Genomic DNA, 179,463 nt, shown 5'->3' on the forward strand with positions numbered 1-179,463 from the left:
CCAGCTCGGCGAGCCCGAGTTGCGGACCACCGAAGAGGCGCAGCGGCGCATGGACGGGCTCGTCGCCGGGCTCGCGGCCGGCCGGGGCACCGGCGACGGTCAGGCGCTGACCCGGATGGGCATCGCGTACGTCCTCGTGCCGAATCCGGCCGCCGACCCGGTGACGAAGGTGCTCGACGCCGCGCCGGAGCTGACCAGGCTCGGCCGGACCAGCGGGTTCGCGATCTGGCGGTTGCTGACACCCGGCGGCCGGCTCATGCTCGTCGACGGTTCAGTGATCACTGTGCTGCCCGCCCGTGATACGTCCGCGAGGGTGCGGATCCCGCCGGGCGGCGGCGGCCGCACCCTGGTGCTGGCCGAGCCGGCCGACGGTGGCTGGCACGCGCGGTTCGACGGTACGGAGGCCAAGGGCCGGATCGTGGACGGGTGGGCGCAGGCCTACCAGGTCCCGGCCGCGGGAGGCGAGTTCACGCTGTCGCGCGGCATGCTGTCGCGGCACGCCTGGATCTGGGTACAGGCGGCCGGAGCGCTCCTGGTGGCCGTGCTCGCGCTCCCGGGCGGGCAGATGGAGCAGAGCGTCGCCGCCGCGAGAGAGCGGCAACGCGCCCGCGGCCGCAGGGCCCGTGGCTCCGACAAGCGTGGCTCCGAGCGTGGTTCCGACAAGGTCGTGGAGCGGGTCGCCGCCAGGTCGCGGCGGCGTGCCGGGACCCGCAGGGCCGTGGGCGGCCTCGCCGCACGCGCCCCGGACGGTGACGGCGGTGATGGCGCCGGTGCCGTCGCGGCAGAGGGCGAGAGCGGTCCCGACGGCGCCGGGAGCCTCCAGGACGCCGAAGCCGCCGGAACGGCCGACGGCTCCGGGGGCTCCGGCGGCGTGGAAAGTGCGGCGGGCAAGCGGTCCGAGCCGGCCGGAGAGGCGAGATCATGAACGGCGGCATGGCCGGAGACGAGAACGAACCCGCGCCCGGCGCCGGACCGAACGGCGAGGCTCCCGCGGGCGAGACGCCGGGACAGACCGTCGGCGAGACCACCGGGCACCTCGCCGACCCGGCGCCGGACCGAACCGTCGACGAGCCCTCCGAGCAAGCCGTCGCGCCCGGCGCCGACGAGAACACCGCGGACGGCGGGGAGGCCGGTGGCGACACCGGGCGCTCCCGTCGGGCCGCCGGGCGCGCCCGGCCGGGCGGCCGGCGAATCGATCTCGACGTGGTGATGCGTGTCGTCGGCTACCGCTACGCGACGGCCCTGCTCGTGTTGCTGGCGTTGCTCGCGCTGTACGGCGTGGCGGCGTTCTCCCGCCCGTCCGGCACCGCGCGTGCTCAGGGCGGTACCGCCCCGGTCACGTCCGCCGTACTCGGCTGTCCGGCCCCGGCCGGTGCCCGGATCAGCGCGCTGAGCGTCGCGCTGCCCGGCAGCACGGGCCGGGTCGACCTGGCCCCGACGAAGGGCGGAGCGGCGATCAACGTGGGGCCCGTGGCGGGAGCGGCCTGGTCGAAGGAGTTCCGCCGTGCCTCCGGGTCCGCGTCCGGCGATGGGGACGGGAACGGTACGACGGGCTCCCACACCGTCCGGGCGGACGGCGCGCTCGCCGGCGGGCTCGAGGTCGAGCAGACGAGCGCGGTCGGAAAGGGCGACGACCGTGGCCTCGCCGGGGTGCGCTGCACCGAACCCGGTACCGACATGTGGTTCCTCGGCCCCGGTCCGGTGGACGCCGAGGAGATCGAGGTCCATCTCACCAACGTCGACGACCAGCCCGCGGCCGTCGACACGCTGGCGATGTCCGGCGAGGGGCCGCTCGACACGACCGACGGCCGTGGGACCTCGGTCCCGCCGCACTCCGACCTGTCCGTACGGATCGGCAAGACGCCCGAAGGGCTCGGCGACATCGTCGAGACGGCCCGCGTGCTCGCGCTCAACGTGCGGGTGACGACCGGCCGGGTCGCGGCGGCCGTACGGATCCGGGTCGGCGACCGCAAGGGCGTCGACTGGCTGCCCGCCGCCGCACCGCCCGCCACCGACGTCGTCGTGCCCGGCATCCCCGGTGGGAGCGGCCGCCGCCAGTTGCTCGTCGCAGTGCCCGGAGAGGCCGACGCGCGGGTCGGCATGCGGGTGATGACACCCGACGGCAGCTTCGCCCCGGAGGGCAGGGGAACGCTCGACGCGCCCGCGCAGACCGTCACCCCGGTGGACCTCGAACGCGCCCTGTCCGGCAAACCGGCCGCCATCCGGCTCACCTCCGACCGGCCCATCGCGGTCGGCTTCACCGTCCGGCAGGGCGCCGACGTGGCGTACGGCTCCGCGACCCCGCCGCTCGGCCCGGGGCCGCTCGCGTCGGGAGGGGTGGTCTCGGGTAACCGGGACGACACCGTGGTGCTGCTGACGGCTCCGACCGGCGCGGCGTCCGTACGGGTCAGCGCGGTCGGTGCCCAGGGAGCCGCCGGCTCCCCTCAGGAGGTCAAGATCGCGGCCGAACGGACCGTTCAGGTACCGGTGCCCGTGCCGCCGGGCGGGCAGGACGGGTTCGGCGTCCTGATCACGCCGCTGCCGGGTTCCGGGCCGGTGTACGCCGCGCGGGTGCTCTCCACGGGCAAGGGATCGGACAAGCTGCTCACGATCCTGCCGGTCGGTCCCGCGCTCGTCTCGGTGGCGCGCCCACCGGTGGGCGACTCGCTGACGTCCTTGATCCCGTGACGTCTGATCGGCCGCCGCCGGCTCAGTCCTCGTAGGTGGGGTCGACCGACTCGGGCGACAGGCCGAGCAGCTCCGCGACCTCCTCGACGATCAGATCGCGCACCAGGCGGGCGAGGTCGCGCTCGTCACCGCCGCTGCGCGCCTCGACGGGCCGGCGGTAGACGACGACCCGCGGCGGCCTGCCGGGCTCGGCGGTGTGGGTGTGGCTGAGGGCCACCGGGTCGGTCGCGTCGGCCCACGGCTGGACCGGCGGGACCTCTTCGACGGCGAACTCGACCCCGGCGAGCTCGCGGCTCCACCGCTGGCCGAGCCGGCGTACCTCGTCGCGGACGAGATCTTGAAAACGTTCGGCGCGGGTGCGGGAAACCGGCGCCTCCGGAGGTGTTAGGGGGCCTCGGAGACCGCGGCCGTGCCGGTCGCGGCGTCGAGCGCCTGCCACGCGGGATCGCACGTCGTCCAGCTTACCGTCCAACACGCGGGAAGCCATCCGGCTTCTGGATCACAATGTCCGATCATGGCCTCCGGCGGAGCCGTCATCCCGTGAGGTCCGGCCCTGTCGGAGAGGCTGCGGTAATGCGGGGGTTTGTTAGGTAAATGAGCCGTTTACGGCGACACGTGCGCCGAGATGGTGGCGGAGGGGGCTCAGGGGAGGTACGGTCGGCCATCGTGAGCCCCGTCCGCACCTGCTCCCGCACCGCGTGCAAGCAGCCTGCAGTCTTCACGCTCACGTACGTCTACCGCGATTCGACCGCGGTCCTGGGTCCGCTCGCCACGTACGTCGAGCCCCACTGCTACGACCTCTGCGCGGCGCACGCCGAGCGGCTGACGGCGCCCATGGGATGGGAGCTCGTCCGGTTGCCGGCCGAGGAGGGCCAGCCGAGCAGCGACGATCTCGAGGCGCTCGCCGACGCGGTGCGCGAGGCGGCCAAGCCCGTCGCCCGCCAGGAACCGGTGGGGCAGGGCATCGAGGTGGGCCGGCGCGGACATCTGCGCGTGCTGAGATCGTCTTCTCCGCGGCAGGGTGACAAGCAGTCCGATTAGGGACCTGCCATTCCATTCCCGGTAGGCTCGGTCACCGATGCGACGCGGCGGTGCAGGCCGGTGAACGTCGTCCGGAGGCACGTGACGAGCAGGGAGCGTAAGTGGCCGACCTCGCCAAGATCTTCAAGGCGTACGACATCCGGGGCATCGTGCCGGCCGAACTCGACGCCGACACGGCCGAGGCCCTGGGCGCGGCGTTCGTCCGGGTGACGGGGGCGTCGGCGGTCGTCACGGCGCACGACATGCGCGAGACCTCGGTGCCGCTCGTCACGGCCTTCGCCCGCGGCGTGACCGCCCAGGGGGCCGATGTGATCGAGGCCGGGCTCGGTTCCACCGACATGCTCTACTACGCCAGCGGCAGCCTCGACCTGCCGGGCGCGATGTTCACCGCCAGCCACAACCCGGCCAAGTACAACGGGGTGAAGCTCTGCCGCGCGGCGGCCAGGCCGGTCGGCAGCGCCAGCGGTCTCGCCGAGATCCGCGATCTCGTCGAGAGCGGCGTCCCCGCCTACGACGGCACTCCCGGCACGGTGTCCCGGCGCGATGTGCTGTCCGGTTACGCCGAGCACCTTAAGACGCTCGTCGATCTGTCGGGGATCCGGCGGCTCAAGGTGGTCGTCGACGCGGGCAACGGCATGGGCGGCCACACCGTGCCGACGGTGTTCGAGGGCCTGCCGATCGATCTCGTGCCCCTGTACTTCGAGCTCGACGGGACCTTCCCGAACCACGAGGCGAACCCGATCGAGCCCGAGAACCTGCGCGACCTCCAGGCGGCCGTGCGAGAGCACGGCGCCGACATCGGGCTCGCCTTCGACGGTGATGCCGACCGCTGCTTCGTCGTGGACGAGCGCGGCGAGATCGTCTCGCCCTCGGCGATCACCGCCCTGGTCGCGGTGCGCGAACTGGCCAAGCACCCCGGGGCGAGCATCGTGCACAATCTGATCACCTCACGCGCCGTCCCGGAGATCATCCGCGAGCAGGGTGGCACGCCCGTCCGCACCCGGGTGGGGCATTCGTTCATCAAGCAGACGATGGCCGAGACCGGCGCGGTGTTCGGCGGCGAGCATTCCGCGCACTTCTACTTCCGCGACTTCTGGTTCGCCGATTCCGGCATGCTGGCCGCGCTCCACGTACTCGCGGCGCTCGGCGACCAGCCGGATTCGCCCGCGCGGCCGCTTTCGGAGCTGCTGCGGGAGTACGACCGGTACGCCGCCTCAGGCGAGATCAACAGTGAGGTGGCCGACCAGACGGCGGCGGCCGGCAAGGTGCGGGCCGCCTTCGCTGGGCGGCCCGGCGTGACCGTCGACGAGCTCGACGGCCTCACCGTGGGCGCGGAGGACTGGTGGTTCAACCTGCGGCCGTCGAACACCGAGCCGCTGCTGCGGCTCAACGCGGAGGCCGCGAACGACGAGACCATGGCGGCCGTGCGCGATGAGGTGCTGGCCATCGTGAGGGAGAGAAAGTGAAGATCGACTCCTGGTTGCTGGAGATCCTGGCCTGCCCCAAGTGCGGCGGGCCGCTGAAGCCGGACGAGGCCGCGGACGAGCTGATCTGCGGCGGTGAGTGCCACTACGCCTATCCGGTGCGTGACGACATCCCCGTACTCCTCGTCGACGAGGCCCGGGCGCCGGCGAAATGAGCGGCCCTGAGGCAGACGCGCGAGTGAACCCCGGAGTGCTCGAGGATCCCGAGGCCATCGCGGCGGCGGACCCCGGCGACATGCTGCGGCAGGTCGCCTCCTCGGCGGCGCAGATCCGGGAGGCGCAGCTGGCGACCGCCGAGGCGGGCATCACGCGGCTGGCCGACGGGACCCGTCCCCGGGCGATCGTGGTCGTCGGGATGGGCGGCTCGGCGATCTCGGGCGACGTGCTGGCCGCCGTGGCCGGGCCCGGCTGTCCCGTGCCGATCGTCACCGTACGGGGCTACCGGCTGCCGGGCTGGGTGGGCGCCGCGGACCTGGTCATGGCGGTGTCGTGCTCGGGCGGCACCGAGGAGACCCTGGCGGTCACCGCCGAGGCGGTTCGCCGGGGCTGTCGGCTGCTGTGCGTCGGTGCTGCGGATTCCCCGCTGGCAGCGCTCGCGGCGCAGGTCAGAGGGGTGTTCGTGCCGGTGCGCTCGGTGGGTCAGCCACGGGCCACGCTGTGGGCGCTCGCCGTGCCGTTGATCCTCGCCGTGCGCGAGCTCGGGCTGACCGAGGTCTCCGACGAGGTGTTCGAGGCGACCGCGAGCAGGCTCGAGGACATCAGCAACCGCTGCCGGCCGAGCAGCGAGTCGTTCCTCAACCCGGGCAAGCAACTGGCCGTCGACCTCGCCGGGGCGGTTCCGATGGCTTGGGGGACGTCCTCGCTCGCCGGCGTGGCCGCCTACCGGTTCGCCTGCCAGTGCAACGAGAACGCCAAATACCCCGCCGTCCACGGCGAGTTGCCCGAGGCCGACCACAACCAGGTGGTCGCCTTCGACGGCTTCTTCGCCGGCGCGGGGCGGGGCGCGGACGACTTCTTCCGGGATCGGACCGACGATCCCGAGACACGGCTGCACCTGCTCGTACTGCGGGACACCGAGGAGCATCCACAGGTCGTCAAGCGGCGTGAGGTGTCGGTCGAGCTGGCCCGGGCGCGCGGCGTTCAGGTGACCGAGATCATGGCGGAGGGTGATCACCCGCTGGAGCGAATCGCCACTTTGATCGCACTGATCGACTACGCCACGGTTTACTTGGCCATCGCGCTCGGTGTCGACCCGACACCGGTGTCTGCCATTCAAGAGCTAAAGGCGAGGATTGCTTAACTATGAGTGCAGAGGGTGGGACCAAGGCGATCGTCGCCGCATTGGCCGCCAACACGGGGATCGCGATCTCGAAGTTCGTCGCGTTCGTGTTCACCGGCTCATCCTCGATGCTGGCCGAGTCGATTCACTCGGTGGCGGACGCCGGCAACCAGGGCCTGCTGCTGATCGGCCGTAAACGCTCAGAACGCGCCCGCACGCCGGAGCACCCGTTCGGGTACGGCCGGGAACGTTACTTCTACGCGTTCGTCGTGGCCGTCGTGCTGTTCACGGTGGGCGCCGCTTTCTCGCTCTACGAGGGCGTCCACAAGATCAGTGATCCGCACAAGGTCGAGTCGCCGGCCTGGGCGTTCGGGGTGCTGATCGTCGCGATCATCCTCGAGTTGATCTCGTTCCGCACTGCGATCGTGGAGTCCAACCAGGTTCGCGGCGACCATTCCTGGGTGTCGTTCATCCGCCGGGCCAAGGCGCCCGAGCTTCCTGTGGTGCTGCTGGAGGACCTCGGTGCGCTGGTCGGCCTGATCCTGGCGCTGGCCGGCGTCACGATGGCCGTCGTCACCGGTGATGGGGTGTGGGACGGCATCGGTACGGTCTCCATCGGCGTCCTGCTGGCGGTGATCGCGATCATTCTCGCGATCGAGACCAAGAGCCTGCTCATCGGTGAGGGAGCGGGCCCGGAGGACGAGCTCAAGATCCTCGAGGCCCTCGAGTCCGTCGAGCAGGTCGACCATGTGATGCATCTGCGCACGCAGCACATCGGGCCGGACGAACTGCTGGTCGCCGCCAAGATCGCGGTGAAGCACGACGACACCGCCGCTGAGGTGGCACGGGGCATCGACGCCGCCGAGGCGAAGGTGCGCGAGGCGCTGCCCGTCGCTCGCTTGATCTACCTGGAGCCGGCGCTCGACGAACCGCCGCGCAAGGCGGACCGTGCCGGCACCGAGGCCACCTCTTCCTGACGGTCCGCCTCTTCCTGAGGTCCGCCCGCCGACGTGATCTCGTGCCTGTCCGTGTGGACGGGCACGAGATCGTCACGTGGTGGCTCAGCGGTGGCGTGGTGCGTTGGTCCAGGTGAGCAGGTGCGGTACCGGTTCGTCCGGCCCCGGCCGGGCATAGGCCCCGACCGCCCACAGGTACGACGTCCCGCGGGCGTTGGCCAGATCCTGGACGGCCCCCGACCCGTGCCCGGTCGGAGCTCCCTCACCGGGCTCCAGGTCACCGGGCGTCGGAGCGCCGGAGACCTCCCAGCGCTCACCGTTCCAGTGCGCCAGCAGCGCCGTGCCGTCGGTGCGCTCCCCGGCGGCCCAGACCCCGCCGCGCCCGTCCCCGGCCACCGAGTAGAGCCGCCCCCGCACCAAGGGGATGGGCACGTGCTCCCACACCGTCCCGTTCCAGTGCTGGGCCAGCGGCACGTCGGTGCCCGGGGACGCCGTACCCACCGCCCATACGTCGTTCGGCGACAACGCGACCACATCGGCCAGGACGCTCTGTGAGGTACCTCCGGCGGCCCGCGTGGGCGCGGCGGGCACCAAGGTCCACGTCCGGCCGTCCCAGTGGGTGATGACGGCTCGCCGGACGGCGTCACCGCCCTGGCCCGGGCCGGCTCCGGACGGCGACGCGGCGCTCCCGCTGCTGCCGACCGCCCAGACGTCGTCGGCGGCGAGCGCCGAGACGGCGACCAGTTCGCTGTGGGCCCGTTCCCGCGGCCCGGCCGGCTCGGACCGCTCGGAGAGGTCCGGCACCGCCACGGTCCGCCAGCGGCGACCGTTCCAGTGCCAGGACGCGGCTCGGGCATGGGCCTCGCCCCTGCTCCCGACGATCCAGGCGTCCCTCGGCGACCGGGCGTCGACGGCGCGCGGGAGGCTCCGCTCGTGTACCGGCATCGGCACGGCCTCCCAGGCCCGCTCGCCGGTCCAGTGGGCGGTGTGCGCCGTGCCGTCCGGCGTGTAGCCGACCGCCCAGGCGTCTCCCGTCGAGGAGGCGGCCACTCCCTCCATCGTGGTGTCGCGCGGCACCGGCAGTGCCGTCTCGCGCCAGCGGACACCGTTCCAGTGCGCGAGCAGCGGCATGCCGCCCCGGCCGCCCGCCGCGAAGGCGGTGTCGAACGACGGCGCGGAGACCGCGCTGAAGGTGGCGTTCTCGGTGGAGCCCTCGGCGCGCACGTAGTGCCAGCACTCGCAGTCCGCCGAGGTCGGCGCCGGTGTGCCGAGCACCGTCGCGCACGCCGCCAGCGCCGATGCGGTGAGCCGGAATGTCATGATCGAGGGCCCCCTGAGCTCGTCCTTCAGGGACATCTACCAATCCGGCGCCGGGATCCCGGGATTGCTACGGCGCGTGGCCGGTAAATTCCCCGTACAGATCAGTCGTGGGCGGCCGGGCAGAGAGAGACGGATCAAGTGGCGACACCCCCGCCGGCCGGCCGGCCGGTCATCTGACCCCAGCCCAGGCGAGACCGGCCGTCCCTCCGCAGGAGACACGACGACGGCCGTGCCGGCGGGGGGCGTCTCCTCTACGCACCGCCCGGAACCCCCTGTTCCGGGCGGCTTTGTGTGACGGCGGCGGCGCGTTCGGACCCCCTCGCCGAAAGCACCACCGCTTTCGTCACATAGATGACACTACGTCCATGCAGGTCGCCGGGCGTCCACCGCAAGGAGGGAACCGGGATCGTCCTCTAGGGGGATACCTGCGTTCGGTATCGCACCGGACGGTGAGGCGACCTCCCGCACCTGTGGGTGAAGATGGACTGATGACCCGCGATGAGCCCGCCAATGTGCCCCATGGCCAGGAACAGGAGAGGATGTCCGCTTCAGAACGGTACGCCCAGCACGCTTGGCGGCTGTCCGGCCGGATCGTGGCAGGCGTGGGCCAGGTGCTCCTGTGGATCCTCACTGGCATCGGCCGGCTGCTGCGACCCCTCACCGCCAAGATCAGCGCGCGCTTGTACGGCCCTGCGGCCCCGTCCTCGGCGCGAGCTCCCGGAGGTCCGGCTCATGCCCCTCACGGCGCCGCAGGCCCCTACGGGCCGCCGGCCGGCCCCTATGGACCGCCCGCCGGGCGGGACGGCGCGACCCGGATAGGGCCGCCCACGGCGCCGATGCCCCGTTGGATCAACGGCTGGCGCGAGTTCGCCGAGTCATGGTTCTTCGCACCACTGACCGGTCTGGCACTGGCCATCGCGGCTCTGGCCGAGCTGGCACCGCACGACGTGCCCCCGGTCAGCCTCGCCGGCGGCTTCGCGGTCGCCGCCACGCTGCCGCTGGTGTGGCGCCGGGAGTTCCTGCGTCCGGTCGCCGCGGTCGTGCTCGGCGCCTTCGCGGCCGGTCTGCTCTCCGGCCAGTCGCTGCTCGTGACCACCGCGTTCTCCGCTCTCTACACGCTCTACCTGCTCGCCCAGCACATGCCCCGGCAGTCGGCGGGTGTGCTGGCGGTGGGCAGCGTGGCCGCGCTGATCGTCGTCTACCTGGCGTCGGACAGCCTGAGCGACATTCCGTGGCCGGCCGGGATCATGGCCGTACTGGCCGCGATCGGGCTCGGCGACGCCCGGCGCGTGGCCGAGACCGCGGAGCGCACGAACGCCGAGGCGCGGGAGCGCACCACCGAGACCCTGACGAAGCTCCACGAGGTGACGCGCGAACAGGCCGTGCTGCGTGAGCGCGCCCGGATCGCGAGAGAACTGCACGACGTGGTGGCCCACTCGGTTTCCATGATCGCCGTTCAGGCCGAGACGGCGCCGTACACGATGGCGAACCTGTCCCCGGAGGCCGAGCGCGGGTACTCCGAGATCGCGCGCACCGCCCGGGAGGCCCTCGTGGAGATGCGGCGGCTCCTCACGGTGCTGCGCGCCGACGGCAAGACAGAGCCCGAGGTGACCCCGCAACCCCGGCTCGACCGGCTGCCCGACCTCATCGACCAGCACCGGGGGGCCGGCGGGCAGGCCGAGATCTCCGTGCACGGCGCCCCGCGCGACCTGTCGGCGACCATCGAGCTGTCGGCGTACCGGATCGTGCAGGAGGCGCTCACCAATGCGCGGCGGCACGCACCAGGCGCCCAGGTGCGGGTGGAGCTGACCTATCTGCCCGACCGGCTGGCCGTACGAGTGCGAAACGACGAGAGCGGCGCGACTGCGCGCACCAGGATCCTCGATCGGAGCGAACCAGATGGCGGGCACGGGCTCGTCGGGATGCGGGAACGTGCGACGATACTCGGCGGACGGTTCTCCGCCGGACCCGCGACCGAGGGCGGGTTCCTGGTGGAGGCCGAGTTGCCCGTCACACGTGAGGAGCCTCCCCGGCCGTGATCCGAGTGCTGATCGTCGACGACCAGACGATCGTGCGCGCCGGGTTCGCCGCGCTGTTGAACGCCCAGTCCGACATCAGCGTCGTGGGCGAGGCGGGGGACGGGCGCGAGGCGGTGCGAATCGCGGCGAGCGCCTGCCCTGACGTGGTGGTGATGGACATCCGGATGCCCGGCATGGACGGCATCGAGGCGACCCGTCGCATCCTGGCCCGGCCGGGCGCCGACTCGCTGCGCGTGCTGGTGCTGACCACGTTCGACGTCGACGAGTACGTCTACGCGGCGCTGGCCGCGGGCGCCAGCGGATTCCTGCTGAAGGACGCCACGGCCGACGACCTCGTCGGCGCGGTCCGAATCGTCGCCCGCGGCGACGCGCTGCTGGCCCCGCAGGTGACCGGCCGGCTGATCCGCGAGTTCACCAGGCAGCACCGCAGCCGGCCGCGGCCGCCCGCCGAGCTCGCCAGCCTGACGGCGCGCGAGACCGAGGTTCTCGTGCTCATGGCCGGGGGGCTGTCCAACGCCGAGATCGCCGCCCGCCTGGTGGTCAGCGAGCACACCGTGAAGACCCATGTCGCCCGCGTCTTCACCAAGCTCGGCCTGCGCGACCGCGCCCAGGCCGTGATGCTCGCCTACGAGTCGGGCCTGGTCGTCCCCGGCGGCGACCAGCCGGCCTGACGCCAGAGTTTCTCCAGCGCTACTCCCGGTAGTACTCGACCAAGCCACCACGGCCAGAGTGGTTGCCAGGCAAAGCGAGATCTTCTCTGTAATGACCTAGTGTAATCATTTGAATACACATAGCATGCATCTCCATGCCCTCCAGTAAGCATGAAGCGATCTGTGAGATGTTCCGGAACCGTCCGGCGCTGGCCGCCGAGATTCTCGGCGGCTCGCTGGGGATTTCGCTCCCGCGCTACCACGAAGCCAGGCTCAGGTCCGAGAACGTGACCGACGACCGGCTCGCCGAGCTACGCGCCGACGCGGTGATCGAATACTGGGAGGCGAGTAGAAACTTTGCCCTGATCGTCGAAGTGCAGCTCGACGAGGACAAGGACAAGTTCTACAGCTGGCCGTTCTATCTGATGGGCCTGCGCTACCGGTTGAGGTGCCCCGTCAAGCTGCTTGTGATCTGTCCACCTCGTGCCGTGGCCGCTTGGGCCTCCCGGACGATCGACCTGGACCATCCTGGGATGGAGCTGACGCCGATAGTTCTCGGCCCGGACCGGATCCCGCAGGTGATCGAGCCCGATGAGGTCGCCCGGACTCCTGAACTCGCAGTACTGTCCGCACTGGCCCACGGCGGTCGGCCGGACAGTGGCAAGACTCTCGATTCCCTCGTCGATGCCTACGGAGTGCTCGATAGCGATCACCGAGCGCTCTATCATGATGTCGTGTCTGCAGTGCTACCGCAGGCTGCGCGGCTCTACCTGGAGACCATGATGAAGCTCAAGGGCTACGAGTACCAAAGCGACTTCGCTCGCCACTACTACGGCGAGGGCAAGGCCGAGGGCAAGGCCGAGGGCAAGGCCGAGGGTGCGGCCGAGGGCGCGGCGAAGATGATCCTCATGGTGCTGTCGGGCCGTGGCATCTGTGTCTCAGCCGACGTCCGTGATCGCATAACCGGATGCACGGACCTTGCCCAGCTCGAAGCGTGGGCCCAGCGTGCAGGGGTTGTCGCGACGGCCGTGGAACTCTTCGACTGAGCCGTGAACGGGTCCCAGCCGGGCGCGCGGCAGCGGACCACAGCCAGTGGTCTGGGTCCGGCGGGAGTTGAGGGGTCAGCCCACTGCGGGGGCCAGGTCGGGCTTGAGGTCGGCGTCACCGGTGACGCCCGCGCGCGCGGCCTTGCGGCCCAGCGTGAAGACGTAGACGAGGAACGCCGCCTCGGCCACGACACCGATGCCGATGCGCAGCCACGTCGTGTGCACCCACCCGGTCACGAAGCCCTCGATCAATCCGGAGATCAGCAGGACCCCGATGATCCCGAGCGCGATGCTCATCGCCGCCCGGCCCTCCTCGGCGAGCGCTTGGCCGCGTCGCCGCGGGCCCGGATCGATGACCGTCCAGCCCAGTTTGAGACCCGTCGCAGAAGCCAGATACACGGCGGTGAGCTCGAGCATGCCGTGCGGCAGGATCAGCCCGAAGAAGATGTCCCCCTTGCCGTACGCGAACATCAGCCCAGCGATCGCGCCGAGGTTCAGCTGAAGGGCGAGCAGGCCGCCGAAGCCCTGAAGACCCAAGATCACCGGAATGCCGAGCAGTATGCCGCCGATGAGGCTGACGGCCGACACGAGGACGTTGTTGACCCACACATGGAAGGCGAAGGACGCCGCGGAATGCTCGGTGTAGTAGTTCGCGAAGTCGTGCTCGACCAGCTGCCGGATCTCGAACGGCGTTCCGAGCGACGCCTGGACCTCCGGGCTGTTGGCGACCCAGATCGCCATGATGAGCGACAGCCCGAGGCTGCCGGCCGTGGTGCCGAGCCACCACCACCGCATGCGATAGGCGACCGCCGGGAAGGACGTGGTGACGAACGTCCCCGCATCGCGCCAGAGCGGCGCCCGGGCCCCGGTGACGGCGGCGCGCCCGCGTGCCACGAGGGAGGACAGCCGGCCCACCAGCACCGGGTCCGGCGAGCTGGAACGCACCGTCGAGAGATGGGTGGCGGTGCGCTGGTAGAGCTCGACCAGTTCGTCGATTTCGGTGCCCGTCAGCTTCCGGCCACGGTTGATCAGGCTCTCCAGGCGCAGCCAGTCCTGGTGATGCGCGGCCACGAAAGCGTCGACGTCCACCGGGTGAGACTAACCTCTCGGACTACTTACCGGGCAAACTAGACGGTAGTCCGTACAGCATCCGGAGGAGACCCATGGCCGAACTCGTCACCGGCGAGGCCGTCGCACTCGATATCCGGGTGGCCCGGCTGGCCAGCCGGGCGGTCGCCCTCCTGCTGGATCTGCTGTTCCAGGCCTCGATCCTGAACGTCGTGCTCTACGTCACGGGCATGACCGCGGTGGTGGCCGACGAGGCGTGGGGCATTGGGCTCTCCATCGTGGCGATCGTCGCCGTCGTGATCGGTTATCCGACCGCGCTCGAGACCCTGACGCGTGGCCGTACCCTCGGCAAGATGGCCCTCGGCCTGCGGGTGGTGGGCGAGGACGGCGGGCCGGTGCGCTTCCGGCAGGCGCTGGTGCGGGCCCTCGCCGGATTCGTGGAGGTCTGGCTGCTCTTCGGCTCGCCCGCGCTCATCGCCTCGCTGCTCAACCTCCGCGGAAAGCGGCTTGGTGACATCTTCGCGGGCACCATCGTCATCCAGGACAGGGTGCCCGCTTCGGCCCTGCTCGGCCCCGTCGCCGTGATGCCGCCGCAACTGGCCGGCTGGGGGCAGTCGCTGGAGCTGTCCAGGGTTTCGGACGCGCTTGCCCTCACCGCGCGCCAGTACCTCACCCGGTTCTGGGAGCTGATGCCCGAAGTGCGTGACGCGATGGGGCAGCGGATCGCCGAGCAGGTGGTGGCCGTGGTCAGCCCGCCGCCACCTCCGGGCGTCCGCCCGGAGATCCTGCTGTCCGCGGTGCTGGCCGAGCGCCGCCGCCGCGAGGAGTGGCGGCTGCATCAACGGATGGTCCGCCGGACGGCTCTGCTGCAGCGTTCGCTGGGCGGCATCCCCTTCACCGCTCCCGGCGTCCCGGTGGCCGCCGGCGGTGCCCCCGGGCAGCCGTGGGCGACCGTGGGCCCGCTCGGGCCGCCCTCGGCACCCGCCGTAGCCGGCACTGGGCCTCGGCCGCCCTGGACGCCTCAGGGGACGCCTCAGCCCCCGATGTTCGGCACCCCGGTCCAAGGAGATCCGCGCTTCCCCTCCGGGCCGGGCGGCGGTGCCGGGCCGTACAACGGGCCGTACAACGGGCCGCCCCCCGCGATGGGCTGATCCTGGCCGGTCAGGGCACCACGGTGACGGGCCAGTGCCCGATCCGGACGAGCCGGACGGCGAGGGAACCCACCAGCCGATGACCCGCCTTCTCGGACGCGCCCACCACGACGCCGTCCGCCTTGACCTCGTCGGCGATGCGCGCCAGTTCGGTCAGCGGATCACCGCGGCTGACGACGAACTCCGCCGGCACGCCCAGGCGCGCCGCCGCGTCCGTCACCTCGCGGCGAAGGCCGTCGGCGATCTCGTCCATGGTCTGCTCGGTCGCCAGCGCGCCGCCCGGGGCCATGCCGGCCAGACTGCTCCTGCCGGCCACGTAGACGACCACGAGCCGGGAGTTCTGCCGGCGTGCCAGCCCGGCCGCGTAGGCGCCCGCGCGCATCGAGGTGGTGGAGCCGTCCACTCCGGCCACGATGACACGGGGCCCATCTGTCCCTAGTTCAAAGGAATGCTCCGGGTCTATACCCACATGTGCAGTATGCCGTCAAGTGGCCGGTTCTCACGCCGAGGTGCGACCCCGACCGGACCGTCTTCTGATCAACTTCCTCGTGCGCGCGCCGCGGATGTTCGCCGAGATCCTCGGCAAGCTGCTCTTCCGGTGCGGCGAAAACAAGAATGATCGCGCAACGGTAGGGCCCGCCCGGACGGTGCCGGGCGGGCCCTTTCGCGTGCCTTGTCAGGACTCAGCCGAGAAGGTGCTGCATCGCCTTCTTGACGAGGTCGTTCCGTGCGGCCTGGGTGCTCAGACCCTCACCGCCGAAGCCGACGTAGACCGTGTCCTCGGTGGCCACACCCGCGCCCTCTTCGAACGCCCGCTGCGACCTTGTCCAGTCGTTGGCCGCGGCGCCCGAGCCCGGGGGCGAGCCCGCGATGGTCCAGCCGCCGAGATCGGTCTCGAAGGAGGTCTCCGCGACCGTCGCGCCGTCCGCCGTCACCTTGGCGTCGTCGATGAACGCGCCGATGCCCTGGGTACCCCAGTCGCTGGCGTAGGTGATGGACAGTTCGACCTGCTTGCCCGCGTAGGCGGACAGGTCGATCTTCCAGTCCTGCCAGCCGTTGGACTTGCCGGAGGCCGCGTGCCACACGCCCGTCGTGCCCGTGGGCGAGCAGTCCGCACCCTGGTAGTGGGTCGTCATCGGGTGGATGGTCCGCCAGCCGGAGGCACAGCTGTCGCCGGTCTCCTGACTCGTGTGCCCATTGGCGTCCGGAAGGGTCGTCCAGTCGTCCGAACCGACCGTGTGCGCCTCGACGAACACGTGGTCCCAGTGCGCCTCGGTGTCGAACGAGAAACCGAAGGTCAGCTCGCCGGCGCTCTTGCCGGTCAGGTCGACCGTCCGAGTGAGCCTCTTGTACGACATGTCGGCCGACTGGCTGTAGACGTACCAGGCACCGGTGCGCGGATCGAACGGGGCACCGCCCGGCCGGTCCCACGCGAGCGGCGCCGAGCTGTCGAACTGCGGGAACTGCGCCTTCGGCAGGAAGCTCGACGTGGTCAGGAACGACGCGGTGTGGTTCTGGTTGTTCGCCGAGTCGCCTCCGTTCAGCGTGCTCTGGAAGCCGGTGAAGGCCCCGCCGGCGCCCTTGACCGGGTACGGCTTCCCGTCCGCGCCGGTGCCGCCGCCGTCCACGTACGTGTAGGCACCGAGGTAGTACTGCAGGAAGTCGTTCAGGATCGGCAGGCACGGCGGGTCGCTGAGGGTGACGCACTCCGGCTGGGCCGGGACGTCCGGCTCGTAGAAGTACGCGCCGTTGGCGCCCTGTGCCAGCCCGGCGTACTTGCCGGTGTGGAGCAGCTTGCCGCCCTCGTTGAGGTAGTCGCGAACGTTCAGTTCGATGTCGACGGCGAGCTTCGCCGTCGTACCGCCCGGCTGGCCGACCGCCCGGGTGATGATGTCGTCGCCGGTCTCCCAGACCACGGCCTTGTAGTGGCTGAGGACGCCGAGGTGGTGCGGTGCGGTGCGGCCGTTGGCGTCGACGTCGTACACGTCGGAGGTGTGGCCCGCGGCGGTGAGCGCCTTGGTGTAGGAGCCCGCGTACTTGGCCGTGGTGACGCCCTGTACCGGACTGGCGCCCGTGACGTCCTCGGCCGCGAGGACGAGCACCTTGCCGCCGATGTCCTCGGCGACCGTGTAGGTGAAGTGCCGGCTGGAGACGAGCTTGCCCTTCTTCTTCGCCTCGAACCAGACCTCCACCTTGTCCTTCGGCTTCGTGTCCCGCACGGTGCCGCGGAACTCGCCGTAGTAACGCTTGTTCTCATCTCCGTAGCGTTCGCCGCCCCGCCACTCTCTGGTGTCGGCGGTACGGGTCCGGCCGCTGTTGATGCGGTAGTTCAGCGTCAGGTCCTTGAGCGAGCGACGGGCCTCGACCGCCACCGGCTGCGTACGACCGTGCGACACCGGGAAGGAGTCGATCTCCAACTCGGGCGTGGTCTTGTCCACGACCGAGACGGGGTGGTCCGGGTCGTGGGCCGACTTCGCGGCGGCGATCGCCAGCGGGAGGTTCTTCTCGAACTCCTGCTGGATCAGTCGCTCGTCGTCCGGGAAGTGGAAGACGCTCGCGCAGTCCCCGGGGACCCACTGGTCGTTGGGGTCGAGGTTGCTGATCGTCTGGCAGGTGGACATCTCCGGCGTGATGGTCAGCGTCCCGTACAGCTCGGACATGTGACCGTCGGTCTCGCCGTTGGTGGTGTAGAGCTCCGCACCGATGTCGGGGTCGTACCCCGGCACGGCGGGATGCTCGTCGTCACCGAGCAGCGCCTCGAAGATGTGGTCGTCCGGGGTCGGCGTCTGGGTCTGCCAGCCGACACCGTAGAGCAGCAACTCCGCCGCCGAGTGGTAGTTGATCATATATTTGGGCCGGATGCGCTTCACGAAGGCGTCCTGCGCCTTGGTCTCCGGCTCCGAGTTCGCGGCGGCGCCGCGGAAGGTCTGGCTGTCGGGCGACGGGGACGAGCCCTCGTTGTCGTAGCCCCACTTGTAGCCGAAGTTACGGTTCGGGTCGACGCCGTCGAGGGTGGTGATCTGACCGTCCCCATCGTTGTCGCGCACGTTCTTGCGCCACATCCGGAAGTCCGGGTTGAAGGTCAGGTCATACCCGTCGACGTTGACGACCGGGATGAAGTAGAGGTCGGTCGTGTCGACGATCTTGGTGATCTCGGCGTTCTTGCCGTAGTTGTTCAGGAAGTGGTGGAGTTGCCGGCGGACGTTCTCGGGAGTGATCCACTCACGGGCGTGCTGTGTCGCCTGGTAGACGACGGCGGGGCGCGTGCCCTCCCGGAGGGTGCGGGCTCCCTTCGTCACCCGGACGGCCGTGATCGGCGTGCCCTTCAGCGACTTGCCGATGTCGACGGCCTCGGCGATCGACCGGTGGGAGTTCGCCGCGTTGACGATCTCTTCGCGGATGTTGCCCGCCCCGCTGTAGGGGCGGAACACCGTGCCTTGAGCGGTCAGGGTCTTCGAGCGCTCCGAGGCGGTCTGCCCCTTGACCTTCTTGATCTGGAGCGGCATGCCCTTGGCGCGCAGGGCGTCACCTTGCGCGCGGCTCATGACGGCCTCGACCTCGGCCTTGCCGTTCGCGGATCTGCCGAGGGCGATGTCCTCGTGATCCAGCCCGAGGTCGCGAAGCTGCTTCAGCTGATCCGCGGTGACCTGACCGGAGAACACCTCCAGCCGGTCCTTACTGCGATCCTGGCCGGGCGGGGCCGCGGCCGTGGCCGGCCCGGCCACGGCGACCCCGGCCGCGATTGTGATCGCGGCGAGAAGGGATGGGACAACGCGCGTCATCGCGGCTCCTGGTTGAGGGGTGCAGCGGAGCTCGCGCAGCGCACGAGAACTCCACTACGGGGGGGTGATCAGCCTCGTGTCACTACAATGATCAGGTCAACGGCATACGTCGGTTTTGTGGACATTTGCCGTTTTGTGCCGCGGTTTCCGTCGCCCGTGCCGTTGCGTGGAACGTGGGGGGCCCACCACGTACGATCCGGGGCTGCGAGAGCATCGCGATCGCGGGCCCCGCGCCGGTCAGTCCTGACCGAACACCTGGGGCGGCGGGGCCGGTACCGGCGGCCGCTCACCGTCGCGCAGCGGCCGGGCGCCGGCACGAAACCGGCCGAGGTCGTCGCCGAGCAGGCGGCCGGCCCGTACCGAGTAGTGGTCGTCGTTGTCGTCGCTGGCGTCGGTCCGGCCTGGATCGACGTCCGGTAGCGACGCCGGGGAGGCCGCGACGACGAGGTTGCCGAACCTGCGGCCGCTCAGCACTTCTTGCTGCGCGAGCAGCATCACGAACGGGAACACCTCGGAGACCGTGGCGACGACCTGCCGGGTGAATGTCAGTGACGAGCCGTCGGACACGTTGACGAGCTGCAGACCGTCGGATCGCAGGACGCGTGCGACCTCACGGGTGAATTCGTCCGTCGCGAGTTCGATCGGCATCGCGGCCGCGGTGTAGGCGTCGACGATGACCAGGTCGGCGGTGTCGTCGGCAAGGGCGGTCAGACCGGTCCGCCCGTCGGCGATCCGCACGTCGAGGCCCGGCACCGTGTCGAGGGCCAGCTGCTCACGGGCCAGCCGGACGAGCTCGGCGTCCGACTCGAACACCACCTGGCGGGACCCCGGACGGGTGGTGGCGACGTAGCGGGGAAGGGTGCACGCTGCGCCGCCCACGTGCACCGCGTCGATCGCCTCGCTTTGGGGAGCGAGGTGGTCGATCACATCGCCCATGAGCCGTGTGTACTCGAAGTCGAGATAGGTCGGATCGGACAGGTCGACGTACGACTGCGGCACGCCCCCGACGCTCAGCACCCAGCCGTTCTCCCGGTCCGCGTCGCCAAGGAGCTCGGCCGTGCCGCCGGAGATCGGGTACGTGCCGGGCAAGGGTCCGTCCCGCATGCGCCCACCTCCGCTCGCCCGGCCTTGGCCCCGATGGCTCTTCATCGCACTCACCGGCCGGGTACCACTCTGCCGCATCGTCGTCCCGGCCCGGTGAATCTGACGGGCTCCCTCGCGCGCGGCGGGCGAGCCGTGCGCCCGCCGGTGATGGTGGCCTTCCCCGTGTCCCCGGCCGTGTGCGCAGATGCACGACAAGGCAAATACGGCAGGTGCGACAGGAACGGCAACGATCTATACCAAATGAGACGTGCCTGTCTGCTGATCTCGCGGCGCGGGTACGTTCAACCGCCCAGAGTTCTCACTGTCGGAGGAACGGCCATGGGCAAGCACGACAAGACCAGTGGCGACAGCGCACAGCCCGGTAGGCCGATCCCTCCACCCACCAAAGACGGTGACAACAAGGGCGGCGGCGGGACCCGCGGGAAATGACGACGGCCGCTGACGTCACCAGCCGGATAGAGGCTCTCGCCGGGGTCCTCACGACGAGTGGAGACCTGACAGAGCCCAGGTGGAGGGAAGCGCTCTACGAGGTACCACGGCACCGATTCGTCCCGGATGTCGCGTGGGCGGCACCGACGACCGGGCACGGCCACCGCATCGACCGCACTGCCGACCCGGAAGCGTGGATGGCCGCGGCGTACGCGGACCATCCGATCGTCATTCAGTTCGACGACGGCGCAGCGGACGTCGGCGCGGGTACGGGCTCGTACACATCGTCGTTATCGGCCCCGGGAGTAGTCGTCGACTTCCTGGAACGCCTGAACCCTTTCGATGATGACCGAGTATTGGAGATCGGGACGGGGTCGGGGTGGACGGCCGGCCTGCTCGCGCATCGAGTGGGAGACGGGAACGTCACCTCGGTCGAGGTCGATCCGGTCGTGTCCGCGTTCGCGGCGGGCAGCCTGAAGCAGGCCGGCTACTCGCCGACACTGGTGGTGGGCGACGGCGCCGAAGGTCACCCGGACGGCGCACCCTACGACCTGATGCACGTTACGTGCGGTGTCACGACCGTGCCGTACGCGTGGGTGGAGCAGACCCGGCCCGGTGGGGCGATCGTGATGCCGTGGATGCCGGAGTACGCGGGAGGACACAAGCTCAAGCTGACCGTCCGGCCGGACGGGACCGCGTCCGGCCGGATCAGTGGTGGTTGCGACTTCATGATGCTCCGGTCGCAGCGGTCGGCCCGGAGCGAGCTCGACGGCGACTACCGGGAGACCGCCGCGATGGTCGACCCGCGCCGGATCGTGTGGTCGGCGTGGGGCGCGGATGTGGCCATCGCGGGGATGCTTCCGTCCATGGCCGGCAGGCACGAGGAGGGCGAGCGGGGCGAGTTCCGGCTGTGGCTGTGGACGTCCGATTCCGATGCGCTCGTGACGCACGCGCCGGACCTCGGCCGGTCCCTGGCGTTGCAGCGAGGCCCGAGGGATCTGTGGCAGGAGATCGAGGACGCCTATTTCGCATGGGTGCGGTTGGGCGAGCCGGGCCGGGACCGCTTCGGAGTCACGGTCACGCCGGAAGGTCAGCAGGTATGGCTGGACTCGCCCGATCGGGTGATAGGGCCCCTGGCCTGACGCGCCGGCTCATGGCGGCGCAATCGTCAATTACGTAATTACCTATCATTCGCACATGGACCTTGAGCGCCGCGTGGCGGAGTTGGAGCGTCGCCTCGCACTGCTGGAGAAGAGCGAGCCGGCCGGCGGCCGGCCCGCCGAGAGGACGAGCGGGGACTTCTGGGCGCTGGAAGGGCTCAAGGCCAAGTTCGCCGAGCTCGGCATCGACGCCGGTGGCGTGCTGTTCACCGGCGATGTGCGGGTTCCGGACGGAAGGCGCTATGAGTGGCAGTACGGCCTGGCGGCCGAGACCCTCCTGTCGGAGGACTGGCCGGAGGCCGCGGAGTCGTTCGCGGCGCTCGGCCACCCCATGCGGCTGCGCCTGCTGCGCGAGGTCCTGGGCGGTCGCCGGACGGTGGCCGAGATGACCGAACTGGACGGCGTCGGAACCACCGGTCAGGTCTACCACCACCTGCAGCAGCTCAGCGCCGCCGGCTGGCTGCACACCACGGCGCGCGGGCGCTACGACGTGCCCGCCGGCCGGGTCGTTCCGCTCATGGTGATGCTGACCGCCACGCGACGCTGATCCCTGCCGGCACCGTTCCGACGCCGTTCGCGGCGACCGCGGCGTCTTGTTCGCCGGTCAGCCCGTCACCGCGCGGGCCACCTCGTCGACGAAGGCGGGATCGGTCCCCATTCGTACGATCATCTGCTGGTGGGCGAAGCTCGTCATCAGCGAGATCCAGTCGGAAACCGCCAGCCGGCGGAGGGTGAGTGCGGTGACGCGCCGGGTGCCGTCGGCGGCCACGGTATAGGTCGCATCGCTCAGGACACCGGGGAACGAGCCACCCTTGCCGCCGAGCCGGATCAGCCCGTCCGGCAGCGTGCCGCCCAGGCGCATCGGCCACTCCAGATGCCGCCGGACGAGCGCGGCCTGTTCGCCGCGGCCGGTAAGGGCGCCGGCGAGCAGGGCGGCCAGCAGGCGGGGCGCCATCCCGTACGTCGTCTCGGCCCACGCCGACTGCTCCTCCAGCCCGGGTACGGTCATCGGGGCCGCCGCGCCGGCGAGATGACGCCGTTCCTGGATCCCCGCGAGCTCGTACCGGCGTGCGGCGGGCAGGGCGGCGAGGCGCCGGAGGCCGTCCATCCCGCGGTATGGGCTGTCGGAGGCGAAGGCGACCAGCATCTGCCCGAGCAGGGAGGGGACGGGCGAGATGCGCATGCCGGAGGCCTTCCGCGCCGCCGCGACGAGAGCGTCGGGGCCCACTCGGTGCCGCACGAAGTCCGCGGCCGCGTTGTCGCTGTGCTCGATCATCGTCGCCACGACGTCGTCGAACGGAACGGTCGCGTTCGGGTCGGCGGCGCGGCCGTCCTTCACGGCCAGTCCCAGCGCCGTCAGCGCCCGTTCGTGTGCGCCCCCATCGGTGCCGGGCAGCAGGTACGCCTCCCAGTCGCCGAGCCGGACCCGCTGCCGGGGGCCGATCCGCCGCGCCGCCGCGTAGGCGTCCAGGTGCAGCGTCTTGACCGCTGACGCCACCGGGAACAGCGCGCCCGCCCTGTGCCACACGTACGGACGGTCCGTCAGGGGCAGCCCGTCACGGCCGACCGCGTAGCTGACCAGCCCGGCGTTCGCCCGGTGGCCGGACAGGAAGGCCAGGAAGTCGCGCAGTGCCGCGTCGCCTCTCGCCGGCGCGGGGGCGGGGGCGGCGGCCGACGCGGAATGCGCCGTCCTACCCGTCACCACCGCGCTGATCGCCATCCCGGAGACCCCCAGGAGGGCGGTACGCCGGTTCATCCGGATCCCTTGTCCCATCTCGTACCCCTTTCGCCGCTGATGCGGTAAGCCACTTTATACGTACTTACGTAGTTACATACACAGCGGCGCTCGCGCAGCATGGCGGGAGCCCGCGACCATCGAGGGCGCCATGGTGGCCAAGATGCGCAACGCGGGCCAGTCGTGCGTGGCGGCGGGGGGCCGAGCTCCGCCTGGGCGGCCGGCCCGTACCGGGCCGCGGGTCCTTCTATCCGCCGACGCTGCTCACCGGCGTGCCGGAGGACGCGCTGATCACTCGGCGGGAGTTCTTCGGCCCGGTCGCCGCGATCGCCGCGTACGACGACGAGGCGAGCATGGTGGCGGCGGCCAACGCCACCTCGGCGGGACTGGTGGCCTTCGTCTACACGCGTGATCTCGACCGCGCGGTACGGGTCGGTGCGGGGTCGACGTACGGGGAGATCCCGACGATCGCGGTGATGATCCCGCGCCGGGTGAGCCAGTTGCCGAGCTGGTGGCGGTGCCGGTCAGCGAGGTCGTTGGCCTGGTGGTCTCGGACGCTGAGGCGGTCGGTGGGGAGCTTCACGACGGTCTCCGTTGACGGTGATGGGCCCGGTCGGTCAGGTGGTGTCGCGCCGTTCCTCCGGCGTGATCTTGCGGTTGTTCGCGGCTTATGAGAGTCCGCGAATTCGCCTGCTTCAGTGGCGGAGTGTCATGGGCAGAGCGTTTGATCGAGGGCGGCTGGGGCGATGCCGAAGGTTCTGCCGTTCCACCGCGATCTCAGTCGATGCGCCACCGCTGGGCGATGTTTCCCGTGGCGTCGTAGGCGACGACAGCTGCGGCCAGGGGTGCTTCGTAGCTGGAGAACCACCGGGATGCCGCTGGAATCGTCGGCGCGCCGAGCTTGAGGTCGGCCGACGTGCCGTCGGAGCGCTCGATCCGCACCGTCTTCACCTCGCGGGCGGCCACTCCAGCGAGCACCCGGGCGTCTTTGCCTCGCTGCTGTCCGAATACCACCCGGAGCTTCATGGGATTCCGACAATTCCGTCGGATGGCGGAATGGCCGCCGTGGACCCGGGCGAGGCGGAGCGGGGTTGCGGTGCCGGTGCAACGTGGCGCGGGCTTTCCGAAGGTCGAACAGAACCCATAGGTTCGCCGAGCAGGCACGCGCGCTGCTCGGGGAACTCGGGGAGCTCGGGGAACTCGGCGAGGAGGCCTGAGGCGCCCGTGGGCCGGTGACATCCCACGGGTGAGACGAGGTCGCTCGTTCCGCTGTGCGCAGCGGGTCGGCGAGGGCGGCCGCTCAGACGGTGCCGATGCCGAGGGTGCTCTGTCTCGGGAGCAGGCCGGTGCCGAGAACCTCGAGCCAGAACGGTCCGAGCAGGTCGGAGAGCCGGGCGCTGTCCGCGGCGCCGAGGGAGCGCCAGGGCTCGGCGGCGAGTTCGTCGGTCCGGCGCTCGACCTCGGCTCGCAGGGCGCGGCCCCGCTCGGTCGCCACGCCGGCGTCGTCCAGGAGGGCGCGCGCCGCGAGCCGATCGCGTGCGGCGGCCCACTCCTCCTCGCTCCAGCCACGGCCGGCGAAGGCCGCCACGGGCGCCGCGCCGATCCCCGCGAACGAGACCAGCGACTCGACGGGGTCGAGTCCCGCGGTGAGCAGCGCGGCGAGATGGCCGTCCCCGCGGTGCTCGCGCAGGATGGTCGCGGCCTGCCAGAGCACCAGGTGCGGTGGGTCGGGCCAGGGCAGTTCGGCGTTGGCCGCGGCGAGCGGGCGCCCGGCGGTGCCGGCCGCCTCGGCGGCGCGCCGGGCCAGGGTCGCGGCCTCGGCGATCTCGGCTGCGTTCGCGAGCGAGGTGTGTCGTACGTACGCTTCGCGGTCGACTGTCCCGCGCACTTCCAGGTCATGTTCCAGCCGGTGCTGCTGCACGCCGACGACCCCGAGCTGCTGGCCGCCAAGGCCCTCGCCGGCGCGGAGCTGCGGGCCGGAGTGGCCGGTCTCTCGCCCGGCAGAAGCGCCACCGACGCCCGCACGTCAGGGATCTCCGCCTGGTCGCTGGCGCACGGCTTCGCCACCCTGCTGCTCACCGGCAACCTGGACGGTCCGGAGGGCCCGATCGGCGACCGGGATCCCGAGGAGGTCTTCCGGTCGCTCACCGAGAACCTCTTCCGTGCGACCGGCGGCGAAAACCCGTCCTGAGAAGCCCCAGACGAGGCCGCCTGGATCGACGCTCCACCCCGCGACAGCCTGTCCCGGCGGTTCCCAGGCGTGGGTGGCCGGGCCCGGCCACGATGGCTGGTCATCTGCGCGAGAGTGCCTGGCGTCGCATATGTGGCGGCCTGCGGACCCGAGCGGCCGCACCCCCGCTCAGCAATCGGGCACAGCGAGCAGAACGGGGAGAAACATGCCTCTGGGTACCGTCACCAGACCTGTAGCGGCCTTCGCCGCGGTCACCGCTCTCGGCGCGCTCATCGGGATCTCACCGATGGCCCGGGCCGAGGCCGAGCCTGGAACGACGGAGTGGCGCATCGCGGCGATCGACGAGAGCAGGCTCGGGGACGTCGTGGCGATCGGGCCGGACGACGCGTGGGCGTTCGGCGGGACGTATGACGGCCGGTTCGCGCCGGTGGCCCGCCACTGGAACGGCCGGAAGTGGACGACGGCCGAGCTGCCGTCCGGGCTCGAGCGGGTGATCTCGGTCGCGGACGCCTCCGGGCCTCGGAACGTCTGGGCGTTCGGCGGCGGCGATTCCGCCGGAGAGGCGTACGCGCTCCGGTGGGACGGCCACAGGTGGCGCGTCACCAAGCGCTGGCCCGCCGGGCAGCACATCGCCGACGCGGAGGTGATCGGTCCGCGCGACGTCTGGGTGTTCGGCGACGGCCGCATCGGCGAGAGCGTCGGTACCTGGCACTTCGACGGCCGGCGCTGGACGCGCGTCGAGACGCCGGCCTGGGGCCTGCAGGAGGCGAGCGCCGTCGCCTCCGACGACGTCTGGGCCGTGGGGTTCGGTCCCGAGCATCCGTGGGGCGACCTGCTGGCGCGCTGGGACGGCCGTACGTGGAGCGAGGTGACCGTTCCCGGCCTCCCGCGCGAGGACGACCACTACGTCGGGTTCAACGGGATCCACGCGACGTCCTCACGCGACGTATGGATCGTCGGCCATGAGACACGCGTGGACGGGGAGAGCTACACGAGCTCACCACTGGTCCTGCGTTTCGATGGGGCGACCTGGCGGCGGGTCGAACCGTCCGTCGGCACTGAGCCGCAGGGCCTGCTCGACGTGACGCCCGACGGCCGGGGCGGGGTGTGGCTCCGGCCGGAGTACTGGGAGCAGAACGGGAATCCGGACCTGCTGCACTTCGGCCAGGGCCGGTGGACCGAGGTGCGGCTGCCCCGACCGCAAGGAGGGGAGGTGTACGTATCCGACGTGACCGCCGTGCCGCGCAGCGCCTTCACCTGGGCCGTCGGCCGGGTCTCCTCTCCCGAGGCCGGCGACTCCGGTGGGGTCATCTGGGTGAACGGCGGGCGACCACGCTGACCGGTTCCCTCAGCGTGGTACGAGCAGCGATTCGGCGAGTGCGCGGGCCGGCCGGTCCGGGTGGTCCCGCACACTCAGGTCGGTGAGTGCGACGCCGGGTGCGTCCAGGACGACGTCTCCGGCGATGTGCACTCCGACCGTGCGGTCTCAGCGCCGCATGGGATCCCGGCGGTAGCAGCGCATCCACATGTCGACGCCGTCGTCGACGATCGTGGCGATCTCGTGCTCGGGGAGTTCGCGCAGCCCGTACTGGGATCGCTCCACCGCCTCGTTGAAGATGAGGATGATGAGCTGGCGGGCGGCGAGGCCGGGGTCGTCCACGTCGACGGTGCCGAGCCCTGTCTGCCGTTCGATCTCCTGGGTGAGGGCGAGTTCGAGGGCGGGCCGCGGCTGTCGCCATTCCCGCATCAGTTCGGGGTGGCGGATCTGCTCGGTGATGACCAGCCGGCGGAACGCGGCGATGTCCTCGCTCAGGTTCAGCCGCGTCATCATGCGGAACGCCGCGCGCAGGTCGCGGTCGAAGTCCCCGGTGACCTCGAACCTCTCGGCGAACGTGCCTTCAGGGCCCGTGGCCACGGTGTGCTGGACCGTCTGGACGACGGCCGCGAACAGCCGCTCCTTGCCTTCGAAGTTGTTGTAGATCGTCTGCTTGGACACGCCGGCTTCGGCGGCGATCAGGTCGATGCTCGCGTCGGCGTAGCCGCGCTCCAGAAACACCCGCCTGGCGGCGTCGATGACGACCTGCCGTTTCGCCGGCCGGCCCGGGCGGCGGGGACCCGCTTGACTTTCTGGACTCACGAGTCTAAGAATACAGGAAAGAATAAATGGAACGATCGGTCTAGGAATTATCCGAGGAGGAGAGCCGATGTCCAACAAGGTGGTGATCGTCGGCGGCGGCCCGAACGGGCTGCTGATGGCGTGCGAGCTCGCGCTGGCCGGGGTGCGTCCGGTCGTGCTGGAGCTCCTGCCGGAACGGGCCGCCGCGCCCAAGGCCAACGGCCTGGTCGGCCGTGTCGTCCAGGCGCTGGACTACCGCGGCCTGTACGAGCGGTTCAGCCAGAGCGCGAGGGCGCCTGAGCCCACCCCGTACTTCCCGTTCGGTGCGCTGATGCTGGACATGTCCGGCTGGGCGGGCAACGCGCTGTACACCATGCCGATCTCGCAGCAGCGGATGGAGGAACTGCTCGAGCAACGCGCGCGGGAACTGGGAGCGACGATCCGGCGAGGGCACGAGGTGACGGCGTTGGGTCAGGACGCCGATGGCGTGACTCTCGACGTGCGGGGGCCGGACGGCGCCTACCGGCTGGCCGCCGAGTTCGTGGTCGGCGCCGACGGCGGGCACAGCTCCGTCAGGAAGGCGGTCGGGATCGCGTTCCCCGGCGTCACCGACGACGGCTTCGTCACGCGTTCCGGGCAGGTCGTGATCCACCCGCCGGTGGCCGTACCGGACACCGGCGAGCTGGACGTGCCCGGAGTGGGGCGGCTCCGGCCCGGGTCCTTCACCCGCACGGAGCACGGCTGTCTCGGCTTCGGGATGTTCCAGCCCGGGGTGTACCGGGTGGGCGTCTACGAATGGGGCCGGCCGCCGGTCGAGGACCGCGATCACACGCCGTTCGAGGAGCTCAGCCAGGCGGTCAACCGGGTCCTCGGCGTCGAGGTGCCGATGAGCGAACCGCCGGCCGGTCCGGGACCCACGCAGGGCATGGTCCGGGGCGGCAGCAACTCGCGGCTGGCCGAGCGGTACCGGCAGGGCCGGGTGTTCCTCGTCGGCGACGCCGCGCACGTCCAGTCCAGTGTGGGCGCCCCGGGGCTGAACCTGGGCCTGCAGGACGTGCTGAACCTGGCCTGGAAGCTGGCGGCCGTGGTCAAGGGCTGGGCGCCGGGGGGACTGCTGGACACCTATGACGGCGAGCGCCGCCCGGTGGCGCAGCGGCTCATCATGCACAGTCGCGCGCAGACCGCCCTCATGTCACCAGGCCCGAACATCACCGCGCTGCGGGAGGTCTTCGCCGAGCTGCTGCGCGACCAGGGCAACGTACGGCACATCTCTGATCTCGTGGCCGGTGCCGATACCCACTACGAGATGGGCCAGGACGGGTCGGCCCATCCGATCACCGGCCGCTGGATGCCCGACCTCACGCTGCACGGCGACGAAGGGCCGGTCAGGGTCGCCGAGCTGATGCGCCCGGCCCGTCCGATCCTGCTGGACCTGGCCGGCCGGACCGATCTGGTGGCGGCGGCCGCGGGCTGGGCGGACCGTGTGGTGACGGTTACCGCGACGGCCGCCGACCGCCCCGTGGACTCGGCCCTGATCCGCCCGGACGGGTACGTCGCATGGGCGGCCGGTCCTGACGAACCCGGCGGGGCGGATGCGTTGCGGCATGCTCTACGCACCTGGTTCGGCGTCCCGTCCGCCCCCGAGGCGGAGTGACGCCCGGCTCCGGAGCGCGAACAGCTGCAAGATCGCGCCGGCGGCCTCACCGTCAACGTTCTGAGGGGTGAGCGTTCGAGGAGCCGCTCGGATGACCGAGTGCGGCGGAGAGTTCGTGGGCGACTGCGAGCGTGCGGCGACCGGCCTCGTCGAGATGAGGGGCGAGGCGCCCCTTCGGCGCTGAGACATTGATCGCGGCGACGATCACGCCGCGGAAGTCGCGCACGGGCGCGGAGACACCGACCAGGTCGGCCTCGAACTCCTCGTCGACGGCCGCGTAGCCGCGCTTGCGGATGAGACCGACCTCGCGCACCAGGTCGTCAGTGCTCTGGATCCGCTGCCGGAACGTCGCGGACCTCGAGACACCTGATTCGCTGAGCCAGGAATCGGCCCAGGAACGCAACGCGTCGGGGGCCCAGTCGGAGACCAGCACCCGGCCGGCCGAGGTGAGGGGCACGGGTACGGTGACGCCCTCCCAGCCGAGGCCGCGGAAGGCGTGCGACGGCGACACCGACAGCAGGGTGAGGACCGACGAGCCGCGCAGCACGCACAGATGGGTGGTCTCGTTGAGGCCGGCGACGAGGCGGCGGAGGTACGGGCCGGCGAGGTTGGCCAGGCGTGCCTCGGAGGTGCGTGCGGCGAAGGCGTACAGACGCCACCCGAGGCGGTACTCCAGGGAGTCGGGGTCGCGCTCGGCTATGCCCTCGGACTCCAGTGCCTTCAGTGCCCGTGAGACCTGACTCTTCTCTCTGCCCAGCAGTTCGGCGATCCGGCTCACGCCGATGCCCTGCGCCGCGTGTTCCGGGCGGGCGAGCAGGTCGAGTATCTCCATGTCGCGCCTGAGGCCCGCTGAGGGCGGCGTGGACGGGACTTGACGTGGGGGTATGAGCGGCAGATCGGTCAAGACGCGCTCCCGGGACTGACGTGATCGCTGTTGCGGTGATTGCAAGAAGTATTGCACTGATGAGAACTCCGCTTTACGGTTCATGCACAAACGGGCGGAATAAAGACCGGCCGTAACGTCCGATCGAAGGGCGGGGGTGTCACATGACCCTCAGCGAGTACGTGTCGTCGCGCTGGGACGAGCTGACCCAGGCGGCCGGCCAGCACGCACTCGTCGTCGCGCTGTCGATTCTCATGGCAACGCTCATCGGCGTCGGGGTGGGTGTCCTGACCTACCGCAGGCCGCGTCTCGCCGGGCTGGCCACCGCGGCCACCGCCGGCTTCCTCACGATCCCGTCCTTCGCGCTGCTCGGCCTGCTCATCCCCTTCCTCGGACTCGGCTGGGGCCCGACGCTGGTGGCGCTGGTGATGTACTCCCTGCTGCCCATCGTCCGGAACACGATCGTGGGACTGCGGGCCGTCGACCCGGCGGTGGTGGAGGCCGGCCGCGGGATGGGCATGAGCGCCGCACGCGTGATGGCGAGGGTCCAGCTGCCGCTCGCCTGGCCGGTGATCCTCGCCGGGATCCGCGTGTCCACCCAGATGATCATTGGTATCGCGGCGATCGCCGCCTACGTCGCCGGCCCCGGCCTCGGCAACCAGATCTTCGACGGGCTCGCGCGGCTCGGCTCGGTGAACGCCTTGAACGCCGCGCTGGCGGGAACCCTCGGCGTGGTCGTCCTCGCCCTCGCCTTCGACCTCTTCTATCTCGTTGTCCGCCTGCTCACCACCCCGAGGGGGCTCCGTGCCTGACGACATCAGTGATGGCGTGCGCATCGAACTGGACGGGCTCACCAAGCGGTACCCCGGCCAGGAGGTACCCGCCGTCGACAACGTCACGATGGCCATTCCGGCCGGCGAACTGGTCGTCTTCGTGGGTCCGTCCGGCTGCGGCAAGACCACGACGATGAAGATGATCAACCGGTTGATCGAGCCGACGTCGGGTTCCATCCGGATCGGGGGCGAGGACGTTCTCGGCATGCCGCCGGACCAACTGCGCCGCCGCATCGGCTATGTCATCCAGCAGATCGGCCTGTTCCCGCATCTCACCGTTGCGCAGAACGTCGCGCTGGTACCCAAACTCCTGGGCTGGCCGAAGGCCAAGGTCACGGCCAGGGTGGATGAGCTGCTGAATCTCGTCGGCCTCGACCCGGCCCAGTTCGCCGGGCGCCATCCCCGCCGGCTGTCGGGAGGTCAGCAGCAGCGGGTCGGTGTCGCACGGGCGCTCGCCGCGGATCCGCCGGTCATGCTCATGGACGAGCCGTTCGGTGCCACCGACCCGATCACCCGCGAACGCCTGCAGAACGAGTTCCTGCGGCTGCAGCGCGAGTTGCGCAAAACAATCATCTTCGTGACGCACGACTTCGAGGAGGCCCTGAGGCTGGGCGACCGGATCGCCGTGTTCCGCGAGCGTTCCCGGATCGCGCAGTACGACACCCCGGCACGTATCCTCGCCGACCCGGCGGACGACTACGTCGCGAGCTTCATCGGCGGGGACTCCACGCTCAAGCGGCTCGCGCTGATCAGCGTGGGGGACCTGGCGGCGGACCCTGCCGCGGAGGTCGACGGCCTTCCGCGGGTGAGCGCCACCGCGACCCTGCGCGAGGCCCTCGACGTCATGGTCTCGCACAGCACGCAGCAGGTCGCCTGCGACGGCGGGGTACTGACGTACGCGGCCATCTGCGCGGCAGCGGAACCGGCCCGCGAGCGGGAGGAGGTCCCCGGTGCTCGCTGAACCGGCCACCGCGGCGGCCGTTCCGGCGCCACGGACCGAGCGCGCCGCGAACCCTCGGCGCGCGATGTTGCGGTACCTCCTCACCCCGCTGGTCCTGACCGTGGTGCTCGGCGCGCTGTACCTGTGGGTGTCCGGCCAGGAGCTGGACTCGATCGAGCGGCGCACCCTGAACGCCGACTACCTCACCGCCCGGGTGGCGGAACATCTCAAGCTCACCGCACTGGCCGTGCTGCTGGTCGTGGTGACGGCGATTCCCCTGGGAGTCGTGCTCTCGCGCCCCGGGGCGCGCTGGCTGAGCCCTCCGGTTCTCGCCCTGGCCAACCTGGGGCAGGCCACGCCGGCCATCGGCCTGCTGGTCCTGCTGACCATCAAGTTCGGGGTGGGCTTCCGGATAGCGATGATCGGGCTGGTCGCCTACGCCGTGCTACCGGTCCTGCGCAACACCATCGTCGGTGTCCAGCAGGTCGACCGGGCGCTGGTCGAGGCGGCCCGCGGAATGGGCATGACGCGCACTCAGGTGCTGCTGCGGGTCGAGTTGAAGATGGCGATCCCGGTGATCCTCGCGGGCCTGCGCACCTCGCTCGTCATGGCGGTCGGAGTGGCCACGCTGGCCGCCTTCGTCAACGCGGGCGGGCTCGGCGACATCATCGTCAACGGCATCAAGCTCAACCGGACGCCGGTCCTGCTCACCGGCAGTGTCCTCACCGCCTGCATCGCCTTCCTCGTCGACTGGGTCGGCGCCGTCACCGAGGACCTGCTGCGGCCCAAGGGCGTCTGAAGCCCCGGTACCCCTCTCATCACCCCACCCCTCTCACGAACCGGAGTTCCATCATGTTCACCCTTCCCGGACGGGCCCTCGCGGCCGGTACCGCGGCTCTGCTGAGCGGTGCCATGCTCGCCGGTTGCGGCTCGTCGGGCACCACGGTCAAGCAGGGCAGCCTCGGCCAGGAGCTCAAGGGCGCGACCTTCACGGTCGGGTCCAAGGACTTCTCCGAGTCGATCATCCTCGGCGAGATCACCATCAGCCTGTTGCGAGCTCACGGCGCCACTGTCAACGACAAGACCAACATCAAGGGTTCGACCAACACGCGCACCGCGCTGACCTCGAAGAACATCGACATGTACTGGGAGTACACCGGCACCGGCTGGGTGACCTACCTGAAGCACACCAAGCCGATTCCGGACGCGCAGGGACAGTACGATGCGGTCGCCAAGGAGGACCTGGCCAAGAACCAGATCGTCTGGGGTAAGCCGGCCCCGCTGAACAACACCTACGCCTTCGCGATCCGCAAGGACAAGGCGGCCGCCCTCGGCGTCACCAAGCTGTCCGACCTGACGGCCCTGGCGCAGGCCAAGCCGAACGAGGCCACGTTCTGCATCGAGAGCGAGTTCTCGACCCGCGACGACGGCTGGCCCGGCGTGACCGAGGCGTACGGCATCAACGTGCCGAAGTCCAACGTCAAGTCCCTGGACACCGGCGTCATCTACAGCGAGACCCAGAAGGGCCAGACCTGCAACTTCGGCGAGGTCTTCGCCACCGACGGGCGGATCGCGTCCATGGGGCTGACCGTGCTGCAGGACGACAAGAAGTTCTTCCCGGTCTACAACGCCGCGCTCACCCTGCGGCAGGACACCAGCACCAAGTATCCACAGATCCAGCAGTATCTCGAGCCGGTCGCGGCCAAGCTGACCGACGACGTCATGCGGCAGCTCAACGCCAAGGTCGACGCGGACGGGCTGGAGCCCGAGACCGTCGCCCATGACTGGCTCAAGGAGCAGGGATTCGTCAAGTGAGCGACGCGGAACACGGGAGTCAGGTCATCGGCATGCAGATCGGCGAGAGCTTCGTAGGAGAGGGTGCGGAGGCCGCGCACGTCAACACCGTCCTCGGTTCCCGGACCGGGCCCGCAGGAACCGCCTGGGCCACCGCCCTCGCCACCCCCCGCGCGGGGCACGTGCCGTTCGTCGCCGTACTGCGGCCCGGGTTGCCGGCCAAGCCGATGACGCTGTTCGTCAACAAGGCGGCCGTCGAGACCACGACCCACGCCGACCTGACCTGGGGAGCGGCCCAGGCCGGAGTGGCGGTCGGCGTCATGGACGCGGTGGCCGAGGGAGTGGTGCCCGCGGATGCGGTCGACGAACTGGTGCTCATCGCCGCGGTTTGGGTCAATCCGGAGGCCGCCGACGCCGAACTGGTCTACGCCAACAACCGCTCGGCCACGGCGTCCGCACTGCGCGCCGGAGCGGCCGGGCTGCCGTCCGCCGGTGAGGCGCTGGGCGCACGGCACGCGCCGGTGAACCCGTTCTATACACCCCCGGGGGACGTGTGAAGATCACTGCCATTCGCCTGGACCGGATGCGGCTGCCGCTGGAACCGCCGTTCGACGCGGCCTGGGATCCGGTGCCGCGTACCTCGTTCGACGCCACGCTTGTCACCGTCGAGACCGACGAGGGCGTGCTCGGTTACGGCTCAGGCGACACGATGGCCGGCTTCGAGGCACACGAGCACCTGTTCCTCGGCCGGGATCCGCTCGCCATCGTGAACCACGTCAAGACGCTGGAGACGGTCAACTTCCACGCGGGCCGCTACTGGCCGCTCGAGGCCGCGCTCTGGGACATCATCGGCAAGGTGTCCGGGCGGCCGGTCGCCGGCCTGTTCGGAGGCGCGACCGATCGGCTGCCCGCCTACGCCTCCTTCGGGGAGCTGAAACCACCCGCCGCCCGGGCCGAGGCAGCGCTCGCCGCAGTGGAGGCGGGCTTCCGCGCCATGAAGATCAGAGTGGCGCGGGAGCGGCTGGCGGAGGGCATCGCGACGGTCCGTGCGGTCCGTGCGGCGGTGGGCGACGAGATCGCGCTGATGGTGGACCTCAACCAGTCGTGGCGGATGTCCGGCGATATCGAACCGGCCCTGGACCTGGCATCGGTGCGCCGGGTGGCCGCCGAGCTCGCGGACCTGGGCGTGCTGTGGCTGGAAGAGCCGCTGCCGCAGTACGACATCGACGGCGTGCGGACCGTACGGGCGCAGACCGGCATCCGGGTCGCCGGCGGCGAGATGATACGGACCATGCCGGAGCTGCTGAACCTGCTGGAGTCGGACGCACTGGACGTCTACCAGCCGGATGTCGTCCTGTCGGTCGGCATGCTCCGTGCGCGTACCATCGCCGAACTGGCGTTCGCCAAGCACCGCTGGTTCACCCCGCACACGTGGAGCAACGGTCTCGGCGTACTGGCGAACCTGCACGTCGCGGCGGGTGTCGGCGGCGGGCCGTACGTCGAGTTCCCCTATGACCCGCCGGGCTGGACCCCGGAGCGCCGGGACTTCTTCCTCACCGAGCCGGTCGGCGTGGACGCCGACGGCTACTTGCACGTACCGGACGGACCCGGGCTCGGGGCCGAGATCGACCTGGCCGCGGTACGCCGCTGGACCGAGGGTTAGGGAGGACACCATGGTCACCACGTACGAACAGTGGCGCGACCGGGCGGCGCGGGTCACACCGCGGAACGAGCTGTTCATCGACGGGGCCTTCGTCCCCGCCGCCGACGGTGCGACGTTCGCCACGGTCGGCCCACGCGACGGGCGGGAACTCGCCCGGATATCGGCCGCGGGCGACACGGATGTGGACCGCGCGGTACGCGCCGCCCGCACCGCGTTCGAGGACCGCCGGTGGGCGGACGCGAGCCCGCGTCACCGCAAGAAGGTGCTGCTGCGGTTCAGCGCCCTGATCCGGGAGCACCTCGAGGAGCTGGCGCTGCTCGAGACCCTCGACGTGGGCAAGCCCATCGGCGAGTCCCTGCGCGTGGACGTGCCCGGCGCGGCCAACTGCGTGCAGTGGTACGCCGAGGCCGTCGACAAGATCTACGACGAGATCGCCCCGACCGGGGCCGACGCGCTCGCCATGATCACGCGCGAGCCGCTCGGGGTCGTCGGTGCCGTGGTGCCCTGGAACTACCCATTGATGATCACCTCCTGGAAGATCGCTCCGGCTCTGGCGATGGGCAACTCGGTGGTACTCAAGCCGGCCGAGCAGTCGTCCCTCAGCGCGCTGGTGCTCGCCGAACTGGCGGTTGAGGCGGGAATCCCGGACGGGGTCTTCAACGTCGTCCCCGGTCTCGGGCCGGTGGCCGGAGCCGCACTGGGTCGGCACCAGGAGGTGGACAAGATCGCCTTCACCGGTTCCACGGGGACCGGCCGCCGGTTCCTGGAGTATTCGGCGCAGTCCAACGGCAAGCAGGTCGCGCTGGAACTGGGCGGCAAGTCCCCGCAGGTCGTGCTCGCCGACACCGAAGACCTCGACGCGGCGGCCTCGGCGATCGCCTGGGGCATCTTCTACAACGCCGGGCAGACGTGCAACGCCGGGTCGAGGCTGCTGGCCGACGCCCGGGTCATGGACGATCTGCTCGCCGGGGTGGTCAAGGTCGCCGAGGACATCCGGGTGGGGGACCCTCTCGACCCGGACACCCAGATGGGTGCCATCGTGGACCAGGCCCAGCTGGACCGGGTGCTCGGCTACCTCGCCCTCGGCCGTGACGAGGGCGGGCAGGTCGTCACCGGAGGCGACCGAGTCCGCGCCGAGTCCGGCGGCTATTTCGTCGCCCCCACCGTGCTGCACGGTGTCGACAACGACGCCCGCGTCGCCCAGGAGGAGATCTTCGGCCCGGTACTGACCACCACGACCTTCACGTCCGAGGACGAGGCCGTACGACTGGCCAACCGGACGAGGTACGGGCTGGCCGCGAGCGTCTGGACCGCCCGCCTGGGCACGGCGCACCGTGTCGCGCGCGCACTGCGGGCGGGCACCGTCTGGGTCAACACCTTCGACGCCAGCGACGTGATCACACCGTTCGGGGGCTTCAAGGACTCCGGCAGCGGACGTGACAAGTCCCTGCACGCGCTGGACGCCTACTCGGCACTCAAGACCACCTGGATCAACGTGGGGAACTCGTGAAGATCGGATTCATCGGCCTCGGCCACATGGGCGGCCCCATGAGCCGCAACCTCCTCGCGGCCGGATATGACGTGGCCGTGCACGACATACGGCGGGAGGCCGCCGCCGAGCATGAGGAACTCGGCGCGGCCTGGGCCGCCGGCCCAGGGGCGACCGGCGTGGGCCGTGACGTGGTGATCACGATGCTGCCCACGCCCCGGCATGTCGAGGCCGTGCTCCTCGGCCCGGACGGGCTGCTGGACGCCCTGTCTCCCGGTTCGGTGTGGATCGACATGTCCACCTCCGTACCCGAGGTGGCCGACCGGGTCCGGAACGTGGCCGCCATGCGGGGCGTGCACGTGCTCGACGCCCCGGTCTCCGGCATGGCCGCCGGAGCGCGCGGCGGCACCCTGCAGATCTTCGTCGGAGGGGAGCGAGAGGTGTTCGAGCGGGTGCGGCCCGTCCTCGACGTCCTCGGCGACCCGGACAAGATCATGCTGGTCGGCGGTCACGGCGCGGGCTACACGGTCAAGCTGATGATCAACCTGCTGTGGTTCGCGCACCTGGTCGCCACCACTGAGGTGCTCGCGATCGGGACCACCGCCGGGGTCGACCTCGGCGTCCTGCGCGACGCGCTGCTCGCCAGCCCCGCCGCGAGCGGCTTCCTCGACCGCGACGTGCTGTCGGTGCTGCGGGACGGCGACTACGACGAGTCGTTCGCGCTAGCGCTGGCCTGCAAGGACCTCGGTCTCGCCGTCGACCTCTCGCGGGAGGTCAGGGTGCCCGCCGAGCTGTCCGCCCTCGTCGAGCAGGTCTACCGGCGGGCCCGCCGGTCCTACGGCGACCTCGCCGGGGAGATGGCGCCCGTGAAGCTCTGGGAGGACCTGCTCGGTTCCCCTCTCCGTCTCACCACGCAGGGAGCGTGACCATGTCCCTACTGCACGAGAGCGGTCTCACGCTCACCTCGATGCCCGCCGCGCACCTCGGCGTCGGCGCGGTGAGGACGCTCGGCGAACTCACCGGGACCCGCCGCGTCATCGTGGTCACCGACCCGGGGATCGCAGCCACGCCCGTTCTCGGCGCCGTTCTCGACGCGCTCTCCAAGGCGGCGGACGTGGCCGTCTTCTCCGGTGTGCACGCGAACCCCACCACCGACGACATCGCGGCCGGCGCCACCGTCGCGCGCGACTCCGGTGCCGAATCGGTCGTCGCGCTCGGCGGCGGCTCTGCCATGGACGCCGCCAAGGGCATCGCGCTCGCCGCGGTGAACCCGCAACGCGGCCGCGACCTCGACTACCGGAGTGAGTTCACCGTGCCGGCGCTGCCGGTCTTCGCCGTGCCCACCACCGCCGGTACCGGGGCCGAGACCAACGCCTTCGGCGTCATCACCGACGTGGAGACCCATCGCAAGTTCTACGTCGGGCATGCCACCACGCTGCCGCGCGCGGCTGTGCTCGACCCGGAACTCACCGTCGGGCTGCCGCCCGCGCCGACCGCGGCGACCGGCATGGACGCGCTGACGCACGCGCTGGAGTCGTTCTCGTCGGTGCGCGCCAACCCGTGGTCGGACGGGATCGCGCAGCAGGTGATCCGGATGGTCTCCGTCCATCTGCCCGCGGCCTACGACGACGGCACGAGCCTGGAGGCGCGCACTCAGATGCTGCTCGCCGCCCACATGGCAGGCGTCGGCATGGCCGCCACCGGGCTCGGCATCTGCCACGGCATCGCCCACCCCCTCGGCGGCCGGTTCGGCATCGTGCACGGCGTCGCCCTGACGATGCTGCTCCCGCACGTCCTGCGCTTCAACCTGGGCGTACGGCTCGAACGGACCGCTCAGGTGGCCTTCGCCCTGGGCGTGGGCGACACCGCCAAGCCGGCCGAGTGGAACGCGGACGCCGCGATCGACGCGGTGCGGGCCCTTGGCGCCCGGGTCGGGCTGACCGGGCGGCTCGCCGACCATGAGGTTACGGCGGACGACTTCGAAGTGCTGGCGAAGGACGCGCTCGACGACGAGGTCATGGCGAACACGCCTCGGTTCCCGACCGCCGACGAGATCTGCGGCATCCTCGCCGCCGCGAGTTGAGGGAGACGGAGATGAGCATCGAGGACGAGGCCCCACAGGGCCTTTTCATCGGCGGCGCCTGGACCGACGCGGCCGCCACCTTCAAGGTGACCGACCCGGCGACCGGCGAGGTCGTCGCGGAGGTGGCCGATGCCACCGGACCGGACGCGGTGCGTGCGCTGGACGCGGCCGCCGGCGCCCAGGCCACCTGGGCCGCCACCGCGCCGAGGACCCGAGCCGAGATCCTGCGCCGGGCGTTCGAGCTCATGACCGAGCGCGCTGAGTCGCTCGCCCGGCTGGCCACCGTCGAGATGGGTCGGCCGCTCGCCGAGTCGCGGGCCGAGGTGGCGTACGCCGCCGACTTCCTGCGCTGGTTCGCCGAGGAGGCGGTCCGGATCGGCGGCGACCACCGGGTCGCCCCGACCGGTGACTACCGCATCGTGACGGCACGGCAGCCGGTCGGCCCCTGCTACCTGATCACGCCGTGGAATTTCCCGCTGGCCATGGTCACCCGCAAGGTGGCGCCGGCGCTGGCGGCCGGTTGCACGATGGTCCTCAAGCCCGCCGAGGCCACGCCGCTGTCCGCGCTCAGGCTCGCCGAACTGCTCGCCGACGCCGGTGTTCCGGACGGGGTCTTCAACGTCATCCCGACGCTCTCGCCTGCCGAGGTCACCGGTGCTCTGCTCGCCGACGGGCGGCTGCGCAAACTGTCGTTCACCGGCTCCACCGAGGTCGGCCGGCGCCTGCTCGCCCAGAGCGCGCCCGGCGTCCTGCGGACGTCCATGGAACTGGGCGGCAACGCCCCGTTCCTCGTCCTCGACGACGCCGACGTGGCCGCCGCGGTCGAGGGCGCCATGGTGGCCAAGATGCGCAACGCGGGCCAGTCATGTGTGGCCGCCAACCGATTCCTCGTCCACGCGGCTGTCGCCGACGAGTTCACCGAGGCGCTGCGCGAGCGGCTCGCCGCGCTGCGCACCGGCCCGGGGCTCGACCCCGGGTCACAGGTGGGTCCGCTGATCGACGCGAAGGCCAGGGACAAGGTCGGGGAGCTGGTAGCGGACGCCGAGCGGCGGGGCGCCAAGCTCCGTCTGGGCGGTCGGCCGGTACCGGGCCCGGGGAGCTTCTATCCGCCGACGCTGCTCACCGGCGTGCCGGAGGACGCCCCGATCACTCAGCAGGAGATCTTCGGCCCGGTGGCCGCGATCGCCGCCTATGACGACGAACAGAGCATGGTGGCGGCGGCCAACGCCACCTCGGCCGGCCTGGTGGCGTTCGTCTACACGCGTGATCTCGACCGCGCGCTGCGGGTCGGTGACGCCCTGGAGGCCGGCATGGTCGGCATCAACCGGGGGCTGGTCTCCAACGCGGCCGCACCCTTCGGCGGGATCAAACAGTCGGGCCTCGGCCGCGAGGGCGGGCTCGAGGGCATCGACGAATACCTCGAGGTGAAGTACCTGGCCATCCAGGCTTAGCGCGGTGTCCCGTGGGTCCATGTCGGCGGGGTGAAGGTCTGCGCCGACGACATCTGGGCGTGGGAACCCAAGGAAGCCTTCCACGAAGTGGCCCGGCGGTACGTGGCAACCTGACCGCGAGCCGACACGCCGGTCACTGCTGCGGGAGCGTGGGTGGGGTTTCGAGGTCGGTGAGCTCCACACCCGGCGCGTCGAGCACGACGTCGCCCGCGATGTGCACCGCGCTCGCCTCGCCGGTGGCCAGGTCCGTGACCTCGTAGCGTTCCACCGGCAATGGCGTCAGGTCGGTGTCGTAGGTCGTGACCTCGGTCAGCCGCCACCGTTGCGTGACCGTGAGCGCGGACAGCGCCGGCGCGCTCAGCCGTACGAGTCGTACGTCACCCTGGGAACCCGGCTCCAGCCGCAGTGACCTGGCGACGGCCACCAGGAAGCCGGGGGAGTCGCCGAGGAACCCCGCCGCCTCGGCCGAGTGCTCTTCGCCGTGCTCTCCGGCGGACCGGACCCACAGCAGGTCTCTGCCGACCAGTCCGCCACGGAGGAGCAGGTCGCGGGCGCCGACCTGGACCCGGATCTGATGCCATCGGCTGTCCACGGTGAGGTCCGTGCGCAGGCCGTCCGAGCGCTCGCCGACATAGCGCCAGCCGCCCGCGCCGGGCGCGCACTGGAAGACCTCGGTGGCCCCGCTCTCCGGGTCCGTGTACGTTCCGCGCGGCACCTGACCAGCCTGTCAGAGATCGAGGTCGCTGTGTCATCCAGGGCTCGTGAGGCAGGTCTCCACGTGAGGGTGGACCGCCGGGCGAGACCGCCCGTACCGGCCTACTGGCGGCTGACGACACGGGTGACGCCCGCGGCGATCGTCGTGGCGAGGATCCAGCCGGTCGCGATCAGGACATAGGCCAGCCATTGGTGCCCGCCTTGAGGATTGAACGCCTTCTCCAGGCTCAGGGTTCAGGAACCCATTCGCCAGGAGCCGAGGTACTCCTCCTGCGCCGGGCTCAGGACGTCGATCGCGATGTCCATCGAGTCCAGCTTGAGCCGCGCGACCTCGGTGTCGATCTCGGCGGGCACGCGGTGGACGGTGGCGGTGAGGTCCTGGTGCGACCTCGCCAGCCAGCGGCACGTGAGCGCCTGGTCGGCGAACGACATGTCCATGACGGCGGCGGGATGCCCCTCCGCCGCCGCCAGGTTGACCAGGCGTCCCTCGGCCAGCAGGACGAGGCGGCGGCCATCGGCGAGCGCGTACTCGTCGGCCTGCGGCCGGATGCCGTGGTGGACGTCGACGGCCAGTTCGGCGAGCGCCCGTACGTCGATCTCGACGTCGAAATGGCCGGAGTTGGCAAGGATCGCGCCGTCCTTCATCACCGCGAAGTGCTCCTCCCGGATCACCTCGCGGTTTCCGGTCACGGTGATGAAGACCTCACCGTGCCGCGCCGCCTCGTCCATCGGCAGCACCCGGAAGCCCTGCAGCGTCGCGTCGAGCGCCTTCACCGGGTCGATCTCGGTGACCACCACGCGGGCGCCCATTCCACGCGCCCGCTCGGCGACGCCCTTGCCGCAGTGACCGAAGCCGGCGACGACGATCGTCTTTCCGGAGAGCAGCGTGTTCGTGGCGCGGATGATGCCGTCCAGCGTCGACTGCCCGGTGCCGTAGCGGTTGTCGAACATGTGGTTGGTGTGGGTGTCGTTCACCGCGACCATCGGGAACTTCAGCACACCCTCACGGGCCATCTGGTGCAGCCTGATGACCCCGCTGGTGGTCTCCTCGCAGCCGCCCTTCACCGTGCAGAGCAGATCGGTTCGCTCGGTGTGCAGCGTGTTGACGAGGTCGCAACCGTCATCGAGCACGAGATCCGGCTCGATCGCCAGCGCCTGGTGAATGTGCCGGTAGTAACCCGCGCGATCGGTGCCGGCCCGGGCGAAGACGGCGGCGCCGTACTCCTCCACCAGGGCGGCAGCGGTGTCGTCCTGCGTGGAGAGCGGGTTCGAGGCGGCGAGCGCGACCTGCGCGCCGCCGGCCTGAAGAGTACGGATCAGCCCGGCCGTCTCGGTGGTGACGTGCATGCAGGCCGCGATCTTCAAGCCGTTCAGCGGCCGCTCCTCGGTGAAGCGGGCGCGGATCTGGCGCAGCACCGGCATGGAGCGGTCGGCCCACTCGATCCGCCGGACGCCCGCGCCGGCAAGCCCGGCGTCCGTGATGTCGTACGGGTCGTTAGAGCCGTACGCGCCCTGCCCACTCACGTCCTCAGCACTCCTTGCCCCCGCCCCTGCCGAAGACCGGCACCCGCCGTCCAGCACCGCCGTGATCATGCAGTCGTTCGCGCCCGGGGGCCCGAACGCCTTGGCCGTGCGCGAACAACTGCATGATCACCGCGGGGAAGGGCTCAGTAGCGGTAGTGGTCGGGCTTGTAGGGGCCCTCGACGTCGACGCCGATGTAGCCGGCCTGCTCCTTCGTCAGCTCGGTCAGCTTGACGCCGAGCGCGTCCAGGTGCAGCCGGGCGACCTTCTCGTCGAGGTGCTTGGGCAGCACGTACACGCCGATCGGGTACTCCTCGGTCTTGGTGAAGAGCTCGATCTGGGCGATGACCTGGTTGGTGAAGGAGTTCGACATCACGAACGACGGGTGCCCCGTGGCGCAGCCGAGGTTCATCAGCCGGCCCTCAGCGAGCAGCAGGATGGAGTGCCCGTCCGGGAAGACCCACTCGTCGACCTGCGGCTTGACGTTGTTCTTCACGATGCCTTCGGTCTTCGCCAGCCCGACGATGTCGATCTCGTTGTCGAAGTGGCCGATGTTGCTCACGATGGCCTGGTGCTTCATCTGGGCCATGTGGTCGGCGCGGATGATGTTGAAGTTGCCCGTGGTCGTCACGAAGATGTCGGCGATCCCGACGACGTCCTCGAGCGTGGTGACCTGGAAGCCGTCCATGGCCGCCTGGAGGGCGCAGATCGGGTCGATCTCAGTGATGATCACGCGAGCGCCCTGCCCGCGCAGGGCGTCGGCGCAGCCCTTGCCCACGTCGCCGTAGCCGCAGACGACCGCGACCTTGCCGCCGATCAGTACGTCGGTGGCCCGGTTGAGCCCGTCGATGACCGAGTGGCGGCAGCCGTACTTGTTGTCGAACTTCGACTTCGTCACGGAGTCGTTCACGTTGATCGCCGGGAAGGCGAGCGTGCCGGCCTTGGCCATCTCGTACAGACGGTGCACGCCGGTCGTGGTCTCCTCGGTCACGCCCCTGATCTCCTCGGCGGTGGCGGTCCACCGGCCCGGCCTCTCGCCGATCGTGCGGCGCAGGGTCTCGAGGACGATGCCCCACTCCTCGGGGTCGTCCTCGGCCGCTGAGGGCACGGCGCCGGCCTTCTCGTACTCCGCGCCCTTGTGGACGAGCATGGTGGCGTCGCCGCCGTCGTCGAGGATCATGTTGGGACCGCTACCGTCCGGCCAGGCCAGCGCCTGGTCGGTGCACCACCAGTACTCCGTGAGCGTCTCGCCCTTCCATGCGAACACCGGAACGCCCTTGGGCTCCTCGACGGTGCCCTGAGGGCCGACGACGACCGCGGCGGCGGCGTGGTCCTGGGTGGAGAAGATGTTGCAGCTGACCCACCGGACATCGGCGCCGAGCGCGACCAGCGTCTCGATGAGCACGGCCGTCTGGATCGTCATGTGCAGTGAGCCCATGATCTTCGCGCCGCGCAGCGGCTGCGCGTCGGCGAACTCACGACGCACGGACATCAGCCCGGGCATCTCGTGCTCGGCGAGCTGGATCTCCTTGCGGCCGAACGCCGCCAGTGAAAGGTCGGCGACCTTGTAGTCCATCGTTCGTGGCTCCTCGATGCGCGTCTTTGGGGCTTTGCCGCCGCCTCGCCCGGCGGTCTACGTCAGCGAGTCTAGGCACGCCGGTGCGGCGATAGCACGGCCGGGTGCGCGTTTCTGACATAAATTTGTCAGAATCGCTTCCATGCGCATCACGGAGGCCGCCCGGCGGCTCGGCACCTCACCCCGCATGCTCCGCTACCGCGAGGCCCTCGGACTGCTGCCGCCCATCCGGGAACGCGCGGGTCACCGCCGCTTCGGCGAGCCGGAGCTGCGAGCCGTCGCCCTCGGACTGGCCCTGGAGCAGCGCTACGACATCGGCCCGGCGGAGCTGGCGTTCGCCCTGCGGGTGCTGGCCGAGCCAGAGGTGCAGGTCCGAGTTCGAGAACTCGGCGAGCGTATCGGCCGGCTCTCCGCTCCGCCCGTGCGGGCGCTGGACTTCGAAAAGGAGAAGGCGCTCCGCCTCCTGCGGCACCGGCCGGTCCAGCCGCCCGCACCGCGGGGCACCTCACCGAAGCGATGAAAGGTGGCTTCGCCGACTCAGAGGCGGCCGGCGGCCTTCAGCGCCAGGTAGGCGTCGGCGAGGGCGGGGGCGATGTCGTCCGGGGCCGCGTCGACGACCTCGACGCCGTACTTGCGCAGCTCGGCGGTGAGCCGTTGCCGTTCGGCGCGGGCGCGTTCGGCCGCCGCGGCGTCGTAGACGGCGGCCAGATCGCCGCGCGACGTCGCCATCTCGCTCACCCGGGGGTCGGAGACGGCGGCGATCATGAGCAGGTGCCGCGACGTGAGCTGCGGCAGTAGCGGCAGCAGGCCCTCCTCGATCGCGGCCGTGTTGAGCTCGGTGAGCAGCACGATGAGGCAGCGCTGCCGCACCCTGGCCATCAGGGTCGACACCATGCCCGCCGCGTCGGACTCGATGAGCTCGGGTTCCAGCGGAGCCATCGCCTGCACCATCGCGGTGAGCAGGTCGGTGCGGGAGGTGCCCTCGACCCGTGCCCGCACGCGCCGGTCGTAGGCCAGCAGGTCGACGCGGTCGCCCGCGCGGGACGCGAGCGCGCCGAGCAGCAGCGCCGCGTCCATCGAGCAGTCCAGCCGCGGAATGTCGCCGACCCGCCCGGCGGCGGTACGGCCGGTGTCGAGCACCAGGTAGATCCGCCGATCCCGCTCCGGGCGCCAGGTGCGTACGACCACGTCGGCGCGGCGGGCGGTCGCCCGCCAGTCGATCGATCGCACGTCGTCGCCGTCCACGTACTCGCGCAGCGAGTCGAATTCCGTGCCCTGCCCCCGGATGAGCGCGACATGCTGCCCGGTCAGCTCGCGCAGCCGGGCCAGCTTGGCCGGCAGGTGCCGGCGGGACGGAAACGCCGGAAGCACCCGGACGGTCCACGGCGCGGGCCGGGAGAGCTGCCGGGCGGCGAGGCCGAGCGGGCCCATGGACCGCACCGTCACCGTCGCGGCCACGCGGTCGCCGCGCCGCGTGGGCGTCAGCGTCATGTCGAGGCGGCGGCGTTCGCCCGCCGGAATCGCCAGGTCGACCGACCGCGGCGCCGCGGCGGCGCTCGGCGGCCAGGCGTCCCGCACGCTCGCCCGCACCCGCCGCCGGCCGAGGTTCTCCAGCGTGAGCGACACCTTGGCCGTCTCACCGAGCCGTACGTTGGTGTCGCCGGCGCGGTGCAGGCGCAGGCTGCGCACGTTGCCCGCCAGCGCCAGGTCGATGATGACCAGGGCGAGCAGGACTCCCTCGACGGCGAGCAGCGCCCACCAGCTCGGCACGAAGATCAACACGATCGCGGTGAGCGCCGCCAGCAGCCCCAGCCGCCCCGTCAGCGCCATGCCGGCCTCCCGCCGCACACGGCCATGACCACCCTGAGGTCACCCGATGGGCGGTGGGCGCGATTCCGCATGATCACGGCGTCAGCGCGGGGCGGGGACGGTGGAGAGCACGCCGGCGAGCACGCCGTCGGCCGTCGCGCCCTCGAGCTCGGCCTCCGGGCGCAACTGCACCCGATGGCGCAGCGTCGGCCGGGCGAGGGCCTTGGCGTCGTCCGGGGTCACGTAGTCGCGCCCGGACAGCCACGCCCAGGCCCGCGCCGTGGCCAGCAACGCCGTGGCGCCACGCGGCGACACGCCCAGCTGCAGGGAGGGCGACTGGCGCGTGGCGCGGCACAGGTCGACGACGTAACCGGCGACCTTCGGGTCGACGTGGATGCCGCGTACGGCCTCGCGGCCCGCCGCCAGCTCGGCCTCGCCCGCCACGGCCTTCACCGCGGAGAGGTCACGCGGGTCGAATCCGGAGGCGTGCCGCTGGAGCATGCTGATCTCCTCGTCGCGGCTCGGCACCGGCACGGTGAGCTTCAGCAGGAACCGGTCCAGCTGGGCCTCCGGCAGCGGGTAGGTGCCCTCGTACTCGATCGGGTTCTGGGTGGCGCACACCATGAAGGGGTCCGGCAGTCGCCGGGGCATCCCCTCCACCGACACCTGCCGCTCCTCCATCGACTCCAGCAGTGACGCCTGGGTCTTCGGCGGGGTGCGGTTGATCTCGTCGGCGAGCAGCAGGTTCGTGAAGACCGGGCCCTCGCGGAACTCGAACTCCGCGGTGCGGTTGTCGTAGACGAGAGAGCCCGTCACGTCGCCCGGCATCAGGTCGGGGGTGAACTGCACTCGTTTGAAGTCGAGTGACAGGGTCTGCGCCAAGGTGCGGACCAGCAGCGTCTTCGCGACGCCCGGCACGCCTTCGAGCAGGACGTGGCCACGGCACAGCAACGCGATCACGAGACCTGTGACCACGGCGTCCTGGCCGACGACCGCCTTGGCCACCTCCCCGCGAAGCGCGGTGAGCGCCTTGCGGGCCGCGGCGCCTTCGCCGGTGTCCACCGCCGGCGAGCCGGCGGGCGCGGAGCCCGCGGCCTCCGGATCATCGGCCGCCTTGCCGAAGCTCACGTGCGCCGGCGGGTATTCGGTACTCAAGACTGGCGAACCTGCCTTTCCAGGTCGTCGAGGAAGTCGGTCAGCCTGACCAACTCGGCGTCGTCCGCTGGTGCAGGACCGTACAGGGCGAGGCCTATCGCCGTCGCGTCCCACGGTGCCCGGGCCGCCAGCGCGGCCACCACCTCCTGGGCGAAGGCGGGATCCTGGGCGCTGCTGCGCGGCAGGCCCAGCAGCGGCACGAGTCGTTCGCGCGCTCCCGCCCGCAGCGCGTCGGCGGCCCGGTCCCTGGCGTGCTGGGCCCGATAGAGCCGGGCGCGGCCCTCGACCGTCTCGGCCGAACGTACGACGACCGGCAACGGCTCGACGACGACCGGCCCCAGCCGGCGGGACCGCCACAGCGCGACCAGCGCCAAGGCGACGACCAACTGCAGGATCGCCAGCTTCACGCCGGCCGGGATCAGCTCGCCGAGGCTCTTCTCCTGGTCACCGCCCGCAGGGGGCAGGTCCGGGATGAGCCACACGACCGAGGACCGCTCACCCGCGAGGTTCATCCCGAGTGCCGCGTTGCCGTCCTCGGCCAGGTGCTCGTTGGTGAGCGGGAGACCGGAGCCGAGCACGGTCACCGTATGGCCCTCCACCGGCAGCCGCACCAACCGCGGCAGGGCCTCGGTGGGATAGCACCGCACGGCCGACGCGGGTGCCAGGTAGGTGTACGAGAGGTTGAAGTCGATCTCACCCGCCATGGTCGCGGCGGTGAGTTCGCAGCCGGGCGCGGCGTGCTGTCCGGGGATCCGCGCGGCGAGCCGCACCCCCGGGGCGAGCCGATCGAGCACGCGCTGGCGGGGCTCGACCAGCAGTACGTCCCCGCGGGCCCGGCTCAGGATCTCGAGGTCGTCCTCGGTGAGCCGTTCGGACCGCACGACAACCAGGGTCGCGTCGGTGTTGCCCGCCATCCTGGAGACCGCGGCGGAGGCGTTACGGGTGACCTCTACCCCGACCCCGCGGTCCCCGAGGATCTGGGCGAGCGCGCGTGTTCCGCTCTGGCCGGGTGACTCCGGGTCGAGGTACTGCGGCTGCACGGTCGGCCGCAGCGCCGCGAGGATCACCACCAGGATCAGGAGCGCCAGCACGGTGAGCACCACGTAGCGTGCACTGCGCCAGCGGCGCCTCACGACCTGGGCCGCGGTGGTGCCCTCGCTCGGCTCGGTGGGCCCGCTCGGCTCGGTGGTCTGTGGTGGCTGGACAGAGGTCACTGGGGGCTCCGGAGATTCGCGTCGGCGAGTTCGCCGGGCTCCAGGGGGCGCGGTGTGGCGGCCTGCGTCAACTCGTCGAGCACGGTCAACTGTTCGTAGCCTTCGCGGGTTCCGGGCCGGTCGCCATACCAGACGTCGTCGAAGACGCCCACCCCGGAGTGCAGGGCCTCGGCGATGTCGGGAAGCGCTTGCGCGGCCTCCGCCGCGAGCTCGTCGGCGGTGCGGCCGGGCCGGGGCTCGAGGATGACCCGCTCCTCGAGGTCACGGGCGACCGCCCGGAGCCGCTCGCGGATGGCCTCGGCCCACCGGCCGTCGGCCGCGTGGCGAACGGCCTCGGCCCGGTGGTCGCGGGCGGCCGAGCCGTCCGCCGCCAGCAGGGCACTGCGGTCCGACCTGGTGTTCCGGCGCCCGCGCATCGCCCAGAACACAAGGCCGACGGCGGCCACGATGACGAGGATGATCACGACGACGGCGAGCCACCCGCCGCCGCTGCCGCCACGGGTCGGGTCGAAGATCTTGTTGAACAGCTCCTTGATCCAGTCGCCGATGTTCTGGAACATCCGTTCGACCAGAGAGGGCTCGTCCTGGTGGTAGATCGGCTTTTCCAGCTCGCGGCGGGCCAGCTCACGCGCCTCGTCCCGCCCGATGGGCTCCCACACGCTCATGCCCGATCCCCTCCGGAGTGCGGCACGGGAGGCCGCGGCATGGTGGGCTGCGGAGGCGCGGGCGGCCGCCGGCGGGCGGCGCGACCCGGTGGGGGCACGAGCGGGCTGGTGCGCCACAACTCCAGGAAGTCCTCCGGCGGTGGCTCGTGGCCCGGACGGGTCTGCAGTTCCAGGTCGAGCCCCTCACGCCGCATGCGCTGGTCGATGTAGTAGAGCGCGATGACTCCGGCGTCGAACGGGGTCATCAGCGTCCAGGCGATGATCCGTCCCAGCGTGTCGACCGACAGGGACAGTACGAGGGCCGTCCCCTCGGGCTCCGGCCCGAAGGCGGTGAGCTGCACGATGGTGAAGGGCAGCCGCAGCGCGAGGAAGCCCATGAAGACCGTGATGAGCGCGGTGACCAGCAGGGTTCCGCAGGTCCGCCACCATCTGCGCTGTACGAGCTGGTGCGCCCGCCGCATCGAGTCGATCACGCCGCGCCGCTCCATCACCACGGCGGGTGTGGCCAGCACGAACAGGACGTACAACCACAGGGTCATCGCGATGGCGACCGGGAAGCCGATGATCCCCGCCAGCACGCCGGCCGCGGCCGGGCCGCCGGCGGCGGCCAGCAGCACGAACGGGACGATGGGCAGTCCCATCGCGAGCAGGGTGATCGCCATGATGGCGAGGGACGCCCCGACCAGCCGCGGCAACTGCGGCCGCGTGTAGCTCCACGCCTCGCGCAGCGAGGCGGGCATGCCGAACAGCGTGCGCCCCATGATCGGGCCGAGCAGCCCGGCCAGCAACAGCACGCCGAACGCGGACAGCAGCAGGCCCGCGGCGCCCAGGAGGACCTGGCTGCCCAGGCTCTCCGTCAGCGGTGAGGGGGTCAGCTCGTCGCCCGCGCCGCCGACGAAGAAGTACGTGGCGACCGTGATGAGCACCTGGATGACACAGGCGACCGCGAGTGAGACCCCGAGCACCGCGCGGGCGTTGCGGCGGATGTTGGTGATGGCGCCGTCGAGGACCTCTGAGGTACCGAGGGGCCGCAGCGGGATGTCGCCGGCCAGGAGTTCCGAGGAGTCGAAGGCCGCTCGCCGGGCCGGCGGGGCCGGGACGGGCGGCGCGGAGGGACCCTCTGGCGGCCCGGAACCAGGTGTGGTCCAGGCCTGTGGGTCGTCCGTCATGACTGCTCCCCGCGCGATGACTGCGTCAGGTCATCCTGTCACGGTGTGAGCCCGGGAATTCCTCATGCCCGTACCGCCTCATACCGCGGTCAGCCGATGCCCGCCTTCTGGCGAATCCATGAGACTCCCATGTGATCCTCGCGGTGTTGAGAAGGAACCGTATGATGTGAGTAAAGTAACATCGTGCTTACCGGCCGGGGACGGCCGACCCGGCTGCACCGGATGGTCTCGTCGGTTCGGGCCCGTGGCGCCCCGCTCGCGGGACGCCGCCCGGCGCGGTGAACTCGGGTGAACCGCAGGGCAACCGGAGGTGTCGTTCGGGCGTCATACTTGCAATCGGCGTTTGGTGTGGCCACGTCCCGGGATCGCGTCATGCGCGGCAGGGTCATGTGCAGGGCAAACGCGGGTAATCTGACTCGCCAGGGCGCTTGTGCCCATTACGACGTGTAACGATGAGGGCCATGAGAGGACGTGTACTGGTCGTCGATGACGACCTCGCGCTCGCTGAGATGCTCGGCATTGTGCTGAGGGGCGAGGGCTTCGAGCCGTCTTTCGTCCACGATGGCGACAAGGCACTGGAGGCCTTCCGGGAGGCTCGGCCCGACCTGGTCCTACTCGACCTCATGCTGCCGGGCGCCGACGGCATCGACGTGTGCCGTCAGATCCGTGCCGAGTCCGGCATCCCGATCGTGATGCTGACCGCCAAGAGCGACACGGTCGACGTCGTCCTCGGCCTCGAGTCCGGCGCCGACGACTACATCGTCAAGCCGTTCAAGCCCAAGGAACTCGTCGCACGGGTCCGTGCCCGGCTCCGGCGCACCGACGAGCCCGCACCCGAGACGCTCCAGATCGGCGACATCGCGATCGACGTCGCCGGGCACTCCGTGAAGCGTTCGGACCGGAACATCCCGTTGACTCCACTGGAGTTCGACCTGCTGGTCGCCCTCGCCCGCAAGCCGCGCCAGGTGTTCACCCGCGAGGTGCTGCTAGAGCAGGTCTGGGGATACCGCCACGCGGCCGACACCCGGCTCGTCAACGTCCACGTGCAGCGCCTGCGCGCCAAGATCGAGAAGGACCCGGAGCATCCGGAGATCGTTGTGACTGTACGCGGGGTCGGCTACAAGGCCGGACCCGCATGACCTGACGCCCGATACCCCCCGTGAAGGCCCCGTGAAGGCGTGGAAGAGGTTCGTCCGTCGTTGCCTCGTCCGGCTGCGCCGGGTCGTACGCGGCGGGTGGCGGCGATCGTACGCGCGGTGGCGGCGGTCCATTCAGATCCGGGTCGTCGCGACGACGCTGCTGATCTCGGCGATCGTCGTCGCCGTCCTCGGCGTCTTCCTCATGCAGCAGATCACCAAGGCGCTGCTCGACGCCAAGGGCAAGGCCGCCATGCTGCAGCTCGACGAGGGCCTCGGCGTGGTGCAGCAGGAGCTCGTGTCCGTGAGCCCGGACGCCACCGACGGACGCGAGAAGCTCGAGAACGTCGCCAACAACCTCAAGGCGCGCAGCGGGCCGTCCGGGCTCTACGAGGTGTACCTCCGGGACACCACCGACAGGTTCACGGACGGGTTCACGACCAACGAACTCCGCCAGCAGAGCGTTCCCGAGCGGCTGCGCCGTGAGGTGGCCGAGGGCCGGGCCGGCGCGCCCGAGCGCACCTACGGTGAGCTGGCCTATATCGGCCACGAGCCGGTGCCCGGTCTCATCGTGGGCAGCAGCGCCGGCGGGTTCGAGCTCTACTACCTCTTCCCGCTGACCCAGGAACAGCAGACGCTCACGTTCGTGCAGCGCACCCTGATCGGGGTGTGCGCCGCGCTCGTGCTGCTGCTCGCCGCCGTGGCCGCGGTCGTCACCCGGCAGGTGGTGATCCCCGTACGGCTGGCGGCGCAGGCGGCCGAACGCCTCGCGGCCGGGCGGCTGGAAGAGCGCATGAAGGTACGCGGTGAGGACGACCTCGCGTTGCTGGCGACCTCGTTCAACGGCATGGCGGCGAACCTCCAGGAGAAGATCGTCCAGCTGGAGGAGCTGTCGCAGGTACAGCGGCAGTTCGTCTCCGACGTCTCGCACGAGCTGCGCACCCCGCTGACCACGATCCGGATCGCCGCCGACCTGATGTACGAGCAGCGCGACCAGTTCGAGCCGGCGGTCGGCCGGTCCGCGGAGCTGCTGCAGAACCAGCTGGAACGGTTCGAGTCGCTGCTCACCGACCTGCTCGAGATCAGCCGGTACGACGCGGGCGCCGCGACGCTCGACGCCGAATCCGTCGACGTACGCGACCTGGTGCTGCGGGCGGTCGGCGACACCGAGGGGCTCGCCGAGCGCAAGGGCAGCAAGCTCGTGCTGCAGCTCCCCGGCGAGCCGTGTATGGCCGAGGTCGACTGGCGCCGGGTCGAGCGCATCCTGCGCAATCTGCTCGTCAACGCGGTCGAGCACGGCGAGGGCAAGGACATCGTGGTGATCGTCGCCGCCGATCGCGACGCCGTCGCCGTGGGCGTACGGGACCACGGCGTCGGGCTGAAACCGGGCGAGGCGCAGATGGTCTTCGACCGGTTCTGGCGAGCCGACCCGGCACGGGCCCGGACGACCGGTGGCACCGGACTCGGTCTGGCGATCTCTCGGGAGGACGCCCGGCTGCACGGCGGCTGGTTGCAGGCCTGGGGTGAGTCGGGCGCGGGCTCGCAGTTCCGGCTCTCACTGCCCAGGGTCGCCGGAGCGGAACTGCGCGGCTCCCCGCTTCCCCTGGTGCCCCCGGGGGCCGAGCTCGCCCCCACGCCGTTCGCACACCTGGAGATGGGCGAATGACCGGTACGTGGATGCGCATGTCCGCCCGGGTGTCGGCCCTCGTGTCCGTCGTCGGGCTTCTCGCCGCGTGTGCGAGCGTGCCCACCGGCGGCAGGGTGACCGGAGGGCGGCCGGCCGAGCGGACCGAGCCATTCGACGACCCCTATGTACGGATCGTGCCGGTGCCGCCCGGCCGCGACTGGCAGCCCTCCGACATCGTCAACGGCTTCCTGTCGGCCTCGGCCAGCTTCGACGACGGCCACGGCGTCGCCCGCGAGTACCTCCTGCGGGAGGTCCGGTGGTGGCCGGAGCCGTGGCCCAGCGTCACCGTCTACGAGAACGGCAGCCTGGAGGTCATCCTGTCGCGCACCGAGGACGGCCAGGCGACGGTGCAGGTCACCGGCAACCAGCTCGGCATCATCCGGTTCGACGGGCAGTACGAGGCGGAGCCGAGATCGGTCAACGAGACCTTCCACCTCGCGAAGGGCCCGCAGAACCAGTGGCGCATCTCCCAGCTGCCGACCTCGCTCACCAGCGGCCTGTTGCTCAGTCAGCGCGACGTCGACCGCGCCTTCCGCACGATGAACCTGTACTTCTTCGCGCCCGACGGGCAGGTGCTCGTACCGAACGCGATCTTCCTTCCGCTCGGGAACCGGCAGGATCTGCCGAGCCAGATCGTCCGCGCCCTGCTGAAGGGCCCCACGGTGTGGCTGCGCAGCGCGGTGCGGAACTCCTTTCCGCCCGGCACGCGGCTGCTCGGCGACGGTGTGCGGGTCACCGACGGCGTCGCGACGGTGAACCTCAGCCGTGAGGCGGCCAGGGGAAACATCGCCGGTATGTCGGCGCAGCTGATGTGGACGCTGCGGCAGCTCGCCGAGGTGAAGTACCTGAAACTCGAGATCGACGGCAAGGCGCGGTCTCCGGGAGGCGTCGGCCCCACCCAGTCGCCCGAGGACTGGCGGGCCAACAATCCGGACGGCGCGACGGGCGGCTCACCCCAGCAGGCCTATCTACAGGGCCCGGGCGGCCGGCTGGACCAGCTGTTCGCCGACCGCCCCACTCCGGTCGCGACGCTCGAGAACGGCACGCTCTCCGACCCCTCGATCTCACTCGACCGTCGTGTCATCGCCGGGCTCGGCGAGGCGAGGGACCGTGTCGTGATGGGCGAGCTGGCGATCAGCGGCGGGCCGACGCGCCTGCGCACCGTGATCTCGGCGCGCCACCGGGGCGGGACCTTCACGTCACCGTCCTGGGACCGGCACGGCACGATGTGGACGGTCGAGTCGGCCGGTGGCAGATCGTGGCTCTGGATCAAGCTGAGCGGCAAGCCGCCCGTACGAGTGGCGGACACCGGGTGGGGGCTGAGCGGTTACAACGTACGGGAGCTGCGCATCGCTCAGGACGGCGTGCGAGCCGCCGCGATCGTCGTGGACGGTGAGAGGCGCGCCCAGATCCGGATCGGCCGCATCGAGCGGAACGGTTCCACGGTCACCGCGGGCGAGTTCCTGCCGATCAGTTCCGAGCTCGTCGACGTGGCCCATCTCGCCTGGCAGGACGCCGACGAGCTGGCCGTGCTCGGCCGGCTCCAGCGCACCACCGCCCAGATGCTGCCGTACCGGGTGCCGGTCAGCGGCGGAAAGATCGGCGGGATCGGCTTCGGTGCCCCGGGTGAGATCGGTTCCATCAGCGCGGCTCCCAACGCCCCGGTGCTGGTGAGCGCCAAGGTCCCCGGTAAGGACTCGGAGAACGACCGGGTGTGCCGGCTGACCGATCCACAGGACCGGCTCAGCGAATGGGACTGCTTCGTGGCCGGCCACGACCCCTTCTATCCCGGCTGAGGACCTGCCGGTCCCGGCTGATCGAGCACTGGCGAGGTCGTCCACGTAATCCACATTCCTCGCGACGGGTGCCGGAGGGGCGCGGAGGCGTGGCAGGTTCGTTCCGTGGCTGTGACTCGGTGCCTGGCGTTGGCCGGGGAGTTACTGGAGCTGGTGCTGCCCCAAGCCTGTGCGGGCTGCGAGAGGGCACGGGTGCCGCTGTGCCGGGCGTGCGCCGGGCGGCTGAGTGCGCCGGCGTGGCCGGCTCGTCCGTCGCCCGCGCCCGGCGGGCTTCCGCCACCATGGGCCGTCGCCGACTACGAGGGGGCCGTACGAGCCGTGATCCTCGCGTACAAGGAGTCCGGCCGGACCGGGCTGGCGCGTCCGCTCGGATCGGCCCTGGCGCGCAGCGCCTACGCCGCGGCCGGTGACGGTGCGGGGCCGTGGCCCGTGGGTTCGGGGGAGGCGGGCTTCCGGCTGGCGGGTGGAGAGGGCCGGGCGGCGAGCCGGCCGGTGTGGTTGGTACCCGTGCCCTCGGCGCGGGCGGCGACGCGGCGGCGCGGTCATGACCCGCTCCGCGGGATCACCATCGCGGCGGTGGCGGCGCTGCGCCGGTGCGGGGTGCCCGCGCGCCGCCTGAGCGTGCTGAGGCAGATCAGGCCGGTGGCCGATCAGTCCATGTTGTCGGCGGTCGAGCGCGCCGAGAACCTCTCCGGCGCGCTGGCGGTCGCGCGGCCCGGAGCGGTGGAGGGCCTGCGGGTGATCGTGGTGGACGACGTCCTCACCACCGGGGCGACGCTGGCCGAGGCGGCGCGCGCGTTACGGGCGGCGGGCGCGGTGGTCTCGGCGGCCGCGGTCGTCGCCGCGACCCGCCGGAGGGCAGGAGACCTTGCTCCATGGTGAGTTTTTTCACTGAGCGGGGATTATCGTCACGCACCGTCACGCTTCGTGATGATGATCGTCATGACCTTGGGGACACGCGCCGAACGATCATGGAAAATGGTCACTTGGAGTCACCCCTCCCGGCTTGACAACCGAAACTTGCCACGCGGCCACACGATCGTGGCCAGTGGGGAGACGTACGCCGTATGCTCTGCGCCATAAGGGTTTTCACCGCATGTGAGCGGTCCCGCCGGCTCGCCAGGGGAAGGATGGGTAACGGTCCGTGAGTATTTCCTCCGGTCACCCCCCTGACATTCGAGACGCGAGCGGTTAGCGTTCCTGACATGGCACCCGCCCGGGTCCGTGGTTGCGTCGGGCCTCACCAGGCCCGGCTAGCCGATGCCAGCCGCAGGCGAAACGGCCCACGTAAGGCGACTTCTCGTCGACCGATCACGGTGCGGCTTAGAAGTAAGTCCTGCCTTCTCGGGGGATCGGATATCTCCCGGCCGGAGAGAAGGACAGTAGTGGCGAGAGCGCCGCGAGACCCTCTGCAGGCGGATGTGGGGACGAAGACCAGGTCGGCCGGGCGGGTGCCCCCGCACATTCGGGAGCCCGTAGTTTCCGAGAGAAGGTGGGTATTGCGTGGACATCATCGTCAAGGGCCGTCGCACGGACGTCAACGACCGGTTCCGCCAACACGTCGGAACCAAGTTGGCCAAGATCGAGAAACTGGATCACAAAGTCATCCGGGTGGATGTGGAGGTCTCTCGCGAACCCAACCCTCGGCAGGCCGACCGGCGTGAGCGCGTCGAGCTGACGATCCAGTCGCGCGGACCCGTCATCCGGGCCGAGGCCGCCGCCGAGGACCGGTACGGAGCGCTCGACCTCGCGCTCGACAAGCTCGAGTCACGGATGCGCCGCACGAGCGATCGGCGCAAGGTGCACCACGGCCAGCGGGCGACCGCGAAGCTGGCCACGATGGAGCCGCTCGCGGACACCGGGCCCGAGATCGCCGAACCGGTTCCGGAGGCGCGGCGTGAGCCCGGGGGCACCGCGTTGGCCGATGAGGTCGACAGCGACTACGAGACGCCGCCCGATCTCGACGGCCACCTCGTCCCGATCCCGATGGAGGGTGACGGGCCGGTCGTGCTGCGGGAGAAGTTCCACAAGGCCGAGCCGATGACCATCGAGCAGGCCCTGCTCGAGATGGAGCTCGTCGGCCACGACTTCTTCCTGTTCCGTGACAAGGAGACCAGCTATTCGAGCGTGGTCTATCGCAGGCGTGGATGGGACTACGGAGTCATCCGCCTTGTCGAAGAGTGATACGGCGCATGCGTCATGTCACCACCACGGCCATGCCATGATCTAGAAAGTCCGGCATGGGCCACTCGGCAAGGGAGGACGAGTGAGCGAGAACCCCGAGACTCGCGGCGCGGTGGCCAACGATCCGATTCGCGTGCTGATCGTGGATGATCACGCCTTGTTCCGCCGCGGTCTCGAGATGGTGCTCGCGGGGGAAGACGGCATCGAGGTGATCGGTGAGGGCAGTGACGGGCTCGAGGCCATCGAGATGGCCGGTGACCTGCTACCGGACATCGTCCTCATGGACATCCGGATGCCCCGCCGCAGCGGCATAGAGGCCTGCACCGCGATCAAGGACGCGGTCCCCAGCGCCAAGATAGTCATGCTGACGATCAGCGACGAAGAGGAGGACCTCTTCGAGGCGATCAAGGCCGGCGCCACGGGATACCTGCTCAAGGAGATCTCGATCGACGAGGTCCCGCAGGCGGTGCGCGCCGTGCACGGCGGGCAGTCGTTGATCAGCCCGTCCATGGCGTCGAAGCTCATCACCGAATTCGCGTCGCTCGCCAAGCGGAGCGAAGAGCGTCAGCAGCAGGTCCCCGCGCCGAAGCTCACCGAGCGCGAGATGGAGGTGCTCCGCCTCGTCGCCCGTGGACTCGGCAATCGTGAGATCGCCAAGGAGCTGTTCATCTCCGAGAACACGGTGAAGAACCACGTTCGCAACATCCTGGAGAAGCTACAACTGCACTCCCGGATGGAGGCCGTGGTCTACGCGGTGCGGGAGAAGCTGCTCGAGATCACCTGACGGGCCGGCACGTCAGCCGGTGCCCTGAGTGCGGAGCAGCGCCCGGCGGGTCGGCTCCGCGAGCGCGGGCGGATCGACGATCTCGATCCGCACGTCGTCACAGCCGACCCAGCCGGCCGCCTCCCGCAGTGCCGTGCGCAGCGCCGCGAGTGCGACCTCGGCCCGGGCGGGCGTGCGCACGGCCCGCGGTTCGAACGACACCCGGCGGGCCACGAGCGTGCCGTTCTCCCGGGCCGGGTCGACCCGGCCGATCAGCTCGCCGCCGGCCAGCAGCGGCATCGTGAAGTAACCGTGCACGCGCTTGCCCTTCGGGACATAGGCCTCGAGCCGGTGGTCGAAGCCGAAGACCCGCGAGGTGCGCTTGCGGTCCCAGATCAGTGAGTCGAACGGGGAGAGGAGCGTCGTGCGGTGCCGGCCGCGAACCGGAGTGGCCAGCGCCTCGGGATCGGCCCACGCCGGCACGAGGGTCGCGCCCGGCCGCCACCCGCCCACGCGAACCGGAACGAGGCCGGTCGCGCCGCTCGCGAGAAGGCCGTCCAGCACCGTGGCCTGGCCGCGGCGCAGGCGGAGGAACTCGACCAGGTCGGCGCGCGTCGCGACGCCCAGCGCCCGGCCGGCGACGCCCGCGAGGTGCGCCACACAGGTGGCGTCATCGGGCGTCTGCCCGGTGAGCCCGGCCGGCAGCGCCCGTTCGGCCAGGTCGTAGACCCGCCGCCAGCCGGTCCGCTGAACGCATACGACCTCGCCGATGTCGAGCAGCCACTCGACCGCGATCTTGGTTTCTGACCAGTCCCACCACTCCCCGCCGCCCCGCGCGCCGCCCAGCTGGGTGGCGGTCAGCGGACCCTCGGCCGTCAACTGTGCGAGCACCTCGGAGGGGGCCTTCTCGGGGACCTTGTGCCAGCGGTACTCGCGCTCTCGGAAGGCCCGCCGCCGGAACTCGTAGTAGGGCCAGTCCTGCACCGGCAGCACGCAGGCCGCGTGGCACCAGTACTCGAAGGTGGTGGCGTGGCCTCCGCGCATTCCCCAGTAGGACCCCTCGATGCGGTCGCGGCCGACCGCGCCGAGCCGGGCGTACGGCACGAGCTCGTGCGAACGGGCGAGCACCGAGATCGTGTCGAGCTGCACGGCCCCGAGCCGCGCGAGCATGGCCGGCACGCCGCCCCGGCGGCCGTCGGCGCCCAGCAGTCCCTGAGCACGAAGTTGGATCCGCCGGGCATCGTCGGCCGAAAGCTCCACGGTGTTCTCCGCGGCGCTTTCGGATTTCACGGCGTTTTCAGAATTCACGGGGTTCTCAAGCGAGGGGGCTTCCACGCCGCAAATCGTAGACGGCGACACCGACATAACGCGTACGTCAGTGTCGATCTACTCGTTGTCCGTGCCGCGACACACCGAGCGCGAACGCGGATTCGTTCCCGGCGGGCCCGTCAACCGTGGGGGGATTCTTCGGGCTCGCGCCTCGTCGGCTTGTCGGTCGTCTCGCCGTACGGGCCGCCGCGCCGCTTCTCACCCGTACCGCCGGTGATCGAATAGTCCACGATCTCCGGAACCACCCGTGTCTCGTCCAGCACCACGTCGGAGAAGATGCCGACAGCGAGCGCGATCAGTCCGCCGATCGCCACCACCGCCGCACCGGCCCAGAACACCGGCCACGACGGGCCCAGTGTCAGCCCGGCGCCGCCGATCGTGAATCCCGCGATCATGATGCCGACCGCGAGCCATGAACTCGGACGTCCGCCATGAGAACCTCGGGCCATCACTGCTCCTTGAACGTTAGGGGGGCCCGCCAGGACCAGTGATGCGGGCTCCTTGGAAGACCTTCCCTGGAGCTTGAACCGAAACACAAGCGAAACAGATCAGCATGGATTGCGTCGGAGGGTGGCCTCCAGCATCCTGGGATTCGCCTACGATGGCAGCGTACGGGTGGTGTGTGCGCGGCCGGTCCGCGGTGACCCACGATCTGCGAGGAGCCTCCGAGAGTGCCACAAGTCATCGACAAGATCCTTCGCGCGGGCGAGGGCAAGATCCTGCGCAAGCTCAAGCGGATCGCCGCCCAGGTGAACTCGATCGAAGAAGACTTTCTCGAGATGAGCGACGCCGAACTGCGCGAGCTCACCGACAAGTACAAGGAGCGTCTCGCCGATGGCGAGACCCTTGATGACCTGCTCCCCGAGGCGTTCGCGACCGCGCGTGAGGCGGCCCGCCGCACCCTCGGTCAGCGGCACTTCGATGTGCAGATCATGGGTGGCGCAGCGCTCCACATGGGCAACATCGCGGAGATGAAGACGGGTGAGGGCAAGACCCTCACCTGTGTGCTCCCGGCGTACCTGAACGCGTTGTCCGGCGAGGGCGTGCACGTCGTCACGGTCAACGACTACCTCGCCAAGCGCGATGCCGAGTGGATGGGCCGTGTGCACCAGTTCCTCGGTCTCGAGGTGGGCGTGATCCTGGGGCAGATGACGCCCGACGAGCGCCGCAAGGCCTACAACGCCGACATCACGTACGGCACCAACAACGAGTTCGGGTTCGACTATCTGCGCGACAACATGGCGTGGAGCCTCGACGAGTGCGTGCAGCGCGGCCACAACTTCGCGGTCGTCGACGAGGTCGACTCGATCCTCATCGACGAGGCCCGTACCCCGCTGATCATCTCCGGCCCGGCCGAGCAGAACACCCGCTGGTACGGCGAGTTCTCCAAGATCGTGCCCCGGCTGCGCCGCGGTGAGGCGGCCAAGGACGGCGTCGAGGCCACCGGCGACTACGAGGTCGACGAGAAGAAGCGCACCGTCGGCATCCTCGAGTCCGGGGTCGAGAAGGTCGAGGACTGGCTCGGCATCGACAACCTCTACGACTCGGTCAACACGCCGCTCGTGAGCTTCCTCAACAACGCGCTCAAGGCCAAGGAGCTCTACAAGAAGGACAAGGACTACGTCGTCATGAACGGCGAGGTCCTGATCGTCGACGAGTTCACCGGGCGCATCCTGCACGGCCGTCGCTACAACGAGGGCATGCACCAGTCGATCGAGGCCAAAGAGGGCGTCCAGATCAAGGACGAGAACCAGACCCTCGCCACGATCACTCTGCAGAACTACTTCCGGCTGTACGGCAGGCTCAGCGGCATGACCGGTACGGCCCAGACCGAGGCCGCCGAGTTCAACAAGATCTACAAGCTCGGGGTCATCCCGATCCCGACGAACAAGCCGATGGTCCGCGAGGACGTCGCCGACGTCGTCTACAAGACCGAGCAGGCCAAGTTCGAGGCCGTCGTCGACGACATCGCCGAGCGCTATGACAAGGGCCAGCCGGTGCTGGTGGGCACCACCTCCGTCGAGAAGTCGGAGAAGCTGTCCAAGATGCTGAAGCGGCGGGGCATCAAGCACGAAGTCCTCAACGCCAAGCACCACGAGCGGGAGAGCACGATCGTCGCCGAGGCGGGCCGCAAGGGCGCCGTCACGGTCGCGACCAACATGGCCGGTCGAGGCACCGACATCATGCTCGGCGGCAACCCCGACTTCCGGGCCGACCTCGAGCTGCACCAGCGCGGGCTGTCGCCGCTCGAGACGCCCGAGGAGTACGAGGCCGCCTGGACCGAGGCGCTCGAGAAGGCCAAGGAGGCCGTCAAGGGCGAGCACGAGGAGGTCACCGAGGCCGGTGGGCTCTACGTGCTCGGCACCGAACGGCACGAGTCGCGGCGGATCGACAACCAGCTGCGCGGCCGGTCCGGCCGGCAGGGCGACCCCGGCGAGTCCCGGTTCTACCTCTCGCTCGAAGACGATCTCATGCGGCTGTTCAACTCCGCCCGGGTCGAAGCGATCATGACCCGGCTGAACATCCCGGACGACGTGCCGATCGAGTCCAAGATCGTGTCCAACGCGATCCGGTCCGCCCAGCATCAGGTCGAGCAGCAGAACTTCGAGATCCGCAAGAACGTCCTCAAGTACGACGAGGTCCTCAACCGGCAGCGCAAGGTCATCTACGCCGAGCGCCGCCGCGTCCTCGAGGGCGCCGACCTCGAAGAGCAGATCCGGTCGATGGTCGATGAGGTCGTCGAGGGCTACGTCGCCGGCGCCACTGCCGAGGGCTTCGCCGAGGAGTGGGACCTCGACCGGCTGTGGAAGGCCTTCAAGCAGCTCTACCCGATCTCGATCACCGTCGACGAGCTGGTCGAGGAGGTCGGCGGCGAGCTGTCCTCGCTCGACGCCGAGACGATCGCCGAGCGGGTGCAGAAGGACGCGCAGGAGGCCTACGACAAGCGCGAGGAGGAGCTCGGCACCGAGATCGTGCGGACGCTGGAGCGCCGGGTCGTGCTGACGGTCCTCGACCAGAAGTGGCGCGAGCACCTCTACGAGATGGACTACCTCCAGGAGGGCATCGCGCTGCGCGCCTACGCGCAGCGCGACCCGCTGGTGGAGTACCAGCGCGAGGGCTACGACATGTTCGCCGCCATGATGGACGCCATCAAGGAGGAGTCCGTCGGCCACCTCTACCGCATCGAGGTCGAGGTCGAGGATCAGCCGGCCCAGCCCACGGTGGGCGCGTCTCCGTCGCTGGTGAAGGACTCCGCCGACGGCGACGGCAAGGCCGCCGACGACGAGCCCGAGATCCGTGCGAAGGGCCTCGAGGAGCCGAAGCGGCCCACGAAGCTCCAGTACTCCGCGCCCGGCGAGGGCGGTGGCGTCGAAGAGCACACTGAGTCCGGCCCCGACAAGTTCGCTGACGTGTCGCGCAACGACCCGTGCCCCTGCGGCTCGGGCAAGAAGTACAAGCGCTGCCACGGCGACCCGCGCAACGCCTGAGACATCGGCACCCGGCCGTGATCACACGCTCGTTCGCGTGATCACGGCCGGGTGCTCTGTCTCGGCCGGGTGCTCTGTCTCGGCCGGGTGCTCTGTCTCGGCCGGGTGCCCTGTCCCGGTCGGCGCCGGCCGGGCCAGGGGAGGCGCCGGTTCCGTCAGGGCCGGCGCATCGTGGTCTCCAGCGCGCGGCAGCGCCAGCGGCCCCGGAATCGCTCCAGCCGAAGCGCGAGCGCCTGCACGTCACCGCCCAGCAGGGCCACGGCGCCCACCTCCGCGCGGTCGGGGGCGGGGGTCTGGATCCACGAAATGAGGATCCGGGGTGGCGGCACGCGACCGGTGACGGGGATCGGCGGACGCTGCAGGGAGAGTTCCTCCGTCACCCGGAGCGTCATCCACCTGGCCAGGTGATGGAACGGCCGCCGGCCGGCGAACGCCTCCAGGACCAGCCTGATGATGACCTCGGCTGCGGTCGTGAGGCCGTCGTCCGGCCCGGCGTTCCCCTCCCGTACGACCCGCGGCGCCGCGCGCCTTCTCGCCGGCGCGGTCGGCGGCCCGCCCGTACGCGGCCGCCGTGGCGGCCCCGTGGACGATGCCTTGGCCGGCGCGGATCCCGGGGACGGGCCCGGCGGCGGGCCGTCGACGGTGATCGCGCCGCGGCGCGTGGCGGGCGTACGGACGGCCGGATAGGCGAACAGCCGGACGGCGGATCGGTGCGACGTGCGCGTGCCCATGGGCTGCCTCCTGCGGTGGTTCGGATGCGGTCGTCCGGGTCCCGGCGCCCTCACGAGGCGGGGAACAGCACACCAACAGAGGCCTGGGGCGGGTCGTTTGATACGTCATGGCCGGATGCGGCCAGCCAGGGGGCCGGAGTCATGGGGCACCGGGGGAGACTCCGGGCGGTTCCGGGCGTCACCGAGCGGAGGGACGCCCCCGGCGCGGGTTCTCCAGCGCGGTGTAGAGGTGATAGCGGTCGGCCCGGTAGGTCGACATGGTGACCTCGGCGCACACGCCGTCGGCAAAGGAGTGACGCTCCAGCAACAGCACCGCGCTGCCGTGCGCGATGTCGAGGAGCTCCGCGTCGGCGGCGTCGGCGAGGCCGGCTTCGATGGTCTGCTCGCCCGCCTCGAACGCGATGCCGTAGCCGGTCTCGAGGACCCCGTAGAGGGAGCGGTCGGCCAGCGGCCGGTCGAGTAGATCGGGTGCGAGGGACGCCAGGATGTGCGCCCGCTCGATCGCCATCGGCTCGCCGTCGGCCGTACGGAGCCGCTCGATGACATGGATGCCGGTCCCGGCGCGGACGTCGAAGATCCGTGCCAGGTGCGCGCCGGCGGGTACGGTGCTCCGACGCAGATCGCGGGCCCCGGGCCGCAGCCCGCGTGCCAGCATGTCGGCGGTGAAGGAGACCAGCCGCAGCGGCATGTCGATCTTCGGCCGGGCCACGAACGTGCCCCGGCCAGGTACGCGGCGCAGCCGGCCCTCCGACACGAGCTGCTCGACGGCCTGGCGCACCGTCATCCGGGACAGGCCGTACTCCTGGCCGAGTTCGCGTTCGGACGGGATCGGCGCGTCCACCGGCAGTTCCGCGGCGTCGATGAGCGCCACGAGGATCTCGCGCAACTGCTGGTACTTCGGTACTGGGCTGGTGGGGTCGATCACGCCCATGGACCACCTCTGGTGACTGGGCGTCGGGGGAGGTATGGTTCGTACTGGTCTAGTCCGGACTAGACCACAGGGTAACCCCCATGTCAACGCGAACCGGCACGGCCGGTGACGCGACGTCATCACGACAGGATCCAGAGGCGAACGAATGACGCCGACCAGCTCATGAGCCCCACCACTGTCATCGCGGCGGATCGTCTGATCGTCGGCGCGAAGGAGTCCCGGCTGATCGGGCCGGGCCACGTGCGCATCGCCGGCGGAGTCGTCACCGAGGTGGCCGAAGGCCGCCCCGTCGATCCGGCCGACGTGACGCTGAGCGGTGGCATCCTGTCACCGGGACTGGTCGATCTGCAGGTCAACGGCTACTACGGCCACGATCTGGCCGACGCCGACGAGGCGGCCTGGCGCACGATCGTCGGCCGGCTGCCCGAGACCGGCGTCACCGCCTTCCTGCCCACGTTCATCACCGCTCCGGTCGAGACGCTCGCGGCCGCGCTGCGGCGTACGGCGCGCCTGGTTCCGGAACTGCCCCAGGGCGCCCGGGTGCTCGGCGTCCACCTCGAAGGGCCGTTCCTGTCCGAGCGGCGCCACGGCGCGCACAAGCGGGAATGGCTGACCGACCCGACGCCCGAGGCGCTCGCGGTGTTGCTGGAGACAGGTCTGGTCAGGCTCGTGACGCTGGCGCCGGAACGGCCCGGTGGTCTCGACGCCGTCCGTGCCCTCGCCGACGCGGGCGTGCTCGTCAGCGTCGGTCACAGCGACGCCACCGCCGACCAGGTCGCGCAGGCCGTGGCCGCCGGCGCCCGCAAGGTGACCCACCTGTTCAACGCGCAGACCGGCGTCGACCACCGCGCACCGGGCGTCGCCGCGCAGGCGCTCACCGATCCGGCGCTGAGTCCCGGGCTGATCGTCGACCTGCACCACGTGTCGCCGGTCGTGTGCCGGCTCGCCTTCGCGGCCGCCGGTGACCGGATCGTGCTGGTGACCGACGCGGCGGCGGCCGCCGGGATGCCGCCGGGCCGGTACGAGCTCGGCGGTGAGCCGATCGAGCTGCCCGAGAGCGGCCCGCCGCTGCGCGTCGACGGCACGCTCGCGGGGTCGGCGTTGCGGCTGGACGAGGCCGTCGGCAACGCCGCCGGTCTCGGTATCGACCTCATGACGGTCGTGGACGCCGCGACCCGGACCCCGGCCGACCTCATCGGCCGTCCCGACCTCGGCCGGATCGCCCCGGGGGCGGCGGCCGACCTGGTGTGGCTCGGGGACGATCTGCGGGCGCGGGCGACCTGGGTCGCGGGGCAGGCTGTCTTCCGAGAGCGCACGTGAACGCCCGTACCGGCCCCTGGGGGCCCGCCCCGACCGGCGGGCCGGCGAGAGGCCGCCAGAGCCGGGACCACCGAGTAGCAGAGCGCGCCGCCGGTCGGTGCGCGAGGGAGCACAGATGAACGAGAGCGCGAGAGCGAGCCAGGGTGTCACCCGCATGCGAGCCGAGATCGGGGAGCAGCCCGAGGCGCTGCGCCGCACGCTCGACGCCCTGCTGCCGAGAATGTCCGACGTCGGGCTGGTCGCGCGCGGTACCCGTCAGGTGCTCTTCATCGCGCGCGGCTCCTCCGACAACGCGGCCGTCTACGGGCGCTACCTCATCGAGACCCATGCCGGCCGGCTGGCGACGCTCGCCGCGCCGTCGATCGCGACCACGTACCGGAAGAGGCTGGACCTCTCCGGGGTGCTGGCCGTCGCGATCAGCCAGTCCGGCAAGACGGAGGAGATCGTCGAGACGCTCGGCTGGGCGGCCGACTGCGGTGCCCGTACGATCGCCGTCACCAACGGCGCCGGTTCACCGCTCGCCGACACCGCCGAGGTCGCGCTGATCACCGAGGCCGGTGACGAACTCGCCGTGCCCGCGACCAAGACGTACACCACGCAACTGGCCGCGCTCGCCGTCATCGGGCTGGGGCTGGGCGCCGACGTCGACCTGACCCAGCTGCGGCAGGTGCCCGAAGAGGTGGCCCGGGTGATCGAGGCGACGGAGTCGTCCGAGGCGCTCCCGGCCATCACCGAGGAGCTCGCCCGGGTCCCGGGAGCGGTCGTCTCGGGGCGTGGCATGGTCTTCGGCACAGCGCTCGAACTGGCTCTCAAGCTCAAGGAGGCGTGCTACCTGCACGCGATGGGCCTCTCGTACGCCGATCTGCTGCACGGCCCCATCGCCGTCGTCGACGAGGACACCCCGGCGATCCTGGTCGCCGCCGATTCGGGGCCCAACCTGGCCGGCACGATCGCGCTGGCGGGCCGGGTGACGGGGGCCGGGGCCCGGGCGTACGGAGTGGGCGGAGCCGCACTGGCCGAGGTGTGCACGCACACGCTGCCCGGCCCGGACCTGCCGGAATGGATCGCCCCGCTCGGACTGATCGTTCCGGGGCAGCTCATGGTCGAGGCGCTGGCCCGCCGCCTCGGCGTCGACCCCGACGTGCCACGCGGCCTGAACAAGGTGACCCAGACCGGCTAGACCTTCCATGATCGCCGTGTTGCGGCGGGACTTACCGGCGATCGTGTCACGTTGGGACAGTGGGTGTGCCCTGCGCGCCGACCTGGCACAGGGCCTGCGACAGAGGAGGCAAGCATGGCTGAGCGCCGGGTGAAGGTCGCGTCACCGGTCGGGCTGCACGCGCGGCCGGCCGCGCTGTTCGTGCAGGCGGCCGCGAGAGTGCCGGCCGACGTCGGCATAGCGCGGCCGGACGGTGATCCCGTCAACGCGAAGAGCATCCTCGAGGTGCTGGGGCTCGACGTCCGCCAGAACGAGGAGATCCGCATCATCGTCGGCGAGCGCGAGGACGTCGACGCCGATGTCGTGCTGAACGAACTGGAAGAGCTGGTCGCGGAGTCCGAGGGTGCCTGACGGCATACCCGGCCCGAGCGGCTCCGCGGCGGGTGAGCCCGCGGCCGGGGCGGCGGGGGCCGGCGATGCCGGTCTGCGCGGCATCGGGGTCAGTCCCGGCGTCGGTTTCGGCCCGGTCCGGGCGATCGTCGGCGCCGTACCGGAGCCGCCCGTGAAGCGGCACGACGGCGACGCCGACCAGGCCAGGAAGACGGCTGTGAGCGCGCTGGACGCCGTGGCACGCGATCTGGAGGGGCGAGGGGCCATGGCCGCCTCTGCGGGCCGTGCCGAGGCCAGGGACGTTCTCGAGGCCCAGGCCATGATGGCCCGCGACCCCGGCCTCACCGAATTGCTGTCCGTGAAGATCGACGAGGGCCTGTCCGCGCCGCGCGCCGTCTTCGAGGCCTTCGCCTTCTACCGCGAGGTGCTGGGCGGGGCCGGGGAGTACGTCGCCGGACGGGTCGCCGACCTCGACGATGTCCGCGATCGCGCCGTCGCGCGGCTGCTCGGCATGCCGATGCCGGGTCTGCCGGTGTCCGACGAGCCGTTCGTGCTCGTCGCGCGGGATCTGGCTCCGGCGGACACCGCGCTGCTCGACCCCTCCCAGGTGGTGGCGTTCGTGACCGAGGAGGGCGGGCCGACCAGTCATACGGCGATCCTGGCCCGCGCCATGGGCGTCCCCGCCGTGGTGGCCTGTCCGGGCAGCGCCTCGCTGCCCGACGCCACGATGGTGCTGGTCGACGGCACGTCCGGTGACGTACGGCTGGACCCGGCCGAGGACGACCTCGCGCTCGCGCGTGCCGTCGCCGCGCGGAACCGGGCCGTCCTGCCGGCGTCCGGGCCGGGCGCGACCAGGGACGGGCACGCCGTGCCGCTGCTCGCCAACATCGGTGTCCTGGCGGACGTCGACGCCGCGGTGGCCGCCGGGGCCGAGGGCGTCGGCCTCTTCCGTACCGAGTTCCTCTTCCTGGATCGCTCGATCGAGCCGGGCGGCGACGAGCAGGAGGCCGTCTACCGGCGCGTTCTGCAGGCGTTTCCCGAGCGCCAGGTGGTCGTACGAGTCCTCGACGCGGGCGCGGACAAGCCCCTCGGCTTCCTGCCACCGCCCGGTGAGGAGCCGAACCCGGCGCTCGGCGAACGTGGCGTGCGAATGCTGCGCCGCCACCCCGCGCTGCTGGCCGGGCAGCTCGGCGCGCTCGCCCGGGCCGCCGCGGACACCACCGCGATCCTGCGGGTCATGGCCCCCATGGTGACCGACGTCGATGACGCGCGATTCTTCGCCGAGGCCTGCGGTGAGGCCGGAATCGAGTCGCCGGGCGTCATGATCGAAGTGCCGGCCGCCGCGTTGCGCGCCCGGGATCTCGCCGGCGAGGTGGAGTTCTTCAGCATCGGCACCAATGACCTCGCGCAGTACGCCTGCGCCGCGGACCGCCAGGTCGGGCGGCTGGCCCGGTTGCAGGACCCGTGGCAGCCCGCACTGCTGGATCTGGTCGCGCTGGCCGCCGACGCGGCACAAGAGGCCGGCAAGCACTGCGGGGTGTGCGGAGAGGCCGCCGGAGATCCCGTGCTCGCCTGCGTCCTGACCGGCCTCGGAGTCACCTCGCTGTCGATGAGCGCGCCTTCCCTGCCGCTGGTACGGGCGGCGCTGGCCCGGCACAGCCTCGAGGAGTGCCGTACGGCCGCCGCCGCCGCGCGCTCGGCCGCCTCGGCCACGGCCGCCCGTGCGGCCGCCCAGAGCGTGCTCACCAGCATGACGAAGCCGTGACGATCAAGGCTTGTGGTCGCTCTGAGTGCCATGATCCATGATCGACTCGCCGTTGGGCGTCAGGCGACGATGAGCCAGCGGGTGCCGACGCGGCGGATGACGTAGCTCGACGCGAGGACGTCGCTCGGATCGGCCGGTTCGGTACGCCATTGGAGGTCGGTGATGTGCACGGTGTAGTCGGCCGGCTCGGGACCCTCGTTGGCGATCGGCACGGTGACGCCCCGCAGCGCGTTGAGGTCTCCGGCGGGCAGCCGTCGCGCGGCCGGTGGCATCTGGACCCGGCAGCCGCGAGCGCCGAACGTGGCCCGGTCGTAGGCGGGGGAGAGGTGGGCGCAGCCGCGCGGGTCGCCGGCCGCGATGCTCCGCAGATAGCGGAAGAGCACCGTGCGCGCGGGAAGGGACCGCCGTTCAGCGGCGGGGTCCTGCGGCGGCAGCGTGATCGTGGGCTCCGGCGTCAGTGGCGGCATGGAGTTCTCGGCCTCACCACCGGACCCGCACGAAGTGAGCACCGGGACGAGGACCAGAGCCGCGATGGGCAGCCGGACACGCACGCGGAACCTCCTCACCTGCCGTGCGCGAATCCTCCCAGCCCGGATGGTGGGTCGTCTACGGGATCGTCAGTCCGTCGCCGAAGCCGTACGCGTTCGGTATGGCGACGGGCAGCTTGCCGGCCGGCCGTACCGACCCGGTCATCACCTTGGCGAGCGCGTTCACGGAGGCGGAACCGGCGGAGTACGTCGCGAGCGCCGCCCGTGCCTTCGCTGTGTGGCGGAGGTCGTACGGCAGGCCCAGCGCGGCGACGACCACCGGCTTGGCGCCGAGCGCCCGGACCCGGGCCGCGGTGGCGGCTCCGCTGTTCCGCGTGGTGAGCACGGCGACGTCGGCGGACCGCGCGGTGCCGGCGACGCGGACGCCCTGGCGGCGGAGGGCACCGGCCACCGCCGCGCCGTCCGTGCCGGTGACGTACACGCTCTTCCCGGTCAGCGGGAGCAGCCCGCCCTCGTTCTTCACCAGCGTGATCGAGTGCTCGGCCACCCGCTGGGCGATCGCACGGTGCTCCGCCGAGCCGATCACGACATCGGCCGAGGCGGGGGCGGCCTCGGTGCCCGCGAACAGGCCGCGCGCCTCCTTGAGCCGCAGCACGCGGGTGACGGCGTCGTCGAGCCGCCGCTCGGGGATGGACCCCGCCCGCACAGCGTCGAGCACGGCGTCGTAGGCCGTCGGCAGGCTCGGGGGCATGAGGAGCTGGTCGGCCCCTGCCTTGATCGCCCGGACCGGTGCGGCCCTGTCACCGTACTTCCGCCGCACGCCGGCCATCTGCAGCGAGTCGGTGACGATGACGCCCTGATAACCGAGATCACCGCGGAGCACGCCGGTGAGCACCTTCTTCGAGAGCGTCGCGGGATCACCGGAATCGTCGAGGCCGCGGACCACGATGTGCGCCGACATGATCGAGTCGACGTTGTGCTCGATCGCGGCACGGAAGGGCGGCGCGTCGAGCAGCTCCCATTCCCGCCTGGTGTGCGCGATCACCGGCAGCCCGGTGTGGCTGTCGGTGGAGGTGTCCCCGTGGCCGGGGAAGTGTTTGGCGGTGGCCGCCACCCCGCCGTCCCGGTAACCGTCGACGGCCGAGCCGACGAGCCGGGCCACCAGCGTGGGGTCGGAGCCGAACGAACGGGTGCCGATCACGGGATTGGCCGGGTCGACGTTGACGTCGGCGACCGGTGCGAAGTCCTGGTTGATGCCCACCGCGCGGAGTTCGGTGGCGGTCACCCGCGCGGCCGCACGGGTGTCGTCGGTGCTGCGCGTGGCCCCCAGCGCCATGTTCCCGGGGAACCGGGTGATGTACGGCAGCCGGGAGACGAGGCCCTGCTCCTCGTCCACGCTGATCAGCAGCGGTACCTTCGCGGCCTTCTGCAGGGCGTTGGAGAGCTTGGCGGTCTGCCGCGGCGTCCGGGTGTTGCCTGGGAAGTAGATGATCCCGCCGACGTGGTAGCGCTTGATCATGGAGATCGCCTGTGCCCGCGTCTGGAAGGTCGGCACGAACAGCTGCCCGACCTTCTCCCGCACGGACATCCGGGCGACCATTCCGGGCACCGCCGAAGACGGAGTCGCGCTAGGGGTGCGCACGGGCGGACGCTCCTCCGCGTTCCCTGACGTGCACGCGGTCAGCGGTCCGATCGCCGCCGCGGCGGCGACGACGGCGAGAACTGGGCGAGGCATGGTGCTTAGCATGATGAGCACCCGACGTTAACACCGGTGAGGGGATGCTCCGGCCGTCCGCCGTCCGCCGTCCGCGCCGGCCCGCTTCCGGCGCCTCAGCGGACCAGCGGGATTCCGAGAAGCTCCTCGAGCCGGCCGACCGTCGACGCCACCTCGGTGTGGTGCAGCCCGATCATGCCGAGGGCCTCGGCGGCGCGGATGTTGTGTTCGATGTCGTCGATGAAGACGCACTCGTCCGCTCGCAGGCCCAGCGCGTCGAGGGCATGCCGGAAGATGCCCTCGTCCGGCTTGCGCATGCCGATCTCGGCCGAGATCACCACACAGTCGAACAGCTCGTGCCACAGCTCCCGGGGATAGTCGTTGCCCCAGGAGTTCGAGATCAGGCCGGTGCGGATGCCGCCGGTCCGGGCCTGGCGCAGCGCCTCGTACATCGCCTCGACCGGCTCGAAGCCGTGGAACATGCGGCGCAGCAGCCCCTCGGCGAGCACCGGGCCGCCGTCGGCCAGCCGCAGCTCGGCGGCGAGCCGCCGCTCGAACTCGGCCGGATCCAGCGTGCCGTCCTCGAGGCCGTGGATCGGATTGACCGCTCCGCCGTCATACGCCTGCCGCACCCACAGCCGCATGACCTCGAAATAACGCTCGGTGTCGAGGCCGTCCGCGGCCAGCCACGAGGCGATGGAGTCCTGCAGCGGGGGAGTCAGCACGCCGCCCCAGTCGGTCAGCACGCCACGTACAGTCGAATCCGGTTCGGTCATCTGCCCGATGGTAAGCGATGCGAAGTCCGCGCCCCGGCTGCGGTCGCCAGTGGGCGCGCTCTCCGTACCCGGCTCCGCCGCCGTGCCGCACCGTGCCGTACGGGTCGGGCGGCGGCCGGCTCGGGGTGCGGGGCCCGCCGAGCCGGGCGCATCGTCAGGACGGGGCCAACAGGCGGAGGGCGGCGCGAACCGAGCCCTGGGCATCGCGAAGCGCGGCAGCCGCGTGTTCGGGCGGCACCTCGCCCAGCAGCGACACCAGCGCGACCCGGGTGTCCCCGCCTGCTTCGGCGAGTGCCGTCTCGCACGTCCGCGCGTCCATGTCGGTCGCCTCCATGAGGATGCGCACGAGCCGGCCACGCAACTTGGAGTTGAGCGCGTTGACGCTGACCATCAGATTGGAGTAGGTGCGGCCCAGTTGGACCATCACCGTGGTGGAGAAGGCGTTCAGGACCAGCTTGGTGGCCGTGCCGGCCTTCATCCTGGTGGATCCGCTGATCACCTCTGGGCCGGTGGACAGCCCGATGTGCACGTCGACCTCGGCGCCGAACGGCGCCAGCGGGTTCGCGCTGATCAGTGCCGTGTGCGCCCCCGCCCGCGCGGCCGCGCGCAATGCCCCGACGACGTACGGCGTGCGGCCGCTCGCGGCGATCCCGATCGCCACGTCGCCGGGGCGTACCTCGGCCGCGTCACGGGCGCCCAGATCGGCGTCGTCCTCGACGTCCTCGACGGCCTGGCACATCGCGCTCAGCCCCCCGGCCTGATGGGCGATCACGTGCCCCCAGTCGATGCCGAAGGTCGGCGGCAGCTCGGCGGCGTCGATCACGCCCAGCCGCCCCGAGGTACCCGCCCCGAAATAGTGCACCTTGCCGCCGCCGCGCAGGCTCTCGACCGCGAGGTCCACGACCGTCGCCACGCGGGGCAGCACCTCGGCCACCGCGAGGGGCACACGCTCGTCCTCGTTGTTGATGAGACGCAGCACGTCGATCGTGGGCAGGGTGTCGACCTCCATGGTCCGCGGGTTGCGCCATTCGGTGGGGATGTCACACCGCTCTTGCTCGATCACCGGCGCCTCCGGTCAGTGCGCATGGTCCGGCCCCGAACCGCCTCATACGTCGCCTCGAGTGCGCTGCGGGTCGAACCGAAGGTCCGCTGCGCCACCCCGACGAAGACACAATCGATGACCGTGAGCTGGGCCAGCCGGCTCGCGGTCGCACCGGATCGGAAGGTCGTCTCACGGGCGGCGGTGGTCAGCACCAGGTCGGCCACCTCGCTGATGGCGGATCTTGGGAAGTTGGTGAGCGCCACCGTCGTGACGCCACGGCGCTTGGCGACCGTCAGCGCGTCGATGGTGTCGACCGTGGCCCCTGTATGGGAGATGCCCATCGCCACGTCGCCGGAACCCAGAACGGCCGCGCTCGTGAGCATGATGTGCGCGTCCGACCAGGCGTAGGAGACCCGCCCGATGCGGTGCAGCTTCTGCTGGAAGTCCATGGCCACGAAGGCGCTGGCGCCGACCCCGTAGATGTCGACGCGCCGGGCCTTCGCCACGGCGTCGACCACCTGTTCGAGGTTCTTGACGTCGAGCTGGGCCGCGGTCTCCTCCACCGCCCGGGCGTCGGCGAAGGTCACCTTTTCGACGATCTGTTCGAGGGTGTCGTCGGGACTGATGTCGCTGCCGACGATCCTGCCGCCGGAGGCGATCTGTGCCCTCCCGGCCTCGGTGGCCAGGGTCAGCCGCAGCTCCGGATAGCCGGTGAATCCGATGGCCCGGCAGAACCTGATCACGGTCGTCTCTGACGTGCCGCACGCGTGGGCGAGTTCGGTGATGGTGGAGTTGGCGACCCCTTCGGGGTCGTCGATCACCCGTTGCGCGACCCGGCGTTCGGCGGGGGGCAGCGAGGGCAGTAGCGACCGCACCCGCACGACCGTGCTGAGCGGTGGTGTTGCGCTGGGGGGTGCGGGGGCGTCGCTCACGTCGTAGACGGTGGCGAACGCCGCTCCCATGGGTTCCCCGTCCCCCGAATCCTGTCCGACAGGTTTCCTCATGGAGGAAAGTTTCTTACGGGGTACATATGGTGTCAATCTCGAAAGGGTCTACGGTCACGTTGTGTTGACCCATACGGCCGGTCCCTTCGTGGTCGGCATTGACGCGGGTGGCACAAGTACCCGCTGTGCCGTGATGACATTGAGTGGCGCCCTGGCCGGTTCCGGCTCCGGGCCTGGCGCCAACCCCAACTCCGGGGGCGACACCGCAGGCGCGCTGACCACCGCGCTCAGTGCCGCGGTGGGCGACCTCGATCGTTCCCTAATCCTCAAGGGCGTCTTCGGCATAGCCGGAGCCGGAGCCGCCGGCCGACCCGCGGCGGTGGCCGCGGCCAGACGGGCGTGGCGCGCCGTCGGGTTGCGCGGCTCACCTGCCGTTGTGACGGACATCGCCGTGGCCTTCGCCGCGGGTTCGTCCGCCAACGAGGGCATCGTCGTCTTCTCGGGTACCGGAGCCGGGGCGGCCGCGATCAGCGATGGCGCGATCAAGCGCCGCGCCGACGGTTACGGCTGGCTGGTCGGTGACGAGGGCTCGGCGGTCTGGCTCGGAAGAGAGGCGGTGCGGGCGGTGCTGGCCGCCTATGACGGCCGCGGTGCCCCGACCCTGCTCGCCGAGTCGGTTCCGCGCGCGCTCCTCGGCGCCGCCAGGCTCACCTCGCTCGGGGTGCCGGTCAAGCGCTCCGCCCGGCACGGACACGGCTTCCGTACCGCCCGGGAGGCCTCGCGGGACACCTCTCGCGAGCCCACCCGGGCGATGGCCATGGCGGGTTCGGGCGGCGGCCCGCACCAGCTCCAGCCGGGCTTCACCGCGACGCTCGAGCGGCCCCTCGTCGCGCCGAACGTCGCGCTGACTCAGGCGATCATCAAAGAGGTGTACGGACGGCCGCCGGCGGCGCTCGGGCGACTCGGCCCGGTGGTCTGCGCGGCCGCCATGGCCGGGGACCCGGTCGCCCGGCGGATCGCCGACGAAGCCGCCGAATGGCTGCTCATGGACGTGGCGGCGGTGCGTTCCGCGATCGACGGCCGGTGTCCCCCGGTGGTCATGGCCGGGTCGGTGCTCGGCAGCGGGCCGGTCAGCGACGCCGTGTACGACGGCCTGCGCGAACGGTACGCCGTGGATCCCACCCGGGCCGGCGACGGCGCGCGGGGCGCGGCGGGGCTGGCCCTACGGCGGCTCGGCCTGCGTTGAGTCGCGTCGCTCGCGCCTTCGCGGCCGGGGAGCGTCTAGGCTCCGTAGCTGGCACACTCGGAGTGATCGTGTCCTGTTGATCGCCCGTTGCCCCTACCGACGAGAAGGCATGCGCGTCTACCTGCCCTCAACGCTTCCCTCGCTCGGCCGCGCGCTCGCCGCCGGCGAGATCGGTCCCGTGCCGCTGGTCGCCTACGCGGTCACTCCCGAGCTCCGCGAGTGGTACGCGGACGGCGACCTGGAGGAACTCGAGTACGCCGCCCTGACCGCCGCCGCCCGGGCCTCCCTGCGGATGCTCGCCGACGATCCGGCGGCGCCGCCGCGCAGGGTCGTGCTCGCCGTCGAGATGCCCGACGAGGCGGTGGGCCGCTCAGCCGGCGACGCCGCGGTGGCCGACGAAGACGAGCGCGCGGCCGTACGGCTGACCGCGCCGGTGCCGATCAAGAAGGTCGCCTCAGGGCATGTCGACGAGCCGGAGGCCGCCGACGACATCCGGGCCGCCGTCGCCGCGTTGCCGGCCGCCGACGCCGGTGACGACGACGCCCGCTTCTCCGTCGACGGCGCCGAGGGACACGAGCTCCTGTGGTACGCCACCCAGGAGCTCTCACACCTCGTGTCCTGACCTCGCCCCACCAGCGCCGCCGGCCACCCTGCGGAATGGGTGTGCCGCGCCCGCTCGATCAGGTGTTGTGGGAGGTCGTCCCCAGGTCGCGGCCGGGTTCGCTGGCCCGGTCGAGGCGTGCGACGATGCGCGTATCGACACTGATGTCGGAATTTTGGGAGCAAGGCTGATGGACGCCGTCACGAACGTGCCCGCGCCGGTGAACGAACCGGTCAAGAACTACGCGCCCGGCAGCGCGGAGCGCGCCGCGCTCGAGGCCAAGATCAAACAGCTCGGCGACGAGCAGATCGACCTCACCATGACGATCGACGGCGAGCGGCGCCTGGGTGGCGGCACCCCGATCGACGTGGTGGAGCCGCACAATCACGCTCATGTCCTCGGCCGGACGCACAACGCCACGGACGACGACGTCCGGGCCGCGATCGACGCGGCGCGCCGGGCCGCTCCGGCCTGGCGATCGATGGCCTTCGACGACCGGGCGGCGATCTTCCTCAAGGCGGCCGAGCTGCTGGCCGGCCCGTGGCGGGCCACGCTCAACGCCGCCACCATGCTCGGGCAGTCCAAGTCCGTGCAGCAGGCCGAGATCGACTCCGCCTGCGAGCTGATCGACTTCCTGCGGTTCAACGTCGACTTCGCCAGGCGGCTGTACTCCCAGCAGCCGGAGTCCTCCCCGGGCGTCTGGAACCGGATGGAGTACCGTCCGCTCGAGGGGTTCGTCCTCGCGATCACGCCGTTCAACTTCACCGCGATCGCCGGCAACCTCCCGACCGCGGCCGCCCTCATGGGCAACGTGGTCGTCTGGAAGCCGTCGCCGACGCAGCAGTTCGCCGCCCACTTCACCATGCGGATGCTCGAAGAGGCGGGCCTGCCCCCAGGCGTGATCAACATGGTCACCGGGGACGGTCAGGCGGTCTCGAACGTGGCGCTCGGGCACCGTGAGCTGGCCGGCATCCACTTCACCGGGAGCACCGCCACGTTCCAGCACCTGTGGCGGACCGTGGGCGAGAACATCGCGGGATACGCCTCGTACCCGAGGCTGGTCGGCGAGACCGGCGGCAAGGACTTCATCGTCGCCCACCCGTCGGCCGATCCCGCCGTCCTCACCACGGCGCTGATCCGGGGCGCGTACGAGTACCAGGGGCAGAAGTGCTCGGCGGCGTCGCGGGCCTACCTCCCGCGGTCGCTGTGGAACGGCATGCGCGACGAGTTCTGTGCCACCGTGGGCTCCCTCACCATGGGCAACGTCGCCGACGACCTGTCGGCCTTCATGGGGGCCGTGATCGACGACCGGGCCTTCGCGAAGCACCGCACCGCCCTTGAGCGGGCCAAGGCGGCCGACGGGGTCGACGTGCTCGTCGGTGGTGGTGCCGACGACGCCATCGGCTACTTCGTCGAGCCGACCCTGCTCGAGTCGGCCGACCCCACCGATGAGATCTTCACCACCGAGTACTTCGGCCCGATCCTCGGCGTGCACGTCTACGAGGACCGCGACTACGACGCGATGCTCAGGCAGATGGAGAACGCGGCCCCGTACGCCCTGACCGGGGCGGTCATCGCACAGGACCGGGCGGCGCTCGCCGCGGCGAGCGAGGCGCTCCGGTTCGCCGCCGGGAACTTCTACATCAACGACAAGCCGACCGGCGCGGTCGTCGGGCAGCAGCCCTTCGGCGGCGCGCGGGCGAGCGGCACCAACGACAAGGCCGGATCGATCTGGAACCTGACCCGCTGGGTCAACACCCGCACGATCAAGGAGACCTTCGTGCCGCCCACCGACCACCGTTACCCGCACATGGGATGAGCCGCGCCGCCCGGCCACCGGGAGCAACTCCGGAACGATCGTGGGACCGGTTGCCAGGACCGGTGGCCAGGCCCGACGATGGGGACACCCCCGCACCGTCACGGTGCCTCTCATGCATGGGAACGTGAATGCCGCCGATTCAGCGCTTGGTGCTGTGGAACATCGATCACACGCTGGTCGACGTCGGACGCGTGACCAGGGAGGCCTACGCCGACGCCTTCCGCAGGGTGACGGGCCGCCAGTTGGTCACGCTCGCCCCTACGGCGGGCCGGTCCGAGTCCGAGATCATTTTTGAGACGCTGGCGTTCAACGACGTCATCACCGATGACGACCACCTGCCGAAGTTCATCGCGGCGCTGGGCGACGCCTTCCGCGCCCGCTACCGGGACGTCCGCGCGCACGGCCGGGTGCTGCCGGGCGCCCGCGAGGCGCTCGCCGCGTCGGCCCGGCTGCCGGGTGCCGTCCAGTCCGTGCTGACCGGTTCCATCCGGCCCAACGCGATCCTCAAGCTGACCGAGCTTCGGCTGGACCAGTACGTCGACTTCGAGATCGGCGGTTACGGCTCGGAGAGCTACCCCAAGAGCGCGCTGATCGGGCTGGCGCGGAGCCGGGCGGCCGAGAAGTACGTCGAGAAGCGCTTCGGCCTGCCGATCGGCGAGCCGGTCACCGTGCTCATCGCCGATTCGGCGCGCGACGTGCAGGCGGCCCAGATCGCCCGCGTCAAGGTCATCGCCGTGGCGACCGGTACCGCCAACGAGGCCGCCCTGCGCTCGGCCGGGGCCGATCTGGTGCTTCCCACCCTCGCCGACACCCAGACGGTGATCCGCGCCATCGACCACTTCACGAGCCCTTCCGCAACCTGACCCTGCCTCGCGAACGCCCGTGTCTCTCGTTGACTTGCGGCGTGCCGTTGGTCTCGGGGCCACCGGACCAGCGACACGCCGCAATTCGATGGAGCGGTACGCTCCGGTGGTGGCGCGGCCGGGCCGTCGGACCGTTGCATGATCGCGACGCGGGTCCGATGCCGGGATCGCCGCAGAGACGACATGGGAGCAGACGCTATGCCCGCCGACAACGAGCTCACCTCCGTCCTGGAGGGCGCGGAGCTCTGGAAGCCCTCCGCCGAGGTGATCGCCGACGCGAAGGTGACCCGCTACATGACCTGGCTGCGGGACCGGGGAGTGGTGGCCCGGTCGCATGAGGAACTGTGGCAGTGGTCGGTCACCGAGGTCGACGCCTTCTGGGACTCGCTGTGGAGCTTCTTCGACGTCCGCGGCTCGAGAGGCGACGGGCCGGTCCGCTCCCGCGGTCCGATGCCGGTCTCGCCCGACCCCCTGCGCTGGTTCCCCGGGTCGACGATCAACTACGCCGGCAACGCGCTGTCCCGCGCCGTTGATCCGGCGGTTCGCGACCGTACGGCAGTGATCTTCCGGGTCGAAGGCGGCACGGAGCGCACCCTCACCTGGGCCGAACTCGCACGCGAGGTCGCCGCGGTGCGGGCGGGGCTGCGCGACCTCGGCGTCGGGCGCGGTGACCGGGTCGCCGGCTACCTTCCCAACATCCCCGAGGCGCTGATCGTCTTCCTCGCGGTGGCGAGCCTCGGGGCGATCTGGTCGTCATGCTCGCCCGACTTCGGGGCACCGAGCGTCATCGACCGCTTCACCCAGATCGAGCCGAAGGTGCTGGTCGCCGTCGACGGCTACCGCTACAACGGCAAGCCGCACGACCGCCTGCCCGTCGTCGGTGACATCCGGGCGGCGCTGCCCACCCTCGAGGCCACCGTGCTGATCCCGTACCTCGACGCTGACGCGCGCCCGCCCGAGGGGGCGATGACCTACGCGGACCTGGCCAAGTCCGCAGGTGACGAGGCCGGTACGGCGGCGCTGGAAACCGAACCGCTGCCGTTCGACCATCCGCTCTGGATCCTCTACTCCTCCGGCACCACGGGGCTGCCCAAGCCGATCGTGCACGGCCACGGCGGCGTGGTCCTCGAGCACCTCAAGTCGCTGTCGTTCCATCAGGACATCGGGCCGGGCGACGTGTTCTTCTGGTACACCACCACCGGATGGATGATGTGGAACTACCTGATCGGCGGGCTGCTGGTGGGCGCCACAGTGGTCCTCTACGACGGCGCGCCGAACGGCGACACGCTGTGGCGGCTCGCCGCCGAGACGGGCGTGACCTACTTCGGCGCCGGCGCGCCGTACATCGTGTCGTCCATGAAGGCGGGCCTGCGGCCCGGTGCGAAGTACGACCTGTCGCGGCTCCGCGGGCTCGGCTCGACCGGCTCGCCGCTGCCGCCGGAGGGCTTCGCCTGGGTGTACGACGCCGTCGCCGCGGACATCCCGCTCGGGTCGTTCTCCGGCGGCACGGACGTGTGCACCGGGTTCGTCGGGGGCACGCCGCTCCTCCCGGTCCGGGCCGGTGTCATCCAGTGCCGCGGCCTCGGCGCCAAGGTCGAGGCGTACGGGGACGGCGGCGAGCCGGTGGTCGACGAGGTCGGTGAACTCGTCATCACCGAGCCGATGCCGTCGATGCCGGTCGGCTTCTGGGGCGACCCTGAGGGCGAGCGCTACCGAGGGTCCTACTTCGACGTGTACCCAGGGGTCTGGCGGCACGGCGACTGGATCAAGATCCTTCCCGACGGTGGCTGCGTCATCTACGGCCGGTCCGACTCCACGCTCAACCGGGGCGGGGTGCGCATGGGCACCTCGGACTTCTACCGGGTCGTCGAGGCCTTCGGCGAGATCGCCGACAGCCTGGTCGTCGACACCGGGCGGCTCGGCACCGAAGGGCGCCTGCTCCTCTACGTGACGATGGCCCCGGGTGCGGCCCTCTCCGACGAGCTGGTGGGGCGGCTGCGCGCCGCACTGCGTTCCGCGCTCTCTCCACGGCACGTGCCCGACGAGATCCAGGAGGTGCCGGGCATCCCGCGCACCCTGTCCGGCAAGAAGCTCGAGGTCCCGGTCCGCAAGATCCTGCTCGGCACCCCCGTGGAACGCGCCGCCAACGTCGACGCCCTGGCCAACCCCGAGGTCCTGGCGTACTTCACGCCGCCCGAGTGACCTGAACGCCGCGCGGCGGCACGGCCGGACCCGGCCAGGGAGGCGTCAGGCGTGGGGCTGACGGTCTCGAACCCGTACGTCGATGGGTGCATCTCACTGCGTACGGGACCGACCGGCCATTCCGGCCGCGGCCACGGAGATCTTGAAAGGACCGGTCCGCCATGGCAGCGACCGCCGACATGTCAGCCGACCCACTGCAGCCGGGCGACCCGCGGACGCTGGGCCCCTACGAACTGATCGGTCGTCTCGGCGCCGGTGGTCAGGGCGCGGTCTTCCTCGGGCGCGGGTCCTCCCAGGACCTGGTCGCGATCAAACTGTTGCGGGCCGATCTCGCCGAGGACACCGACGCGCGCGGCCGGTTCGTCCGCGAGGCGATGGCCGCCCGCCAGGTCGCCCGGTTCTGCGCGGCACAGGTGCTGGACGCCGACGTGGCCGGCGACCGCCCGTACATCGTCAGCGAGTACGTCCAGGGGCCGTCGCTGCTGAGGCTGGTCAGGGAGCGGGGGCCGATCTCCGGCGCCGCACTGGAGCGGCTGGCGATCGGCACGGCGACGGCGCTCGTCGCCATTCACCAGGCCGGCATTGTGCACCGTGACCTCAAGCCGGCGAACGTCCTGGTCGCCTCCGATGGCCCCCGGGTCATCGACTTCGGGATCGCCAAGGCGCTCAGCGGCACCTCCACGGTCTCGAGCCAGATCATCGGGACTCCGGCGTACATGGCTCCCGAGCAACTGCGGGGCGACTCGCTCACACCGGCCGTCGACGTCTTCGCCTGGGCGGCCACGATGGTGTTCGTCGGGACCGGGCGACCGCCGTTCGGTGCGGACGCGATACCCCACGTGGTGAACCGGATCATGTCCGCCGATCCCGACCTCGGTGACATGTCGGGACCGGTCCGGGCCCTGGTGACGGACTGCCTGGCCAAGGACCCCGAACGGCGCCCGTCTGCCCGGCACATCCTGCTGAGGCTGCTCGCCGAGGAGGAGGTCGTCCCGTCGGCGACCCCGGAGGCGTCCGGTGACGTGGACTCCGACGTGCTGGCGCAGGCGGCGACCCTCGCGGCCGGGCACGGGGCGATGGCCGGTCACGGACCCGCGGCGGGTCAGGAGAGCCCGGCGGAACACTGGGCACAGGCCTTTCCGGAGCAGCCGCCCCAGGACCAGACCGTTCAGGCGGGAATGTCGCATACGCACGGCGGCGGACATCCGCATGGCGGTGGACAGGGCCACAGCGGTGGGCGAGGGCAGGGCGGGCCGCGGCGCCGTGCGGTGGTCGCGTGCGCCGGTGGCCTGGTGGCCGCCGCGGCGGCGGTCTCCCTGGTGATGGCGGCCAACGCGGACCTCTGGAAGAGGCAGGGCACCGGGACGACCTCCACCACCTCCAGCCCTGGTTCGCAGGCGGAGATACCGTCCCTGAACCAGAACGGGGTGCCCACGGACGTCGACGCCGGCTTGCCCCGGCCGACCTCGACCGGCACCCGCACTCCGGCGCGGGCCACGACCGATTCGCGGCCCACCGGCCGGCCGACGTACACGAACCGGCCAACGCACTCGCCCACCTGGACGCCCCCGGCGACTCCCTCTTGGACGCCCACCCCTTCACCCGGCACGCCGACCGAGATGTCCGGTGGCTCGGGCGGGGGGCATGGATCCGGGGACTCCTGCGAACCCGGGGGTTGCGGCGCCGCGCCCGACACGCATGACGGCTGATCTCACAGTCATGATCAAGAGATGACCGGGCGCTCGGACATAGCGGCAATCCGCACTACGCTGGCGCATTGAGCGCAATGCCACAACGGCGTGGCGATGTCACTCGATGGGGAGCGGGACATGGGCGGGAAGCTCGACGAGGCCAAAGACGATCTACTCCGGCGGGCGGCTGAGACCTGCGCCCAGACACCTGGGGCGCGCCCCGACTGGGCCGGCGACAGCTTTGACTACCTGCGGCTTTACTACCGGCACGTGGCCCCGGAGGATCTACTCGGCCGAGACCCCGCCGACGTGTGCGGTCCCGCGATGGCCCACCGGCACCTCGGAGAGGAGCGGCCCCAGGGCCGTGCCAAGGTACGGGTCTTCACCCCGACGATCGAGGGGCACGGCTGGGACCCCGGTCACACCGTCCTGCAGATCGTCACCGACGACATGCCGTTCTTGATCGACTCGGTGACGATGGAGCTGAGCCGGCACGACCTGTCGACGCACCTCATCGTGCATCCGCAGTTCGGCGTGGACCGCGACGTGGCCGGTCATCTGCGCGGGTTCCGCAGGGCGACGGACGGCGACCAGGATCTCGACGAGGCCTGGATCCACATCGAGATCGACCGCACCAGCGACCGTGCGGTGCTGGACCGGCTGGAGATCGACCTCGAACGCGTTCTGACGGACGTGCGGGTCGCGGTCGAGGACGAGCCGAAGATGCGGTCGCTGGCCGGCGCCATCGCGATGGAGCTCACCGAGCACGCCCCGCCGCTGCCGGGCACCGAGATCGCCGAGAGCGTCGAGCTGCTCGACTGGCTGGCCGACGACCATTTCATCTTCCTCGGCTACCGGGACTACGACCTGATCGATGACGGCGCGGTCCTGCGTCCGGTCACCGGCACCGGCCTCGGCATCCTGCGCCCCGACAAGTTCGAGTCGCACAGCTTCGCGGCGCTGCCGCCCGAGGTGCGAGCGAAGGCGCGCGAGCCGAAGATCCTCATCCTCACCAAGGCCAACTCCCGGGCGACCGTGCACCGGTCGAGCTACCTCGACTACATCGGCGTGAAGAAGTTCGACGCCGCGGGCGAGGTGATCGGTGAACGGCGGTTCCTGGGCCTGTTCACCCACGTCGCCTACAGCGAGTCGATCTCGCACATCCCGATGCTCAAGCGCAAGCTCGACGAGGTGCTGGTACGGGCGGGGTTCACCCCGGACAGCTACGACGGCCAGGACCTCATCGAGATCCTCGAGGCATATCCGCGCGACGAGCTGTTCCAGACCTCGGTCGACGAGCTGGTGCCGATCGCACTCGGCGTGCTGCGGTTGCGCGAGCGCCGGCGGCTGAAGCTCTTCCTGCGCAAGGACGACTACGGCAGGTACATGTCCTGCCTGGTCTATCTGCCGAGGGATCGCTACACCACCCAGATCAGGCTGCGCATCCAGCAGATCCTGCGCCGCGCCTTCAGCGGCGTGACGGTCGACTACAGCGCGATGGTCTCCGAGTCCGTGCTCGCGCGCCTCCATGTCGTCGTACGGGGCGAACGCGGCAAGCCGCTGCCCGACGTCGACACCGAGGACCTCGAGGCCGAGCTCACCACGGCCATCCGGTCGTGGTCCGACGACCTCGTCGACGCGCTGGTCGAGCAGATCGGAGAGGAGCGCTCGGCGGCGCTGTTCCGCACCTTCGGCGATGCCTTCCCCGAGGGGTACAAGGCCGACTTCCCGGCCCGTACGGCGGTCGCCGACCTCAAGCGGCTCGACGGGCTCACCGAGCCGGGCGACACCTCCATCAACCTGTACGAGGCCTACAACGCCGCGCCGGGCGAGCGCCGGCTGAAGATCTACCGGTTGGGACCGCCGATCTCGCTGTCCCATGTGCTGCCGCTGCTGCAGAACATGGGCGTGGAGGTCGTCGACGAGCGGCCGTACCAGATTGACCGAACCGATCGCGACCCGATGTGGATCTACGACCTCGGGCTGCGCTACACGCCGTCGGCGGGAGTGGACGAGGCCGAGGTCAAGCGGCTCTTCCAGGAGGCCTTCACCGCCCTGTGGCGAGACGACATCGAGAGCGACGGGTTCAACGCGCTGGTGCTGCACGCCGAGCTGAACTGGCGGCAGGCAATGGTGCTGCGGGCGTACGCGAAGTATCTGCGCCAGATCGGAATCACGTTCAGCCAGAGCTACATCGAGCAGGTCCTGCGCGCCAACGCGCCGGTCACCAGGCTGCTGGTGCGCCTGTTCGAGTCGCGCTTCGACCCGGTCCGCAGCGACGGGGAGGAGACGCGCAGCACCAAGATCGCCGATGAGATCCTGGCCGCGCTCGACGAGGTCGCGAGCCTGGACCAGGACCGCATCCTGCGGGCCTACCTGGCATTGATCCAGGCCACCCTCCGCACCAACTTCTTCCAGACGCGGGCCGGTGTCACCGGCGAAAGCTCACCGGCCGCGGCGGGTGAAGCGGGGACGGCGTCCGTGCGGGCCGCCGGCGGCCGGCACAAGCCGTACCTGTCGCTGAAGTTCGACCCGCGGCGGATCCTGGACCTGCCGCAGCCGCGGCCCAAGTTCGAGATCTTCGTGTACTCCCCCCGGATCGAGGGGGTGCACCTGCGGTTCGGCTCGGTCGCCCGTGGCGGCCTGCGCTGGTCGGACCGGCTGGAGGACTTCCGCACCGAGATCCTCGGCCTGGTCAAGGCCCAGGCGGTGAAGAACACCGTCATCGTGCCGGCCGGCGCGAAGGGCGGCTTCGTGTGCAAGCGACTGCCCGAAGCCGGCGACCGGGGGGCTTACCTCGCCGAGGGCATCGCCTGCTACAAGCAGTTCATCAGCGGTCTGCTGGACATCACCGACAACCTGGTCGACGGCGAGGTGGCGCCCGCACCCGAGGTCGTCCGGCATGACGGCGACGACACCTACCTCGTCGTCGCCGCCGACAAGGGCACCGCGACGTTCTCGGACGTCGCCAACGAGGTGGCGGCGGCGTACGGCTACTGGCTCGGCGACGCGTTCGCCTCCGGGGGGTCGGTCGGCTACGACCACAAGGCGATGGGCATCACCGCTCGCGGCGCCTGGGAGTCGGTGAAATACCACTTCCGGTTCCTCGGCCTCGACGTCGGCGCCCAGGACTTCACCGTCGTGGGCATCGGCGACATGTCCGGTGACGTCTTCGGCAACGGGATGCTGCTGTCCCGGCACATCAAGCTCGTCGCCGCCTTCGACCACCGGCACATCTTCGTCGACCCCGACCCCGACCCCGAGAGCTCCTTCGAGGAGCGCAAGCGGCTGTTCGGCCTGCCGCGCAGCTCGTGGGCCGACTACGACACGTCGCTGGTCTCGGCCGGGGGCGGGGTGTTCCCGCGTACGGCCAAATCGATCAAGCTGACCCCGCAGATGCGGGAGGCGCTCGGCATCGAGCCCGACGTCGCGGCGATGACGCCGTACGAGCTGATCCACGCGGCCCTGTGCGCCCCCGTGGACCTGCTGTGGAACGGGGGGATCGGCACGTACGTCAAGGCGACCTCCGAGAACAACGCCGACGTGGGGGACAAGGCCAACGACCCGGTCCGGGCCGACGCGGCCGACCTGCGCTGCCGGGTGATCGGTGAGGGCGGCAATCTCGGGCTGACCCAGCTCGCCCGGATCGAGTTCGCCAGCGGCGGCGGGCTCGTCAACACCGACTTCATCGACAACTCCGCCGGCGTCGACACCTCCGACCACGAGGTGAACATCAAGATCCTGCTGGATCAGGTCGTCCGCGACGGGGAGCTGACCGGCAAGCAGCGCAACAAGCTGATGTACGACATGACCGACGAGGTGGCCGAGCTGGTGCTCGGCGACAACTACGGTCAGAACGTCGTGCTCGCGGCCTCCCGCGAACAGGCCGGGAACATGCTGCAGGTCCACGCCCGCTACCTGCGGAGACTGGAGAGCGACGGCAAGCTCGACCGGCGGCTGGAGTTCCTGCCCGACGACAAGGCGCTCGCCGAGCGCAGGCACGCTCCCGCCGGTGCCACCGGCGCGGGGCTGGGCCTGTACGGGCCGGAGTTCGCCGCGCTGCTGGCCTACGCCAAGCTCACGCTCGACGACCAGCTCGTCAACTCGGATCTGCCCGACGATCCCTACCTGGCGTCATGGCTTGTGGGCTACTTCCCGACACCGCTGCGCGAGCGTTTCCGCGGGTACATGGACCGGCATCCGCTGCGCCGGGAGATCATCGCCACTCAGGTGGTGAACGAACTGATCAACAACAGCGGCGTGACGTTCATGTTCCGGTTCAACGAGGAGACCGGGGCCTCGCCCCAGGACATCACCCGGGCCTATCTGGTCGCCCGCGAGGTCTTCGACATGCCGAGGTTCTGGCGGTCGATCGAGCAGTTGTCCGATCAGATCGACGTGTCGACCCAGCTCGCCATGCGGCTCGAAGCGCGCAAGCTCACCGAGCGCGGCGCGCGCTGGCTGCTGCGCAACCGCCGCCCGCCGATCGACATCCAGCAGACCATCGACCTCTTCGCCGAGGGTGCCGTGGCGCTGGCGCCCAGCCTGCCGAAGCGGCTGGTCGGACGGGACCTGTCGGCCTTCGAGGAGCGTCGTGACGGCTTCGCCGGCCAGGGTGTGCCCGAGGATCTGGCCGAGCAGGTGGCGATGATGGTCCCGGCGTACTCGACCTTCGATCTCGTGGAGATCTCGCACACCACCGGCCGGACGGTCGAGGAGACCGCAGAGGTCTACTTCGATCTGGCCGATCGGCTGGAACTCGCCCGCCTCAGGGAGCGGATCATCGCGCTGCCCCGGCCGGACCGGTGGAAGTCGATGGCACGCTCGGCACTGCGTGACGATCTCTACACGGCGCACGCGGCGCTGACCCGGGACGTCCTCACCACGAGCGAACCCGGCGCCGGACCCGAGGATCGGCTGGCCGCGTGGACCGACAAGAACGCCTCCGCGAAGGAGCGGGCGAGCCAGATGCTGAGCGAGATCTGGGAGAGCGACAGCTTCGACCTGGCCACCCTTTCGGTGGCCCTCGGTGCGATCCGCACCCTGGTCACCGCCGGTTCGCTGCCCAACTGACCCGCCCGGTGAAAGAGGGGCTGGTGGTCACCGTCGGGCGCCGGCGTGCTCCGCACACAGCGGTCAAGGAGGCGCTGAGCGCGCCGGCGCCCAACGGAACTCAGGAGGCGGCCGCCCGCACGGCCTTCCGGTAGCTGCCCGTCACGTCGACCGAGCCTTTGTCCTTGGGCGGGACCTTGGACAGGTACTGCACGAGCACGGTGGTGTCGAGCCGGTCCTTGACGTTGCCGGGCGGAGCGAGCCCGACCAGGTCGCCCGTGATCGAGATCGCCCCGGGCTTCTTCGCGGTGTAGCGCTCGTTCTGCTGCAGGACGTACCAGACGAGCGCGCCGCCGTCGGTGGTGCGCAGCGCGTACACCGGTGCGGTGCTGGGCGCGAACAGCGAGGTCAGGCCCACGCCGACCTTGGAGAACTGGCCGGTGGCCCGCTCGAGGGCGGCGTAGGCCTGCGTGGTGTGCGGCCCCGGACCGATGCCGGCCGCGGCCGGAGACTTGGGACCGCTCGTGAGCAGCGCGGCGTGCGCGGCACCGACCTTCGACGGGCTGAGGGCGAGCCGCGCGTCGCCGGGCGGCACCGAGGTCGCGTAACCGTTCTTGTCGACGGCCACTCCGCCGAGCGGCCCCGCTGTCGGGTACGGATCGGCGGCGAGCCGCCAGGGCGCACCGGCCTTGTCCTGGACGAACAGCAGCGCGTGCTGTTGCTCGGCTCGGCGCTGCCGCCCGTTGCCCTCGCGTGAACCGGTACGTTCCGCGCGCGAGGTGGCGCCGACGGCGAACCAGCGCGGATGGGCGGTCAGCTTCGGGATGTAGAAGGACGGCTTGGTGTAGGTGAACTGGGTGTACTTCTGCTTGGTCGCACGGCGCAGCTTGTAGCCCGCCGTGTCCATGTCGAGCTGCGCGCCCGTCTCGGCGGACGCCAGCAGCTTGTCGTCGAGGGCCTTGTTGGCCTGGTTGTTGGTGCTCTCGTACTTGTTGAGCACCTCCCGGGCCTCGCTCAGGGTGAGCTGCGGTGCCGGCGACGGGGCGCCGGGGCCGACGCCCGCGCCGCTGCACGAGGCCAGCGGACACGAGGCCAGCGGGACGGTGAGGGCCGCGAGAACGGCCAGACGGAGACGCATGAAACCCCCCGGGGGAAGACGATGACGCATTCCGGGGAGCATCATCGCAGAGTGATCGGAGCGTCACTCTGCGTTTACTCAGATTGGGGTTTACTCAGATTGGGGTCACCCTGATGCGCGGGTGAACGCCTGGGTCACCGCGCCGTCGTGCGCGACGACGTCGGCCCTCGGGGCGGTCTTACGACCCGGCCCCGGTGACGGCGTGTGCGCCGGTGTGCGCGCAGGGGGCTGGACGGGGACCACCGCGGCGAACTGCAGGGTCTGTGTCACGTTGAGCTCGTCCTTCAGCACGAGCGTGTCCAGCAGGTGGGCGGCGTCACGCGGGATGGACAGGCGGTTCCTCTTGTCCTTGAGAAAGGTCACGGTGTTCTGGCTCAGCGCGTACAGCACGAGGCCGCCGCCGTCGGCCGTGCGCAACGGAAAGATCGGGAAGCCGGTCGCCGTGAAGACGGTGTCGTAGGCGAGCCCGGCCTCCGCCGCCCTTCTCTTGGCCCTGCGCGTCTGCGTGTAGTAGCCGGAGGTGTAGGCGCCGGTCCGCAGCACGTCGGCGGCGACGGAGCCGGAGCCCTCCACGGCGAGCGTGGCGTGGATCCCGGAGACGCTGCGCGGCTGGATCATCAGCCCGGCGTCGAAGGTCGCGAGTGGCGTCGCGTAGCCCTCGCGGTCGACCACCACGTGGGGGACCTTCGTCTTCGCGTTCAGCACCGTCGTGAGGCTGAGCCGCCAGCGGGTGGACGGGGAGGAGCGGTGGAACGCCATGAGCGCGGTGCGCTTGGATCTCGGCTCCGACGCGCTGCGCCCGGCTCCGGCGGAGGAGCCGTTCCCGCTCCTGGTCGTCCGGTCGACGGCCGCGACGAACCACTGCGGGTAGGTCGACAGCCGGGGCACGTAGAGACGGGGGGTCGCGTAGTGGTAGCGCGGCACCGGCTCGCCCGTGAACGCGGCCTTGCGGAAGGCGGCCGCGATCAGCTGGGACTGGCCGTCGGCGGCCCACGACAGCGCGAGCCGCTCGTCACCGCTCGCTCGGGCCACGTCCTCGTTGGTGACGTACGCCCGGAACGCCTGCCTGGCCACCTCGGGGGTCAGCCGTTCGGGGGTGGGGGTGGAGGCGAAGGCCGCCGGGGCGGTGGGCCGCTCCCTCGGTTCCGAGCAGCCCATGACACCGATGAGCGCCAGCACGGCGGTCATCGTCAACGCGATCGTTCGGAACGTATGCCGTCGCACCGTCCTCTGCTTCACCGTCCGAGGCCCCCGGGCTTGTCATGATCTACATTCGCTGATCCGTGATTCTGCCACCCCTCAATGGTGGATGGAGACGGTGCCGTCGCTCACCGGTGCTTTCCCGCCGATAAACTCGACGTGTGGCAGCCATCGATGCTCAAGATCAGCTCAAGGAGCTCAACTCGACCCTCACCGGCATCGAGGCGGTGCTCGATCTCGACGGCATGCGGGGGGACATCGGGAAGCTGCGTGAGGAGTCCGCGGATCCCGAGCTGTGGAACGACCAGGAGCGTGCGCAGAAGGTGACCCGCCGGCTGTCCTATCTCGGGAGCGAGCTCAGCCGGGTCGAGGCTCTGCGCAACCGCCTCGACGACCTCGCCGTGCTGTTCGAGCTGGCCTGGGAAGAGGACGACGGCGACACCCTCGGCGAGGCCGAGGGCGAGCTGGGCTCACTCCGCAAGGACGTCCAGCAGCTCGAGGTCCGCACGCTGATGGCAGGGGAGTACGACGCGCGTGAGGCGCTCGTCACGATCAACGCCCAGGCGGGCGGTGTCGATGCGGCCGACTGGGCTCAGCAGTTGCAGCGCATGTACCTTCGCTGGGCCGAGCGGCACGGCTACCCGACAGAGATCTACGACACGTCCTACGCGGAGGAGGCCGGCATCAAGTCGACCACCTTCGTGGTACGCGCGCCCTACGCCTACGGCACGCTGCGCGGAGAACACGGCACCCACCGGCTCGTCCGCATCTCGCCCTTCGACAACCAGGGGCGGCGGCAGACGTCGTTCGCCGGCCTCGACGTGGTACCGGTGGTGGAGCAGAGCGACCACATCGACATCGACGAGAGCGAGCTGCGGATCGACGTCTACCGCTCCAGCGGTCCCGGCGGCCAGGGGGTCAACACCACCGACTCCGCGGTCCGGATCACGCACCTTCCGAGCGGCATCGTCGTCTCCTGCCAGAACGAGCGCAGCCAGCTGCAGAACCGCGCCTCGGCGATGAACGTCCTGCAGGCCAAGCTGCTGGAGCGCAAGCGGCAGGAGGAGGCGGAGAAGATGGCCGAGCTGCGCGGTAAGGGCACCACCAGCTGGGGCACGCAGATCCGCAACTACGTGCTGCACCCGTATCAGATCGTCAAGGACCTGCGCACCGGCGTCGAGGCGGGTAACCCCACGGCCGTCCTCGACGGTGAGATCGACGAGTTCGTCGAGGCCGAGATCCGCTGGATGCGCCAGCAGGAGAGCGCCGCCTCCTGAGAAGAGGTCCCCGCTAGGAGAGGTGCTGCAGCGCCAGCGCGAAGGCCAGGGCGAACGCCAGCACGAGTGCGATGAGGACCACACTCGGCGGTACCGAGGGGCCGTGGTCGTGGACCTCCGCGCGGGCGGCGCGGCAGGTCGGGCAACGCCCTTCGACGACCGGACCGGAGCATCGAGCACAGATCAAGTGTTCGCAGCTCATTCCGCGCCCTCCTCCTGGATCCCCGATCGAGGGACCGGTTACGTCCAAGTTGGACTTTCCATGTCAGTGTCCCCTCTAGACTGCGACATGGCCAACCGGACCGCCAAACCGGAGGCCCGCGGCGGCATTTGTCCCAAATGAGGACACCGTCGTCCAACAGACCCTAGACTGGCACGCCGTGATGCACTCGTGATCCACTTCGACAACGTCACCAAGGTTTACCCGAGCCAGAACCGACCGGCCCTCCAGCACGTGAACGTCGCCGTTGAGAAGGGCGAGTTCGTGTTCCTGGTGGGTCCCTCGGGGTCGGGCAAGTCGACCTTCCTGCGGCTGGTCCTCAAGGAGGAACGTCCGTCGCAAGGCCATGTCCACGTGGCCGGCAAGGACCTGAGCCGGCTGAACAACTGGAAGGTTCCGCACCTGCGCCGCAGGATCGGCTGCGTCTTCCAGGACTTCCGGCTGCTCCCCAACAAGAACGTCTTCGAGAACGTCGCCTTCGCGCTCGAGGTCATCGGAAAGCCGCGGCGCTTCATCGGCAAGGTCGTGCCCGAGGTCATCGACCTGGTCGGCCTGGAGGGCAAGGCCCACCGGATGCCCGATGAGCTCTCCGGCGGCGAGCAGCAGCGAGTCGCCATCGCCCGGGCGTTCGTCAACCGCCCGATGATCCTGCTCGCCGACGAGCCGACCGGGAACATCGACCCGGCCACCTCGATCGGCATCATGAAGGTGCTGGACCGGATCAACCGGACCGGCACAACCGTCGTGATGGCCACGCACGATGCCGCGATCGTCGACGCCTTCCGTAAACGGGTCGTCGAACTCGAGGACGGCCGCGTGGTCCGCGACCAGTCGCGCGGGGTTTACGGCCAGGCCTACTGATCTGGCCCGACTCGGCCCAGCCCGGCCAAGACCCCCGGCCAACGACCAGCGAGGACAGCCAAGAAGATGCGGGTACAGTTCGTTCTCCAGGAGATCTGGATCGGTCTCCGCCGGAACCTCACGATGTCGATCTCTCTCGTCATCACCGTCGCGATCGCGATGGCACTCTTCGGCACCGGCCTGCTCATCAACAAGCAGGTCTCGAACTCCACGAACTACTGGTACGACAAGATCGAAGTCTCGATCTTCATGTGCACCAAGACCAGCTCCAACACCAGCTGCAACAAGGCCGACGCGACCCAGGAGCAGAAGAACACGATCAAGTCCGACCTGGAGAAGCTTCCGCAGGTCTCCGCGGTCGAGTACGAGAGCAAGGACGCGGCGTTCGCGCGGTTCAAGGACCAGTTCTCCAGCACGCCCGGCATGGTGCAGAGCACCAAGGCCGGTGACATCCCCGACTCGTTCCGGGTGCGGCTGAAGAATCCGGAGGAGTACAAGTCGGTCTCCAGCGCCATGCTCGGCCGGCCGGGCGTGGATCAGGTGGTCAACGAGCAGGAGATCCTGAAGAAGTTCTTCCGGATCCTGAACGGCCTGCAGTGGGCCGCCCTGTTGATCGCCGGTATCCAGGTCATCGCGGCGGTGCTCATCGTCGGCAACACGATCCGGCTGTCGGCCTTCAACCGGCGCCGCGAGACCGGGATCATGCGGCTCGTCGGCTCGTCGAACATGTACATCCAACTGCCGTTCATCCTCGAGGGCGCCATCGCCGGCCTGGTCGGCGGCATCCTGGCGGCGTTCCTGCTGGTGCTCAGCAAGATCTTCCTGATCGATCGATTGCAGGGATCGTTGCAGTTCGCCAGTCAGCTGAGTTGGAGCTCGGTGGTCGGCATCATCATCTTCTCGGTCTGCGTCGGCGTCCTGCTGTGCGCGTTGGCCTCGTTCCTGACTCTGCGCAGGTACCTGAAGATCTGATCCGCGTAGAATTCTGGCATGCTCGGGCTCACGGGCCGCGTGCCGTGCGGCCTGCTCGCCACGTTGCGGATGACTGTGCTGCCGACAAAACGCCGAGGCTGATCAAGTGCCACGTGAGACAGGACGCAAGCTGGTCGCGCAGAACAAGCGCGCCCGCTACGACTACCACATCGATGACACCTGGGAAGCCGGCATGGTGCTCCAGGGCACCGAGGTGAAGTCGCTGCGAGCCGGACGGGCCTCGCTCGTCGACGGTTACGCCGTCGTGCGCGACGGTGAGGTGTGGCTGATGGGCGTGCACATTCCCGAGTACACGCAGGGCACGTGGACCAACCACGAACCGCGCCGCCCGCGGAAGCTGCTGCTCCATCGGCGTGAGATCGGCCGCCTGATCGGCATGACCTCGGAACAGGGGCAGACGCTGATCCCGCTGTCCCTGTACTTCAAGGACGGCAAGGCCAAGGTCGAGATCGGACTCGGGCGCGGCAAGCGCTCCCACGACAAGCGCCAGGACATCGCGAAGCGCGAGGCCAAACGAGACATGGACCGGGCGATGCGCCATCGTTCGCGGCCCTCCTCCCGGCGCGCGGGGGCGTAGGCATGCGCTCGATGTTTCGCCGGGCGGTCTCGGCGGCTGTCTCGGCGCTGCTCGTGGGCACCACCGCCACGGCGTGCTTCGCCGAGCCCTCGGTGCTGCCGACCGTACGCGACTTCCTCATCGCCTGGCAGGTCGGCAACTACCAGGCGGCGGCCCGGCATACGACGGGGAACCCCGCCGCCGTACGCGCGGCTCTCGCCCAGATCACCGACCAGCTCGACGCCGCGTCGCTGAGGCTGCGGATGGGGCAGATCCGAAAGAAGGGCAACGAGGCCAACGCCCGCTTCGAGGTCAAGGTCGACCTCGGTGAGAACGGCGAGCCCTGGCAGTACCTCGGGCAGATGAACCTCCGCAGGATCGACGGCGAGTGGAAGGTCGTCTGGAGTCCCTCGATCGTTCATCCCGACCTCGGCGAGGGCGAGCGGCTCGCCATCGTGACCGAGTCGCCGCCGCGGGGCGAGGTACAGGCCGTCAACGGCGGCACGCTGCTGCAGACCGTGCGGGCCGACATCTTCGGTGTCTATCCCGGAGCCGTGCGGAACATCCCGCGGACGATCAATCAGCTGGCACGCGACACCCGGCTCGACTCGGAGCGGCTGATCGGCCGGGTGCGCTCGGCCCCCCCGAACGAGTTCCTGCCGCTCGTGACGTTGCAGCAGCCCCTCAATTACAACCTTGGGCTGAAGCTCCGGCGGATCGACGGCCTGGCCGTCCGCACGATCGATGCCGAGATCGCCCCCCGTGTGTCGGCCGAACTGGTCGGCCGGCTCGGGCCCGCGACCTCCGCGCGGCTGCAGGAGGTCGGGGCGCCGTACCAGCCCGGTGACACGATCGGGGTCAGCGGGCTCCAGATGCTCTACCAGCGTCGGCTCGCGGGAATCCCGGCGGTCAAGGTCGTGATCGAGGACCGGGAGGGCAAGCAGGAGGTGCTGCGGGAGTGGCGAGGTCAGTCGAGCGCCCACGTCCGCACCACCCTGAAGAGCAGCGCGCAACTCAAGGCCGAGCGCACGCTGGCGCAGCTGAGGTTCCCGGCCTCACTGGTGGCGGTGCACCGGACCACCGGAGAGATCCTCGCGGTGGCCAATCACGGGACCGGCCAGGACAACCGGGCGATGGAGGGCAGCTACCCGCCGGGGCTCACCTTCGGCATCGTGTCCGCCGAGGCGCTGATGTTGAAGGGCATGGGGGCGAACAAGCAGACGGACTGCCCGGCGACGACCAAGGTGGACGGCCAGACCTTCACCAACCCCGGTCCGGCCAGGGGCAAGTCGACCTTCCAGATGAACTTCGCCTTCTCCTGCGCCACGACGCTGGCGTCGCTCAGCAAGTCCGTTGACACCGACACGCTGATGCGCGAGATCGACCGGTTCGGCGTCGGCAAGCAGTGGGGACTTCCGGTGCCGGCCTTCTCCGGCTCGGTGCCGCGGCCCAGGAACGACGCCGAGAAGGCCAACATCATGCTCGGGCAGGGCGGCGTGCGGGTCAGCCCGCTCACCATGGCTCTCGTGGCGGGGGCCGCCGACTCGGGCACCTGGCGTCCGCCGACGCTCCTGTCCGACCCCGCGGTGCCGCGGACGCTCCAGGCCCAGCCGCTCGAACCCGATGGATTCCAGGACCTGCGCCTGCTGACCCGGCGGTCGGTCTTCCAGGGCACCGCGAAGGCCGCCAGGGTCCCGGGCGGCGCCACGGTGTACGGCGTCTCCGCGGCGGTCAACTACACCGACGGCGGGCAGCAGAAGACGGTGTCGTGGTTCGTGGGGTCTCAGGGCGAATACGCCTTCGCGATCGCCATCGAGGGCAAGGCGTCCGCCGCGCAGCTCGCCCGGCGCTTCCTGACACTGCCCTGAGCGCGCCCTGACCCGCGAAAACCCCATGCTCGCAGGGCGTTGCGGCAGCTCGTTACCGTTTTGTAATTCCTTTACCCGAGGGTCGCAACCTTCGAGGGGCATCCGGACGTCTTAAAGAGTGACTGAGCTTCCGCTTGGGGGGTTGCGGACTCAGTCGCCGTGATGAGACCAGAGCCTCGTCTCGGGGGAGGCTCTGCCGTCCGGACCGGCCCGACCCTGCCGGTCGGCCCCGGGGGTGCGATTACGCGCCCCCGGGGCTCTTCTTTTCTTGGTTCTTCGTCTCGGTCCGCTCGCCTGGCGGCTCGCGGACCGTGTCGAATCACGTGCTCGCTGCTCATCCCGCGTTGGTGCGCCTTCGGCGCGTGGTGCGGGATCTGCGGTCAGGCGCCTTCGGCGCGAAGGGCAGGGGCAGCTTGCAGTGGCGGGCCGCCGTCCACCTGGCCGTGGAAGGACTGCCCGGAGGGCGGGCGCCTTCAGCTGCGGCCGGGAATCTCGTTGGCGGCGCGCCCGTTGACCATGTACGGTGAGGAAATGTGGGCGTTCAGGCGTCCGGTTGACAACTCAACATGGGGGTGACTGGCTTCGACTTCGGTGGTCGAGTCAGGTGAAGCGGGTCGAGGGTTGCGGTTACGACCTCGTTAATCCTGTGATCGCAAAACAACAAGTGCCAACACTAAGCGCACTGAGTTCGCCCTCGCCGCCTGAGGCGAGTAGCGACTCTGTCAGCCCGGGAGCGTCTCCGACCCGGGGTCTGGCATCGTAAGGAGACTCAACCTGCCGATCCGGTCGCGGGACTGGTAGGGAAACCCAACAGCGACTGAGCCCGTCGGCGACTTGCCTGCGTGAGTGCCGGGGCTGAGAAAACGATCAGCAGGCTGCACCCGGAGAAGCCCTGTATCACTATCGAAGGACGCGGGTTCGATTCCCGCCACCTCCACGAACGTGTGACGCGTGTGCCCACAGGCTTTGCCTGTGGGCACGCTTTCGTTTCGGTCATGTCTGCCAAGGGGGACGACCCCTGGAACCCCCGATGCGGGGGCTTCGCCCCCGCGCCACCACGGCGCAGACCCACGTCGGCCCTGCTCTCAAGCGCCCCCCTGGAACTCCTCACCACGCGTCGCATGGTCGCCGCCGAACTGCCGCCGTCCACCAAACCGAGCCGTGAGACCCGACCCGCTACCGGATCGACGACCTGTACCTGCGCTTCCGGCTCTCCTTCGTCGGCCCCCGGCATCCCCCCGTTGAACGAGGTCGTGGCGACCGCGTCCTGCGTGCCGCCGGAGATCGCCGGCTGGGCAATGGCGTTTCTCTCGTCGTCAGCGGACTTTGGTTTTGTTTGAGCAGAAGTTTGTCGGCTCTGCCCGGAACTTTCGCGTAAGAGACTCTATCTTTGGCTGACTCGCGGCTATAAGATCCGCGCTAGAACTTGGACCGAGCCAGTCGCTCACCAGCGATCCCGGTGAGCGCTGAGGCGCAGCTCGGCGTATCGGACACACGGCCCCCCACGACAGCGACCGACCACCCTCTGCCTCCCCTTCGGGCATACCGGCGCATCGCGCCGACCACACCCCTCCCTTCCTCCCCTTCTCCCCACCCCTTCCTTCCCGACCGGACCGTCTCCGTACGACGGCCCGTCAGTCGGGCGTACCCCCGAGGAGGTTCCATGCGCACACGCCTCCGCCGCCGCCTCATCGCATTCGTCGGGCTGCTCGCACTCATGGGCAGCGCGCTCATCGGCACGGCATCGGCATCCGCCCCCCAGGCGGCCGCGGCCGCGCCAGACAGCGACGGCATTCAGTACAGAGTCTTGGTCTTCACGAAATCCACAGGCGGAGACACTGCGGTGACCGCCGCCGGTGTCACCGCTATCAGGCGGCTCGGTGAGCAGCTCCGCTTTGCGGTCCAGGTGACCGACGATGCCCGCAAGTTCGACCAGGAGCACCTCAAGAAGTACCGCGCCGTCGTCTTCCTCAACACCAGCGGCGACGTGCTCACCACCGCCCAGCAGAACGCCTTCGAGGCGTACTACCGCGCGGGCGGCGGCTTCGTCGGCATCGGCTCGGCGATCGACGCCCAGCCCAGCTGGCAGTTCCTCTCCGACGTGCTCGGCACCCGCGCCGCGGGCCGGACCGATGTCCAGCAGGGCACCATCAAGGTCGCCGACCGCGTCCACGATGCGTCGAAGAACCTGCCCGAGTACTGGACCCGGTCGGACGCCTGGTACAACTTCAAGGCCAACGTCCGAGGCAAGAGCCACGTGCTCGCCACCGTCGTCGAGGACCCGTTCGAGTCCCAGCCGGGGGGCAACACGGTCACCGGCATCTCCGGCGGCACGATGGGCGCCGACCACCCGGTCACCTGGTGCAAGGACTATCAGGGCGGCCGCTCGTTCTACACCGCGCTCGGCAACACGGTGGCCGGCTTCAGCGAGGCCAACCTGCGCGCGCACCTCGGCGGCGCCATCAAGTGGGCGGCCGGCCAGGCCGACCCGGTCTACTCCGACTGCGGCGCGACCGTGCTCGCCAACTACCAGCAGACGGCGGTCGCGCTTCCACCGAACGTTAGCGAGCCGGTCGGCTTCGACGTCCTGCCCGACGACCGGATCCTCCAGACCGACCGCCGCGGCGGCGTCCGGCTGCACGACCCCAAGTCGAACAAGACCACCGTGCTCGCGAACATCCCGGTCTACCAGGCCAGCGAGGACGGCATGTACGGGCCGGGGATCGACAGCGACTTCAAGACCAACCGCTGGGTCTACCTCTACTACGCACCGCCCACCGTGAAGGACGTGAAGCTGTCGACCGGCGAGATCGTCACACAGACGACTCCGACGGCGAACGCGCCGAACACCGGGGACTCGCCGGCGACCTGGGATCCCTGGGTCGGATACTTCCAGCTCTCCCGCTTCAAGTTCGTCGATGCCACCGCGGACGAGCCGGCGCACCTCGACGTCGCGTCCGAGCAGGAGATCATGCGTGTTCCGGTCAACCGCGGCGCCTGCTGCCATGTCGCGGGCGACATCGACTTCGACTCGCAGGACAACCTGTGGATGGTCACCGGCGATGACACCCCGGCCGGGGGCGGCAACTCCGGTGGCTTCGGTCCCTTCAACGACATGCTGACCACGACCGGGCAGCTCAACGCCCCGCACGTCGACGCTCGCCGCTCGTCGCTGAACACCAACGACCTGCGCGGCAAGGTGCTGCGCATCTCGGTCAAGGACGGCGACATCGCCTCCGGTGAACAGAACGACTTCGGCGGCGCCTACACCGTCCCTGCGGGCAACCTCTTCCCCGTCGGCAAGGACAAGACCCGTCCGGAGGTCTACGCGATGGGCTTCCGGAACCCGTTCCGGATCCAGGTCGACGACAAGGGCGTCGCGTACGTCACCGACTACTCGCCCGACTCGCAGACCCCGCAGAACTTCCGCGGGCCCGCTGGGACCGGCCGGGTCGAGATCGTTCGCAAGCCGGCGAACTACGGCTGGCCGCTGTGCTACCGGACGGACCTGCCGTACTACCGCTGGAACTTCAACACCTCAACGCCGCTGGACAGTCCGCCGCAGGCGTTCGAGTGCGACAACCCGGACCGCGGACCGCAGAACAACTCGAGATGGAACCTGTCCGGCGGGCCCACCGTCGAGCCCGGCCTCGAATACGGCCCGCCGATCACCAACCCCGACGTCTGGTACTCGTACACACCCGAGAACCGGGCGGACAACCCGATCGGTACGCCGTGCTTCGCCTACTACAACGGCTCCGGCGCCACCACCTGCCCGCGGCTGTTCCCCGAGCTCGGCACCGGCGGTGTCGGCCCGCACGGCGCGGCGACGTACCGCTACGACCCGAAGAACCCCGATCCGACGAAGTTCCCGCCGTACTACGACAAGGCGGTCTTCTTCGGCGAGTTCACCCGGGACACGCTGCGCGAGATCCGGCTCGACTCGCAGAACCGGGTCTTCAAGATCAATAACCTGCTCGACTGCGGTGGCCTCACTCCGCAGCGGGTCCCGCAGACGACCAACCCGTTCGAGTGCGACACCCCGATGGACATGCAGTTCGACGAGAACGGACACTTCTACCTGCTGACCTACGGCGATGGCTTCTTCACCGTCAACAACGACGCCGGCCTGTACCGGTGGGACTACGTCAGGGGCCAGCGCGCCCCGATCCCCGTGCTCTCCGCGTCGCCGACCAACGGTCCCGCACCGCTGACCGTGCAGTTCTCCAGCGCGGGCTCACGCGATCCCGACCCGGCTGACTCGATCCGGTACGAGTGGGACTTCACCGGCGACGGCGTCGTGGACTCGATCGACCCGGACCCGCAGTTCACCTACACCACGCCCGGCCAGTACACGGCGCGGCTGACGGTGTTCGACTCGAGCGGCAAGTCCGCCTCGGCGAACACGACCGTCACAGCCGGCAACACCGCGCCGAGCGTGGCCGTCAACACCCCGGTCGATGGCGGCCTGTTCTCCTTCGGCGAGAGCATCCCGTTCTCGGTGACGGTCACCGACCCCGAGGACGGGACGATCGACTGTGACCGGGTCGAGGTGACGTTCATCCTCGGCCATGACAGCCACGGCCACGCCGAGGAGTCCGTCCGCGGTTGCACGGGCGTGCTGCCGACCGACCCGGACGACGTGTCCCACGGGGGCAACGTGTTCGGCGTCGTCAGCGCCTCGTACACCGATCGCGGCGGTGCAGGCGGCGTTCCGGCACTGACCACGGTCGCTCAGAACCAGGTCCGGCAGAAGCGCCAGGAGGCCGAGGTCGCCCTCGAGGAGTCCGGCACCAACGTCGCCACGACGAACGACCCGGCCGGTGGCGGCCAGCACCGCGGCAGCCTCGGCAGCGGTGACTGGATCGCCTTGAACGGACCGTTCAACCTGCTGAACAGCGACTCGCTGACCTTCCGGGTGGCGAGCACGTCGACGCAGGTGCCGGCGGGTAGCCCGATGGCCGCCGTCGAGGTCCGCCTCGACGCGGTCAACGGGCCGATTCTCACCACGGCGACCCTCCGGTCGACCGGTGACACGGCGACGTGGCAGAGCCAAACGTTCCCGATCACCAACCCGGGCGGCCGGCACAAGGTCTACCTCGTGTTCCGGTCGGTCACGGGCGGCCAGACCGGCGGCAACCTGGTCAACCTCAACTGGGTCGAGTTCGGGGGACAGGGGGTGAGTACGTCCTAGCACGGCCCCGCGGCCGGGCGTCGTGCGTCGGCACGGCGCCCCGGCCCGGATTTGCTCAACCACTTCGCGAGAGGGACCACAATGGCCTTCAACAGTAAGTTCAGCCGGCGCCGGTTCATGGGGGCCGGCGCGGGCGCGGCGGTGGCCGCGGCGCTCAGCCCACTCGGCCCCGCGTCCGTGTTCGCGCCGGCCAAGGCGAGCGCGGCGTCTGGGCGGCTCATCCCGGGCGGCAAGCTGGGCACGATCACCTACTCCCAGCGCGACGTGCCCACCCGGGTCGGCATCGCGGCGAGCGCGGCGCTCGGCGTCTCACCCACCATGGGCTACCTGGGCGGCCCGAACTTCCCCAAGGACCCGACCGACCTCGGCCCGCTCGTGCCGCTGCCCGGCGGCTGGGTGGAGCTGCTTGAGTTCCTGGCGAACAGTGGCTTCAAGCAGATCGAGTTCGCCGGCTACGGCCAGAACGCCGCGAACCCCGGCGGGACCGCGCCGAACCCGGCGCCGGGCGGGGTGACCACCCCAGAGTCGCGGGCGGCGTACCTGGCGTACGCCCGCACGCTGCGCGGCTTCCTGGACGCGTACGGCCTGGAGGCGATCGGCAACCACGGGTTCGTCCCGAACACGTGGAACGGGCCGAACAGCCCCGGCGGCACCATGTCCACCCAGGACTACGAGCGGCTGCAGACCGAGCTGGAGTTCGCGGCCATCCTGGGCCTGCCGTTCATGGGCACCGGCAACGACCCGACGAGCGCGAACAACCGCAACATCGAGCCGTGGACGGTCTCCGGTGAGAAGTGGGAGGCCCTGAACACGCTCAGCCTGCGGTGGGGCATCCATATGTACACCCACAACCACTCGCCGGCGTACAACTTCCTGCAGGACGGCCCGATGGTCACCGTGACCGAGGACCGCCGGACGGGTGCGCCGATTCCGCCCACGCAGGTGCGCGGAGAGTCGGGCAAGCGCCTCATGCAGCACTATCTCGACATCACCGACCCGGGCCTGTGCGTCGTCGAGCTGGACGTGTACTGGGCGCACGTCGCGCAGCACCAGTGGCAGTGGCGCTACGACTGGGAGGGCAACCGCGTCGAGGACATCTTCGACCCGGCCGCCCAGGTCGCGAGGCAGCCACAGCGGTACCAGCTGTTCCACGCCAAGGATGGCGACGCCACCGGCGAGGCACCCGGTGTCGGCAACGGCTACAGCATGGTCCCGTTCGGCGACCCCCGCAGCGACATCGAGTTCAAGACCTTCTACAAGACCATCGGCGCCAAGGGCCACTACAACTCGAACTACGAGCAGGACAACGCCCCGGGCGGCAGCACGGACCCGGGCCAGTCCCTGCGATTCGCCAGGATCAGCGCCGCCAACATGGCGGCACTCCGCGGCTGACGCCTGGCAGCTCTTCGTCCGCGATTAGGTCCACCTCTCGGGCATGCCTCTGACCTGCGGTCGCGCCGCGAGGTCAGAGGCATGTTCGCGTTCCGGGCCGGGCCGGTTCAGTCCTTACGGAGCTGTGCCTTGACGCGGTCCCTGAGCTGGTTCAGCGTTTTGATCTGGGCCCATTCGCCCTGGAGATCCTCGATCCCGCCGATGAGCCGGCCGCCGTCCTGGAAGACGATGCCCTGCGCGTCTGGGGTCATGAGCTTCGCACCGGGGGCCAGCCCGTTGGTCTTCCCGCGCATCGTCCCCTCCGCCTGGTCCTTGGACAGGAAGAGCATGACGGGGGTGCCCGCGGGGATCGATCTGCGCCACTCGCTCAGGGAGTGGACGGGCGTGCCGGCCTTGTCGTTGTAGCGCCCGCCCTGCCACAGCTCCACGTACACGCGCCCGTCCTTGACCTGGTCGGCGGAGCTCGCGCGCAGCTTGTCAGTGACCCGCACCCGCATCACCACGTGCGTGAGCGGATACGTGTCGCCCTCTTCCAGGAGGATCTCGCGGCCCTGCTCGATCGCCTCGACGGTGCCGGTCGCGATCACGTCGTGGCGGCGGCTCTTGACCAGCGCCTCGGGGGACTTCGCGGGCTCGTAGTCGAGGTCCTGCTGCCGCAGCAGCGAGACGTCGACACCCGACGACTTCGTCGACGTCGCCGACTTGGGCGCGCCGGTGGTGGTGGCCGAGGTCGTACCGCAGGCCGCCGCGCCGAGCGCCGCGGCGAGCAGGACGAGCGGGCCGATCAGTCGACGTTTCAACTCGGCTCCCTTCGAGGTTGGCCGTGGGTGTCGGTGCTGCTGGGACATGTCGCCCTCACCCGAACCAGCTGTTGATGTGGCTCCGGTGGTGCGACGTCCAGGTCCGGGTCCAGGAACTGGTGACCGTCCCGGTCCAGCCCGACCGCTGGCAGCTCGCCGTGTAGGGCGACGGGTAGTGGTTGAGACCGAGGCTGTGGCCGAGCTCGTGGCAGGCGGTCTTGCGGTATTGGCGGTTGCGGTTGGCCGAACTCGAGTAGTGGCTCCGGACCAGGCTCCCGTTGACTCTCAGGAGGAAACGGTCGCATCGCCTGGGAGAGGTGTTCGCCCAGAACACCGTACAGCTCGCCTCGCCGATATTACCGGTGTCGCTCATACCTCCCTCTCGCCACACAACATCCGTCTGCCCGGCTCCGCTCAGATCGCAGTTCGAAGCGTAAGAGCGGTTCGCGGCGGTGCTGTCGGTCATGTACACCATGGCGTTGTACATCTGGGCCCGCACCGCCGACGAGGGCGGGTAGACCGACGAGTAACAGTAGCCGTGATTTCCGGTGTCGGGCCGGAAATTGCTGTTGAACGGCCAGGTGTCGGCCGCCGCGGGAGAGGCGACGGCCAGCATGGAAAGCGGTGCGGCGATCAGCCCGGCCGCCGCCATGGCGAACAGCCGGTGAGTTCTTCGGCGTTTCGGCTCCATACGATCCCCTTTTTCGGAACGACCGCGGCGCCGGTGCCCCGACCGGTCGAAATAAATCGAAACCGCCGCGATATCTGATTCGTTCTAATAGTTAGGGGATTGAGCTGGAAAATGGTTGGAGTGCAGGTCGCTCGGTGCCGGGCCCGCTTCCGACCTCGACAGGGGGTCGACGTGAAGTACCGAATCCTTGGGTCGCTGGAAGTCCGAGATGGGCTGGGCGCCGTACGGCTCTCGCCGAGACTGAGGGATGTGCTGGCGGTGCTGTTGAGCCGTCCCAACGAGGTGGTCTCGACCGATCGGCTGGCCGCCGCGCTCTGGGAGGAGACACCGCCGAAGTCCGCGGTCAAGACCATGCAGGTCTACGTGCACCATCTGCGGCGGGTTCTCGGCGGCCGCAGCATCGATCGCCGTTCCGGCGGCTACGTACTGGTGACCGAGCCGGACGAGCTGGACGTGGCGCGGTTCGAGGGGCTCGTCGTGGCCGGCCGGGCCGCCGTCGCGGAGCGGGACCTCGACCGCGGTATCGGCCTGCTGCGCCGGGCCCTGGCCCTCTGGCGCGGTCCGGCATACGAGGGACAGGCGAGCATGCCCGGGGTGCGTGAGGAGGCCGCGCGGCTCGGCGAGCTCAAGCTGACGGTGACCGAGGAGCGGACCGAGGCCGAGCTGTGGGCGGGCCGCAATCGCGACCTGGTTCCCGAGCTCACGGTCGCGGTGGCGGAGAACCCGCTGCGGGAGCGGCTGCGGGCTCAGCTGATGCTGGCACTGCACCACTCGGGACGGCGGGCCGAAGCGCTCACGGTGTACCGCGAGGGACACGCCGTGCTCGCCACCGAGCTGGGTCTGGGCCCGGGCCGGGAGTTGCGCGGGATGCAGCAGGCGATTCTGGACGACGCCCTGGACGGGGAGGGCGTCACCTCTCCGATCGCCAGGTGCCCGCGCTGTCTGCGCTGATTCCGCTCGCCCGGTCCGGAGGCCGCTCCGGGCCACACTGAGGTCGACTGCGCTAGAATTCTGTACATGACGACCCTTCCGTTGGCCGAGGTCCGGCACAACCTCTCCAGGTTGGTCGATTCCGCCGTCACCACTCACGAACGCGTCGAGATCACACGCAACGGAGTACCGGCCGCCATCCTGCTGTCCATCGACGACTATGAAGCCATGCAGGAGACCATCGAGATCCTCGCCGACGCGGAGACCCTGGACGCCCTTCGCGAGGGCATGGCCGATATCGCCGCCCAGCGGACGTACGCTCCGGCCGAGGTCGAGCGGGCCATGCGTGACGCTGGTCGCCTGTGAGCCGCTACGAGCTGGTCATCTCCGCTCGCGCAAAGCGAGACCTCGCTCAGGGGTTGCCCGAGAAGGCCGCGATCGCGGCATGGGTGTTCATCAACGGCGCGCTGCTGGACAATCCTCGTCGCGTCGGCAAACCGTTGCGGCCGCCGCTTGAGCCTGCCTGGTCGGCCCGCCGGGGCGAATACCGGGTGATCTATCTGATCGACGACGGCCGGGTGATCGTGGAGATCGTCAACGTTCAACACCGCCGTGACGCTTACCGCGCCTGACAGGGGACGCGCCCGGCCGGGCCGGTCAGGTCCTCCGCAGGGAGGGCCGGCGCCCGGTGATCCCAGTACGCTGCCCTTGTGTACGAGCCAGAGCCGCGTCGGCGGCAGCGACCTGGGGACCTGTTCACGGGCATGGGCTACCTCGGAAGAGGGTTGGCCTGGGTGGCGAAGCGCCCTAAGCAGTATTTGTTCGGCCTAATCCCGGCATTCATCGCCCTAGTGCTGTTCGGTACCGGTCTGGTGTTCCTGGGCATCAACGCGGGCGATCTCGCGGAGTGGATCACTCCGTTCGCCGACGGCTGGTCGTCCGGTGCGCGGTCGGCGATGCGGGTGGTCGCCGCACTGGCGATCTTCGGGACCGGCGCCTTCCTATCGGTGATCTTCTTCACAGCGGTCACTCTGTTGATCGGCGAGCCCTTCTACGAGGGCATCGCCGTCCGGGTGGAGGAGTCGCAGGGCGGCGCCCCGCCGGAGCCGGACGTGCCGCTCTTCGTGCAGATCGTCCGCGGCGTCCGTGATGCGATCGTCATCGGGCTCATGGCCGTTGGATTCGCCGTGGTGTTCTTCGTGCTCGGGTTCGTGCCGGTCATCGGCCAGACGGTGGTGCCCGTGATTGCGGCCTGCGTCACCGGTTTCTTCCTGGCCGGCGAGCTGACCGCCATCGCACTGGAGCGCCGCGGCCTGCGCCGCAAGGAACGATTCGTCCTACTCAGACGGCAATGGCTGGTCGTGGTCGGCTTCGGTGCGGCGACGGTCGTGCTGTTCTTCATCCCGCTCGGCGCGGTCTTCGCCATGCCAGGCGCGGTCGCCGGTGGCACCCTCCTCGCGCGGGAACGCCTGGCGCCGGAGAAGGAGCAACTGTCCGCGCCGGGGACGCCTGGCATGCCGGGACTGCCGTATCCGCACCCTCGCTGAGACCGGAGCGGAGCCGCTGGCAAGCTGTGTCCGGAGCATGATTGCCCGCTCCCGCACGCGAGTGTTGATCTTCGCGTAGCCTGTCCCGCATGTCCGATCAGGGGGAGCTCGCGAAGCGCTCGAAGGCGCCGAGCGACGACACCAGTGCCTTCGAATCCGTCGCCGACGATGCGACGGGACCCATGCCGGCGGTGGAGCCGGAGGACGAGTACGGGCCGGCCTCGACCTGGTTCGATTCGGCCGATGCCGGCCGGTCCGAGCCCGACACGACCGGTACCGGAACGACGGGGACGCAGCGCGCCGCTTCCGCGCCGTTCGCACCTGTCGAGCCGGAAGACGAGCGTCCGCCGGGAAAACTGGTGTTCCCCGACCCTCAGGTTCCCGACGCGGAGCTCGATTCCTCCATCGGTGGCGCGGCGCCCGAGCCCGCCGAGCAGCAGCGGATGCCGGGACGGAACAGGCCGTCGGACTACATGGACTACTCGGACAACGAATACGCCGACACCGAATACCGCGACACCGAATACCGCGAAACCGAGTCCCCCGACACCCAGTACGCCGATACCCAGTACGCCGACACCGGCTACAAGAGCACCGGCTACGCCGACACCGATGACAAGGGCACGGGCTACGACGGCACCGGGTACGCGGACACCGGGTACAAGAGCACCGGCTACGCCGACACGGAGTACGCCGACACGGAGTACGCGGGCACGGAGTACGCGGGCACGGGCTACGCCGATGACCACCCGGCCACCGATCGGACCGCCTCGGACCGCGCCGTCTCGGAATATGGGCCGTTGGGCTACGCCGCGTCCGAGCCGGAGCCCGGCTTCGGCGAGGCCGCGGCAGGGACTTCGGACACCCGGGACGAGGCCCGTGGTTCCGCGGCGCGAGTGGAGTACTCCGCGCCGCCCGCGGGCGGCTGGGAGGGGGCTCTGTTCGACGAGACCGCCGACTCGGAGCCGGGTGACGGGCGCTACGCGCCGGTCATGCCGTCGGGGCCCAGCACGCCGCCGAAGCCCGGCACGCCCAGCAGTGGGAATCTGCGCATCCCCGACTGGATGCGGGAGGAGAACGGAGGCGCTTCCGGGGGCGGCTCCGACGAGGACGACTTCGGGGACGACTTCCGGGACAGGCGCAGGAGCAAGGGCAGGGCCAAGGCCAAGGACAGCGCCAGGGCCAAGGGCGGCGCCAGGGCCAAGGACAGCACCGAGGAGAAGGACAGCGCCAAGAGCAGGGACAGGAACTACGACGACTCGGGCGGTGGATCCAGGGCCCCGCTGTTCGCCGGCGTGGGCCTGCTCGTCGTCGCGTTGATCGCTTCCGCGGGCGTGTACTTCCTCAAGGGCAGGGGCGGCTCGGACCCCGAGCCTCCCACGCAGACGTCCGCCCGCGAGCGGCCCGCTGGCGGATCCCAGCCGCAGGGCGCTCTGCCGGCGCCCGCCGACAAGGCGCTCAAGCGGTTTCCCGGCACGCCCTCCAGGGCCGTCGGCCGGATGACCGACGCCCGCGCCGGGCTGTCGTACCCGAGATTCGGCTCGCCGTGGCAGATGCCCACCAAGCAGAACAAGCTCGGACAGCTGGGCTGGTCGGGTCAGCAGATCGTGGTGACCGAGCAGCGCGGTACCCGGCTCTGGTACGGGCAGCTGCTCAGCGGGACGCTGAACCCGGCCGAGGTGAGCATGTACGGCGGCCCGGGCACCGAGAAGGCGGCGGCCGTCGCCTTTGCCAACAGCATCGAGACCCGTTTCTACGGTTTTCCGCACCAGACTCAGCCGCACGCCTCACAGCCGCTCACGGTCGACGGGCACAAGGGCTGGCTGATCAGCTCGTATCTGCGGTACCAGCGGCCCGGCGTCAAGGCGACCGGTGAGCTCCTGATCACCGCCGTGATCGATACCGGCCGCAAGGTGCCGGCGGTGCTGTTCATCGGAATCCCGAACACTCACCGCAAGCTCTGGGCCGACGTCAGTTACTTCCTGAGCAACCTCCACGTCGCCCGCTGAGCCTCCGGCCGCCCGGGACACCGGGTCCGCCTGCGCGGCCCGACAAACCGAATATCGTTCTATAGGCTGTGGCTCCGCGGATACACGAGGTGGACCATGGCGATAGGGCTGTCCGAGGAACACGAGGCGCTGGCGGCGTCGGTACGCGGTTTCGCCGAGCGGCACATCACGGCTCAGGCCGTACGCGCGGCGTCCGACGCGGCGCAGGACGTCCGGCCGGCGTTCTGGTCGGCGCTGGCCGGGCAGGGACTGCTCGGCCTGCATCTGCCGGAGAGGCTTGGCGGGCAGGGCTTCGGGCTGGTCGAGCTGGCGGTCGTGCTCGAGGAACTGGGCCGGGCGAACGCTCCGGGGCCGTACCTGCCGACCGTTCTCGCCAGCGCGACCATCGCCGCCTCCGGGGCGGCCCACGACCTGGTGCCGGGGCTCGCGACCGGTTCCCGTACCGCCGCGGTGGCGCTGACCGGCGCGCTGACCGGTCACCGCACCGGCGGCGGGCTGACGGTGAGCGGTGCGCTCGAGCCGGTGCTCGGCGCCGCCCTTGCGGATCTGCTCGTGCTGCCGGTACGGGTCGGCGGCGGCGCTGACGAGGACGTGGGCGAGCGGCGCTGGGTGGTCGTCGACGCGGGCGAGGCGGCGGTCGAAGCGCTGGAGAGCCTTGACCTCACCCGGCGCGTGCACCGGGTGACCCTCGACGGCGTCGCGGTGAAGGCGGAGCGGATCCTGCCCGGCTCGGCCGATCCCCGTGGCCTGGCCGCGGTGCTCTTCGGCGCCGAGGCGTGCGGTGTCGCCGGCCGGACGTTGGACGCCGCGGTGTCGTACGCCCGGATCCGTGAGCAGTTCGGCCGGCCGATCGGCCAATTCCAGGGCATCAAGCACAAGTGCGCCCGGATGCTGGTGGGACTGGAGCGGGCGCGGGCCGCCGTCTGGGACGCCGCGCGGGCGATCGACGCGGATCCCGATCAGCGCGCGTACGCGATCGCGGTCGCGGGTGCGCTGGCGCCGGACGTTGCGGTCGCCTGTGCCGAGGACAACATCCAGGTGCACGGCGGCATCGGCTACACCTGGGAGCACGACGCCCATCTGTTCTACCGGCGGGCGCTCACGCTGCGGGCGCTGGCCGGTCCGAGCGCCGGGCATCGCGCGGCCGTCGCCGACCGGGTGCTCGCGGGCGTGCGGCGGCCGATGGACGTGGAACTGGCTGCCGACGCCGAGCCGATCCGGGCGGAGATCCGCGAGCGGGTCACCGAACTCGTCGCGATGGACCAGCCGGCGCAGCGGGCGGCGATGGCGGCCGGCGGCTGGGTGACCCCGCACCTGGCCAGGCCGTGGGGGCGCGCCGCCGGGCCGGTGGAGCAGGTAGTCATCCAGCAGGAGATGCGGCGCGCGAAGGTGAGTCCCGTGCCGCTCATGATCGGTGCCTGGGTGGTGCCGTCCCTGGTGCAGTACGGCACCCCCGCCCAGCAGGAGCGGTTCCTGGCGGCGACGCTGCGCGGTGAGATCGTCTGGTGCCAGCTGTTCAGCGAGCCGGGGTCGGGTTCGGACCTGGCCGGACTGTCGACCCGGGCGGAGCGAGTGGAGGGCGGCTGGCGCATCACCGGCCAGAAGATCTGGACCTCGCTGGCGCGCGAGGCGCAATGGGGCATCTGCATCGCCCGGACCGACCCGGACGCGCCGAAGCACCAGGGCATCACCTATTTCCTGGTGGATATGGCGGCAGAGGGCATCGACATCCGTCCGCTGCGGGAGTGCACCGGAGACGCGATCTTCAACGAGGTCTTCCTCGACGGCGTCTTCGTCGCCGACGACCTCGTCGTCGGCCCCGTCCACCAGGGCTGGCGGGTCGCGCGCACCACCCTCGCCAACGAGCGCGTCGGCCTGACGACCTCGTTCCAGTTGGGCGCGGACGTCCCCGCGCTGGTGGAGCTGGTGACGTCGCTCGGAGCGGCCGACGATCCGCTGGTCCGGGACCGGCTCGGCGCGCTGGCGTGCGACGAGCACGCGTTCCGGCTGCTCGGCCTGCGAGCGACGCTGAAGCAGCTGTCCGGCACCGACCCCGGTGCGACCGCCAACGTGCGCAAGCTGGTGGCCATGGAGCACGGCCAAGACGTCACCGAGTACGGATTCACGCTGCTCGGCGCCGAGGGCGCGCTGACCGGTGGCCGGAACACCGGGCTCCGGCGTGGGTGGACGCGCTACCTGCTCGCCTCCCGGGCGATGACGATCGGCGGTGGCACCACCGAGGTCAACCTCAACGTCATCGGCGAGCGCATCCTCGGCCTGCCCCGCGACCCGGACCCGCGCTGAGGGCGCGGGCCGGGTCGAGTCGTGCGGGCCGGGCGACCGGAGGCGGTCGGTCGCCACGCTCCCGGGGCTCAGGCCTGAGCGGCGCTCGTCTCGGTGCGGGACCGGCGGACCAGGACGATGCCCGCGGCGAGCAGCGCCACACCGATGAGCAGGGACGCCAGCGGGGTGATCGTCTTGAGCGTTGAGATCAAGCGCGCGCTCTCGTCGGCCTTCTTGACCAGTGCCTTCTGGCTGTCCGCGGTCATCTTGAGGTGGAAGCTGGCCGCCGTCATGGAGCCGGTGCTGTCACTGGTGCGCAGGGTCGTGGTGACCTGCTGCTCGCGGTTGACCGGTGCGCCGGTACGCGGGTCCACCCATATCGACACGTTCGCCTCGTAGACGCGGTCGACCGCGTAGTTCTGCTCCGCGTCCAGCCCGAGCAGCCGTCCGGAGAAACTGTCGATCTTGGCGATCGGCGTGGGCCCGACGTGCATGACGAACTTGTAGGTGTCGAGGCCCTGGATCTTCTCCTTGCCCTCGAAGTTCATCGGCCAGGTCCGCTTCGTGGTGGTGTCGAAGAACTGGTAGGTCTTCTGTTCGACGTCGCCGATCGGCCACGAGATCCCGAGCCCGGACTGGCGGACCGAACTGTCGAAGCCGGCCTCGGAGCCGATGCCCGCGCCGCAGCAGTTGGTCAGCTGGGAGGTCTTGCGGTTCAGGGCCGCCTTGTGGGACTGGACCTCCACCTTCTTGCCGATGCTCAGGTCCTCCAGCACAGTGAACGAGTCGAGCACCGTCGTGTCGCCGGTGCTCGCCTTGGCATTACCGGCGGTGGTGTTCGTGGCGACGAGCGTGGCACCGGTGCGCATCTGCCCGGTTTCGGTATCGAAGTAGGACGCCCCCGGTGCTTCGAGGGTCGACTTCTGGTACGTGTTCTTCGGTACGCCGATGAGCTGCTCCGCCACGTAGAAGCGCTGCAGCGGGGCCAGTGCGATGAGCGAGAACCCGAGCACGAGCGCGACCCAGCCGAGGGTTCGGCGCATTTTCTACCTCCTGGCGACGGCCGACCAGGGCCGTGGGGTGGGATCTCCGGGCAGGAATGCGGGCGGAGTGCGCCCGCGGTGCGCGGTTGACTGTACTAGCGAGTAGTTACGGATGCGGTGTATATCACACCTCCTCCGCCTGATGCGCAAGCCCAAGAAATGAACCTGTGATCTACGGGCGGCGAAAGCCCTGTCCATAGGGGTGGTCTGGCCGACTCTGGACCGTGGTCGGGCCACCGTTGGATAGCCTGTTTCCTCCAATGAGCGGACATACCGGATGAGCGGATTTACCGGCCTGTTCCATAGCGGCCTTTTCGCCACTGACCGGACCAGACATCTGGCCGCCGCTCTCACCGGGCTCGGGCTCGGGCTGCTCGCACTGGGGCCGGGCCTCGCGGACGGCTTCGTGCTGTCGTACGACATGGTGTTCGTGCCCGATCCGGTGTTCAGCGAGTTCACCTTCGGGCTCACCGGCACGGTGCCCCGGCACGTGCCGAGCGACGCGTTCGTCACCGCGCTCGGCAGGCTGCTGCCGGGCGATGTCGTGCAGAAGGTCATCCTGCTCGCCGTGTTCGTCATGGCCTGTACCTCGGCCGCCGCTCTGGTCCCCTCCGAACGGCTGCCGGCGCGGCTCGCGGCCGGTGTCTGCTACGCCTGGAATCCGTTCGTGGCCGAGCGGCTGCTGCTGGGCCACTGGGCGCTGCTCCTCGGTTATGCCGCGCTGCCGTGGGTGGTCGGTGCCGCCGCCGTCGTCACCGAGCGGGGCGGGGGATGGCGGCTGGCGCGTGCGCTCCTGCCGGCCGCGGTGGGCGGGTTCGCCGCGATGGCCGTGTCCGGGCTCACCGCCGCCATCGTCGCGCTCGGCGCCGCCGCCTCGGCCAGGTCGCGCGCGCTCGGGCGGACCGCCGTGGTGGTCGCGGTGCTCAGCGCCCCGTGGCTGGTCACCGGCTGGCTGCGGCCCTCGGGTCTGCCGGCCGACGGGGGCGCGGTCGAGGCTTTCGCGGCCCGCGCGGACACACCGTTCGGGACGCTCGGCAGCCTGCTGCTGCTCGGTGGTGTGTGGAACCGCGAGACCGTGCCCGCCGGATACGGCATGGCGCTCACCGCCGCGGCCTGGCTGGGGGTGGTCGTGACCGCGTTGCTCGTGTACGCGCGCTGGTGCCGGTCGGCGGGGCCCGGGGCCCGGTGGGCAACGGGCCTGTGGCCGGCCGCGGTGGCCGGCTTCGCGGTCGCCTCGCTCGGCGCCGTCGCACCGTGGTCGCTCGAAGGGCTGATCTCGATCTGGCCCGGGTTCGCGGTGTTCCGGGACGGGCAGCAGTACGTGGCACCGGTGGCGGTGGTCCTGGCCGTCGGTCTCGGCCTTGCCGTCGACCGGTTTCACCGCGGTGACCTGGCGGGGCTCGTGATGGGCGTCCTCGCCGTCCTCGCTCCGGTGGCGTTGCTGCCGTCGCTCGCCTGGGGTGCGGGCGGCCGGCTGGACGCCGTGCACTACCCGGCGGACTGGGTGCGCGCCCGCACGATCATCGAGGCCGACCGGGCCCCCGGCGAGGTCCTCGTCCTGCCGTGGGCGGCGCATCGCGGCTACCGGTGGAACGACCGGCGGCGGCTGCTCAACCCGCTTCCGCGCTACCTGCGGCGCGAGGTCATCGTCAATGACGCGGTGACCGTCGGATCCACGGTCATCGCGGCGGAGGATCCACGGGTGCGCGAGCTGGATCCCCTCATCAGGTCCAGTGCCGAGCTCACCGCCTCGCTGCGGGCCGCCGGGGTCAGGTACGTCTTCATCGACGACACCTCACCGGCCGCCACCCCGCCGGGCTCGGCATCGCCGCGGGACCGGCTGGCCGGGGCGGAACTGCTCCTGGACCGGCCGGACGTGACGCTTTTCCGGATCCCGCGGGCCTGACCGCCGTCACCCCGCGTGGCGTCGCGCGCGACGGTGCGCTCCCGGACCGCTGGTGAAGAGCACGCGGCGCCGCCCGCACCGGACCGCGGACACCGTGGGTAACCGCTTAGGGGTGATTAGTAGTGAATTGTCGTTGTTAGTTCATATGTCTAGTACTCGCCAGTAGGGACGTACTACTGTGGCGGCCACCACAGCCCCCGCCGGATGCCAGGAGGACCTTCGATGCGGATCGCAATCGCCGCAGTGACCGGAATCGTGCTCGCCGCTCTCGCTTCGGTCGGCGCCGTCGAACTCGTCAACGCCTCACAGAGCGAGCAGGTCACCAAGCCGCTCTATAACTACGGCTCGCGGTGACCTTCGCCGGCGATCACGTGCAGCTCGAGATCGTCGTCCCGGCGTACAACGAGGCCAAGCGGCTTCCTCGCGGACTTTCACTGCTCCTGCGCAAGCTGCGTGACCTGCCGGTTCCGGCGGCCGTCCTGGTCGTCGACAACGCCAGCACGGACGAGACCTCGGCGATAGTGCGCGACTGGGCGACCACCGCCCCGGTCCGGTTGCTGCACTGCCCCGAACGCGGCAAGGGCGCTGCGGTACGCATGGGCTTGCTCGCCACCCGTGCCCCGTATGTCGGATTCTGCGATGCCGACATGGCGACCGATCTCAGCTCGCTCGACGACGTGCTGCGGCTCATGGCCGAGGGCCACTCCATGGTGGTCGGTTCCCGGCGGCACCCGGACTCGGTGGTGGAGGAGTACGGCCGCCCGCTTCGCAGGCTCGGCGCCATCGTCTTCAACCGGCTCGTTCGTGACCTCGCCGGAGGCGCGGCGGACACCCAGTGCGGTTTCAAGTTCTTCTCCGGGCCGCTGGTGCGGGCCGCCGCGGCCGATCTGCGCACTCCCGGCTTCGCGTTCGACGTCGAGCTGCTCATGCACTGCATCCGCCATGGCGGTGTGGTCACCGACCTGCCGGTCGTGTGGCGCGACGTACCGGGCACGACCTTCTCGGTCCGCCGCCACACGGTCCGTTGCGCACGCGACCTCGCCCGTATCCGGGCGACCGCACGACGCCCCGCGACCACGTACGCGCCGACGCGGTCGCTCGTCCTCTCCGAGACCTCCGGGACCGGCCCCGGATGACCTTGAGCGTCGCCGGCCTGCGGGTGGCGATCGTCAACTGGCGCGATCCCTGGCACCCGGCCGCCGGAGGGGCCGAGCGCTACGCGTGGGAGATCGCCCGCAGGCTCGCCGCCGGCGGGGGACGGGTGCGTTACGTGACGTGCCGTACCCCCGGCCGGCCGCGCCGGGAGCGGGTCGACGGCGTCGAGTTCATCCGCCTGGGCGGGCGCTTCACCGTGTACCCGCTGGTGCTGCTCTGGATGCTGACCAGGCGCCGCGCCTTCGACGCGGTGATCGACTGCCAGAACGGAATCCCCTTCTTCACACCGTTGGTGCTGCCTCGCTCGCTGCCGGTGTTCTGCGTGATCCATCACGTACACGACCAGCAGTTCGGCCTGTACTTCCCCGCCTGGCTGGCCTGGATCGGACGGATTCTCGAGGGTCCCGTCGCGGGGTGGACCTACCGGCGGCACGCCTGTGTCGTCGTCTCGCTGTCCACCCGCCGGGCGCTGCGGGACCGGCTCGGCTGGCGGATGCCGGCGTACGTGGTCCCGAACGGCCACTCCAACGCGGTCGACGCGGTCGCCGTTGACACGGCCGCCCGTGACGCTCCCGTACTGGTGTGCGTGAGCAGGCTCGTGCCGCACAAGCGGGTCGAGCGGGTCGTGAACCTGGCCGACCGGCTGCGGCTCCGGTGGCCCGGGCTGCGGGTGCACATCGTGGGCGACGGGCCCGAGTCGTCCGCGCTGGCGGAGGTGGTCGCCTCCCGCGGCCTCGCCGGGGTCGTCACCCTGCATGGCTTCGTGCCGGAGGAGACCAAGGTGTCGCTGGTCGCCGCCGCCGACCTCCACCTCAGCACGTCCAGGGGCGAGGGCTGGGGACTGTCGGTGGTCGAGGCGGCCGCGCTCGGGGTCCCGACCGTCGCCCATGACGTCGAAGGACTGCGGGAGGCCGTGCGCGACGGGCGCACGGGCTGGCTGGTCCGCGACGGTGAAGACCTGGCCGACGTGGCCGAACGGGCGCTCAAGGAACTCGACGACCCGGCCCGCCGCCGTGAGATGGCGGCCGCGTGTGCTCATTGGGCCGCGCAGTTCGACTGGGCGCGCACCGCGAGCCGGGTCGAGGCACTGATCGCCGCCGCCGTCCGCGCCGGCTCGGCGTCCTCGGGTGACGATCGCGCACACGTCGTCAGCCGCTACGGTGATGATCAGCCGGAGGTGGTCGAGGGTCCGGTGCGCGACCTCATGCTGCGCGACCGGGCGGTGCGGGAGATACGGCCCGCCACCCCGATCGAGCGCCTCCTCGGCCGCCCCGACGAGCGGTCACACTGACCCACCACCCCGGCTGGAACGAATACCTACTGGATGGACACGTGCGGAAGCTGGATGGAGACGCGCGGAAGCGCCCCCGAGGAGCGCGGCGGCGTACCGGCTGAGGAGCGGACGAGCGCATCACTGCGCGACCGCCTTCAGGTCGTGGTCTGCTGCCTGGCACTGACCTGTCTGGCCACGTCGACCCGGCCAGGTCGCATCCTCGCCGACACCAAGATCGATATGCCGGTGGATCCGCTGGCCTTCCTCGGCCGCGCGCTGCACCTCTGGGCACCGGAGCAGTTCGGTCAGCTGCAGAACCAGGCCGTCGGCTACCTCTTCCCGATGGGGCCGGTCTACGTACTGGGCGATCTCGCCGACCTGCCGGCCTGGATCACTCAGCGCGTCTGGCTGGCCATGCTCCTCTGTGTCGCCTTCCTCGGCGCCCGCCGCCTGGCCGGCTGGCTCGGGATCGGCGGATCGGCCGGCGGGCTCGTCGCCGGCATGGTGTACGCGCTCGCGCCGACCGGCCTGGCCGCCCTCGGTCAGATCTCGTCGGACTACCTGCCGTTCGCGATGGCGCCGTGGATCGTGCTCCCGCTGATCACGGCCGTGCACGATCTGCCGGAGCGCGGCGGCCGGGGCCGGTTGATCGTCAAGTCGGTGGCCCGGTCGGGCCTGGCGGTGGCGTGCTGCGGCGGGATCAACGCCACCGCGACCGCTGCGGTGCTGGTGGTGCCCTTGATCTACCTGCTGACCAGGCCGCGTGGCACACCGCGCCTGCGCGTGCTGGCCTGCTGGTCGGTCTCGGTGGCGCTGGCGACGTTCTGGTGGCTGGTCCCGCTGATCCTGACCGCGAGGTACGGGTTCTCCTGGTTGACCTACACGGAGAAGGCCGTCACCACCACGGGCCCCACGGGACTGGTGACCGTACTGCGCGGTGCGGAGCGCTGGGTCAGTTATCTCGTGCTCGACGGGCAGGTCTGGTGGCCGGTCGGTCATGCGCTCTCGCTCAGTGTCCTGCCCGTGCTCTGCACGGGCGTCGTGGCGGCGCTCGGCCTGGCCGGGCTGGTGCGCGCAGGGCTGCCCGAACGGGCCTTCCTGCTGATCACGTTGCTGGCCGGACTGGCGATCATCACGGCCGGGCACATCAGCACGATCGAGGGCCCGGCGGCCGCGCCGATGCGGGAGCTCCTGGACGGGCCGCTGGCGGCGTTGCGCAATCTGCACAGGTTCGACGTGATCGTCCGGCTGCCCATCGCGCTAGGCGTGGCGCATCTGATCGGTTCGGTGCGCAGGCCACAGGTCCGGCTCCGGATGCGGGCCGTGGCGTTCACCGCCCTCGGCGGCATCGCGCTCGCGGCGGTGAGCAACGGGCTGTCGGGTCCCGGTGACTTCAGGGAGCCCCCGACGTACTGGCGTGACGCCGCGAACTGGCTGTCCGGACGGACCGGGGGAGAGGGGGTACTGGCGATCCCGGGCGCTCCGTTCGGCGAATACCTGTGGGGTCGGCCCATGGACGACATCATGCAACCGCTGGTCACGTCCCGGTGGGGCGTCCGGCAGCTCGTCCCGGACGGGTCGCCCGGCTACACACGCGCGCTCGACGCGATCGACCGGCAGGTGGCGGCGGGGCGCCGCTCGCCGGGGCTGGCGCAGTTCCTGTCCCGCATGGGCATCCGATACGTCCTGGTCCGCAACGACCTGCGCCGAGAGGGCCTACGGGGCGTCTGGCCCGCCCGGCTGCACCAGGCGCTCGACGGATCCCCCGGGATCCGGCGGGTCGCGAGCTTCGGCACCCAGCCCGTCGGCTGGGCCGAACCCGACGACGCCATCGGGGCGTTCGACCAGCTGTACCCGCCTCTAGAGATGTACGAGGTCGAGGCCGCGGACCAGAGCACCGGCGCCGGCCAGGCGCAGGCCGTCACCGCCACGGCGAAGGGCGGCGCGGTGACGCTGGCCGACGCCGACAGCGCGATCCGGCTGTACGGGTCGCCGGAGTCGCTGCTGACGCTGGCCGACAACGGGGCGCTGAGAGGGCGGCAGGTGCTGCTCAACGACGACGCGCCGGGCAGCGGCGGCACCCCGGTCGTCTCCGACTCGCTGCGGCTGGTGAAACGCAACTTCGGCGAGCTGGACCAGGGCTCGCCCACGCTGACGGGCGCCGAGCGGGGAGAGGCGGCCGACGTCGTCGAGCCCGGCTGGGAGCGTTACGCGACGGTGGCCGCCTTCAGCGGCGTCTCCTCGATCACGGCGTCGACGTCGGCCGCCGACGCCGACGCGATCCCGCAACTGCACGACGCCGGCCGGCTCCCTTACTCCGCCATGGACGGCGATCCCTGGACCTACTGGGAGACGGGGGGCTGGAACGGGCCCGTCGGCCAGTGGCTCGGTGTGCGGTTCGACCGGCCGACCGTTCCCGGGCGCGTGTCGGCGACCTTCGTACGGAATGAGAACGTGCTCGGACCACCGCCGAGCCGGATCGCCGTGGAGACCGAGGCCGGAAGGATCGTCCAGCCCGTCGTGAGCAGTTCGGCACCGCAGGTGCTCCGCGTGCCGCCGGGCCGGACCGGCTGGCTCCGGATCCGGATCCTGCGGCTCGCGGAACCGGTCGCCAGCCCCCTGCTCGCCCGGGCCGGCATCTCCGAGCTGACGATCGACGGAGTGCGCGCGGGCCGCCGCTATGAACTGCCGGCCGCGCGGGACGCCGGAGTGCCGAGCTCATTCGTCATGACGCGCGCCTCCGGCGCCGCGCCGGCCTGCATGAAGGGGTCGAAGCGCTGGGTCTGTTCGCCCGCACTCGAACGGCGGGACGAGGAGGGCGCCGGCTTCGAGCGCTCTTTCCTCTCCGCGGCGCCCGGTCAAGGGGCGCTGTCCGGCCTGGCCACTCTCACCGATGACCGGCTGATCCAGGGGTACACGGGCATCGGGTCGCGGGTGCGGGTCGCGGTCAGTTCGAGTCTCTCCTCGGACCCGGCGCTCCTCGCGCGCTCGGCCTTCGACGCCGACCCCGCCACCACCTGGATCGCCGCCGAGCACGACCTCACCCCGAGGTTCGCGGTGAGCTGGGGGCGTGCCATCCGGGTCGGCCGGGTCGACGTGGAACGCCCGGCCGGCGCGCGGGGAGCGCTCCGGGTGCGGGTGCGCTCGGACCGGGGCGACTCCAGGGAGGGACTGCTCGACCGGAACGGGCGTCTCACCTTCGCCCCGATGATCGCCAAGAGGCTGATCCTCGAGTTCACGGTGTCCGGCCAGCTCGCCCTGCAGATCACCGACATCACCGTGCCAGGTGTGGCACCGCTGCCCGTGCTGGGCCGGCTTCCGCTCGAGCTGCCCTGCGGCTTCGGGCCGTGGCTGGAGGTCAACGGCGTCAAGATTCCGACCCGGGTGTCCGGCGCGATGGACGATCTGCTGGAGGGGCAGCCGCTGCGGTACGAGTCGTGCCGGAGCGCGCAGGTCATCGGCGGGACGAACCATCTGCGGCCGTCGCCGTTCAGCCCGTACCGGATCGAGTCCGCGGTGCTCGACGTGGACGGCTCGCTGCGGCCGGCGCAGGCCCGCTCGCAGGCGGGCGCTCCCGAGGGGACGGCGCCGGAGCAGGCGACGACGCGCGAGGTGCGGGTGGAGCGCTGGTCTCCGGACGCTCGCGAGCTGCGGGTCGAGGCATCCCGGCGGTCGTTCCTGGTGGTGAACGAGAACTACAACCGGGGATGGCGGGCCACGGTCGGCACGACCGTCCTGCGGCCGGTCCGGCTGGACGGCTGGAAGCAGGGCTGGGTCGTGCCCGCGGGAACCGCCGGCACGGTCGAGCTGACCTACCTTCCGGGCCGGGTGCACCGCGTCGCCGTACCGGCCGGCCTCGGGCTGCTGGCCGTCCTGGCGCTCGCGGCCTGCGGGCGGGGCGGCTCGCGCGCCGTGCCGCGCCCGGTGCCCCGGCGGATCCGGGGGGTGCGCTGGACGGCTCTGCCCCTCGCGGCGGGCCTCGGCTTCTGGGTGGCCGGCGGCCTCGGTGTCGCCGTCGCGCTGGGTTCCTCGGCCGTGTTCGCGGCGGCCCCGCTTCTGGCGGCGCCGCCGGGCTCCGCGCGGAGGCGTCGTACGCTCGCCCGCGCGCTGGCGTCACCGTGGTCGGTGGCCGTGTTGATGTTCGCCGGGACGGTCTCGTGGGCGGCGAGCGCTTCGACGCGATCCACCGGTAATCCGGCGGCTCTGACCGACCCGCTCGGCGACCTCGTCCCGCAGTTGCTCGGGCTGGTCATCGTGGGCCGGCTCGTCATCGCCCTGTGGACGCGCCGCCCCGGCCCTGGGAGAGTCGCTGAATCGGCTTCTCGATCAGGTAGTAGCTCAACGTCGCGGCGGTGACCGTCGCGGCGGCGAGGATCGGCAGGTCGAGCAGAAGAGCACCGCGGAACAGCCGGTCGGTGCCGTCGAACCAGCCGAGGATGAGGACCATCTGCCAGAGGAAGACGCCGTACGAGATCCGGCCGAGAAAGCGCATCACGCGGTTGCCGAGCACCCGGGTCGGTCCGGGATGGGCGGTCGGCGCCAGCGCCACCGGCGCGATGAAGAACAGCGCGCACATGCCGAAGATCAGGATGTGGAACTCCGCCGTCCACACCCCGTCGAGGCTCGACAGGTCGGATGGCCCGGTCAGCGGCGACGCGGCGATGACGAAGAGGCAGAGGGCCCCCAGCCAGCAGGTGCTCCAGCACTCGCCGACCGTACGGCAGAAGCGCGCCGCCGGGCCGGTGGGCTCGGCGCGAGCCCATACCGCCACCACCGAGAGCGCCATGCCGGCCGCGAACCACGCGAGATACCGCGGCGGCCAGGCGACCGCGATCGGATGGTAGCCGGGAACGAACATGAAGAGCGTGTAACCGAACGAGATCAGCGCGTACGCGCCGAGACCCCACAGGAGCCGCCTGGCCCGGGCCGCGACGTCGACCTCACTGCCCGAGCGGCCGCGTGCGAACCACGCCAGCAGCATCGCGGTGATCGGCAGCGACACGTACCACGCCGCCTCGACCGCGAGGCTCCACGTCTGTCCCATCTCCCTCGGCCCGAGGCCGCTGCTCCACAGCGGGCCGGGGGCGTAGAGCTGCGTGAGGGTCAGCAGCCGGCCCCACGCCCGCACATCGTCGAGATGATCCCTCTCGGCGGTGAGCAGTACGCAGGCGACGAGCGCCCAATAGGCCGGAAGGATGCGCAGCGCGCGTTTCCTCAGGTAGGTGCGGGTTCGCGGCCTGACCCCGCCATCGAGCAGCGCCCGGACCCACGGCCGGTAGAGCAGCAGGCCCGACAGGACGAAGAAGACGGCCACGCCGACCTGACCGCCGTTGAACAACCACGCTGCGGGGACGGACGAGCGATTGAAACCCGAGTTGAGGGCCACGTGGAACACGAGCACCGTGAAGGCGGCGACCGCGCGGACGCCGTCGAGCGCGTCCTGATGTCCGGACACCGCCGGAAGACCGCCGGGCGGGCGGGCGACGCCTGCCGCCGGAGCCTCTGCCGTCATTCGGGTACCTCCGCGGCTCCCGCGTCCGGAACGGCGAGAACTCCGTGGTCATGTAGGGTTACGGCCCGGTAATGATTGCCGGGTAAGCCTAACCCCGGAGGTGGCGATGCGGCGACCGGCGGCGTTGGGGCTGGTCGGCGTGGGCGTGTTCTTCCTCGCGCTCGTACCGCTCCTGCGGTTCTACGTCCAGGATCAGGTCGTGGCCGTGCCGCGCAACTTCTACCAGGCGACCCGGCTGGAGGCGCGGGACGCGTCGTACTTCGACACCGCGGAACTCGAGATGCGCACGGACGTCACGCTGAGCGCCCGCAGCACAGTTCTCGGTGATGTGCGGCCGGTGGGTGGCGCGGACGTCGTGGTGTGGGACGCCTCCACGGCGGTCTACGACGACGATCGCGACCGGCAGCTCGAGGCGCTGGACTACCGGATCGCCGTCAACCGGCGTACGTCCGAGCTGGTGAGCTGTTGTGGAGCCCATGTCGCCGGTGACATGGGGGTTCGGTTCGCCGGGTACGGCCTGGTGCTCCCGCCGGCGGACGTGCGGAAGCGGGACTACCAGGTCTTCGACGTCATCACCCGCCGCCCGTGGCCGGCCCGCTTCGGCGGCGAGGAACGGGTTCAGGGGCTCAGGACCTACCGTTTCGTGCAGGAGGTCGGGCTCACCAAGGTGGGGGAACTCAAGGCCCTTCCCGGGCGGTTCCTCGGGCTCGGCCCGCGGAGTGGCAACGTCGACGTGGATCGTTACTACGCGGCGAGGAACACGGTCTGGGTCGATCCGCGCACCGGCACGCCCGTCAAGCACGAGCAGGTGGTCCAGACCACGGTGCGGATGCCGGACGGCCGGGGAGGGCTGACGGCCTCCGCCGCCCGGCTGGTCACCGTGCCCGCCGACCAGAAGAGGCTCGTCGCCCGGGCCGACCGGAACGCGCTCGTCATCGCGGCCGTCAGGACGTACGTCCCGGTCGGCGCGCTGAGCGCCGGGCTGCTGCTCGTCCTGACGGGCGGCGTGGTGGGCCTGGTCGGCGAACGGACCGCCCGCCGCGTCCGGGACACCTGATGAGTGTTAGTACGTGTTCTCGCCGTGACGGGTATCGCGCCCTGGTGTCCGGTCAATACTCTAACTAGAACCTGTTGCAGTTAGGCTTCACGCGCGCTTAGAGTCGAGGGGTGCGGACACGAGTAACGGAACTCTTCGGCATCGAATACCCGATCTTCGCGTTCAGTCACTGCCGCGACGTGGTCGCCGCCGTGAGCCGCGCCGGCGGCATGGGCGTCCTCGGCGCGCTGTACTTCACCCCCGAGGAGCTCGAGGTCGAGCTCAAGTGGATCGACGAGCACGTGGGCGGCAGACCGTACGGCGTCGATGTGGTGATGCCCGCGAAGTACGAGGGGGCCGACCTCGGCGACTCCGAGGACCTCATGGCCAGGTTGCAGGCCATGATCCCCGAGCGGCACCGCCTGTTCGTCAACGAACTGCTGGAGCGGCACGGCATCGAGCCGCTCTCCGAGGAGGGGGCCGGGCGGTACCTGCTCGGCTGGACCGACGCGACCGCGCGTCCGCAGGTCGAGGTGGCGCTCAGGCATCCGATCGCGCTGCTCGCCAACGCGCTCGGCCCGCCGCCCGCCGACGTCGTCGCGCAGGCTCACGAGCACGGCGTCAAGATGGCCGGGCTGGCGAGCAACGCCCGGCACGCCCGCAAGCAGGTCGAGGTGGGTGTCGACATCATCGTCGCGCAGGGCACCGAGGCGGGCGGTCACACCGGCGACGTGTCGACGATGGTCCTCATCCCCGAGGTCGTCGACGCGGTCGGGCCGGACACCATCGTGCTCGCGGCGGGCGGCATCGGGCGCGGCCGCCAGCTCGCCGCGGGGCTTGCGCTCGGCGCGGAGGGCGCGTGGACCGGGTCGATCTGGCTCACCGTCGACGAGGCCGACACCCCGGAGGCGTCGAGGGACAGGCTGCTGTCCGCGACGTCCCGCGACACCGTACGGTCCCGCTCCTGGACCGGCAAGCCGGCGCGCATGCTCAGGACCGCGTGGACCGACGCGTGGGAGAGCGAGAAGTCGCCCGGCACGCTGCCGATGCCGATGCAGTTCATGCTCATCTCCGACGCGCTGCACCGCATCAACCGGGCCGGGAGCAGCGAGCTCACGACCTTCCCGGTCGGCCAGATCGTCGGTTCCATGAACCGGGTCAGGCCGACCGCCCAGGTGATCTACGACCTGATGGAGGAGTACATAGCAGTGGTCGACCGCCTCAACCACATCACCGAGTCCTGACCGTTTCGCGGACCGAAGGCCCCCCCGGGGGGCGCCTCAGGGCGCCGCGAGCCGCCGCGCCGGAGGCGCGGCCATCGGCACAGCGTATTGCGGCAGGCCGCGGAACCAGTCGACCGTGTGCCTGAGGCCCGTGTCGATGGATACGGGCTTGACCTCGGGGAACAGTCGTCGAAGCCGCCCGTCGGACGCCTGCGAGTCGCGAACGTCGCCGAGGCGAGGCGGCTCGTGCCGGATCTCGAGCGGAAGGTCGGTCGTCATGGCCAGCCGCTCGGCGAGTTCCAGGATCGACACCCGGCTGCCGAAGGCGAGGTTGACCGGATCCGGGCAGGTGACGCGGTGGATCACGGCGTCGGCGAGTACCCTCGCCACCGTTCCCACGTAGGTGAAGTCACGGGTCTGCCGGCCGTCGCCGTGGACGCGCAGCGGCTCGCCGCGCAGCGCGGAGTCGATGAACGAGGGGACCACGGCCGCGTAGGCGTGGCCCGCAGGCTGTAGCGGCCCGTAGACGTTGAAGAAGCGCAGCGCCAGCGCGGGCAGGTCGAAGCTGCTGCCGTAGGCGAGCACGTAGGCCTCGGTCGCCAGCTTGCTCGCGCCGTACGGGCTGATCGGGCGGGTGGCCAGGTCCTCGTGCTTGGGCAGCGCCGGTGTGGACCCGTACACCGAGGACGAGGACGCGGCGATCATGTGGGTCGCCCCGCGCCGGCACGCTTCGAGCACGAACACGGTGCCGGTCGCGTTGACCGCGTGGCTGGCCACCGGGCTGGTGAGCGACCGTGGGACGGACGGCCGCGCCGCGAGATGGACCACCGCGTGGGCGCCGTCGACGACCTCGTCCAGCAGTTCGCGGTCGAGGATGCTGCCCTCGATCAGGTCCGCGGCGACGCCGTCGAGGTTGCTCGCCGACCCGGTGCTGAGGTTGTCGAGTGCGGTGACCTTGGAGATCTCCGGGCGCTCGGCGAGTTCGCGGCAGAGGTTGGCTCCGATGAAGCCGGCCCCGCCGGTGACGATGACTCTCAACGGGTCTCCTGTTCAGCGAGCGAGGAGGACGGCCACCAGCCCTGGTCGACGGCGATGGAGGTGTAGAGATCGCGCATGTCACTGACCAGCCGTTCGGCGCTGAAGCGTTCGGTCGTCCAGGCCTGCGCGTGCCGGCCCATCCGAAGGCGCAGCCGGTCGTCGCCGAGCAACCGGACGGTGTGGGCGGCGAGTTCTCCCGCGCGGGTGGTGGCGAGCAGGCCGGTCACCTCGTCCTGGACGACCTCCGGGACGCCTCCCACGCGGGTGGCGACCGCCGGCAGGCCGGCCAGCCCCGCCTCGATGAGCGAGACCGGCATTCCCTCGTTGTCGGAGGTGAGGAGGACGACGTCCGCCGCCGCGTACACGGTCTCGACGTCCGCTCGCCAGCCCAGCAGGAGCAGCGCTCCGTCCACGTCACCGGCCGTGGCGGCGACCTCGGGCAGCAGGTCCCCGTCGCCGCACACGACGAATCGCGCGGTGGGCAGGTCGCGGCGGACGGCGCGCGCCACTTCGACGAACCGGTCCGGGCGCTTGATTCCGGTCACCCGCCCGACATAGGCGACGACGGGCGCGTCCAAGGGCAGCCCGAGGGTGCGCCGTGCCGTCTCGCGGTCGGGAAGCGGGCCGAGGTCGGTGCCGGGCGGCACGACGTGGTACTGGCCGGCCCGCCCGATCCGGGCGCTCACGAGGTCGTCACGTACCTGCCCGCCGACGGCGACCAGATGGTCGGTGCGCTTCGCGAGCATGCGCTCGGTGTGCACGATCAGCCGGGTCTTCGGTGGTGAGAAGTAGCCGTGCAGCAGATGGCCGTGGAATGTGTGGACCCGCACCGGCACCCCGGCCATGACCGCTGCCAGCCGGCCGAGCACCCCGGCCTTGGCGGTGTGGGTGTGCACGATGTGCGGCCGGAACCGGCGCATGGCCGACGTGAGCCGGATCAGGGCGCGGAGGTCGTCGGCCGGGCGGACCGAGCGGCCCAGCGTGGCGACGCGGCGTACCCGCACGTCGGGCGCGCACAGGTCGACGTAGTCGGCTTCGTCCGGCCCGACGAGCCCGCAGTAGACCCGATGGTCGAAGTGTTCGGTGTCCAGGCCTCGCATCAGTGCCGTGACCTGCATCGCAGGGCCACCGATGTTCATCCGTGCGATGACCCGCATCACCCTGATGCGCCTGTCGCTCAACGTACGCCCCCCGCGTCGCAGCTTGATCACTCAACGTACATAGACGTCACGCTCCGTGCAACGCGCAACGCGCGGACGGCGGAATGTGCGGATGATCACGACGAATTACGGGGTGGCCGGACTAGTTGGCACCCGACCCTTTCGGAATCTATTCTGCGGAAAGTCGACCTCTATTTCGGCCGCCTCAGAGCAGCCCAAAAGGAGTCCGCGCCCATTTAGAAAGCATCGCGATCAGGGCGTGATAACTTGTGCACCGTTCCCCTAACTGCTTCCGGCAGTGCTATAGGGAGAATTCATCGTGGGCAAGGGGATTGTCCATTTCTGTTCGGGGGGAGCCTTATGGGTTCATTTTCTAAGAGAGTCCGTGGCGTGGCGGTCGCCGCCGTGGCGGGAGTGGGACTGACGGCGATGCCGTCGGCCGCACACGCCGCGCCGACGGCGGTCGTGGCGGTGTCGTGCAACACGCCGGCGCTGATCGCGGCGATCACCGCGGCGAACGCCGCCACCTCACAGACACTCAGGCTGGCCACGGGCTGCACTTACGACCTCACCGCTGCGGCCCAGACCGGTACCCGCGGGCCGAACGGGCTGCCGATCATCACCGGCAACGTCACTCTGGTCGGCAGAAACACCACCATCAGGCGGAACGCGGCCGCGTTGTTCCGCATCGTCGAGGTCTCGGCCGGTGCGGGGCTCGCCCTTCGCGGGATCACCCTCACCGGCGGTGACGGCGGCGCGAACACCGGTGGTGCCATCCTCAACGCCCGCGGCAGGGTGCTGCTCTTCCGGAGCCTCGTGTTCGGCAACACCGCCGACAACGGGGGCGGCATCTCCAATGACAGTGGCTCGCTGAGGCTGGTGAGCAGCACGGTGAGGAACAACACCACCGGCATCGGTGGCGGTGGCGGTGGCATCTACAACGACGGCGGCATGCTGGTGAAGTTCAGCCGGGTCAACTCCAACCGGGCCAACACCGACGGTGGCGGCATTTACAACGAACTCGGCGGCAGAGCCTATATGTACCGCAGCGACATCGTCGGCAACATCGCCGTGAGCGAGGGTGGCGGCATCTACAACGGAAACGGTGGCTACCTGCGGGGTGATCTGGTGCGGGTCTCGTTCAACGGGGCGGCGTCCGGTGGCGGCCACTACAACCTGGGCGCCCCGGGAAGTGGGGCTTTCACGCGCAGCGCCGTCACGCAGAACAATCCCAACAACTGCGCTCCTCTCGGCACGGTTCCGGGATGCACGGGCTGACATTCCGCCTTTGTCTGCTTCTGGTAGTCACGCTTTCTTGACGGCTACCGCCTGCCGGGTGGCGGGGACGGACCTCGCCGCCCGGCAGAGACAGCGGTGCGAAGAATGGGGTTGCGGCCCTGGTCGCCGGTTGTGGTCGACGTGGAATGGAGCAGCGTGTGATCTGCAGAGTCAGAGTCCGGCCGCGGCGCCGACTCATCAAGGCCGCGCACCGACACGTGTTCTGGCGCGTCCCCGGCCTGCAGAGGCTGGTGCGGGCGGGCGCCGGCCGGGGGTATGTCGCTCCGGCGGTGTGGCGGCGGTTACAGCCCCTCGGCCAGTGGACGTTACACGCCCCTGACGGCACGCCGTTCGTCTACGACGCCGTCGAGCACGACGGGCTGGCCCGGCACATCGTCTGGACGGACATGCGGGACTGGGAGAGCACGACGCAACCCGTGCTCTTCGATCTCGCGAGGCGGTCGGAGGTGTTCGTCGACGTCGGCGCGTACTCGGGGATCTACACCCTGCTCGCCTGCGTCGCCAACCCCCGGCTCCGCGCCGTCGCGTTCGAGCCCAACCCCGTCAAGCTTCCGCAGCTGCGGTCCAACGTCATCGTCAACGGCTTGCAGGACAGGGTGACCATCGTCGGCAAGGCCCTGGCCGCGGAGGCCGGTTGCGCCACGCTCACGATCCCCTCCGACGACTCGGCGGCTTCGCTCGGCACCGCTCGGCCGTCCGTCCGTACGGTGGACGTCGACGTGACGACCGGCGACGAGGCCCTGGGCGACCTGCCGGTCGGGCTCATCAAGATCGATGTCGAGGGCTTCGAGCCCGAGGTGATCAACGGGATGCCGCGGCTTCTCCGCACCTGGCGGCCCAGGATCATCGCCGAGTGCCTCAATCCCGACTCGCTGGACAAGGTCCGCGAATCGGCGTCGGCGTTCGGCTACCGGCACGCGTATCACCTCACCCGCGAGGGGCCGATCCGGCTCGAGGCGCGGTCCTTCCACCCCTGCAACTACCTGTTCGCGACCGAGCCGGTGACGGCCACGTCATGAGGGGATGTCGGTCTGGTGCTGAGCGATGAACGCACACTGTCACGTACCGTCCCGCCGCGCGGTGAATCCCCGGCGGGACCCGCCCGGGTCCTTCTGCTGATCGGGCAGCTCGGCCTGGGCGGCACTGAGAAGCAGGTCGCCCTTCTCGCCCGCGGGCTGCGCACGCGCGGAATCGATGTCCGGGTTCTCGTGCTGTTCGAGGGCGGGGCCTGGGAGAACGACCTGAATGCGGCCGGCGTGCCGGTGGTCCACCTCGGCTTTCACCGCAGGGTGGCCGGCTGGCGGATGCTGCCGGGCAACCTCGCGGCGTTCCGCAGGTTCGTGCGCCATCTGCGCCGCATGCGGCCGGACGTGCTGCATGCGTTCCTGTACCACAGCTACGTGACCGCGGCCCCCGCCGCCAGGCTGGCCCGGGTGCCGGTGCTCGTAGCGGGTCGCCGCAGCCTTGGGGACTACAAACAGGAGCGCCGCGCGCTGCTGGCGGCCGAGCGCGCCGCGACGAGCCTGACCGACCTGCTGATCGCCAACGCGCACTCGGTCGCCGACGACACACTGCGCCACGAAGGGGTACCGCCCCGCAAGCTCACCGTGGTCTACAACGGGCTCCCCGACTCCGCCTTCGCCCCGGCCGTTCCGGCGGCGATCGACACCGACCTGCCCGTGGTCCTGTGCGTCGCGAACCTCAAGCGCTACAAGGGCCACCGGTATCTGCTCGACGCCGTGGCGCGGCTCCGGCCGGGCCTTCCCTGCACGCTGGCGCTCGCCGGCGCGGGACCGGAACGCCCGGCGCTGGAACGCCAGGCCGACCGGCTCGGCATCGACGTGCGCTTCCTCGGGGCACGGACCGACGTCGCCCGGCTGCTGGCCAGGGCGGACGTCGTGGTCCTCCCGTCCCTGCACGAGGGCATGAGCAACGCCGTCATGGAGGCGATGGCGGCGGGGCTGCCGGTGGTCGCCTCCGACGTCGGGGGGACCGCCGAGCTGATCCGTGACCGGGGTGTGCTGGTGCCGCCCGCCGACGCGGGTGCGCTCGCCGCCGGGCTCGAGCGCGTGCTCACCGACCCGGCGTTCGCGGCGCGGCTGGGTGAGCGGGCCCGCGCTTGGAGCCGGGAGCACCTGCACGTCGATGGCATGGTCGACCAGCACGTTCGAATCTACGGGGAACTTCTGGAGCGCCGATGTGCGGAATAGCCGGTGTCGTGTCCACAGCCGGCGTCCAGGCGGGTCTCGTGCGCCGGATGTGCGACGTCATGGTCCACCGCGGCCCGGACGGCGAGGGCTTCCACGAGGACCACGACGCCGTGCTCGGCATGCGCCGGCTGGCGATCATCGACGTGGCCGGCGGTGACCAGCCCGTCTACAACGAGGACCGCACCGTGGTCGCGGTCTTCAACGGGGAGATCTACAACTTCCGCGAGCTGCGGGACGAAATGCGGGGAAAAGGGCACCGCTTCACCAGTGAGGGTGACACGGAATGCCTGGTCCACCTGTACGAGGAGTACGGCGACGAGTTCGTGCACCGGCTGCGCGGCATGTTCGCCTTCGCCATCTGGGACCGCCGCAGGCGACGGCTGCTGCTCGCCCGCGACCGCGTGGGCAAGAAGCCGCTGTACTGGAGGGCCGGCGGCCGCTCGCTGTCGTTCGGCTCGGAGTTGAAGTCGCTGGTGCGCGATCCCGCGTTGCGGCGTGAGGTCGACCCCGTGGCGCTGCACCACTACCTGACCTACCAGTACGTGCCGGCTCCGTGGTCGATCTACCAAGGGGTCCAGAAGCTGCCGCCAGGGCATCTGCTGGTCTGGCAGGACGGCGTGCACGAGCTGCGCCGGTACTGGCGGCTGGACTTCACGCCGCATCGCGTCGAGGACGAGAACGAGGCCGCCGAGCGGCTCCGCGAGCTGCTGCTCGACGCCACCCGGGTCCGGATGGTGAGCGAGCGCCCGCTGGGCGCGTTCCTGTCCGGCGGGATCGACTCGTCGGCGGTCGTCGCCGCGATGGCGCGCCAGTCCGGTGAGCGCGTGAAGACCTTCAGCATCGGGTTCGACGACCGGAACTTCGACGAGCGGCGCTACGCGCGCAAGCTCGCCGAGCTGTACGACACCGACCACCACGAGATGGTGGTCACCCCTTCCGCTCTGGACGTCCTGCCGACGCTCGTCTGGCACTTCGACGAGCCGTTCGCCGACTCCTCGGCGATCCCGAGCTTCTACGTGGCCAGGATGAGCCGCGAACACGTCACCGTGGTGCTCAACGGCGACGGCGGCGACGAGAGTTTCGGCGGGTACGGCCGTTACCTGGCGATGGCGCGTACCGACCGGATCAGGGTCCCCCCGAGTTCCCAGGCCTGGCTGGCCCGGGCCGGTTCCGCGATCCTCGGCCGTACCGCGCCGCGTTCGTCGCTGCGGAAGGTGGGCCGGGTCCTCGAACTGCTCGGACAGCCGCATTCGCGCCGGTACGCGGGGCTCGTCTCGTACTTCACGCCGGCCCAGAAGCTCGCGCTCTACACCGGCGAGCTCCGGGAGCAGGTCGCGCACGAAGACAGCTACGAGCTGCTCGACGAGGTCGTGGCCGCGTCCCGCGCCGACTCCACCCTCGGCCAGATCATGGACGCCGACGTCAACACCTACCTGCCCGGTGATCTGCTGGTGAAGGTGGACATCACCACGATGGCCAACTCACTCGAGGCCAGGTCGCCGCTGCTGGACCATCACCTGATGGAATGGGCCGCCGGGGTGCCGGCCAATTTGAAGATCCGCTCGGGCACGACCAAGTATCTGCTGAAGAAGGCCGTGGCGCCGTGGCTGCCGACCGAGCTGATCACCCGGCCGAAGATGGGGTTCGGCGTCCCGCTGGCGGCCTGGCTGCGTACCGACCTGCGCGAGCTGTCATGGGACGTGCTCACCGACCGTACCGCCAGATCGCGTGGGTTCTTCCGGCCGGAGGCGGTCGTGGCGCTGCTCGAGCAGCACGACTCGAACTGCGATCACAGCAGCCGCATCTGGGCGCTCATCCAGTTCGAGCTCTGGCATCGCATGTTCGTCGACGATCCGCACCCGGCCGGCGTGCCGTATCCCTCGGATGGACCGCATCCCTCGGGTGGGCCGTATCCGTCCGGTGGGCCGTACCCGTCGGATGGCGAGCTGCCCTCGTGCGGCGACGCCAGGCCGCGGTCGACATGACGCGCTCACGATCGGGCGGCGACCGGATGACGATCGTGCTGGCCGTCGGCTCCCTGCGGCTCGGTGGAACCGAGCACCAGGTCGTCAAGCTCGCCGTGGGGCTGCGGGACCGCGGCCACGACGTGCACGTCATCGCCCTTCGCTACGGCGGCCCGCTGCGGTCGGCGCTCAAGGCGGCCGGCGTCCCGGTGCGGGTGTTCGCCTACGACGGCGTCCGGCAGCGCGACGGCGCCGGGCGGCTGTCGCCGCGCGGGTCGCTCACGCACCTGGGAAGGCTCCTCGCCCTGTGGAGGTACTTCAGAAGCCTGCGGCCCGACGTCTGTCACGCGTTCCTCTTCGGCTGCTACACCAGGGTGCTTCCGCTCGCGTGGGCCGCCGGGGTGCCCGTGCGGGTCAACGGTCGCCGGGGCGCGACCCCGCCGAGCCCGCTGGGCGTCCGGCGGGAGATCCTCGACTTCCTGGGCCGCCGTGCCTCGTCCCTGTACGTGTGCAACTCGCGCGCGGGCGCCGATGAGCTCGTACGGCGCGAACGCGTGCCCGCCCGGCGGGTCGTGGTGATCTCCAATGGCGTTGACCTGCCCGACACCGTGGCCGACGTCGAAGGCCGGCCGGCCCGGGGGATCGTCGTGGCGAACCTCATCCACTACAAGGGCCACGCCGATCTGGTCGACGCGTTGACGCTGCTGGCCCGGCCGCCGAAGATGACCTTCGTCGGTGAGGGCCCGGAGCGCGACGCACTCACCCGTCTCGTCGGTGCGCGGGGGCTGACGGGCACCGTCGAGCTCACCGGGGCGGTGCCGGACGCGCGCCCGCTGTTCCTCGCCCACCAGTTCGCGGTGCTGCCCTCGCATCAGGAGGGCCTGCCGAACGCCGTGCTCGAGGCGATGGCCGCGGGGCTACCGGTGATCACGACGACGGTCGGCGGCATCCCCGAGATCGTGACCGACGGCGTCACCGGGCTGCTGGTCCCCCCGCGTGACCCCGCCGCTCTGGCGGACATGATCGAACGGGTCGCGGCCGACCCGGGCCTGCGCCTGCGGCTGGGGACGGCCGCCAGGCGCGCGGCCGAGGACTTCGGGGTGCCCAGGTGCGCGGCGCGGCACGAGGCCGCCTACCGGGCGCACCGGTGGTGAACAGCGCGGCTCGCCAGGTCGCACACTCCATCACGACCCGCGTCACCATGCTGCTGGTCGGTGCGACCGTGAGCGTCGCCATCGCCCGGGGGCTGGGGCCCGAGGGCCGGGGCGCATACTTCGTGCTCGTCACCATCGCGATCACGGCGATCTCGCTCGGCCATCTGTCGGTCGAGCAGGCACAGGTCTGCCTGTGGACCCGGCCGGAGGCGCGTGCGGCGCTCGCCGCCAACAGCGTGGTGCTCGGGACGCTGGTCGGCGTGCTGTCCGCGCTCGCGACGGTGGTGGTGACCTCCGCACTGGGCCCCGACGTCGTGCCGGTCCCGAGCCACGGCCTGCTGGCCGTCGCCCTGCTCGGCATTCCGCTGAGCATGACGGTGTTGTACGTCAACAACATCCTGGTGCTGCGGTCCCGGATCGAATGGGTCAACTGGAGCGGGCTGTGCGCCGGCGCCGTTCACTGCGTCGTGCTCCTCTCCCTGGCGGCGACCGGGCGGCTGTCGCTGACCTGGGTCGTCGTGATGTGGGTGGTCTCGCTCGGGCTGCCGCTGGCGATCCTGATCCCGGTGGTACGGCCCCGGCTGCGCTGCCGCGACCTGTCTCTGGCCCGCCGGGAGCTGGGCATGGGCCTGCGCTACCACACCGGTCTCGTGTCCCTGTTCCTACTGTTCCGGGTCGACATCCTGATGCTCAACGCGATGATGACCCACGTCGCGGTCGGCCTGTACTCGCTCGCGGCGACCCTGATCGAGCTGACCCGGGTGGCGGTCGACTCGATCGCCCAGGTCGCGCTGCCCCGGCAGATGGAGGGCGACCAGGGCTCGGCCGCCGCCTTCACCGCCAGGACGGCTCGCCTGACGTTGCTGTTCGCGGTGGCCTCGGTCGGCCTCATGTGCCTCGCGGCACCGATCCTGATCCCCGTCGTCTACGGCACGGCGTTCGCCGGCAGCGTCGCACCGCTGCTCGGGCTGGCACCCGGCCTGGTGGTCCTCGGCGCCACCAGGACGGTCGCCGCCTTCCTGCTCCGGCTGGACCGCCCGATGCTGATGTCGGCGATCTCGGTCACCGCGCTGGTCGTGAACGTGGTCCTGAACCTCGCCCTGATCCCCGCGTACGGCATCGTGGGATGCGCCGTCGCCTCGAGCATCGGCTACGGCGTGCTCGGCGGTCTGCAGGTCGCGTGGTTCCTGCGGGCGACGGGGCTACCGCCCCGCGCGCTGCTGCCCGGACGCGGGGAGATCCGCTATCTGGTGGCGGTGTCGGCGCGATCGGCGGCCGCCGTGACGGCCCGCGTGCGCAGCCGTGGTCAGCGGGATCTCGCTGGGGATGACCGCTGATCCTGTAGCCACAGCAGCGTGCCGAGCGGCAGCGCGGACGCCCACAGGATCCGGGCCGGCCCGGACAGGTCCGCGAACTGGCGGCGCAGCGGGATCCGCTCGCCCAGGCTGCACCGGCTGTACTGCACGGCGGCGCGCAGGAACATCGAGGGCGCGTGCCGGAACCACGCCAGGTCCTTGGTCAGCATCGCCGAGTAGTGCTGGAGCACCGGCCTGCGCATCTGCTCGGTCTTGCGGTGGCTCAGCCGGTCCGAGCCCGAGGTGTGGACCTGCACCAGCGGGTCGTCCACGTAACGGGTCAGGTACCGGCAGCCGATCTCGCGCCAGACCATGCCCTCGAACACGTAGTTCTGCCCGGTCGGCTCGGGGAACGGATGGGCCCGCAGAACATCGGCGCGCAGCAGCCCCGAGCGGTCGCCCGTGGCCCGGTGGATGTACACGGCGTCGTGCCAGGAGCAGTCCACCGGTGCCGGGCCGGGGAAGTCGTCGCCGATTCTGCGCCCGTCGTCGTCGACGCAGCGTCCGACCACGCCGAAGAAGCCGTCCCGCCGGGTGGAGGGGATCTCGTTCCAGCGGGCGAGGAGCCGGGCCATCCCGCCCGGCACCAGTTCGTCGTCGGAGTCGACGAGCGCCACCAGTTCTCCCCGCGCGAGGGGGACGCCCCGGTTGACGGCCGTGTGCTTGCCCCGGTTCGGCTGGCTGACGTGCCGGATCGGGAACGGCGCGCTGCTGGTCAGGTCGGCCATCAGCTCGGGTGTCTCGTCGGTGGAGCCGTCGTCGACGACCACCCACTCCACGTCGATGCCCTGAGCGGCGATGCTGGCGTACAGGGTGGGCAGGGTGGCGGCGCGGTTGTAGGTGGCGGTGACTATCGATATGAGCATGGTCGGTCGCTCTCTGTCGTCGGTGGCCGGTGGTGGGGCGCCGTCACACGGAGGCCTTCGGCCCGGTCTTCTCGAAGACGTACTCGTTGCACCCGAGCCCGCCCGCGCAGGTCTTGAGATGGCGCAGCTCGAAGCCCCGGTCACGCAGGAAGGCGAACACCTGCTCGGGCTTGGCCACCTCGAAGGGGTATCCGCCGACCCAGTCGACGAGGTCGTGCCGGGCCGACATCCCGCGGGCCCGCGGCCCCGCGGCCGGGCGGTGGGGGCCCTGCCGGACCAGCCGGACCGCCCTCCGCAGCGGTACGTGGCGGCCGAGGTAGGCCGCGCTCGCGGCCACGAGCGCGCGGCGCATCAGCGGGCCGGATCTGTTGTAGCGCCGCTTGACCCGCCGCCACAGCCGGCTCTCGATCCCCTGGTCGTTGTAGATGGAGATGTACAGCAGGCAGCCCGGGCCGACGAGGCCTGCGACGGCCTCCACCGCGGCCCACAGGTCGCCGGTGTGGTGCAGGACGCCCCAGGAGTAGACGATGTCGAACCGGCCGAGCGCCGAGACGGTCCGCTCGTCGAGGATGGAGCCCTCGGTGATCGTCCAGTCGCTGCCGGGGGCGAACCGCTCGCGCAGCTCCACCGTCGCCGCGACCGACTCGGGGTCGAAGTCGAAGGACCGGACCCGGGCCCCGAGCCGGTGCGCGGCCAGCGAGAAGAGCCCGCTTCCGCAGCCGACGTCGAGGAACGTGCGGCCGGACAGGTCGCGGGTGCCGAGCGAGGTGACGAGCGAGTCGACGGCGGTCGCGATGCGGGGTTCGTCGACCAGCTCGATGAATCGCAGCCAGTTGCTGCCGAACGCGAACCGGTCGCCCGCGCGGATCTCGGTCGGGCTGTCAACCATGGGCTTGGCCTTTCTGGTGAGGACGCCAGACGGGCCCGTCGCGCAGTCGAGCGGGCTCCTGGCATGGGTCCGGTGATGACGCGCCGGCCGGATGGCGGGCGGCGGCGAGCAGGCAGCCGAGGGACAGCCAGAACGGCATGCTGATCGTCGGGTTCGCCAGCAGGTTGGCGAAGAGCAGGTTCGTGGCGAAGGCGAGCGTGATGCCGAGCGGAAGGGACAGGTCCCCGGGCCGCCGTCCCCGGACCGCCAGCCACAGGATGACGAGGAAGACGACGAGGGTGGCCGCTCCCGACTCGGCCGCCAGGCGGAGGTAGTCGTTGTGCGTGCCGATCTCGAGGCCGAAGCGGGGTGAGCGCGCGGCGTAGGAGCTGAACGTCCCGTACCCGATCCCGTGGAAGGGGTGCTCGACGGCCGTCCGCAACGCGAACTCGGCCGCCTGCTGCCGGACCTCCCTGCTCCGGCTCAGATCCGCCGGCCCGCGGTCGCCGGCCGTGACCCTGCGGACCAGCTCGACGATCCCCGGGAGCATGACGGTGACGCCGGTGCCGACCGCTATCAACGCCTGGTGCCCGCGCGGACGCCCATGGACGAGGGTCACGGCGACGCCCACGGCGGCGGCGACGAACGCCGCCCGCGACTGGGTGCAGACCATCGCCACCAGGCAGATCGTCCCGGGTACGAGCCACAGCGGATTGCGCGTGCGCCGGGTGAGCCCGACGGCCGCGACGAGCGGCATCGCGAGCAGCGCCGCGAGATAGTTCGGGTTGAGGCCGAGCCCTTCGAGCCGGCCGCCCATCTCCTCGCCGGCCGCGAGGGCGTACCCGGCTGCGAGGGCGCCCACCAGCGCGGTCATCCGGGCGAGGTCGCGCGGACGAGGCGGGGCGGCGATGGCAGCGGCCGTCAGGGCGAGGCCCGCGAGGATTCCGGCGAGGTCATAGAAGACGATCATCACCGGCAGCGGCCCGTCGAGGCACGGCACGAAGCTGACCAGCAGCAGGCAGCACATCAGCGCCGCCCACAGGTGCGGAGGCCGTACGGCGTGGACGCCCGCCACGATCCGGACCGCCGCGGACAGCGTCACCACGACGATGGCGAGGATGACGAAGGTGGCGTCGGCGACCACGGTGCCCACCACGCTCAGTGGGATCAGCAGCAGCGCCGTGGCCGTCGGCCGGCGGAGCGCGGCGGCCGCCAGGACGGCGGCGGCGAGCGCGAGGACGGTGAGCCGCTGCTGGCGGATCAGCAGGCAGGTGAGGACCAGTGAGCCCAGGACCGTCAGCGCCGGCGTGGTGCGCACCAACGTGCGCACCAGCGCCGACCGGACGGCCCCGTGCCGGATGAGCACGTGCCGGATGAGCGCGTGCCGGATGACCGCAGCGGTGGTCACCGCTGCGCCCGGCAGTCGTGTCCGCGGCGCCGTCGAATCGGTGGCGGCAACGACCGTTGGTCCATCACGTCACTCGGCGTCCTTAGGTCGGATGGCCAGATGACCAAGGTTTTGATCAACGATCACATACCCACTGTCACGGACTAGATACTACGGGTAGTCAATACTCGCAACGACCATCCGGGATCTTGGGAGCGTGTCATGGCGAGGACGAAGTATCTGGTGACGGGCGGTGCGGGCTTCATCGGGTCGCATCTCATCGACGCGCTGCTGGCGCGCGGTGATTCGGTGATCGCCCTGGACAATCTCTCGACGGGTCAGCTGTCCAACCTCGACGCGGCGGGCGGATGCCCGGGGTTCCGGTTCGTGCACGGTTCGGTCCTCGACGAACTGCTGGTCGACGAGCTGACCCACCAGTCCGACGTCGTGGTCCATCTCGCGGCGGCCGTCGGGGTGAAGCTCGTCGTGGCCCAGCCGCTCCGGTCGCTGACCACCAACATCCGCGGTTCCGAGATCGTGATCGAGGCCGCGCACCGGTACCGCAGGAAGATCCTGGTGACGAGCACGTCCGAGATCTACGGGAAGAACTCCTCGGGCCCGCTGCACGAGGGGGCGGACCGCATCCTCGGCAGCCCCACCGTCGTGCGCTGGGCCTACAGCACGGCCAAAGCGGTCGACGAGATCCTGGCCAACTGCTACCACCGCGAGCGCGGGCTGCCGACCATCACGGTGCGGCTCTTCAACACGGTCGGGCCGCGGCAGAGTCCCGCCTACGGCATGGTCATCCCCAGGCTCGTCCAGCAGGCCCTGCGCGGCGAGCCCCTGACGGTGTTCGGCGACGGCCGCCAGACGCGCTGTTTCGCGCACGTCGCGGACGTGGTGGACGCGATCCTGCGGCTCCTCGACGAGCCGGCCGCCATCGGGCACACCTTCAACATCGGCTCCTCCGAGGAGACCAGCATCGCGCGGCTCGCGGAGAAGATCAACATGCGCTGCCAGGGCCGGTCGGACGTCGAGCTGATCCCCTACGACCAGGCGTACGGGCCGGGGTTCGAGGACATGCAACGACGCGTGCCCGACACCGGGAAGCTGCGTGAACTGACCGGATGGGTGCCGAGCCACTCACTCGACGACGTGCTGACCGACGCCATCGCACAGGCTCGCCACGATCTCGACCTGCATCCCGAACCAGTGTCGGTGTGACCGGCATGCTGGCCCCGATGGCGGGTGCCGCCGTCGGGGCCCTGGTGCTCGCCGACGTGCTCAGCGGTGTGCTCCGGCGGCTCGCGCTGCGGCGTGGTCTCACGGATCGTCCCGGCGTGCGCAAGGCCCACACCCGGCCGATGCCCTACCTCGGCGGGGTCGCGATCACCCTGGGCACGCTGATCCCCGTGGTCGTGCTGGTGCCGCGCTGGGACGTGCGCCTCGCGGTCCTGGTCGTCGCGAGCGTCGCCGTCGCGGTGCTCGGCCTCGTCGACGACCTCAGGTGCCTGAGCCCCGTCGCGCGGCTCGTCGTCGAGGGGCTGGCCGCCACCGCGGTGGTCCTGATCGGGGGCCGCATCGCGGCGTTCGGGAACTGGCTCGACCTGATCGTGACCATGCTGTGGATCGTGGTCATCACGAACTCGTTCAACCTGCTCGACAACATGGACGGCGCCGCCGCCACCGTGGCCACCGTGGTCGCGGGTTTCCTGGCGTGGGCGGCGTTCCTGAGCGGGCAGACCGGCCTGGTGCTGCTCCTGCTCGCGCTCTCCGCCGGGTGCCTGGGCTTCCTCATCCACAACTGGACGCCGGCGCGCCTGTTCATGGGCGACGCGGGTTCGCTGTTCATCGGCTTCGTCATCTCCGCGGCCGCCGTCCTCGTCGACCTGCCCGGCGGGCCCATGTCCAGGATCGCGGAGATGCTCCTTGTCACTTTTGTCGCCACGGTCGACACCTGCCTCGTCCTGGTCTCCCGGAGCCGGGCCGGCCGCCCGCTGCTTCTCGGCGGCACCGACCACATCTCGCACCGGCTTCGGCGGCTCGGGATGAGCATCCGGCAGGTGACGTTCACCCTCTTCGCCGCGACGCTCGTACCTTGCCTGTGCGGTGTGCTGGTCGCCGAACAGCGGCTCCCGGGCTTCGCGGTGGTCGCCGGCGTCACCGCGATCGCGGTCTTGGTGATCTCGGTGCTGCTGAGGGTCCCGGTCTATCCGGCCGAAGGACGGCGTACGGACGCTCCCGCCCCGCCCATCTCGACGCGGGCGCTGTCCACCGACCGGTCCTGACCCGGATCCCGCGGCGGCACGGCCGCGGGTGACGGCGGCCGTGCAGCCGTCTGTCTCACAGGCGCTCGACGGTGGGACCGGCGCATCGGTTGCGGGTGTCGAAGATGTACCGGCTCGCGCGTTGCACCAGCTCGAAGTCGAAGACGTCGTGATCGGCGAGGACCACCACGGCGTCGGCGGCCCGGAGCTCCGAATCGTCCAGGGGGACGAGCGCCACCCCGGGTGGGACGTGCAGCGGTTCCACGTACGGATCCGCTGCCCGGACGTCCGCGCCGAGCTTCCGCAACGCGCTCACGACCGCGATCGCCGGCGACTCGCGCAGGTCGCCGGTGTTCTTCTTGTAGGCCAGCCCGAGCAGGAGGATCCTGCTGCCGTTCACCGCCTTGGATCGCGCGTTCAGGCCCTCCGTCACCCGCCGGACCACGTGGTCGGGCATGTGGTCGTTGATGTCGTTGGCGAGCTCGACGAACCGGAAGTTGTGCCCGAGGGTCCGCTTGACCTGCCAGGAGAGGTAGGACGGATCGACCGGCAGGCAGTGTCCGCCGACCCCCGGGCCCGGCGAGAACGGCAGGAACCCGAACGGCTTGGTCGAGGCGGCCTCGGTGGCCTCCCAGATGTCGATGCCGAGCTGGTCGGCGAAGATCGCTATCTCATTGATCAGCGCGATGTTGACGTGCCGGAAGGTGTTCTCGATGAGCTTGATGAGTTCGGCCACCTTGAGGGTCGACACGGCGATGGGCCGGTCGACGATCCGTCCGTAGAAGTCCTGGACGGCCGCGAGTGAGGCGGCGTCGAGACCGGCCACGATTTTCGGGGTGTTCTGTAGGTTCCAGTGTGGATTGCCGGGATCGATCCGTTCCGGGCTGTACCCCACGTGGAAATCATCGGGAGCGCGCAGACCGCTGTGCTCTTCGAGCAACGGCAGGAGCAGTTCCTCCGTCGTACCGGGATAGGTGGTCGACTCGAGCACGACCAGGCAGCCGGGCCTGAGATGGTGCCCTATTGTGCGCGCGGCCTCCTCGACATGGCTCAGATCCGGGACCCCGTCCCGCAGCGGCGTCGGGACGGTGATCACGCAGATGTCGAAGCCGGCGGCGTCGGCGGGGTCGTACGTCGGCAGATAGCGGCCGGTCTCGAGCGCCGTCACGAGCCGGTCGTCATGGATGTCCTCCACATAGGAGTCGCCGGCGTCCAACCGCTTGACGCGCTGCTCATCGGAGTCGAGGCCGACCACGTGAAAGCCGCTGTCCAGCGCCCGGAGTGCGAGAGGCAACCCCACATATCCCTGACCGATCACCACAAGTCGCCGTGCCATGAACCCCTCCGCAGTCGAATCGTCCGCAGTCAAAACTCGGCTGCTCCATAAGTAGCGCCAGAGTGATCATGGGGAAAAGGGTTGCATCGCTCAATTTTCGGCAAACTCGCCACTTCACGGTCGGCCGTTGTCAAGGCGCTTCGGCCGGTCAATGGATTTCCTGGCGCGTCGCCGTTCCAGGCGCCGCTGATCTGGGCATCTGTAGTTAATCTACCTTCGTAGAGCTCGCGTGCGGTGAGGCTTCACATGTCTATCGCGGCGATTATCGGCGATGCTGCTCTGATGTCGGGAAGTGTATGAAATGGAATTCATCAAATATCTTCGCCTACTCCGGAGACATTGGTTGCTCATTGCGGTTTCCGTGGTCCTGTCGGGGGGTGTGGCCATGGTCGTCACCATGCGCCAGACGCCTCAGTACCAGGCGTCGATCACGATGTTCGTGTCGGCGGCCGACCGCACCACGAACTCGTCCTCGGCCTACCAGGCCAGCCTGCTGTCACAGGAGCGCGTGAAGTCCTACGCCAACCTGCTGAAGAGCGAGCGGGTGGCCAGGAAGCTCGCGACGACACTGGGCGGCGGCCTGTCCGCCGCGGGCCTGCAGGCGAGGATCTCGGCCGAGGCCATCCCCGAGACGGTGCTGCTGCGGGCGATGGTGGTGGACGAGTCTCCCGAGCGGGCCAAGAGCATCGCCGACGCCCTCGGCGTCGAGTTCGGCGCGCTGGTCCAGGAACTCGAGCGCCCACCCGGCGACGCGCGCCCGCTCGTCAAGGTGACGGTGGTCGACAACGCCCAGGTGCCGGCGTCGCCGGTGAGCCCCCAGCCGCTGCTCAACCTGATGCTGGGACTGCTCGTCGGCTTCGGCATCGGGGTCGGCGGCAGCCTGCTGCGCGAGGACGCCGACAGCTCGGTGAAGTCCGGCGGCGACCTGCGCCACATCACCGGGGGAGCCGTCCTCGGCACGATCGGCTACGACGGCGCGGTGTCCAAGCGCCCGCTGGTCGGCGACGGCGCCATGCACACCCCACGCGCGGAGGCGTTCCGCTTCCTCCGCGCCAACCTGCAGTTCGTCGACGTGGACGAGCCGGTGCGACTGGTCGTGGTCACGAGCGCGCTGCCCAAGGAGGGGCGCACTCTGACGACCTGCGACCTGGCGGTCGCCCTGGCCCAGGCGGGCCGGCGCGTCATCGTGATCGACGCGGATCTGCGCAAGCCCCGTGTCGCGCGCTATCTCGGCGTCGACGGCGCGGCCGGGCTCACCAGCGTTCTCGTGGGGCACGCCGCTCTCGACGACGCGCTCCAGCAGTGGCGGGACCTTCCGCTCCTCGTGCTGCCGAGCGGGCCGATACCGCCCAATCCCGGTGAGCTGCTCGGTTCACACCACATGCACCAGCTGCTGGAGGAGGTCCGTGACCGGGCCGACCTCGTTCTGATCGACACGCCTCCGCTGCTGCCGGTCGCGGATGCCACGGTCCTCGCCCGCAACTGCGACGGCGCCGTGATGATTGCCAGGCACGGCCGCACGCAGGCGGACGAGCTGCGCAGCGGGGTGGAGCGGCTCCGCGCGGCGGACGTGCGCCTGCTCGGCAGCGTGCTGAACATGGCTCCGGCCAAGAGCGGGCTGGGCTACGGCTATGCCGGCGAATTCGAGGGGTCGGCGAACGGCGTCAAGGCCCGCTGACCACCACCGGGGCGGCCGGTGCGGGTCACCGGCGGATGAGCCGGGAGAGAACTCTCTGCTGAACCGGCTCCCGGGGGGTCAGCGACCGCGGAACACGGCCGGCCGCTTCTCCCTGAACGCGCGTGAGCCCTCCTTGGCGTCCTCGGAGCCGATGACGGGCCACCCGATCTCATCGGAGACCTTCAGAGCCTCGTCCTCGGGAAGATGCGCCGTCGCGCGGTAGGTCCGCAGGATCGCCTGCACCGCGAGCGGCCCGCATGCGGCGATCTCGGCGGCGAGGGCGCGGGCCGCCGCCAGCGCCCCGCCGTCCGGCACGATCTTGTTGATGAGGCCCATGCGCAACGCCTCCTCTGGAGCCACGGACCGGCCGGTGAGCAGGATGTCCATCGCGAAGGCGTAGGGGATCTGCCGTGGCAGCCGGATCGCGGAACCGCCCATCGGGAACAGCCCGCGTCTCGCCTCGTACAGGCCGAGCGTCGCGCCCGCGGCCACCACGCGCAGGTCGGTGCCGATCAGCAGCTCGGTGCCACCGGCGACGGCGTACCCCTCGATCGCCGCGATCAGCGGTTTGGTGGGCGGCTCGTCCCGCAGCAGGGCCTTCCAGTGGTAGTCCGGGATCTCGGCGGCGCGCCGGCGCACGCGCTCGTCCTCGGACGGGGTCCCCATGGCCTTCAGGTCGGCGCCGGCGCAGAAGTGGCCGTCGGCTCCGGTCAGGATGCCCACCCGTACGTCCGGCTCCGCGGAGATGTACGCCCAGGCCTCGGCCAGCCCGACGAGCATGTCCTGGCTCAGCGCGTTGCGGGCGGCGGGCCGGTCCATCGTCACGGTGACCACGTGGCCGTCCCGCTCGACGACGCAGTGCGGAGTGCTGATGGGCAGCCGTTCGGTCATGCCGTGCCTCCCTCTCCGGCCCCGATCCCGCGATGGGCCTCGATCGGGCGTGTTCGATCGGGCGGGCTCGATCCGGGACCATAAAACGAGAACCGATTCTAGTAAGAAGGTGTCCTGCTGGACAGGCCTTGCCCGGCAAAACGAGAACGTGATCTACTGCGGGTCCGGAGTCATTTCTCCGGGTGACGGGGCAGACCGGCACGCTGACACCGTACGACTGCCGAGGGAGAACCGATGGGGTCGTTGGGCTTTTGGCGGCTCGCGCAGCAGGATCCTGACCGGATCGCGGCCGTCGACCCTGATGGCACGGAACACACCGCCGGTGAGCTGCTCGCCAGATCCAATCGGGCCGTCCACGGCCTGCGCGCCCTCGGGCTGGTGCCGGGCGACGGCGTCTGCGGTCTGGTGCCGAACGGCACGGAGGGGCTCGTCCTCTATCTCGCCGCGCTGCAGGCGGGGTGGTACTACACCCCGATCAACTGGCATCTGACCGGGCCCGAGATCGCTTACATCGTGGCCGACAGCGGGGCCAGGGCGTTCTTCGCGCACGAACGGTTCGCGGCCGAGGCGGCGCGCGGGGCCGACGAGGCCGGGCTGGAGCCCGAGCGACTGTTCGCGTTCGGCGAGGTCGCGGGCTTCCGGCCGTTCGCCGAACTGGTCGAGGGGCGGCCGGCCGAGCCGCCCGGCGACCGCACGAACGGCGCCACCATGCACTACACCTCGGGTACCACGGGGCGGCCCAAGGGCGTGCGGCGGCGGCTGGCGGGCCTCGACCCCGACGACGCGGCCGAGCTGATGACCTTCCTGCTGTCGTTCTTCGGGATCACCCCGGGACGGCCCAACGTCCACCTGGTCACCTCGCCCGGCTACCACACGGCGGTCACGCAGTTCGGCGGCACGGCCCTGCACATGGGGCACACCCTCGTCTACATGGACCAGTGGGACGCCGAGGACACGCTCCGGCTGATCGAGCGTCATCGCGTCACCAACACCCACATGGTGCCGACCCACTTCAAGCGCCTTCTCTCCCTGCCCGAGGCGGTACGGGCGCGCTACGACGTGTCGTCGATGCGATGGGCGATCCACGCGGCGGCGCCGTGTCCCGTGCCGATCAAGCAGGCGATGCTCGACTGGTGGGGCGACTGCGTCTGGGAGTACTACGCCGCCACCGAGGGCGGCGGCACGATCGCCTCGCCGCAGGACTGGCGGGCGCATCCGGGCACCGTCGGCAAGGCGTGGCCGATCAGCGAACTGCTCATCGTCGACGAGCACGGGAACGAGGTCGCGACGGGCGAGCCGGGCACCATCTACATGAAGATGGCGGGGAGCGAGTTCGAGTACAAGGGCGACCCGGCCAAGACCCGGGCGAACCGGTTGAAGGACCACTTCACCGTCGGCGACATCGGGTACCTCGGCGAGGACGGCTTCCTGTTCCTGTCCGACCGCAAGGCGGATCTGATCATTTCTGGCGGCACCAACATCTACCCCGCCGAGATCGAGAACGAGATCATGGTGCACCCCAAGGTCGCCGACGTCGCCGTCTTCGGCATCCCGGACGACGAGTGGGGCGAACAGATCAAGGCCGTGGTCGAACCGGCGGCGGGCGTCGAGCCGGGACCCGCGCTCGCAGCGGAGATCATCGAGTCGCTCGACGGCCGGATCGCCCGGATGAAGTGGCCGAAGTCGATCGACTTCATCGACGCCATGCCCCGTGAGCCCAACGGCAAGCTGCTCAAGCGCAAGCTCCGAGACCCCTACTGGAGGGAGCGCGACAGTGCCATCTGATCCCCGCCGTGATCATGCAGTTGTTCGCGCGAACAACTGCATGATCACGGCGGAGAGGGAAGGAGGGGCGTGAGTTCTTCGGCTCCGAACCACGCGCTGGAGTTCCCCGGCGGTTACACGCGATCGGTCGGACCGGTGATCGGCCGTTTCCTGACCGAGCTCCGCGACGGCCGGCTCGTCGGCGTCCGCACGGCGTCCGGCCGGGTGGTCGTCCCGCCCACGGAGTACGACCCGGAGGACGGCTCGGCGGTCACCGGCGAGTTCGTCGAGGTCGGCCCGGACTGCACCGTGGAGTCCTGGTCGTGGGTGCCCCGGCCGCGCCGGAGCCATCCCCTCCAGCGTCCCTTCGCCTGGGCCCTCATCAGGCCGGACGGTGCCGACACCGCCCTGTTGCACGCGCTCGACCTCGGCGTGTTCGAGGAGGGCGCGAAGCCGCCGCGCGAGCTGAGGACCGGCATGCGGGTCCGGCCGAAGTGGCGCTCTGAACGCTCGGGCGGGATCGGCGACATCGAGTGCTTCCGGCCCGACATCGCGATGATCAACGACTCGCGCCGTACGGAGTATCACCTGCCGCCGGGCCGCGCGCTCGAACGGTTCCTCGAGGGGATCGCCGAGGGCAGGTTCCTCGGCCACCGCTGCGGTGTCTGCGGAAAGGTCTACGTGCCGCTCAAGGGCCTTTGCCCGGTCGATGGCGTGCCCACCACCGAGGAGGTGGAGGTGCGCGACACCGGCACCGTCACCACGTTCGCGGTGAACAACATCCCCGACCCCCGCGCGCCGGAGGTGCCGTTCGTGTCGGCCTACATCCTGCTCGACGGCTCCGACCTCGCGATGCTCGCCCTGGTCGCGGGGGTCCCGGCGGATCAGGTGCGGATGGGCATGCGGGTCAGGGCCGAGTGGCGGCCGCGGGAGGAGTGGGGCGCGACGATGGCCAACATCAAGTGGTTCGCCCCCCTCGACGAGCCCGACGTCCCCTTCGCCGCCATCAAGGACCACCTGTGAAAGCGAGCGGAGCGAGGCAAATGAACACAGCGGTGGTCGCGTTCGTGCAGTCGGCGCACACCGGTGAGGACACCGGGCTGTCCGAGACCGAGTTGCTGGCACCGGTCATCGCCGAGGTGAAGCAGAAGAGCGGCGTCTCCCGGTTCGGGTTCACGTGCTCGGGGTCGTGCGACTACCTTGCCGGTGCGCCGTTCTCCTTCGTCGCGGCGCTCGACGCGGTGGGCGCGTGGCCGCCGATCTCCGAGAGCCATGTCGAGATGGACGCGGCCTGGGCGCTGTACGAGGCCTGGGTACGGCTTCAGCACGGTGACATCGACACGGCGCTGGTCTACGGCTTCGGCAAGTCGTCGCAGGGCGACCTACGCGAGATCATGACCTTGCAGCTCGACCCGTACTACCTCGCGCCACTCGGCCCGGACCAGGTGTCGCTCGCCGCGTTGCAGGCGCGGGCCTATCTGGAGAGCTCGGGTGCCGAGGAGGACGACCTCCTCGCCGTCGCGGCCCGGTCGCGCGCCGCCGGGCGGGCCAATCCGTACGCGCTTGACCTGCCCGATCCGGATCCCACGGTCGGCTACGAGGTCGCGCCGCTGCGGCCGTACGACGTCGCACCGATCACCGATGGGGCGGCGGCGATCGTGCTCGCGGCCGGCGACAGGGCACGTGAGCTGTGCGAACGCCCGGCCTGGATCCGCGGCATCGACCACCGCAGCGACGCGCACCAGCTCGGCGCCCGGGATCTGACCCGGTCGGAGTCCGCCGCGCTCGCGGCGGCTCGGGTGGGTGTCGGCGACGTCGAGGTGGCGGAGCTGCACGCGCAGTTCAGCCACGAGGAGCTGATCCTGCGCGCCGCCCTCGGCCTGCCGGACGGCGTCGTGGTGAACCCCTCGGGCGGTCCGCTGGCCGCGAACCCGGTGATGGCGACCGGCCTGATCAGGATCGGCGAGGCGGCGGCGCGGATCCACGACGGCTCGGCGACGCGGACGCTGGCGCACGCGACGTCGGGCCCCTGCCTGCAGCAGAACCTCGTCTGCGTGATGGAGGCGGAGTGAACGAGGCGATGGAGCGCCGCGAGCGGGCGTCAAAGCGCCCGCGAGCCGCCGAGCGGAGCGAGGCAATGAGACACGAGGCGGACTGATGGCGAACCCTTGCGCGGTGATCGGGGTCGGGCAGACCGAGTACCGGACGAAGCGCCTCGACGTGTCGATCGCCGGCCTGGTGCGCGAGGCGGCGCTGCGCGCGCTCGAGGACGCGGACCTGACGTTCGGGGACATCGACGCCGTCGTCATCGGGAAGGCGCCCGACCTGTTCGAGGGCGTGATGATGCCGGAGGCCTACCTCGCCGACGCCCTCGGTGCCCGGGGCAAGCCGGTGATGCGGGTGCACACGGCCGGTTCCGTCGGCGGCTCGACCGCTCTGGTGGCGGCCGGGCTGATCCAGGGTGGCGTGCACGATCGGGTGCTCGTCGTGGCGTACGAGAAGCAGTCCGAGTCCAACGCCACCTGGGCGCTGTCCACGCATCCGCCCATGACCGCGTCGCTGGTGGTCGGCGCCGGGGGGTACTTCGCGCCCCACATCCGGTCCTACATCCGCCGCTCCGGCGCGCCCGACCACATCGGCACGCTGGTCGCGGTGAAGGACAGGGTCAACGCGCTGCGCAACCCGTACGCCCATCTCAAGATCGAGGGCATCAGCCGCGAGATGGTCGAGATGACGCCGATGCTCTGGGAGCCGCTGCGCTATCTCGAGACCTGCCCGTCCTCTGACGGGGCGGCGGCGATGGTGCTCGCGAGCGAGAGCGCGGCGCGGGGCGTGAACCGGCCCGCGTGGGTGCACGGCGCGGCCATGCGCTCCGAGCCGATCTTCTTTGCCGGCCGGGACACCGTGAACCCGCAAGCCGGCAAGGACTGCGCGGCCGACGTCTACGGGCAGGCCGGCATCACCGACCCGCGGCGCGAGCTCGACTGCGCCGAGGTCTATGTCCCCTTCTCCTGGTACGAGCCGATGTGGCTCGAGAACCTCGGCTTCTGCGGCGAGGGGGAGGGGTGGAAGCTCACCGAGCAGGGCGCGACCGCCTTCGAGGGCGATATCCCGTGGAACCCGTCCGGAGGCGTGCTGTCGTCGAACCCGATCGGCGCCTCGGGGCTCATCCGTTTCGCCGAGGCCGCCCAGCAGGTCCGGGGGCTCGCCGGCGACTGTCAGGTCGAGGGGGCGCGACGCGCCCTCGGCCACGCCTATGGCGGCGGCGCGCAGTTCTACGCCATGTGGGTCGTCGGCACCGAGAAACCGTAATCCCCCGCGGCCTTCGGAGGTCGTCCGATGGAGTTCAACCACGCTGATCTGTTCGAAGGACTGGCCGACGCGATCGGCGACCGGGTGGCCGTCGTGTGCGGTGTGCCGGCGGACGACGGCACGCCCGGAACGTACGTGCGGATGACGTACACCGAACTCGACGCGCACGCCAACCGGCTCGCCCACCACCTGGAGTCGGCCGGGGTCGCCGCCGGCCAGCACGTGGGCGTCCAGCTCTACAACGGCATCGAGTACATCGCGACCGTGCTCGCCGCGCTGAAGATCCGGGCCGTGCCGATCAACGTCAACTATCGCTACGTCGAGTCGGAGTTGCTCTACCTCTATCGCGACTCCGACATCGTCGCCCTGGTCCACGACGTCGAATTCGCCGACCGGGTGGCGGCGACCGCCCAGCGGGCGCCCGCGCTGCGGCACCTGATCTCGGTGGGCGGCGTCTCGGTAGGCGGTATCTCGGTAGGCGGTACGTCCGGCGGCACCGCCGCGGTGGCGTACGAGGAGGCCCTGGCGGCGCAGCCCGCCACCCGCGGCTTCCCGGCGCGCAGCGGCGACGACCTCTACATCATCTACACCGGCGGTACGACCGGGATGCCGAAGGGCGTGATGTGGCGGAACGAGGATCTGTTCATGGGGTTCGGCGGCGGCAACCCGTACGGCGAGCCGCGCGCGACCCCGCAGGAGGTGATCGAGCACGCCAGGAACGCCGGCCCGATGGTGATGATGGCGGCGCCCCCGCTGATGCACGGGGCCGCGCAGATGGCGACCTTCATCGCGTGGTGGATGGGCTCGACGATCGTGTACACGCGCAGGTTCGACGCCGCGCTGGTGCTGCACGCGATCGAGCACGAGAAGGTCCTCACGCTCAACATCACCGGCGACGCGATGGCGATCCCGCTCGCCGACGAGCTGGCGGCCGGCGAGTACGACCTTTCGTCCCTCATGGTCATCAGCTCGACCGGGGCGATCCTCAGCGGCTCGGTGCGGGCGCGGCTGCAGGGCCTGCTGCCGAACACGATGATCCTCGACAACTTCGGCTCGAGCGAGTCGGGCTACACCGCCTCGGGGGTCGAGGGCAGCACGCCGGAGTCGGGCCTGAGGTACCGGCCCAACAACGACCGCCTCGCCGTCCTCGACGAGTCGCTCAAGCCGGTCGAACCGGGCTCCGGCGACATCGGGCAGGTGGCCAAGCGCGGGCACATCGCGTTCGGCTACTACAACGACGCCGGCAAGACGGCTCGTACCTTCCCCGAGGTCGACGGGGTGCGGTGGCTGCTCACCGGCGACGTCGCGACCGTCGAGGCGGACGGCACCATCGCCATCTTCGGCCGCGGTTCGCAGTGCATCAACACGGGCGGTGAGAAGGTCTTCCCCGAAGAGGTCGAGGCCGTCCTCAAGGGCCATCCCGAGGTGTTCGACGTGGTGGTCACGGGCATTGCCGATGATCGGTTCGGCAGCCGTGTGGCGGCGGTGATCCAGCCGTACGGGGAGGCGCCGGCGGCCGAGGAGCTCGACCGGCACTGCCGCGGGCGGCTCTCCGGCTACAAGGTGCCCCGCACGTACGCGTTCGTCGACCAGGTCAAGCGGTCGCCGGCGGGCAAGGCCGACTACCGCTGGGCACGGGAGGTTGCCGAGCGCTCCGCACGCGGCTGAAGATGCGCTCTCCTTTCGCGGACCGTGCCGGAATGGATACGCTGAGTATCCCCCCGAAGGTGTGATCTCAAGGAGTGCGAAGGGGATGAAGACGTTATGGTCGCCACCTCCCGCAAAGCCGTGCCGAGAGAAAGCCCGCCGCAGAACGAGAGCTCAGGGGCCGATGAGCCGGATCCGTCGGATGCGGCGAGCGGGCCACCTGCCGCTGTGCGGCAGAACCTCCGCGCCCTGTATGACCATCTCGTACCGCATCTGGGTAGGTGGCGGGCCGAGATCCTGGACGGGCGGCTCATCGTGAGCCCCTTGGGGACGCCCGAGAACCAGTGGATGGCCCTGTTGCTCGCAGACGCGTTCCTGCCGTTGGCACGGGAGCGCGGGTGGCGCGTCTACCCGGGCCTCGACGTATGCCTGCCGGGTTCACGGGACCCCTTCGAGCCCGATTTCGTGATGGCGCCGAAGGACGCCCCGCGCTGGGGTGTCCGTGAGGTGTTCACTGACGGCCTCGTCATGGTCGGTGAGATCGTTTCCCCGGGCAGTGCCGAGGACGATCGGGACAAGAAGCCGGGCATCTACGCGGGGGGTGGGGTGCCGGTGATGCTGCTCGTCGACCCGCTCTCCGAACCGCCCACGGTGACGGTCTTCAGCGGTCTGCAGGACGGCCGCTACACCGAGTCGGCCTCCGTGGAGATGGGGAAGAGCCTGCACATTCCGGAGCCGGTCGACTTCGAGCTCGACACCGTGATCTTCCTGGAGGACTGAGCTGAGCGTCCCGGGGGACGCGGTCGCCGGGGTCTGCGGCCTGTCTTGAGGATCGTGGCCGGTTCTGGCCATCCGATTGCGGTGTCGGTAGGCTCGCTGTAGCAGAGTTGCTCGTAAAGAGAGCCTCTCTTTCGGAGAGGAATATGATCCGCGTGTCGAGCCAGGAGCGGGCGAAGCTCATCCGCGAGCAGCTCATCCGGGAACTGCAGCGGGCCATGCAGCGCAACACCATGTGGACGGTACTGCTGCACAGCACCACCGCGAGCAAGGCCGGGATGAACGTCACCGACGCCCAATGCGTGAACCTCCTGGTGCTCGACGGCCCGATGACGCCGGGCCGGCTGGCGCAGGCGATGGGGATCACCACGGGCGGGGCGATCACCGCGGTCATCGACCGACTGGAGAACGCGGGCTACGTCAAGCGCACCCGCGACCCCGACGACCGCCGCAGGGTCATCGTCGAGCCCGTCCCGGAGGCTGTGGAGAGGTTCGCGCGGTACTTCGAGCCGATCGCGCGGGCATCGGGGGAGAAGTTCGCGACCTTCAGTGACGATCAGCTGCGGGTGCTGCTGGACTTCGCTCACACCACCAGCGACGTCATGCCCGGCGTGATCAGGGAGATCCAGGAACTGCCGTAGCGCCGGCGGCCTCGGCCAAAGCGGTCACGACGAGCGCGTCGAGCAGCGCGGTCGTGGCGGGCGGGTCGGGCGGCTCGCCGTACGTCGCGGCCATCACGCGCCGGATCGAGCCGGGCAGCCTGACGGCGCGCACACCGGGGTTGCGGGCGGCCGACAGGGCCAGCCCCGGCAGCGTGGCCACCCCCAGTCCCGCCGCGACGAGGGCCTGCACGGCGACGTAGTCGTCGGTCGTGAAGGACACCCGAGGCTGGAACCCGGCCTCCGCGCACATGTCGAGCAGGTGCATACGGCAGTGGTCGCACCCGGCGATCCACCGGCGGTCGCGGTGGGCGGCGAGGTCCCCGTCCCCGTGCTCGTGCCCGTCCTCCGGGTGCGGACCGGCGGGTGTGATCAGGTAGGTGGGCTCCGCCAAGAGCGGCCGGGTACGGATGCCGTCCTCGAGCCGCAGACCGTGCCGCGGGTCGTGCCGCTGGGCGCCGCTGTCGTCGTCGTACTTGAAGATCACCGCGGCGTCGACCGTTCCGTCGCGCAGCATCCGCACGGCCTCCGGCGTCTCGGTCTCGACCAGCTGCAACTCCAGCCCCGGATGGTGGGCGGCCAACCGGGCCGCCGCGGCAGGGACGAAGGTGCCGAGGGCGGAGGGGAAGGCGGCCAGCCGTACCCGGCCCTGCCGGAGGCCGACGTGCGCCGCGAGTTCGGCCGACGCGGCGTCGAGCCGCCCGAGGATCTCGGCGCCGCGCTCGGCGAGCAGCCGGCCCGCCTCGGTGAGGCGGATCCCCCGGCCGGCGCGCTGGATCAGCGTGGCGCCGGTCTCGGCCTCGAGCCTGGCCAGGTGGTGACTGACCGAAGGCTGGGAGTAGTGCAGCTCGCGGGCCGCGCCGGTCACCGATCCGGTGGCGGCGACGGCGACCAGGACGCGCAGGCGGATGACGTCCAGCATGAGGACAACATATCGATGTCATCTATGAAAAAGGACAAGACTTGGCATTGGACCTATAAGTGGAGCGGATGCAGGCTAGGAGTATGACCCTCAACGGATCCGTCATTGCGCGACCAGGGCTGGAGCACCTCGTCGGCGGCGTGCGCGCCGCCGTCGACCGGCACGCCGGCTGGCAGCGCACCGCCTCGCTCGTCGCCGGTGTGCTCGAGGAGCGGCTGCCCGGCCCGGACATCCTCACCGTCGAGGAGCAGACCGGCGACCCGGCGGGCTACCAGAGCCACCTGCTCCACGTGGAGCCGGACGGCTCCTTCTCCGTACTCGCCGTAGTGTGGCGGACCGGCCAGGTGACGGCGATCCATGATCACGTGACCTGGTGCGTGGTGGGCGTGCTGCGCGGCGTCGAGCATGAGGAGCGGTTCGAGTGCCCCACCGGCGACCATCTCGTACGGGTCGGTGAGAGCGCCAACGCGGAGGGCTCGGTGACCGGCTTCGCCCCGCCGGGCGACATCCACCGGGTGTGCAACCCGAACCAGCTGACGACCATCTCCCTGCACGTCTACGGAACCGACGTCTCCCGGATCGGCTCCAGCGTCCGCCGGGAGTACGACCTGCCGATCAGGTCGGCCGGGCGTTGACCGGCCTCAGGACGTCGTCGAGCGTCTCCGCGAGCAGCCCGGGTACCCGTCACGGGCGGCGCCCGAGCAGGGCCACGAGCCGGTCCTGGGTGCTCGCCGACTCGGCTACGTCTACGGGGGCGGCGAAGATGCCGAGGCCCTGCCAGTCGCCGATCCGCGACTCGGCGCCGTCGTACACCATCGCGACCAGGTCCTCGTCCATCGCGTCGTCGGCACCGATGCCCCGGGCGAGGTCCCACGCGTGCACGGTGAGGTCCATGGTCATCTGCCACGCGTACTCGGCCGCCGGAGTCAGGCCGCCGGTGGTGTACACCGAGCCGTCCAGCGCGCCCCGCCGGTGAAAGGCGACCTTCGACTCCGCCGCGGCCTGCTCCCAGGCCCCGACCGGATCGGTGCCGAGGACGTCGCCGTCGAACCGGTCGCCGACCTCGGCCAGGGTCGCGCCGCGCAGGAGCAACGGCGCCCACAGGTGCTCGCTCGTTAGGTGGTCGACCAGATCGCGCACCGTCCAGTCGGTGCACGGCGTGCCGGCCGACCACTGTTCGTCCTTCACCTGGTGCACCCGGCGGTCGAACTCCGCGAGCGCCTTGTCGAACGCGTCGAGCTGCTTCATGCCTCTACCACCTTTGTCCGCCGCGACCCTCTAGCCACACCTGCCCAATGCCGCCCGCCTTCATTCGACGAGAGTGGTTGCGCGAGGCCGCGACCGTTGATCGCGGACTCGTCGTGATCATCAGCCAGTGAGCCGGTTGTCGGCAGGGCCCCATGAAGTGCGTCGCAAGGAAGAGCAGAGCCACTATGACGAGCACGCCGAACGTGCGAGACGGCTGGATGTGCTCCAGCGGGCCGAGAATGAGTTCGACCCGATTCCGTTCGACGTGGAGGCGGCGAGGATCTACGGCCGGGTGTCAGCGGCCGTGGTCGCCGGCGGCCGTAAGCCGCGGCGCAGCGCGAACAACTGCATGATCACGGGCGAGGATCTCGCCATCTCGGGTGGTACACGCGCGAGGTGCGCGAACAACTGCATGATCACGGCGGTGGTGGGGGGGCTGGCGGCGAAGGGAGCGGGGCGCGACTGAGACGATCAAAGATTGGGGTAGGCATAGGTGCCCGGATGCTTGATCGTCTCCCGTGGGGGCGTTCTTCGTCACTTGGTGGAGGCGTCGCCCCGGTGCTCGGTGCTCGGTGCTCGGTGCTTGGTCAGCGGGTGGCGATGATGGCGGAACCGTGGCCGAACAGGCCCTGGGTTACGGCGATGCCGACCCGGGGGTTCTTCACCTGGCGGCCCTCGGCTTCCCCGCGCAGTTGCCAGGTGAGCTCGCAGACCTGCGCGATCGCCTGGGCCGGGACGGCCTCGCCGAACGAGGCCAGTCCGCCGCTCGGGTTGACGGGCAGCCGCCCCCCGAGGGCCGTCGCCCCCGAGCGCAGCAGGTGCTCCGCGTCGCCTTCGGGACACAGGCCGATGTCCTCGTACCAGTCGAGCTCCAGCGCGGTCGACAGGTCGTAGACCTCCGCCAGCGACAGATCCTCCGGCCCGACGCCCGCCTCCTCGTACGCGGCGTGCGCGATCGCCGAGCGGAACGGGCGCTGCGGCTCCGGCACGGTCATCGTCGAGTCGGTGGCGAAGTCGGGCAGGTCGATGACGGTCTTGGGAAACGTCGGGGTCACCGTCGACACGGCCGAGATCCGCACCGGATCCGGCACGCCGTGCGCGCGGGCGAAATCGAGTGACGACACCACGACCGCCGCGCCGCCGTCGCTGGTCGCGCAGATGTCCAGCAGCCGGAGCGGATCGGCCACCACCGCGGACGCCTGCACGTCCTCGGCGGTGACCTCCTTGCGGTAGCGGGCGTTTGGATTGGCCAGGCCGTGCCGGGCGTTCTTCACCTTCACGGCGGCGAAGTCGTCGAGCGTGGCGCCGTGGACGGCCATCCGGCGCCGCGCGTACAACGCGAAGTACATCGGGTTGGTCGCGCCCAACAGGCGGAACCGCAGCCAGTCCGGATCGTTCGGCCGATCCCCGCCGACGGGCTTGAAGAAGCCCTTCGGCGCCGCGTCCGCCCCGACCATCAGCGCCACGTCGCACAGGCCGGCCAGAATCCGCGCCCGTGCGATGTCGATGGCCTGGGCGCCCGAGGCGCACGCCGCGTAGCAACTCGCCACCCGGGCCCCCGACCAGCCGAGTGCCTGCGCGAACGTCGCGCCCGCGACGAAGCCCGGATAGCCGTTGCGGATCGTGTCAGCTCCTACGACGTACTGGATGTCACGCCGGCTCAGGCCGGCGTCGGCGAGCGCCGCCCGGGTGGCCACCAGGCCGTACTCCACGAAGTCGCGGCCCCACTTGCCCCACGGGTGCATCCCGGCGCCGAGCACCGCGATCTCTGTGCTCGTGCTCATTGGCTCGCTCCGCTCGCCGGTTCGCGGGCGCTTTGACGCGGCGGCTTCCCTCGTCGCTCCGGTCGCAGGCTCCCTGCGCTCCTCAGTCCAGCCACCGCGCGCCCGCTCACAGTGCTCATGGGCTCGCTCCGCTCGCTCCGTTGACGGGGCGCCATTGCCAGATCAGGTATTCGGCCTCGTCGTCCGCGTAGAGCGTGCCGACGGTGAGCTCGACCTCCATCCCGACGGCAAGGTCGTCGACGCCGATGCCGGGGACGACCTGGCCGAGCACGACGATGCGCTCCTCCTCGAGCTCCACCGCGGCGATCGCATACGGCCGGAACGGCTCCTCCGCCACGTGCGGGGGCGGCGGCCGGTACCGGTTGCCGGCGTACGACCAGATGCGCCCGCGAGCGGACAGCGGGTGCTCTTCCAGCTCGGATCCGTCCTTGGGGCCGGTGCAGGCGGGGTTGCGGCAGGCGAGCTCGTTGCGCGGGAAGTACGGCGTCCCGCAGCTCGTACAGCGGGTGCCGACCAGCCGCACGGGATCGGTGGTGAACCAGCCGTCCACGGCGGGACGTCGCACAAGCCTGCCCACGCGGCCTCCTTGACCAAGCGACCGCTCAAATCTATAACACGTTCTACTTTGCCGGGAAGGAGGGTGACTCGAGTGCGACCGCGAACAATTGCAAGATCACGGTGGGGGAGAGGGGGGTGCGGGTGGTGTCGGGGTTGGTTTGGTGTGGCTATGCGTGGTCGTTCGACTTGATGGCGGTGACGAAGGTGGCCCATTCGGTTGCCGTGAAGGCGAGCTTGGGGCCGTCGGGGTTCTTGGAGTCGCGGACCGCGATCGCGCCGGGCAGTCCGGCGACCTCGACGCATTGGCCGCCTTGGCCGCTGCTGCGGTTGCTCTTGCGCCACTGTGCGGCGGCGACTTCGACGCAATCCTCGCCGCCCTGTCCGCTGTGGCTGCTCTTGCGCCAGTGCATGGCGGGCAGGTCCAATTCGCTCATCTGAGGTCCTCCACAGCCTTCACGATCCTCTTGTGGGACTCGCTGCGGGACAGCGCCGCCCCGGTGACCAGGTCGAACCGTACAGCGCACTCCGTCACCGTGTCCGACTCCTCGATGACCTGGCCGATGCCGGGTCCCTCCTGGTACAGGATCTCCGTGCCGTCACCAAGCCGCAAGAGGGTGAACTTGCCGTCCAGGCCGGCGTAGGTGACCGACGTGAACGGCAGCACCCGCACCTGGATATGTGGAGACTCGGCGAACTCCGCCAGCCGCGTGAGCTGCTCGCGCATCACCTCGGGACCGCCGACCGGGCGGTGCAGGACGGCCTCGTCGAGCACAAAGGAGGCGTGCGGCGGCTTCTCTCGGCGCAGGATCTCCTGTTGCTCTAGGCGGGCGGCCACCCGCTCGTCCAGTGCATCGGACGAGAGCGAAGGATTCATGACCGCTCGGATGTAGGGCTCGATCTGAAGCAGGCCAGGGACAAGCTGCGCCACGAAGGAACGGATGAGCGCCGCCTCTCTCTGCAATTCCATGTACCTGGGAAACCCGGGCAGCAGGACGCGGCGTCTGGTTGCTCGCTTGATGGATTTCCACAGGCGGTGGAAGCCGCCGTCGCTGTCGAAGTAGGTGTCGAGGTCGATGGCGAACTCCTCGGAGGGGGACTTCTCCGCGAGTTCGACCTGGCCGATCCACTGTGGTGAGCAGCCGAGTGACTCGGCGAGCTGGTTCATCGACAGGCCGGCCTTGTTGCGGTACGTACGGAGCTCGGCGCCGAAGTGGCCGATGAGGGAGTCAGGATCGGGATCGCGCTGAGGACGGGGCATGGGGCTCTCCGAAATCTCCACCCGAGGCCTGGTTGGTGTGAGCCAAGGGTGGGTTGCGTTCGAGCTGATCGAGGTTCATTGCGCAGCGTAATCGCGTCACGACACTCTGGTCACTGAAACGGCGAAGTCGCATACGCGGCCGGAGCAGGGCTTCCAATGGGCAGCCTGCCGGTCGGTCTCGAACCCCCCAATGGAAGGACCGCCATGACGTTATTGCGGGAATCGGTGGCCCTCCCCACGCTTTTCTCGTGGTCGGTGGTCACCCGCTGCGATGGTGCGGTGCTTCTGGGCGCGGTCGGGGTCACTGATGAGGAGCAACGCGCCTTGGCGGGGCTCGGGGATGCGTTGCGGGAAGCGCCGGCCGGGGCTCGTGGCCTCGTTCACCGGGTGATGCTCAGCTTCGCCAGGTGCGGTTACGTGTACGAGAGCCTGATAGCCCGCGCCGCCCTCGACCCCCGCAGCGGCGCGATCGTGTGGGAGCAATTCCCCCGCGGCTCATTCGGCAGGCTCAACCTCCTTTTCGGCGAGACGGATGACTCGATTCCTCCGGAGGCACTCGCGGCCGGACTCGCGGATCTGGAAGCCGACCGCGAAGTACGAGCGCTTGCGGAGCCGTACCAACACGGACGGCTTTAGGCATGGGCGTGCTCTGGGTGCCCGACCTCGTGTGGCCACCGGTGCCGAAGAGCCTGCACCGGGCGGAACCCCAACTGGTGCCGGGCCGCGTGCCCACTGATCGTCCGGCAGGGGAAGGCCGGACCAGCGGCGGCACGGCCGTCCCCCCGGGTCGTGCCGCCGCGCCCCTCGTACGGCCCCGCGTCAACGGGACATCCTCTGCCGGAGCGCCGGGCCGTACGAGCCTGCGGAACCGGTGCCGTGTCCGCGACCTCTTCTCGTTCCGGCGGCTCGGCGCCGGGCCTGCCCGGCCACACGCTCAAAGGACACGGAGGACCGACTGAAATGCCCCATCAACACCACCTCAGTGACCGGGACCGTGAGGCGCTCCATCTGGCTCATGACCTTCGGATCCGGATGGCGGAATGGATGTCGGACCGTGGCCTCGCCGGGACGCCGGTGGTCTCGCCTTACATTGACCCCTCGGGGCTGCCGAGCGTGCTGGTGCAGCTGAACTCTTACGTCGCCCGCGCCATGGTGCTGAGCCTTGGCGAGACCTCAGTGACAGGTCCACGGAGATCACCGACCCGGTAGAGGCGGTAAGCGTTCACCGCGTCCTGCAAGGCGGCATACCAACTGGTCGGTCACCTCGCTAATGTGGGACCGAGCCTGATTCGGTGGGCTGCCGGCGCAGCACGTCGTGCGAACAAGGGAAGGAACCGGTACGTGCAGACGGGACTTCAAGGCAAGACCGCATTGATCACCGGCGCGTCGAGGGGCATCGGCAAGGCGATCGCCGTGGCACTGGCCGGAGAGGGCTGCAACGTCGTGCTGTCCTCCCGTAAGCAGGACGCCCTCGATGTCGTGGCCGGAGAGATCCGTGCCGCCCATCCGTCGGCGGGGGTGCTGGCCAAGGCCGCGCACGTGGGCGAGGAGGACCAGGCCCGCGCCTGTGTCGAGGCGGCCGTGGCCGAGTTCGGCGGGATCGATGTGCTCGTGAACAACGCCGGCACGAACCCCTACTTCGGCCCGATGGTCGATCTCGACACCGCGCGGGCGGCCAAGACGGTCCAGGTGAACCAGTTCGCCATCGTGCAGTGGACGCAACTGGCCTGGAAGGCGTCGATGGCGCAGCGCGGCGGTTCGATCATCAACATCGCCTCGGTCGGCGGCCTGGTGACCGAGCACGGCATCGGCTACTACAACGCCACCAAGGCCGCGGTCATCCACCTGACCCGCCAGTTCGCCATGGAGCTCGCTCCGGGCGTACGGGTCAACGCGATCGCACCGGGCCTGGTCAAGACGCATCTCGCCCGCGCACTCTGGGAGAACAACGAGGAGGGCATCAGCAAGTTCATGCCCCTCGGCCGGATCGGCGAGCCCGAGGACATCGCGAACGCGGCGGTCTTCCTGGCCGGCGACACCGCGAGCTGGCTGACCGGGCAGGCCCTCGTGGTCGACGGCGGCGCCATGATCCGCCCATCCATCGCCTGAGAGAGCAGGGGAGACGTATGAGCGCACGCTGGGGACTGACCATTCCGCTCACCGGGGTGCCGCTGCCGGAGCATCGGGAGATCGTCGGTGAACTGGCCGACCTCGGTTACACCGACGCCTGGTCGGCCGAGACCAATGGTTCGGACGCCTTCACACCGCTCGCGCTCGCGTCGCAGTGGGCGCCGCGGCTGCGGCTCGGCCCGGCCATCGTGCCCGTCTTCACGCGCGGCCCGGCACTCCTGGCGCAGCACGCCGCCACCATGGCCCAGCTCGCACCGGGCCGGTTCGTCCTCGGCATCGGCACCTCCTCGCCCGTGATCGTGGAGCGCTGGAACGGCGTCCCGTTCGAGGAGCCCTACAAGCGCGTCCGCGACACCCTGCGCTTTCTGCGGAGCGCCCTGAAGGGCGAGAAGGTCACCGTTGACCACGACACCGTCTCGGTGAAGGGGTTCGCGCTCGACCTGGTCCCCGAGACCCCGCCGCCCATCGTGCTCGCCGCGCTGCGTCCCGGGATGCTGCGGCTGGCGGCCAGGGAGGCGGACGGAGCGATCACCAACTGGCTGGCCCCGCACGATGTCAAGAAGGTACGGGCCGAGCTCGGCGCCGAGCCGGAGCTGCTCGCGCGGATCTTCGTGTGCCCGACGGAGGACGCGGAGAACGCGCGCCGGCTCGGCCGCAGGCTGATCGCCGCCTACATGACCGTGCCCGTGTACGCGGCCTTCCACGAGTGGCTCGGCCGCGGTGAGGCGCTCAAGCCGATGAACGAGGCATGGGCCGCCGGAGATCGCAAGGGCGCCCTGGAACTCATCCCCGACGAGGTGGTCGACGACCTGATCGTGCACGGCTCGCCGCGACAGTGCCGGGCGCGTGTTCAGGAGTACGTCGACAACGGGCTCAGCACCCCGATCCTCGCGGTGCTGCCGGGCAGCGATCTCTCGATGCCCGCCGCCGTGCGGGCCCTCGCCCCGGCCGGATGAGAGGCGCCAGGTCCGCAAGCCAGGGCGTTTCGGCTGTTTAGGGGAGGTCAGTGCGGGCAAGGGGCCACCGATCCGCGAATCGGAGTGTCCTGGTGACCAGGGCGTTTCCGGTAAACGAATACATGAGGAGTGGTCGTGCTTACGCTGACCGACAACGCCGCACAAGTGATCCGCTCGGTGTCCGACGAGCCCGAAGTGCCCCCGGAGACCGGTCTACGCATCGCCTCGGGGCCCGAGGGCTCCGGCTCGCTCAGCCTGTCGGTGACCGCTGGCCCGGAAGCGGGCGACAAGGTGGTCGAGAGCCATGGCGTACGGGTCTACCTGGAGTCCGAGGCGGCTGAGATGCTGACCGACAAGACCCTCGACGCCGAGGTCGACGAGCATGGGGATGTGGCATTCCTCATCGGGGACCAGGCCTCTGAAGGAGGATGACCAAGGGCGCTGAACGGTCGTCCGCGCGATTCGTGATCTGACGGCCGTTCAGCGTCCGCGTCCGCCCGGGGCCCTGGATCCGTGGATCCGGGGCCTGATCGCACATGCGAAGATCGACGTCAGCGGCACCGCAAGGGAGGGAGGCGAGAGCGATGCGGCTCACCAAGCTGGGGCACGCGTGCGTACGGCTGACCGAGGACGACCGGACGCTCGTCATCGATCCGGGCGCGCTGACGTCCGAGGACGCCTTCGCGGGCGCCGACGCGATCCTGATCACGCACGAGCACTTCGACCACTTCGAGGGCGACCGGCTCCGGCGCGCGATGGCCGCCGATCCGCGACTCGAGGTCTGGACCTGCCGTCCGGTCGCCGAGGGGCTGTCCGATCTGGGCGGCCGGGTCCACGTCACCGGGCACGGTGACGCGGTGACGGTGGCCGGCTTCGAGGTGCACGTCTACGGCGAGAAGCACGAGATCGTCCATCCGGACGTTCCTCCTGTGGACAACGTCGGGTTCCTGGTGGGCGGCGAGGTCTTCCACCCGGGCGACGCGTTCACGGTGCCCGACGTCGAGATCCCGACGCTCTGCCTGCCGACGAACGCGCCGTGGATGAAGGCGCTGGACATGTACGCCTACCTTCGCGAGCTCGAACCGCGGCGTGCCTACTCCGTACACGACGGCCTGCTCAATGAGGTGGGTCTCAGCCTGGTCGACGGGCAACTCGGCGGTGAGGCCAAGCGGACCGGCGCGGACATCCGGCGCCTGCGCGACGGCGAGTCCGTGGAACTGTGACACCGCGAAGGAACTGACACCGCGACTGACACCGCGAAGGGGAGAGGGGAAGGGCGAAGCATGCGCATCGAGGCGGTCTTCTTCGACATCGGGGAGACGCTCGTCAACGAGGGTGAGATCTACGGCCGCTGGGCGGACTGGCTGGGCGTTCCCCGGCACACGTTCCTCACCAAGCTCGGCGCGATCCTCGTGACCGATGGATCGTACGCGGAACTGTTCGAGTACTTCCGTCCCGGCTTCGACCTCGAGACGGAGGAGCGGCGCAGGGCGGAGGCGGGCATGCCGAACGGATTCACCGCCGACGACCTCTACCCCGACGCCCGCGCCTGCGTGTCGGCCCTGCGCGACCAGGGCGTGTTCGTCGGCGTGGCGGGCAACCAGCCCGCGGCCGCCGCACGGCAGTTCGCCGATCTCGGCCTGAAGGTCGACGTCGTCGGCATCTCGGCGGCGTGGGGCGTGGAGAAGCCCGCTCCGGAGTTCTTCCGGCGGTGCGTCGAGGCGGCCGACCGGCCCGCCGGGCAGGTGCTGTACGTGGGGGATCGCATCGACAACGACGTCCGTCCGGCGCTGGACTGCGGGATGCAGGTCGCCTTCCTGCGGCGGGGACCCTGGGGGTACATCCAGCGCGACGACGAGGCGCTGGAGCGATGTCGCTTCCGGCTGGACTCGCTCGCCGAACTGCCGTCGCTGGTCGCGGAGCACAATCGCGAGCACTGACGGCCGGGCCGCGAGCCCTCGGCCGGCCGCCGGACCGATCCGTGCGTAACCGCGACACGGACCCGGTGCACCCACCTACGATTACCATGATCAGTAGAATCGTCCCCGCGCCACGGCCGCGGAGTGTCCAGGTTTGTACCGGCTCTCGGAGGCACGTCCCCGGTGTCGGAACTATGGGCCCCGGAGTTACCACGAAAGTCGGCTGGGTAGGGGGGACGTGACCTGCGAGTCGCATCCGAAATGTCAGCAAATATCGATATGGTCACACATATGCCTAATGAGTCGACCGGGGATCTCGGCCCCACGGACCCCGTGGAGACCCGCGCCGACGCCGACCCGAGGCGCCTGCTCGCCCGGCGTTACCGGCTGGGCAAGCCGGTGGGGCGCGGCGGAATGGGCACGGTATGGCAGGCGCACGACGAGGTCCTCGGCCGCGACGTGGCGGTCAAGGAGGTCATCCTTCCGCACGGGCTCAGCGACGATGAGCGCGCGATCCAGTACAAGCGGACCTTCCGCGAGGCCCGGACCGCCGCACGGCTGGGCCACCCCGGCGTCGTCACCGTCTACGACGTCGTCGAAGAGGACGGCCGGCCCTGGATCATCATGGAGCTCATCCAGTCGCGGTCGCTGGATCAGGTGATCAAAGGTGAGGGGCCGCTGCCCCCGCGCCGGGCCGCCGAGATCGGCCGGCAGATGCTGGCCGCCCTGCACGCGGCGCATGAGGCCGGAGTCCTGCACCGCGACGTGAAGCCGAGCAACGTGCTCCTCGGCGCGGGCGACCGCGCGGTGCTGACCGACTTCGGCATCGCCACCGCGACCGGTGACGTCACTCTCACCCAGACCGGCCTCGTGATGGGGTCGCCCGCCTACATAGCGCCCGAGCGCGCACGCGGGCGCACCGTCGGGCCCGCCTCCGACCTGTGGTCCCTCGGCATCACGCTCCATGCCATGGTCGACGGGAAGTCACCGTACGAGCGGTCCGAGCCGATGGCGTCGCTGGTGGCGATCATCTCCGAGGAGCCGGAGCCCGCCGCCAACGCCGGGCCCCTCGCACCGGTCATCGAGGGTCTGCTCCGCAAGGACCCCGACGAGCGCATGGACGCCCGCGAGGCCGGCACCCTGCTGGACGAAATCGTCCGCGCGGAGTCTCCGGCCGTACATAATCCGGCCGTACAGAAGACGCGTCCGATCCCGATGCAGCAGGGCGAGGCCACGCGGGCCCCGGCGCGGGACGCGGCGGAGGCCCTACCCGAGTCGCCGGCCGCTCGCACCGTCGGCGACGGCGACGCGGGAATCGCCATCCCCTGGGACGCGGACGCCGACGACACCGCCGAGGCGGCCGACGCCGTAGTGGGCGCCGAGTCGACCATGGCGGCCGACCGGTCCGCACCGGGCCCAGCCGGCCGGCGGTGGACACCGCGAGTACAGGTGACGACGACCTCGGTGATCCTGGTCATCGTGGGGATCGCGCTGCTGGCGCTCGGCATCGTGGCGATTCAGGCGGCGAACTCCGACAACGACGCCGCGCAGCAGTCGAACAACTCCAAGGCGCCGGTGGGGTCGCCGAAGAGCCCGTCGGCGAAGTCGTCACCGAAGTCGCCGGCGCCCTCACCGAGTCCGTCGAGCTCACCGGAGCGGAGCTCGTCCGGCGTGCCCGAGGGCTTCCGCACCCATGAGGACCCGAGTGGTTTCTCCGTGGCCCTGCCCAGGGACTGGAGCGGGCCCGAGCGGCGCTCGTACTCGAAATCCAGCGTGTTCTTCTTCTCGCCGGACCGCGACGCCTACCTCCAGATCGACCAGACCTCCGAGCCGGGTAAGAGCGCGCTGGAGGACTGGCGGAGACAGGCGCAGAGCGCCCCGAGCCGGTTCCCGGGATACCGGGAGGTCAGGCTCGAGGCACTGGCCGAGGGCGACCCGGTCGCCGATCCCTCGGGCCGTAAGGCCGCGGACTGGGAGTTCACGCACGGCTCGACGCACGTGCTCAACCGCGGCTTCGTGACCAACGGTCATGGTTACGCGATCCTGCTGTCGGTACCCGAGCGCGAATGGGACAAGACTTTCGAGCGTCTCGCGCCCGTGTACGAGTCCTTCAAGTCCGAGGACTGACTGCGCGCTCCCAACCCACCCGGCCGTCACGAGGCGGTGAACGTCCGGTAGACCGTGTCGAGGTGGGTCGTCGCCGACGACCAGTCGTGCTCCAACGCGCGGAAGTAGATGGCGTAGGTTCGGCCGTTCAGGCGTACGAACCGGTCCTTGGCCCGCACGGTTCCCACGCCGGCGGCGTCGTCGAAGGTGAAGTCCCAGTCGGCGGCGTCCACACCCTGGTACTTCAGCCCCTGGATCGACGTGATGGCGTAGCCGGGAAATCCGGGGTCGCCGGGAGCGTCGCCATCGGCCCGGTAGGCCTGTTGCAGCGGGGTACCGGTCCAGGCGGTCTGGTCGATCTGCAGGAACGTTGTCCGGTGGGGAGCGTCCCAGAAGACGCTCCTGCCCGCCGACCGCCTCGTCCAACCGGTGGGAACCGCGACGCTGAACCCGGCCTCGTCGGCGGTGCTGTAGCCCGCGGGGGCGCTGTTGCGGAGGGCCGTCGATCCGCCGGAGCCGTTGCCCCCGGTGCCATCGCCTCGTGAACGCGAGGTCTCGCTCCCCGCGGCCGCGTCCGTGCTCGTCAACTGGGACCGCAGCATCAGCCCGATGACGATCGCGGCCACGACGATGATCGCCGCGACGACGACGATGAGGGCGGTCTTCGCGCGCTCCCGCTGCCGCGCCGTGGCCTGCGGTCGCGGCTGGGTGTCGTGCCAGTGCGCCATCTCGGACGACACCCGGTCCCACTCCACCTGGGTCGGTGGGTCCGCGGCGTGCGGCGGTACCGGCGTCCACGAGGACGGCTGCGTGTGGGGTCGGTCGGGTGGTCGCGTGGGCGGCGGGGTGTACGCCGTGCGATCGAATTGCGCGGCCATCTCGAGCGACGCGGCGTCCCGCACCGTACTCTCCGTGCCGCCGAACCCGCCGGGTGGCGGATCGAGCATCGTGGCGTCGTCCGGCCGAGCCGCGCCGGTGCGTGCCACGGCGCGAAGCATCGGCAGCGCCTCGTCGGCGCTGATGCGGTAGGCCGGGTCGCGGGTGAGCAGGCCGTCGAGGACCGGGCGCAGCGGCCCGGCGTTGCGCGGCGTCGGCACCGGCTCGGTCAGGGCCGCCGCGAGTGCCGCCACCCCGTCTTCGCGCTCGTACGGCGGCCCGCCCTCGACCGCCGCGTACAGCGTGGCGCCGAGCGCCCACAGGTCCGAGGCCGGCGATGCCCGCTCGCCCTGCGCCCGCTCCGGCGGAATGTAGTTCGGCGAGCCCATCACCAGGCCGGTCTGGGTGAGCGTCGTGTCGCCCTCGGACTGGGCGATGCCGAAGTCGGTGAGCACGACACGACCGTCGCCGGTGACCAGCACGTTGCTCGGCTTGACGTCGCGGTGCAGCACTCCGGCCGTGTGCGCGTGGCGCAGGGCGCTCAGTGTCTGGTGGCCGAACTCCGCAGCGCGCGCGGGCGGGAGCGGGCCGTCCTCGTTGATGATGTTCTGCAGAGAGCGAGCCTGGACGAACTCCATCACGATCCACGGCCGCCCGTGCTCCTCGACCACGTCGTGCACGGTGACGACGCCGGGATGATTCAGCCGCGCCGACGCCCGCGCCTCGCGGAACGTCCGCTCGTACAGGATCCGCTCTTCGGTGGCGGTGAGGCCCGGTGGGTACAGCACCTCCTTGACGGCCACGTCGCGGCCCAGCACCTCGTCGTGCGCCCGCCAGACGGTGCCCATGCCGCCTCTGCCCACGACTGACACGAGCCGGTAGCGCTGTCCAAGCAGATGACCCTGATCCTGCGCCATTGCGAAATCGTCCCCTGTACGAAGGTCAGCCGCCTACTCTGCGGAGCCTGTCCCAGAATTGCTCATGGTGATGCCCGAGTCACGTCCGTTCACCCCGACTTCACTAGGACGCGGGCCGTACTCCCGGGGTTTCAGCCGCAGGACGGCGGTGCGCGCGGCTCAGGGGGTGAACGTCTCCAGGAAACCGTTCACCCGCTCCTGGGAGGTGTTCCAGTCGGCGGCCGGCAGCGCGACGAACACCGCGTAGCGCCCTCCGTCGGCGGCGATGACACGGCGGTCCACTCCGTGCATCGGTATGCCGGCACGGCCGTTCCAGGTGAACTCGATGTCGGCGGCCTCGTAGGGGGTACCGGTGACGTGCCGGAGGCCGACCCGCCGGTAGCCGTCCAGGGCCCGGTTGGCGAGGACCTCGCGCTCCCACTGCTTCCATGCCTCGTACGGCCGTCCAGTCCACGGCGTTCGGTCGACCTGGAGGTAGGCCGCGGATCCGGGGTCGCGCCAGAACACGCTCGCGCCCTCCGACGAGCGGCGCCATCCGGCGGGCACGGCGACCGTGGCACCGGACACCTGTTCCCTCCGCCAGCCGGCCGGCAACGCGCGCGCGGTCGAGGTGGCCGAGGTCGGCGCCGGACTCACGGAGGCGGGCGCCGCCGAGCCGGCGGTTTTCGTCGCCGTCGCGGTCGATGAGGCGGTCGATGAGGCGCCGTCCGCCCCCGACGCGCGGTGCGAACGGTCCTGTACGAGGAGCACGCCCACGAGCACGATGACGACGGCGACCAGGCCGCCGACCATGGCCAGCAGCCCGCCGTTCAGATCTCTGCGCCGGCGAACGCCCACCGTGTTGAGATCGCCGTCCGCTGTCGACCACGGCACCGCGTCGGGCCCGATCTGAGCGGTCAGGTCACCCGGCCCGGCCACGGCACCGGAGATCGTCGGCCGCGGCTCTCCCATCGTGGGGGCACCGGTGGATTGCGGGGTGTGCGGAAACGGGCTGTGCGGAAACGGGTTTTGCGGATGCGGGTTTTGCGGATGCGGCGTGGTGCCGTCCGCGACCTGGGAGAGCAGGTCCATGGCCGTGCCGGGGTCCATGCGCTGGGCCGGGTCGCGATGGAGCAGTCCCCGCAGCAGCGGCATGAGCGGCCCCGCGTTGTGCGGGGGCGGGGGGTCCTGCGTGAGGATCGCCGCCATGACGGCCATGGCGCTGGTCTGCGGATAAGGCGGTCGGCCTTCGCAGGCGGCGTAGAGCGTCGCTCCGAGCGCCCACAGGTCGGAGGCGCCCGTCGCGCGTTCGCCTCTGACCCGTTCCGGCGCGATGTACGCGGGAGATCCCACCAGCAGACCGGTATGGGTCAGCTGTGGGTCGCCCTCCACCTGGGCGATGCCGAAGTCGGTGAGGATCGCGCGGTCGTCGCCCGTGATGAGCACGTTGCCGGGTTTGACGTCGCGGTGCAGGATGCCCGTCGCATGGGCGGCCCGCAGCGCACCGAGCGTCTGGCGGCCCATGTCCGCGACCCATCGTGGCGGCCGCGGCCCTTCGTGCTCGATGACGTCCTGCAGTGAGCGCGACTCGACGAACTCCATGACGATCCACGGTCTGGCGTCCTCGTCGACGACGTCGTGGACGGTCACGATGCCGGGATGGTTCAGCCGGGCGGTCGCCCGGGCCTCCCGAAGCGTGCGATGGTGCAGCAGGTCCCGCTCCTCGTCGGCGAGGTCGCGGCGTACGACGACCTCCTTGACCGCGACCTCACGGGCGAGCACCTCGTCGGTCGCCCGCCAGACGGTGCCCATGCCGCCCTGGCCCACGACGGACATCAACCGGTAGCGCCGTGCGAGGAGTCGCCCCGCCTCCTGTGCCCCCTGTGACATGTCCCGCGACTTTACAGATCGCCGCTAACAGATCCGTATCGCCGTAGAAGATTGGCAAAGACAGTGATGATCAAGCTTTGATGATCAGGCTTTGTGGCGGTGTGGCGTGCCAGGATCCTTGATCGACGTGATCTGGGCGGACGGCTGACCGAGCCAGCCGGGTCTGACCAGGCCGGACTCATAGGCGAACACCACGAGCTGGGCCCGGTCGCGGGCACCGAGCTTGACCATGGAGCGGCTCACGTGGGTCTTCGCCGTCGCGGGGCTGACCACCAGCCGCGCGGCGATCTCCTCGTTCGTGAGTCCCTCGCCGACCAGCGTCATGACCTCGCGTTCGCGGTCGGTGAGCGAGTTCAGATGGGGCGACGGGCGCGGCTCCTTCGCGCGCGTGGCGTACTCGGCGATCAGGCGCCGCGTCACGCTGGGCGACAGCAGGGCGTCCCCGGCCGCCACCGCCCGCACGGCGTGGATGAGCTCCACCGGTTCGGTGTCCTTGACCAGGAAGCCGCTCGCGCCTCCGCGCAGCGCCTCGAAGACGTACTCGTCCAGCTCGAACGTCGTGAGGATGACGACGCGGGTGCCGTCGAGCCGCTCGTCGGCGGCGATGAGCCGGGTGGCGGCCAGGCCGTCGAGCACGGGCATGCGGATGTCCATGAGCACCACGTCCGGCCGGTTGGCGCGTGCCAGCCGTACCGCCTCCTCACCGTCGCCGGCCTCACCGACCACCTCGATGCCGTCCTGGGCGTCGAGCAGCGCGCGGAACCCAGCGCGTACGAGCACCTGGTCATCGGCGAGCAGCACGCGGATCATTCATCCTCCTCGAAGGGCAGCCGGGCAAAGACCCGGAACCCGCCACCGGGCAGCGGGCCCGCGGAGAACCCTCCGCCGAGAGCCAGCGCCCGTTCCCGCATGCCGGGGAGCCCGCTGCCCCCCGAGTCGTCAGGGAGCAGCACCGCTCCCTTGCCCTCGTCCTCGATCTCGACCTCGATGTCCAGCTCACCGTAGGTGATCCGGACCCGGGTCCGGACCGGCATCGGGCCGGCGTGCCGGGTCACGTTGGTCAGCGACTCCTGGACGATCCGGAACGCCGCCAGGTCCACGCCGGCCGGCAGGGGCCGGGCGGTGCCGCCGATCTCGCTGTGCAGGTCGAGCCCGGCCGCTCGGGCCCGCTCCAGGAGTTCGTCGAGGCGTGCCAGCCCGACGGTGGGGGCGCGCGGTGCGACGTCCTCGCCCTGCTGCCGCAGCACGCCGATGACCGAGCGCATCTCGCCCAGCGCCTCCTTGCTCGCCTCCTTGATGGCGGCCAGCGCGGTGCGGGCCTGCTCGGGTCGGTCGTCCATGAGATGCAGGGCCACCCCCGCCTGCACGTTGATCATGGAGATGTTGTGGGCCAGCACGTCGTGCAGTTCCCTCGCGATGCGCAGCCGCTCTTCACTCGCTCGCCGCCGCCCCTCCTCCTGCCGGGTCCGCTCGGCCTGTGCCGTCTTCTCGCTGCGGATCCGTACGATCTCGGCGCTGGTCAGCACGACCAGCACCCAGGCAACGACGAACGTGGTGCCGAGGAGGGTCGGGCGCTCCATCGGGAAGACGCGGTCGGAGGCGACACCGGCCTGCTCCGCCGGCAGGCCCAGCCGGGCCGACAGTGTGAAGAAGCCGGTGAGGCCGGCGCCGGTCGCGATCCACACGAAGCGCCGGTGCCCTGCCGTCACCGCGGCGGTCATCGCCACCGCCGCCGAGAGGAAGGCCGGGCCGTAGACGTAGGCCCGCAGGTAGTAGAGGAGGGTGATGGCGCTCACCGCGAGCAGCGTGACGATCGGGCGCCGGCGGCGGGCGAGCAGGATCAGCGGGCCCGCGCAGAGCAGGAGGTGCGCGAAGAGGTCCAACCTCGTCGGGTCGTAGATCTGCTCGTCGCCGTACACGCCCCGCTCGGCCCCGGTCGAGCCCATGAGCTGGAAGAACAGGACCACGAGCGGCACCGTCCACACGGGCAGCCGGCCGAGCCCCGGCCAGTGCGCCAGCCGGCTGATGCGGGACGAGATCACACCGACACCGTAGGCGAGAGACCGGCGTGGTCACGTCCCCCTGGCGAGGTGGCCGGTGCTACGCCCGGGGAGGCCGGTGCTACGCCCGGGGAGGCCGGTGCTACGCCCGGGGAGGTACGCACTGACCGGGACCCAATGCGCCGGCGGGTGGCGTGGCCGGCCGCGTCCGCTACTTCCCTGGTCGCACGGGCGGACGTACCGCGGTGGGAGTAGCGATCGTGGCGGTGATCCACCGTGCGAAGGAGCGGAAAGGTCTCCGTGCGCCTGATGACACGGCCGCCCGGGCACGCGACGATGGCAGCGCGACGGAACGGAAGGGGCCGGTGATGACATCCCCTCCCATCGCGGCCCACGCCCGCACCCCGGTTCGGGTGGGGTGGGCGGCCGCGGATCAGGTCGTGCCACGGCCGCGCTCGGAGGCCGGCGAGGCCGGTCGCGTGGTCTTCATCGTGCTGCTCGGCAGCTGGATAGTGGCCGTGACCGCTTCCGGGGTCCTCATCCCGCCGGTGCCCCTGCTGGTCTTCCTGCTGTTCCAGGTCTCGGCGCGTCGCCGCCGGGCGTCCCGAGGGCCCGAGCCCGCGGTCGCCCGCGGCCCGGCTCGGCAAGCCGAGCGTCCGGTGTCGGTGGGCCACTGAACGCGGCGCAGGACGCGCGCCCGGGCGACTTCGTTGTCGTCGGGCGGCGAGTTGACCGTTAACGGCCATGTGGCGATCCGGTCCGGACATTCGCGTGGACATCAGCGACTTACAGAGTGACCGTCTCGATGGTTGATGATTCACGGACAGGGGTTTGCAATGATCAACGGCCAGGCCGCGTCGCTTCCCGCGGGCGATCCGCACGACCTCGCGCCGCGCGCCTCCGCCCGGGTGCGCGAGTCGCGGGAGCGGGCATGCGACCCGCGCGCTCCGGAGGCCGGAGGACCGGCCGGGGTCGAGGACGTCGCGGGCGAGGACGTCGCGGGCGATGCCGTCCTCTGGCGACGCCGGCTGCGGCACGACATCCACCACGAGCTCGGCACCATCATCATGCTGGCATCCGCCGTGATGGTGTCGGACGACGTCGGCCCGAGGAGCCGGGAGCGGGTCGAGCAACTGCTGGGCGAGGCCCGGTGGCTCGACCACCTCCTGCGGCAGCTCGACGAGGACGGCGACTCGCCGGTGCGCCGCCCGGAGCGCATCCGGGCGGACGACGGCCAGGCGCAGCGGGTCGCGCGGTTCCTCACCCCGCGTGAGCGCGAGGTGCTGACCCGGCTGACCCGCGGTGAGTCGACACTGGCCCTCGCCAAGGCCATGGGCGTGACCCGGAGCACCGCCCGCACCCACGTGCAGAGCGTCCTCACGAAGCTCGGCGTGCACTCCCAGCGCGAAGCGGTCATCGAGGCCGCCCGGTACGGCCTGGTCAGTGTCGAGACCGGGGAGTGGCTGCTGTCCTGAGCCCGGCGCAGCACGTCCCCGAGCGCCTCCGGCGGGATCCATCCGCCGCTGACGCGCCGCGGATCCCGCAAACGCCGTACCCGATCGCCGGCTTGGCCCACGATGAGCGGCCCCGAATGGACCTCGTACCGGTAGTGATATGGCCGCTAATGTCCGCGTATGACCAACCTCGCACTCTTCGCCATCGCGTCCGGCGCCATCGTCGCCGTGCCGGGGCCGAACCACCTTTACATAGCGACGCACAGCATCAGCGCCGGCCGCCGTGCCGGGATCGCGTCGGCGCTCGGGGTCGAGACCGGAACGCTCGTGCACATCCTCGCCGCCGCGGCCGGCCTGTCGGCGCTGATCGCGGCATCCGCCACCGCGTTCAACGCGGTGCGCTACGCAGGTGCCGCCTATCTCATCTACCTGGGTGTTCGTACGCTTCTCACACGCGATCAGGACGACGGTGACCAGCCGGTCGTGCCGCGGCGGCTGGGCCGCGTCTATCTCGAAGGCGTCGTCGTCAACATCTTCAACCCCAAGACCATCCTGTTCTTCCTCGCCTTCCTGCCGCAGTTCGTGAACCGAGAGGCCGGATCGATCCCGTTGCAGGTGATCGGCCTTGGAATGGTGCTCGTGCTGATCGGATTGGCCAGTGACGTCCTCTACGCGTTCGGTGCCGGCTCGCTGGGTGAACTGCTGCGCCGGAGCCCCCGCTTCCGGCGTGGCCGGCGGTACGCCACGGGTGCCGTCTACCTCGGCCTCGGCGCGGCCACCGCGTTGGCGGGGCCTCGTCGCGCATAGGAGTCGCACATAGGAGTCGCGCAGTAGGAGTCGCGCATGGGAACCGGGTTCGGGGGGAACCTTCCGGCTTGCCGAGCCGGGTGGGAGGAAAGGTTCATCCTTTGCATAGCGATTCGTTGCAACGCGTTGACATGCGAGATCCGCAGCGTAGTTTGGCCCCTACTGTGCCCATACTGCGTCAAGAGGATGTTCCGGATGTGTCTTCATGCAGTAGTCACGTGTCGCCCGGTCGTGTCCCGGGCTCAGGTGGGCGCCCCTCGTGAGCGTCGGATCCGGCCGCGCCAGTGCGGGCGGCGCCCGCGAAGGCAGCGCCCGCGAAGGCAGCGCCCGTGAAAGCATTGCCGGTGAAGGTATTGGTCGCCGGTGTCGGTGACGTCCTGCTGAGCGATGACGGATTCGGTGTCGAGGTCGCGAGGCGGCTCGCCCGCGACCCGTTGCCCGGTGGTGTCCGGGCGATCGAATTCGGGGCCCGCGCCGCCCGTCTGGCCGCTCACCTTCTGCACGGGTGCGAGCTCCTGGTCCTGATCGACACGGTGCAGCGCGGCGGCGAGCCCGGCACCCTCTATGTGATCGAATCCGACGGCACACGGGCCGTTCACCGCTCCGGTGCCGTTCGCGCGCCCGGAGGCTTCTCGCCGCCGGCCGTGCCCCGCCCGTCGCCCGCCACGGGTGAGGCGGCGATGGGCGGCGCCGAGGAATCGCTCGACGCGGTCGTCGCGGTGTTCCGGTCCCTCGGCGGGGACATCGCCAGGATCATCGTGGTCGCCTGTGAGCCCACCGACGTCAGCGCCGGTGTCGGACTCACCGTGCCGGTCGCGCGAGCGGTCGACGACGCCGTGGTGATCGTACGAGAACTGCTCGTGGCGGCGATGGAAGAGACGCCCGGCCAGGCCGGCTGATCACTGGCCGATCAGCCAGGCCATGGAGCGGGTGGCGGCGAGGGCGTGCTCGCCACCGGCGGTCAGGGCGTGCCGAGCCGGCGCAGTAGCTCCTCACGCCTGGCCTCCAGCTCGGCGGCGAACGCCTCCTGCTCCTCGGCCGCCGTGATCAACAGTGCCCGCTCCGCCGCGTCGGTCGGCTCGTACCATTCCTCACCGATCTGCCGGCGCAGCTCCTCAGCCGTCCGGCGCAGTTTCATGAGATCGGCCTCCACCTGACGGAGCTCCTCCCGGAGTGCGGCCTTCGAGTCCTCTGGCTCCATGGATACCCCTCCCCGTACGGCGTGCCTGCTTCCCCGGCGTGCCTGCTTCCCCGGCATGCTTGCTTCCCCGGCATCGCGCCTCCACACGCGCAGGAGGTCAGCCGCGAGGGGCGTACATGATGACGGCGACACCGGCCAGGCAGACGAGGGCGCCGATGACGTCCCAGCGGTCCGGGCGAAAACCGTCCATGACCATGCCCCAGGCCAGCGAACCGGCGACGAAGACGCCGCCGTACGCCGCGAGAACGCGGCCGAAGTGCACCTCGCTCTGGAGAGTGGCCACGAACCCGTAGAGCCCGAGGGCGAGGACGCCGCCGCCGATCCAGGCGAGACCGCGATGTTCGCGAACGCCCTGCCAGACCAGCCATGCGCCGCTGATCTCGGCGACGGCGGCGAGGACGAACAGCAACAGTGAACGGGCGATGGTCACGCACGCGACCGTAGCGAACGGCCTGCCGAGCCCGGCCGACCGCCCCGGGAACCCGCCGGTGTCACACAGGCGTGCGACACGATCGCGAACGTCAACGACACCGCGCTGGCCGTGAACACCGGTGCGATCGCGCACTCCGCCGTCGTCTACGCCTACAGCGGCGACCTGCCCGGTCCGGACGTACGGCCCGCGCCCGCCGCGAACCGTACCGCCGCCAAGGCCGCCGCCCCGACCACGATCACGACCACGGAGGACTCACGAAGTAGGGGAGGACCCCCCGGAACGACACCGCGCGCGCGCCGATCGGTGCGCGCGTGCGGCTGTCAGCCGTCCTTCGGGATGGTGAGGCGATCGAGGCGCAGGCCGCCGAAGGCGTCGGCGGTGACACCGCGCACCCGCTCCGACCAGACCAGGTGGTCGTGGCCGTACCACAGCGGCGTGACCGGCAGATCGCGCAGCAGGGCGCTCTCCGCCAGACGGGCCGGTACGACGCCTTCGTCGGGGGTGGCGGCGTCCTCCGCCTCAGCGATCAGGTCGGCCGGGTACTTCGCGCGATAGCCGGTCGGGACCCCCAGCACGGGGGCGAGTGCGGCGACCGGGCTCGGATAGGCGGGCGCCGAGTGCACCATGAACGGCCCGTCGACCCGCTCGTCCGCGAGCGCCTCCCGGTACTCCGCGGTGGGCAGTGCCTTCAGCCGTACGTCGAGTTTCAGCGCGTCGCGCAACTGCTGCGCGACGGCCCGCATCGCGGGTTCGTCGGTGGCGTCGAACCAGAGGGTCACCGGGCCGGTCAGCCCTCCGGCGTCCGACAGCGCCGCGGCAGCGGCGGCCGGGTCGTGCACGCACATCCGGCACTGGCCTTCTCGGCGGCCAAGCGTGACACCGGCCGGGACGAGTGAGACGGCGGGTGAGGCCTGCTGCCCCAGCGCGCCCTCGGTCACCGCGCTCCGGTCGACGGCCATCGACATCGCCTGCCGCAAAGTCACCGACGTGAACCGCTTCTCCCGCAGCGGGAAGGCGAGGTAGGTCGTCTCCCGGCCCTGCACGATGAGGTGCCGCCCGCGGAACTCGGTCTCCATGAACCGGTGCCTCTCAGCCGGCACCCGGGTGGCGACGTCGAGTTCACCCGCCTGTACGGCTGCGTACTGCCGTGCCGCGTCCGGCATCGTCCGCACGACGATCGGCCGGTCCTCGGGCTTCGCGCCCACCCGTACGAGGGTGGTCTCGCGCTGGTCGTGGCCGCGGACGCGGTACGGGCCGTTGCCGATCGGCAGCCGCTCGTACGACCGCCAGTCGCGCGAGCGCAGGACGGCGTCCGGCAGCGGCAGGAAGGCCGGGTCGCCGAGCAGTGCGGGGAACCCGGTCAGCGGGCGGTCGAGGGTCACCCTCAGCGTCCGGGCGTCGACCGTCTCGAGGCCGGCGACGCGTCCAGTCTCGGCGGCCTTGGCCGCTCCCTTCACCCGCGCGACCTCGGTGAACAGCCGTGCCCCGTGCCATCGTTCGCGCAGCACGGCGGTCCAGGCGCCGGTGAACGAGTCCGCGGTCACCGCCGAACCGTCGTGGAACCTTCCGCCCGCCCTGAGCCGTACGGTCCACACCCGCCGGTCGTCGCTCGTGATCGACTCGGCCGCCGCGTTGACCGCCGCCCCGGTGCGCGGGTCGTACGACACCAGGCCGGTCCACACGGCGCCCGCGATCATCCGGCCGGTGGCGTCGCGCACGTCACCGGGAACGAGGGACGCCGGCGCGGCCGCGCCCACCGAGATGCGCTCGTCGTCGGACCCGCTCAACGCTCGTACGGCGACGACCGGACCCACGAGCATCGCCACGGCACCCGTGACGAGGGCGACAGTACGCGTGGTGGTCTTCACGGGCCTCCCTGGAGTGCGACGTGGCGACGCCGGTGAGCGTACGGCAACGTGGGCCGACTGCGGAAGATCTTCAAGACCGGTGGAGCGCACCCCACACCTCACCAGCCGACTGTTCAGCAACCGACATACGGCGGCCGGAATGTTTGGCACTCGTCGCCGATGATCAACACCGGGTGCACGTCGACACTGGTCGCGGCGATGATCCGCTCGAAGTGGAGGCGTGATGTCCACCCGAACCGCCGTGCGGCGGGCCTTCTATAGCAGTGTCGCGGCCGGCGCCGCGCTTGTCCTGAGCGCCGGAACGGCCTGGGCTTGTCCACCGGACCAGGGTGCGCAGCAGACGCGGACGCAGGGCGTACAGGCTCAGGGCGAGGGCCGTGACCTCGGGACGCACGCCGGACACTCCCGGCGTGACGTGGGCAAGACATCGGCTCAGGTGTCCGAGGCCGTCAAGGGCGTGCAGCACGTGGGCAATGTGCCCGACGCCAAGGACGCCACCTCGCTGGTGTTCATGGACTACGGCAGCGGCCGTGACAAGCGCACCATCGTGTACGTCTCCGGCCGGTTCGGGCTCAAGGGCTACGACATCACCGCCGATCCCACGCGGCCGCGACTGGTCGGAGAGTTCAGCCTGCCGGGCTTCTGGCAGAGCGAGGACACCGACGCCGACCACAAGCGCAAGATCCTCTACCTCTCGCGCGACCCGCGCGCGTACGGCGGCACGACCGACACCGGCGAGTCGGGCGTCTACATCATCGACGTGTCGAAGCCGGAGAGCCTCAAGCAGCTCGCCTACCAGGTCATTCCGGCCGGGCACACGACCTCCTGCATCAACGACTGCCAGTACCTGTGGACCGGCGGACCGGCCAAGGCCAGCTGGATGCCCGCGGACTGGGGCGGTCGCCCGGTGTGGGTCACCGACGTGCGCAACCCGCGCAAGCCGAAGGTCTTCCCGAACCCGATCGACACCGGCCGCAACGACGGCAAGACCGACTACACCCACGACATCCAGGTGGACTCCAGCGGGGTGGCGTGGGCGTCCGGTCGCGGCGGCGTGCGCGGCTACCACACCAGCGGATGGCGCTACGACCCGGTGAAGAAGCAGGCGCGCAAGGCGACCGCGTGGGATCCGGTGCCGTACGCGGGCGGCGGAATCGACGAGGCGACCACCAACTCCTCGTTCATGCACAACAGCTTCCGGGCCGTCGGGCGCACCCGGGACCAGGGCGCCGACCCGAAGAAGTGGGGCGACGGCGAGATCCTCGTCGTGACCGAGGAGACCTTCAACGACGGCTGCGCCAACGACGGGCTGACGGTGATCGCCTCGCTCAAGGGGTCGTACGGCGGCCAGGGCTGGCGCTCGACCCCGGAGGCGCCGTTCCGGCTGCGGACGCTCAGCACTTGGAGCGTCGCCGGCCAGGAGGGCAGCCGTGATGACTCCGGCGACTGCTCCGCGCACTACTTCGATGTCAAGGACGGCGTGATCGCGCAGGCCTTCTACGGGCAGGGCACCCGGTTCCTGGACATCACCGACCCGACGAACCCGCGGCAGATCGCCTACTACCGGCCCGACGACGCGCGGGCCTGGGCGTCGTACTTCCACGGCGGCTACGTCTACGTCGCCGACAACGCGCGCGGCATCGACATCCTCAAGCCCACCTACCGTCGCTGACCCTCCGACCACCACCCACCCGTGATCATGCAGTTGTTCGCGCGGCCCCGAGCCGACCACCCGCGAACAACTGCATGATCACGGCTGTGTTGGTCGGAGCACCGGTCAGAGGGCCACGAAGGCGAGGCCCCGTTGCTTCAGCGCGGGGATCACGCGCCGCAGAGCCTCGACGGTCTGGGCGCGGTCCCCGCCGCCGTCGTGGCAGAGGAGGACATCTCCGGCCTTCGCGCCCAGGAGCTTGGCCTCGATGCTGCGCGTGCCGGGGCGGGTCCAGTCGCGCGTGTCGACCTCCCAGTCGATGCTCACCATGTCGTGCTGGGCCGCGGTGTCCATGATGTGCTCGGTCCAGGCCCCGCCCGGGGCCCGGAACCACCTCGGCGCGACGCCGGTGGTCTGCGCGATTCGGTCGTGCGCGCCGCCGATCTCCTCCCGCAGCCGGGCGGCGGAGGCCCCCGGCAGGTCCATCGGATGGGTCACGGTGTGGTCGGCGATCTGGTGTCCCGCCGCGACCATGCGCTTCGCCAGCGCGGGGAACTCCTTGACCTGCTCCGCGACCACGAAGAACGTCGCGGGGACGCCGAACTGGGCGAGCAGGTCCAGCATCATCGGCGTCCACTTGCGATCCGGGCCGTCGTCGATGGTGAGCGCCACGGCGTTCGGGGGAGCGGCGGGCGTCACGTCGTGCAGTGTGTGCACCGGTCGGCGCAGTGCCCGCATCGGCCGCCCGCGCGCGTAACCGGGATCGGGTCGCGTGTGCCGCGACATCTGGAACGCGGCGGTGTCCGCCGGATGCTCGCCGGGCCGCACGGGTCGTGCGGGGCGGGCCGATTCGCACGAGGCAGTAAGCATCCCCGCGCCCACGGCGGCGAAGGTCACCAGCGCGTGCCGTCTGCACATCTCTCCCACGACGTCCCCCGACCTCGTCTCCCGCCGCGTTCCCGGCCAGAACCCGACATACCCGGGGGTGTCTCGGGGGCAAGGCGGAGCAAGGGCGAGTCTCGGTCGCTTCCTCGTCAAGCCGGGGTGAAAAGGGTCAAGTCCTCTCACTCGACGTCGTCCACAGCGGTGGCCATCCGGGGGTCGAGGGCCGTCGACCGAATTAACGGGTATTTCCGGTGGGTTGGTAGGGAATACATCTGTCGATGAGACCGTTGCAAGCGCCCGTGAGGTTTTCCGTCGTGCGCACCTGGCTGGTGGCCCGGCTCTATGTGGATCTGTGCCGCCTGTCCGGCGTGCTCTGTTGACCGACCCGGTTCTACGAGTCATCTCGACCCGCCATCCGGCCCTTCTGGTCCCTGTTGATCCAGACCGATCCATACGATCCGTGCCGATTCGTACTGATCTATAGCGATCCGTACCGGTTCATGTCCACCCATGCCGTCGCGACATCGACGTGACGGTCCCCGCTCATGATGGAGACACACCCCTGTGAGTCGTACCGTAACCCCCTGGAAGTGGCCCTTCGGGGCACAGATCTTGGTCGGCGTCGTCCTCGGCGTCGTCCTCGGATTCATCGCCCGCAACGCCGACGTCGCCTGGCTCGCCACGACCCTGACGAAGATCGGTGAGATCTTCGTCCAGCTCCTGAAGCTCGCCGTGCCGCCGCTCGTCTTCACAGCGGTGGTGCTCAGCGTCACCAACCTCCGCAACGTCTCCAACGCCGCCCGGCTCGTAGGGCGCACCGTCGCCTGGTTCATGGCGACCTCGCTCATCGCGGTCGCGGTCGGCATCGCCATCGGCCTGATCACCAACCCGGGCCAGGGCGTCCGGCTCGACGTCGCGGGAGCCACGGCACCGGCCGCCGAGGACCGCGGCTCGTGGCTGGACTTCCTCACCGGCATCGTCCCGACCAACGTCTTCACCGCCTTCTCCGAGGTCAACGTCCTGCAGATCGTCTTCCTCGGCATTGTGATCGGTGCCGCCGCGATCGCGATCGGTGACAAGGCCGAGCCGTTCCTCGCCCTGAACCAGGCCGTACTCGAACTGGTACAGAAGGCGCTCTGGTGGGTGATCCGGCTGGCTCCGCTGGGAACGCTCGGCCTGATCGGCAAGGCGGTCGCGAGCTACGGCTGGGACCTGCTGTCACCGCTCGCCAAGTTCACCGTCGACGTGTACGTCGGCTGCGCCATCGTCCTGTTCGTCGTCTACCCGCTGCTCCTCGCGTTCGTCGGACGGGTCAGCCCGGTGCGGTTCTTCGCCAAGGCCTGGCCGGCGCTTGAGCTGGCGTTCGTCTCCCGGTCCTCGGTCGGCACCATGCCGCTCACCCAGCGGGTCACCACCGAGCGTCTGGGCGTCTCCGGGGAGTACGCCTCGTTCGCCGTGCCGTTCGGCGCGACCACCAAGATGGACGGCTGCGCCGCCGTCTACCCTGCCCTCGCCGCGATCTTCGTGGCGCAGGTGTTCGACCTGTCGCTGGGTGTCCAGGACTACCTGCTCATCGCGCTGGTCTCGGTGGTCGGCTCGGCCGCGACGGCCGGCCTGACCGGCGCGCTGGTCATGCTGACGCTCACGCTCAGCACGCTCGGCCTGCCGCTGGCGGGCGCCGGTCTGCTGCTGGCCATCGATCCGATCCTCGACATGGTCCGTACCGCGACGAACGTGGGCGGCCAAATGGTCGTGCCGGTCCTCGTGGCCCGGTCTGAAGGGCTGCTCGACGACGAGGTCTACAACGCCCCCGCCAGACCGCTGGAGGAGGCACCGGCCGTGGCCCCGCGCACCCAGCCGCTACCCGCCTGATCCCCCGTACGCACTGATCCCCCGTACGAACCGCGGCGGG

153 protein-coding genes, 1 other RNA gene and 1 pseudogene (1 of these 155 running past the window's edge) are annotated in these 179,463 nt (G+C 70.5%); 98 read left to right on the top strand and 57 right to left on the bottom strand.

The features are described from left to right. Window positions 1–925 carry the 3' end of a glycosyltransferase gene (locus tag HKK74_RS04820; RefSeq protein ID WP_187241800.1) on the top strand. 2,573 nt of this gene lie to the left of the window's left edge, so 925 of the gene's 3,498 nt are visible here — the last part of the coding sequence; its start codon lies off the left edge, out of view; it ends in the stop codon at window positions 923–925. After that, on the top strand, window positions 922–2,688 hold the full coding sequence (locus HKK74_RS04825) for a DUF5719 family protein (protein WP_187241801.1): 1,767 nt from the start codon (window positions 922–924) through the stop codon (window positions 2,686–2,688). Before HKK74_RS04820 ends, HKK74_RS04825 begins: the two co-directional genes overlap by 4 nt. A gap of 22 nt (window positions 2,689–2,710) precedes the next feature. Here HKK74_RS04825 and HKK74_RS04830 read toward each other — a convergent pair whose 3' ends face one another. Further along, the gene (locus tag HKK74_RS04830) at window positions 2,711–3,175 is read right to left on the bottom strand and encodes a metallopeptidase family protein (protein WP_187241802.1); all 465 of its coding nucleotides are present in this window, start codon (window positions 3,173–3,175) and stop codon (window positions 2,711–2,713) included. A 179-nt stretch (window positions 3,176–3,354) separates the two neighbouring features. Between HKK74_RS04830 and HKK74_RS04835 the strand changes: the two genes are divergently transcribed. The 5 genes from HKK74_RS04835 to HKK74_RS04855 all read left to right on the top strand — a co-directional run bounded on the left by HKK74_RS04835 (window position 3,355) and on the right by HKK74_RS04855 (window position 7,469). Then, on the top strand, window positions 3,355–3,729 hold the full coding sequence (locus HKK74_RS04835) for a DUF3499 domain-containing protein (protein ID WP_187241803.1): 375 nt from the start codon (window positions 3,355–3,357) through the stop codon (window positions 3,727–3,729). Window positions 3,730–3,830: 101 nt separating this feature from the next. Beyond that, window positions 3,831–5,195: a phosphomannomutase/phosphoglucomutase gene (locus HKK74_RS04840; RefSeq protein ID WP_187241804.1), complete on the top strand. Its 1,365-nt coding sequence runs from the start codon at window positions 3,831–3,833 to the stop codon at window positions 5,193–5,195. Next, on the top strand, window positions 5,192–5,368 hold the full coding sequence (locus tag HKK74_RS04845) for a Trm112 family protein (protein ID WP_187241805.1): 177 nt from the start codon (window positions 5,192–5,194) through the stop codon (window positions 5,366–5,368). Before HKK74_RS04840 ends, HKK74_RS04845 begins: the two co-directional genes overlap by 4 nt. Beyond that, the gene (locus tag HKK74_RS04850; RefSeq protein WP_187241806.1) at window positions 5,365–6,513 is read left to right on the top strand and encodes an SIS domain-containing protein; all 1,149 of its coding nucleotides are present in this window, start codon (window positions 5,365–5,367) and stop codon (window positions 6,511–6,513) included. Before HKK74_RS04845 ends, HKK74_RS04850 begins: the two co-directional genes overlap by 4 nt. A 2-nt stretch (window positions 6,514–6,515) precedes the next feature. Then, window positions 6,516–7,469: a cation diffusion facilitator family transporter gene (locus HKK74_RS04855; protein WP_187241807.1), complete on the top strand. Its 954-nt coding sequence runs from the start codon at window positions 6,516–6,518 to the stop codon at window positions 7,467–7,469. 84 nt (window positions 7,470–7,553) lie between these two features. Here HKK74_RS04855 and HKK74_RS04860 read toward each other — a convergent pair whose 3' ends face one another. Continuing rightward, window positions 7,554–8,804, bottom strand: a complete 1,251-nt coding sequence (locus HKK74_RS04860; protein ID WP_187241808.1) for a hypothetical protein — start codon at window positions 8,802–8,804, stop codon at window positions 7,554–7,556. 503 nt (window positions 8,805–9,307) lie between these two features. Between HKK74_RS04860 and HKK74_RS04865 the strand changes: the two genes are divergently transcribed. From HKK74_RS04865 to HKK74_RS04875, 3 genes are all read left to right on the top strand, one after another. Then, entirely contained in the window at window positions 9,308–10,807 is a 1,500-nt protein-coding gene (locus HKK74_RS04865) for a sensor histidine kinase (protein ID WP_246491178.1), read from the top strand. Then, entirely contained in the window at window positions 10,804–11,478 is a 675-nt protein-coding gene (locus HKK74_RS04870) for a response regulator (protein WP_187241810.1), read from the top strand. The genes HKK74_RS04865 and HKK74_RS04870 overlap by 4 nt, the downstream gene beginning before the upstream one ends. A gap of 266 nt (window positions 11,479–11,744) precedes the next feature. After that, on the top strand, window positions 11,745–12,503 hold the full coding sequence (locus tag HKK74_RS04875; protein WP_187241811.1) for a hypothetical protein: 759 nt from the start codon (window positions 11,745–11,747) through the stop codon (window positions 12,501–12,503). A gap of 75 nt (window positions 12,504–12,578) precedes the next feature. Here the strand turns inward: HKK74_RS04875 and HKK74_RS04880 are convergent, their stop codons facing one another. After that, entirely contained in the window at window positions 12,579–13,592 is a 1,014-nt protein-coding gene (locus HKK74_RS04880) for a stage II sporulation protein M (RefSeq protein WP_187241812.1), read from the bottom strand. A gap of 74 nt (window positions 13,593–13,666) precedes the next feature. Between HKK74_RS04880 and HKK74_RS04885 the strand changes: the two genes are divergently transcribed. Continuing rightward, window positions 13,667–14,722, top strand: a complete 1,056-nt coding sequence (locus HKK74_RS04885) for an RDD family protein (protein ID WP_187241813.1) — start codon at window positions 13,667–13,669, stop codon at window positions 14,720–14,722. Between the two features lie 10 nt (window positions 14,723–14,732). Here HKK74_RS04885 and HKK74_RS04890 read toward each other — a convergent pair whose 3' ends face one another. From HKK74_RS04890 to HKK74_RS04900, 3 genes are all read right to left on the bottom strand, one after another. Continuing rightward, window positions 14,733–15,125, bottom strand: a complete 393-nt coding sequence (locus HKK74_RS04890; RefSeq protein WP_376771506.1) for a universal stress protein — start codon at window positions 15,123–15,125, stop codon at window positions 14,733–14,735. A gap of 280 nt (window positions 15,126–15,405) precedes the next feature. Continuing rightward, entirely contained in the window at window positions 15,406–18,504 is a 3,099-nt protein-coding gene (locus HKK74_RS04895) for a M14 family metallopeptidase (RefSeq protein WP_187241814.1), read from the bottom strand. Between the two features lie 237 nt (window positions 18,505–18,741). Beyond that, window positions 18,742–19,608, bottom strand: coding sequence for a spermidine synthase (locus HKK74_RS04900; protein WP_187241815.1), 867 nt, complete (start codon window positions 19,606–19,608; stop codon window positions 18,742–18,744). Window positions 19,609–20,033: 425 nt separating this feature from the next. On the opposite strand from HKK74_RS04900, the gene HKK74_RS04905 reads away from it, so the two are divergent. Both HKK74_RS04905 and HKK74_RS04910 read left to right on the top strand, forming a co-directional pair. After that, the gene (locus HKK74_RS04905; RefSeq protein WP_187241816.1) at window positions 20,034–21,179 is read left to right on the top strand and encodes a methyltransferase domain-containing protein; all 1,146 of its coding nucleotides are present in this window, start codon (window positions 20,034–20,036) and stop codon (window positions 21,177–21,179) included. Window positions 21,180–21,234: 55 nt separating this feature from the next. Continuing rightward, on the top strand, window positions 21,235–21,744 hold the full coding sequence (locus HKK74_RS04910; RefSeq protein WP_187241817.1) for an ArsR/SmtB family transcription factor: 510 nt from the start codon (window positions 21,235–21,237) through the stop codon (window positions 21,742–21,744). 57 nt (window positions 21,745–21,801) lie between these two features. On the opposite strand, the gene HKK74_RS04915 is transcribed toward HKK74_RS04910, so the two are convergent. Beyond that, window positions 21,802–22,971, bottom strand: coding sequence for a serine hydrolase (locus tag HKK74_RS04915; protein ID WP_187241818.1), 1,170 nt, complete (start codon window positions 22,969–22,971; stop codon window positions 21,802–21,804). 173 nt (window positions 22,972–23,144) lie between these two features. On the opposite strand from HKK74_RS04915, the pseudogene HKK74_RS41795 reads away from it, so the two are divergent. Beyond that, window positions 23,145–23,333 (top strand): annotated as a pseudogene (locus tag HKK74_RS41795) (aldehyde dehydrogenase family protein); the annotation flags it as partial. Here HKK74_RS41795 and HKK74_RS39605 read toward each other — a convergent pair. The 3 genes from HKK74_RS39605 to HKK74_RS04930 form a co-directional block, all read right to left on the bottom strand. Further along, complete coding sequence (locus HKK74_RS39605; RefSeq protein WP_246491179.1) at window positions 23,333–23,515, bottom strand: hypothetical protein; 183 nt, start codon at window positions 23,513–23,515, stop codon at window positions 23,333–23,335. The pseudogene HKK74_RS41795 and the gene HKK74_RS39605 sit on opposite strands and share 1 nt — an antisense overlap. Window positions 23,516–23,709: 194 nt before the next feature. Beyond that, window positions 23,710–23,958 carry a hypothetical protein gene (locus HKK74_RS04925; RefSeq protein WP_187241819.1) on the bottom strand — a complete coding sequence of 83 codons (249 nt, stop codon included), beginning with the start codon at window positions 23,956–23,958 and terminating at the stop codon, window positions 23,710–23,712. Window positions 23,959–24,232: 274 nt separating this feature from the next. Continuing rightward, a complete protein-coding gene (locus HKK74_RS04930) occupies window positions 24,233–24,820 on the bottom strand; it encodes an SCO6745 family protein (protein WP_246491180.1) in 588 nt (195 codons plus the stop codon). Between the two features lie 9 nt (window positions 24,821–24,829). Here HKK74_RS04930 and HKK74_RS39610 point away from each other — a divergent pair, with 9 nt between their 5' ends. Beyond that, complete coding sequence (locus HKK74_RS39610; RefSeq protein ID WP_246491181.1) at window positions 24,830–25,123, top strand: TetR-like C-terminal domain-containing protein; 294 nt, start codon at window positions 24,830–24,832, stop codon at window positions 25,121–25,123. 205 nt (window positions 25,124–25,328) lie between these two features. Beyond that, window positions 25,329–26,462, top strand: a complete 1,134-nt coding sequence (locus HKK74_RS04940) for a hypothetical protein (protein WP_187241822.1) — start codon at window positions 25,329–25,331, stop codon at window positions 26,460–26,462. A gap of 147 nt (window positions 26,463–26,609) precedes the next feature. Here HKK74_RS04940 and HKK74_RS04945 read toward each other — a convergent pair whose 3' ends face one another. Further along, entirely contained in the window at window positions 26,610–27,260 is a 651-nt protein-coding gene (locus HKK74_RS04945; protein ID WP_187241823.1) for a TetR/AcrR family transcriptional regulator, read from the bottom strand. A gap of 67 nt (window positions 27,261–27,327) precedes the next feature. On the opposite strand from HKK74_RS04945, the gene HKK74_RS04950 reads away from it, so the two are divergent. Next, window positions 27,328–28,893, top strand: coding sequence for an FAD-dependent monooxygenase (locus HKK74_RS04950; protein ID WP_187241824.1), 1,566 nt, complete (start codon window positions 27,328–27,330; stop codon window positions 28,891–28,893). A 52-nt stretch (window positions 28,894–28,945) separates the two neighbouring features. Here HKK74_RS04950 and HKK74_RS04955 read toward each other — a convergent pair whose 3' ends face one another. Continuing rightward, complete coding sequence (locus HKK74_RS04955) at window positions 28,946–29,725, bottom strand: IclR family transcriptional regulator (protein WP_222721859.1); 780 nt, start codon at window positions 29,723–29,725, stop codon at window positions 28,946–28,948. A 215-nt stretch (window positions 29,726–29,940) separates the two neighbouring features. Between HKK74_RS04955 and HKK74_RS04960 the strand changes: the two genes are divergently transcribed. The 10 genes from HKK74_RS04960 to HKK74_RS05005 are packed head-to-tail and all read left to right on the top strand — an operon-like array spanning window position 29,941 to window position 40,029. After that, complete coding sequence (locus HKK74_RS04960; RefSeq protein WP_187241826.1) at window positions 29,941–30,588, top strand: ABC transporter permease; 648 nt, start codon at window positions 29,941–29,943, stop codon at window positions 30,586–30,588. Then, window positions 30,581–31,570: an ABC transporter ATP-binding protein gene (locus tag HKK74_RS04965; RefSeq protein WP_376771507.1), complete on the top strand. Its 990-nt coding sequence runs from the start codon at window positions 30,581–30,583 to the stop codon at window positions 31,568–31,570. Before HKK74_RS04960 ends, HKK74_RS04965 begins: the two co-directional genes overlap by 8 nt. Further along, on the top strand, window positions 31,560–32,348 hold the full coding sequence (locus tag HKK74_RS04970) for an ABC transporter permease (protein WP_312881252.1): 789 nt from the start codon (window positions 31,560–31,562) through the stop codon (window positions 32,346–32,348). Before HKK74_RS04965 ends, HKK74_RS04970 begins: the two co-directional genes overlap by 11 nt. A gap of 53 nt (window positions 32,349–32,401) precedes the next feature. Continuing rightward, window positions 32,402–33,364: a glycine betaine ABC transporter substrate-binding protein gene (locus tag HKK74_RS04975; protein WP_187241827.1), complete on the top strand. Its 963-nt coding sequence runs from the start codon at window positions 32,402–32,404 to the stop codon at window positions 33,362–33,364. Further along, a complete protein-coding gene (gene fae / locus HKK74_RS04980) occupies window positions 33,361–33,900 on the top strand; it encodes a formaldehyde-activating enzyme (protein ID WP_222721860.1) in 540 nt (179 codons plus the stop codon). Before HKK74_RS04975 ends, fae begins: the two co-directional genes overlap by 4 nt. Continuing rightward, window positions 33,897–35,006 carry a mandelate racemase/muconate lactonizing enzyme family protein gene (locus HKK74_RS39615; RefSeq protein ID WP_187241828.1) on the top strand — a complete coding sequence of 370 codons (1,110 nt, stop codon included), beginning with the start codon at window positions 33,897–33,899 and terminating at the stop codon, window positions 35,004–35,006. The genes fae and HKK74_RS39615 overlap by 4 nt, the downstream gene beginning before the upstream one ends. Before the next feature lie 10 nt (window positions 35,007–35,016). Next, window positions 35,017–36,516: an aldehyde dehydrogenase gene (locus HKK74_RS04990; protein ID WP_187241829.1), complete on the top strand. Its 1,500-nt coding sequence runs from the start codon at window positions 35,017–35,019 to the stop codon at window positions 36,514–36,516. Continuing rightward, window positions 36,513–37,421: an NAD(P)-dependent oxidoreductase gene (locus tag HKK74_RS04995; protein WP_187241830.1), complete on the top strand. Its 909-nt coding sequence runs from the start codon at window positions 36,513–36,515 to the stop codon at window positions 37,419–37,421. Before HKK74_RS04990 ends, HKK74_RS04995 begins: the two co-directional genes overlap by 4 nt. 2 nt (window positions 37,422–37,423) lie before the next feature. Beyond that, window positions 37,424–38,578 (top strand): iron-containing alcohol dehydrogenase, encoded by a 1,155-nt coding sequence (locus HKK74_RS05000; protein WP_187241831.1) that lies wholly within the window; start codon window positions 37,424–37,426, stop codon window positions 38,576–38,578. Between the two features lie 11 nt (window positions 38,579–38,589). Then, window positions 38,590–40,029: an NAD-dependent succinate-semialdehyde dehydrogenase gene (locus HKK74_RS05005; protein ID WP_187241832.1), complete on the top strand. Its 1,440-nt coding sequence runs from the start codon at window positions 38,590–38,592 to the stop codon at window positions 40,027–40,029. 133 nt (window positions 40,030–40,162) lie between these two features. Here HKK74_RS05005 and HKK74_RS05010 read toward each other — a convergent pair whose 3' ends face one another. From HKK74_RS05010 to ahcY (HKK74_RS05020), 3 genes are all read right to left on the bottom strand, one after another. After that, entirely contained in the window at window positions 40,163–40,744 is a 582-nt protein-coding gene (locus tag HKK74_RS05010; protein WP_187241833.1) for a hypothetical protein, read from the bottom strand. 233 nt (window positions 40,745–40,977) lie between these two features. Further along, on the bottom strand, window positions 40,978–42,267 hold the full coding sequence (gene ahcY, locus HKK74_RS05015; RefSeq protein ID WP_312881254.1) for an adenosylhomocysteinase: 1,290 nt from the start codon (window positions 42,265–42,267) through the stop codon (window positions 40,978–40,980). Window positions 42,268–42,410: 143 nt separating this feature from the next. Further along, window positions 42,411–43,841 carry an adenosylhomocysteinase gene (ahcY, locus tag HKK74_RS05020; RefSeq protein ID WP_187241835.1) on the bottom strand — a complete coding sequence of 477 codons (1,431 nt, stop codon included), beginning with the start codon at window positions 43,839–43,841 and terminating at the stop codon, window positions 42,411–42,413. 142 nt (window positions 43,842–43,983) lie between these two features. On the opposite strand from ahcY (HKK74_RS05020), the gene HKK74_RS05025 reads away from it, so the two are divergent. Then, window positions 43,984–44,361 carry a MerR family transcriptional regulator gene (locus HKK74_RS05025; RefSeq protein ID WP_187241836.1) on the top strand — a complete coding sequence of 126 codons (378 nt, stop codon included), beginning with the start codon at window positions 43,984–43,986 and terminating at the stop codon, window positions 44,359–44,361. A gap of 17 nt (window positions 44,362–44,378) precedes the next feature. Here the strand turns inward: HKK74_RS05025 and HKK74_RS05030 are convergent, their stop codons facing one another. The 5 genes from HKK74_RS05030 to HKK74_RS05050 all read right to left on the bottom strand — a co-directional run bounded on the left by HKK74_RS05030 (window position 44,379) and on the right by HKK74_RS05050 (window position 49,853). Beyond that, complete coding sequence (locus HKK74_RS05030) at window positions 44,379–45,671, bottom strand: DUF58 domain-containing protein (RefSeq protein ID WP_187241837.1); 1,293 nt, start codon at window positions 45,669–45,671, stop codon at window positions 44,379–44,381. Window positions 45,672–45,752: 81 nt separating this feature from the next. Further along, window positions 45,753–46,712, bottom strand: coding sequence for an AAA family ATPase (locus HKK74_RS05035; protein ID WP_187241983.1), 960 nt, complete (start codon window positions 46,710–46,712; stop codon window positions 45,753–45,755). 89 nt (window positions 46,713–46,801) lie between these two features. Further along, window positions 46,802–48,019 (bottom strand): DUF4350 domain-containing protein, encoded by a 1,218-nt coding sequence (locus tag HKK74_RS05040; protein ID WP_187241838.1) that lies wholly within the window; start codon window positions 48,017–48,019, stop codon window positions 46,802–46,804. Beyond that, a complete protein-coding gene (locus HKK74_RS05045; RefSeq protein ID WP_187241839.1) occupies window positions 48,016–48,684 on the bottom strand; it encodes a DUF4129 domain-containing protein in 669 nt (222 codons plus the stop codon). The genes HKK74_RS05040 and HKK74_RS05045 overlap by 4 nt, the downstream gene beginning before the upstream one ends. After that, window positions 48,681–49,853, bottom strand: a complete 1,173-nt coding sequence (locus HKK74_RS05050) for a DUF7847 domain-containing protein (RefSeq protein ID WP_187241840.1) — start codon at window positions 49,851–49,853, stop codon at window positions 48,681–48,683. The genes HKK74_RS05045 and HKK74_RS05050 overlap by 4 nt, the downstream gene beginning before the upstream one ends. Window positions 49,854–50,314: 461 nt before the next feature. Between HKK74_RS05050 and mtrA the strand changes: the two genes are divergently transcribed. From mtrA to HKK74_RS05080, 6 genes are all read left to right on the top strand, one after another. Beyond that, a complete protein-coding gene (gene mtrA, locus HKK74_RS05055; protein ID WP_187241841.1) occupies window positions 50,315–50,992 on the top strand; it encodes an MtrAB system response regulator MtrA in 678 nt (225 codons plus the stop codon). A 31-nt stretch (window positions 50,993–51,023) separates the two neighbouring features. Further along, window positions 51,024–52,655, top strand: coding sequence for an MtrAB system histidine kinase MtrB (gene mtrB / locus HKK74_RS05060; protein WP_187241842.1), 1,632 nt, complete (start codon window positions 51,024–51,026; stop codon window positions 52,653–52,655). Continuing rightward, window positions 52,652–54,472, top strand: a complete 1,821-nt coding sequence (locus HKK74_RS05065; protein ID WP_246491183.1) for an LpqB family beta-propeller domain-containing protein — start codon at window positions 52,652–52,654, stop codon at window positions 54,470–54,472. Before mtrB ends, HKK74_RS05065 begins: the two co-directional genes overlap by 4 nt. A gap of 105 nt (window positions 54,473–54,577) precedes the next feature. Beyond that, the gene (locus HKK74_RS05070) at window positions 54,578–55,354 is read left to right on the top strand and encodes a ComF family protein (RefSeq protein WP_312881256.1); all 777 of its coding nucleotides are present in this window, start codon (window positions 54,578–54,580) and stop codon (window positions 55,352–55,354) included. A gap of 621 nt (window positions 55,355–55,975) precedes the next feature. Next, window positions 55,976–56,656, top strand: coding sequence for a ribosome hibernation-promoting factor, HPF/YfiA family (hpf, locus tag HKK74_RS05075; protein ID WP_187241843.1), 681 nt, complete (start codon window positions 55,976–55,978; stop codon window positions 56,654–56,656). 82 nt (window positions 56,657–56,738) lie between these two features. Further along, window positions 56,739–57,440 (top strand): response regulator, encoded by a 702-nt coding sequence (locus tag HKK74_RS05080; RefSeq protein ID WP_187241844.1) that lies wholly within the window; start codon window positions 56,739–56,741, stop codon window positions 57,438–57,440. Between the two features lie 12 nt (window positions 57,441–57,452). On the opposite strand, the gene HKK74_RS05085 is transcribed toward HKK74_RS05080, so the two are convergent. Beyond that, window positions 57,453–58,709 carry a winged helix-turn-helix domain-containing protein gene (locus tag HKK74_RS05085; protein WP_312881257.1) on the bottom strand — a complete coding sequence of 419 codons (1,257 nt, stop codon included), beginning with the start codon at window positions 58,707–58,709 and terminating at the stop codon, window positions 57,453–57,455. Window positions 58,710–58,867: 158 nt separating this feature from the next. Beyond that, window positions 58,868–59,197: an HGxxPAAW family protein gene (locus HKK74_RS05090; RefSeq protein ID WP_187241846.1), complete on the bottom strand. Its 330-nt coding sequence runs from the start codon at window positions 59,195–59,197 to the stop codon at window positions 58,868–58,870. A 222-nt stretch (window positions 59,198–59,419) separates the two neighbouring features. On the opposite strand from HKK74_RS05090, the gene secA reads away from it, so the two are divergent. Continuing rightward, a complete protein-coding gene (gene secA / locus HKK74_RS05095; RefSeq protein ID WP_187241847.1) occupies window positions 59,420–62,236 on the top strand; it encodes a preprotein translocase subunit SecA in 2,817 nt (938 codons plus the stop codon). A gap of 155 nt (window positions 62,237–62,391) precedes the next feature. Here secA and HKK74_RS05100 read toward each other — a convergent pair whose 3' ends face one another. Together HKK74_RS05100 and HKK74_RS05105 are read right to left on the bottom strand one after the other, a co-directional pair. Then, window positions 62,392–62,967 (bottom strand): Rv3235 family protein, encoded by a 576-nt coding sequence (locus HKK74_RS05100; protein ID WP_187241848.1) that lies wholly within the window; start codon window positions 62,965–62,967, stop codon window positions 62,392–62,394. A 178-nt stretch (window positions 62,968–63,145) separates the two neighbouring features. Continuing rightward, window positions 63,146–63,898, bottom strand: a complete 753-nt coding sequence (locus HKK74_RS05105) for a GntR family transcriptional regulator (protein ID WP_187241849.1) — start codon at window positions 63,896–63,898, stop codon at window positions 63,146–63,148. A gap of 162 nt (window positions 63,899–64,060) precedes the next feature. Between HKK74_RS05105 and nagA the strand changes: the two genes are divergently transcribed. The 4 genes from nagA to ptsP all read left to right on the top strand — a co-directional run bounded on the left by nagA (window position 64,061) and on the right by ptsP (window position 68,532). Beyond that, a complete protein-coding gene (gene nagA / locus HKK74_RS05110; RefSeq protein WP_187241850.1) occupies window positions 64,061–65,218 on the top strand; it encodes an N-acetylglucosamine-6-phosphate deacetylase in 1,158 nt (385 codons plus the stop codon). Between the two features lie 154 nt (window positions 65,219–65,372). Beyond that, complete coding sequence (locus HKK74_RS05115; RefSeq protein WP_187241986.1) at window positions 65,373–66,398, top strand: SIS domain-containing protein; 1,026 nt, start codon at window positions 65,373–65,375, stop codon at window positions 66,396–66,398. 114 nt (window positions 66,399–66,512) lie between these two features. Then, window positions 66,513–66,788, top strand: a complete 276-nt coding sequence (locus HKK74_RS05120) for an HPr family phosphocarrier protein (protein WP_187241851.1) — start codon at window positions 66,513–66,515, stop codon at window positions 66,786–66,788. Beyond that, window positions 66,781–68,532 carry a phosphoenolpyruvate--protein phosphotransferase gene (gene ptsP / locus HKK74_RS05125; RefSeq protein ID WP_376771508.1) on the top strand — a complete coding sequence of 584 codons (1,752 nt, stop codon included), beginning with the start codon at window positions 66,781–66,783 and terminating at the stop codon, window positions 68,530–68,532. The genes HKK74_RS05120 and ptsP overlap by 8 nt, the downstream gene beginning before the upstream one ends. Window positions 68,533–68,591: 59 nt before the next feature. Here the strand turns inward: ptsP and HKK74_RS05130 are convergent, their stop codons facing one another. The 5 genes from HKK74_RS05130 to HKK74_RS05150 form a co-directional block, all read right to left on the bottom strand. After that, window positions 68,592–69,083 (bottom strand): hypothetical protein, encoded by a 492-nt coding sequence (locus HKK74_RS05130; RefSeq protein ID WP_187241852.1) that lies wholly within the window; start codon window positions 69,081–69,083, stop codon window positions 68,592–68,594. A 55-nt stretch (window positions 69,084–69,138) separates the two neighbouring features. Continuing rightward, complete coding sequence (locus tag HKK74_RS05135) at window positions 69,139–70,755, bottom strand: glycoside hydrolase family 3 protein (RefSeq protein WP_187241853.1); 1,617 nt, start codon at window positions 70,753–70,755, stop codon at window positions 69,139–69,141. A gap of 95 nt (window positions 70,756–70,850) precedes the next feature. Further along, the gene (locus HKK74_RS05140) at window positions 70,851–71,510 is read right to left on the bottom strand and encodes an HAD family hydrolase (protein WP_187241854.1); all 660 of its coding nucleotides are present in this window, start codon (window positions 71,508–71,510) and stop codon (window positions 70,851–70,853) included. Window positions 71,511–71,664: 154 nt separating this feature from the next. Beyond that, entirely contained in the window at window positions 71,665–72,573 is a 909-nt protein-coding gene (murQ, locus tag HKK74_RS05145; RefSeq protein WP_312881259.1) for an N-acetylmuramic acid 6-phosphate etherase, read from the bottom strand. Next, window positions 72,570–73,514 (bottom strand): MurR/RpiR family transcriptional regulator, encoded by a 945-nt coding sequence (locus tag HKK74_RS05150; RefSeq protein ID WP_187241989.1) that lies wholly within the window; start codon window positions 73,512–73,514, stop codon window positions 72,570–72,572. The genes murQ and HKK74_RS05150 overlap by 4 nt, the downstream gene beginning before the upstream one ends. 175 nt (window positions 73,515–73,689) lie before the next feature. On the opposite strand from HKK74_RS05150, the gene HKK74_RS05155 reads away from it, so the two are divergent. The 7 genes from HKK74_RS05155 (at window position 73,690) to HKK74_RS05185 (ending at window position 86,991) form a co-directional block, all read left to right on the top strand. Next, complete coding sequence (locus HKK74_RS05155) at window positions 73,690–74,742, top strand: BadF/BadG/BcrA/BcrD ATPase family protein (RefSeq protein WP_246491241.1); 1,053 nt, start codon at window positions 73,690–73,692, stop codon at window positions 74,740–74,742. Window positions 74,743–74,851: 109 nt separating this feature from the next. After that, window positions 74,852–75,364, top strand: coding sequence for a DUF6912 family protein (locus tag HKK74_RS05160; RefSeq protein ID WP_187241855.1), 513 nt, complete (start codon window positions 74,852–74,854; stop codon window positions 75,362–75,364). Window positions 75,365–75,533: 169 nt separating this feature from the next. Next, a complete protein-coding gene (pruA, locus tag HKK74_RS05165) occupies window positions 75,534–77,162 on the top strand; it encodes an L-glutamate gamma-semialdehyde dehydrogenase (protein WP_187241856.1) in 1,629 nt (542 codons plus the stop codon). 128 nt (window positions 77,163–77,290) lie between these two features. Next, window positions 77,291–78,025 (top strand): HAD family hydrolase, encoded by a 735-nt coding sequence (locus HKK74_RS05170; protein WP_187241857.1) that lies wholly within the window; start codon window positions 77,291–77,293, stop codon window positions 78,023–78,025. Between the two features lie 183 nt (window positions 78,026–78,208). After that, window positions 78,209–80,227: an acetoacetate--CoA ligase gene (locus tag HKK74_RS05175; protein WP_246491184.1), complete on the top strand. Its 2,019-nt coding sequence runs from the start codon at window positions 78,209–78,211 to the stop codon at window positions 80,225–80,227. A gap of 161 nt (window positions 80,228–80,388) precedes the next feature. Continuing rightward, the gene (locus tag HKK74_RS38955; RefSeq protein WP_246491185.1) at window positions 80,389–81,936 is read left to right on the top strand and encodes a serine/threonine-protein kinase; all 1,548 of its coding nucleotides are present in this window, start codon (window positions 80,389–80,391) and stop codon (window positions 81,934–81,936) included. 120 nt (window positions 81,937–82,056) lie between these two features. Further along, window positions 82,057–86,991, top strand: a complete 4,935-nt coding sequence (locus HKK74_RS05185; protein WP_187241991.1) for an NAD-glutamate dehydrogenase — start codon at window positions 82,057–82,059, stop codon at window positions 86,989–86,991. A 100-nt stretch (window positions 86,992–87,091) separates the two neighbouring features. Here HKK74_RS05185 and HKK74_RS05190 read toward each other — a convergent pair whose 3' ends face one another. Both HKK74_RS05190 and HKK74_RS05195 read right to left on the bottom strand, forming a co-directional pair. After that, window positions 87,092–88,108: a DUF8094 domain-containing protein gene (locus tag HKK74_RS05190; RefSeq protein ID WP_187241859.1), complete on the bottom strand. Its 1,017-nt coding sequence runs from the start codon at window positions 88,106–88,108 to the stop codon at window positions 87,092–87,094. Between the two features lie 105 nt (window positions 88,109–88,213). Then, window positions 88,214–89,296: a DUF8094 domain-containing protein gene (locus HKK74_RS05195; RefSeq protein ID WP_187241860.1), complete on the bottom strand. Its 1,083-nt coding sequence runs from the start codon at window positions 89,294–89,296 to the stop codon at window positions 88,214–88,216. A gap of 173 nt (window positions 89,297–89,469) precedes the next feature. Here HKK74_RS05195 and prfB point away from each other — a divergent pair, with 173 nt between their 5' ends. After that, window positions 89,470–90,585, top strand: coding sequence for a peptide chain release factor 2 (gene prfB / locus HKK74_RS05200; RefSeq protein WP_187241861.1), 1,116 nt, complete (start codon window positions 89,470–89,472; stop codon window positions 90,583–90,585). 13 nt (window positions 90,586–90,598) lie between these two features. Here the strand turns inward: prfB and HKK74_RS05205 are convergent, their stop codons facing one another. Next, the gene (locus tag HKK74_RS05205; protein ID WP_187241862.1) at window positions 90,599–90,787 is read right to left on the bottom strand and encodes a hypothetical protein; all 189 of its coding nucleotides are present in this window, start codon (window positions 90,785–90,787) and stop codon (window positions 90,599–90,601) included. A 189-nt stretch (window positions 90,788–90,976) separates the two neighbouring features. Here HKK74_RS05205 and ftsE point away from each other — a divergent pair, with 189 nt between their 5' ends. The 7 genes from ftsE to HKK74_RS05240 all read left to right on the top strand — a co-directional run bounded on the left by ftsE (window position 90,977) and on the right by HKK74_RS05240 (window position 101,669). Then, window positions 90,977–91,666: a cell division ATP-binding protein FtsE gene (gene ftsE / locus HKK74_RS05210; protein ID WP_187232580.1), complete on the top strand. Its 690-nt coding sequence runs from the start codon at window positions 90,977–90,979 to the stop codon at window positions 91,664–91,666. A gap of 66 nt (window positions 91,667–91,732) precedes the next feature. Continuing rightward, a complete protein-coding gene (gene ftsX / locus HKK74_RS05215; RefSeq protein WP_187241863.1) occupies window positions 91,733–92,638 on the top strand; it encodes a permease-like cell division protein FtsX in 906 nt (301 codons plus the stop codon). A 106-nt stretch (window positions 92,639–92,744) separates the two neighbouring features. Next, a complete protein-coding gene (gene smpB / locus HKK74_RS05220; RefSeq protein ID WP_187241864.1) occupies window positions 92,745–93,236 on the top strand; it encodes an SsrA-binding protein SmpB in 492 nt (163 codons plus the stop codon). Between the two features lie 2 nt (window positions 93,237–93,238). Then, the gene (locus tag HKK74_RS05225) at window positions 93,239–95,083 is read left to right on the top strand and encodes a penicillin-binding transpeptidase domain-containing protein (protein ID WP_187241865.1); all 1,845 of its coding nucleotides are present in this window, start codon (window positions 93,239–93,241) and stop codon (window positions 95,081–95,083) included. A gap of 568 nt (window positions 95,084–95,651) precedes the next feature. Continuing rightward, window positions 95,652–96,023, top strand: a transfer-messenger RNA (tmRNA) gene (gene ssrA, locus HKK74_RS05230). Between the two features lie 723 nt (window positions 96,024–96,746). Next, window positions 96,747–100,277 (top strand): ThuA domain-containing protein, encoded by a 3,531-nt coding sequence (locus HKK74_RS05235; RefSeq protein ID WP_187241866.1) that lies wholly within the window; start codon window positions 96,747–96,749, stop codon window positions 100,275–100,277. A gap of 81 nt (window positions 100,278–100,358) precedes the next feature. After that, window positions 100,359–101,669 (top strand): sugar phosphate isomerase/epimerase family protein, encoded by a 1,311-nt coding sequence (locus HKK74_RS05240; protein ID WP_187241867.1) that lies wholly within the window; start codon window positions 100,359–100,361, stop codon window positions 101,667–101,669. Window positions 101,670–101,776: 107 nt separating this feature from the next. Here the strand turns inward: HKK74_RS05240 and HKK74_RS05245 are convergent, their stop codons facing one another. Both HKK74_RS05245 and HKK74_RS05250 read right to left on the bottom strand, forming a co-directional pair. Next, complete coding sequence (locus HKK74_RS05245) at window positions 101,777–102,469, bottom strand: hypothetical protein (RefSeq protein ID WP_187241868.1); 693 nt, start codon at window positions 102,467–102,469, stop codon at window positions 101,777–101,779. 55 nt (window positions 102,470–102,524) lie between these two features. Further along, window positions 102,525–103,160 carry a hypothetical protein gene (locus HKK74_RS05250; protein WP_187241869.1) on the bottom strand — a complete coding sequence of 212 codons (636 nt, stop codon included), beginning with the start codon at window positions 103,158–103,160 and terminating at the stop codon, window positions 102,525–102,527. A gap of 171 nt (window positions 103,161–103,331) precedes the next feature. On the opposite strand from HKK74_RS05250, the gene HKK74_RS05255 reads away from it, so the two are divergent. From HKK74_RS05255 to HKK74_RS05280, 6 genes are all read left to right on the top strand, one after another. Further along, window positions 103,332–104,111: an AfsR/SARP family transcriptional regulator gene (locus tag HKK74_RS05255; protein ID WP_187241870.1), complete on the top strand. Its 780-nt coding sequence runs from the start codon at window positions 103,332–103,334 to the stop codon at window positions 104,109–104,111. A 66-nt stretch (window positions 104,112–104,177) separates the two neighbouring features. Beyond that, window positions 104,178–104,456, top strand: a complete 279-nt coding sequence (locus tag HKK74_RS05260; RefSeq protein ID WP_187241871.1) for a type II toxin-antitoxin system Phd/YefM family antitoxin — start codon at window positions 104,178–104,180, stop codon at window positions 104,454–104,456. Beyond that, window positions 104,453–104,722, top strand: a complete 270-nt coding sequence (locus HKK74_RS05265; protein WP_312881260.1) for a type II toxin-antitoxin system RelE family toxin — start codon at window positions 104,453–104,455, stop codon at window positions 104,720–104,722. Before HKK74_RS05260 ends, HKK74_RS05265 begins: the two co-directional genes overlap by 4 nt. Window positions 104,723–104,800: 78 nt before the next feature. Beyond that, window positions 104,801–105,637 (top strand): EI24 domain-containing protein, encoded by an 837-nt coding sequence (locus HKK74_RS05270; RefSeq protein ID WP_312881262.1) that lies wholly within the window; start codon window positions 104,801–104,803, stop codon window positions 105,635–105,637. Between the two features lie 89 nt (window positions 105,638–105,726). Continuing rightward, on the top strand, window positions 105,727–107,646 hold the full coding sequence (locus HKK74_RS38960) for a hypothetical protein (protein WP_222721863.1): 1,920 nt from the start codon (window positions 105,727–105,729) through the stop codon (window positions 107,644–107,646). Window positions 107,647–107,742: 96 nt separating this feature from the next. Next, complete coding sequence (locus HKK74_RS05280) at window positions 107,743–109,950, top strand: acyl-CoA dehydrogenase family protein (protein ID WP_187241872.1); 2,208 nt, start codon at window positions 107,743–107,745, stop codon at window positions 109,948–109,950. A gap of 68 nt (window positions 109,951–110,018) precedes the next feature. Here the strand turns inward: HKK74_RS05280 and pgfA (HKK74_RS05285) are convergent, their stop codons facing one another. Continuing rightward, a complete protein-coding gene (pgfA, locus tag HKK74_RS05285) occupies window positions 110,019–110,972 on the bottom strand; it encodes a cell envelope lipid trafficking protein PgfA (protein ID WP_187241873.1) in 954 nt (317 codons plus the stop codon). Between the two features lie 277 nt (window positions 110,973–111,249). On the opposite strand from pgfA (HKK74_RS05285), the gene HKK74_RS05290 reads away from it, so the two are divergent. The 5 genes from HKK74_RS05290 (at window position 111,250) to HKK74_RS05305 (ending at window position 119,662) form a co-directional block, all read left to right on the top strand. Beyond that, a complete protein-coding gene (locus tag HKK74_RS05290; RefSeq protein WP_187241874.1) occupies window positions 111,250–112,878 on the top strand; it encodes an MmpA family trehalose lipid delivery protein in 1,629 nt (542 codons plus the stop codon). A 222-nt stretch (window positions 112,879–113,100) separates the two neighbouring features. Next, the gene (locus tag HKK74_RS40715) at window positions 113,101–113,232 is read left to right on the top strand and encodes a hypothetical protein (RefSeq protein ID WP_281397668.1); all 132 of its coding nucleotides are present in this window, start codon (window positions 113,101–113,103) and stop codon (window positions 113,230–113,232) included. Beyond that, window positions 113,229–114,014: a glycosyltransferase gene (locus HKK74_RS05295; protein WP_187241875.1), complete on the top strand. Its 786-nt coding sequence runs from the start codon at window positions 113,229–113,231 to the stop codon at window positions 114,012–114,014. The genes HKK74_RS40715 and HKK74_RS05295 overlap by 4 nt, the downstream gene beginning before the upstream one ends. After that, entirely contained in the window at window positions 114,011–115,324 is a 1,314-nt protein-coding gene (locus tag HKK74_RS05300) for a glycosyltransferase family 4 protein (RefSeq protein ID WP_187241876.1), read from the top strand. The genes HKK74_RS05295 and HKK74_RS05300 overlap by 4 nt, the downstream gene beginning before the upstream one ends. Window positions 115,325–115,378: 54 nt before the next feature. Beyond that, entirely contained in the window at window positions 115,379–119,662 is a 4,284-nt protein-coding gene (locus tag HKK74_RS05305) for an alpha-(1->3)-arabinofuranosyltransferase domain-containing protein (RefSeq protein WP_187241877.1), read from the top strand. Here HKK74_RS05305 and HKK74_RS05310 read toward each other — a convergent pair. Further along, window positions 119,574–120,818 (bottom strand): acyltransferase family protein, encoded by a 1,245-nt coding sequence (locus HKK74_RS05310; RefSeq protein WP_187241878.1) that lies wholly within the window; start codon window positions 120,816–120,818, stop codon window positions 119,574–119,576. The genes HKK74_RS05305 and HKK74_RS05310 overlap by 89 nt on opposite strands. Before the next feature lie 106 nt (window positions 120,819–120,924). Here HKK74_RS05310 and pgfA (HKK74_RS05315) point away from each other — a divergent pair, with 106 nt between their 5' ends. Then, window positions 120,925–121,875, top strand: coding sequence for a cell envelope lipid trafficking protein PgfA (gene pgfA / locus HKK74_RS05315; protein ID WP_187241879.1), 951 nt, complete (start codon window positions 120,925–120,927; stop codon window positions 121,873–121,875). A gap of 110 nt (window positions 121,876–121,985) precedes the next feature. Next, entirely contained in the window at window positions 121,986–123,098 is a 1,113-nt protein-coding gene (locus tag HKK74_RS05320) for an NAD(P)H-dependent flavin oxidoreductase (RefSeq protein ID WP_187241880.1), read from the top strand. 36 nt (window positions 123,099–123,134) lie between these two features. Here the strand turns inward: HKK74_RS05320 and HKK74_RS05325 are convergent, their stop codons facing one another. Both HKK74_RS05325 and HKK74_RS05330 read right to left on the bottom strand, forming a co-directional pair. Beyond that, a complete protein-coding gene (locus HKK74_RS05325) occupies window positions 123,135–124,115 on the bottom strand; it encodes an NAD-dependent epimerase/dehydratase family protein (protein WP_187241881.1) in 981 nt (326 codons plus the stop codon). Continuing rightward, window positions 124,112–125,296: a glycosyltransferase gene (locus tag HKK74_RS05330; protein WP_246491187.1), complete on the bottom strand. Its 1,185-nt coding sequence runs from the start codon at window positions 125,294–125,296 to the stop codon at window positions 124,112–124,114. The genes HKK74_RS05325 and HKK74_RS05330 overlap by 4 nt, the downstream gene beginning before the upstream one ends. Before the next feature lie 369 nt (window positions 125,297–125,665). Here HKK74_RS05330 and HKK74_RS05335 point away from each other — a divergent pair, with 369 nt between their 5' ends. The 6 genes from HKK74_RS05335 to HKK74_RS41270 all read left to right on the top strand — a co-directional run bounded on the left by HKK74_RS05335 (window position 125,666) and on the right by HKK74_RS41270 (window position 133,239). After that, window positions 125,666–126,553, top strand: coding sequence for a hypothetical protein (locus tag HKK74_RS05335; protein ID WP_187241882.1), 888 nt, complete (start codon window positions 125,666–125,668; stop codon window positions 126,551–126,553). 158 nt (window positions 126,554–126,711) lie between these two features. Next, window positions 126,712–127,593, top strand: a complete 882-nt coding sequence (locus tag HKK74_RS05340) for an FkbM family methyltransferase (protein ID WP_187241883.1) — start codon at window positions 126,712–126,714, stop codon at window positions 127,591–127,593. Between the two features lie 15 nt (window positions 127,594–127,608). Further along, complete coding sequence (locus tag HKK74_RS05345) at window positions 127,609–128,784, top strand: glycosyltransferase (RefSeq protein ID WP_187241884.1); 1,176 nt, start codon at window positions 127,609–127,611, stop codon at window positions 128,782–128,784. Then, on the top strand, window positions 128,772–130,769 hold the full coding sequence (asnB, locus tag HKK74_RS05350; protein ID WP_187241885.1) for an asparagine synthase (glutamine-hydrolyzing): 1,998 nt from the start codon (window positions 128,772–128,774) through the stop codon (window positions 130,767–130,769). The genes HKK74_RS05345 and asnB overlap by 13 nt, the downstream gene beginning before the upstream one ends. Then, entirely contained in the window at window positions 130,766–131,902 is a 1,137-nt protein-coding gene (locus tag HKK74_RS05355) for a glycosyltransferase (protein ID WP_187241886.1), read from the top strand. Before asnB ends, HKK74_RS05355 begins: the two co-directional genes overlap by 4 nt. Further along, window positions 131,896–133,239 carry an oligosaccharide flippase family protein gene (locus HKK74_RS41270; protein WP_187241887.1) on the top strand — a complete coding sequence of 448 codons (1,344 nt, stop codon included), beginning with the start codon at window positions 131,896–131,898 and terminating at the stop codon, window positions 133,237–133,239. The genes HKK74_RS05355 and HKK74_RS41270 overlap by 7 nt, the downstream gene beginning before the upstream one ends. Here HKK74_RS41270 and HKK74_RS05365 read toward each other — a convergent pair. From HKK74_RS05365 to HKK74_RS41275, 3 genes are read right to left on the bottom strand one after another with little or no spacing between them, the layout of a single operon-like run. Further along, window positions 133,209–134,123, bottom strand: a complete 915-nt coding sequence (locus HKK74_RS05365; protein WP_187241888.1) for a glycosyltransferase family 2 protein — start codon at window positions 134,121–134,123, stop codon at window positions 133,209–133,211. The genes HKK74_RS41270 and HKK74_RS05365 overlap by 31 nt on opposite strands. 43 nt (window positions 134,124–134,166) lie before the next feature. Beyond that, on the bottom strand, window positions 134,167–135,012 hold the full coding sequence (locus HKK74_RS05370) for a class I SAM-dependent methyltransferase (protein ID WP_187241889.1): 846 nt from the start codon (window positions 135,010–135,012) through the stop codon (window positions 134,167–134,169). Then, window positions 135,005–136,399, bottom strand: coding sequence for an O-antigen ligase family protein (locus HKK74_RS41275; RefSeq protein ID WP_187241890.1), 1,395 nt, complete (start codon window positions 136,397–136,399; stop codon window positions 135,005–135,007). Before HKK74_RS41275 ends, HKK74_RS05370 begins: the two co-directional genes overlap by 8 nt. Before the next feature lie 201 nt (window positions 136,400–136,600). Here HKK74_RS41275 and HKK74_RS05380 point away from each other — a divergent pair, with 201 nt between their 5' ends. Continuing rightward, window positions 136,601–137,602 carry an NAD-dependent epimerase/dehydratase family protein gene (locus tag HKK74_RS05380; RefSeq protein WP_187241891.1) on the top strand — a complete coding sequence of 334 codons (1,002 nt, stop codon included), beginning with the start codon at window positions 136,601–136,603 and terminating at the stop codon, window positions 137,600–137,602. Window positions 137,603–137,607: 5 nt separating this feature from the next. After that, on the top strand, window positions 137,608–138,666 hold the full coding sequence (locus HKK74_RS05385) for an MraY family glycosyltransferase (protein ID WP_246491249.1): 1,059 nt from the start codon (window positions 137,608–137,610) through the stop codon (window positions 138,664–138,666). A gap of 55 nt (window positions 138,667–138,721) precedes the next feature. Here the strand turns inward: HKK74_RS05385 and HKK74_RS05390 are convergent, their stop codons facing one another. Beyond that, window positions 138,722–139,981, bottom strand: a complete 1,260-nt coding sequence (locus tag HKK74_RS05390; RefSeq protein WP_187241893.1) for a nucleotide sugar dehydrogenase — start codon at window positions 139,979–139,981, stop codon at window positions 138,722–138,724. 301 nt (window positions 139,982–140,282) lie between these two features. On the opposite strand from HKK74_RS05390, the gene HKK74_RS05395 reads away from it, so the two are divergent. After that, the gene (locus HKK74_RS05395; RefSeq protein WP_187241894.1) at window positions 140,283–141,659 is read left to right on the top strand and encodes a tyrosine-protein kinase domain-containing protein; all 1,377 of its coding nucleotides are present in this window, start codon (window positions 140,283–140,285) and stop codon (window positions 141,657–141,659) included. Between the two features lie 78 nt (window positions 141,660–141,737). Here the strand turns inward: HKK74_RS05395 and HKK74_RS05400 are convergent, their stop codons facing one another. Beyond that, window positions 141,738–142,550 carry a crotonase/enoyl-CoA hydratase family protein gene (locus HKK74_RS05400; protein WP_187241895.1) on the bottom strand — a complete coding sequence of 271 codons (813 nt, stop codon included), beginning with the start codon at window positions 142,548–142,550 and terminating at the stop codon, window positions 141,738–141,740. Window positions 142,551–142,784: 234 nt separating this feature from the next. On the opposite strand from HKK74_RS05400, the gene HKK74_RS05405 reads away from it, so the two are divergent. The 7 genes from HKK74_RS05405 (at window position 142,785) to HKK74_RS05435 (ending at window position 150,691) form a co-directional block, all read left to right on the top strand. Continuing rightward, window positions 142,785–144,335 carry an acyl-CoA synthetase gene (locus HKK74_RS05405; protein ID WP_187241896.1) on the top strand — a complete coding sequence of 517 codons (1,551 nt, stop codon included), beginning with the start codon at window positions 142,785–142,787 and terminating at the stop codon, window positions 144,333–144,335. A gap of 69 nt (window positions 144,336–144,404) precedes the next feature. Further along, a complete protein-coding gene (locus tag HKK74_RS05410; protein WP_187241897.1) occupies window positions 144,405–145,337 on the top strand; it encodes a Zn-ribbon domain-containing OB-fold protein in 933 nt (310 codons plus the stop codon). Window positions 145,338–145,357: 20 nt separating this feature from the next. Continuing rightward, on the top strand, window positions 145,358–146,386 hold the full coding sequence (locus tag HKK74_RS05415; protein WP_187241898.1) for a thiolase family protein: 1,029 nt from the start codon (window positions 145,358–145,360) through the stop codon (window positions 146,384–146,386). 85 nt (window positions 146,387–146,471) lie between these two features. After that, the gene (locus HKK74_RS05420; RefSeq protein WP_187241899.1) at window positions 146,472–147,626 is read left to right on the top strand and encodes a thiolase family protein; all 1,155 of its coding nucleotides are present in this window, start codon (window positions 146,472–146,474) and stop codon (window positions 147,624–147,626) included. 27 nt (window positions 147,627–147,653) lie between these two features. Beyond that, entirely contained in the window at window positions 147,654–149,294 is a 1,641-nt protein-coding gene (locus tag HKK74_RS05425; protein WP_187241900.1) for an acyl-CoA synthetase, read from the top strand. Between the two features lie 207 nt (window positions 149,295–149,501). Beyond that, window positions 149,502–150,053 carry a Uma2 family endonuclease gene (locus HKK74_RS05430; RefSeq protein ID WP_187241901.1) on the top strand — a complete coding sequence of 184 codons (552 nt, stop codon included), beginning with the start codon at window positions 149,502–149,504 and terminating at the stop codon, window positions 150,051–150,053. A 143-nt stretch (window positions 150,054–150,196) separates the two neighbouring features. Next, window positions 150,197–150,691 (top strand): MarR family winged helix-turn-helix transcriptional regulator, encoded by a 495-nt coding sequence (locus tag HKK74_RS05435; protein WP_222721864.1) that lies wholly within the window; start codon window positions 150,197–150,199, stop codon window positions 150,689–150,691. Here HKK74_RS05435 and HKK74_RS05440 read toward each other — a convergent pair. Continuing rightward, window positions 150,666–151,631: a LysR family transcriptional regulator gene (locus tag HKK74_RS05440; protein WP_187241902.1), complete on the bottom strand. Its 966-nt coding sequence runs from the start codon at window positions 151,629–151,631 to the stop codon at window positions 150,666–150,668. The genes HKK74_RS05435 and HKK74_RS05440 overlap by 26 nt on opposite strands. 83 nt (window positions 151,632–151,714) lie before the next feature. On the opposite strand from HKK74_RS05440, the gene HKK74_RS05445 reads away from it, so the two are divergent. Then, window positions 151,715–152,266, top strand: a complete 552-nt coding sequence (locus tag HKK74_RS05445; RefSeq protein ID WP_187241903.1) for a cysteine dioxygenase family protein — start codon at window positions 151,715–151,717, stop codon at window positions 152,264–152,266. Window positions 152,267–152,315: 49 nt separating this feature from the next. On the opposite strand, the gene HKK74_RS05450 is transcribed toward HKK74_RS05445, so the two are convergent. Further along, window positions 152,316–152,879, bottom strand: a complete 564-nt coding sequence (locus tag HKK74_RS05450; protein WP_187241904.1) for a TIGR03086 family metal-binding protein — start codon at window positions 152,877–152,879, stop codon at window positions 152,316–152,318. 157 nt (window positions 152,880–153,036) lie between these two features. Between HKK74_RS05450 and HKK74_RS38965 the strand changes: the two genes are divergently transcribed. Further along, window positions 153,037–153,345 carry a PIN domain-containing protein gene (locus tag HKK74_RS38965; protein WP_222721865.1) on the top strand — a complete coding sequence of 103 codons (309 nt, stop codon included), beginning with the start codon at window positions 153,037–153,039 and terminating at the stop codon, window positions 153,343–153,345. Between the two features lie 121 nt (window positions 153,346–153,466). On the opposite strand, the gene HKK74_RS05460 is transcribed toward HKK74_RS38965, so the two are convergent. The 4 genes from HKK74_RS05460 to HKK74_RS05475 form a co-directional block, all read right to left on the bottom strand. Next, window positions 153,467–154,663, bottom strand: coding sequence for a lipid-transfer protein (locus tag HKK74_RS05460; protein ID WP_187241905.1), 1,197 nt, complete (start codon window positions 154,661–154,663; stop codon window positions 153,467–153,469). 115 nt (window positions 154,664–154,778) lie between these two features. Further along, window positions 154,779–155,240 (bottom strand): Zn-ribbon domain-containing OB-fold protein, encoded by a 462-nt coding sequence (locus tag HKK74_RS05465; RefSeq protein ID WP_312881266.1) that lies wholly within the window; start codon window positions 155,238–155,240, stop codon window positions 154,779–154,781. 148 nt (window positions 155,241–155,388) lie between these two features. Then, window positions 155,389–155,655 carry a DUF397 domain-containing protein gene (locus HKK74_RS05470; protein ID WP_187241906.1) on the bottom strand — a complete coding sequence of 89 codons (267 nt, stop codon included), beginning with the start codon at window positions 155,653–155,655 and terminating at the stop codon, window positions 155,389–155,391. Then, window positions 155,652–156,479, bottom strand: a complete 828-nt coding sequence (locus tag HKK74_RS05475; protein ID WP_187241907.1) for a helix-turn-helix domain-containing protein — start codon at window positions 156,477–156,479, stop codon at window positions 155,652–155,654. The genes HKK74_RS05470 and HKK74_RS05475 overlap by 4 nt, the downstream gene beginning before the upstream one ends. A 156-nt stretch (window positions 156,480–156,635) precedes the next feature. Here HKK74_RS05475 and HKK74_RS05480 point away from each other — a divergent pair, with 156 nt between their 5' ends. The 7 genes from HKK74_RS05480 to HKK74_RS05510 all read left to right on the top strand — a co-directional run bounded on the left by HKK74_RS05480 (window position 156,636) and on the right by HKK74_RS05510 (window position 163,611). After that, the gene (locus HKK74_RS05480) at window positions 156,636–157,115 is read left to right on the top strand and encodes a hypothetical protein (RefSeq protein ID WP_187241908.1); all 480 of its coding nucleotides are present in this window, start codon (window positions 156,636–156,638) and stop codon (window positions 157,113–157,115) included. 705 nt (window positions 157,116–157,820) lie between these two features. Next, a complete protein-coding gene (locus HKK74_RS05485; protein ID WP_187241909.1) occupies window positions 157,821–158,588 on the top strand; it encodes an SDR family oxidoreductase in 768 nt (255 codons plus the stop codon). Window positions 158,589–158,605: 17 nt separating this feature from the next. Beyond that, window positions 158,606–159,565, top strand: coding sequence for an LLM class F420-dependent oxidoreductase (locus HKK74_RS05490; RefSeq protein WP_187241910.1), 960 nt, complete (start codon window positions 158,606–158,608; stop codon window positions 159,563–159,565). 135 nt (window positions 159,566–159,700) lie between these two features. Then, entirely contained in the window at window positions 159,701–159,997 is a 297-nt protein-coding gene (locus HKK74_RS05495; RefSeq protein WP_187241911.1) for an iron-sulfur cluster biosynthesis family protein, read from the top strand. Between the two features lie 152 nt (window positions 159,998–160,149). Next, window positions 160,150–160,788 carry an MBL fold metallo-hydrolase gene (locus tag HKK74_RS05500; RefSeq protein WP_187241912.1) on the top strand — a complete coding sequence of 213 codons (639 nt, stop codon included), beginning with the start codon at window positions 160,150–160,152 and terminating at the stop codon, window positions 160,786–160,788. Window positions 160,789–160,848: 60 nt separating this feature from the next. After that, entirely contained in the window at window positions 160,849–161,505 is a 657-nt protein-coding gene (locus tag HKK74_RS05505; RefSeq protein ID WP_187241913.1) for an HAD family hydrolase, read from the top strand. A 270-nt stretch (window positions 161,506–161,775) separates the two neighbouring features. Then, on the top strand, window positions 161,776–163,611 hold the full coding sequence (locus tag HKK74_RS05510; RefSeq protein WP_246491189.1) for a serine/threonine-protein kinase: 1,836 nt from the start codon (window positions 161,776–161,778) through the stop codon (window positions 163,609–163,611). Window positions 163,612–163,637: 26 nt separating this feature from the next. On the opposite strand, the gene HKK74_RS05515 is transcribed toward HKK74_RS05510, so the two are convergent. The 4 genes from HKK74_RS05515 to HKK74_RS41280 form a co-directional block, all read right to left on the bottom strand. Beyond that, the gene (locus tag HKK74_RS05515) at window positions 163,638–165,383 is read right to left on the bottom strand and encodes a serine/threonine-protein kinase (protein WP_187241915.1); all 1,746 of its coding nucleotides are present in this window, start codon (window positions 165,381–165,383) and stop codon (window positions 163,638–163,640) included. A 159-nt stretch (window positions 165,384–165,542) separates the two neighbouring features. Then, a complete protein-coding gene (locus HKK74_RS05520) occupies window positions 165,543–167,252 on the bottom strand; it encodes a serine/threonine-protein kinase (protein WP_187241916.1) in 1,710 nt (569 codons plus the stop codon). A gap of 84 nt (window positions 167,253–167,336) precedes the next feature. Beyond that, window positions 167,337–168,062 carry a response regulator transcription factor gene (locus HKK74_RS05525; protein WP_187241917.1) on the bottom strand — a complete coding sequence of 242 codons (726 nt, stop codon included), beginning with the start codon at window positions 168,060–168,062 and terminating at the stop codon, window positions 167,337–167,339. Next, window positions 168,059–169,294, bottom strand: a complete 1,236-nt coding sequence (locus HKK74_RS41280) for a sensor histidine kinase (RefSeq protein WP_222721866.1) — start codon at window positions 169,292–169,294, stop codon at window positions 168,059–168,061. Before HKK74_RS41280 ends, HKK74_RS05525 begins: the two co-directional genes overlap by 4 nt. A gap of 326 nt (window positions 169,295–169,620) precedes the next feature. Between HKK74_RS41280 and HKK74_RS05535 the strand changes: the two genes are divergently transcribed. The 4 genes from HKK74_RS05535 to HKK74_RS05550 all read left to right on the top strand — a co-directional run bounded on the left by HKK74_RS05535 (window position 169,621) and on the right by HKK74_RS05550 (window position 172,412). After that, window positions 169,621–169,929: a hypothetical protein gene (locus HKK74_RS05535; RefSeq protein ID WP_187241918.1), complete on the top strand. Its 309-nt coding sequence runs from the start codon at window positions 169,621–169,623 to the stop codon at window positions 169,927–169,929. A 159-nt stretch (window positions 169,930–170,088) separates the two neighbouring features. Beyond that, window positions 170,089–170,727, top strand: a complete 639-nt coding sequence (locus tag HKK74_RS05540) for a helix-turn-helix transcriptional regulator (protein WP_187241919.1) — start codon at window positions 170,089–170,091, stop codon at window positions 170,725–170,727. 159 nt (window positions 170,728–170,886) lie between these two features. After that, window positions 170,887–171,513 (top strand): LysE family translocator, encoded by a 627-nt coding sequence (locus HKK74_RS05545; protein WP_187241920.1) that lies wholly within the window; start codon window positions 170,887–170,889, stop codon window positions 171,511–171,513. Between the two features lie 329 nt (window positions 171,514–171,842). Next, window positions 171,843–172,412, top strand: a complete 570-nt coding sequence (locus HKK74_RS05550) for a hydrogenase maturation protease (RefSeq protein ID WP_222721868.1) — start codon at window positions 171,843–171,845, stop codon at window positions 172,410–172,412. 62 nt (window positions 172,413–172,474) lie between these two features. On the opposite strand, the gene HKK74_RS05555 is transcribed toward HKK74_RS05550, so the two are convergent. The 3 genes from HKK74_RS05555 to HKK74_RS05565 form a co-directional block, all read right to left on the bottom strand. Then, entirely contained in the window at window positions 172,475–172,714 is a 240-nt protein-coding gene (locus HKK74_RS05555) for a hypothetical protein (RefSeq protein ID WP_187241921.1), read from the bottom strand. Window positions 172,715–172,811: 97 nt separating this feature from the next. Beyond that, window positions 172,812–173,144 carry a YnfA family protein gene (locus tag HKK74_RS05560; protein ID WP_187241922.1) on the bottom strand — a complete coding sequence of 111 codons (333 nt, stop codon included), beginning with the start codon at window positions 173,142–173,144 and terminating at the stop codon, window positions 172,812–172,814. Window positions 173,145–173,467: 323 nt separating this feature from the next. Next, complete coding sequence (locus HKK74_RS05565; RefSeq protein WP_187241923.1) at window positions 173,468–175,015, bottom strand: peptide ABC transporter substrate-binding protein; 1,548 nt, start codon at window positions 175,013–175,015, stop codon at window positions 173,468–173,470. Between the two features lie 223 nt (window positions 175,016–175,238). On the opposite strand from HKK74_RS05565, the gene HKK74_RS05570 reads away from it, so the two are divergent. Beyond that, window positions 175,239–176,687 (top strand): LVIVD repeat-containing protein, encoded by a 1,449-nt coding sequence (locus HKK74_RS05570; protein WP_187241924.1) that lies wholly within the window; start codon window positions 175,239–175,241, stop codon window positions 176,685–176,687. Window positions 176,688–176,792: 105 nt separating this feature from the next. On the opposite strand, the gene HKK74_RS05575 is transcribed toward HKK74_RS05570, so the two are convergent. Beyond that, entirely contained in the window at window positions 176,793–177,584 is a 792-nt protein-coding gene (locus HKK74_RS05575) for a polysaccharide deacetylase family protein (protein WP_187241925.1), read from the bottom strand. Between the two features lie 531 nt (window positions 177,585–178,115). On the opposite strand from HKK74_RS05575, the gene HKK74_RS05580 reads away from it, so the two are divergent. Beyond that, window positions 178,116–179,423 (top strand): dicarboxylate/amino acid:cation symporter, encoded by a 1,308-nt coding sequence (locus HKK74_RS05580; RefSeq protein ID WP_187241926.1) that lies wholly within the window; start codon window positions 178,116–178,118, stop codon window positions 179,421–179,423. Window positions 179,424–179,463: the final 40 nt, after the last annotated feature.

It is taken from the genome of Actinomadura alba, assembly GCF_014323705.1.
GTDB lineage: Bacteria > Actinomycetota > Actinomycetes > Streptosporangiales > Streptosporangiaceae > Actinomadura_C > Actinomadura_C alba.

Coding starts and splice junctions, on each gene's coding strand:
- HKK74_RS04825 (WP_187241801.1), top strand. CDS start 922: ATGAACGGCGGCATGGCCGGAGACGAGAACGAACCCGCGCCCGGCGCC.
- HKK74_RS05415 (WP_187241898.1), top strand. CDS start 145,358: ATGAACACAGCGGTGGTCGCGTTCGTGCAGTCGGCGCACACCGGTGAG.
- HKK74_RS04910 (WP_187241817.1), top strand. CDS start 21,235: ATGGACCTTGAGCGCCGCGTGGCGGAGTTGGAGCGTCGCCTCGCACTG.
- HKK74_RS05135 (WP_187241853.1), bottom strand. CDS start 70,755: ATGCCTCGCCCAGTTCTCGCCGTCGTCGCCGCCGCGGCGGCGATCGGA.
- HKK74_RS04905 (WP_187241816.1), top strand. CDS start 20,034: ATGACGACGGCCGCTGACGTCACCAGCCGGATAGAGGCTCTCGCCGGG.
- HKK74_RS05000 (WP_187241831.1), top strand. CDS start 37,424: ATGTCCCTACTGCACGAGAGCGGTCTCACGCTCACCTCGATGCCCGCC.
- HKK74_RS05105 (WP_187241849.1), bottom strand. CDS start 63,898: ATGGGCGTGATCGACCCCACCAGCCCAGTACCGAAGTACCAGCAGTTG.
- HKK74_RS05115 (WP_187241986.1), top strand. CDS start 65,373: ATGCGAGCCGAGATCGGGGAGCAGCCCGAGGCGCTGCGCCGCACGCTC.
- HKK74_RS05575 (WP_187241925.1), bottom strand. CDS start 177,584: ATGTGCAGACGGCACGCGCTGGTGACCTTCGCCGCCGTGGGCGCGGGG.
- HKK74_RS05170 (WP_187241857.1), top strand. CDS start 77,291: ATGCCGCCGATTCAGCGCTTGGTGCTGTGGAACATCGATCACACGCTG.
- HKK74_RS04960 (WP_187241826.1), top strand. CDS start 29,941: ATGACCCTCAGCGAGTACGTGTCGTCGCGCTGGGACGAGCTGACCCAG.
- HKK74_RS05365 (WP_187241888.1), bottom strand. CDS start 134,123: ATGCTCATATCGATAGTCACCGCCACCTACAACCGCGCCGCCACCCTG.
- HKK74_RS05390 (WP_187241893.1), bottom strand. CDS start 139,981: ATGGCACGGCGACTTGTGGTGATCGGTCAGGGATATGTGGGGTTGCCT.
- HKK74_RS05310 (WP_187241878.1), bottom strand. CDS start 120,818: ATGACGGCAGAGGCTCCGGCGGCAGGCGTCGCCCGCCCGCCCGGCGGT.
- HKK74_RS05065 (WP_246491183.1), top strand. CDS start 52,652: ATGACCGGTACGTGGATGCGCATGTCCGCCCGGGTGTCGGCCCTCGTG.
- nagA (WP_187241850.1), top strand. CDS start 64,061: ATGAGCCCCACCACTGTCATCGCGGCGGATCGTCTGATCGTCGGCGCG.
- HKK74_RS04950 (WP_187241824.1), top strand. CDS start 27,328: ATGTCCAACAAGGTGGTGATCGTCGGCGGCGGCCCGAACGGGCTGCTG.
- HKK74_RS05355 (WP_187241886.1), top strand. CDS start 130,766: ATGACGCGCTCACGATCGGGCGGCGACCGGATGACGATCGTGCTGGCC.
- HKK74_RS05045 (WP_187241839.1), bottom strand. CDS start 48,684: ATGAGCGTGTGGGAGCCCATCGGGCGGGACGAGGCGCGTGAGCTGGCC.
- HKK74_RS05305 (WP_187241877.1), top strand. CDS start 115,379: ATGGAGACGCGCGGAAGCGCCCCCGAGGAGCGCGGCGGCGTACCGGCT.
- HKK74_RS04855 (WP_187241807.1), top strand. CDS start 6,516: ATGAGTGCAGAGGGTGGGACCAAGGCGATCGTCGCCGCATTGGCCGCC.
- HKK74_RS04830 (WP_187241802.1), bottom strand. CDS start 3,175: ATGGCTTCCCGCGTGTTGGACGGTAAGCTGGACGACGTGCGATCCCGC.
- HKK74_RS05435 (WP_222721864.1), top strand. CDS start 150,197: ATGATCCGCGTGTCGAGCCAGGAGCGGGCGAAGCTCATCCGCGAGCAG.
- HKK74_RS05150 (WP_187241989.1), bottom strand. CDS start 73,514: ATGGGAGCGGCGTTCGCCACCGTCTACGACGTGAGCGACGCCCCCGCA.
- HKK74_RS05300 (WP_187241876.1), top strand. CDS start 114,011: ATGACCTTGAGCGTCGCCGGCCTGCGGGTGGCGATCGTCAACTGGCGC.
- HKK74_RS05205 (WP_187241862.1), bottom strand. CDS start 90,787: ATGAGCTGCGAACACTTGATCTGTGCTCGATGCTCCGGTCCGGTCGTC.
- HKK74_RS05540 (WP_187241919.1), top strand. CDS start 170,089: ATGATCAACGGCCAGGCCGCGTCGCTTCCCGCGGGCGATCCGCACGAC.
- HKK74_RS04990 (WP_187241829.1), top strand. CDS start 35,017: ATGGTCACCACGTACGAACAGTGGCGCGACCGGGCGGCGCGGGTCACA.
- ftsX (WP_187241863.1), top strand. CDS start 91,733: ATGCGGGTACAGTTCGTTCTCCAGGAGATCTGGATCGGTCTCCGCCGG.
- HKK74_RS05525 (WP_187241917.1), bottom strand. CDS start 168,062: ATGATCCGCGTGCTGCTCGCCGATGACCAGGTGCTCGTACGCGCTGGG.
- HKK74_RS04885 (WP_187241813.1), top strand. CDS start 13,667: ATGGCCGAACTCGTCACCGGCGAGGCCGTCGCACTCGATATCCGGGTG.
- HKK74_RS04955 (WP_222721859.1), bottom strand. CDS start 29,725: ATGGAGATACTCGACCTGCTCGCCCGCCCGGAACACGCGGCGCAGGGC.
- HKK74_RS05140 (WP_187241854.1), bottom strand. CDS start 71,510: ATGACCGAACCGGATTCGACTGTACGTGGCGTGCTGACCGACTGGGGC.
- HKK74_RS05395 (WP_187241894.1), top strand. CDS start 140,283: ATGGAATTCATCAAATATCTTCGCCTACTCCGGAGACATTGGTTGCTC.
- HKK74_RS05120 (WP_187241851.1), top strand. CDS start 66,513: ATGGCTGAGCGCCGGGTGAAGGTCGCGTCACCGGTCGGGCTGCACGCG.
- HKK74_RS05420 (WP_187241899.1), top strand. CDS start 146,472: ATGGCGAACCCTTGCGCGGTGATCGGGGTCGGGCAGACCGAGTACCGG.
- HKK74_RS04940 (WP_187241822.1), top strand. CDS start 25,329: ATGCCTCTGGGTACCGTCACCAGACCTGTAGCGGCCTTCGCCGCGGTC.
- HKK74_RS05475 (WP_187241907.1), bottom strand. CDS start 156,479: ATGCCCCGTCCTCAGCGCGATCCCGATCCTGACTCCCTCATCGGCCAC.
- HKK74_RS04850 (WP_187241806.1), top strand. CDS start 5,365: ATGAGCGGCCCTGAGGCAGACGCGCGAGTGAACCCCGGAGTGCTCGAG.
- pgfA (WP_187241879.1), top strand. CDS start 120,925: ATGCGGCGACCGGCGGCGTTGGGGCTGGTCGGCGTGGGCGTGTTCTTC.
- HKK74_RS05400 (WP_187241895.1), bottom strand. CDS start 142,550: ATGACCGAACGGCTGCCCATCAGCACTCCGCACTGCGTCGTCGAGCGG.
- HKK74_RS05260 (WP_187241871.1), top strand. CDS start 104,178: ATGACGACCCTTCCGTTGGCCGAGGTCCGGCACAACCTCTCCAGGTTG.
- HKK74_RS05405 (WP_187241896.1), top strand. CDS start 142,785: ATGGGGTCGTTGGGCTTTTGGCGGCTCGCGCAGCAGGATCCTGACCGG.
- HKK74_RS05030 (WP_187241837.1), bottom strand. CDS start 45,671: ATGGCGCTGACGGGGCGGCTGGGGCTGCTGGCGGCGCTCACCGCGATC.
- mtrA (WP_187241841.1), top strand. CDS start 50,315: ATGAGAGGACGTGTACTGGTCGTCGATGACGACCTCGCGCTCGCTGAG.
- HKK74_RS04975 (WP_187241827.1), top strand. CDS start 32,402: ATGTTCACCCTTCCCGGACGGGCCCTCGCGGCCGGTACCGCGGCTCTG.
- HKK74_RS05025 (WP_187241836.1), top strand. CDS start 43,984: ATGCGCATCACGGAGGCCGCCCGGCGGCTCGGCACCTCACCCCGCATG.
- HKK74_RS04900 (WP_187241815.1), bottom strand. CDS start 19,608: ATGCGGGACGGACCCTTGCCCGGCACGTACCCGATCTCCGGCGGCACG.
- HKK74_RS05535 (WP_187241918.1), top strand. CDS start 169,621: ATGACATCCCCTCCCATCGCGGCCCACGCCCGCACCCCGGTTCGGGTG.
- HKK74_RS05555 (WP_187241921.1), bottom strand. CDS start 172,714: ATGGAGCCAGAGGACTCGAAGGCCGCACTCCGGGAGGAGCTCCGTCAG.
- HKK74_RS05515 (WP_187241915.1), bottom strand. CDS start 165,383: ATGGCGCAGGATCAGGGTCATCTGCTTGGACAGCGCTACCGGCTCGTG.
- HKK74_RS05490 (WP_187241910.1), top strand. CDS start 158,606: ATGAGCGCACGCTGGGGACTGACCATTCCGCTCACCGGGGTGCCGCTG.
- HKK74_RS05175 (WP_246491184.1), top strand. CDS start 78,209: ATGGGAGCAGACGCTATGCCCGCCGACAACGAGCTCACCTCCGTCCTG.
- HKK74_RS39610 (WP_246491181.1), top strand. CDS start 24,830: ATGTTCCAGCCGGTGCTGCTGCACGCCGACGACCCCGAGCTGCTGGCC.
- HKK74_RS05185 (WP_187241991.1), top strand. CDS start 82,057: ATGGGCGGGAAGCTCGACGAGGCCAAAGACGATCTACTCCGGCGGGCG.
- HKK74_RS05195 (WP_187241860.1), bottom strand. CDS start 89,296: ATGACCGCCGTGCTGGCGCTCATCGGTGTCATGGGCTGCTCGGAACCG.
- HKK74_RS05570 (WP_187241924.1), top strand. CDS start 175,239: ATGTCCACCCGAACCGCCGTGCGGCGGGCCTTCTATAGCAGTGTCGCG.
- HKK74_RS05090 (WP_187241846.1), bottom strand. CDS start 59,197: ATGGCCCGAGGTTCTCATGGCGGACGTCCGAGTTCATGGCTCGCGGTC.
- HKK74_RS38955 (WP_246491185.1), top strand. CDS start 80,389: ATGGCAGCGACCGCCGACATGTCAGCCGACCCACTGCAGCCGGGCGAC.
- HKK74_RS04925 (WP_187241819.1), bottom strand. CDS start 23,958: ATGAAGCTCCGGGTGGTATTCGGACAGCAGCGAGGCAAAGACGCCCGG.
- HKK74_RS05440 (WP_187241902.1), bottom strand. CDS start 151,631: ATGCTGGACGTCATCCGCCTGCGCGTCCTGGTCGCCGTCGCCGCCACC.
- HKK74_RS05235 (WP_187241866.1), top strand. CDS start 96,747: ATGCGCACACGCCTCCGCCGCCGCCTCATCGCATTCGTCGGGCTGCTC.
- HKK74_RS05520 (WP_187241916.1), bottom strand. CDS start 167,252: ATGTCACAGGGGGCACAGGAGGCGGGGCGACTCCTCGCACGGCGCTAC.
- HKK74_RS05450 (WP_187241904.1), bottom strand. CDS start 152,879: ATGAAGCAGCTCGACGCGTTCGACAAGGCGCTCGCGGAGTTCGACCGC.
- HKK74_RS05445 (WP_187241903.1), top strand. CDS start 151,715: ATGACCCTCAACGGATCCGTCATTGCGCGACCAGGGCTGGAGCACCTC.
- ahcY (WP_187241835.1), bottom strand. CDS start 43,841: ATGGACTACAAGGTCGCCGACCTTTCACTGGCGGCGTTCGGCCGCAAG.
- HKK74_RS05290 (WP_187241874.1), top strand. CDS start 111,250: ATGAGCGGATTTACCGGCCTGTTCCATAGCGGCCTTTTCGCCACTGAC.
- HKK74_RS05545 (WP_187241920.1), top strand. CDS start 170,887: ATGACCAACCTCGCACTCTTCGCCATCGCGTCCGGCGCCATCGTCGCC.
- HKK74_RS05385 (WP_246491249.1), top strand. CDS start 137,608: ATGCTGGCCCCGATGGCGGGTGCCGCCGTCGGGGCCCTGGTGCTCGCC.
- HKK74_RS04915 (WP_187241818.1), bottom strand. CDS start 22,971: ATGGGACAAGGGATCCGGATGAACCGGCGTACCGCCCTCCTGGGGGTC.
- HKK74_RS05460 (WP_187241905.1), bottom strand. CDS start 154,663: ATGAGCACGAGCACAGAGATCGCGGTGCTCGGCGCCGGGATGCACCCG.
- HKK74_RS05250 (WP_187241869.1), bottom strand. CDS start 103,160: ATGGAGCCGAAACGCCGAAGAACTCACCGGCTGTTCGCCATGGCGGCG.
- HKK74_RS04865 (WP_246491178.1), top strand. CDS start 9,308: ATGTCCGCTTCAGAACGGTACGCCCAGCACGCTTGGCGGCTGTCCGGC.
- HKK74_RS05505 (WP_187241913.1), top strand. CDS start 160,849: ATGCGCATCGAGGCGGTCTTCTTCGACATCGGGGAGACGCTCGTCAAC.
- asnB (WP_187241885.1), top strand. CDS start 128,772: ATGTGCGGAATAGCCGGTGTCGTGTCCACAGCCGGCGTCCAGGCGGGT.
- HKK74_RS40715 (WP_281397668.1), top strand. CDS start 113,101: ATGCGGATCGCAATCGCCGCAGTGACCGGAATCGTGCTCGCCGCTCTC.
- HKK74_RS05240 (WP_187241867.1), top strand. CDS start 100,359: ATGGCCTTCAACAGTAAGTTCAGCCGGCGCCGGTTCATGGGGGCCGGC.
- pgfA (WP_187241873.1), bottom strand. CDS start 110,972: ATGCGCCGAACCCTCGGCTGGGTCGCGCTCGTGCTCGGGTTCTCGCTC.
- HKK74_RS05155 (WP_246491241.1), top strand. CDS start 73,690: ATGACATTGAGTGGCGCCCTGGCCGGTTCCGGCTCCGGGCCTGGCGCC.
- HKK74_RS05480 (WP_187241908.1), top strand. CDS start 156,636: ATGGGCAGCCTGCCGGTCGGTCTCGAACCCCCCAATGGAAGGACCGCC.
- pruA (WP_187241856.1), top strand. CDS start 75,534: ATGGACGCCGTCACGAACGTGCCCGCGCCGGTGAACGAACCGGTCAAG.
- HKK74_RS38960 (WP_222721863.1), top strand. CDS start 105,727: ATGTCCGATCAGGGGGAGCTCGCGAAGCGCTCGAAGGCGCCGAGCGAC.
- HKK74_RS05380 (WP_187241891.1), top strand. CDS start 136,601: ATGGCGAGGACGAAGTATCTGGTGACGGGCGGTGCGGGCTTCATCGGG.
- HKK74_RS05470 (WP_187241906.1), bottom strand. CDS start 155,655: ATGAGCGAATTGGACCTGCCCGCCATGCACTGGCGCAAGAGCAGCCAC.
- HKK74_RS05425 (WP_187241900.1), top strand. CDS start 147,654: ATGGAGTTCAACCACGCTGATCTGTTCGAAGGACTGGCCGACGCGATC.
- HKK74_RS05510 (WP_246491189.1), top strand. CDS start 161,776: ATGCCTAATGAGTCGACCGGGGATCTCGGCCCCACGGACCCCGTGGAG.
- HKK74_RS04895 (WP_187241814.1), bottom strand. CDS start 18,504: ATGACGCGCGTTGTCCCATCCCTTCTCGCCGCGATCACAATCGCGGCC.
- HKK74_RS05100 (WP_187241848.1), bottom strand. CDS start 62,967: ATGGGCACGCGCACGTCGCACCGATCCGCCGTCCGGCTGTTCGCCTAT.
- HKK74_RS05500 (WP_187241912.1), top strand. CDS start 160,150: ATGCGGCTCACCAAGCTGGGGCACGCGTGCGTACGGCTGACCGAGGAC.
- HKK74_RS05190 (WP_187241859.1), bottom strand. CDS start 88,108: ATGCGTCTCCGTCTGGCCGTTCTCGCGGCCCTCACCGTCCCGCTGGCC.
- HKK74_RS05160 (WP_187241855.1), top strand. CDS start 74,852: ATGCGCGTCTACCTGCCCTCAACGCTTCCCTCGCTCGGCCGCGCGCTC.
- HKK74_RS05225 (WP_187241865.1), top strand. CDS start 93,239: ATGCGCTCGATGTTTCGCCGGGCGGTCTCGGCGGCTGTCTCGGCGCTG.
- HKK74_RS05005 (WP_187241832.1), top strand. CDS start 38,590: ATGAGCATCGAGGACGAGGCCCCACAGGGCCTTTTCATCGGCGGCGCC.
- HKK74_RS04860 (WP_187241808.1), bottom strand. CDS start 8,804: ATGTCCCTGAAGGACGAGCTCAGGGGGCCCTCGATCATGACATTCCGG.
- HKK74_RS05280 (WP_187241872.1), top strand. CDS start 107,743: ATGGCGATAGGGCTGTCCGAGGAACACGAGGCGCTGGCGGCGTCGGTA.
- HKK74_RS05050 (WP_187241840.1), bottom strand. CDS start 49,853: ATGACGGACGACCCACAGGCCTGGACCACACCTGGTTCCGGGCCGCCA.
- HKK74_RS05370 (WP_187241889.1), bottom strand. CDS start 135,012: ATGGTTGACAGCCCGACCGAGATCCGCGCGGGCGACCGGTTCGCGTTC.